Annotated in this window: 184 protein-coding genes and 3 tRNA genes; 105 read left to right on the top strand and 82 right to left on the bottom strand. The window is 73.2% G+C overall.

Annotated elements, in window-relative coordinates:
- Positions 1 to 146 precede the first annotated feature (146 nt).
- The 4 genes from DEU32_RS11160 to DEU32_RS11145 form a co-directional block, all read right to left on the bottom strand.
- The gene (locus DEU32_RS11160) at positions 147 to 479 is read right to left on the bottom strand and encodes a hypothetical protein (RefSeq protein ID WP_114850590.1); all 333 of its coding nucleotides are present in this window, start codon (positions 477 to 479) and stop codon (positions 147 to 149) included.
- The gene (locus DEU32_RS11155) at positions 476 to 667 is read right to left on the bottom strand and encodes a DUF2273 domain-containing protein (protein WP_114850589.1); all 192 of its coding nucleotides are present in this window, start codon (positions 665 to 667) and stop codon (positions 476 to 478) included. Before DEU32_RS11155 ends, DEU32_RS11160 begins: the two co-directional genes overlap by 4 nt.
- Entirely contained in the window at positions 660 to 1,115 is a 456-nt protein-coding gene (locus DEU32_RS11150; protein ID WP_114850588.1) for an Asp23/Gls24 family envelope stress response protein, read from the bottom strand. Before DEU32_RS11150 ends, DEU32_RS11155 begins: the two co-directional genes overlap by 8 nt.
- Positions 1,116 to 1,277: 162 nt before the next feature.
- Positions 1,278 to 2,471 (bottom strand): helix-turn-helix domain-containing protein, encoded by a 1,194-nt coding sequence (locus DEU32_RS11145; protein WP_114850587.1) that lies wholly within the window; start codon positions 2,469 to 2,471, stop codon positions 1,278 to 1,280.
- 179 nt (positions 2,472 to 2,650) lie between these two features.
- On the opposite strand from DEU32_RS11145, the gene DEU32_RS11140 reads away from it, so the two are divergent.
- From DEU32_RS11140 to pgi, 4 genes are all read left to right on the top strand, one after another.
- Positions 2,651 to 2,962 (top strand): metal-sensitive transcriptional regulator, encoded by a 312-nt coding sequence (locus DEU32_RS11140; RefSeq protein ID WP_180224746.1) that lies wholly within the window; start codon positions 2,651 to 2,653, stop codon positions 2,960 to 2,962.
- 45 nt (positions 2,963 to 3,007) lie between these two features.
- Positions 3,008 to 3,226 (top strand): heavy-metal-associated domain-containing protein, encoded by a 219-nt coding sequence (locus DEU32_RS11135; RefSeq protein WP_114850586.1) that lies wholly within the window; start codon positions 3,008 to 3,010, stop codon positions 3,224 to 3,226.
- Positions 3,223 to 5,481, top strand: coding sequence for a cation-translocating P-type ATPase (locus DEU32_RS11130; RefSeq protein WP_114850585.1), 2,259 nt, complete (start codon positions 3,223 to 3,225; stop codon positions 5,479 to 5,481). Before DEU32_RS11135 ends, DEU32_RS11130 begins: the two co-directional genes overlap by 4 nt.
- 391 nt (positions 5,482 to 5,872) lie before the next feature.
- Entirely contained in the window at positions 5,873 to 7,579 is a 1,707-nt protein-coding gene (gene pgi / locus DEU32_RS11125; protein ID WP_114850584.1) for a glucose-6-phosphate isomerase, read from the top strand.
- Positions 7,580 to 7,651: 72 nt separating this feature from the next.
- Here the strand turns inward: pgi and DEU32_RS11120 are convergent, their stop codons facing one another.
- Positions 7,652 to 8,557, bottom strand: a complete 906-nt coding sequence (locus DEU32_RS11120) for a LysM domain-containing protein (RefSeq protein WP_114850583.1) — start codon at positions 8,555 to 8,557, stop codon at positions 7,652 to 7,654.
- Positions 8,558 to 8,668: 111 nt separating this feature from the next.
- Between DEU32_RS11120 and DEU32_RS11115 the strand changes: the two genes are divergently transcribed.
- The 5 genes from DEU32_RS11115 to DEU32_RS11095 all read left to right on the top strand — a co-directional run bounded on the left by DEU32_RS11115 (position 8,669) and on the right by DEU32_RS11095 (position 14,094).
- Positions 8,669 to 9,157: a hypothetical protein gene (locus DEU32_RS11115; RefSeq protein WP_147281451.1), complete on the top strand. Its 489-nt coding sequence runs from the start codon at positions 8,669 to 8,671 to the stop codon at positions 9,155 to 9,157.
- Between the two features lie 277 nt (positions 9,158 to 9,434).
- Positions 9,435 to 10,892 carry a sugar porter family MFS transporter gene (locus tag DEU32_RS11110; RefSeq protein WP_114850581.1) on the top strand — a complete coding sequence of 486 codons (1,458 nt, stop codon included), beginning with the start codon at positions 9,435 to 9,437 and terminating at the stop codon, positions 10,890 to 10,892.
- A 160-nt stretch (positions 10,893 to 11,052) separates the two neighbouring features.
- Positions 11,053 to 11,757 (top strand): DUF4396 domain-containing protein, encoded by a 705-nt coding sequence (locus DEU32_RS11105; RefSeq protein ID WP_241490207.1) that lies wholly within the window; start codon positions 11,053 to 11,055, stop codon positions 11,755 to 11,757.
- 20 nt (positions 11,758 to 11,777) lie between these two features.
- A complete protein-coding gene (locus DEU32_RS11100; protein ID WP_058742475.1) occupies positions 11,778 to 12,242 on the top strand; it encodes a MarR family winged helix-turn-helix transcriptional regulator in 465 nt (154 codons plus the stop codon).
- Between the two features lie 73 nt (positions 12,243 to 12,315).
- The gene (locus DEU32_RS11095; RefSeq protein WP_181819267.1) at positions 12,316 to 14,094 is read left to right on the top strand and encodes a chloride channel protein; all 1,779 of its coding nucleotides are present in this window, start codon (positions 12,316 to 12,318) and stop codon (positions 14,092 to 14,094) included.
- Between the two features lie 61 nt (positions 14,095 to 14,155).
- On the opposite strand, the gene DEU32_RS11090 is transcribed toward DEU32_RS11095, so the two are convergent.
- From DEU32_RS11090 to DEU32_RS11075, 4 genes are all read right to left on the bottom strand, one after another.
- Positions 14,156 to 15,130 carry a zinc-binding dehydrogenase gene (locus tag DEU32_RS11090; protein ID WP_181819271.1) on the bottom strand — a complete coding sequence of 325 codons (975 nt, stop codon included), beginning with the start codon at positions 15,128 to 15,130 and terminating at the stop codon, positions 14,156 to 14,158.
- A gap of 27 nt (positions 15,131 to 15,157) precedes the next feature.
- Positions 15,158 to 15,580, bottom strand: coding sequence for an organic hydroperoxide resistance protein (locus DEU32_RS11085; RefSeq protein ID WP_058729284.1), 423 nt, complete (start codon positions 15,578 to 15,580; stop codon positions 15,158 to 15,160).
- A gap of 86 nt (positions 15,581 to 15,666) precedes the next feature.
- A complete protein-coding gene (locus DEU32_RS11080; protein ID WP_180224749.1) occupies positions 15,667 to 16,182 on the bottom strand; it encodes a MarR family winged helix-turn-helix transcriptional regulator in 516 nt (171 codons plus the stop codon).
- A gap of 162 nt (positions 16,183 to 16,344) precedes the next feature.
- Positions 16,345 to 17,964 carry a DHA2 family efflux MFS transporter permease subunit gene (locus DEU32_RS11075; RefSeq protein WP_229666940.1) on the bottom strand — a complete coding sequence of 540 codons (1,620 nt, stop codon included), beginning with the start codon at positions 17,962 to 17,964 and terminating at the stop codon, positions 16,345 to 16,347.
- Positions 17,965 to 18,121: 157 nt separating this feature from the next.
- Here DEU32_RS11075 and mvk point away from each other — a divergent pair, with 157 nt between their 5' ends.
- From mvk to DEU32_RS11035, 8 genes are all read left to right on the top strand, one after another.
- A complete protein-coding gene (gene mvk, locus DEU32_RS11070) occupies positions 18,122 to 19,114 on the top strand; it encodes a mevalonate kinase (RefSeq protein ID WP_114850577.1) in 993 nt (330 codons plus the stop codon).
- Complete coding sequence (mvaD, locus tag DEU32_RS11065; protein ID WP_114850576.1) at positions 19,111 to 20,118, top strand: diphosphomevalonate decarboxylase; 1,008 nt, start codon at positions 19,111 to 19,113, stop codon at positions 20,116 to 20,118. The genes mvk and mvaD overlap by 4 nt, the downstream gene beginning before the upstream one ends.
- Positions 20,115 to 21,194 (top strand): phosphomevalonate kinase, encoded by a 1,080-nt coding sequence (locus tag DEU32_RS11060; protein WP_114850575.1) that lies wholly within the window; start codon positions 20,115 to 20,117, stop codon positions 21,192 to 21,194. Before mvaD ends, DEU32_RS11060 begins: the two co-directional genes overlap by 4 nt.
- A complete protein-coding gene (locus DEU32_RS11055; protein ID WP_114850574.1) occupies positions 21,191 to 22,255 on the top strand; it encodes a hydroxymethylglutaryl-CoA reductase in 1,065 nt (354 codons plus the stop codon). Before DEU32_RS11060 ends, DEU32_RS11055 begins: the two co-directional genes overlap by 4 nt.
- Complete coding sequence (locus DEU32_RS11050) at positions 22,252 to 23,427, top strand: hydroxymethylglutaryl-CoA synthase (RefSeq protein WP_114850573.1); 1,176 nt, start codon at positions 22,252 to 22,254, stop codon at positions 23,425 to 23,427. The genes DEU32_RS11055 and DEU32_RS11050 overlap by 4 nt, the downstream gene beginning before the upstream one ends.
- A gap of 166 nt (positions 23,428 to 23,593) precedes the next feature.
- Positions 23,594 to 24,094, top strand: coding sequence for a hypothetical protein (locus tag DEU32_RS11045; RefSeq protein ID WP_114850572.1), 501 nt, complete (start codon positions 23,594 to 23,596; stop codon positions 24,092 to 24,094).
- Positions 24,094 to 24,999, top strand: coding sequence for a hypothetical protein (locus DEU32_RS11040; protein ID WP_114850571.1), 906 nt, complete (start codon positions 24,094 to 24,096; stop codon positions 24,997 to 24,999). Before DEU32_RS11045 ends, DEU32_RS11040 begins: the two co-directional genes overlap by 1 nt.
- A gap of 4 nt (positions 25,000 to 25,003) precedes the next feature.
- A complete protein-coding gene (locus DEU32_RS11035; protein ID WP_114850570.1) occupies positions 25,004 to 26,137 on the top strand; it encodes an alpha/beta hydrolase in 1,134 nt (377 codons plus the stop codon).
- Between the two features lie 239 nt (positions 26,138 to 26,376).
- Here DEU32_RS11035 and DEU32_RS11030 read toward each other — a convergent pair whose 3' ends face one another.
- The 9 genes from DEU32_RS11030 to DEU32_RS10990 all read right to left on the bottom strand — a co-directional run bounded on the left by DEU32_RS11030 (position 26,377) and on the right by DEU32_RS10990 (position 42,118).
- Positions 26,377 to 28,164, bottom strand: a complete 1,788-nt coding sequence (locus DEU32_RS11030; protein ID WP_114850569.1) for a sulfite reductase subunit alpha — start codon at positions 28,162 to 28,164, stop codon at positions 26,377 to 26,379.
- Complete coding sequence (locus DEU32_RS11025; RefSeq protein WP_220152778.1) at positions 28,161 to 33,773, bottom strand: glutamate synthase-related protein; 5,613 nt, start codon at positions 33,771 to 33,773, stop codon at positions 28,161 to 28,163. Before DEU32_RS11025 ends, DEU32_RS11030 begins: the two co-directional genes overlap by 4 nt.
- Positions 33,774 to 34,104: 331 nt before the next feature.
- Positions 34,105 to 35,385 (bottom strand): glycosyltransferase, encoded by a 1,281-nt coding sequence (locus DEU32_RS11020; RefSeq protein WP_114850567.1) that lies wholly within the window; start codon positions 35,383 to 35,385, stop codon positions 34,105 to 34,107.
- Positions 35,386 to 35,460: 75 nt separating this feature from the next.
- Entirely contained in the window at positions 35,461 to 35,736 is a 276-nt protein-coding gene (locus tag DEU32_RS11015) for a hypothetical protein (RefSeq protein ID WP_114850566.1), read from the bottom strand.
- Positions 35,737 to 35,832: 96 nt separating this feature from the next.
- Complete coding sequence (locus DEU32_RS11010; RefSeq protein WP_114850565.1) at positions 35,833 to 37,395, bottom strand: cell wall metabolism sensor histidine kinase WalK; 1,563 nt, start codon at positions 37,393 to 37,395, stop codon at positions 35,833 to 35,835.
- Complete coding sequence (locus DEU32_RS11005; protein WP_114850564.1) at positions 37,392 to 38,114, bottom strand: response regulator transcription factor; 723 nt, start codon at positions 38,112 to 38,114, stop codon at positions 37,392 to 37,394. The genes DEU32_RS11010 and DEU32_RS11005 overlap by 4 nt, the downstream gene beginning before the upstream one ends.
- A 32-nt stretch (positions 38,115 to 38,146) precedes the next feature.
- On the bottom strand, positions 38,147 to 40,351 hold the full coding sequence (locus DEU32_RS17660; protein WP_114850563.1) for a glycosyltransferase family 39 protein: 2,205 nt from the start codon (positions 40,349 to 40,351) through the stop codon (positions 38,147 to 38,149).
- 76 nt (positions 40,352 to 40,427) lie between these two features.
- Positions 40,428 to 41,240 carry a fructosamine kinase family protein gene (locus DEU32_RS10995; RefSeq protein WP_229666941.1) on the bottom strand — a complete coding sequence of 271 codons (813 nt, stop codon included), beginning with the start codon at positions 41,238 to 41,240 and terminating at the stop codon, positions 40,428 to 40,430.
- A 29-nt stretch (positions 41,241 to 41,269) separates the two neighbouring features.
- A complete protein-coding gene (locus DEU32_RS10990) occupies positions 41,270 to 42,118 on the bottom strand; it encodes a LysR family transcriptional regulator (RefSeq protein ID WP_114850562.1) in 849 nt (282 codons plus the stop codon).
- 70 nt (positions 42,119 to 42,188) lie between these two features.
- Here DEU32_RS10990 and DEU32_RS10985 point away from each other — a divergent pair, with 70 nt between their 5' ends.
- Positions 42,189 to 43,121, top strand: a complete 933-nt coding sequence (locus DEU32_RS10985; protein ID WP_114850561.1) for a DMT family transporter — start codon at positions 42,189 to 42,191, stop codon at positions 43,119 to 43,121.
- Here the strand turns inward: DEU32_RS10985 and DEU32_RS10980 are convergent.
- A complete protein-coding gene (locus tag DEU32_RS10980) occupies positions 43,106 to 43,843 on the bottom strand; it encodes a GntR family transcriptional regulator (RefSeq protein ID WP_058743185.1) in 738 nt (245 codons plus the stop codon). The two genes, DEU32_RS10985 and DEU32_RS10980, sit on opposite strands and share 16 nt — an antisense overlap.
- Positions 43,844 to 43,985: 142 nt before the next feature.
- Between DEU32_RS10980 and DEU32_RS10975 the strand changes: the two genes are divergently transcribed.
- The 6 genes from DEU32_RS10975 (at position 43,986) to DEU32_RS10950 (ending at position 49,634) form a co-directional block, all read left to right on the top strand.
- Positions 43,986 to 44,849 (top strand): class II fructose-bisphosphate aldolase, encoded by an 864-nt coding sequence (locus tag DEU32_RS10975; RefSeq protein WP_058743184.1) that lies wholly within the window; start codon positions 43,986 to 43,988, stop codon positions 44,847 to 44,849.
- On the top strand, positions 44,846 to 45,628 hold the full coding sequence (locus DEU32_RS10970) for an HAD-IA family hydrolase (RefSeq protein WP_114850559.1): 783 nt from the start codon (positions 44,846 to 44,848) through the stop codon (positions 45,626 to 45,628). Before DEU32_RS10975 ends, DEU32_RS10970 begins: the two co-directional genes overlap by 4 nt.
- Positions 45,625 to 46,254 carry a dihydroxyacetone kinase subunit DhaL gene (gene dhaL / locus DEU32_RS10965; protein ID WP_114850558.1) on the top strand — a complete coding sequence of 210 codons (630 nt, stop codon included), beginning with the start codon at positions 45,625 to 45,627 and terminating at the stop codon, positions 46,252 to 46,254. Before DEU32_RS10970 ends, dhaL begins: the two co-directional genes overlap by 4 nt.
- A gap of 83 nt (positions 46,255 to 46,337) precedes the next feature.
- Positions 46,338 to 47,333 (top strand): dihydroxyacetone kinase subunit DhaK, encoded by a 996-nt coding sequence (gene dhaK, locus DEU32_RS10960; RefSeq protein ID WP_114850557.1) that lies wholly within the window; start codon positions 46,338 to 46,340, stop codon positions 47,331 to 47,333.
- Positions 47,334 to 47,426: 93 nt separating this feature from the next.
- The gene (gene fdhA / locus DEU32_RS10955) at positions 47,427 to 48,647 is read left to right on the top strand and encodes a formaldehyde dehydrogenase, glutathione-independent (protein ID WP_114850556.1); all 1,221 of its coding nucleotides are present in this window, start codon (positions 47,427 to 47,429) and stop codon (positions 48,645 to 48,647) included.
- 105 nt (positions 48,648 to 48,752) lie between these two features.
- Positions 48,753 to 49,634 carry a UbiA family prenyltransferase gene (locus DEU32_RS10950; RefSeq protein WP_181819266.1) on the top strand — a complete coding sequence of 294 codons (882 nt, stop codon included), beginning with the start codon at positions 48,753 to 48,755 and terminating at the stop codon, positions 49,632 to 49,634.
- Positions 49,635 to 49,837: 203 nt separating this feature from the next.
- On the opposite strand, the gene DEU32_RS10945 is transcribed toward DEU32_RS10950, so the two are convergent.
- From DEU32_RS10945 to DEU32_RS10935, 3 genes are all read right to left on the bottom strand, one after another.
- Positions 49,838 to 51,016 (bottom strand): NAD(P)/FAD-dependent oxidoreductase, encoded by a 1,179-nt coding sequence (locus tag DEU32_RS10945; RefSeq protein ID WP_114850555.1) that lies wholly within the window; start codon positions 51,014 to 51,016, stop codon positions 49,838 to 49,840.
- 49 nt (positions 51,017 to 51,065) lie between these two features.
- Positions 51,066 to 52,277: an acyltransferase gene (locus DEU32_RS10940; RefSeq protein WP_181819265.1), complete on the bottom strand. Its 1,212-nt coding sequence runs from the start codon at positions 52,275 to 52,277 to the stop codon at positions 51,066 to 51,068.
- Between the two features lie 67 nt (positions 52,278 to 52,344).
- A complete protein-coding gene (locus tag DEU32_RS10935) occupies positions 52,345 to 52,917 on the bottom strand; it encodes a TetR/AcrR family transcriptional regulator (protein ID WP_114850553.1) in 573 nt (190 codons plus the stop codon).
- Between the two features lie 94 nt (positions 52,918 to 53,011).
- Between DEU32_RS10935 and DEU32_RS10930 the strand changes: the two genes are divergently transcribed.
- A complete protein-coding gene (locus tag DEU32_RS10930) occupies positions 53,012 to 53,911 on the top strand; it encodes an SDR family oxidoreductase (protein WP_114850552.1) in 900 nt (299 codons plus the stop codon).
- 127 nt (positions 53,912 to 54,038) lie between these two features.
- On the opposite strand, the gene DEU32_RS10925 is transcribed toward DEU32_RS10930, so the two are convergent.
- From DEU32_RS10925 to DEU32_RS10915, 3 genes are all read right to left on the bottom strand, one after another.
- Positions 54,039 to 55,370: an NAD(P)/FAD-dependent oxidoreductase gene (locus tag DEU32_RS10925; protein ID WP_229666944.1), complete on the bottom strand. Its 1,332-nt coding sequence runs from the start codon at positions 55,368 to 55,370 to the stop codon at positions 54,039 to 54,041.
- 112 nt (positions 55,371 to 55,482) lie between these two features.
- Entirely contained in the window at positions 55,483 to 56,031 is a 549-nt protein-coding gene (locus DEU32_RS10920; protein ID WP_058743175.1) for a dihydrofolate reductase family protein, read from the bottom strand.
- A 39-nt stretch (positions 56,032 to 56,070) separates the two neighbouring features.
- The gene (locus DEU32_RS10915) at positions 56,071 to 56,520 is read right to left on the bottom strand and encodes a hypothetical protein (RefSeq protein ID WP_114850551.1); all 450 of its coding nucleotides are present in this window, start codon (positions 56,518 to 56,520) and stop codon (positions 56,071 to 56,073) included.
- Positions 56,521 to 56,603: 83 nt separating this feature from the next.
- Between DEU32_RS10915 and DEU32_RS10910 the strand changes: the two genes are divergently transcribed.
- Positions 56,604 to 57,377, top strand: coding sequence for an alpha/beta fold hydrolase (locus DEU32_RS10910; protein ID WP_058743173.1), 774 nt, complete (start codon positions 56,604 to 56,606; stop codon positions 57,375 to 57,377).
- On the top strand, positions 57,374 to 58,213 hold the full coding sequence (locus DEU32_RS10905) for a triacylglycerol lipase (protein ID WP_258554848.1): 840 nt from the start codon (positions 57,374 to 57,376) through the stop codon (positions 58,211 to 58,213). The genes DEU32_RS10910 and DEU32_RS10905 overlap by 4 nt, the downstream gene beginning before the upstream one ends.
- Positions 58,214 to 58,358: 145 nt before the next feature.
- On the opposite strand, the gene DEU32_RS10900 is transcribed toward DEU32_RS10905, so the two are convergent.
- The 5 genes from DEU32_RS10900 to DEU32_RS10880 all read right to left on the bottom strand — a co-directional run bounded on the left by DEU32_RS10900 (position 58,359) and on the right by DEU32_RS10880 (position 63,082).
- Positions 58,359 to 58,748, bottom strand: coding sequence for a VOC family protein (locus tag DEU32_RS10900; protein ID WP_258554847.1), 390 nt, complete (start codon positions 58,746 to 58,748; stop codon positions 58,359 to 58,361).
- 62 nt (positions 58,749 to 58,810) lie between these two features.
- A complete protein-coding gene (locus DEU32_RS10895; RefSeq protein WP_114850550.1) occupies positions 58,811 to 59,818 on the bottom strand; it encodes a LacI family DNA-binding transcriptional regulator in 1,008 nt (335 codons plus the stop codon).
- Positions 59,819 to 59,908: 90 nt separating this feature from the next.
- Complete coding sequence (locus DEU32_RS10890) at positions 59,909 to 61,429, bottom strand: tripartite tricarboxylate transporter permease (RefSeq protein ID WP_114850549.1); 1,521 nt, start codon at positions 61,427 to 61,429, stop codon at positions 59,909 to 59,911.
- Position 61,430: 1 nt separating this feature from the next.
- Positions 61,431 to 62,036: a tripartite tricarboxylate transporter TctB family protein gene (locus DEU32_RS10885; RefSeq protein ID WP_114850548.1), complete on the bottom strand. Its 606-nt coding sequence runs from the start codon at positions 62,034 to 62,036 to the stop codon at positions 61,431 to 61,433.
- The gene (locus DEU32_RS10880; RefSeq protein ID WP_114850547.1) at positions 62,033 to 63,082 is read right to left on the bottom strand and encodes a tripartite tricarboxylate transporter substrate binding protein; all 1,050 of its coding nucleotides are present in this window, start codon (positions 63,080 to 63,082) and stop codon (positions 62,033 to 62,035) included. Before DEU32_RS10880 ends, DEU32_RS10885 begins: the two co-directional genes overlap by 4 nt.
- Before the next feature lie 135 nt (positions 63,083 to 63,217).
- Here DEU32_RS10880 and DEU32_RS10875 point away from each other — a divergent pair, with 135 nt between their 5' ends.
- Together DEU32_RS10875 and DEU32_RS10870 are read left to right on the top strand one after the other, a co-directional pair.
- On the top strand, positions 63,218 to 64,522 hold the full coding sequence (locus DEU32_RS10875) for an ATP-binding protein (protein ID WP_229666947.1): 1,305 nt from the start codon (positions 63,218 to 63,220) through the stop codon (positions 64,520 to 64,522).
- Positions 64,519 to 65,256, top strand: a complete 738-nt coding sequence (locus DEU32_RS10870) for a response regulator (protein ID WP_114850545.1) — start codon at positions 64,519 to 64,521, stop codon at positions 65,254 to 65,256. Before DEU32_RS10875 ends, DEU32_RS10870 begins: the two co-directional genes overlap by 4 nt.
- Positions 65,257 to 65,277: 21 nt before the next feature.
- On the opposite strand, the gene DEU32_RS10865 is transcribed toward DEU32_RS10870, so the two are convergent.
- The 3 genes from DEU32_RS10865 to DEU32_RS10855 form a co-directional block, all read right to left on the bottom strand.
- Positions 65,278 to 66,009: a class I SAM-dependent methyltransferase gene (locus DEU32_RS10865; protein WP_181819264.1), complete on the bottom strand. Its 732-nt coding sequence runs from the start codon at positions 66,007 to 66,009 to the stop codon at positions 65,278 to 65,280.
- A 139-nt stretch (positions 66,010 to 66,148) separates the two neighbouring features.
- Positions 66,149 to 66,622: a nucleoside deaminase gene (locus tag DEU32_RS10860; RefSeq protein ID WP_114850607.1), complete on the bottom strand. Its 474-nt coding sequence runs from the start codon at positions 66,620 to 66,622 to the stop codon at positions 66,149 to 66,151.
- A 47-nt stretch (positions 66,623 to 66,669) separates the two neighbouring features.
- Positions 66,670 to 67,320, bottom strand: a complete 651-nt coding sequence (locus tag DEU32_RS10855) for a CatA-like O-acetyltransferase (protein ID WP_114850543.1) — start codon at positions 67,318 to 67,320, stop codon at positions 66,670 to 66,672.
- 62 nt (positions 67,321 to 67,382) lie between these two features.
- Between DEU32_RS10855 and DEU32_RS10850 the strand changes: the two genes are divergently transcribed.
- Together DEU32_RS10850 and DEU32_RS10845 are read left to right on the top strand one after the other, a co-directional pair.
- Complete coding sequence (locus DEU32_RS10850; protein ID WP_114850542.1) at positions 67,383 to 68,054, top strand: DUF2461 domain-containing protein; 672 nt, start codon at positions 67,383 to 67,385, stop codon at positions 68,052 to 68,054.
- Positions 68,055 to 68,104: 50 nt separating this feature from the next.
- Entirely contained in the window at positions 68,105 to 68,926 is an 822-nt protein-coding gene (locus DEU32_RS10845) for a hypothetical protein (RefSeq protein ID WP_114850541.1), read from the top strand.
- A gap of 21 nt (positions 68,927 to 68,947) precedes the next feature.
- On the opposite strand, the gene DEU32_RS10840 is transcribed toward DEU32_RS10845, so the two are convergent.
- Entirely contained in the window at positions 68,948 to 69,502 is a 555-nt protein-coding gene (locus DEU32_RS10840; protein WP_147281450.1) for a hypothetical protein, read from the bottom strand.
- A gap of 152 nt (positions 69,503 to 69,654) precedes the next feature.
- Here DEU32_RS10840 and DEU32_RS10835 point away from each other — a divergent pair, with 152 nt between their 5' ends.
- Positions 69,655 to 70,212 (top strand): YbaK/EbsC family protein, encoded by a 558-nt coding sequence (locus DEU32_RS10835; protein ID WP_114850539.1) that lies wholly within the window; start codon positions 69,655 to 69,657, stop codon positions 70,210 to 70,212.
- On the opposite strand, the gene DEU32_RS10830 is transcribed toward DEU32_RS10835, so the two are convergent.
- From DEU32_RS10830 to DEU32_RS10800, 7 genes are all read right to left on the bottom strand, one after another.
- A complete protein-coding gene (locus DEU32_RS10830) occupies positions 70,193 to 70,471 on the bottom strand; it encodes a VOC family protein (protein ID WP_309473789.1) in 279 nt (92 codons plus the stop codon). The genes DEU32_RS10835 and DEU32_RS10830 overlap by 20 nt on opposite strands.
- Positions 70,472 to 70,580: 109 nt before the next feature.
- Complete coding sequence (hrpA, locus tag DEU32_RS10825; protein WP_114850538.1) at positions 70,581 to 74,456, bottom strand: ATP-dependent RNA helicase HrpA; 3,876 nt, start codon at positions 74,454 to 74,456, stop codon at positions 70,581 to 70,583.
- Between the two features lie 82 nt (positions 74,457 to 74,538).
- A complete protein-coding gene (locus DEU32_RS10820) occupies positions 74,539 to 76,383 on the bottom strand; it encodes a thioredoxin domain-containing protein (protein WP_114850537.1) in 1,845 nt (614 codons plus the stop codon).
- A gap of 82 nt (positions 76,384 to 76,465) precedes the next feature.
- On the bottom strand, positions 76,466 to 76,993 hold the full coding sequence (locus tag DEU32_RS10815) for an AAA family ATPase (protein WP_114850536.1): 528 nt from the start codon (positions 76,991 to 76,993) through the stop codon (positions 76,466 to 76,468).
- Positions 76,994 to 76,997: 4 nt separating this feature from the next.
- The gene (locus tag DEU32_RS10810; protein ID WP_114850535.1) at positions 76,998 to 78,065 is read right to left on the bottom strand and encodes an NAD(P)-dependent oxidoreductase; all 1,068 of its coding nucleotides are present in this window, start codon (positions 78,063 to 78,065) and stop codon (positions 76,998 to 77,000) included.
- A gap of 28 nt (positions 78,066 to 78,093) precedes the next feature.
- Entirely contained in the window at positions 78,094 to 78,954 is an 861-nt protein-coding gene (locus DEU32_RS10805) for a sulfurtransferase (protein ID WP_114850534.1), read from the bottom strand.
- Positions 78,955 to 79,161: 207 nt separating this feature from the next.
- On the bottom strand, positions 79,162 to 80,712 hold the full coding sequence (locus DEU32_RS10800) for an MFS transporter (protein WP_114850533.1): 1,551 nt from the start codon (positions 80,710 to 80,712) through the stop codon (positions 79,162 to 79,164).
- 145 nt (positions 80,713 to 80,857) lie between these two features.
- Between DEU32_RS10800 and DEU32_RS10795 the strand changes: the two genes are divergently transcribed.
- The gene (locus DEU32_RS10795) at positions 80,858 to 81,517 is read left to right on the top strand and encodes a TetR/AcrR family transcriptional regulator (RefSeq protein ID WP_181819263.1); all 660 of its coding nucleotides are present in this window, start codon (positions 80,858 to 80,860) and stop codon (positions 81,515 to 81,517) included.
- 267 nt (positions 81,518 to 81,784) lie between these two features.
- On the opposite strand, the gene DEU32_RS10790 is transcribed toward DEU32_RS10795, so the two are convergent.
- Positions 81,785 to 83,416, bottom strand: a complete 1,632-nt coding sequence (locus tag DEU32_RS10790; RefSeq protein ID WP_114850531.1) for a dolichyl-phosphate-mannose--protein mannosyltransferase — start codon at positions 83,414 to 83,416, stop codon at positions 81,785 to 81,787.
- Positions 83,417 to 83,471: 55 nt separating this feature from the next.
- Between DEU32_RS10790 and rsmI the strand changes: the two genes are divergently transcribed.
- The 6 genes from rsmI (at position 83,472) to DEU32_RS10760 (ending at position 89,207) form a co-directional block, all read left to right on the top strand.
- Positions 83,472 to 84,293, top strand: a complete 822-nt coding sequence (gene rsmI / locus DEU32_RS10785) for a 16S rRNA (cytidine(1402)-2'-O)-methyltransferase (RefSeq protein WP_114850530.1) — start codon at positions 83,472 to 83,474, stop codon at positions 84,291 to 84,293.
- Between the two features lie 130 nt (positions 84,294 to 84,423).
- Entirely contained in the window at positions 84,424 to 86,004 is a 1,581-nt protein-coding gene (gene metG, locus DEU32_RS10780; protein ID WP_114850606.1) for a methionine--tRNA ligase, read from the top strand.
- Positions 86,001 to 86,939, top strand: a complete 939-nt coding sequence (locus DEU32_RS10775; protein WP_180224784.1) for a TatD family hydrolase — start codon at positions 86,001 to 86,003, stop codon at positions 86,937 to 86,939. The genes metG and DEU32_RS10775 overlap by 4 nt, the downstream gene beginning before the upstream one ends.
- A gap of 2 nt (positions 86,940 to 86,941) precedes the next feature.
- Positions 86,942 to 87,790 (top strand): 16S rRNA (adenine(1518)-N(6)/adenine(1519)-N(6))-dimethyltransferase RsmA, encoded by an 849-nt coding sequence (rsmA, locus tag DEU32_RS10770; RefSeq protein ID WP_114850529.1) that lies wholly within the window; start codon positions 86,942 to 86,944, stop codon positions 87,788 to 87,790.
- A gap of 454 nt (positions 87,791 to 88,244) precedes the next feature.
- Entirely contained in the window at positions 88,245 to 88,757 is a 513-nt protein-coding gene (locus DEU32_RS10765) for a hypothetical protein (protein WP_114850528.1), read from the top strand.
- Positions 88,758 to 88,790: 33 nt separating this feature from the next.
- Entirely contained in the window at positions 88,791 to 89,207 is a 417-nt protein-coding gene (locus DEU32_RS10760; RefSeq protein ID WP_114850527.1) for a hypothetical protein, read from the top strand.
- Positions 89,208 to 89,364: 157 nt separating this feature from the next.
- On the opposite strand, the gene DEU32_RS10755 is transcribed toward DEU32_RS10760, so the two are convergent.
- Entirely contained in the window at positions 89,365 to 90,105 is a 741-nt protein-coding gene (locus DEU32_RS10755; protein WP_114850604.1) for an SDR family oxidoreductase, read from the bottom strand.
- Between the two features lie 101 nt (positions 90,106 to 90,206).
- On the opposite strand from DEU32_RS10755, the gene DEU32_RS10750 reads away from it, so the two are divergent.
- The 5 genes from DEU32_RS10750 (at position 90,207) to DEU32_RS10730 (ending at position 95,508) form a co-directional block, all read left to right on the top strand.
- A complete protein-coding gene (locus DEU32_RS10750) occupies positions 90,207 to 91,061 on the top strand; it encodes a helix-turn-helix transcriptional regulator (protein ID WP_114850526.1) in 855 nt (284 codons plus the stop codon).
- Between the two features lie 52 nt (positions 91,062 to 91,113).
- Positions 91,114 to 92,109, top strand: a complete 996-nt coding sequence (locus DEU32_RS10745) for a RimK family alpha-L-glutamate ligase (protein WP_114850525.1) — start codon at positions 91,114 to 91,116, stop codon at positions 92,107 to 92,109.
- Between the two features lie 85 nt (positions 92,110 to 92,194).
- Positions 92,195 to 93,262 carry an LLM class flavin-dependent oxidoreductase gene (locus DEU32_RS10740; protein WP_114850524.1) on the top strand — a complete coding sequence of 356 codons (1,068 nt, stop codon included), beginning with the start codon at positions 92,195 to 92,197 and terminating at the stop codon, positions 93,260 to 93,262.
- Positions 93,262 to 94,566, top strand: coding sequence for an O-acetylhomoserine aminocarboxypropyltransferase/cysteine synthase family protein (locus DEU32_RS10735; RefSeq protein WP_114850523.1), 1,305 nt, complete (start codon positions 93,262 to 93,264; stop codon positions 94,564 to 94,566). The genes DEU32_RS10740 and DEU32_RS10735 overlap by 1 nt, the downstream gene beginning before the upstream one ends.
- A gap of 9 nt (positions 94,567 to 94,575) precedes the next feature.
- Positions 94,576 to 95,508, top strand: coding sequence for a 4-(cytidine 5'-diphospho)-2-C-methyl-D-erythritol kinase (locus DEU32_RS10730; protein ID WP_114850522.1), 933 nt, complete (start codon positions 94,576 to 94,578; stop codon positions 95,506 to 95,508).
- Positions 95,509 to 95,552: 44 nt separating this feature from the next.
- Here DEU32_RS10730 and DEU32_RS10725 read toward each other — a convergent pair whose 3' ends face one another.
- Positions 95,553 to 97,190: a glycosyltransferase family 39 protein gene (locus tag DEU32_RS10725; RefSeq protein WP_167510128.1), complete on the bottom strand. Its 1,638-nt coding sequence runs from the start codon at positions 97,188 to 97,190 to the stop codon at positions 95,553 to 95,555.
- Between the two features lie 91 nt (positions 97,191 to 97,281).
- Between DEU32_RS10725 and DEU32_RS10720 the strand changes: the two genes are divergently transcribed.
- The 5 genes from DEU32_RS10720 to DEU32_RS10700 all read left to right on the top strand — a co-directional run bounded on the left by DEU32_RS10720 (position 97,282) and on the right by DEU32_RS10700 (position 101,479).
- A complete protein-coding gene (locus DEU32_RS10720) occupies positions 97,282 to 97,695 on the top strand; it encodes a molybdopterin-binding protein (RefSeq protein ID WP_058741187.1) in 414 nt (137 codons plus the stop codon).
- Between the two features lie 92 nt (positions 97,696 to 97,787).
- On the top strand, positions 97,788 to 98,834 hold the full coding sequence (locus DEU32_RS10715) for a HesA/MoeB/ThiF family protein (protein ID WP_180224793.1): 1,047 nt from the start codon (positions 97,788 to 97,790) through the stop codon (positions 98,832 to 98,834).
- A 37-nt stretch (positions 98,835 to 98,871) separates the two neighbouring features.
- Complete coding sequence (modA, locus tag DEU32_RS10710) at positions 98,872 to 99,675, top strand: molybdate ABC transporter substrate-binding protein (protein WP_114850519.1); 804 nt, start codon at positions 98,872 to 98,874, stop codon at positions 99,673 to 99,675.
- Positions 99,672 to 100,457, top strand: a complete 786-nt coding sequence (locus tag DEU32_RS10705; protein ID WP_114850518.1) for an ABC transporter permease — start codon at positions 99,672 to 99,674, stop codon at positions 100,455 to 100,457. The genes modA and DEU32_RS10705 overlap by 4 nt, the downstream gene beginning before the upstream one ends.
- Positions 100,454 to 101,479, top strand: coding sequence for an ABC transporter ATP-binding protein (locus DEU32_RS10700; RefSeq protein ID WP_258554845.1), 1,026 nt, complete (start codon positions 100,454 to 100,456; stop codon positions 101,477 to 101,479). The genes DEU32_RS10705 and DEU32_RS10700 overlap by 4 nt, the downstream gene beginning before the upstream one ends.
- Here DEU32_RS10700 and DEU32_RS10695 read toward each other — a convergent pair.
- The 3 genes from DEU32_RS10695 to DEU32_RS10685 all read right to left on the bottom strand — a co-directional run bounded on the left by DEU32_RS10695 (position 101,476) and on the right by DEU32_RS10685 (position 104,350).
- Positions 101,476 to 101,715 (bottom strand): MoaD/ThiS family protein, encoded by a 240-nt coding sequence (locus tag DEU32_RS10695; protein WP_208738919.1) that lies wholly within the window; start codon positions 101,713 to 101,715, stop codon positions 101,476 to 101,478. The two genes, DEU32_RS10700 and DEU32_RS10695, sit on opposite strands and share 4 nt — an antisense overlap.
- Before the next feature lie 2 nt (positions 101,716 to 101,717).
- A complete protein-coding gene (gene moaA / locus DEU32_RS10690) occupies positions 101,718 to 102,755 on the bottom strand; it encodes a GTP 3',8-cyclase MoaA (protein ID WP_114850517.1) in 1,038 nt (345 codons plus the stop codon).
- A 110-nt stretch (positions 102,756 to 102,865) separates the two neighbouring features.
- Positions 102,866 to 104,350 carry a glycosyltransferase family 87 protein gene (locus tag DEU32_RS10685; RefSeq protein WP_114850516.1) on the bottom strand — a complete coding sequence of 495 codons (1,485 nt, stop codon included), beginning with the start codon at positions 104,348 to 104,350 and terminating at the stop codon, positions 102,866 to 102,868.
- Between the two features lie 18 nt (positions 104,351 to 104,368).
- Here DEU32_RS10685 and DEU32_RS10680 point away from each other — a divergent pair, with 18 nt between their 5' ends.
- The 4 genes from DEU32_RS10680 to pheA all read left to right on the top strand — a co-directional run bounded on the left by DEU32_RS10680 (position 104,369) and on the right by pheA (position 108,339).
- Positions 104,369 to 105,811, top strand: coding sequence for a molybdopterin-dependent oxidoreductase (locus DEU32_RS10680; RefSeq protein ID WP_114850515.1), 1,443 nt, complete (start codon positions 104,369 to 104,371; stop codon positions 105,809 to 105,811).
- Positions 105,808 to 106,260, top strand: a complete 453-nt coding sequence (locus DEU32_RS10675) for a hypothetical protein (protein WP_147281448.1) — start codon at positions 105,808 to 105,810, stop codon at positions 106,258 to 106,260. The genes DEU32_RS10680 and DEU32_RS10675 overlap by 4 nt, the downstream gene beginning before the upstream one ends.
- Positions 106,261 to 106,269: 9 nt before the next feature.
- Entirely contained in the window at positions 106,270 to 107,304 is a 1,035-nt protein-coding gene (locus DEU32_RS17655) for a bifunctional helix-turn-helix transcriptional regulator/GNAT family N-acetyltransferase (protein WP_309473788.1), read from the top strand.
- 78 nt (positions 107,305 to 107,382) lie between these two features.
- Positions 107,383 to 108,339, top strand: a complete 957-nt coding sequence (pheA, locus tag DEU32_RS10660; RefSeq protein ID WP_114850513.1) for a prephenate dehydratase — start codon at positions 107,383 to 107,385, stop codon at positions 108,337 to 108,339.
- Between the two features lie 33 nt (positions 108,340 to 108,372).
- On the opposite strand, the gene DEU32_RS10655 is transcribed toward pheA, so the two are convergent.
- Complete coding sequence (locus DEU32_RS10655; RefSeq protein WP_114850512.1) at positions 108,373 to 109,455, bottom strand: diacylglycerol kinase family protein; 1,083 nt, start codon at positions 109,453 to 109,455, stop codon at positions 108,373 to 108,375.
- A gap of 41 nt (positions 109,456 to 109,496) precedes the next feature.
- Positions 109,497 to 109,865, bottom strand: coding sequence for a VOC family protein (locus DEU32_RS10650; protein WP_114850511.1), 369 nt, complete (start codon positions 109,863 to 109,865; stop codon positions 109,497 to 109,499).
- A gap of 61 nt (positions 109,866 to 109,926) precedes the next feature.
- Between DEU32_RS10650 and DEU32_RS10645 the strand changes: the two genes are divergently transcribed.
- The 5 genes from DEU32_RS10645 (at position 109,927) to DEU32_RS10625 (ending at position 113,344) form a co-directional block, all read left to right on the top strand.
- Positions 109,927 to 110,403, top strand: coding sequence for a MarR family winged helix-turn-helix transcriptional regulator (locus tag DEU32_RS10645; RefSeq protein WP_114850510.1), 477 nt, complete (start codon positions 109,927 to 109,929; stop codon positions 110,401 to 110,403).
- A gap of 70 nt (positions 110,404 to 110,473) precedes the next feature.
- Positions 110,474 to 111,742, top strand: a complete 1,269-nt coding sequence (gene serS, locus DEU32_RS10640) for a serine--tRNA ligase (RefSeq protein ID WP_114850509.1) — start codon at positions 110,474 to 110,476, stop codon at positions 111,740 to 111,742.
- Positions 111,739 to 112,644, top strand: a complete 906-nt coding sequence (locus DEU32_RS10635) for an HAD family hydrolase (protein ID WP_175326059.1) — start codon at positions 111,739 to 111,741, stop codon at positions 112,642 to 112,644. Before serS ends, DEU32_RS10635 begins: the two co-directional genes overlap by 4 nt.
- Positions 112,645 to 112,707: 63 nt before the next feature.
- A tRNA-Ser gene (locus tag DEU32_RS10630) sits at positions 112,708 to 112,792 on the top strand.
- 3 nt (positions 112,793 to 112,795) lie between these two features.
- Positions 112,796 to 113,344, top strand: coding sequence for a GNAT family N-acetyltransferase (locus tag DEU32_RS10625; protein ID WP_114850508.1), 549 nt, complete (start codon positions 112,796 to 112,798; stop codon positions 113,342 to 113,344).
- 61 nt (positions 113,345 to 113,405) lie between these two features.
- On the opposite strand, the gene DEU32_RS10620 is transcribed toward DEU32_RS10625, so the two are convergent.
- Complete coding sequence (locus DEU32_RS10620) at positions 113,406 to 114,224, bottom strand: LuxR C-terminal-related transcriptional regulator (RefSeq protein WP_181819262.1); 819 nt, start codon at positions 114,222 to 114,224, stop codon at positions 113,406 to 113,408.
- Positions 114,225 to 114,340: 116 nt separating this feature from the next.
- Here DEU32_RS10620 and hxlB point away from each other — a divergent pair, with 116 nt between their 5' ends.
- Entirely contained in the window at positions 114,341 to 114,949 is a 609-nt protein-coding gene (hxlB, locus tag DEU32_RS10615) for a 6-phospho-3-hexuloisomerase (protein ID WP_114850506.1), read from the top strand.
- 56 nt (positions 114,950 to 115,005) lie between these two features.
- Positions 115,006 to 115,644, top strand: a complete 639-nt coding sequence (gene hxlA / locus DEU32_RS10610; RefSeq protein WP_114850599.1) for a 3-hexulose-6-phosphate synthase — start codon at positions 115,006 to 115,008, stop codon at positions 115,642 to 115,644.
- A gap of 58 nt (positions 115,645 to 115,702) precedes the next feature.
- On the opposite strand, the gene DEU32_RS10605 is transcribed toward hxlA, so the two are convergent.
- Positions 115,703 to 117,115 carry a PepSY domain-containing protein gene (locus DEU32_RS10605; RefSeq protein ID WP_114850505.1) on the bottom strand — a complete coding sequence of 471 codons (1,413 nt, stop codon included), beginning with the start codon at positions 117,113 to 117,115 and terminating at the stop codon, positions 115,703 to 115,705.
- Positions 117,116 to 117,297: 182 nt separating this feature from the next.
- Here DEU32_RS10605 and DEU32_RS10600 point away from each other — a divergent pair, with 182 nt between their 5' ends.
- Positions 117,298 to 117,768 carry a BLUF domain-containing protein gene (locus DEU32_RS10600; protein WP_114850504.1) on the top strand — a complete coding sequence of 157 codons (471 nt, stop codon included), beginning with the start codon at positions 117,298 to 117,300 and terminating at the stop codon, positions 117,766 to 117,768.
- An 85-nt stretch (positions 117,769 to 117,853) separates the two neighbouring features.
- The gene (locus DEU32_RS10595; RefSeq protein WP_181819261.1) at positions 117,854 to 118,465 is read left to right on the top strand and encodes a ScbR family autoregulator-binding transcription factor; all 612 of its coding nucleotides are present in this window, start codon (positions 117,854 to 117,856) and stop codon (positions 118,463 to 118,465) included.
- Here DEU32_RS10595 and DEU32_RS10590 read toward each other — a convergent pair.
- The 3 genes from DEU32_RS10590 to DEU32_RS10580 form a co-directional block, all read right to left on the bottom strand.
- Entirely contained in the window at positions 118,452 to 118,880 is a 429-nt protein-coding gene (locus tag DEU32_RS10590) for a BLUF domain-containing protein (RefSeq protein WP_167510124.1), read from the bottom strand. The two genes, DEU32_RS10595 and DEU32_RS10590, sit on opposite strands and share 14 nt — an antisense overlap.
- A 62-nt stretch (positions 118,881 to 118,942) precedes the next feature.
- On the bottom strand, positions 118,943 to 119,563 hold the full coding sequence (locus DEU32_RS10585; RefSeq protein ID WP_114850501.1) for a response regulator transcription factor: 621 nt from the start codon (positions 119,561 to 119,563) through the stop codon (positions 118,943 to 118,945).
- Positions 119,560 to 120,729, bottom strand: coding sequence for a sensor histidine kinase (locus DEU32_RS10580; protein ID WP_114850598.1), 1,170 nt, complete (start codon positions 120,727 to 120,729; stop codon positions 119,560 to 119,562). The genes DEU32_RS10585 and DEU32_RS10580 overlap by 4 nt, the downstream gene beginning before the upstream one ends.
- 148 nt (positions 120,730 to 120,877) lie before the next feature.
- On the opposite strand from DEU32_RS10580, the gene DEU32_RS10575 reads away from it, so the two are divergent.
- From DEU32_RS10575 to DEU32_RS10555, 5 genes are read left to right on the top strand one after another with little or no spacing between them, the layout of a single operon-like run.
- Positions 120,878 to 121,978 carry an ABC transporter permease gene (locus DEU32_RS10575; protein ID WP_114850500.1) on the top strand — a complete coding sequence of 367 codons (1,101 nt, stop codon included), beginning with the start codon at positions 120,878 to 120,880 and terminating at the stop codon, positions 121,976 to 121,978.
- Positions 121,975 to 122,685 carry an ABC transporter ATP-binding protein gene (locus DEU32_RS10570; protein ID WP_114850499.1) on the top strand — a complete coding sequence of 237 codons (711 nt, stop codon included), beginning with the start codon at positions 121,975 to 121,977 and terminating at the stop codon, positions 122,683 to 122,685. The genes DEU32_RS10575 and DEU32_RS10570 overlap by 4 nt, the downstream gene beginning before the upstream one ends.
- A gap of 10 nt (positions 122,686 to 122,695) precedes the next feature.
- A complete protein-coding gene (locus DEU32_RS10565) occupies positions 122,696 to 123,406 on the top strand; it encodes an MSMEG_4193 family putative phosphomutase (RefSeq protein WP_114850498.1) in 711 nt (236 codons plus the stop codon).
- A 33-nt stretch (positions 123,407 to 123,439) separates the two neighbouring features.
- Positions 123,440 to 123,967: a DUF3090 domain-containing protein gene (locus tag DEU32_RS10560; protein ID WP_114850497.1), complete on the top strand. Its 528-nt coding sequence runs from the start codon at positions 123,440 to 123,442 to the stop codon at positions 123,965 to 123,967.
- Positions 123,964 to 124,761: an SCO1664 family protein gene (locus tag DEU32_RS10555; protein ID WP_114850496.1), complete on the top strand. Its 798-nt coding sequence runs from the start codon at positions 123,964 to 123,966 to the stop codon at positions 124,759 to 124,761. The genes DEU32_RS10560 and DEU32_RS10555 overlap by 4 nt, the downstream gene beginning before the upstream one ends.
- Before the next feature lie 74 nt (positions 124,762 to 124,835).
- Here the strand turns inward: DEU32_RS10555 and DEU32_RS10550 are convergent, their stop codons facing one another.
- The 3 genes from DEU32_RS10550 to DEU32_RS10540 all read right to left on the bottom strand — a co-directional run bounded on the left by DEU32_RS10550 (position 124,836) and on the right by DEU32_RS10540 (position 129,622).
- Positions 124,836 to 126,863: a VWA domain-containing protein gene (locus DEU32_RS10550; RefSeq protein WP_114850495.1), complete on the bottom strand. Its 2,028-nt coding sequence runs from the start codon at positions 126,861 to 126,863 to the stop codon at positions 124,836 to 124,838.
- Positions 126,856 to 128,226: an AAA family ATPase gene (locus DEU32_RS10545; RefSeq protein ID WP_114850494.1), complete on the bottom strand. Its 1,371-nt coding sequence runs from the start codon at positions 128,224 to 128,226 to the stop codon at positions 126,856 to 126,858. The genes DEU32_RS10550 and DEU32_RS10545 overlap by 8 nt, the downstream gene beginning before the upstream one ends.
- A gap of 133 nt (positions 128,227 to 128,359) precedes the next feature.
- Positions 128,360 to 129,622: a cobalamin-independent methionine synthase II family protein gene (locus DEU32_RS10540; protein WP_229666950.1), complete on the bottom strand. Its 1,263-nt coding sequence runs from the start codon at positions 129,620 to 129,622 to the stop codon at positions 128,360 to 128,362.
- Positions 129,623 to 129,705: 83 nt separating this feature from the next.
- On the opposite strand from DEU32_RS10540, the gene DEU32_RS10535 reads away from it, so the two are divergent.
- The 8 genes from DEU32_RS10535 (at position 129,706) to DEU32_RS10505 (ending at position 136,771) form a co-directional block, all read left to right on the top strand.
- Positions 129,706 to 131,154: an MFS transporter gene (locus DEU32_RS10535; protein ID WP_306669558.1), complete on the top strand. Its 1,449-nt coding sequence runs from the start codon at positions 129,706 to 129,708 to the stop codon at positions 131,152 to 131,154.
- Positions 131,155 to 131,300: 146 nt separating this feature from the next.
- A complete protein-coding gene (locus DEU32_RS10530) occupies positions 131,301 to 131,972 on the top strand; it encodes a GntR family transcriptional regulator (RefSeq protein ID WP_114850493.1) in 672 nt (223 codons plus the stop codon).
- A 108-nt stretch (positions 131,973 to 132,080) separates the two neighbouring features.
- On the top strand, positions 132,081 to 133,388 hold the full coding sequence (locus DEU32_RS10525) for an LCP family protein (protein ID WP_114850492.1): 1,308 nt from the start codon (positions 132,081 to 132,083) through the stop codon (positions 133,386 to 133,388).
- Positions 133,389 to 133,752: 364 nt separating this feature from the next.
- Positions 133,753 to 133,841 (top strand) — tRNA-Ser (locus DEU32_RS10520).
- A 381-nt stretch (positions 133,842 to 134,222) separates the two neighbouring features.
- Positions 134,223 to 134,624, top strand: coding sequence for an ImmA/IrrE family metallo-endopeptidase (locus tag DEU32_RS10515; protein WP_167510123.1), 402 nt, complete (start codon positions 134,223 to 134,225; stop codon positions 134,622 to 134,624).
- Positions 134,611 to 135,078, top strand: a complete 468-nt coding sequence (locus tag DEU32_RS10510) for a hypothetical protein (protein ID WP_141862540.1) — start codon at positions 134,611 to 134,613, stop codon at positions 135,076 to 135,078. The genes DEU32_RS10515 and DEU32_RS10510 overlap by 14 nt, the downstream gene beginning before the upstream one ends.
- A 694-nt stretch (positions 135,079 to 135,772) precedes the next feature.
- Positions 135,773 to 136,447, top strand: a complete 675-nt coding sequence (locus tag DEU32_RS16930) for a hypothetical protein (protein WP_141862538.1) — start codon at positions 135,773 to 135,775, stop codon at positions 136,445 to 136,447.
- A 9-nt stretch (positions 136,448 to 136,456) separates the two neighbouring features.
- Entirely contained in the window at positions 136,457 to 136,771 is a 315-nt protein-coding gene (locus tag DEU32_RS10505; protein WP_114850489.1) for a cold-shock protein, read from the top strand.
- A gap of 496 nt (positions 136,772 to 137,267) precedes the next feature.
- On the opposite strand, the gene DEU32_RS10500 is transcribed toward DEU32_RS10505, so the two are convergent.
- A protein-coding gene (locus DEU32_RS10500; protein WP_114850488.1) for an IS3 family transposase occupies positions 137,268 to 138,430 on the bottom strand; the annotation gives its coding sequence in 2 pieces (ribosomal slippage) (positions 137,268 to 138,151 and positions 138,151 to 138,430; 1,164 coding nt in all).
- Positions 138,431 to 138,775: 345 nt separating this feature from the next.
- On the opposite strand from DEU32_RS10500, the gene DEU32_RS10495 reads away from it, so the two are divergent.
- The gene (locus DEU32_RS10495; protein ID WP_114850487.1) at positions 138,776 to 139,771 is read left to right on the top strand and encodes a glycosyl hydrolase family 18 protein; all 996 of its coding nucleotides are present in this window, start codon (positions 138,776 to 138,778) and stop codon (positions 139,769 to 139,771) included.
- A 27-nt stretch (positions 139,772 to 139,798) separates the two neighbouring features.
- Here the strand turns inward: DEU32_RS10495 and DEU32_RS10490 are convergent, their stop codons facing one another.
- Positions 139,799 to 140,800: a LacI family DNA-binding transcriptional regulator gene (locus DEU32_RS10490; RefSeq protein ID WP_114850486.1), complete on the bottom strand. Its 1,002-nt coding sequence runs from the start codon at positions 140,798 to 140,800 to the stop codon at positions 139,799 to 139,801.
- A 104-nt stretch (positions 140,801 to 140,904) separates the two neighbouring features.
- Here DEU32_RS10490 and DEU32_RS10485 point away from each other — a divergent pair, with 104 nt between their 5' ends.
- From DEU32_RS10485 to DEU32_RS10465, 5 genes are all read left to right on the top strand, one after another.
- Positions 140,905 to 142,110 carry a Gfo/Idh/MocA family protein gene (locus tag DEU32_RS10485; RefSeq protein ID WP_114850485.1) on the top strand — a complete coding sequence of 402 codons (1,206 nt, stop codon included), beginning with the start codon at positions 140,905 to 140,907 and terminating at the stop codon, positions 142,108 to 142,110.
- Positions 142,107 to 143,114, top strand: coding sequence for a sugar phosphate isomerase/epimerase (locus tag DEU32_RS10480; RefSeq protein WP_114850484.1), 1,008 nt, complete (start codon positions 142,107 to 142,109; stop codon positions 143,112 to 143,114). Before DEU32_RS10485 ends, DEU32_RS10480 begins: the two co-directional genes overlap by 4 nt.
- Before the next feature lie 191 nt (positions 143,115 to 143,305).
- Complete coding sequence (locus DEU32_RS10475) at positions 143,306 to 144,298, top strand: MoxR family ATPase (protein WP_114850483.1); 993 nt, start codon at positions 143,306 to 143,308, stop codon at positions 144,296 to 144,298.
- Complete coding sequence (locus DEU32_RS10470) at positions 144,298 to 145,620, top strand: DUF58 domain-containing protein (RefSeq protein WP_114850482.1); 1,323 nt, start codon at positions 144,298 to 144,300, stop codon at positions 145,618 to 145,620. The genes DEU32_RS10475 and DEU32_RS10470 overlap by 1 nt, the downstream gene beginning before the upstream one ends.
- On the top strand, positions 145,617 to 148,031 hold the full coding sequence (locus DEU32_RS10465; RefSeq protein WP_114850481.1) for a DUF3488 and transglutaminase-like domain-containing protein: 2,415 nt from the start codon (positions 145,617 to 145,619) through the stop codon (positions 148,029 to 148,031). Before DEU32_RS10470 ends, DEU32_RS10465 begins: the two co-directional genes overlap by 4 nt.
- Positions 148,032 to 148,276: 245 nt before the next feature.
- Here DEU32_RS10465 and DEU32_RS10455 read toward each other — a convergent pair whose 3' ends face one another.
- On the bottom strand, positions 148,277 to 148,879 hold the full coding sequence (locus DEU32_RS10455) for a TetR/AcrR family transcriptional regulator (protein ID WP_141862526.1): 603 nt from the start codon (positions 148,877 to 148,879) through the stop codon (positions 148,277 to 148,279).
- A 273-nt stretch (positions 148,880 to 149,152) separates the two neighbouring features.
- Complete coding sequence (locus tag DEU32_RS10450; protein WP_058743270.1) at positions 149,153 to 149,947, bottom strand: trimeric intracellular cation channel family protein; 795 nt, start codon at positions 149,945 to 149,947, stop codon at positions 149,153 to 149,155.
- 69 nt (positions 149,948 to 150,016) lie between these two features.
- On the opposite strand from DEU32_RS10450, the gene efeU reads away from it, so the two are divergent.
- Genes efeU through DEU32_RS10435 form a run of 3 tightly spaced genes read left to right on the top strand, consistent with a single transcriptional unit; the run spans position 150,017 to position 154,108 of the window.
- Entirely contained in the window at positions 150,017 to 151,609 is a 1,593-nt protein-coding gene (efeU, locus tag DEU32_RS10445; RefSeq protein ID WP_114850478.1) for an iron uptake transporter permease EfeU, read from the top strand.
- Positions 151,596 to 152,831 (top strand): iron uptake system protein EfeO, encoded by a 1,236-nt coding sequence (gene efeO, locus DEU32_RS10440; protein ID WP_114850477.1) that lies wholly within the window; start codon positions 151,596 to 151,598, stop codon positions 152,829 to 152,831. The genes efeU and efeO overlap by 14 nt, the downstream gene beginning before the upstream one ends.
- Entirely contained in the window at positions 152,828 to 154,108 is a 1,281-nt protein-coding gene (locus DEU32_RS10435; RefSeq protein WP_114850476.1) for a Dyp-type peroxidase, read from the top strand. Before efeO ends, DEU32_RS10435 begins: the two co-directional genes overlap by 4 nt.
- Before the next feature lie 276 nt (positions 154,109 to 154,384).
- On the opposite strand, the gene DEU32_RS10430 is transcribed toward DEU32_RS10435, so the two are convergent.
- From DEU32_RS10430 to DEU32_RS10415, 4 genes are all read right to left on the bottom strand, one after another.
- Positions 154,385 to 156,709, bottom strand: coding sequence for a bifunctional UDP-sugar hydrolase/5'-nucleotidase (locus DEU32_RS10430; protein ID WP_114850475.1), 2,325 nt, complete (start codon positions 156,707 to 156,709; stop codon positions 154,385 to 154,387).
- A gap of 105 nt (positions 156,710 to 156,814) precedes the next feature.
- A complete protein-coding gene (locus DEU32_RS10425; RefSeq protein WP_114850474.1) occupies positions 156,815 to 158,629 on the bottom strand; it encodes a thiamine pyrophosphate-requiring protein in 1,815 nt (604 codons plus the stop codon).
- A 34-nt stretch (positions 158,630 to 158,663) separates the two neighbouring features.
- A complete protein-coding gene (locus tag DEU32_RS10420; RefSeq protein ID WP_217483622.1) occupies positions 158,664 to 159,578 on the bottom strand; it encodes a sugar phosphate isomerase/epimerase in 915 nt (304 codons plus the stop codon).
- A gap of 8 nt (positions 159,579 to 159,586) precedes the next feature.
- The gene (locus DEU32_RS10415) at positions 159,587 to 160,756 is read right to left on the bottom strand and encodes a Gfo/Idh/MocA family protein (protein ID WP_180224810.1); all 1,170 of its coding nucleotides are present in this window, start codon (positions 160,754 to 160,756) and stop codon (positions 159,587 to 159,589) included.
- An 81-nt stretch (positions 160,757 to 160,837) separates the two neighbouring features.
- Between DEU32_RS10415 and DEU32_RS10410 the strand changes: the two genes are divergently transcribed.
- From DEU32_RS10410 to DEU32_RS10370, 9 genes are all read left to right on the top strand, one after another.
- Complete coding sequence (locus DEU32_RS10410; protein WP_114850472.1) at positions 160,838 to 162,262, top strand: glucose-6-phosphate dehydrogenase; 1,425 nt, start codon at positions 160,838 to 160,840, stop codon at positions 162,260 to 162,262.
- A gap of 101 nt (positions 162,263 to 162,363) precedes the next feature.
- Positions 162,364 to 163,149, top strand: coding sequence for a dienelactone hydrolase family protein (locus DEU32_RS10405; RefSeq protein WP_114850596.1), 786 nt, complete (start codon positions 162,364 to 162,366; stop codon positions 163,147 to 163,149).
- Between the two features lie 111 nt (positions 163,150 to 163,260).
- Positions 163,261 to 163,336 (top strand) — tRNA-Arg (locus DEU32_RS10400).
- A 342-nt stretch (positions 163,337 to 163,678) separates the two neighbouring features.
- Positions 163,679 to 165,052 (top strand): cytosine permease, encoded by a 1,374-nt coding sequence (locus DEU32_RS10395; protein WP_058743069.1) that lies wholly within the window; start codon positions 163,679 to 163,681, stop codon positions 165,050 to 165,052.
- Between the two features lie 127 nt (positions 165,053 to 165,179).
- Positions 165,180 to 166,736, top strand: a complete 1,557-nt coding sequence (locus DEU32_RS10390) for a hydantoinase/oxoprolinase N-terminal domain-containing protein (RefSeq protein ID WP_114850471.1) — start codon at positions 165,180 to 165,182, stop codon at positions 166,734 to 166,736.
- Entirely contained in the window at positions 166,733 to 167,872 is a 1,140-nt protein-coding gene (locus DEU32_RS10385; protein ID WP_114850470.1) for a DUF917 domain-containing protein, read from the top strand. The genes DEU32_RS10390 and DEU32_RS10385 overlap by 4 nt, the downstream gene beginning before the upstream one ends.
- Positions 167,869 to 168,984 (top strand): DUF917 domain-containing protein, encoded by a 1,116-nt coding sequence (locus tag DEU32_RS10380; protein WP_114850469.1) that lies wholly within the window; start codon positions 167,869 to 167,871, stop codon positions 168,982 to 168,984. Before DEU32_RS10385 ends, DEU32_RS10380 begins: the two co-directional genes overlap by 4 nt.
- A gap of 28 nt (positions 168,985 to 169,012) precedes the next feature.
- Entirely contained in the window at positions 169,013 to 170,089 is a 1,077-nt protein-coding gene (locus DEU32_RS10375; RefSeq protein ID WP_181819260.1) for a DUF917 domain-containing protein, read from the top strand.
- The gene (locus DEU32_RS10370) at positions 170,086 to 171,711 is read left to right on the top strand and encodes a CdaR family transcriptional regulator (RefSeq protein WP_114850467.1); all 1,626 of its coding nucleotides are present in this window, start codon (positions 170,086 to 170,088) and stop codon (positions 171,709 to 171,711) included. Before DEU32_RS10375 ends, DEU32_RS10370 begins: the two co-directional genes overlap by 4 nt.
- 124 nt (positions 171,712 to 171,835) lie before the next feature.
- Here the strand turns inward: DEU32_RS10370 and DEU32_RS10365 are convergent, their stop codons facing one another.
- The 7 genes from DEU32_RS10365 to DEU32_RS10335 all read right to left on the bottom strand — a co-directional run bounded on the left by DEU32_RS10365 (position 171,836) and on the right by DEU32_RS10335 (position 179,119).
- Positions 171,836 to 172,474: a pyridoxamine 5'-phosphate oxidase family protein gene (locus DEU32_RS10365; RefSeq protein WP_114850466.1), complete on the bottom strand. Its 639-nt coding sequence runs from the start codon at positions 172,472 to 172,474 to the stop codon at positions 171,836 to 171,838.
- Positions 172,471 to 173,358, bottom strand: coding sequence for a creatininase family protein (locus DEU32_RS10360; protein ID WP_114850465.1), 888 nt, complete (start codon positions 173,356 to 173,358; stop codon positions 172,471 to 172,473). The genes DEU32_RS10365 and DEU32_RS10360 overlap by 4 nt, the downstream gene beginning before the upstream one ends.
- Positions 173,355 to 174,740: an FAD-binding oxidoreductase gene (locus DEU32_RS10355; protein WP_114850464.1), complete on the bottom strand. Its 1,386-nt coding sequence runs from the start codon at positions 174,738 to 174,740 to the stop codon at positions 173,355 to 173,357. Before DEU32_RS10355 ends, DEU32_RS10360 begins: the two co-directional genes overlap by 4 nt.
- A gap of 105 nt (positions 174,741 to 174,845) precedes the next feature.
- Complete coding sequence (locus DEU32_RS10350) at positions 174,846 to 176,033, bottom strand: hypothetical protein (protein ID WP_058743376.1); 1,188 nt, start codon at positions 176,031 to 176,033, stop codon at positions 174,846 to 174,848.
- A 111-nt stretch (positions 176,034 to 176,144) separates the two neighbouring features.
- Positions 176,145 to 177,014 carry an ABC transporter permease gene (locus tag DEU32_RS10345; RefSeq protein ID WP_058743405.1) on the bottom strand — a complete coding sequence of 290 codons (870 nt, stop codon included), beginning with the start codon at positions 177,012 to 177,014 and terminating at the stop codon, positions 176,145 to 176,147.
- The gene (locus DEU32_RS10340; protein WP_254631475.1) at positions 177,014 to 177,781 is read right to left on the bottom strand and encodes an ABC transporter ATP-binding protein; all 768 of its coding nucleotides are present in this window, start codon (positions 177,779 to 177,781) and stop codon (positions 177,014 to 177,016) included. The genes DEU32_RS10345 and DEU32_RS10340 overlap by 1 nt, the downstream gene beginning before the upstream one ends.
- A gap of 51 nt (positions 177,782 to 177,832) precedes the next feature.
- A complete protein-coding gene (locus DEU32_RS10335) occupies positions 177,833 to 179,119 on the bottom strand; it encodes an amidohydrolase family protein (protein WP_114850463.1) in 1,287 nt (428 codons plus the stop codon).
- Between the two features lie 139 nt (positions 179,120 to 179,258).
- Here DEU32_RS10335 and DEU32_RS10330 point away from each other — a divergent pair, with 139 nt between their 5' ends.
- Entirely contained in the window at positions 179,259 to 179,876 is a 618-nt protein-coding gene (locus DEU32_RS10330) for a helix-turn-helix domain-containing protein (RefSeq protein WP_114850462.1), read from the top strand.
- On the top strand, positions 179,873 to 180,826 hold the full coding sequence (locus tag DEU32_RS10325) for a PDR/VanB family oxidoreductase (protein WP_114850461.1): 954 nt from the start codon (positions 179,873 to 179,875) through the stop codon (positions 180,824 to 180,826). Before DEU32_RS10330 ends, DEU32_RS10325 begins: the two co-directional genes overlap by 4 nt.
- Before the next feature lie 99 nt (positions 180,827 to 180,925).
- Here DEU32_RS10325 and DEU32_RS10320 read toward each other — a convergent pair whose 3' ends face one another.
- Positions 180,926 to 182,323 carry an amidohydrolase family protein gene (locus tag DEU32_RS10320; protein ID WP_114850460.1) on the bottom strand — a complete coding sequence of 466 codons (1,398 nt, stop codon included), beginning with the start codon at positions 182,321 to 182,323 and terminating at the stop codon, positions 180,926 to 180,928.
- 99 nt (positions 182,324 to 182,422) lie between these two features.
- Here DEU32_RS10320 and DEU32_RS10315 point away from each other — a divergent pair, with 99 nt between their 5' ends.
- Together DEU32_RS10315 and DEU32_RS10310 are read left to right on the top strand one after the other, a co-directional pair.
- Positions 182,423 to 183,208: a PP2C family protein-serine/threonine phosphatase gene (locus tag DEU32_RS10315; protein ID WP_114850459.1), complete on the top strand. Its 786-nt coding sequence runs from the start codon at positions 182,423 to 182,425 to the stop codon at positions 183,206 to 183,208.
- Positions 183,205 to 184,290: a BLUF domain-containing protein gene (locus DEU32_RS10310; RefSeq protein WP_114850458.1), complete on the top strand. Its 1,086-nt coding sequence runs from the start codon at positions 183,205 to 183,207 to the stop codon at positions 184,288 to 184,290. The genes DEU32_RS10315 and DEU32_RS10310 overlap by 4 nt, the downstream gene beginning before the upstream one ends.
- A 272-nt stretch (positions 184,291 to 184,562) precedes the next feature.
- Here DEU32_RS10310 and DEU32_RS10300 read toward each other — a convergent pair whose 3' ends face one another.
- Positions 184,563 to 184,811: a hypothetical protein gene (locus DEU32_RS10300; RefSeq protein ID WP_114850456.1), complete on the bottom strand. Its 249-nt coding sequence runs from the start codon at positions 184,809 to 184,811 to the stop codon at positions 184,563 to 184,565.
- 82 nt (positions 184,812 to 184,893) lie between these two features.
- Here DEU32_RS10300 and DEU32_RS10295 point away from each other — a divergent pair, with 82 nt between their 5' ends.
- Both DEU32_RS10295 and DEU32_RS17525 read left to right on the top strand, forming a co-directional pair.
- Positions 184,894 to 186,186 carry an amidohydrolase family protein gene (locus tag DEU32_RS10295; RefSeq protein ID WP_114850455.1) on the top strand — a complete coding sequence of 431 codons (1,293 nt, stop codon included), beginning with the start codon at positions 184,894 to 184,896 and terminating at the stop codon, positions 186,184 to 186,186.
- 181 nt (positions 186,187 to 186,367) lie between these two features.
- The gene (locus tag DEU32_RS17525; protein WP_229666974.1) at positions 186,368 to 187,063 is read left to right on the top strand and encodes a hypothetical protein; all 696 of its coding nucleotides are present in this window, start codon (positions 186,368 to 186,370) and stop codon (positions 187,061 to 187,063) included.
- 123 nt (positions 187,064 to 187,186) lie between these two features.
- Here DEU32_RS17525 and DEU32_RS10285 read toward each other — a convergent pair whose 3' ends face one another.
- From DEU32_RS10285 to DEU32_RS10275, 3 genes are read right to left on the bottom strand one after another with little or no spacing between them, the layout of a single operon-like run.
- Positions 187,187 to 188,176, bottom strand: coding sequence for an XdhC family protein (locus DEU32_RS10285; protein ID WP_114850454.1), 990 nt, complete (start codon positions 188,174 to 188,176; stop codon positions 187,187 to 187,189).
- Positions 188,176 to 190,965 carry a molybdopterin cofactor-binding domain-containing protein gene (locus DEU32_RS10280; protein ID WP_114850453.1) on the bottom strand — a complete coding sequence of 930 codons (2,790 nt, stop codon included), beginning with the start codon at positions 190,963 to 190,965 and terminating at the stop codon, positions 188,176 to 188,178. The genes DEU32_RS10285 and DEU32_RS10280 overlap by 1 nt, the downstream gene beginning before the upstream one ends.
- The gene (locus DEU32_RS10275) at positions 190,962 to 191,861 is read right to left on the bottom strand and encodes a xanthine dehydrogenase family protein subunit M (RefSeq protein ID WP_114850452.1); all 900 of its coding nucleotides are present in this window, start codon (positions 191,859 to 191,861) and stop codon (positions 190,962 to 190,964) included. The genes DEU32_RS10280 and DEU32_RS10275 overlap by 4 nt, the downstream gene beginning before the upstream one ends.
- A gap of 288 nt (positions 191,862 to 192,149) precedes the next feature.
- Between DEU32_RS10275 and pucL the strand changes: the two genes are divergently transcribed.
- Entirely contained in the window at positions 192,150 to 193,091 is a 942-nt protein-coding gene (gene pucL, locus DEU32_RS10270; protein ID WP_114850451.1) for a factor-independent urate hydroxylase, read from the top strand.
- Positions 193,092 to 193,120: 29 nt separating this feature from the next.
- On the top strand, positions 193,121 to 193,735 hold the full coding sequence (locus tag DEU32_RS10265; protein ID WP_258554843.1) for an NTP transferase domain-containing protein: 615 nt from the start codon (positions 193,121 to 193,123) through the stop codon (positions 193,733 to 193,735).
- 245 nt (positions 193,736 to 193,980) lie between these two features.
- Here DEU32_RS10265 and DEU32_RS10260 read toward each other — a convergent pair whose 3' ends face one another.
- The 5 genes from DEU32_RS10260 to DEU32_RS10240 form a co-directional block, all read right to left on the bottom strand.
- A complete protein-coding gene (locus DEU32_RS10260; RefSeq protein ID WP_114850450.1) occupies positions 193,981 to 195,075 on the bottom strand; it encodes an alkene reductase in 1,095 nt (364 codons plus the stop codon).
- Between the two features lie 53 nt (positions 195,076 to 195,128).
- On the bottom strand, positions 195,129 to 195,341 hold the full coding sequence (locus tag DEU32_RS10255; protein ID WP_114850449.1) for a hypothetical protein: 213 nt from the start codon (positions 195,339 to 195,341) through the stop codon (positions 195,129 to 195,131).
- 49 nt (positions 195,342 to 195,390) lie between these two features.
- Entirely contained in the window at positions 195,391 to 195,837 is a 447-nt protein-coding gene (locus DEU32_RS10250) for a MarR family winged helix-turn-helix transcriptional regulator (RefSeq protein WP_114850592.1), read from the bottom strand.
- Between the two features lie 178 nt (positions 195,838 to 196,015).
- Complete coding sequence (locus DEU32_RS10245) at positions 196,016 to 198,658, bottom strand: MMPL family transporter (RefSeq protein WP_114850448.1); 2,643 nt, start codon at positions 198,656 to 198,658, stop codon at positions 196,016 to 196,018.
- A gap of 75 nt (positions 198,659 to 198,733) precedes the next feature.
- Positions 198,734 to 199,372 carry a TetR/AcrR family transcriptional regulator gene (locus DEU32_RS10240; RefSeq protein ID WP_167510121.1) on the bottom strand — a complete coding sequence of 213 codons (639 nt, stop codon included), beginning with the start codon at positions 199,370 to 199,372 and terminating at the stop codon, positions 198,734 to 198,736.
- A gap of 194 nt (positions 199,373 to 199,566) precedes the next feature.
- Here DEU32_RS10240 and DEU32_RS10235 point away from each other — a divergent pair, with 194 nt between their 5' ends.
- The 4 genes from DEU32_RS10235 to DEU32_RS10215 all read left to right on the top strand — a co-directional run bounded on the left by DEU32_RS10235 (position 199,567) and on the right by DEU32_RS10215 (position 204,039).
- The gene (locus tag DEU32_RS10235; protein WP_114850446.1) at positions 199,567 to 200,262 is read left to right on the top strand and encodes a YafY family protein; all 696 of its coding nucleotides are present in this window, start codon (positions 199,567 to 199,569) and stop codon (positions 200,260 to 200,262) included.
- Positions 200,263 to 200,353: 91 nt separating this feature from the next.
- Positions 200,354 to 200,731: a VOC family protein gene (locus DEU32_RS10230; RefSeq protein WP_114850445.1), complete on the top strand. Its 378-nt coding sequence runs from the start codon at positions 200,354 to 200,356 to the stop codon at positions 200,729 to 200,731.
- 56 nt (positions 200,732 to 200,787) lie between these two features.
- Positions 200,788 to 201,810 (top strand): class A beta-lactamase, encoded by a 1,023-nt coding sequence (gene bla / locus DEU32_RS10220; RefSeq protein WP_258554842.1) that lies wholly within the window; start codon positions 200,788 to 200,790, stop codon positions 201,808 to 201,810.
- A gap of 171 nt (positions 201,811 to 201,981) precedes the next feature.
- Positions 201,982 to 204,039: a transglycosylase domain-containing protein gene (locus DEU32_RS10215; protein ID WP_258554841.1), complete on the top strand. Its 2,058-nt coding sequence runs from the start codon at positions 201,982 to 201,984 to the stop codon at positions 204,037 to 204,039.
- Positions 204,040 to 204,286 lie beyond the last annotated feature (247 nt).

Below are 204,286 nucleotides of genomic sequence, written 5' to 3'. Positions count from 1 at the left end.
TTCAGGACCGCTTCGACGCCGATCCACGCCGCGACCAGGGCGGTGACGATCAGGGTGATCGCGACCGCGGTGGACCGGGACCGGTGCACGCTCCGGCGGCGCAGGCGCCGCTCGAGCGAAGAAGTGCTGCTCATCAGTTCCTCCTGTTACCGGACCCGGTCCTCGTGCTCACGCACGATCCCGGTCAGTTCGATGTGGGCACTGCCCACCTGCCGCCCCGACAACTCCGACACCCGCGAGCGGACCCGCTCGGCGGCGGCCGAAGCCGCCCCGAGGACGTCCGCCTGGGCACGGATGGGGCCGGTGACGTCCAGCGCCAGGGCGCCGGCGTGGTCACCGAGCCCGACACGGACTCGCTTCGCGGGAGCGCCGAGCCGTTCGGCTGCGACTGCCCGGGCGAGGGCGGTCAGTGCACGAGCGGTGATCTCGACGCGGCCCGGGACGGAGCTCTGGGCGAGGCCCTCCGGGCCGGCGTTCACCGGGAGCTCCGGCGTCCGGTCAGCACGTCGGTCAGGGCGCCCCGGTCGATCTTGCCGGTCACCAGGGCAGCCACGAGGGCTCCCACGAGGCCGAAGACGATGACCAGGACGAAGCCCCAGAAACCGAACTGCAGGGCCACGACGGCCAGGATGGCGCCGATCAGGGCGCCGACGAGTGTGTTACTCAACGCGCGACTCCTTCTTGTCCTCGTTGTCGTCGTCGTCACCCGGGATGTGGACGTCCTGGACGGTCACGTTGACCTCCGCGACCTCCATGCCGACGATCTGCGTGAGCGCACGGGCGACCGACGAGCGGACACCGTCGGCGACCTGCTGCAGCGACACGGGGTACTCGGCGACGATCACCACGTCGGCAGCGACCTGCTTCTCGCCGACCTCGACCTTGACGCCCTGGCCGTAGTCGCGCTGGCCGATCGCGTCACGCAGGGCGCCGATCGCACGGGCCGCGCCGTTGCCGAGGGAGTGCACGCCGTTGACCTCGCGGGCGGCGATGCCGGCGACCTTCGAGACGACGGTGTCGTCGATCGTGGTCTTGCCCGAGGTCGAACCCGAAGCGTGCGAGCCGGTCGCGCGAGCGGCGGTGGTGGCGGGGGTGGTGTTCGTGGTGTCAGCCATTGGTTGCTCCTTCCGAGGTGTCCGCCGGGCGATCCCAGCGGATGCTGTTCACGAGTGGGACGGACTGCCACCGAGGTTCGTCACGCTCGGTTCAGCGGTTCCAGAGAACTTCCAGCCAGGACGCCAGAACGGCGGTTCTCGTTGTACCCCGTGAGCTGAGGCTCAGGCCCGGCCGCCGATTCCGGCCCGGGTGTTGCGCCGTGCAGCGGAGCGGAGGGCGCGCACGTAGGCCATGGGGGACTGCCCGCACTCCTCCTGGAAGAGCTGCTGCAGCCGGCGAGGTCGGACACCGGCGGCCGCCGCGATCTGCTCGACCGTCAGCTCCGCGTCGACGTGCCGTTCGATGTGCGCCACGGCCCGTCGCACCCGCCAGGACGACCGGCCCGTCTCGGGCTGCGCCGCGCGCGACGCCCGCAGGGTCGCGGCCGGGTCCTCGCCGAAGCGCTCCCGGTACGCCGCAGCGAAGCGCCCCGGGTTCGTGAAGCCCCACTGCCGCGCGATCGGGGTCACGCCGTCGTCGCCGGCGGCGTGCAGGAGTGCACGGCGGACGCAGTCCAGGCGGTGGTCGCGGAGGAACCGGTTCGGCGTCGTCCCGAGGGTGCGCGCGAAGACGTCCTGCAGCCCGCGCTGGCTCAGGCCGCACGCGGCGGCGATCTCGGGCACCGAGGGGCGGTCGGCGGCGTGGGCCTCGACGTACCGGATCGCGTCCCGCAACCGGTTCGCGACGGGGATGTCGTCCCCGCGGTCCCGCACCGGGAAGGTGTCGAGGACGACGGTCGCCAGCCGTCGGTTGAGCGCCGTGCGCATCGGACCGACCACGCGGTCGTCGAGGAGCGCCGGCGCGAGGTCCTGCACGAGCCGCCGCAGTGGTTCACGCTGCGCGACGGCCTCGTCCTGCTGGTCGAACAGGAGCGGCCCGGACGGCAGCCGGTAGCCGAGCTCGTCGCCGACGGACCGCAGGAAGGCGTCGGACAGGTGCAGGCCGTTGTAGACGGTGTCCGCCGACTCGAACCGGTACGCCTCGGACGCCGACGCGATGTAGGCGCTCCCCGGCTCGATGATCCGGGAGCGGTCCGCGAAGTGCATCTCGAGCAGGCCCTTGGTGAGCCAGAAGACCACGTGGTCGTCGCGCGGCCCGATGACGCCGCCCCGCCGTCCACCCTCGGAGCGCATGGTCCGCAGCGTGAGGTCGTCGTCGCCCACGATCGTGTACTCGTAGTGGGTCCCCTCGGTCACGAAGGTGTCCGTCCCGAGGTCGCGACCGTTGTACTCCGCGGAGAAGATCCGCTCGTACGAGGTGCCGTCGCCGTCGGTGAACCGCAGTCGGCGGAATCCGTTCGTCGACGAGGTGCTCACCCGCGCATCATGACAGCACTGTCCGGGAACCGCGCTGACGACTACGGATCGCGGACCGCAGACAGGCCCGGACACCCCCGGCCGGGAGGCACGTGGCGGGCCCGCCACGTGCCTCCCGGCCGATCCGCACCACCTGCGCGACCGCACGCGGAATACCCCAGGGGGGTACCGTGTTGGCCATGCCGGAGGACAGCATGCACGACCACGCGCACGTCGGGTACATCGACGACAAGGACGACCTGCTCAAGCGGCTCCGCCGCGCGGAGGGGCAGGTGCGTGGCATCGCGCGCATGGTCGAGGACGAGACGTACTGCATCGACGTCCTCACCCAGATCTCCGCGGCCAACCGCGCGCTCGAGCGCGTGGCGCTGTCGCTGCTCGAGGACCACCTGCGGCACTGCGTCGCCGAGGCGGTCGCCGAGGGCGGCGACGCCGCCGACGTCAAGGTGCGCGAGGCGAGCGACGCGATCGCACGCCTCGTGCGCTCCTGACCACCCCTGCTGACGATCACTGATCCACCGACCGGAAGGAACCCCATGAGCACCGAGACCCTCGCCGTCACCGGCATGACCTGCGAGCACTGCGTGGCGAGCGTCACCGAGGAGGTGTCCGAGCTCGAGGGCGTCACCGACGTCGCGGTCGAGCTCGTGCCGGGCGGCTCCTCGGCCGTGACCGTCACCTCCGACCGTCCGCTCGACCCCGCGGCCGTGCGCGCCGCCGTCGCCGAGGCGGGCTACGAGGTCGTGGCACGGTGAGCGACGGGGTCGTCGAGCTCGACATCACCGGCATGACCTGCGCCTCGTGCGCGAACCGGATCGAGCGCAAGCTCGGCAAGCTCCCGGGGGTCACGGCGACGGTGAACTACGCCACGGAACAGGCGCAGGTCGAGGTCGCCGGCCCGGACGCGGCGGACACCGCCGCCCTCATCGCCGCGGTCGAGGCCGCCGGGTACGGCGCGACCGTGCACGCCCCGGCGGCACCCGAGTCGGACGGCGACGTCCCGCCCGCTGATCCGACCGCGGCCCTGCGGCAGCGACTCGTCGTGTCCGCGGTGCTCGCGGTGCCCGTCGTGCTGCTCTCGATGGTGCCCGTGCTGCAGTTCCCGAACTGGCAGTGGGCAGCGCTCGCCCTCGCGGCCCCCGTCGCGGTGTGGGGTGCCCTGCCCTTCCACCGTGCGGCGTGGACGAACGCGCGGCACGGTGCGGCGACTATGGACACCCTGGTCGGCGTCGGGGTGGGCGCGGCGTTCCTCTGGTCGCTGTACGCGCTGTTCCTCGGCGACGCCGGGCGGCCGGGGATGCACATGGCGTTCTCGTGGTTCGCGACCGACCCCGAGGCGAGCGACCTGTACCTCGAGGTCGCGGCGGCCGTGACCGTCTTCATCCTCGCCGGGCGGTACATGGAGGCCCGGGCCAAGCAGCGCTCGGGCGAGGCGCTGCGTGCGCTGCTCGCCCTCGGGGCGAAGGACGCCTCGGTGCTCCGCGACGGTCCCGGCGGCCCGGTCGAGCAGCGGGTCCCGACCGCCTCGCTCGTCGTCGGTGACGTCGTGGTCGTCCGACCGGGGGAGCGGATCCCGAGCGACGGCGTCGTCCGGGACGGCTCCTCGGCGGTCGACCTCGGCATGATCACGGGCGAGTCCGTCCCCGTCGAGGTCCGGCCGGGCGACCGGGTGACCGGGGCGACCGTCAACGTGGGCGGTCGGCTCGTGGTCGAGGTCACCGCGGTCGGCGCCGACACCGAGCTCGCGCGGATGGGCAAGCTCGTCGAGGACGCGCAGACCGGCAAGGCCGCGGTGCAGCGCCTGGCCGACCGGGTCTCCGCCGTGTTCGTGCCCGTCGTCATCGGACTCGCCGTCGTCGCGTTCGTCGGGTGGCTCGTCGCGGGCGGCTCGGTGACGGCGGCGTTCACCGCGGCCGTCGCGACGCTCATCATCGCCTGCCCGTGCGCCCTCGGGCTCGCGACCCCGACGGCGCTGCTGGTCGGGACCGGCCGGGGGTCGCAGCTCGGCATCCTGATCGGTGGACCGCAGGCACTCGAGCGGACGCGGACGGTCGACACGATCGTGCTCGACAAGACCGGCACCGTGACGACCGGCGAGATGGCGGTCCGGGACGTGCGGGCCGCCGCGTCGGCCGACAGCGCCACGGTGCTCGCGCTCGCGGCGTCCGTCGAGGACGGCTCCGAGCACCCCGTCGGTCGCGCCGTGGTCGAGGCGGCACGCGCCCGGGGGCTCGACGTGCCCCGCGCGGCGGACTTCCGCGCGGTCCCCGGTGCCGGCGTGCAGGCGCTCGTCGAGACCGGGGACGCCGCCGAGGTCGTGCTCGTCGGCACGGCGTCCTGGTTGACGTCGGACTGGGCGGTCGCGCTCCCGGACGACCTCGCGGCCGCCGCGTCGGCGGCCGAGACCGCCGGCGGCACCGCGGTCGTGGTCGCTCGCGGCGGGGCCGCCCTCGGGGTGGTCGTGGTCGGCGACACCGTCAAACCCGAGGCCGCCGACGCGGTCCGGCGCTTCCGGGAGCTCGGGCTCCGCCCGGTCCTGCTGACCGGCGACAACGCGGGTGCCGCCCGTGCGGTCGCCGAACAGGTCGGCATCGACGAGGTGCACCCACGGGCCACGCCGGCGTCGAAGCTCGAGACCGTCCGGCGGTTGCAGGCCGAGGGGCGGACCGTGGCGATGGTCGGCGACGGCGTGAACGACGCGGCGGCCCTGGCGGCGGCCGACCTCGGGATCGCGATGGGTGCCGGCACCGACGCGGCGATCGCGGCGAGCGACATCACGGTGGTGAGCGGCCGACTGACCGTCGTCGCCGACGCGGTCCGGCTCGCGCGGGCGACGCTGCGGACGATCCGGGGCAACCTGTTCTGGGCGTTCGCGTACAACGTCGCGGCGATCCCGCTGGCGATGGCGGGGCTGCTCAACCCGGTGCTGGCCGGAGCGGCGATGGCGTTCTCGTCGGTCTTCGTCGTGACGAACAGCCTGCGGCTCCGCCGGTTCGCCGCCCGGTCCTGACCGCAGCGACTCCGGGTGTGGGCGGTCGCGCGCGGTGCGCGGCTCCACCTGCGGGCCGGTCGCGCCTGGCGGTCGGCTCCCGCGGGACCGGTCGCGGGCGTCCTGGCGGCGCTGCTCGCGTGACGCGCGCGGCGGACGCTGGTCGTGCCTCCCGTCCGGCGGTTCCTGCCCATCGCACGTGACGTGGGATGCAGGACCGCGCGTCGAAGGACGGAAGGTCCGGCACCCGATGCGCGGAACGGTCACCCGTGCGCGGAACGGTCCGCCACGAGCGGAACGGCCGCTGTGCGCGCGCCTGTACGGACGGCACTACGCTCGGACGTGGTCCGCGACGCAGCGCTGCGGTGACCCGCGGGCTCGATTGATCGAACGCGATCCCAGGAGGACCGAAGTGACCGAATCTGCTCCCGTCGACCCCACGTCGACCGACGGCTGGAAGAAGCTCGTCGGCATCGCCGACGGCTTCACCCCCGACCTGCGCGGTTGGTTCGACAGCGACCCCGGTCGTGCCGAGCAGTACACGTTCCAGGCCGCCGACCTGACCGTCGACCTGTCCAAGGGCCTCGTGACGCCCGAGATCCTCGACGCGCTGCTCGAGGTCGCGAAGGACACGAAGGTCGCCGAGCGTTTCCAGGCGATGCTCGCCGGCGAGCACATCAACGTGACCGAGGACCGCGCCGTCCTGCACACCGCGCTCCGTCGTCCGAAGGGCATCGAGCCGGCGCTCGTCGTGGACGGCCAGGACGTCGACGCCGACGTGCACGCCACCCTCGACAAGGTCTACGCGTTCGCCGAGCAGGTCCGCTCCGGCGCCTGGACCGGCGTCTCGGGCAAGCGCATCGAGACCGTCGTGAACATCGGCATCGGCGGCTCGGACCTCGGCCCGGTCATGGTCTACGAGGCCCTGAAGCCGTACGTGCAGCCCGGGCTCGAGGCGCGCTTCGTCTCGAACATCGACCCCGCCGACATCTACGAGAAGACCGTGGACCTCGACCCCGAGACCACGCTCTTCATCGTCGCGTCGAAGACCTTCGGCACCCTCGAGACCCTGACGAACGCCCGCCTGGCGCGCCAGTGGCTCTGGGAGCGGCTCGGCCTGACGGACGCGTCCGAGGACGAGAAGTCGAACGCCGTCGCGAAGCACTTCGTCGCCGTGTCGACCGCGCTCGACAAGGTCGCCGCGTTCGGCATCGACCCGGAGAACGCCTTCGGCTTCTGGGACTGGGTGGGCGGCCGCTACTCGGTCGACTCCGCCATCGGGACCTCGGTCGTGATCGCCATCGGCAAGGAGAACTGGGAGCAGTTCCTCGCCGGGTTCCACGCCATCGACGAGCACGTCCGGACCACCCCGCTCGAGCAGAACGTCCCGGTCCTGATGGGCCTGCTCAACGTCTGGTACACGAACTTCCTCGGCGCCCAGAGCCACGCGGTCCTGCCGTACACGCAGTACCTGCACCGCTTCGCCGCGTACCTGCAGCAGCTCACGATGGAGTCGAACGGCAAGCGCGTCCGCTGGGACGGCAGCCCCGTCACGACGGACACCGGCGAGGTCTTCTGGGGCGAGCCCGGCACGAACGGCCAGCACGCGTTCTACCAGCTCATCCACCAGGGCACGCGCCTGATCCCGGCGGACTTCATCACGGTCGCGAAGCCGGCCCGTCCGCTCAAGGACGAGTCCGGCGACGGGAAGGCCGTGCAGCCGGGCCAGGACGTGCACGCCCTGTTCCTCGCGAACTTCTTCGCGCAGACGAAGGCGCTCGCGTTCGGCAAGACCGCCGACGAGGTCCGCGCCGAGGGCACCACGGACGAGGGGATCGTCGCGGCCCGCACCTTCACCGGCAACAAGCCGTCGACGTCGATCCTCGCGCCGGAGCTCACCCCGAGCGTCCTCGGCCAGCTCATCGCGCTGTACGAGCACATCGTGTTCACCGAGGGCACCATCTGGGGCATCGACTCGTTCGACCAGTGGGGCGTGGAGCTCGGCAAGCAGCTCGCGCTGCAGATCGCCCCGGCGGTCGACGGCGACCAGTCCGCGCTCGACGCGCAGGACTCGTCGACCAAGGCGCTCATCGCGAAGTACCTGGAGCTGCGCGGCTAGACCGCGTCACCCCGAGACGGACTGGAGGCGCGTGACGGGTCCGCCATGCGCCTCCCGTCCGTCTCGTGGGGGTCAGCGACCGAGCGGGTCGAGGTTCAGCGACGTGTCCTGGTAGAGCTCCTGGTCGTCGTCGAAGACCTGCAGGCCCTGGTTCAGCCAGACGAGGTCCTTCACGGTGATCCCGAACCGGAGCGCGACGTCCGCGATCAGGTCCCCGGACCGCACCGTGTAGGCCTTCGGCGCTCCGGACGCCGTCGTCGCCGTGACCGGACCCGAGGCGTTCGCCCGCACGCCGCCGTCCACCGGGTGCACGTTCGTCTGCCGAGCGGGCACGGACCACCGCACCGTCGAGACGGCGAGCACCTTGTCGAGCGCGATCTCGACGGGGACGTCCTGCCCCTGCGCGGCGGCCGAGGCGACGACGAGCTCGGTGAGTCCGGACGGGTCGACGCCGGAGCCGTCCAGCGGGACGTCGACCGACTGCGGCCCGGACGTCGGTCCGCCGAGGACGTGGTCCCCGACGCCGTGGTAGGTCAGGGCGTCGCCGACCTGACGGGCCTTCTCGAAGAACCCGACGCCCACGGGCACCGGCAGCGTCGAGGTGAAGCCCGTGTACTGCGCCGTGAAGGTGTCGTCGCCGTCGGCCACGACCCGGAGGTGGAAGTGGATGCTGCCCTTGGGCGATGCGACGTCGGCCTCGGTGAGCACGGTCCCGGCCGGGATCGGCGTGAGCTCGGGGTCGGGCGCCGCGGCCTCGGTCGGGGCGGGGGTCGGCACGCGCGGGGTGGCGGAGGCGGCCAGTCGCTCGGCGTCGGACGTGCCGTCGGCGGTCGCGGACGGCGTGGGGGTCGCGGTGGCCGACGCCGCCGCCGGGTCCGAGGGCGCCGGGAGCGCTCCGTCGGACCCGCGCAACAGTGAGCAGCCGGACAGTGCGACCAGGGTCAGTGCGGCGACGCTGATCGCGGCCGTTCGGTTCATGATTCCCCCTCGGGTCCGAGCGTACCGAGCCGCTCGCGACTGCACGAGTCCGAGGTGCACGGATGTGTCGCCGGACCCATGCTGTCGGTCGGAGCGGCTACCGTCGAGGGCATGGACCGCCACGAGATCCTCGCCGCCGCCGCAGCCGCCCACGCCGCACGGATCGCGGCCGCCGGCGGGGACGCCACCGACGCCCGACAGCGTGCCGAGGCGGTCGCCGGTCGGGAGCCCGGGTCGGACGCCGCCGACGCTGCCCGGTCGGTCGAGCGCCGTCGCGCGGGAGAGGTCGAGCGCGCGGCCTCGCGGACCGAGGGCGCCCTGTCCGACTGGCACCGGATGGGCACCCGCCGCGGGGTCACACCGGACGACCAGCTCCGGAGCGCGTGGGCCGTCACCGGCGTCCCGGAGTCCGGCGACGCCCGGGCGCTCGCGAACGTCCTGCTGTCCACCGCCGGGCACGCGGGACGGGTGGCGGACGCCGCACGGCGGAACCCGGCGCTCGCGGGGGCTGCGAGTGCCGCGGCCCGTCGGACGGTGCGGCGGTACACGGACCACGGAGCGGGGATGGCCTCGCTCGGGGACGTCCTGGGCGACGAGTAGCGCAGCGCGGCGGACCGCGAGTCTCGGTGTGGCCGACGAGTCTCGGCCTGCCCGACGCGAGACTCGTCGCCCAGCACGAGACTCGGCCGACCACGGCTGCCCGCGGCTGGCGGCAGGGGCGCGCGCTCGGGTGATTGGACCGCTCCAGCGCTGATCGGGGCTTTCATGGAGCGATACACACGTCAGATTGGCTTAATGTGTGATTGACAGGACATGGATCGGGGCTACCATCGGTCCCACGCGAAGACGCGCGATCACCCGACGAAGGAGTCACCGCATGGTCGACATCAAGCCGACAGCACCGAAGGTCGCACTGCCCCCGATGGGCACCGGCCCGCACCGTCGCCGCCTCGGCGTCCTGGCGCTCGTCGCCACGTTCGGCGGCCTGCTGTTCGGCTACGACACCGGCGTGATCAACGGTGCTCTGCTGCCCATGAAGCAGGAGCTCGGGCTGACGAACCTCACCGAGGGCGTCGTGACCAGTTCCCTGCTGTTCGGGGCCGCGATCGGCGCGATGCTCGGCGGTCGGATCGCCGACGGCTGGGGGCGTCGCAAGACGATCATCCTGCTCGCGGTGACGTTCTTCGTCGGCACCGTGGTCTGTGTCGCCGCGCCGGCGTTCGGCGTCATGGTGATCGGCCGAGTGCTCCTCGGGTTGGCGGTGGGCGGTGCCTCGACGGTCGTCCCCGTGTTCCTCGCCGAGCTCGCGCCGTACGAGATCCGCGGATCCCTCTCCGGTCGCAACGAGCTGATGATCGTCATCGGGCAGCTCGCGGCCTTCGTCGTGAACGCGATCATCGGCAACCTCTTGGGCGAGGGCAACGGCGTCTGGCGCGTCATGCTCGCCGTCTGCGCCCTGCCGGCGATCGCGCTCTTCGTCGGCATGCTCCGCGTCCCCGAGTCGCCCCGGTGGCTCGCGTCGAAGGGCCGCAACGACGAGGCGCTCGAGGTCCTCGGACAGATCCGATCGCGGGAGCGTGCGGTCGCCGAGCTCGACGACATCAAGCGGACGAACGAGTTCGAGGCGAAGGTCGAGCGGGTGAGCGGCTGGCGCACCCTGCTCGGCAACAAGTGGCTCATCCGCATCGTGCTCATCGGGGCTGGCATCGGCGTCGCGCAGCAGCTCACCGGCATCAACTCGATCATGTACTACGGACAGACCGTCCTGATCGAGTCCGGCTTCCAGCAGTCGGCAGCGCTCATCGCCAACATCGCACCCGGCGTCATCGCCGTGGTCGGCGGTGTGATCGCCATCGCCAACATGGAGCGGATCAACCGTCGGACGACGCTCATCATCGGGTACTCGCTGACCACGGTCTGTCACTTCCTGATCGGGATCGCGTCGATGACCCTCGTCGAGGGCAACCCTGCCCGGCCCTGGGTCATCCTGTTCCTGGTCGTCGCGTTCGTCGGATCGATGCAGACCTTCCTGAACATCGCCACCTGGGTCATCCTGTCCGAGATCTTCCCGACCCAGATCCGCGCGCTCGGCATGGGCATCGCGGTGTTCTGCCTCTGGATCGCGAACGCGTTCCTCGGACTCTACTTCCCGACGATCGTCGCCGCCACCGGGATCACCGGGACGTTCTTCGGCTTCGGCATCGTCGGCCTGCTGGCGCTCTTCTTCATCTGGAAGTTCGTCCCGGAGAGCCGCGGGCGCACCCTCGAAGAGGTCGAGGAGGGCGTCACCACCGGCAACATCTTCGTGGTCGACAAGAAGCAGACGCGCGCCTGAGGCGCGCGCACGGGACGGACGGGAGGCGCGGTGCCAGCGGGCACCGCGCCTCCCGTCCGTCTGCCGGTCACGCGGGGGACGCGAGCCCGGGAACCGACGTCGGCCGCGTCGGTACGCTCGGCGGTTGTACGGGTACAACCATGCGCGGAGGGTGGACAGGGTGACCGGACTGCAGGTGGCGGACCTCCCGCCCGCGCTCACGGCCGTCTGCGCCGTCCTGCTCGTCGTGGCGGTCGGCTGCGCCGCGTTCGTGGCCGTCGACGTCGTCCGTCACCCGCCGCACATGCGGGTGATGGCGCTCGTCTGGCCGCTCACGATGCTGTTCGGCAGCGTCGTGTGGCTCGTCTTCTACCTGCGCCGCGGCCGGGCGACCGTGGACGGACACGGCCGCTGGGCGGGTACCGCGATCGACACGAGCCACTGCGGTGCCGGGTGCGCGCTCGGCGACCTGGTGGGGGAGTTCGGGCTCGTCGCGTTCCCGGCGCTCGGCACGCTCGTCGGGCTCGGGTCGCTCTACGGGGACCCGATCTTCGCGGGCTGGATCATCGACTTCGTGATCGCCTTCGTGGTGGGGATCGCGTTCCAGTACGCGGCCATCGCCCCGATGCGCGGGCTCGGGTGGCGGGACGGGCTCGTCGCCGCGCTCAAGGCCGACACCCTGAGCATCACGGCGTGGCAGGTCGGCATGTACGGCGTGATGGCGCTGCTGCAGTTCGCGGTGCTCCCGGCGGTCCTGGGCGGTCGGCTCGCGGTGACGACGCCCGAGTTCTGGGTCGCGATGCAGCTGGCCATGGTCGCGGGCTTCGTGTGCTCCTACCCGGTGAACGCGCTCCTGGTGCGGTGGGGGCTCAAGGAGGCGATGTGACCGCCTGCCAGGATGAGGGCATGTCGGAGCACGCTGTCCAGGGGATCGACGAGGTCCTCGCCGCCTCCCGGGGGCTCCTCGGGGTCGTCGCCCGGTCCCTGGCCCCCGCGCTCGAGGACGTCACCGTGCCGCAGTTCCGGCTCATCGTCCTCGTCGTCTCCCTCGGGCCGACGCGCTCCGGCGACCTGGCCGACCGGCTCGCGGTCGGCCCCTCGACCCTGACCCGCAACGTCGACCGGCTCGTCGCGGGCGGCTGGGTCGAGCGGCGTCCCGGCGCCGACAACCGGCGCGAGGTCCGCATCGCCGCCACCGACCGCGGGCGCGCCCTGGTGGACGAGGTGACCGAGCGCCGCCGTCGTGAACTCGAGGCGATCGTCGCGGGGATGCCCGAGCAGGACCGTGCGGTCGCCGTCGCGGGCATGGCGGCGTTCCGCCGGGCGATGGGGGAGCCGGCGCCCGAGGAGGTCTCCGCCTTCGGGGGCTGACGCCGACCGCTCTTGCGGGGAGCAACAGTTGCATGCGTACAATCATTGCTTGCATGCAAATGATCGGAGGACCGTGCCCGCCCGCATCCCCACCGTCCACGCCCACGTCCGGCTCGCCGGGACCCGCTTCGGGTCCGCGGCGCTCCGCCTCGCCCTCCCCGCACTCGTCGTCGGCGCCGGCGCCGGGGTCGCCGCCGTCGTCTTCCGCTGGCTGATCGAGCACGCGACGCTCCTGTTCAGCGGCCACGCCGACTACGCCGCGACGACCGGGCACCCGCCGAACCCCTGGGTCCCGTGGCTCGGCGCCGGGTTCGTCGTCCTCGCCCCGGCCGTCGGCGGGCTGCTGTACGGACCGCTCATCCAGCGCTTCGCCCGGGAGGCCCGCGGCCACGGTGTCCCCGAGGTGATGTTCGCCATCGCCCGGAACGGCGGCCGGATCCGTGGCGGCGTCGCCGTGGTCAAGGCCCTCGCGAGTGCGATCTGCATCGGGTCGGGCGGCTCGGTCGGCCGCGAGGGGCCGATCATCCAGATCGGTTCGGCGCTCGGCTCGACGATCGGCCGGTGGATGCGGATGCCCGAGGGTCGGCTCCGCACGCTCGTGGCCTGCGGCGCGGCCGGGGGCATCTCGGCGACGTTCAACGCCCCGGTCGCCGGGGTGTTCTTCGCGCTCGAGCTCCTGCTCCGCGACTTCACGCCGACGTCGTTCGGGGCGGTCGCCGTCGCGAGCGTCACGGCGGCCCTGATCGGCCGTGCGGCCTTCGGGGACACGGCCTTCCTGCACCTGCCGACGATCGGCGCCGTGACCCCGCCGGAGTACCTGCTGTTCGCCCTGCTCGGGTTGCTCGCGGGCGCGGTCGGCATCGGCTTCACGCGCGTGCTGTACCTGGTCGAGGACCTCTGCGACGTGGCCTGGCGGGCGACCCGGGGCCCGGAGTGGCTGCGGCCCGTGGTCGGCGGGCTGCTGCTCGGCGCGCTGCTCCTGGTGCTGCCGCAGATGTACGGCGTCGGCTACCCGGTGCTCGAGGACGGGGTCGCCGGTCGGTACGCGCTCGGCTTCCTCGCGGTGCTCGTGGTCGGCAAGGTGCTCGCGACCTCGTTGACGCTCGGCATCGGCGGCTCCGGCGGGGTGTTCGCGCCGTCGCTGTTCGTCGGCGCGATGACGGGTGCGGCCTTCGGCGAGGTCGTGGCGTCGGTGGCGCCCGGGATGCACGGTCAGGTCGGTGCGTTCGCGGTCGTCGGGATGGGTGCGGTGTTCGCCGGGTCGACGCGGGCGCCGATCACGGCGGGGATCATGCTGTTCGAGCTGACCGGCGACTACGCCCTCGTGCTCCCGCTGTTCGTCGCGATCGTCGTCGCCACCGCGGTCTCGCGGGTGCTGTCCCGCGACACGATCTACACGCTCAAGCTCAGCCGCCGCGGGGTGGACCTGACCGACTCGGCGCCGCTGCCGACCGAGGGTGCCAGGTCGGACGTGCCCGTCGGTGCGGCTATCCGGCCGCTCGGCCCGGTGCTGCCCGCCACGGCGACCGCGGACGAGGCACTCGCCCGGCTCGGGTCGGCGGACGCGGGGGCGCTGGTCGTCGTGGACGCGGACGGTCGCCTGACCGGGGTGGTGACGGCGCGGTCGGTGGGCGACGCGCTGCTCGCCGACGAGGGCTTCGGCTCCCGCGTGGTCGGGGACGTCCTGGCGGACGTCGAGGCCGTCCCGGCCGACGCACGGCTCGCCGACGTCGTCGAGCGGGTCGTCGACGCCGACGGCGGGACCGGCCTGCCGGTCGTGGACGGCGACGGTCGGCCGGTCGGGTGGCTCGGCACCACGGACGCGCTGCGGGCCCTGGTCCCGGCCCCGTGACGGACGGGAGGCCCGTGGCGGTGTCGCCACGGGCCTCCCGTCCGTCTGCGGTCCGGACCCGCTACGGGCGCAGGAGGACCTTGCCGACGCGACCCGCGGTGTCGCTGGCGCGGGCGGCGTCACGGGCGTCCTCGAAGACGAAGGTCTCGGAGACGGGGAGCGTCAGCGAGCTGTCGAGCACGCGCGTGATGAGCTCGCCGAAGAGCTGGCTCTTGAGCTCGGCGGGCATGGTCTTGCTGACGACCGCGCCCCAGAAGCCCTTGACGGTGAGCTGGCCGAAGATGACCTTGCCCGACGGGATCTCGAGCGTGGGGGAGGCCATCGCACCGAACACGACGAGCGTGCCGTTCTCGCCCAACACCGAGGCGATGTCGCCGGCGGCCTTGCCGCCGACGGACTCGACGCCCGCGACGATCGGCGCGCCGCCGGTGATGGCCGCGACCCGGTCCTTCCAGTCGTCCGCGTCGGTGGCGACGATCCGGTCGATGCCCTGGGCGCGGAGTTCCTCGACGCCCTCGGCGCGACGGACCAGGCCGATCACGTTGATGCCGCGGGCCTTGCCGAGCTGTGCGACCATGCGGCCGACGGCGCCGTTCGCGGCGTTCTGGATGATCCAGTCGCCCTCGTGCAGGTCGAGCGAGTGCAGCAGGCTGATCGCGCTGAACGGCATCGAGACGAGCTGCGCGGCGGACTCGTCGTCCATCGCGTCGGGGACCGGGACGAGCCCGGCGGCGTCGGCCACGGAGTACTCGGCCCAGACGCCGAAGGTGCCGCCGGCGACGCGCTGGCCGACCTGCAGGCGGTCGACGCCCTCGCCCAGGGCCTCGACGATGCCGAGCGCCTCGGTGCCGCTGGCGGCGGGCAGCTCGGGCTTGAAGCCGTAGGTGCCGCGGATGGTCCACAGGTCGTGGTTGTGGATCGGGGAGAGGACGGTGCGGACGAGCACCTGGCCGGGGCCGGGCTGCGGGACCGGGCGCTCGGCGACGGTCAGGACGTCGGCGGGCTCACCGAAGGTCTCGTGCACGACGGCGCGCATGGTGGTGGGGATGGTGTCGGTCATGGGTCAGTCCTCCGAGACGACGATGGTGACGTCGATGTTGCCGCGGGTGGCGTTCGAGTAGGGGCAGACCTGGTGCGCGGCGTCCGCGAGGGCCTGCGCGACGTCGTGCTCGACGTCCGGGATGACGACCTCGAGCATGACGGCGAGCTGGTAGCCGCCCTGGCCGTTCGGGCCGATGGACACGCGGCCGCCGACGGTCGAGTCGGTGATCTTCACCTTCTGCGCGCGGGCGACGCCCTGCAGCGCGGAGTGGAAGCACGCGGCGTAGCCGGCGGCGAAGAGCTGCTCGGGGTTCGCGCCGTTGCCGGAGCCGCCCATCTCCTTCGGGATGGCCAGGTCGTGCTCGACGCGGCCGTCGCTGGTGGCGACGTGGCCGTTGCGGCCTTCGCCCGTGGCGAGGGCCTCGGCGGTGTAGAGGACGTCCATGTGGGTCCTTCCTTCCTTCGTGGGGGTCAGTGGGGCCGGCGTCGGGCCGGCCCGAGTCTCGGGGTGGGCGACGAGTCCCGCGTCCGTCAGCCCGAGACTCGTCGCCGGGAGCGCGACTCGGGGCCGGGACCGGCTGTGGGTGCGGGGCCGGAGGTGGATCCGGGGGCCGGTGCGTCGGCGGCAGCGTGCATGGTGGCCGTCAGGCGCTGCAGGTTCGCGATGAGTTCGAGCGCGGCCTGCTCGTCCGGCAGGCCCATCCCGGCGGCGATGCGCGCGGGGACGTGCGCGAGTTCGGGCCGGATCGAGCGGCCCCGGTCGCCGAGGGTCACGGTGACGACGCGCTCGTCGGTGCTGCGGCGTTCGCGGCGGACCAGGTCGGACTGCTCCATGCGGCGGAGCAGCGGCGAGAGCGTGCCCGAGTCGAGCTGCAGGTGCTCGCCGAGGCTCGACACGGTCTGGTCGCCTTCGATCCACAGGGTCACGAGGACGAGGTACTGCGGGTAGGTCAGGCCCCAGGGCTCGAGCAGCGCGCGGTACGCCTGGGTGGTGGCCCGGGACGCCGCGTAGAGCGAGAAGCACACCATCTCGTCGGTCACCGGCATGCCCCCAAGTGTGCCACGCAACCCAGTTGTGCACAACCCAATTGCGCGCAGTGCTGAGCTGTGGCGGGTTGCGCTTCCGCAAGACGCAATGTGGGCGGTTCCTCGCAGCGACATTCCGCTGCGAGGAACCGCCGAGGTTGCGTTTCGCGGGGGAGGGGCGGGTCAGGCGGGGGAAGCGGCCGAACGGGCGGTCGGCTGCTCGTCCGGGGTCGGGTCGGGGCGACGGAGCCGGAGCGTCGCGGCCAGGCCGAGCACGAGGAACCCGGCGGCGGACCACGCTGCGGCACGGGTCCCGTCGCTGAAGGCCGTGGCGGCGACGTCGGCGGTCGCTGCGTCGCGCTCCCGGAGGCCGGCGATCGCCCCGCCGGAGGAGGTCACGACCGCGTCGGACACCCGGGACGCGACGCCGGACGGGGTCCCGGCGTCCTCGAGCCGCTGCTGGACGAGTCCGCCCGTGCTGGTGAAGAGCACCGTCCCGAGCACCGCGATGCCGAGCGCCGACCCGATCTGCCGCGCGGTGCTCTGGGCGCCGGAAGCCTCGCCGCTGCGCTCCACCGGGACGTCCTGCAGCACGACCCCGGTCAGCTGTGCGGTCGCGAGCCCGACGCCGAACCCGTAGACGAACAGGCACGGCACGACCGCCCACCACGGCGTGTCCGCGGAGACGACGAACCCGATCGCCGCGACCCCGACGATCTCCGCGGCGATGCCGATCCGGACGATGGGGAGCGGGCCGATCCGTTGGCCGGCGGTCGCCGCGAACCCGCTCGCCACGAACGAGCCGATCGCCAGCGCGAGCAGGACGAAGCCGGTCTGCAGTGCCGAGTAGCCGAGCACGTTCTGCAGCCAGAGCGGCAGCGACAGGACGATCCCGAACTCGCCGAGCGACACGATCAGGGCCGCGATCGAGCCGTTCCGGAACGACCCGATGCGGAACAGGTCGAGCGCGATCAGGGTCGAGCGTCCCGAGCGCTGCCGGCGTCGGGACCAGGCGACGAAGGCGATCCCGGCGACGATGGTCAGCGCGAAGGCGAACGGGATCGGGGAGGTGCCCGCCGGCCACGCCCAGCCGCCGACGCGGAAGCGCTCCGCGGGTGTCCACCACCCGTACGTCCGCCCCTCGATCAACCCGAACACGAGCGACGCGCTCGTCAGCACGCTGAGCACGGCACCGACCACGTCGATCCCGCCGGCGTGTGCGGTGTCCCGGGACTCCCGGACGGTGAAGAACGCACCGACGACGATCGCGATGCCGAGCGGCACGTTGATCCCGAACGCCCAGCGCCACGAGAAGTCCGTCGTCAGCCAGCCGCCGAGCAGCGGGCCGACCGCGACCATGCCGCCGATGGTCGATCCCCAGACCGCGAAGGCGATGCCACGCTCACGCCCGGTGAAGGTCGCGTTGACGAGCGACAGCGTGGTCGGGAGCACCATCGCGCCGCCCAGGCCCTGCAGGATCCGGGCCGCGACGAGCAGGTCCCCCGTCGGGGCGATCGCCGCGAGCACCGAGGCCGCCACGAAGACCGAGACGCCGATCGTCAGCAGGCGCCGCCGTCCGTAGCGGTCGGCGAGCGAGCCGAACACGAGCAGCAGCGCGGCGAACACCAGGGTGTAGCTCTCCTGGACCCACTGCACGAGCGTCGAGTCGATGTCCAGGTCGGCGACGATGCTCGGGATCGCGACGTTCACGATCGTCGAGTCGACGATGATCAGGGAGACCGCGACGCTGATGACGACGAGTCCCGCCCAGCGGCGGCGGTCGGGGACGGACGGGGTGTGCACGGGCCCTCCTGGTGGTCGGCAGACGGAAATCGTCAGCATGCTGACGACAATGTACGCCTGCGGCCCGTGCGCGTCCGGGTCGATGTGTCCGGGGGTACGTCCGGCCGGCGCACACGTCCCGCACCGCCCGCGTCCGGTTAGGCTGACCCGAGCCACGATGACCAACCACGACACCGACCGCACCGCGACCCCGCACCCGGGCACCACCCTCCGCCCCGGGACCGGGTCCTCCCACGGCAAGACGATCCTGATCGGCGAGCACGCCGTGGTGTACGGCGTACCCGCACTCGTGCTGCCCGTCCTGGACGTCCGCGTGACCGCGACCGCGACCCCGGTGCCGTCGACGTCGGGCAGCGCACTCGAGTCCACCGTGCACACCGGTCCGCTCGACACCGCGCCCGCCGCCGTGCTGCCGACCGTCACGGCGGTCACGGCCACGCTGCGGCACCTCGGCGCCCCCGGGCAGCACCTGCACGTCCGCGTCGACAGCGCCGTGCCGACAGCCCGCGGCATGGGGTCGAGCGCCGCGGTCGCCGCCGCCGTCACGGCCGCCGTCGCCGACGTCTTCGGCCGGACCCTGGACGCGCAGGAGCACCACGAGCTCGTGCAGGAGTGCGAGCGGGTCGCCCACGGCCGACCGTCCGGGCTCGACGCCCGCGGTGTGGTCGCCGACGTCCCGGTGTGGTTCGAGGACGGTGTCGTCGAACCCGTCCCGCTCGGCGCCGCGTTCACGTTCGTCGTCGCCGACACCGGCGTCCCCGGGCACACGCGCGAGGCCGTCGCCGCCGTGCGGGAGCAGCACGACCGCGACCCGCGGGCCGTCGACGCCGTGGTCGCGGCGATCGGCGACCTGGCCCGTCGCGCACGGGGGACACTCGTGGACGGCGACGCACAGGGCCTCGGTGCCACGATGGACGCCGCGCACGGACTGCTCACCGAACTCGACGTGTCGAGCGCGGACCTCGACCGGCTCGTCGACGCCGCACGCCGTGCGGACGCCCTCGGCGCGAAGCTCACCGGCGGTGGGCGCGGCGGATGCGTCCTCGCGCTCCTCGCCGACGCCGCGCACGCCGACCGCGTCGCGACGGCCCTCCGTGCCGCCGGCGCGACGGAGACCTGGACCACCACGATCGGAGCCCGCGCCCTATGACCGCCACCGCCGTCGCGCACCCCAACATCGCGCTCGTGAAGTACTGGGGCAAGGCCGATGCGCAGCTCGCCCTCCCGGCGACGGGCAGCGTGTCCATGGGCCTCGACGTGTTCCCGACGACCACCACCGTCACGCTCGACGGTGCCGCGGCGGCGGACTCGTTCGTGCTGAACGGCGGCGCGGCCCCGGACGGCGCCCTGCTCCGCGTGCAGCAGTTCCTCGACCTCGTGCGCCGGGCCGCGGGGTCGTCCGTGCACGCCGCGGTGGTGTCGGAGAACACCGTGCCGACCGGCGCCGGACTCGCGTCGAGCGCGTCCGGCTTCGCGGCGCTCGCGACGGCCGCGGCCGCCGCGTACGGGCTCGACCTGTCCGAGCGCGACCTGTCCCGGCTCGCCCGTCGCGGCTCCGGCTCCGCCACCCGGTCGATCCCCGGCGGCGTCGCGGTGTGGCACGCGGGCGACGACCAGGCGTCGTTCGCCGAACGCGTCCCCGCGCCGCCGATGGCGATGGTGGTCGTGACGATCTCGGCCGGCGAGAAGGCGATCGGGTCGCGCGAGGCGATGCGCCGCACGATCGCGACGTCGCCGTTCTACCCGGCGTGGGTCGAGTCGACCACGGCCACCGTCGACGACATGCTCGCCGCGTGCGCCGCCGGGGACTTCGCCCGCATCGGCGAGCTGACCGAGAGCAACGCGCTCCGCATGCACGCCACCATCGAGGGCGCGTTCCCGCCGATCCGCTACCTGAACGCCCGCAGCGTCGCCGTGTTCGACGCCGTCGCCGGACTCCGTGCCGACGGGCTGACCGCGTACGCCACGGCCGACGCCGGCCCGAACGTCGTCGTGCTCACCACGCCCGAGGACCGCGGCGCCGTCGGGGCCGCGCTCGCCGACCTGGGAGACGTCATCGAGTCCGGCACCGGACCAGGCGCGCACCTGCTCCGCTCCGAAGGAACGGAGGCACCCGGAGCGGGTGCCGTCCGACCGGAGGAGACCGCCGAGTGATCGAGTTCCGCGCCCACGGCAAGCTGTTCGTCGCGGGCGAGTACGCCGTCGTCGAGCCCGGGCAGCCGTCCGTGCTCATCGCCCTCGACCGCGCCATCACGGCCCGGGTCGCCGAGGGCCACGGCTCGGGCAGCGTGCACTCCGAGGAGTACGGCCACCTGCCGCTCACCTGGACCCGCGCGGACGACGGGCTCGCGCTCGACCGCGAGCACCACCCGTACGACTACGTGATGGCGACGATCGACCTCGTCGAGAAGCTCCGCGCCGAGCGGGGGATCGCCCCGCGGTTCCACGACCTGCGGATCGAGAGCCAGCTCGACGACGCCAGCGGCCGGAAGTTCGGGCTCGGGTCCTCCGCCGCCGTGACCGTCGCGACCGTCGGCGCGCTCGACCGCTTCTACGGCATCGGCCTGTCCCAGCGCGACCGCTTCCGGGTCGCCCTGCTCGCCACCATCCGGGTGAACCCCCGCGCGTCCGGCGGCGACCTCGCGGCGAGCACGTTCGGCGGGTGGCTGCGGTACAGCGCGCCCGACCGGGAGCGCCTCGCGGGGATGCTCGGCGGCCGGACGGTGTCCGAGGTCCTGGCCGACGCGGACGCCTGGGCCGGCTTCGACGTCGAACGGCTGCCGGCGCCGAAGGACCTCGAGCTCCTGGTCGGCTGGACCGGTTCGCCCGCGTCCACGACGAAGCTCGTCGACGTCGTGCGGCGCCACCGCAACGGTGGCTACCCGGCGTTCCTCGACGAGAGCCGGACCTGCGTCGACGACCTGACCACGGGCCTCCGGTCCGGTGACGCGGCGCAGACGCTCGACGCCCTGCGACGCGCCCGCACGCTCCTGCAGGGGCTCGGCGCGTCGGTCGGGTCGCAGATCGAGACCGAGCGCCTCGCGACCCTGTGCGACGTGGTCGAGGCGGCCGGCGGGGCGGCGAAGCCGTCCGGCGCCGGCGGCGGCGACTGCGGCATCGCGCTCGTTCCGGCGGACACCGACCTCGCCGGCATCCACCGCGCCTGGGAGGCGCACGACATCAGACACCTCAGCGTCGCGGTGCAAGCGCCCGAAGGGAGCGTCGAATGACCGACCTGCTGACCCCGATCCCCACGAAGTGGGTGGGGCCGATCCGCGTGAGCGGCAACGCCGTCGAGGGCGAGCACGAGGTGCCGCTCGCGACGTACGAGTCGCCGCTCTGGCCGTCCGTCGGCCGCGGCGCCCGTGTCTCGCGGATGGTCGAGGGCGGGATCGTCGCGACCGTCGTCGACGAGCGCATGACCCGCTCCGTCGTCGTGAAGGCCGACAGCGCCGCCGCCGCGCACATCGCCGCGGGGCGGATCCTGGCGCGCCAGGACGAGCTCGAGCAGCTCGTCGCCGGGCAGAGCCGGTTCGCGAAGCTGATCGAGGTGCACCCGGAGATCGTCGGCGACCTGCTGTTCCTGCGCTTCGCGTTCACCACGGGCGACGCCTCGGGACACAACATGGTCACGCAGGCTGCGGACAAGCTGCTGCCGGCGATCCTCGCGTGGGAGCCGGGCCTGCGGTACGTCAGCGTCTCGGGCAACTTCTGCACCGACAAGAAGGCCACCGCGGTGAACGGCATCCGCGGGCGCGGCCGGAACACCATCGCCGAGATCGTCATCCCGGGCGAGGTCGTCGAGAAGCGGCTCCGGTCGAGTGCTGCGCGCATCGCCGAGCTCAACGTCGCGAAGAACCTCGTCGGGTCGACGATCGCCGGTGCCCTGCGCTCCGCGAACGCGCACTACGCGAACATGCTCCTCGGCTTCTACCTGGCCACCGGGCAGGACGCCGCGAACATCGTCGAGGGCTCGCAGGGCATCACCTACGCCGAGGCCCGCGGCGACGACCTGTACTTCTCGACCGCGCTGCCGCACCTGATCGTCGGCACGGTCGGCAACGGCAAGGGCGGCGACCTGCCGGTCGTCGAGGACGCGCTCGTGCGGCTCGGCTGCCGCGAGGAGCGCGAACCCGGCGCGAACGCCCGACGCCTGGCGGCCCTGTGCGCCGCCACGGTCCTCTGCGGTGAGCTCTCCCTGCTCGCCGCCCAGACGAACCCCGGAGAACTGATGGCGGCCCACGTCGCCATGGAACGCCGGGGCTCCCGGCCTGCAGGAGGTGCAGCATGACCGCGCAGCAGCCGCTGAGCATCGGCATCCACGACATCGCGATCGCCACCGGCCACCACGTGCTGGAGCTCGACGACCTCGCCGAGCGCCTGGGTGTCGACCCCGCGAAGTACCACGTCGGCATCGGCCAGGACGCGTTCAGCGTGCCCGCGCCCGACGAGGACATCGTCACGATGGGGGCCGCCGCCGCCAAGGAGGTCATCGACCGCCACGGCGTCGAGGGCATCCGCACGGTGCTGTTCGCCACCGAGTCCGGCGTCGACCAGTCCAAGGCCGCCGGCGTCTTCGTGCACGGGCTGCTCGGCCTGCCGCAGTCGGTGCGCGTCGTCGAGCTCAAGCAGGCCTGCTACGGCGGGACCGCGGCCGTGCAGCTCGCGCTCGGCATCGTCGCGCGCGCCCCGCACGAGCGGGTGCTCGTGATCGCCGCCGACGTCGCGCGGTACGACGTGGACACCGCCGCGGAGCCCACGCAGGGCGCCGGTGCCGCCGCGATCCTGGTGTCCGCGGATCCGGACCTCGTCGAGCTCGAGCCGGCCGCCGGTGTCTTCACCGCCGACGTCGACGACTTCTGGCGTCCGAACGACCGCTCCACGGCGCTCGTCGACGGGCGGCTCTCGGTGAGCGCGTACGTCGACGCCTTCGTCGGCGCGTGGGACGACCTCGCCGCGCAGGGCGGTCCCGCGTACGCCGACATCACCCGCTTCGTGCACCACCAGCCGTTCACGAAGATGGCCCTCAAGGCGCACCGGAAGCTGACGCAGCACGTCGGGGAGCCCTTCGACGAGTCCGAGCTCGCGATCGGCTTCACCTACAACCGGGAGACCGGCAACACCTACACGGCGTCGATCTGGATCGGTCTCGCGGCACTCCTCGACCTGGACGACGAGCTCGGCGGGCAGCGCATCGCGATGTTCAGCTACGGCTCCGGCAGCGTCGGCGAGCTCATGACGGGCATCGTGCAGCCGGACTACCGGTCGCACCGCCGCGAGGGTCGCGTGCGCGCGGTGCTCGATGCGCGCGTCCGGCTGACGGTCGACGAGTACCGCGCGCTGCACGCCGGCGGCGCCGCCACCAGCGAGGACGTCGAGCGTCCCCGGGTCACCGCCGGTCCGTACCGGTTCGCCGGGGTGCGCGGTGGCGCGCGCCACTACGAGGCGGTCGCGCAGGACTGAGCGGGTCCGGCCCGCCAGGACGCGGACGGGAGGACCGTGGCGGGCCCGCCACGATCCTCCCGTCCGTCGTCCGGTCACCCCGCGACCGCGCGCGCCGTCGCCGGGACCGCACCGCCCGACGCGTGGATCCGGGCCGGTAGGCTGTCCGCGGGACGAGGGGGAGTCGATGGCAGGGCGGAACGTGACGACGGTGGTCGCCGACCTCGTGCGCACGCTGCCGGCCGACCCGCGTCTCGACGACGTCGTGGCCGCGGTCGCCCGCACGGTCGGCACGCCGACCCGCGTCGTCGACGTGGACGGCCCGTCGTGGGGCAGCCTCACCGCACTCGTCTCGCAGGCGCCGCACGAGAACCTCGTGCTCGTCCCCGCCGCCGTGCCGCCCCTGTACCGCATGCACTGCGTGCTGCACGAACTCGGGCACCTGCTGCACGGCGACGCCGGGGCGCCGACGCCCGCGTCGGTCGCGTCGCTCGCCGCGGGGACGAACGTGTGCCAGCGGGACGTCGACGGCCGGAGCGCGGCGCACGCGGACGACCCGACGCAGACTGCCGGGCACGGGCTCGTGCGCGTGTCCGGCGACGACGAGCACTTCGCGGAGCGCTTCGCGTACGAGGTCGCCACCGTCCTGCTCGGCGCGGGGTCGTCGGACGAGCGGGCCTACGGCTGATGGGTGCCCTGCACGCCGCCACCTTCTGGTGCGCGGCCCTCATCTTCGTGGCGCGGACGCCGTCGGTGTGGCGGAACCCGCGCGGTCGCGCGGCCTGGGCGGCGACCGGGGTGGGCGCCCTCGGGCTCCTCACCCTCGGCAGCGTCGTGCCGCAGACCGTGCTCGACGGGTGGCTCGGCGGCACGAACCTCATCAACCTCGTGCAGAACGTCTGCGCGACCACCGCCTTCTGGCTCATGCTCCGCGCGTCCACGGGCGACCTGCCGCGCCGACCGGTCCTGGCGCACCCCCTCGCGCTGCTCGCCGTGGTCACCGCGTTCACGATCCCGTTCGCCTGCATCACCGACCGGGGCACGACCGCGTTCCACTTCATCGTGCTCGGCATCGACCAGACCGCGATGTGGCTCTACGCCTCGGTCTACATGGCCTGCGTGGCCGCGATCACGGTGACGACGCTCGTGCGCGGGATGCCGACCGGGCGCGGGGCACTCGGGGTCTTCCGGGTCGGACTCGTCCTCGTCACCCTGGCCAGCGTCGAGGAGATCGTGTCGCTGACGGCCGACCACCTCGGCCTGGCCACCCCCGGCGTCCGCGACGCGTTGCGGTTCGCGTTCGACCCGCCCTTCTACCTCGGCATCGTGCTCGTCGTCGTCGGGATGGCCTCGTTCACGGTGCGCCGGTGGGTCCGCGACCTGCGGCTCGGCCGGCACCACCGTCGGCTCGCCCGCGTCGTCCGACACCACGGTCTGCGGCCCGTCGACCGCCGTGCCGACCTGCGGGTGCGGACGTACGACCTCGTCATCGCGATCCGCGACGCCGAGGTGCAGGGACGGACGATCGACCCGGGCGAGCTCGCGCACGTGCGGTCGGCGGAGCGGCTGCTCGCTCGGAACCTCGGAGGATGACGGCATGACGGTCGTGGTGTGGGCGCTCGTCGCCCTGGTGGTGCTCGTGGTGGTCGGCGGGCTGCTGGCCGTCCGTGCGGTGGTCGGCAAGATCGTCCTGCCCGGGCGGCACCGGTGGACGCCGGTGCTCGACGCGGACGCCGACTCGGTGCAGCTGCCCCTGACCGCCGACACGCTGCGGCCGGGGGAGTACGGCCTGTGGCACGAGGGCGACGGACACACCACGGTCGGGCCGGTGCTCGAGGTCGACGAGGCCGCCGGCACCGTCCGCCGCGCCGTGGTCCGGACGACCGGCGCGGTGTCCGCCCGCATCCGGTGGAGCGGTCACGTGCACCCCGACCCCGCCGCGATGGAGGTCGACTGGTCCGAGGTGTCGATCCCGACCCCGCTCGGCGCGGCACCCGCGTGGGTGGTGCGCCCCGCCCGCCCCGACGACGACGCCGCGGCCACGTGGGCCGTCCACGTGCACGGCATCCGGACGACCCGGGTGACCGCGCTCCGGACCGTCCCGGCGGCGCTCGAGGCCGGCTGGACCTCGATCGTGCCATCGTTCCGCGGAGACGGTGAGGCGCCGTGGGAGGGACGCGCGTCCCACCTCGGTGCCCGGGAGTGGGTCGACGTCGAGGCAGCCCTCGACCACGCGGTCGCGAACGGTGCTCGGCGGATCGTCCTGGTCGGCTGGTCGATGGGCGCCACGATCACCCACGAGCTGCTGCTGCGCTCGGCCCACCGCGACCTGGTCACGGGCGTGCTGCTCGTGGCGCCGGCGCTCGACTGGGAGGCGGCCGTCCGCTTTCAGGCGGCCCGCACCCCGGTGCCCGGGTTCGTCGTCTCCGCGGCCCTCGCGGCGATGCGCACGCCGCTGCTGCACCGCGTGGTCGGGCTCCGGGCGCCCGTCGACGTCCGGGCGCTGTCGTGGCTCCGGGTCCCGCCGCCCCTGCCGCCGACGCTGCTCGTGCACTCCGACGGGGACCGCACCGTGCCGTTCGCCGTGAGCCAGCAGTTCGCCGCGGGGGAGCCCGACCGGGTGACCCTGGTGGTCAGCGGCTCGGCCGAGCACGCGTGGGAGCGGAACCTCGACGCGGCGTGGTTCGACGCGCAGGTCGCCGGGTGGATCGCGGGGCTGCCCGCGCGCTGAGGGCGCTGCACCGCGTCGCGCTGATCGGGTGGTGACCCGGGGACGGACGGGAGGCCCGTGCCGGTGCCGCCACGGGCCTCCCGTCCGTCAGCCGGTCGCGTGAGCGATCCTTCCCATCGCCTCCGTCCTGGGATGCCGATCCGCGCGTCGGAGGCCGGAAGGAACGGCCTCCTACGAGCGGAACGGCACCCGACGCGCGGAAGCGCCTTCCACGCGCGGATCGGCACCCGGCGCGCGGGTCAGTAGACGTCGCGGACGTACCGCTTCGCGCGCCGCAGGTCGGCCAGGTACCCGAGCGCGTCGTCGGTGCCCCGGCCCCGCTGCTCGGCGACGACGTCGAGCAGCGCCTGCTCGACGTCCTTCGCCATCCGCGACGCGTCGCCGCACACGTACACGAACGCGCCGTCCTCGAGCCACCGGTACAGCTCGACGGCCTGCTCCCGCATCCGGGTCTGCACGTAGACCTTCTCGGCCTGGTCGCGTGAGAACGCCAGGTCGAGCCGGTCGAGCACGCCGGACTCCCGGAACGCGGTGAGCTCGTCCTCGTAGACGAAGTCCGTGTCGCGGTGCTGGTCGCCGAAGAACAGCCAGTTGCGCCCGGTCGCCCCGGCGGCCGCCCGCTCGTGCAGGAACCCGCGGAACGGGGCGATCCCGGTCCCGGGCCCGATCATCACCATCGGGGCGTCGCCGTCGGCCGGTACCCCGAACGCGGCGTTCGGCTGTAGGTACACGCCGACCTCGCCGTCCGCCTGCACCCGGTCCGCCAGGTACGTGGACGCGACGCCGTGGTGGGTGCGTCGGGTGTCCCCGTACCGGACGCTCGCGACGGTCAGGTGCACGCGGCCGGGGTGGGCGAGCGGGCTCGACGAGATCGAGTACTGCCGTGCCTGCAGGCCGCGGAGGTTCGGCAGCAGCTCGTCGAGCGACGGCGCCGCGGGTCCGGCGTCCACGAGCAGGTCGAGGACGTCCCGCCCCCACAGCCACCGGTCGAGCTCCTGCTTGTCGCCGTGCGCCACGACCGCGGCGAGCTCCGACGCGGGCGCACGCTGCACCAGGTCGGCGACGAGGTCCTTCGACGGCGTCCGGATCTCGCGCTCGACGCGCAGGACCTCGGCGAGCGGTCGGCCGTCGACGTCCGCCGCACCGTCCGCGCCGAGGTGCTGGAGCAGCTGGTCGACGAGCGCCGGGTCGTTGTGCGGCACCACGGCCAGCGCGTCGCCGGCCGCGTACGTGATCCCGGAATCGCCGAGGTCGAACTCCAGGTGCCGGATCTCCTTCGCGCTCCGCGGCGCGCTGAGCACCCGGTTCACGACGAGCGGCGCCCGGTACGGGGTGCGCTTGGTCCACTGCGCGCCCGGCCGGGAGGCACGACCCGCGCCCGCTCCGCCGGTTGCGGTCGCCGTCGGCGCGGCCCCGGCAGCGGTGGTCCCGCCCGTCGCGGCGACGCCGGCCTGGGCGGCGATCCGGTCGAGGACGGCGGCGCTCCAGAGGGCGGCCGGGTCCTCGTAGTCGACGTCGCAGTCCACCCGGTCGTGCACGCGGGCCGCGCCGAGCTGCTCGAACCGCAGGTCCAGGAGCTTCCCGGCCTGGCAGAACTCGTCGTAGCTTGTGTCGCCGAGCCCGAGCACCGCGTACTGCACGCCCTCGAGACGGGGGACCGCGGGGGACTGCAGCGCCTCCCAGAACAGGCCGGCGTTGTCGGGCATCTCGCCCTCGCCGTACGTCGAGGTGACGACGAGCACGTGCGTCATGCCGGCGAGCTGCTCCGGGGTGACGGCGTCGAGCGGGGTCGCCCGACCGCCCAGGCCCCTGGCGGTCGCGCCGGCGACGAGGTCCTCGGCGAGGAGCTCCGCGTTGCCGGTCTGCGTGCCGAACAGCACGTCGATCGTCGTGGTCGGCGCTGCCGGGGCGGCCTTCTTCCCCGCGGCGGCGATGCCCGCGATGAACCCGGCGAGCCAGGACTCCTGCGCGGCCGAGAACGGGGCGTCGACGGGGATGAGCGACCCGGTCGGGGGCATGGTCGTCATGCCGTCACCGCCTCGACCGGGGCGAGCGGCGCGCGGCGGGCGATGTCCTCGAGCGCCGCGGTGGCGAGCAGCTCGTCGAACCGTGCGGCTCGGCGTCGGCCGGCGTTCTTGGCGGTCTGGTGCATCATCCACCCCGTGGTCCCCGGTGCGTCCGAGCTGCGGTTGTTCCGCTGCGCGAGCGCACGCTTGGCGTCGTCGAGCCGCTTCGTCGCGATGAGCGTCGCGAGCTCGTCGTCCGCGAAGGACTCGAGCGTGCGGCGCAGGTACTTCACGACCCGCTGCTTGACCTGGAAGTCCTCGGTCAGGACGAGGTTGCGGACCGCCTCGGTGACCCGGGGGTCGCCCGCCGCGGCACCGGGGACGCGCTCCTGCGCCACGTCCTGGGCGACGCCGAGCACCGTGTACGACGACAGGAGCGCGAACGTGTCTTCGCCCTGGTCGCCGAGCGCGGGAGCGCGGCCGTCGAGCACGGTGCGCCGGTCGCGGTAGTCCGTCTTGAACGCGCGGAGCTTGTCCGTCGCGACCGAGGTCGCGAGCTCGTCGAGGAGCTCCGGTCGGGTCGCGGCGGCGAGGATCTCGTCGGCGTCCTGGCTGAGCAGGAGCGCCCGCGGCATGCCGACGTACACGTGGTCGCGGGTGGTCTCCCACGCCGCGAGCAGCCGCTCGGCGAGCGCCGAGCCCGTCGCCTCGAGGTGCCACTCGAGCAGGAGCTTCGCGGCCGCCTCGTGGAACGCCCCGCGCCCGGTCTCCGTGACGGGGAACACCAGGAGCGAGTCGGTGCTCGCGCGCTCGGTCACCTGCCCCGAGGGGTCGTACTGGTACAGGAAGCCGCCGGACATGCCGTTCCCGAGCCCCTTGCCGAAGCCGCCGAGGTTGAGCACGGCACCGCCGGTCATGTACTCGCAGCCGAAGTCGCCGAGGCCCTCGACGACCGCGGTCGCCCCGGAGTTGCGCACGGCGAAGCGGTCGCCGGCCTCGCCCTCGACGAACGTCCGGCCGCCCGTGGCGCCGAACAGCGCGAAGTTGCCGACGAGGACGTTGCCGCCGCGCTCGGCACTGCCGCCGCCCGGCGCGCGGACGACGATCCGGCCGCCGGACTGGCTCTTGCCGACGCCGTCGTTCGCGGTGCCGGTGTGGTCGAGCGTCGTGCCGTCGTTCGTGAACACCCCGTAGGACTGCCCCGCGGACCCGCTCGTGCGGATCGTCAGGGCGCCGTCGACCAGCCGACGGCGACCGCGGTCGTCCTCGGCGATCGCCGGGTGCCCGGACAGGTCGGCCCCGCGGAGCTCGTGGTTCAGGATCCGCTCGAGGTCGATGCCGAGCTGGCCGCCGACGGACTTGTCCGCGTTGCCGAGGACGACGCCGTCGACCACGAGCGTGTGCTCGTGTCCGTCGACGAGCGCCGAACGCACCTGGGCGATGAGCGCGTCGTCGGTCCGGTAGTCCTTCTCGAGGTACTCCGGGTCTGCGACGACCTTCTCCGGCACCTGCGCCAGGAGGTCCCGCACGTCGAGCCGGCCGACGCTCGCCGGGTGGTCGAGCAGCTGCAGCAGGTCGGTGCGCCCCCGGGCCTCGCGGAGCGACCGCAGCCCGAGGCGCGCGAGGATCTGCCGAACGTCGTGCGCGATGTTGAGCAGGTACTGCGCGAGCGCACGCGGGTCGCCCTCGAACGCCTCGGCGTTCGTGGTCAGGCCGGCGGGGCACTTCACGTTGCAGTTCTTCGCCATGACGCAGCCGAGCATCATGAGCGCGGTCGTGCCGAACTCGAACGAGTCGCCGCCGAGCAGCGCGCTCGTGACGACGTCCGATCCGGTCTGGTGGGCGCCGGAGCAGCGGAGCGTGACCTTCTGCCGCAGGCCGTTCGCGACGAGGGCCTGGTGCACCTCGGCGACGCCGATCTCCGCGGAGCGGCCCGCGTACTTCAGGCTCGTGACCGCCGCGGCACCCGTCCCGCCGGTGTTCCCCGCGACGTTGATGACGTCCGCGCCGGCCTTCGCGACGCCGACGGCGATCGTCCCGATGCCCTCGGAGGACACGAGCTTCACGACGACCCGGACGCGGGCGGCCTTGCAGTCGTGGATGAGCTGCGCGAGGTCCTCGATCGAGTACGTGTCGTGGTGCGGCGGCGGCGAGATGAGCTCGACGCCGGGCGTGCCTCCGCGTGCGGCGGCGATGTCCACCGTGACCTTCGGCGCGGGCAGCTGACCGCCCTCGCCGGGCTTGGCGCCCTGGCCGATCTTGATCTCGAGCTCCTCGAGCATCGGGTCGGCCAGGTAGCCCGCCCAGATGCCGAACCGCCCCGAGGCGAACTGCTTGATCTTCGAGCCGCGGATCGTCCCGTAGCGGGAGTGGTGCTCGCCGCCCTCGCCCGAGTTCGACATGCCGCCGACCATGTTCGTGCCGTGCGCGACGGCCTCGTGCGCGGTGGCGACGAGGGCGCCGTGGCTCATCGCCCCGGACGCGAGCGTGCGGGTGATCTCGTGCGCGGGCTGCACCCGGTCGAGGTCCACGCTCGCCGGGGCCGCCTGCAGCAGCGCGAGGAGCGCGGCGGCGGCGCCGGTGGCGCGGAGCGTCACCTGGTCGTCGTCGACGGCGTCGACGTCCACCTGGCCGGGGTGCAGCAGGGCGAGCCCGTCCGCGAGGGCCAGGTGGCGTGCGGAACCCGTGGGTCCCGTCGACGTGAGCTCCAGGCGGAACCGGGTCGTGCCTCCCGGCAGTCCGTCGGGCGAGGCGGGCCGCGAGCCGGACAGGCCGCGCACCGTGATGCTGGCGTTGCCGGTCGTCGAGAACCGGCCGAGCTCGCGTGCGAAGTCCTCGGCCTCGTCGATGCCCGTGACGTCCGCGGGCAGCGCGAGCACGTCGCGGAGCGCGGCGGGGCGGCGGGACCGCTCGTCGTGGGTGGTCTGCAGGAACGACACGTAGCCGGGCGTGATGCGGTGCGCGTCGACCTCGGCGTCGCTCAGCCGGTCGTAGCCGGTGCCCCGGTACGCGCTGTCGGTGATGCCGAAGGCGTCGTCGAGCTGGCCGAGGGTGAGCAGGCGGAGCGCCTCTGAGTCGCCGGCACGCTCGAAGGCCGGGCGCTCCTCGGTCATCCCGCCGAAGCCGCGGACGCTCGCGACGCCGAACGAGTGCCCGGCGCCGTCGGAGCGCTCCTTGAACAGACCGAGCAGCGGGACCTGGGCCTCGGTCGCGACCGAGCGGGCGCGCTCGTGCCACTCCGTCGCGGCCTGTGCGATGCGGGTGAAGCCGACACCGCCGACCGGGGCCTGCATGTACGGGAACACCCGGGCGAACAGGTCGTCCCCGGTGTCCAGGTAGTTCGGCTCGAAGAACGCGCCGCCGATGTAGCTCTCCGCGGTGCACAGGCCGACGCGGCCCATCGTCTTCGCGAGGGCCTTCTCCGCCGCCTTCCGGAAGCGCCGCAGGGCCAGGTCGGTCGCGGTGACCTCGCCGGCGGGGGCGGCCTCGGCGGGGTACTGCTCCTCGGCACGGAGCCGGGCCGACAGGCTGTAGACCGCCGACGCACCGAAGCCGAGCGCCGTGGCCACGTGGTGCGACGACGGCAGCTGGCCGGACTCGGCGACGATCGACAGGCGCAGGCGCAGGCCGGTCTCGATGAGCCGCTGGTTCACGGCCGCGACCGCCAGGATCACCGGGAGCGGTGCGCGGGTCGAGGACACCGCGCGGTCGGTCAGGACCGCGATGCCGCCCGTGGTGCGCGCGAACGCCTCGACCCGGTCGCACAGGGCCTCGACGGCGGAGCGGACGGCGTCGGCGTTGACGTGCTCGTCGTCGACGACGGGCACGTAGAGCATGTCGAAGCGCTCGAGCGGGACGACGTCCTGGTCGCGCAGGCGGACCATGTCGAGGTGGCCGAGCACGGGGGACTGCACGACGATCTGGCGGGTCGGGACGGCGGCAGTGCTGGCGTCGGCCTCAGCCTGCGCGCTGGTGTGTCCATCAGCGGCCGCGTGCGTGTGGGCGTCGAGCTTGGCGCCGAGGGCCACGCGCATCGACATGCCGTCGGCCTCGCGGATCGAGTCGAGCGGCGGGTTCGTCACCTGGGCGAAGCGCTGCGAGAAGTACTTCGCCATGCCGCCCTCGGTGTCGCTCAGGGCGTTGATCGCGTTGCCGTAGCCCATCGCCGAGATGCGCTCCGAGCCGTTCGCGAGCATCGGGTCGAGCATGAACCGGAAGCTCTCCTGGTTCAGCGAGTACGCGACGTAGCGCCCGGCGAGCGACAGGTCCCCGTCGTAGCCGAGCGTGCTCGTGCCGCGCTCGTACGCGGGCGCGGGCAGGGCGTCGAGCTCCACCCGGGCGGCGTCGAGCAGCGCGCCGAAGGGCCTGCGGGCGGCGAGCAGCTCGAGGGCCTCGCGCGTGCGCAGCACCGAACCCGTGCGGTGGTCGACGACGAGCATGCCGCCGGCCTCGATCCGGCCGCGGTGCACGACCTCGTCCGCGGCGAACGCCACCTGGCCGGACTCCGACGCGACCATCAGGTACTCGGCGGTCTGCACCGTGCGGAGCGGCCGGAGGCCGAGCCGGTCGAGGCGGGCGCCGACCACGTCGCCGTCGCTGAAGATGACGGCGGCGGGACCGTCGTTCTTCTCCTCGTACAGCGAGTGGTACTCGAGCATGTCGCGCACCGCCGGGGTGAGCGTGCGGTCGTTCTCCCACGCCGGGGGCATGAGCGTCACGACGGCCTCGACCAGGTCCAGGCCGTCGTCGAACACCCGGCTCTGCAGGGTCTGGTCGAGCCGGCTCGAGTCCGACTGCCCTGGCGGCCGGACGATGCTGCGCGTGCGGGCGCGGGCCGAGGCCTCGTCGGACAGCCGGTTCTTGCGGTCGGTGTTCAGCTCGCCGTTGTGCGCCATCAGGCGGAACGGCTGGGCCATCGTCGGGTGCGGCTCGGTGTTCGTCGAGAACCGGGTGTGGAAGTACAGCGTCCGGACCGAGTGCCGCGGGTCACGCAGGTCGGTGAAGTACCCGATCACCTCGCCCGAGTTCAGCCGGCCCTTCAGCACCTGGGTCCGGGCGCTGAGCGACAGCGGGTACAGGGCCGCGTGCGGAGCGTGCTCCTCGGCGGCGCGGGCGTAGGACACGGCCTCGATCGCGAGGAGCGCGCGGTTCGCCGCGGTGTCGACGTCGGCGCGGGACCAGGACTCCGGGGCGCGGAAGACCCACTGCACGATCGGCAGCTGGTACTGCTCGGCCTCCGGACGGGCGACGCCGTGGTCGACCGGGACGTCGCGGACCAGGAGCAGCTCGAAGCCCTGCTCGGCCAGCTCCGCCGTCACGAGGCGTTCGGCGTCGGCACGCTCGTCGGGGTCGGTCGGCACGAAGCAGTTCGCGACGCCGAAGTGTCCGGCGCGCAGGGTCTGGCCGGTGATCGCGCTGAAGAACTCCACCGACAGGTCGATGCTCACGCCCGCGCCGTCACCGACGCCCTCGGCGGACTTCCCGCCGCGGTGGGGGATCGCGCACAGTGCCTCGTCGCCCTTCACCAGGACGTCGTGGCTCGGGGTCCCGTCGAGACGGGTGATGAAGCCGACGCCGCAGTCGCTCGATTCGCGAGCAGGGTCGTACAGGCCGAAGGGGGAGGGGTTCACGAGCGGGTCCAGTGGAGCGAGTGCCGGCAGCGGTCGGCCAGGCTGCATCGGTGGAGCGCTCGCCGCGGGCAGACCGTCGGATGGTGGCCGGGCCCTGTGGGGTGGTGCGGTAGGGCGATGCTACGGGTTGGTATACCGCGCACGCAACAGACCGACCGGACGGGAGGCACGGGTCGGGTCCGGCGGGCGGGCGGCGGCCGGCTGGGTGCTGCTGCCGGCCGGTGCTGGTGCCGGTTCCGCTTCCGGTTCCGCAAGACGCAACGTCGGCGGTTCCTCGCAGCGACATACCGCTGCGAGGAACCGCCGACGTTGCGTTCCGCGGGCGGGACGGTCAGTTCGTGCGTTCCTCCACGACCTGCCGCTCGTCGCCGGTTGCGGGCGCGGCTGCGGGCGCGGGCGCGGGTGCGTCGCCCGGCCGCACGAGCACGGGGCGACGCCGCGTGCGGAACACCCACGCCTTGAAGAGCACGAACCGGACCCCGGTCGCGACGAGGTTCGCCCCCGTGAGCACGAGCACCTCGGCCCCGTGCGACGCCCCGGGCGTCGTCGCGTGCAGCACCACGAGCGACCCGGACGTGATCGCCCAGGCGATCCCGAACACGACGAGCCCCTGCACGTGGTGTCGACCGGCACCGGCACGGCCGCGCACGCCGAACGTGAACCGCCGGTTGAGCGCGGTGTTGCCGATCGCCGTCACCAGGAGCGTCAGGAAGTCCGCGGTCTGCGCGCCGATCGCCGGGCGGAACAGCGCGTACAGCAGCGCGAAGGCCAGCGTGGAGAGGACCCCGATCGTGCCGAACCGCAGCACCTGTCCGAGGATCCCCACGTGCGGCGTGCTGAACGGACGCCGGCCGATCGCGTCGTACACCGGGGCGATCGGGATGCGTCCGGTGGCCAGGCCACGCGAGACCCGCCACATGCCCTTGAGGTCCTCGGTCGCGGTCGAGGCGATGTGCACCGAGGAGTTCACGTCGTCGATCCAGTCGACCGGGACCTCGTGGATGCGCAGCCCCGCGTGCTCCGCGAGCACGAGCAGCTCGGTGTCGAAGAACCAGGCGTCGTCCTCGCAGAGCGGCAGCAGGTGCTCCGCGGCCTCTCGGGTGACGGCCTTGAACCCGCACTGCGCGTCGGAGAACGAGACCCCCATGGTGCTGCGGAGGAGCAGGTTGTACGAGCGGGAGATGAACTCGCGCTTGCCGCCCCGGACCACGCGGGAGGACCCGACCAGCCGCGTGCCGATCGCCACGTCGGAGTGGCCGGACAGCAGCGGCGCGACGAGGGGCTCGAGTGCCGCGAGGTCCGTCGACAGGTCCTCGTCCACGTACACGAGCACCGCGGCGGGGGAGTCGCCCCACACCGCCTTGAGCGCGCGCCCACGTCCTTTGCGGGCCAGGTGCACCGCGTGCACCTCGGGCAGCATGGCCGCGAGGTCGTCGGCGATGCGCGCGGTGTCGTCGGTCGAGGCGTTGTCCGCGATCGTGATCCGCCACGAGTGCTGCAACGAGGTCCGGCAGAACTGGTGCAGGCGCCGGACGTGTGCGGCGAGCGTGTCCTGCTCGTCGTGGCAGGGCACCACGATGTCGATGTCGAGGGTCTGGTCCGAGTCCGTCATGCCGATCAGGCTCGGCAGCGCTCCGATGCGGACCGCAGCAGCACCCTGTGCCGTGCGTAAGAAGCGGCGCCCGGCTCAGTCGCCGAGGCCGAGCAGCACCTGCACCACCGCGACGACCGCGAGCGCCGCGATCGGGACGCCCGCGATCCAGGCGCCCGCGCGCATCTGGGTCCGGCGGATGGTCGGTGGCTCGTGCGAGGCCTGCGCGAAGCGCGTCGCCGCGACGAGCTCGGGAGCGCCGGCGGGCGGCTCCGGCTCGGGCTGCGGGCGGTCGTCCTCGAACGCCGGGACCTCGACCACGAGGTCCTCCGGCCGGGGGTGCTCCGGCAGGCGGTCGTACCGGTTGTCCATCGCGTCCGCCCTCCGCTCGTGCCCGCAGCGTACCCGCCGGAGCGGCAGACCGGAGCGGCGGACCGGAACGGTCAGGACGACGGACGACCGGATCGGTCAGGACGCGGGGCGGACCGGCAGCTCCACCGTGAACGCCGTGCGCCCCGGCTCGGAGACGACCCGCACCGTGCCGCCGTGCGCCTCGACGACCGCGCGCACGATCGCGAGCCCGAGGCCGCTCGTCCCGTGCTCCCGCGTCCGGGACGCCGACCCCCTGGTGAACCGGTCGAACAGCGTCGGCAGGACGTCCGCGTCGATCGGCGGCCCGTCGTTCGCGACCACGAGCCGCACGAGCGGAACGCCGCCGGAGTCGTGCTGCAGCGAGTCCTGCTGCAGCGCGACCTGCTGGAGCGAGACCACGACCGTCGTGCCCTCGGGGGTGTGCGTCCGCGCGTTCGACAGCAGGTTCGTCACCACGCGCCGCAGCTGCCCGGGGTCGCCGGACACCGCGACCGGGTGGTCGTCCGCGAGCTGCAGCGTCCACCGGTGTCCCGGCGCCGTGGCCCGGGCGTCCACGGTGGCCTCGACGACCGTCGCGGTCAGGTCGACGACCTCGCGCACGGGGTCAGGTCCGGCGGCCAGCGCGGTTGCGTCCAGCCGGGCGAGCAGCAGGAGCTCCTCGACGAGGTCGCCCATGCGCCGGGCCTCGCGGCCGATCCGGTCGACGTTGCGGTGCAGGTCGTCGATGTCGTCGGTGGTCCGGGACAGCTCGGCGTAGGCCCGGACGGTGGCGATCGGCGTGCGCAGCTCGTGCGAGGCGTCGGCGACGAAGGTCCGCATCCCGCGCTCGGCGTCCCGTCGGACGGTCAGTGCCCGGGCGACGTGCCCGAGCAGCCGGTTCAGGGCCGAGCCGACCTGTCCGACCTCGCGGTTCACGACGAGGTCCGCCGGCGCGACGCGGGCCGCGATGTCCGGGTCCCCGCGCTCGAGGTCCAGGTCGGTGACGCTCGACGCGACCGACGCCACGCGCTCGAGCGGGCGCAGCGACCGACGGACCGTCAGGGTCAGCGCCCAGGCCGCGACGACCAGTGCGAGGAGCGTGACGCTCCCGACCACGACGACCAGTCGCACGATGCCGGCGTCGAGGTTCCCGAGCGGCAGGGCGGTCACGAACACGTCGCCGTCGTCGCCGACCGCCTGCGCCCGGTACGAGCCGAGCGACCCGAGCGTCACCGTCACGGGCTCGCCGTCGGCTGCCACGGCGGCGAGCTGTCGTCGCTGCGCGGTGGTCAGTGCGTGCTGCCGCCCCTCGTCGTCGGTGTACCCCGCCAGCACTGCGTCGCCGTCCCGGAAGATGGCCACCACCGTGTCGGCAGCCTGCCCGGGCGCGCCGATGAAGGTGTTGTCCGGGTCGGGCCGTGCCGACGACGTCCCGTCCGACCCCGGCGGCGGTCCGCTCGGCCGCTCGCCGTCGCGGCCGCCGGGCGTCCGCCCCGCGGCCGTCGCCAGCTCGGCGTCGAGCCGCCCGACCAGGTACTCCCGGTAGGCGACGACGGTGACCGCGCCGACGACGACGTTCGTCACGACGAGCAGGAGCGCCACGGCCCCCACGATCCGCCACCGCAGCGACGGGGTGCGGACCGGCCGGGAGGCACGGGTCGGCTCCGCGGGACCGCTCACGTCGTCGGCCGCAGCACGTAGCCGGCCCCGCGGACCGTCTGCAGCATCGGCTCGCGTCCGGCGTCGAGCTTCTTCCGCAGGTACGAGACGTACATATCGACCAGGTTCGAGGACGTGCCGAAGTCCATGCCCCAGACGCTCGCCAGGATCTGCTCGCGGGAGAGCACCCGGTTCGCGTTGCGGGCGAGGTGCCGGAGCAGCTCGTACTCGGTCGGCGTGAGGTCGACCGGCTCGTCCCCGCGGCGGACGGAGCGGTCCTCCTCGTCGAGCCGGAGGTCGCCGACGACGACCGCCGACGAGCCGGGCGCCGCGACGACCTGGGGTGCGGTGCGGGCGAGGATGCGCGCCCGGACCAGCAGCTCGTCGATGCCGAAGGGCTTGGTCAGGTAGTCGTCGCCGCCGCCCGTCAGCCCGGCGAGCCGGTCCTCGGGGGCGTCCCGCGCGGTGAGGAACAGCACGCGGACCGGGTCCCGGCCGTCGCGGAGGCGCTCGAGGACCTCGAACCCGTCGATGTCCGGCAGCATCACGTCGAGCACGACCACGTCCGGCAGGAACTCCCGGGCGGCGAAGAGCACGTCGCGGCCCCGGTGCACGGTGCGCACGGCCCAGCCGTCGCCCGTGAACGCGAGGGCGACGGCCTCGGCGAGCGCGTGCTCGTCGTCGACGACGAGGACCCGGACGGGTGAGCCGTCGGTCCGCCGCAGTGCTCGGTCGGCCATGTCGGCGAGCCTATCCGGGCCCTCGTCGTGCATCACTTCGCGGTGGTCAGGTCGTAGACCGTCGACCCGCCGACGGTGGTGCTGTCGTAGTTCGCCGCCACCCACTCCTGGATCGCCGATGCGGTGGACGAGCCGCCGCCCATCCCGCCGCGGCTCCCCGAGCTGATGTAGTAGCTGACCTTGCCCTCGGCGACGAGCGCCTTGAACTCGGCGAGGGTCGGGGTCGGGTCGCTCGACCAGCCGCCGATCGCCATCACCGCGGTGTCGGAGTCAAGTTCGAGCTGCGCGGCCGACTGGGAACCGTTCACCGCGGCGGACCACGTCGTGTCCGTCGCCGCGAGGAGCTTCGTGAGCGCCGCGGAGGTCGTCGCCCCCTCGCCGCCCGTGCCGCCGCCCGTCCGGCCGTCCTCGCCGGTGGTGCCCTGGTCGCTCGTGCCCTCGCCGGTGGTGCCCTCGCCGCTGGCGCCCTGGCCGGACGTGCCCTCGCCGGTCGCGCCGCCGGGCATCGTCGGCATCGCGCCGGTCGGCGGCTGGCCACCGGGACCCTGCTGGGTGCCGGAGCTGCCCGCGCCGTCGGACCCGTCGGTCTCGGAACCGGCGGCCGATCCGCCGGGGCCTGCCGTGCCTCCCGGCATGCCGCCACCACCGGGACCGCCACCGAACCCACCGGAGCTGCTGCCCGCCGGACCGACGCTCGGGATCGACCCGGAGTGCGCGACGGTGGTCGTGACGAGGGCGTAGGCGGAGGTGCCGGTCAGGCCGAACAGCGTGCCGGCGAGGACGCCCACGGCGACCAGGCGGCGGAGGGTCGGCACGCTGCCGACCACGATCGCGGCCGCGGCGAGGAGTCCGCCGAACAGCACCACCCAGCGCAGCCAGGGGAGCCAGGTGGGGTCCTCGTTCAGCAGGCACCAGCTCCAGAACGCGGTCCCGCCGACCATCGCGGCGAGGCCGAGGCGACCGGTGACGCGCTCGCGGGCGTGCCAGAGCAGGGCGCCGCCGGTGCCGACGAGACCGGCGATCGCCGGGGCGAGGGCCACCGTGTAGTACGGGTGGATCGTGCCGGACATGAACGAGAAGACGAGCCCGGTGACGAGCAGCCAGCCACCCCACAGCACCAGGCCGGCGCGGGCGGGATCGGCGAGGTGCCGACGGCCGACGACCACCAGGCCGAGGACGAGCGCGACGAGTGCGGCGGGCAGGAGCCACGAGATCTCGAGCCCCATCTCGGACGAGAAGAGACGGTCCAGGCCGGTCGAGCCGCCGAACGACGACCCCGCGGTGCCGCCGCCCGGCCCGCCGCCGCCGCCGTTGCCCGAGCCGCCGAAGATCCGGCCGAGGCCGTTGTACCCGAAGACGAGGTCGAGGACGGTGTTGTCCGTCGATCCGCCGATGTACGGGCGGGACTCGGCGGGCCAGAGCGCCACGGCGACGACCCACCAGCCGGCGGACACGACGAGGGACACCGCCGCGATGCCGAGGCCGATCGCGCGCTTCCCCCACGACCTGCGGGCGGCGACCAGGTACACCAGCCCGAAGGCCGGCAGGACGAGCATGCCCTGCAGCATCTTCGTCAGGAACGCGAAGCCGAGGGCGACCCCCGCGAGGGCGATCCACCGCCAGCTGCCCCGGGGCAGGGCGCGGACCGTGCAGTACGCACCCGCGGTCATGAGCAGGACGAGCAGCGCGTCCGGGTTGTCGAAGCGGAACATCAGCGCCGCCGCCGGGGTCGCCGCGACGACGAACCCGGCGAGGAGCGCACCGACGTTCGCGGTGGTCGTGCCGAGGCGGGCGATGGTCCGTCGGACGGTTCCCCACACGAGGGCGACCGAGGCGACGGCCATGAGCGCTTGGGGCAGCAGCAGGCTCGTCGACGAGAAGCCGAACAGCCGCGCGGACAGCACCATCACCCAGAGCGAGGCCGGGGGCTTGTCGACGGTGATGAAGTTCGACGAGTCGAGCGAGCCGAAGAAGAACGCCTCCCACGACTTCGTACCGGCCTGCACGGCGGCGGCGTAGAAGCTGTTCGCGTACCCGGAGACGCTGAGGTCCCAGCAGTACACGACGGCGGTCAGGACGAGGAGGGCCCAGAAGGCCGGCCGGAGCCAGCGGGCGTCATCGCGCTCGCCGGCGAACAGGCGGACGAGCGGCGGCCGACGCCGGTCCCGCGCGGCGGTGGTCCCGCCGGGACGTGCGTGGCCCGGACGGTCGGTCACGGGGGTCGGGTACGTGGTCATGCCGGTGAGCCTCCACGGCGTTCCCCGTGCGACCCGATGCGCTGCCTTGGCGCTCCCTAAGACCCGTCGGTGGGGATCAGGCGTAGCGGCGGGCGGCGCGCAGGGCTGCGGCCGTGTACGACCCGCCGAACAGGTACACGTGGAGCAGCAGCGGTGCGAGCTGGTGCAGCTCGACCCGCTCCTGCCAGCCGTCGGCGAGCCGGGACTCCTCGTCGTACGCGGCCAGCACCGTCTCGAGCCGCGCGAGCCCGAACAGCCCCAGCAGCGCGAGGTCGGTCTCCGCGTGCCCGCCGTGCGGCGTCGCGTCGATGAGCACCGCGCCGGTCGGCTCCGAGCTGTCCGTCGGCCAGAGGACGTTCCCGGCCCACAGGTCCCCGTGCACCCGCGCGGGGCCGTCCCCGACGAGCGTGGGCTGCGGCGACCCGAGCGAACCGTCCTCCAGCCGGTCGGCGACCCGGTCGAACACCGCTGCCTCGGCACCGTCGAAGCCGCCCCGGTCGACGATCCGCTGCACGAAGTCGCGGATCCGGTACTCGGCGAAGAACGCGCCCCACGTCGCCGGTGCGTCCGCCGCGGCGGTGAACGGTGTGCGCGAGCGCCCCATCCGCAGCCCCGCGCTCGCGGGGAACCCGGGCGACGGCGCTCCCCAGTGCGCGGCACCGGCGGCGTGGGTGTGCGCGAGCGACCGGCCGAAGCGCTCGGCCTGGGCCCGGGTCGGGGCGCCGTCGCTGATGCGCTCGAGGTGCAGGACCGTGGAGGACGGGTGCGCGAGGACCCGGGCGGTGCGGGTGCCGCCGGTGTCCTCGGCCTCGGCGAGCCAGCGCAGGCCGGCGGCCTCGGCGGTCGCCTCGTCCGGGTCGGTGAAGGTCTTCACGTGGGTGTCGGGCACGTGTCCATCCTGCCGACGGCGGCTGGGCGTCACACCGAGTCCACCAGTGCCTGCGCCAACGGGTGCCACGGCCGCGACGACGGCCCGCTCAGCACCAGCGTCCGCACGTACCGCGGCTCGACCGGCAGCATCACGAGGTCGGCGGGCAGCATCACGCGCCCGAGCGACGGCACGATCGACACCCCCTCCCCGCGCTGGATCATCCCGAACATCGTGCTCATCTCGCGGACCCGGTGCGCCCAGCGGAACGGCTGCCCGGCCAGTTCGTGCATCCGCTGGATCTGGTGCTCGCACCCACCGCCGCCCGCGACCAGCCCGTCGTCGTGCAGGTCGTCGAGCGTCAGCTGCTCGGTCCCGGCGAGCGGGTGGTCACGGCGCACGACGGCGGCCATCTCGTCCCGCGCGACCACCACGCCGCCGGCCGGCACCGGGGACGGGTCGACGAGCACCGCGGCGTCCACCGTCCCGCCCTCGAGCCACTCGGGCATCTCGTCGTCGTCCCCCTCGTAGACCTGCACGTCGACACCCGGCAGCGTCACCGCCCACAGTTCACGCAGCCGGGGGAGCAGCCCCTGGCAGACCGTCGGCACGGCGGCCAACCGGACCGTGCCGCGGTCCGTGGCGGGCCGGACCACCGCCTCCAGGGCGTCGACCGAGGCGAGCACGCTGCGGGCGTGGGCCAGCAGCCGGTCCCCGAGCGGGGTGGGCGCGGTCGCCGCGCTGCGGCGCAGCACGCTCCCGCCGACCTCGCGCTCGAGTCCCGCGACGGCGTGCGAGACGGCGGACTGCCCGACGCCGAGCGCGGTCGCGGCACCGGTGAACGACCCGGCGTCGACGGTCGCGACGAATGCACGGAGCTGCGGGATCGAGACGGTCATGCGCTTCCTTCATGGGCCCATGCAGCACATTCGTTCGACACATGCGCCGCGGTGCTCGATGCTACCCCTCGTGAACGCCCTCCTCTACGTGCTCGTCGCCCTCACCTGGGGGTCCAGCTTCTTCTTCGCGAAGATCGGGCTCGAGGGGCTCGCCCCGCAGCAGGTCGCGACCGTGCGGACCGTGCTCGGCGCCCTGACGCTCGTGGTCGTGCTGCTCGTCACGCGGCGTCGGTGGCCGCGGGAACGCCGGGTGTGGGGGCACCTGCTCGTCGTCGCGGTGTTCCTCAACGCGGTGCCGTCGTCGCTGATGGCCTGGGCGGAGCAGACCGTGCCGTCGGGGCTCGCGAGCATCTACAACGCGACGACGCCGATCATGACGCTGCTCGCGCTGGCCGTCCTGGTGCCGAGCGAACGCCTGTCGCGTCGGCAGGTCGGCGGCGTCGTGCTCGGGATCGTCGGCGTGCTCGTCCTGGTCGGCCCGTGGAGCCTGGTGGGGGACCCCGCGGTGCTCGCGACCGTCCCGGGACAGGTCGCCCTGCTCGGGATGACCGCGTCCTACGGCGTCGGCCTGGCGTGGCTCCGCCGCTTCGGCGTCGGCAGCGGGCAGGACCCGACGACCGTCGCGACGGTGCAGCTCACCCTGGCGGCGTTGCTCATGCTGCTGGTCGCGCCCGTCGTCGCGACGGGTCCGGTGCAGCTGGACTGGAGGATCGTGGCCGCGATGGTCGCGCTCGGTGCGGTCGGCACAGGGCTGGCCTACGCGTGGAACACGCGCCTGGTCGGCGCGTGGGGTGCCGGCCGGGCGTCGACCGTGACGTACCTGACCCCGGTGGTCGGGGTCGCGCTCGGCGTGCTCGTGCTCGGTGAGCCGCTGCGGTGGAACGAGCCCGTCGGCGGAGTCGTCGTGCTCGCGGGGATCGCGCTGGCGTCGGGACGGCTGGCCGTCCGGAGGCGCCGGGTGTCCGCCGTGGCCCCGGCCGGTGCCGGTCAGGGGCGCGTGTAGTCGAACTGCAGCCGCATCCGGTCGCCACGGAACACGATCGTCGAGTACTCGAACGTCGTCCCGGCCCGGTCGGCGATGACGTCGGTGAGCTGCAGCGCCGGGTCGCCCCGACGCAGGCCGAGCAGCCCGGCGTCGGCCTCGGCCACGGCGACGGCCTCGAGCCCCTCCGCGACGTCGTGCATCGCCAGGCCGAAGGCGTCCTCGAGCACGACGCAGAGCTGCTCCTCGACGACGTCCAGCGCGTCGAGGGTGGGCGCGAGGGCCGCCGGGACGAACGACCGGTGCACGCTGAGGGGCTTGCCGTCGACGGACCGCAGCCGGACGATCGCGAAGACGTCGTCGGTGCGGCCGAGGCCCAGGCGGTCCCGGATGCGGGCTGGCGCCGGGGCCCGGTCGATCGACACGAGCGTCGTGGTGATGTCGTAGCCGAGCACCTCGAGCTGCTCGCGGATGCCGCGGTACGCCGGGGAGACCGCGCTGATCTTCTCGGGCGCGACGAACGTGCCCTTGCCGGGGACCCGGTGGAGCACGCCGTCAGTGGTCAGCTTCGTCAGGACGCCGCGCACCGTCATCCGGCTGGTCCCGTAGTGCCGGTTCAACTCGTTCTCGGACGGGATCCGTTGGCTCGGCGCCCACTCGCCGCTCGCGATCTTCGCCGTGAAGATGTCCTCGAGCTGCTGGTAGATGGGCACGGCGGAGTCGCGGTCCACCTCGTCGACCACGATCCACCTCCTGCCGGCCGGACGGTCGTCCGGTAACCGCTCATGATACTTGTCGAGTCCGGTCTAGACAGGTACAGTCCGAGCAGTCGTCGACGCTGACGGCGACATCCCACGACGCAGCGACGCAAGAGGGGACCCAGGCATGGACGTGTCCACCAGGACGTTGACCAGGACCGCGCGGGACGGCGGGTACGCGGTACCGGCCGTGAACGTGTTCGACGAGCTGAGCATGCGGGCGGTGATCGCCGCGGCGGTCCGGACCGGGGCGCCGCTCGTCGTGCAGATCTCCGTGAAGACCGTGAAGGCCTCCGGAACCGCCTTCACCACCGACCTGTTCCGCGCGCTCACCCGGGACGTCCCGGTGCCGGTCGCGCTGCACCTCGACCACTGTCCGGACCGGGCGGTGCTCGACGACGTCATCGCCGCGGGGTGGTCCAGCGTGCTCTTCGACGCGTCCGACCGCGGGTTCGACGACGCGGTCCGCGAGACCGCCGAGGTCACCGCCGCGGCGCACGCCGCCGGGGTGGACGTCGAGTCGGAGATCGAGAACATCCTCGGGGTCGAGGACGGCGTGGGCAGCGACGAGTCCCGGCACGCGTACTCGGTCGAGCAATTGGCGGAGGTCGCCGAGCGGACCGACAGCGACCTGCTCGCGCCGCAGCTGGGCACGAGCCACGGACTGTACAAGGCGGACCCGGTGCTGCTGCCCGAGCGCGCCGCCGAGCTCGCCGCCCTGACCGACCGGCCGATCGTGCTCCACGGCGGCACGGGGCTGAGCCGCGACGACTTCCGGTCGTTCATCGACGCCGGGGTGTCGAAGATCAACATCTCGACAGCGGTGAAGCACGCGTACATGCGCGCCTCGCTCGAGCACCTCGAACAGGCACGGGCGACGGACAGCTGGGACCCGCCGAAGCTCGTCACCGCGATCGAGTCCGCCGTCACCGACGTCATCGCCGAGCACGTCACGTGGTTCGGCGCGGACGGCAAGGCCGGTCGGTCGTGACCCGCGCGCTCGTCTTCGACTGCGACGGCGTGCTCGCCGACACCGAGCGCGACGGGCACCTGCCGGCGTTCAACCAGACGTTCGAGCACTTCGACCTGCCGGTCCGGTGGAGCCAGGACGACTACGCCGAGGTGCTCAGGATCGGCGGCGGGAAGGAGCGGCTGGCGTCCCTGTTGACGCCGGAGTTCGTCGAGCGCGCCGGCCTGCCGACCGATCCCGAGGAACAGCGGGCCCTGGTGGCCGAGTGGCACGCCGAGAAGACCCGGCGGTACACCGCGATGGTCCGCGAGGGGGTGATGCCCGGGCGGCCCGGCATCGCCAGGATCGTGCACGAGGCACACGACGCGGGCTGGCTGCTCGCGGTGGCCTCGACCTCGGCCGAGGCGTCGGTCCGCGCGGTGCTCGAGCACGCCGTGGGCGAGGACGCCGCCGACTGGTTCGCGGTCTTCGCGGGCGACGTCGTCCCGCGCAAGAAGCCCGCGCCCGACGTGTACGAGCTGGCGCTCCGCGAGCTCGGCGTCACCGCGGCAGATGCGGTCGTCGTCGAGGACAGCGCGAACGGGCTCCGGGCAGCGCTCGGCGCCGGACTCACCACGGTCGTCACCGTCAGCAGCTACACGGCCGACGAGGACTTCACCGGCGCGGCGCTCGTGGTCGACCGGCTCGGCGACCTGCCCGACGAGCCGGCACACGTGCTCGCGGACCCCCACCACGTCGCGGTGCCCGGACAGGTGACCCTCGACACCCTCACCCAGCTCCCGACCGGAGGACGACGATGACCACCGAAGCCACCACCCACCTCGAGTCCACCGTGCGGCTCATCGCGAGCACCTGCGTCGAGAACGAGCGGTACTTCTGCGACCTCGACGCGGTGGCCGGCGACGGCGACTTCGGCTACTCCCTCGCCCGCGGGTTCGAGAACGTGCTCGCCGGGTTCGACGACTACGACCGGTCGGACCCGGGGACCTTCCTGCAGCAGGTCGCGATGACGATGAGCAGCCGCATCGGCGGGACGTCCGGTCCGATCTGGGGCACCGCGTTCCTGCGGGCGGCCGGGGTCGTCAAGGGCAAGGACGACCTGACCGCAGAGGACGTCGTGGCGATGCTCCGCGCCGCGGTCGAGGGGATCAAGAAGCGCGGTGGCGCCGACCTCGGCGACAAGACGCTCCTCGACGCGATCGTCCCGATGACCGACGCGATCGAGTCCGACGCGGCGGACGGCCGGGACGGCGCCGCGATCGCCCGACACGCCGCCGAGGTCGCACGCCAGGCAGCGGACGAGACCTCGGCGCTCGAGGCCCGCCGTGGGCGTGCGTCGTACACGGGGGAGCGCAGCATCGGCTCGCCCGACCCCGGCGCGGTCGCCGTCGCGGTGCTCGCGGAGCGCATCGCCGACGAGTGGTGACGCGAGCCGACCAGATCCGATCCGCCCCCACCAGCACGACCCTTCGCAGTACCCGACCACCACGATGAAGTGAGGCAACCGCAGTGAAGAAGTTCGTCAACGACCCGAAGCAGTTCGTCCCGGACATGCTGAAGGGTCTGGCCCTCGCCAACCCCGACACCCTGACCTACGACCCGAAGGCGAACCTGATCGTCCGCGCCGACGCCCCGCGCGACGACAAGGTCTCGATCGTCCAGGGGTCCGGCTCCGGGCACGAGCCCGCGCACGTCATGGTCGTCGGCAAGGGCATGCTCGACGCGGCCTGCCCCGGGGACGTGTTCGCCGCGCCGCCGACCGACTACGTCATCGAGGCCGCCCGCCGGGTGAACAGCCCCAAGGGCGTGCTCCTGCTGGTCAACAACTACACGGGCGACAAGATGGCCTTCGAGATGGCGGAGGAGTTCGCCGAGGCCGAGGGCATCACGGTCGCGACCCTGTTCATCGACGACGACGTCGCCGTGAAGGACTCCACGTACACGATCGGCCGTCGTGGCGTCGCCGGGAACTTCTTCGTGATCAAGGCGGTCGGCGCCGCGGCCGAGGCCGGCGCCGACCTCGACGAGGTCGTCCGGGTCGGGAAGAAGGTCAACTCGGTGACCCGGACCATGGGCGTCGCCCTCACGGCGTGCACCCCGCCCGCCAAGGGCTCGCCGCTGTTCGAACTCGGCGACGACGAGATCGAGGTCGGCGTCGGCATCCACGGTGAACCCGGACGCGCACGGCAGAAGATCGTCCCGGCGGACGAGATCGTCGACATCCTGCTCGACCCGATCGTGTCCGACCTGCCCTTCTCCGACGGCGACGAGGTCGCGCTCATGGTGAACGGACTCGGCGGCACCCCGATCAGCGAGCTCTACCTGCTCTACGGGATCGCGCACGAGAAGCTCGTCGCGCAGGGCATCACCCCCGTGCGGAGCTACGTCGGCGAGTACTGCACCTCGCTCGACATGGCCGGCGCCTCGATCACGCTCGTGAAGCTCGACGACGAGGTCAAGGAGCTCCTCGCCGCCCCCGCCGAGATCCCGATCCGCACGTTCTGACCCGTCGGCGGGCACCACCCCGCCCGCCGACGGCTCCCACACAGGACGCCCGCGACCGCGGGTGTCCCGACGCCGACGATCGAGGAGGATCACATGGCGAGCAACCACGCAGTCGCGTACAAGGGGCCGGGCAAGGTCGAGGTCATCGAGACCGACTACCCGACGTTCGAGCTCAAGGACGGACCCGGTGTGAACCCGGCGAACGTCGGGCGCAAGGTCAACCACGGGGCGATCCTCCGTACGGTGGCGACGAACATCTGCGGCAGCGACCAGCACATGGTCCGCGGCCGCACCACCGCGCCGAGCGACCTCGTCCTCGGTCACGAGATCACCGGCGAGGTCGTCGAGGTGGGCTCGGACGTCGAGTTCATCAAGGTCGGCGACATCGTCTCGGTCCCGTTCAACATCGCGTGCGGTCGCTGTCGGAACTGCAAGGAGCGGAAGACCGGCATCTGCCTCAACGTCAATCCGGACCGCCCGGGCAGCGCGTACGGCTACGTCGACATGGGCGGCTGGGTCGGTGGACAGGCCGAGTACGTCCTCGTGCCGTACGCCGACTGGAACCTGCTGAAGTTCCCGGACCGCGACCAGGCGCTCGAGAAGATCCTCGACCTCGCGATGCTCTCCGACATCTTCCCGACCGGCTTCCACGGTGCGGTCACCGCCGGCGTCGAGGTCGGTTCGACGGTGTACGTCGCCGGCGCCGGGCCGGTCGGACTCGCGGCCGCGACCGGGGCGATGCTGCTCGGTGCCAGCGTGGTGATCGTCGGCGACATGAACGCCGACCGTCTGGCCCAGGCTCGGAGCTTCGGCTGCGAGACCGTCGACCTGACGAAGGGCGACCCCGCCGAGCAGATCGACCAGATCCTCGGCGAACCGCTCGTCGACTGCGGCATCGACGCCGTCGGCTTCGAGGCCAAGGGGCACGGCTCCGGATCCGGGGAAGAGGCGCCGGCGACGGTCCTCAACTCGCTCATGGACATCACGGCAGCCGGTGGCGCCCTGGGCATCCCCGGGCTCTACGTCACGGGTGACCCGGGCGGCGTCGACGAGGCCGCCAAGAAGGGTGCCCTGTCGCTCAGCCTCGGCACCGGCTGGGCGAAGTCGCTGTCCTTCACGACGGGGCAGTGCCCGGTCATGAAGTACAACCGGCAGCTGATGATGGCGATCCTGCACGACCGAACGAGCATCGCGAAGAACGTGAACGCGAAGCCGATCGGCCTCGACGAGGCCCCGCGTGGCTACGAGGAGTTCGACAAGGGCGCGGCGACGAAGTACGTCCTCAACCCGAACGGCCTCATCCCCGCGGCCTGACCCGGCGGTCCCACCGGCCCCTGCACCGTCGACACCCGGCGGTGTAGGGGCCGTCCGTCGTCCGGGCCCGACCGCGTGCAGCCGTCCGTCCGTACGCTCGCCCCTGTGGACGCACCGCACCGACCCCGGGCCAGCCGACCGTCGACCCTGCGGCTGCTGTTCGCGTCCTCGCACCCCGGCCCGACCGTCACCGTCACGGTCCTCGCCACGGTGATCGCCGTCGCGGTCGGGCACCCGCTCGGCACCGTGCTGCTCGTCGCGCTCGCCGTGGTGGCGGGGCAGCTGTCGATCGGCCTGGCGAACGACTGGATCGACGCGGACCGCGACCGGGCCGTCGGCCGCTCCGACAAGCCCGTCGCACGGGGCCTCGTCGCAGCCTCGACCGTCCGGACCGCCGCGTTCGTCACGGCCGCGGTCGCCGTGCTCGCGAGCGTGTTCCTCGGTCCGGTCGCGGCCGTCGCGCACCTCGTGCTCGTCGCCGCGGGGTGGGCCTACGACGCGGGGCTCAAGCGCACGGCCTGGTCCGTCGCCCCGTTCCTGGTGGCCTTCGGGCTGCTGCCCGTCGTCGCGGTCGCCGCCGGCGGTGGCGCCTGGCCGGCCTGGTGGGCGATCGCGACCGGGGCGGTGTTCGGCATCGCGATCCACTGCACGAACGTCCTCCCCGACCTGCTCGACGACGCGGCCACGGGTGTCCGGGGCTTCCCGCACCGCCTCGGCCTGCGCGGAGCCGGCGTCCTCGCGTTCGGGTCGCTCGTCGTGGCCGCGGGGCTCGTGCTCGGCGGGCAGCTGGCCGGAGCCGACCCGGCACGCGGTGCGGCGGCGGTCCTCGCGGTCGTCGGGGCGCTCGCGGTGGTGGTGCTCGCGGTGGTCGGGGTCCGGCTCGTCCTGGTGGGGCGACCGACCCGCGCCCTGTTCCGGCTCGTGATCGCGTCGTCCCTCGTCCTCGTGGTCGAGCTCGGCGTCGCCGGCGCCCGACTCGTCGCCTGAGCCGACCCGGTCAGGCCCACCCCATCGCGTACCGTCCGTGGGCAGAGTCGAGCCGCCTGGCGGACGCGACGCGGTCAGGCCCACCCCGTCGCGTACCGTCCGTGGGCAGAGTCGAGCCACTTGACGGACGCGATCCGGTCAGGCCCACCCCGTCGCGTACCGTCCGGAGGGCAGAGCCGAGCCACCTGGCGGACGCGGTCCGATCAGGCCCACTCCATCGCGTACGTCGAGGCGAGCCACCTGGCGGACGGGAGTGCCAGGACGGACCGGAGCAGTGCCTCCCGTCCGACCAGCAGCGCACCGCGAGCCGGGCGACCGAGTGCCGCGTTCGCCTCCGCCTGCCGCGCGGCGCGCGCCGCGGCCGCCTGCCGGGTCGCCGCGTACGCGGGCCACGGACCCGCGTCACCGGAGCGGACCGCGTCGGCCAGGAGCGGCGCGAGCGCCGCGACGTCGAGCCACCCGAGGTTCATGCCCTGCCCGCCGATCGGGCTGATCTCGTGCGCGGCGTCGCCGACCAGCACGACGCGCCCGACGCCCACCCGGTCGGCGGTCCGCCGCCGGGTCCGGAACGCACTCACCATCGAGCAGGTCGCCGGGTCGGGCGACGTGCCGGTGCGCTCGCGGACGAGCGTGGCCAGCCGGGAGGCACGCCCCGCCTCGGTCCCGTCGGTGCCGGACGGTCGCGTGGCCGGGCCGGTGACGAGCGCGACGGAGCGGCGGCGACCGCCGGGCAGCGGGAAGGACTCGAGGACGCCGCCGGGGCCGACGTCGACGACCGCGGTGTCCACCGGGGCGTCGCCGGTGTCCGCGAAGTCGCCCATCACGTAGTGCTCGCGGTAGGTCCGGCCGGTGGTGCGGATGCCGAGCAGGTCGCGCACGGTGCTCCTGGCGCCGTCCGCGCCGACGACGAACCGTGCGCGGACCGGCACCGGTGCGCCGTCCGGGCCGGAGCCGGAGACGGCGACGTGCCCGCGCCCCGGGTCGAGCGCGGTGACCGTGGTGCCGGTGCGGAGGGCGTGCGGTGCGAGGGCCGCGAGCCGCTCACGCAGGAGTGTCTCGGTGCGGTGCTGGTCGAGCGCGGCGACGAACGGGAACGGGTCGGACACGCGGTCGAACGACAGCGTCCCGAGGGTGCGACCGCGGCTCGTGGCCACACCGCGGCGGACGGGGACCGCCTCGGTCAGGACGGGACCGGCGAGCCCGACGCGCTCGAACACCGCGAGCGAGGGCGGGTGGATGCCGATCGCCCGCGAGCCCGTCGGCGCGGTGCTCCGGCGTTCCCACACGCGCACATCGACGCCCTCCGCGGCGAGCAGCACGGCGGCGAGGAGGCCGACCGGGCCGCCGCCCACCACGAGGACGTCGGTCGGGTCGGAGGTCACGCGCCGAGCCTACGGAGGGGCGGTCCGGTGGCTGCCAGCCACGCAGCGGTCAGTTCGTGACGCTCGCGCGCTCGGCCCGGTCGGCGGCGACGAGGGACCGTGCTTCGCGGACGCGCTTGCGGGCCTTCTCGACCGGGACCTCGACCGCGTAGGCGGCGCCGACGGCCACGAGCAGCGCGACGGCGATGAGCCACACCGTGCCCCACGGCCCGATCGCGAAGGGGTCGAGCAGGGCGATCACGAGCGGGTGCCAGAGGTACGCCGAGTACGAGACGCGGCGGCCGAACCACGACACCGGTGTCCAGGCGAGCGCGGCGGAGAGCGGTGACCGGACCGAGACGAGCCCGGCGATGAGCACCGACGACACGACCCCGGTCAGGGGCAGGACGACGCCGAAGGTCCACGCGTGCTGCGTCCAGTCGTCGCCGATCCAGAGCAGGATGCCGACGAGGAGCGCCAGGCCCGCCCAGCTCGCGACGTGCCCGGCGACCCCGGCCGCCCACGTGCGGACGCGCGCGTCGTCGAGGAGCAGGGCGAGCAGGCAGCCCGTCGCGAGCGGCACGACGCCGAGCACGGGGGAGAAGTACACGTCCGGCGTCGACCCGCCGTTGGGTGTCTGGTAGACGAGTCCGGCGGCGATCGAGCAGCCCACGATGACCGCACCGAGGCCGGCCATCAGCCACCGACGTCGAGCGCGCACCATGAAGAGCAGCACGAGCACGGGCGGCCACACCAGGTAGAACTGCTCCTCCATGGACAGGCTCCACGTGTGCGCGAAGACGCCCTGCGTGGTGTCCCAGAACGAGCGGAACAGGTTGCCCGTGTAGGTGAGGGCGATGAACGCGGCCTCGCCCGGACCGAACGACGCGCCCTTGTAGTCGCCGACCCAGTTCCACAGCAGCAGTCCGACCGCCACGAGGGCGAGGAGTGCCGGGTACAGCCGGAGCAGGCGCTTCCACCAGAACGAGCCGAGGCGGATGCGGCCGGTCTTCCGGTGCTCGCCGAGCAGCAGCGTCGTGATGAGGAACCCGGACAGGGCGAAGAACACGGTGACGCCGATGAAGCCGCCCTCGAACTGCGGGACGTGCAGGTGGTACAGGATCACCGCGAGGATCGCGATCGTGCGGAGGCCGTCGAGTGCCGGAGCCCGGTTCGTCAGGGGCGGTGGTGGCGTCGTCCGGGCAGCACCGATCCCTCGACCGACCGCGGTGGCGCGGCGGGTCGTGCTGGAGCGCTCGGGGGCGAGCGTGTTCGTCGTCACGGGTCCTCCCTGCGAGGATCGGTCTTCCGGGTGACGACCAGCGTGCTCCACCCAGGTAAGAGGACCCTCAGTGATCGGGGTGCACGAGCGCGGTCAGCGCTGCGAGCCGCTCCTCGACCAGGGTCCGGAAGTCGCGGTCCTCGGGTTCGGCGATCCACTGCGCGAACGCCAGGTGGAACACGGTGACCGCCGTCTCGGCGGCGATCGTGGCGAGGGGCTCGTCGATCCCGTGCGCCCGCAGGGTGTCGCCCAGACGGACCTTCAGGTTCGCGAGCTTGCCGAGTTCGCGCTCCTCGAGGGCGGGGACGGCGTCGATCACGGCCTGCCGCGACCGGGACCACGAGCGACGGTCCTCGGGGAAGAAGTCTGCGGCCGAGTCGAGCGCCCGCCGGACCAGGTCGAACGCGGGAGTGCCGTCCGGGGCCTGCTCGACCGGGGTGGTGAACATCGCCGTGAAGTCGGTCTGGCCGGCGAACAGGACCTCGGGCTTGTCCGCGAAGTGCCGGAAGAAGGTGCGCTCGGTGACGTCGGCGGCCGTGGCGATCTGCGCGACGGTCGTCTCGTCGTAGCCCTGCTCGGCGAAGAGCCGGAGCGCGGTGGACTGCAGGCGTTCGCGGGTGCCGGGTTGCCAACGAGCCATGGCCGCAGTCTACTGATGACAGCGGCTGACATCGAGTGCTACGCTGATGTCAGTCCGTGACATCGCGCCACGGACCCTGTGAAGGGAAGCACTCATGCACGTGTTCGTCACCGGAGCCTCCGGCTGGATCGGCTCCCACACCGTCGACGAGCTCCTCGCCACCGGGCACACCGTCACCGGGCTCGCCCGGTCCGATGCGTCCGCCGCCGCTCTCGAGTCCCGCGGTGCCGCCGTCCTGCGCGGCGACCTGGACGACCTCGACGCCCTGCGCCGCGGGGCGGAGGGCGCCGAGGGCGTCCTGCACCTCGCCAACAAGCACGACTGGGGCAACCCGGCTGCCACGAACGCGAGCGAGCGTGCCGCGGTCGAGACGCTCGGGAGCGCCCTGGCCGGTTCCGACCGTCCGCTCGTGGTCGCCTCGGGGGTGGCCGGCCTGGCCCCGGGCCGACCGGCCACCGAGCAGGACCCCTCGCCGTTCGTCGGCCCGGACAGCATGCGCGGCGGCAGCGAGAACCGCGCGTTCGACTTCACGGCGGACGGTGTCCGGGCTGTCAGCGCGCGCTTCAGCCCGACCACGCACGGCGTCGGCGACCACGGGTTCATCGCCGCGATCGTCGCCGCAGCCGTCCGGACCGGGGTGTCCGGCTACCTGGGGGAGGGCACGAACCGGTGGGCCGCCGTGCACGTGGACGACGCCGCGCGGCTCGTGCGCCTCGGGCTCGAGGGCGCCCCGGCTGGAACGCGGTTGCACGCCGTCGCCGAGACGGGTGTCCCGACCCGGGACATCGCGCAGGCGATCGGCGACGCCCTCGGGCTCCCGGTGACGAGCATCGACCCCGCGGACGCCGAGCACTTCGGGTTCATCGGGCGGTTCTTCGCGCTCGAGATGTCCGCGACGGCCGACGCCACGCGGGAGCGCTTCGGCTGGACCCCGACCGGGCCGACCCTGCTCGAGGACATCGCCGCCGGGGCGTACGCGCACGTCGCGCGCTGACCCGCTCGCGGGCCCGGCGCCCGGGTGCGGGCGCCGAGTCTCGGGCCCAGCGACGAGTCTCGTACCCGCGCGCCCGAGACTCGTCGCCCAGGCCGAGACTCGGCCGGGCACCCGCCACGGGTCGAGGCTACTCGGCCTTCTGCATCTGCCAGGGCTCGGGCTCGCGGTCCCCGTTCGGGCGCACCGGACGGACGTCGCCGACGATCGGGATGGACCGCTTCCGCATGAACCACAGGTAGCGGACGAAGAAGTGCGACAGGGTCGACAGCCGGTTGCCGTTGCCGAGCAGCGACGCGATGTGCACGGCCACCCAGGCGGCCCACGCGACGGGGCCGACCATCGTGATGCCACCGCGGAGCTGGGCGACCGCGGCGTTCGTGCCGATCGTCGCCATGGTGCCCTTGTCGAAGTACTTGAAGTGCTCGGTCTGCTTGCCCTCGAGCAGGCGGACGACCTGCCGGGCGACGTGCCGGCCACCCTGCAGCGCCGGCTGGGCGAGCTGGGCGAGGGCGTCGTCCTGGGCGGCGATGTCGCCGGCGGAGAAGATCCGCTCGACGCCCTTCACGCTGAGGTCGTCGTTCACCTGGATCCGCCCGCCGTGGGTCTGCGGCAGACCCCAGCCCGATACCTCCTTGTGGGCCGCGACCCCGGTCGCCCAGATCACCTGGGACGCAGGGATGAACTCGCCGTCGGCCGTGACGACGCCGTCGGGCTTGACCTCGGCGACCCCGGTGTTCAGCCGCAGCACGACGCCGCGCTTCCGCAGGACCTTGGCCGCGTACCGGCGCAGGCGCGGGGCGAACGGCTTGAGGAGTTCGCCGCTGCGGTGCACGAGCGTGATCGTGATCGCGCCCTCGTCGAGCTCGGGGTACGCGCCCTCGAGGGCCTGGTCGCGGAGCTCCGCGAGGGCACCGGCCATCTCGACGCCCGTCGCACCGCCGCCGACGATGACCACGCGGATCTCGTCGGGGCCCTGGTTCGCCGCGGCCTCCTCGAGCCGGGTGAACAGCTCGTCGCGGATCCGCAGCGCCTGCGAGCGGGAGTACATCGAGTACGCGTACTCGTACGCGCCGGGGGTGCCGAAGTAGCTCGTGTTGACGCCGTTCGCCAGGATGAGCCAGTCGTAGTGCAGGTGCTCGCCGTCGGACATCTCGGCGACGCGGTGCTCGGCGTCGATGCCGGTGAGCAGCCCGTGGCGGAAGTCGGCGTTCGACTGCTTCGCGCGCAGGCTCCGCAGGAAGTACGTCACGTCGCCGGCGTTGAGGCCGCCCGTCGCCACCTGGTACATGAGCGGCTGGAACATGTTGTAGACGTGGCGGTCGACCAGGGTCACCCGGACCGGTGCGTCCGCGAGTTCACGCATCGCCGCGATGCCGGCGAAGCCTCCGCCGACGATGACGACGTGCGGGCGGGTGTCCTCGGACATGCTGATCTCCAGGGTGGTGCGGTCGACGGCCACCCAGAAGGGTACGCCGATCGGGAGCCGTGTCCGTCCACCCGCCCGTCACCGTGCCGATGGAGCGGTCCCGCCGGCCCTGCGGCCCTGCGGCCTGCGTCAGGCGCGGCCTGCGTCAGGCCTCGAACGGCGCGTACGTGCTCAGCACGTTGCCCTTGCTCGTCACGACGCTCTGCACCAGGCGCAGCCGCGTGGGCGGATCGGTCGGCTCGAACAGCTTCCGGCCGGCGCCCGCGATCGCCGGGTGCGTCATGAGCTGCAGCTCGTCGAGCAGCCCCGCGAACAGCAGGTGCCGCACGAGCGTGACGCTCCCCGTGACCGCGACGTCGCCGCCGTCCCCGGCCTTGAGCTCGCGCACGAACGCGTCGACGTCACCCTGGATCAGGTGCGCGTTCTCCCACGTCAGGTCCGGGCCGAGCGTGGTCGAGGCGACGTGCTTCTCGATCGGGTTGATCCAGCGGCCGAACGGGTCGTCGGCGTGCGACGGCCACCACTCGGACCACTCGAGGTAGCTCTGCTTGCCGAGCAGGACCGTGTCGGTGCGGTCCATCCACGCCGTCATCGCCGTGCCGAGCTCCGCGTCGAAGGAGTCGTACTGGAACGTGTACGGGTCCTGCACGACGCCGTCGACCGACGTGAAGAGCCCCGAGGTGACCTTGCGCATGCCCCGGAGCCTAGGGGCCGGGGCGTCCTGCGTCGAGGGTCAACTCCCCGTGCCGCTCCCGCCGCCCTGCACGCCACCGGGCAGCTGTCCGCCCTGACCGCTCTGCCCGTCCTGCCCGCTCTGCCCGTCCTGCCCGGGGAACCCGCCGCGCCCGCCACCCGGGACGGTCACGGAGCTCGAGTGCGACGCGCCGATGGCATGGCCGACGGCGTACCCGACGCCACTGCCCGCGAGCAGGGCTCCGAGCCCGACCACCACGGCCACCACGGGCCAGAACCACGGCGGCTTCGGACGCGTGCGCCCCGCGGTCCCCGACGGCTGTCCGGTCCAGGCGGCGGGACCGACCGGGGCCGCGGCCCACGAGGGCTGGCCGGTTGCGGCGGGCGGCCCGTCGAGCGTGGTGGTCGGACCGGCGGCGGGCGCCGCGCCCCAGCCGTGCGGCGGGACGGGCGCGTGGCTCGGTGCGGTGTTCGGGGAGTGGTCGCTCATGCGCGCCAGTGCACTCTGCTCGGCCAAGAGGAACCGATGACGACCCTGACCCGGCGCTGCGAACCCGCGGGTAGGTTCGGGTCGTGCGCGCACGGGTCGGGTCGTTCCAGGTCGGGGACCTCCGCGTGCGCCTCCGGACCCTGGCGCCGGCCGGTCGTCTGCACGACTCCCTGGCCCCGACCGTCGTCCTGGTCCACGGCATCGGGATGTCGCACCGGTCCTTCGCCCGCACGCAGCGGGTCCTCGCTCGGACCCACCGCACGGTCGCCGTCGACCTGCCGGGGTTCGGCGGCCTCCCGCCGGCCGGACGCCGGCTGCAGGTCGAGGAGCTCGCGGACCTCGTGGTCGCGGCGGTCCGGGACGGCGGCGCGGAGACCGTCGTCGCGATCGGGCAGTCGATGGGGACGCAGGTCGTCGCGGAGGCCGCGCTCCGCCACCCCGACGTCGTCCGGGCCGTCGTCCTGGTCGGCCCCGTGTGCGACCGGTCCCGGCGCACCCTGCTCCGGCAGGCGCTCGACCTGACGCGGGACACCGTCGTCGAGACCCCGCGCATGAACGCCGTCGTCACGACCGACTACCTGCGGAGCATCCGGCAGTACGTCCGCGAACTCGGCCCGATGCTCCGGCACCGGCTCGAGGACGTGCTGCCCCGGCTCACCCAACCCGTGCTCGTCGTGCGCGGCGACCGCGACCCGATCGCGCGGCGGGAGTGGTCGGAGTCCCTCGCGCAGGCGGCCCCGCGCGGGGCGCTCGTCGAGCTGCCCGGCGGGCACCACGTGCAGGAGCGGCACCCGGAGGCGTTCGGACGACTCGTCGAGGAGTTCCGCCGCGTGCAGACCCTGGAGGACGCACGGTGACGGACCGGACCACGCCCACGGACCGGACCACGCCCACGGACCGGACCACGCCCGCCGACCGGACCACGCCCGCCGGCCAGACCGCCCGCTCGGCCGCGGCGGCGGGACCGACGCGAGCCGTGCCTCCAGGCCGTCTGCCGGTGGACCGCGTGCCGGTGCTGCGGCGCGCGTGGTGGGCCGTCCTCGACTGGTGGTACGCGGCGCGGTGGCAGCTGCGGAGTGCCGGCCCGACGACCGCCGAGGACTACCGGACCGGCGAGGGCCAGCCGGTCGTCGTCGTGCCGGGCGTCTACGAGACCTGGCACTTCATGCGTCCCCTGATGGACGCGCTGCACGACGCCGGGCACCCCGTCCACGTGCTGCCCGTGCTGCGGCACAACATCCGACCGGTGCCGGAGTCCGCGCGCGAGGTGCTCGCGTACCTCGAGGCGGAGGACCTGCGCGACGTCCTCGTCGTGGCGCACAGCAAGGGCGGGCTGATCGGGAAGTACGCGATGACCCTGCCCGAGGGGGACCGCATCGACCGGATGGTCGCCGTGTCGACGCCGTTCGCCGGGTCGGCCTACGCGCGGCTCGCGCCGGTGCGGCACCTGCGGGTGTTCCGTGCCGCGGACCCGGTGCTCGCGGCGCTCGGGCGGGACCTCGCGGTGAATGCGCGGATCACGTCGGTCTGGGGGGTCTTCGACACGCTCATCCCGGCAGGGAGCGAGCTCGCGGGTGCGACGAACGTACGCGTCCCGGTGGGCGGGCACTTCCGGATCCTGGCCGCGCGGCAGACGCGCGAGGCGGTGCTGGCCGCCGCCGCGGGGCCGGGGCAGGCCCGAGACTCGGCCTGACGGACAGATCCGTGCATCGGCGGCCCGAGTCTCGTCCGCGGAGCCGAGACTCGCTGCGGTCCGCCGTCGCGGCGCGATCCGGCCTGGAGGCACGTGGCGCGCCCGGCGCGTCGGCCCGGTCGGGCGGGCGGCCCGGCTCGGCGGGTCAGGCGCCCGGCAGGAACAGGCAGAACGGGTGGCCGTCCGGGTCGAGGAGCACCCGGACGTCGTCCTGGGGCTGGAACGCGTGCTCGGTCGCCCCGAGCTCGAGGGCACGGGCTGTCGCCGCGGGCAGGTCCTCCACCTGGAAGTCGAGGTGCAGCTGCATGCCCTGGCGTCCGGACTCGGGCGGCCACACCGGCGGGACGTAGGCGTCGTCGTACTGCACCGACAGGCCGGTACCGCCGTCGGCCGGGCGGACCCGGAGCCACGTCGGACCGTCCTCGTGCACGGTCCACCCGGTCATCGCACCGTAGAAGCGGGCGAGGGCGACCGGCTCCGGGGACTGCAGCACGGTCGCGGTCAGGACGGGCATCGCGGGATCGTCGGCACTCATGGCGCGGACGGTACCCCCGGCCGTCGCACCACTCGTCCAGCGCGCCCGGTCGGTGCGCCCGGTCAGCGTTCCCGGACGCTCGCGCGCTCGACGATCCGGTGCGGCACCACGACCGTCTCCGGCGCCGCAGCCGGGTCCGCGATCCGCCGGGTGAGGAGGTCGAGCGCAGCGGTCGCGAAGGCCCGACGGTCGAACGACACGGTGGTCAGCGCGGGGATCGCGTAGGCCGCCGCGTCGACGTCGTCGAACCCGACGACGCTCACCTGCTCCGGGACCCGGACGCCCCGCGCCGCGAGCACGTGCAGCACGCCGAAGGCGATGGAGTCCGTGTAGGCGAACACCGCGTCCGGCAGCGGGTTCGTGTCCAGCCACGCGGCGAACGCCGTCGCCGCCGCACTCGTCGTCCACGCCGGCAGCGGCACGCGCAGCGCGGGGTCGACCACGAGGCCGGCACTGCCGAGCGCGTCCGCGTGGCCCTGGTCACGGAGCTCGCTCGTGGCGGTGGCGTCCGTCGGGCGCGCTGCCCCGACGACGGCGATCCGCCGGTGCCCGCGGTCGAGCAGGTGGGTCGTGACCTCGCGTGCGGCGAGCCGGCTGTCGACGTGCACCTGGTCGACGTGCTCCGGCTCGACCTCGCCGATCACCACGGTCGGCGGCAGCCCCTCGGTCTCGGCGAGCACGCTCGCGCTGAGGGACACCGGGTTGAGCACGAGCCCGTCCACCAGGTGCGCGCGGGCCCGCGAGACCAGTTCGCGCTCGCGGTCCGGGTCGTTGCCGGTCTGGTCGAGCTGCACCGTCCAGCCGCGCTCGCGCGCCAGCTCGACGAACCACTGGGCGAGCTCGGCGGAGTAGGCGTTCCCGAGCTCGGGCAGCGTCAGCGCGATCGCCCCGGACCGTCCGTTGCGCAGCCCCCGGGCGGACAGGTTCGGGACGTAGTCGAGCTCGGCGAGGGCTCGCTCGACGCGCTCCCGGGTCGCCGGGCGCACCGCGACGCCACCGTTGATGACGTTGGAGACGGTCTTCGGCGACACCCCGGCCATGGCCGCCACGTCCCGCACGGTCGCGCGCATCCGACGAGCGTAGCGCGGACCTCCGGACGTCTGGTGGCCCGGAGGTCCGGTCGCGGGGACGGGCCCCGGACCGGACGACCGACGACCTGACTACGCGTCGACCAGCTCGCGCCGCGCAGCGCGTCGCGCCCGGATGCGGCTGGTCACGGTGGCCGCGACCACGACCGCCAGCACGGCGTACAGCACGATCGGGATCGGCCCGGCCACCAGCACCGAGAAGTCCCCGTCCGCGCTCAGCGCCGCGTCCCGCAGGCTCGTCTCGGCGAGCGGACCGAGCACCATGCCGATGATGAGCGGCGCGAGGGGGATGTTGAGCGCCCGCATCAGGAAGCCGACGAGCCCGATGCCGAGCAGCATGAGCAGGTCGAACACCGAGCCGCTCGTCGCGTAGATGCCGAGCCCGCAGAAGACCGCGATGCCCGCGTACAGGTACGCCCGCGGGATGCGCAGCAGCTTCGCCCACAGCATCGCGAACGGCAGGTTGATGACGAGCAGCACCACCATCGCGATGAAGAACGACGCGAGCAGCGCCCAGACCAGGTCGGGGGAGCGGTCGAACAGCAGCGGTCCCGGCTGCAGGCCGTACTGGCGGAAGGCGGCGAGCATGATCGCCGCCGTGGCCGACACCGGCAGGCCGAGCGACAGCAGCGCGCCCATCGCCATGCCGGTCGTCGAGTTGCCCGCTGCCTCCGGCGCGGCCAGACCGCGGATCGCCCCGCGGCCGAACTGCGGGTCCTTCCGGCGGGCGTCGAGTCGCTTCTCGAGCCCGAACGCCAGGAAGGTCGGGATCTCGGACCCACCCGCGGGCACGACGCCGAAGGGCAACCCGATCGCGGTGCCGCGGAGCCAGGCGGGTGCCGCCTCGCGCAGCTCCCGCTTCGACAGCCACGGACGCCCGGTGGCCTGCACCATCCGACCGTCCTTCAGGTGCCGGGCGAGGCACGCGACGTAGATGACCTCGCCGAGTGCGAGCACCGCGACCGTCACCGTGACGAGCGAGATGCCGTCGAACAGCTCCGGGACGCCCATCGTGAAGCGCGGTGCGCCGGAGATGCCGTCGACGCCGATCACGGCGATGCCGAGGCCGAGGCACAGCGACCCGAGGCCCTTCAGCGCGTCGTCGGTGACGACCGACGACGTCGTGACGAACGCGAACAGCGCGAGGGCGAAGAACTCGGCGGGTCCGAAGCTCGACGAGAAGGACGCCAGCGCCGGTGCGAGGAAGACCACCAGCACGGACGCGATCATCCCGCCGACGAACGCGCCGATCGCCGCCGTCGCCAGCGCCTGGGCAGCGCGTCCGTTGAGCGCCATCTTGTGGCCCTCGAACGTCGACGCGATCGCCGAGGCCTGGCCCGGCGTGTTCATCAGGATGCCCATGGTGGAGTCGCCGAACAGGCCGCCGAAGTAGACGCCGGCGAACATGATGAACGCCGCCGTCGGGTCGAGGGAGAACGTCACCGGCAGCAGCAGCGCGACCGCCATCGAGGAACCGAGGCCGGGGAGCACGCCGACGGCGGTGCCGAGCAGGCACCCGACGACGACCCAGAGCAGGTTGGCGGGGGTCAGGGCACCGGCGAAGCCGTCCCCGAGCAGACCGAGCACGTCCACGTCAGAACTCCCATCCGACGATGCCCGAGGGCAGCGACAGGTCGAGCAGCATGTCGAAGGCGATGTAGCTGATCGCGCTCACCGTCAGTCCGACGACGAGCGGCCGCAGCCACCCGGGGGCGCCGAGCCCCTTCGCGACACCGAGGAACAGCAGCCCGGCGCCGACGATCCACCCGAGCACGCCGAGCAGCAGCGCGAACCCGGCGAAGGACAGCACGACCCAGGCCAGGGAACGCCAGTCGACGCGGACGGAGCGTTCCTCGACCGAGGGACCCGCTGGGTCGGAGTCGACGTCGGTGGCGACGGTCGGCTCCCCTCCGGCCCGTCGCCCGCGTGCGGCCCGGACGGACCGGACGACGAGCAGGGCGGCGAGCAGCAGGAGTGCGGCGGCGACGAGCCCGGGGAAGACCGCCGGCCCGGGGAACGCGGTGCCCGCGGGGACCTCCATCGTGACGATGCCGACGACGAGGTAGACCGCGAAGGCGGTGAAGAGCGCCGGGGTGGTCAGCTCCTTGGCGACCGCGGCGACACGGCCGGGGTCGGCCCGCAGCGTGAGCCGCTGCCCGACGACCGCGGAGGACGACGTGGGGTTGCTCGGACGGGTCATCGGCCCAGCTCCTCGTACAGTGCGGTGATGCGCTCGCGTTCGGCGTCGATGAACGCGTCGAGCTCGTCGCCGGTGATGATCCGCTCGGTCCAGTGGTAGCGCTCGACGGCATCGGCCCACTCGGGGGTGTCGAGCGTGTCCAGCACGATGTCGGTGAGCTGCGCCCGTTGCTCGTCGTCGAGCCCGCCGGGTGCCGCGACCTCGCGCCAGTTCGTCAGCGTCACGTCGTGTCCCTGCTCGACGGCCGTGGGGATGTCGATGCCGTCGACCGGTTCCGCGGCGACGAGCGCGAGTGCCCGCAGGCGGCCGGACTCGATCTGGTCGATGTTGTCCGGGTAGCCTCCGGAGGCCGCGGCGGCCGTGCCGTTCAGCAGCGCCTGGATGGCCTCGCCGCCGCCGTCCGACGGGATGTAGTTCGTCTGCTTCGGATCGATCCCGGCCGACACGGCGAGGTCGGTGACGACCAGCTGGTCGAACGAGCCGCCGCCCGTCCACGGCACCGAGCCGGGCCGCTCGCGCCACGCGGCGACGAGGTCGTCGAGCGTCTCGTACGGCGAGTCGGCGGGGACGACGATGACGTCGTACTCCTCGACGGTGACCGCGAGCGGCGTGACGTCGTCGTGGGTGACCGCGGAGCCGAACTGGATCTCGGCGGCGAGGAGTCCGGTGCCGCCGATGAGCAGCGTGTCCGTCTGCCCCGACAGCCGCGCCACGTTGCCGAGTGCGATGGTGCCACCGGCGCCCGGCATGTTCACGACCTGGACCGAGTTCACGATGCCGTTCGCGCGCTGCGCCTGCTGCATCGACCGTGCGACGCCGTCCCAGCCGCCGCCGGCCGCCGCAGGGGCGACGAGCGTGACGGACCGGGTGGGGTCGCCGCCGGCCGCCGCCGACGTCACCGACCCGAACGCGGCGACCGCGATGGACACCGCCGCGACGGCGGCCCCGACCACGCGGGCGACGGGACGAGGTGCACGAGGCCCGGCCGGCGTCGACGGTACCGACTGCCCGGGCCCCGACTCCCTGGACACTGACTGCTCTGTCATGGATGGCTCCCTCCTGCGCACGTCGTCGTGCCGCAGGTCGAGAAGTACGATGGCAGCCGCCGACCGGACGAGCACCCGGCGGCGGAGTTGTGCTCATTGACGCTCACGGCGTCGCGGCCGAAGGGGGACGCCACGGTGACCAGGGCACGTTCCGGGCGGCTGCGGCGCGCCGCTCGTTCCGGACGCCTGCGGCGCACCGCGGTGCTCGCGCTGCCGAGCGTGATCGTGCTCGCGGCGACGGGCGTCACGACCGGGGTCGCCGCGGTGGTGCAGGAGCGCAGCATCCGCACGTCCGTCGTCGAGCAGGTCTCGGGCGTCGCCTCGAGCCTGGCCGACCTGCCCGAGGTGCGGGACGCGGTGGCGTCGGTCGTCGACCAGGGCGCTCCCGGCGCGCTCGCTGACGCCGAGGACCTCGCCCCGGCGACCGCGGCGCTCCAGCCGATCGCGACGCTCGTCGAGGGCGCGTCCGGCGTCTCGTACGTCGTGGTCACCGACGACGAGGGCGTGCGCATCACCCACCCGGACCCCGCGGAACGTGGCCAGCCCGTCGAGACGACCATCGCGCCCGTGCTCCGGGGTGCGGAGTTCGTCGGCACCGAGACCGGCCCGTCCGGCGAGACCCTGCGCGCGAAGGTGCCGGTCGTCGCCGCGGACGGCGAGGTCGTCGGCGCCGTGGCGGTCGGCGTGCTCGAGTCGACCATCGCGGCCGACCGGGAACGCGCTCTCGGCACCCTGCTGCCGTGGAGCACCGGCGCCCTGGTCGCGGCGACCCTGGCGAGCGTGCTGCTGTCGCTCGTCATCGCCCGTCGGCTGCGCCGGGCGGACGCGGTCGACGCGGAGAGCCGGCAGGTGCGGTGGACGACCGAGGCGCTGCGCGAGCAGGCCCACGAGTTCGGCACGCGACTGCACGTGGTCCGCGGGCTCGTCGAGCAGGGGGACGACGAGGACGCGATGGCCTACATCGACGCCGTGGCACCCGGGCTGACGAGCGGCGGCGGCGCCGGTTCGCCGCGCCGTGGTGCGGTCGCGACGGCCTCCGTCGCCGCGGTGCGCTCCGAGCTCGCCGTGGCCGGCGCCACGCTCGACCTGCGGGTCGCCGAGGACGTCGTGCTCGACGACGCCGTGCTGCTCGTCCTGACCAACCTCTGCCGGAACGCCGCCGAGGCCGGTGCGGGCACGGTCGTCGCCACCGTCGGCGCACGGGACGGCCGCGTCACGGTCACGGTCGAGGACGACGGACCGGGCATCGACCCGGCCGACGCCCACCGTGTGCTGTCCCGCGGGTGGTCGTCGAAGTCCGACGAGACCGGCCTCGGCCGCGGCATCGGGCTGGCGGTCGTCCGCCGCACGGCCACCGACCGGGACGGATCGGTGGTCGTCGGCCGTTCGGCGGCGCTCGGCGGGGCCCGTCTCGACGTCGAGATGGCGGCGGGGTCGTGACCGCGTCCGGAGCCCCGCCGCTGCGCGTGCTCGTGGTCGACGACGACGCCGGTGCCCGCGCGCTGCACACCCGGTGGGTCGCCGCGACCGAGGGCTTCACGGTCGTCGGCGCGGTCGCCTCCGGCGGTGCCGCCCTGGCCTCCTTGGACCGCGGGGTCGACCTCGTGCTCCTGGACATGCGGCTGCCCGACATCAGCGGGATCGAGGTGCTGCACCGCATGCACGTCGCCGGCGTCGACCGGACCGACGTGCTCGTCGTCAGTTCGTCCCGCGACCAGGTCACCGTCCGGCAGGCACTCGCGGCGCACCCCGTCGGCTACCTGCTCAAGCCGTTCGACCGCCAGGCGCTGCAGGACCGACTGCACGCGTACGCCGCGGAGCGTCGGTCGCGCGACACCGCGCAGCGCGACGTACCGATGGGGCAGGGTGACGTCGACCGGCTGCTCACGACCGGTTCGGTCCGCGTGGCTGGGCCGGCCCACGGCGCGACGCACGCCGCGCAGGACGGCCTGCCGAAGGGCGTCAGCCCCACCACGCTCGAACGGATCGTCGCGGCACTCGACCCGGTGGTGGGCCGCTCGGCGGACGAGGTCGCGGCGACGACGGGGACGTCGCGCGCCACCGCTCGGCGCTACCTCGACCACCTCGTCGCGACGGGCGCGATCGACCTCGCGCACCGGTACGGTCGCCGCGGTCGCCCCCAGGTGCTCTACCGCCTGACCCCGGCGCCCTGAGACGACGACGGAGCAGGGTCCTCAGGACCGGACGTACCGGTGCACGTGCGCGACGTAGTCGACGGGGATCGTCGGACGCCCCGCCGTCTCCGGGTCCTCGTCGACCACCCGGCGGACGGCGTCGAGCACCGCCCGCCGCTCGTCCTCCGGCAGGAGGATCACGTAGCTCCGCGAGGCGATCGCGTCCAGGAACGCCCCGCGCTCCTGCTCGTGCGTCCACCGCACGGTCTCGTGCGCGCCCGCGTCGAAGGGCGGCCCGACGAGCGGCTGCACCTGCTGCCCCGTGCGCGCCTCCGGCTGCGCGACGATCGCGCCGACCCGGGCGGCCCACGGCCGCGTCTCGTCGCGGACGTTCCAGACGAGCCCGAGCGTGCCGCCCGGTCGCAGCACCCGCCAGGCCTCGGCAGCGCCCGCCGCCCGGTCGACCCAGTGCCAGGACTGCGCGAACGTCACGACGTCCGCGGCGCCGTCCGGCAGCGGGACCGCCTCGCCGGTGCCGTCGAGCGCGCGGACCGTCGGCAGCAGGTCGGCCAGCCGGGCGCGCATGGCCGGGTCCGGTTCGACCGCCACGACCTCGCGCGCGCGGCCGAGCAGGGACCGCGTGAACTTCCCGGTCCCCGCGCCGACGTCGACCACCAGCGACGTCCCGTCCGGTACCAGGGCCGCCGCGACGGCGTCCGGGTACCCCGGGCGGCCGCGCTCGTAGGCGTCGACGGCGGATCCGAAGGAGCGGGCGAAGCGGTCGTCGGTCACGGACCCAGCCTGGTCCGTGCGGCCGCCGCCGTCGATGCGAGACGCCACAGGACCGGCTCACGCAGGTGCGTGGCGACGGACGGGAGGATCGTGGCGGGCCCCGCCACGATCCTCCCGTCCGGTGGTGGGTGCGCCGGGCTCAGGCCGGGTGGCGGGCGGTCCACTCGCGGAACGGGGCCGTCGGGTCGTCGATCCGGCCCTGCTCCATCCGCAGGGTGCGGTCCTCCACGGGCTTCGCGTACTCGTCGTAGAACGTGGCGAGCGTCATCAGGCGGTTGCCGTCCTCGTAGTGCTCGCCCTCCTGCTCACGGGTCGCGGCGAAGACGACGCGGTCCGGCTGCGCGTAGTAGAGCGCGCCGAGGCACATCGGGCAGGGCGACGCCGTGACGAAGACCTCGTACCCGGTCAGGTCGGTGATCCCCTGCTCCGCGGCCGCCCGGATCGCGCGGATCTCGGCGTGCGCCGTGGGGTCGCCGGTCTGCGCGACGTGGTTCACCGCCTCGACGACGACCTCGCCGTCCCGGACGATCAGGCAGGCGAACGGCTTGCCGCCGTCCTGGACGTTGTCGAGGGCACGGGAGACCGCCAGGGCGGTGAGGTCGTCGTCGTTCATGCCGACCACGGTGCTCCCGACGGGTGTGCGACCGGGGGACGGGTCGGTCAGGCGATCCAGCTCGGGTCAGCGAAGAGCTCCTCGACCTCGGTGACGAAGCGTGAGGCGTGGAAGCCATCGACCGCCGCGTGGTTGATCCGGAGCGCCAGGGGCATGACCGTCCGTCCGTCCACCTGCCGGTACCGCCCGAGCGTGATCACGGGCGCCAGGTGGTCCTCGGCGCCGGTGAGGTGCAGTGCGAAGCCCGTGAAGGACGTGCGGGGGAGCGTCGAGACGTCGAACGTGTCGGTGCGCTCCGAGCCCTGCGGGAACATCCGGTGGTCGTCGCGGTACCGCGCCGTCGTCGCGACCACGGCGTCGTGGAACGTCCGGGCGTCCGGGTCGTACTCGACCACGAGCACCGAGAAGGTCTCGGTGTCGGGGTGGAACACCGTGAAGGTCGGGTGCACCACGTCCCACACCGCCGGGTGGCCGTCCTCGGTGAGCTGCATGCGGAACTCCTCGTGGCGGTTCACGACCGTCGCGAGCACCCAGATCTGCGACGGGTACGTCTTCGCGCCCGCCGTCCGGGCAGCCTCGACGAACGCCGTCACGTCGACGTCGACGGTGAGCTCCCAGGCGCACGGCTCCCGCCGGTAGTGCGCGAAGTGCTCCCGACGGGGCCACGTGTCGAGGTCGATCGGTCGGAGTTCGCTCATCCGGTCAGTCTCGTACCCCGGGCTGCCGACGAGCGTGCACCCGGCCGCGGTTCACTGCGAGGATGACCGAGACGCCGTTCTCGCCCGCGCTGGCGACCTTCTTCCGCGGGCTCGCCGCACACAACGAGAAGTCCTGGTTCGAGGACCACCGCGACGACTGGGAGCGGCACGTCCGCGACCCGATGGACGCGCTGTTGCACGAGGCCGAACGGCGGTACGGGCCCGGCCGGGTGCTCCGCCAGCACCGCGACCTGCGCTTCACGCCGGACAAGCGGCCGTACCGCGAGGACACCGGCCTGACCGCCGGTGGCATGTACCTGAGCGCCGGCGCCGACGGGCTCCAGGTCGGTGGCGGCCTCTACGAGCCGTCGCGGGCGCAGCTGCACGCGGCGCGGACGATCATCGACGAGCACCCGCAGGCCGCCGCCGCCCTGCAGCGGGAGCTCGACGACCTGACCGACGCCGGGTACGAGCTCGCCGGACCGCCGCTGAAGACCGCCCCGCGCGGGTTCGACGCCGACCACCCGCGGATCGACCTGCTCCGGATGCAGCACTACGCCGCGCTCGTGCACCTGCCGCTCGACAGCACGCTCGACGCGATCGTCGCCGCATGGGACCGGGTGCAGCCGCTCGTGCGGTGGACGGTGAAGTGGGCGCGGGCCGTCGACCCCCAGGCCGCGGACGACCCGGCGCCGCCCGTGCCGGGCGCGCGGTCGATCCACGAGCGCGCCTGAGCGCTCCGGGCTGGCGCCTGTCAGGATGGGTCCGGGGTGAGGGGGACCACGTGGGGACTGACGATCCGGTCGTCGGGCGGGCGGGAGCCGTCGGGCTCGCCGTGGCGCTGCCGGTCCTGCTCGTCGTGAGCTGGCTCGTCCAGCTCGGCGTGCTGCTGCAGGCCTCGTTCGGGGCGGACGACACCCGACCGGGGCCAGCCGGTGGCCTCGCGGGGTTGCTCGTCGGGACGTTGCTCGCGGTCGGGGTGCCGGTCGTGGTCATCGTCGTGTACGTCCTGAAGCGCCGGCGGCAGCCGCGGACCTCACTCGCCGCGGTGATCTCGGCGATCGTCGTGCTCGTCGTCGCGGTCCCGCTGAACACGCTCGGGATCGCCGGGCAGGTCGGGACGGTCGCCGAGGACGCCCGGGTCCGCGCGCAGCCGGCGACCGCGGCCGAACGGCACTTCGCGCACCGCGAGGGCGGCGCCGAGGCCGCGCTGAACCGGATCGGCGACCGCACCGTGGAGCTGCTCGGCTCCCGGCGGTCCGAAGGCTTCCGGTCCGACGGCTCCCCGAAGGGCGGCGCGTACTCGGAACCGTGTCTGCTCGACAACCGGCACGAGGGCCTGGAGTGGGAGTACTGGTTCATCGCGGCCGAACTCCAGGACGCCTCGGGGGCCGACCTGCTGCCGGAGGGGGCCGCGACCGTGCCGGGCGGCGCGACCGACCTGGCGGCGGTCCGAGCAGCATGGCAGGCCGAGGGCATCGGTGCGGAGCGCAGTGCCGTCGGTTCGGAGGAGCAGTACGAGCCGCGGGCGGACTGGCTCGCGTCGTCGTCCTACGCGCGCCCGGGGCCGACGGTGGTGCTCAGGACGATCTGCCTGGAGCGCTGAGACCCCGGGCGGGACCGTCGCTCAGCGCTGCCGCCAGCGGTCCGACACCGGTGACGTCCTCTCGAGGAACGCGGCCGCGGCACGACGGGCGTCCGGGACGTCGCGCTGCAGACCCTCGTCGAACTCGTCGTACTCCCAGTTCAGCTCGACGAAGTCGCTGAAGACCGCGGAGCGCACGCGCTCGTCCCAGGCGAGGTGGTCCTGCACCCACCGGGCGACCGAGCGCCCGTCCGTGTCGTGCACGAGCACCTCTGCGGCTCGGCCCCGGGTGACGTGGACAGCGGCTTCCTCGAACGACATCGAGGCGGTCCGCCAACCGAGCTCGGCGAGACACGCGACCAGGGCGGTCTCGAGGAGTCCCGGGTCGTCCTCCGGGTAGTGCGCCGCCAACGCCACGGTCGCCGGTCCGCCGAGGTCGAGCGCGACCGCCTGCGCCGCCAGGGTCGTCGTGCGGACGGGGTCCCGGTGCCCGAGGACGTCGAGGGCACGCATCGTCAGCAGGGCGCGCACGACCTCGGGCACGCCGACCGGCTCCGGCCCCGGCGTCGAGAGCGGCAGGTCCGGTCGACGCTCCACGGCGAGGGCCGGCGACGGTCGGTCTCGCTGCACCGGTCGCCGCCGGAAGAGTCGTCCGAACACGTCGGTGGCGCTCCGTCCTCGTCGGGGCAGCCGAGCGTCGTCTGCCGTGGCTCCATCTTCGTCGGGGGAGGCCTCCCTACGGTGGGGGCATGCCGACGCTCGACCGTTCCCCCGCCCTCGTCGCCACCGGGTTCCTGGCGATCCCCGTCGCCCAGGCCCTCGTCGGGCTGCCGAGCGACCTGCTCGCGCGGATCGAGGCGGCACCGATCGACCCCGAGCTCGCGGACACGGCCGCGTTCTCCGAGGCGTACGGGTACCCGCTCGACGGCGGCGCGAACTGCATCGTCGTGGCGGGCCGGCGCGGGGACGAGACCCGGTACGCGGCGTGCGTCGTGCTCGCGTCGACGAAGCTCGACGTCAACCGCGTGGTGAAGCGACTGCTCGACGTGCGCAAGGCGAGCTTCGCGCCGATGGACCAGGCGGTCGAGCTGACCGGGATGGAGTACGGCGGGATCACCCCCATCGGGCTCCCCGCCGACTGGCCGGTGTACGTGGACGCGCGGGTGCTCGACGCACCCGAGGTCGTCGTGGGCGCCGGTCTCCGCGGCGCGAAGGTGTTCCTGCCCGGGGTCGTCCTGGCAGCCCTGCCGAACGTCACGGTCGTCGAGGGGCTCGCCACCGAGCCGGTCAGTCCGTCGGCCGGATGAGGCAGAAGGGGTGGCCGGCGGGGTCGGTGTACACGCGGAACGTGTCGGTGACCGACCCCGCGGCGGTCGCGCCCATCGCCAGGACCGCGGTCTCACCGGCGTCCAGGTCGTCGACCTTCACGTCGAGGTGCTCCTGCTGCGGGACGTCCCGCCCGGGCCACTCCGGCGCGCGGTAGTCGTCGACCCCCTGGAACGCCAGGATCGGCCGGTGGTCGGTGAAGGGCAGGGCCACCTCGGCCCAGTCCTCGTCGAAGCCCACGATCTCGCCGCCGAGCAACTCGGCCTAGAAGCGCGCGAGCACGCGGGGGTCGGAGCAGTCCAGGACGACGACGTCGAGTGTGCCGATCATGCGGCGCACGCCAGCCCCGTCAGCGGGCGGCGGCCAGGGCCTTCGTGATGCGCTGCAGCGAGACCGTCTCGGCCGTCCCGAGCTCCTGCGCGAACAGGCTGAGCCGGAACTCCTCGAGCATCCACCGCGCGTGGACGAGCTCCGGGTGCGCGCCGATCGACGGCGGGAAGGTCCCGCCGGCGTCGGTGTAGCGGTCCGTCGCGACGGACACCTCGCGCATCCAGCCGGCGTCACGGCCGGGGTTCTGCAGGAGCTTCTGCACGCGGGCGTCGATGCCCTGCAGGTACACGCGGATGCGCCGGAGGCGGTCGAGGCCGGCGACGCTGACGAAGCCCGGGAACACCAGGCGTTCCGACTGCTGGCGCATGTCGCTGAGCGCCGGCAGGAGCGCCATGGCGTTCGCCTGCTTGAGGGCCTTGTCGGCAGCGCGCTGCGCGGTGAGGACCGCGGCGACCTCGGACACCGCCGTGAACATCGTGTCGACGACCGTCGCGGACACGGCGTCCCGCACGGCCTCGAACTCGGCCTTCGTGAAGATCAGTCCGTCCGGGTGCGCTCGACGGATGCCCGCGTCGACGACCGCGGCGAGCACGTCGTCGAAGAGCGCCGCGGTGGAGGGGTACGGGCTCGCGGCGAGCGCGAGCTTCTCCTGCGCGGTGAGGTGCGACTGCACGTACGACACGGGTGACGGCACCGCGTGCATCACCAGACGCCGGACACCGGCCGGCATCCGGACGGCCCGGTCGCCCGGGGTCGCGAGCAGCTCGACGCCGACCGTCGCCTTCGGCCCGTCGCCCTCCTCGACCAGGGACGGGTAGGCGCGGATCACCCTGCCGGCCTGCTTCGTGTCGAGCACCTGCGGCAGGTCCTGCGGCGGCCACGCCGTCATGCCGGACCGCTCCAGCTGCACACCGGAGGACGCCCCGGCGACGCGCGCCGCGCCTCCAGGCCGGGACGCAGCCTTCGCCGTGGCGGACGCGACGCTCTGCCGGGTCCGGTCCTTGAGCTTGGCCTGCAGGGCCGACAGGTCCTTGCCGGACTCGACCCGCCGACCGCGCTCGTCGACGACGGCCCAGGTCGGGAGCAGGTGCGCCGGGACGCGCGCGAGGTCGAAGTCGGACTCGTCGACGGTGACGTAGGTCATCCGCTGGATCGCCTTGGCGAGCGTCGCGCGGAAGGACTCGGTCGGCTCCGTCGGGGCGTCGTCCGGCAGCTCCGCGACGATCTTCTCGGCCCAGTCCGCCGCGGGCACGACGTTCTTCCGGATCTGCTTCGGCAGCGACTTGATGAGCGCCGTGACGAGCTCCTTCCGGAGGCCACGCACCTGCCAGTCGAAACCTTCCTCGCGCATGCGGGGGAGCAGCGCGAGCGGCACCTGCACGCTCACGCCGTCGTCCTGCGCGCCGGGCTCGAAGCGGTACTTGATCGCGAGGCGCTGGTCGCCCGAGCGCCACTGCGTCGGGTACTCCTGCTGGTCCTGGGCGGCCTCGGCCGCGTCCTCGTCGAGCAGGTCCGACCGGCGCATCGTGAGGAGGTCCGGCTGGTCGCGCCGCGCCTGGCGCCACCACCCCTCGAAGTCGCGCGTCGTGGCGACGTCCGCGGGGATGCGGGCGTCGTAGAAGTCGTACACGCGCTCGTCGTCGAACAGGATGTCCCGCCGACGGGTGCGTTCCTCGAGCTGTTCGAGGTCGCGGCGGAGCTTCCGGTTGTCGCGGTCGAAGGCCTGCTGGGCGTCCCACTCGCCCTCGACCAGGGCGTGCCGGATGAAGAGCTCGCGCGAGTGCTCCGGGTCGACGCGCTTGTACTGCACGCGACGCCGCTGCACCACGGGGACGCCGAACAGGGTCACCCGCTCGTACGCGACGGCGGCGCCCTGCTTCTTCTCCCAGTGCGGTTCACCGTGGGTGCGCTTCAACAGGTCCCCCGCCAGCGGCTCGACCCACGCGGGGTCGATCCGCCCGACGGTCCGGGCGAACAGGCGACTCGTCTCGACGAGCTCGGCGGCCATCACGGCGTCGGGCTGCTTCTTCGCGAGGACACTGCCGGGGAACACCACGAACCGGGTGTTGCGGGAGCCGAGGTAGTCGCGCTTCTCCTTGTCGCGCAGGCCGATCTGGCTGAGGAGCCCGGCGAGCAACGACCGGTGCACCGCGTCGCCGTCCTCGCTCCGGGACTGCCCGACGCGGACGTCGACCTGCTTCGCCGCGCGGGCCAGCTGGCGGTACAGGTCCTGCCATTCGCGGATGCGCAGGTAGTTGAGGAACTCGGCCTTGCAGAGCCGCCGGAACGCGCTCGACGACATGGCTTCCTGCTGGTCCTCGATGTGGTTCCAGAGGTTGAGCAGGGTGAGGAAGTCGCTCGTCGGGTCGGCGAACCGCGCGTGCAGCTGGTCGGCGTGCGCGCGCTTCTCGAGCGGACGCTCGCGGGGGTCCTGGATGCTCAGGGCGCTGACGATCGCGATGACCTCGCGCCCGACGCCCTGCCGGCCCGCCTCGAGGACCATCCGGCCGAGCCGCGGGTCGATCGGGAGCCGGGTCAGCTGCCGCCCGGTCTTCGTGATGCGCCCGTCGCCGTCCACGGCCCGGAGCTCGCGGAGCAGGTCGAGCCCGTCCTTCACACCACGGGAGTCCGGCGGCTGCAGGAAGGGGAACGACTCGATGTCACCGAAGCCGAGCGAGATCATCTGCAGGATCACGGCTGCGAGGTTCGTGCGGAGGATCTCGGGGTCGGTGAACTCCGGGCGACGGTCGAAGTCGGGCTCGGAGTACAGCCGGATCGCGATGCCGGCGCTCGTCCGGCCGGCACGACCCGAGCGCTGGTTCGCGCTGGCCTGCGAGATCGCCTCGATCGGGAGCCGCTGCACCTTGGCGCGCGGGGAGTACCGGGAGATGCGCGCGGTGCCGGTGTCGACGACGTACTTGATGCCCGGCACCGTGAGGCTCGTCTCCGCCACGTTCGTCGCGAGGACCACACGGCGGCGGATGCCCGGGGTGCTCCGCCGTTCGAAGACGCGGTGCTGGTCGGCTGCGGACAGCCGGCCGTACAGGGGCAGGACCTCGGTGCCCGGGTACTTCCGCCCCTCGATCGCGTCCTGCGCGTCGCGGATCTCGTTCTCGCCGGACAGGAACACGAGGACGTCGCCCGGGTCCTCCTGCGCCAGCTCGTCGAGCGCGTCGGTGATGCCCTGCAGGACGTCGCGGTCGTCCGCGCCCGCACCGCCGCGGCTGCCGCTGTCGTCGGTCCGCGGGTCGGTGTCGTCGTTTCGCGCGTCGGCGTCGTCGTCCGCGTCGGTGGCGTCGTCCGCCACGAGCGGGCGGTAGCGGACCTCGACCGGGTACGTCCGCCCGGACACCTCGATGATGGGCGCGCCGCCGAAGTGCTGCGAGAACGACTCCGGGTCGATCGTCGCCGACGTGATGACGACCTTCAGGTCGGGACGTCGGGGCAGCAGTCGCTTGAGGTAGCCGAGCAGGAAGTCGATCGTCAGCGAGCGCTCGTGCGCCTCGTCGATGATGATCGTGTCGTAGCGCTTCAGGTCGCGGTCGAAGTGGATCTCGTTGAGCAGGATCCCGTCGGTCATCAGCTTGATGCGGGTGTTCGCCGACACCTTGTCGGTGAAGCGCACCTGGTAGCCGACCAGGTCGCCCAGCTCGCCGCCGAGTTCCTCGGACACGCGCTCGGCGATCGTCCGCGCCGCGATCCGACGGGGCTGCGTGTGACCGATCGACTCGCGCCCGAGCTCCAGGCAGATCTTCGGCAGCTGCGTCGTCTTGCCGGAACCCGTGGCGCCCGCGACGATGACGACCTGGTGGTCGCGGATCGCGGCGGCGATGTCGTCCCGCCGCTGCGAGACGGGCAGTTCCGGCGGGTACGTGATGACGGGTGCGGCAGACATGAGCCTTCCAGGATAGCGGGCCGTCAGGCTCCGGTCAGTCGGCGCCGTCGGGTCCCGGTCAGCCGGCGCCGTCGGGCCTCGGTCAGCCGGTCGCTCCGGCAGCCAGTTGCGCGGCGAGGTCCGTCGCGGAGCGTGCCGGCAGGCCGCACACCCGGTCGTGGCAGACGTACGCCGCGGCACCCGGCAGGTCGCGGCCCGCGAACAGTTCGAAGCCCGCCGCCGTCCAGGCAGCGGCCTGCTCCGCGGTCACCGTGGCGACCACGGTGCCCGGCCGCCGCGCGGCGACGGCGGCCGCGCGCATCGGGTCGTCGACCGGGGCCACGACGACGACCTCGCGCGACGGGCGCTGGAGCGCGAGCGCGACGCCGAGCGCGTCCGCGTGCCCCAGCGGACGCTCCGTGCCGGTGTGTGCCCGGTCCGCGACCAGGACCGCGGCGGCCTCGCGGTACCCGGCGTCGCCGGTCAGCGCCGCGAGCACGGCCGCCGCAGCGGCGAGTGCCACCGTGCCCGACCGCAGCGCCGTCTGCGGCTGTTCCCCCGTCACGGTCCCGGCCGCGGCGAGCACCGGGTCGACGGCGAAGCGTCCCGCGAGGCCGTCGTCCACCAGGGAGCGTGCGACCTGGGCGAACGCGACGTCGCCGGTGACCAGGGCGAGCTCGAGCAGCCCCTCGGCCAGGAGGCCCACGTCCTCGATCGTCGGCGGTGCGCTCGAGGCTCCCCGCGGGGTGCTCGAGCGGACCGTGACGTGTCCGTCGCGCACGTGCCCGGCGACGATCGCGTCCGCGGCGCCGCGGGCGAGCGCGATCATCTCGGCGTCGCCGTGCCGCGCGCCGGCGATCACCAGGCCGCGGATCGCCAGACCGTTCCACCCGGTGAGCACCTGGTCGTCGAGCGGCGGCGGGGCGAACCGTCCGCGCTCGTCGAGGGGCAGCCGGTACCACGCGCCCTCGACCCGCTGGCCGTCCATCGTGGACTCGCTGTCCTGCGCCGCCACGAACGCGCCGTCGTCGCGCCGCAGGACGTCCCGGAGGAAGTCCGCGATGCCGCGGGCCTGGCCCTGCTCGGCGACGGCGAGCAGCCCGGCGTTGTCGTACAGCATCCGCTCGTAGTGCGGCACGCTCCAGTCGCGCTTGGTCGCGTACCGGAAGACGCCGCCGTCGGCGTCGGTCAGCTCGGCGTCCCGGACCGCGCGCAGGCTGCGGTCCAGGAGCGCGGCAGCGTCGTCGTCGCCGTCGGCCGCGACGTCGCCGAGGAACTCGAGGAGGGGTGCGCTGGGGAACTTCGGTGCGCCCCCGAAGCCGCCGTACGTCGTGTCCTCCGCCGCCGCCAGCTGTCCGGTCACCGAGCGGATCGCGTCGACGGACGGGAGGCGCGGCTCGCCCTGGTCGCCCGCGGCACCCCCCTGGGCGGCCGCGTCCGCCTCGGCGCCCTGCCGGATCGCCGCCGCGATGGCGGTCGCGTTCGCGGCGACCTCGGACCGCCGCTCCCGCCACGCGTCGAGCACCGCGGCCAGGACCTGCCGGAAGGAGCCGACCTGCCCGACCGGGACCGGCGGGTAGTAGGTCCCGGCGAAGAACACCCGGCCCTCGGGCGTCGCGAACACCGTCAGGGGCCAGCCCAGCTGCTGGGTGAACGCGCTCGCGGCGGCCATCAGGCTCGCGTCGACGTCCGGCCGTTCCTCGCGGTCGACCTTCACGGCGACGAAGTCCCGGCGCAGGAGACCGCCGATCTCCGGGTCGGAGAAGCTCTCCCGCGCCATCACGTGGCACCAGTGGCACGTCGCGTACCCGACCGACACCAGCACCGGGACGTCCCGCTCCCGTGCCTCGGCGAAGGCGTCCGGGCCCCACTCGCGCCAGTCCACCGGGTTCGCGGCGTGCTGCCGCAGGTAGGGGCTGACCGCGGTGCCGAGTCGGTTGTCGCTCATGGGTCCAGCCTGCCTCGGTGCCGCTGGGCGCACGGGGCGAGTCGGGCGGTCTGTGGACGAGCGGCGCCGTGCACAGCTGCCGTCACACGAGCCAGCCGGTCAGGGCGGCGAGACGTCGCGCGACCTGCTGCGGGGTCAGGTCGTCGGTGTCCACCCGGATGACGCCGTCCGCGGTGGCCGCGTCGAGCCTCCCGGCCGTCGCCGTGCTGTGTGCCAGCTGCGCCTCGGGAACCCGGCCACCCGCCCGCCGGGCGAGCCGACCCGCCGCGGTGTCGTCGGCGGCGCGCAGCAGGACGGCCGTGACCACCGGGTCGTCCCCCATCGCGGCGGCCAGGGCCGGCCACTCGAGGACGGACACCGTGTTCGAGAACACGAGCCGGTGGTGCCCGAGTTCCCGGTACGCCGCCCACAGTGCCGCGAGGTTCCGTTCTGCGAGACGCGCCTCGGGGTGCTCGACGTGCGGCGCGGGGTGGGCGAGGTCGAGGAAGTCGCCCTCGACGACCGCGTGCCGGACGTCCGCGGCGACCAGCAGGTCGTGCAGTGCCTCGGCCACGGTGGTCTTCCCGACGCCCGAGCGGCCGCCGACGAAGAGCACCTCGGACCGCGGCACCGGCTCAGTCCCGTCCGAGCGACAGCAGCAGCAGCGCCGCGTCCTCCGGGCCGTAGTCGAACATCCGCTCCCAGAACGGGTCTTCCGCCCACGGGACGTCGCCGCCCGCCGGTACCGCGTGGGCGGTCTCAAGCAACCATGCGACCTCGGGCCGGACGGCCTCGGCGTAGCGCGGCGGCTGCCAGCCGAGTGCGCGGGCTGCGGTGGTGTCGAGCACGAACGGCGTCGGCGAGCTCCAAGGGGTCGTCCCGACGAACGCCGGCGCGTCCTGGTCGAGCATGACCTCGTCGAACCGGTGGTCGACCAGGCCCGCGACGGTCCGGACGATCTCGAGCACGCTCGGGGCGGTCTCGTCGGCGACGTTGAGGATGCGGCGGTCCGGGGCGTCCGCGACGAGCCGGACGAGCGACGCGATGCCGGACGCCGCGGTCGTGTGGTCGACGCCACGGCCGCCGTCGGCGAGCAGGATCCGCTCCCGACCGTCGAGCGCACGACGGACCACGAACCACTCGCGCGGGCGGCCGATGCCCACGCCGTACACCTTCGAGGGACGCAGCACCGTGACGGGGGCGCCGTGGTCGAGCAGCACCTGCTCGGCGGCGATCTTGGCGGCGCCGTAGCCGTCGCGGCTCGTGGGGTCGCCGTCCCCGGCGGGCACGGTCGGCTGCAGTTCGGTCACGGCACCGCCGAAGACCGGCCGGTCGACCGAGTTCGCGTGCCGCCCCTGCTCGTCGGCGTAGACGGCCTTCGACGACACGAAGACCGTGGAGCCGACGTCGTCGAGGAACGGACGGAGCTGCAGGGCGTCGTCGCGGGTGGCGCCGACCGCGTCCACGAGCAGGTCCGCACCCGGGCGCAGGAGTTCCCGCAGCACGGCGGTGTCCCGGCGGTCCCCGGGGGCGAACGTCGCTCCGGCGGCCGTGAGCGCGTCCGTGGCGGGGCCGCCGTGCCGGGCGACGACGTCGACCTGCCAGTCGTCACGCCCGCGGCCGGACGCGTCGAGGAGGTCGCGGACCACGGCCGAGCCGATGCCGCCGGTACCGCCGAGGACGACGGCTCGCCTGGTGCTCATGGCAGCAACGGTAGTGCCGCCACCGCGGTCAGGACGCCAATCGCTCCGGCTCCCGACGCCACCAGTCGAGCAGGGAGCCGTCGTAGACCTTGACGTCGTCGTGCCCGAGGACCGTCAGTGCGAGCGCGTCGACGCACGCCGCGTTGCCCACGCCGCAGTAGGTGACGATCTGCGACGCGTCGAGGACCGGTGCGAAGACCTCGGCCAGGGCCGGACGGCGCAGGAACGTGTTCGTGCGGGGGTCGACGACGTCGTCCGTGGTGATCGACGCGCTCCCCGGGACCACCGCGGGGTGGGTGTCGCCGAGCGACGCCGGGGGAGCGGCGAGCACGAGGGCCGCGGGTTCCTCGCCGCGGACCGCGCGCAGGACCCGGTCGTGGTCGACCCAAACCGGGCGTTCCTCACCCGCCAGGAACGGTGCACCGATCGCCGGGGCCGTCCCGTCGCGCAGGGCGCCGACGCGAACCGGTCGGCCCTCGTCCCGCCACTTGGTGAACCCGCCGTCCAGGACCGCCACGCGGTCGTGTCCGAACGCCCGGAAGATCCACCACAACCGAGCGGCCCACTCGCCGACGCTGTCGTCGTAGACCACGACGCACGACTCGTTCGTCACGCCGAGTGCCTGGACGGCGGTCTCGAACTGCTCCACCGTCGGTCGGGTGAACGGCAGGTCGGCATCGACGTCGGACAGGTCGTGCACGAGGTCCGCGTAGCGGGCACCCGGGACGTGCCCGTGCTGCTCGTACGCGTCGCGGGCGTCCTGCCACCGCATGTCCAGGCCGGCCCCCGTGGTGTGCACGGACGCGTCGAGGACGACGAGTTCGTCAGCACCGAGGTGGTCGGCGAGCCACTGCGTCGACACGAGCGGCGAGGTCAGGACGGGGGCCATGGCGCTCACGATATCCGGGGCCTCCGACGGGTCCCAGCAGGATCGACACAGTGCGCAACGCCGTCGTCCGGCAGGCGCGGTCCCCGAACTTCCGATCACCAGGACGGCCCGGGTCGCGCAGAAGTTCTGCGAGGCCCGGGCCGTCCGTGGTCGTCGCGACGCGTGGTGTGTGCGACGGGTGGTGCGTGCGAAGGGTGGTGCGTGCGGCTAGTGCGCCGGGGCCGGGATACTGCCCGTCGCGGTCGACGCCGCGTGCTCGAGCTTCGCGAGCCGCACCGACTGCCGGTTGATGAGCAGCCCGCCCGCCAGCGCCACCAGGACGAGCACGCCCGCCGAGATCGCGAACGCCGCGTGGTACCCGTCGAGCACCGCCTGTGCCTGCTGGAGCTTCGTCGGCGCCGCGGCGAGCCCGGACAGCCGGTCCGCGACGACGTCGGCGAAGATCGTCGAGAGGAGCGCCGTGCCGATCGAGCCGCCGACCTGCTGCGCGGTGTTCACCGTCGCCGAGGCCACGCCGGCGTCGGCGCGGGCCACCCCGGTCGTCGCGGTGTTCATGGCGGAGGAGAAGATCGTGCCCATCCCGAGCCCGATGACGATCAGCGCCGGCAGGACGGTGCCCGCGTAGGTGCTGTCGACGTCGGTGCGCAGGAGCAGCAGGAGTCCGGTCGCGGCGACGAGTCCACCCGCGAAGACGAGCACCTTCGGCCCGACCCGCGGCAGCAGGCGGCCACCGATCTGCGTCGAGGACAGCATGATCGACGCCGGCATCGGCAGGAACGCCAGACCCGTCTGCAGCGAGGTGAACCCGAGGGTCTGCTCGAGGTAGTAGGTCAGGAACAGGAAGATGCCGAACATGCCGATCGCCACGAGACCGATCGCGATGAACGAGCCACCACGGTCGCGGTCGAGCACGACCCGGAGCGGGAGCAGCGGATGCGCGACCCGGGTCTCGATCAGCACGAAGGCGGCGACCAGGACGACACCGGCGGCGAGCATCACGATGGTGACCGGGCTGTCCCACCCGTTCGTCTCGGCGTTGGAGAAGCCGTAGACGATGCCGACCAGGCCGGCCGTGATCGTCAGGACGCCGGCGACGTCGATGCGGGGTCGGTCGACCTTCGGCGGACGCGCCATGAACACGAGCGCACCGATGACACCGAGCACCGCGAACACGACGTTGACGTAGAGGCACCAGCGCCACGAGGCGTACTCGGTCAGCACGCCGCCGAGCAGCAGACCGATCGCGGCACCCGAGCCCGCGATGGAGCCGAAGATGCCGAACGCACGACCGCGCTCCTTCGGGTCGCGGAAGGTCGTCGTGAGCATGCCGAGGGCGGACGGGGCGAGGAGCGCGCCGAAGACGCCCTGCAGCGCGCGGGCCGCGACGAGCAGTCCGAACGAGTCGGCCAGGCCGCCGAGGACCGATGCCGCCGCGAAACCGACGAGCCCGATGATGAAGGTGTTCTTGCGGCCGAAGAGGTCGCCGAGCCGCCCGCCCAGGAGCAGCAGGGAGCCGAACGCCAGGGAGTAGGCGGTGACGATCCACTGCCGCTGGTCGGTGGCGAAGCCGAGGTCGGCCTGGGCCGAGGGGAGCGCGATGTTCACGATGGTCGCGTCGAGCACGACCATGAGCTGGGCCAGTGCGATCACCGCGAGGGCGATCCACCGGTGCTGCGGGCGGTCGGGCGCTGCGCCGGTGCCGCTCGCGATGGTGGGAGCGGCGCCCGTTCGGGGCGCCGCGGTCTGTTCTGCCGTCACGGCAGCCTCCTTCGAGAAGGTGGAGGGGAGAGGTGGTCTGGTGGACCGGGAAAACGGATGCGCTGCATCCGGTTCGACCCACTGTAGCCCAAAACGGAGCAGGCGCATCCACTTGTTCCCAGAAAGTTCAACTACATTCGTCGGCGTGAGCACCACCGAGTCCGCGGCCGACGTCGAGCGGCCACTCCGCGCCGACGCCGCGCGCAACCGTGAGCTGATCCTCCAGACGGCCCGTCGCTGCTTCGCGGAACGCGGCACCTCGGTCACCCTCAACGACATCGCGCACGAGGCCGGGGTCGGCGTCGGCACCGTCTACCGACGCTTCGCCGACAAGGACTCCCTGATCGAGGCGCTCCTCGCCGCCAAGTTCGAGGCGCTCAACGACGCCGCCGCGCTCGCCGCCGACGAGCCCGACCCGCGCGAGGCCCTGCGCGTCTACCTGATGGGCGTGTTCGCCTTCCGCGCCCGCGACCGGGCGCTCGCCGACACCATCGTGCGTGCCGGCAAGGGTCGGCCCTCGATCGTGCGGGAGCGCGACCGCCTCGAGCAGCAGGTCGGTCGGATCATCGAGCGTGCGCGGGAGGCCGGGGTCGTCCGGGTCGGGTTCGACCACCGCGACCTGCCGATGCTCACGACGATGGTCGGGGCGGTCGCCGACGCCACACGCGAGACCGACCCAGACGCGTGGCGGCGGTACGCGCAGGTGATCGTCGACGGGGTGCTGCCGCAGGCGCCGGTGTCGGGGCTGCCCGGCACGCCGCTCGACCGCGAGGCGCTCGAGCGCGCGCTGCACGCGTCCCCCTGACGGACGCGGCCTGCCGCGCGCCGGTCGGGGACCCGCGCCGCACGTCCGTCAGGTGACAGCCCACCGGCCGGGAGGCGCGTGGCTGGGTCGACCCGTGCCTCCAGTCCGTCCCCCGGTCGCGTCGCGACGTTCCTGCCCATCGCACGCGTGATGGGAGGACGGATCGCGCGTCGGAGGACGGAAGGAACGCCCTTCCACGCGCGGATCGGTCAACCATGCGCGGATCGGTCGACCACGCGCGGATCGGCACCCCACGCGCGGGACCGCCTACAACCAGCTGGGCAGCCAGTAGTGCGACCGGATGAAGTCCCACGGCATCTGCATCCCGGTCCACATCGGGTACCAGTACGCCGATGCGAGCACCACCACGCCCAGGTACACCCCGACCCAGGTGAGCGCGAGCGTCCGACGGTGCCGGGGATCGTCGCGCCGCCCGACCACCAGCCCGATCGCCGCCGCGAGCGCCATCACCATGAAGGGCTCGAACGCCACCGTGTAGAACTGGAACACCGTACGGTCGGTGTACATCAGCCACGGCAGGTACCCCGCCGCGACCCCGACGAGCACGAAGCCGTACTCCCATCGGCGCCGCAGCACGAACAGCACCAGGAGCGCCACGGTCGCGACCACCGCCGCGTACCAGACGAACGGGTTCGCGATGCCGGTGATGGCCTCGCCGCAGCGGGAGGACCCGCAGCCGCCCTGCCCGGCGTCCGTGCCGACGTAGTACATCGACGTCGGCCGTTGCATGAGCAGCCAGAGCAGCGGGTTCGCCTGGTACGAGTGCGGGGTGTGCAGGCCGATGTTGAAGCCGTAGATCTCGGACTGGTAGTGCCACCAGTTCTGCACGCTGTCCGGCACCCACGCCAGCACGCCCGTCCACCGCTCGCCGCCGGACGCGATCCAGTTCCGGTCCCAGCCGTCCTTCGACACGAACCAGCCGGTCCACGACGCCAGGTAGGTCGCGGCCGCGATCGGCACGGTGAGCAGGAACGTCACGGGTGCCTGCTGCAGGAACGCGCTCGACGACCAGAAGGCCACCCCCGCCCGGCGGCGCATCATCATGTCGGCGAGCACCGAGTACAGCGCGAAGAACGCCAGGAAGTACAGCCCGGACCACTTCACGGCCGACGCGGCCCCGAGCGCCAGGCCCATCGCCAGCAGCCAGGGCCGCCAGAGCAACACCGGCCCCCAGAGCGTGTCCCGGTCGGCCGCGGTCCGTGCGGCCACCCAGCGGTCGAGCCGCCGCTGCGCCCACCGCCGGTCGAGCAGCAGTGCGCCGGCGCCGAGCACGACGAAGAACGTCAGGACGCCGTCGAGCAGGGACACCCGGCTCAGGACGATCGCCTGCCCGTCGACCGCGAGCAGGAAGCCGGCGAGCGTGCCGATCGCGGTGGAGCGGAACAGGGACCGGGCGATGAGGGCCGTGAGCAGGACGGTCGCGGTGCCGAGCACGGCGACCGTGATGCGCCAGCCGAACGAGCTGTCGGCGCCGAACAGCAGCATGCCGAGCCCGATCAGGTACTTCCCGAGCGGCGGGTGCGCGATGAACTCGGCGGCGCTCGAGTAGAGGTCGGTCTGCCCGCTCGCGAACCGCTGGTCGGTGGTCGGAGCGCCCTCGTCCGTGGCGTTCGCCGGCCAGGTGCCCTCGTACCCGAGGTGCACGATCGACCAGCTGTCCTTCACGTAGTACGTCTCGTCGAACACGAGCGAGTGCGGGTGCCCGAGCCCGACGAGCCGCAGCACCGCGGCGAGGAGCGTCACGGCGAGCGGACCCGTCCAGCGCCAGACGGCGACCCGCCGCGACGTCGAGAGCACCCGGCCCCACCAGTCGTCCAGGCGGGAGCCGACCGGCCCGGAGGGCGTGGTCGTCGGGTCGTCGGTCAGCTCCGTGGTCATCGAGAGGTCATCCTACGGATCGCCCTCGAGCCGGACCTGCCACCACAATGGGGAGGTGATCGTCCTCGCAGCAACGCCCATCGGCAACCTCGGCGACGCGTCCCGCCGGCTGGTCGAGACCCTCTCGAACGCGAGCGTGGTGGCCGCCGAGGACACCCGGACCGCGATCCACCTGATGCGGGCGCTCGGCATCGAGAACCGCCCCCGGCTCATCGCGCTGCACGAGCACAACGAGCGGGCGAAGGCGGCCGAGGTCGTCGAACTCGCCCGCGACGAGGACGTCGTGGTCCTCACCGACGCGGGCATGCCGGCGATCAGCGACCCGGGCTTCCCGCTCGTCGAGGCCGCTGCGGCCGCCGGGGTCACCGTGACGGCGCTGCCCGGCCCGTCCGCGGTGCTCATGGCGCTCGCCGTCTCCGGACTGCCGACCGACCGCTTCACGTTCGAGGGCTTCCCGACGCGGAAGGGCGGTGAGCGACGGCGGCTGTTCGCCTCGCTCGCGGGGGAGCAGCGGACGATGGTCTTCTTCGAGTCGCCGCACCGTCTGGCGGACACGCTCACCGACATGGCATCCGGCTTCGGGGACGACCGCCGTGCGGTGGTGTGCCGGGAGCTGACGAAGCTCCACGAGGAGGTGCGCCGCGGGACGCTCGCCGAGCTCGCTGCCTGGGCGGCGGACGGGGTGCGCGGCGAGATCTGCGTCGTCGTCCAGGGCGCCGCGGGGGAGTCGGACGTCACGAGCATCGAGGACGGTGTCCGGCTCGTGCTCGAGCGGGTCGCCGCTGGTGCCCGGATGAAGGAGGCGGCGTCCGCCGTCGCGGACGCGACGGGGCTGTCGAAGCGCGACCTGTACGAGGGCGCGCTCGCCGCGCGCTGACGGGACCGGCCACCGGCCTGGAGGATCGGGGCGGGCCCGCCACGATCCTCCCGTCCGGTGCCCGGCCGGGTTCTCCACAGGCCCGCGGGGGCGCGTCATCCGGTCCGCGCCCGCCCGTAGGATGGTCCGCATGTCCGACGGGTCCTCGTTCAGCATCACCACGCCGATCTTCTACGTGAACGACGTGCCCCACATCGGGCACGCCTACACCGAGGTCGCCGCGGACTTCATGGCGCGCTGGCACCGGCAGCGGGGTGACGACACCTGGCTGCTGACCGGCACCGACGAGCACGGCCAGAAGATCCTCCGGACGGCGTCGGCGAACGACGTGTCGCCGAAGGAGTGGGCGGACCGGCTGGTCACCGACGCGTGGAAGCCGCTGCTCGACACGGTCGACGTGGCGAACGACGACTTCATCCGCACCACCGACGAGCGGCACGAGCGCGGTGTGACGGCGTTCCTGCAGAAGCTGTACGACGACGGCTTCATCTACGCCGGCGAGTTCGAGGGCTTCTACTGCGTGGGCTGCGAGGAGTACAAGCAGCCGAGCGACCTGGTGCCCGGCACCGGGGCGTACGAGGGCCAGCAGGTCTGCGCGATCCACTCGATCCCGGTCGAGGTCCTGGCCGAGCGCAACTACTTCTTCCGCATGAGCGACTTCGAGCAGCGGCTCCTCGACCTGTACGAGTCGAACCCGCTGTTCATCCAGCCGGAGAGCGTCCGGAACGAGATCGTCTCGTTCGTCAAGCAGGGCCTCCGTGACCTCTCGATCTCGCGGTCGAGCTTCGACTGGGGCATCCAGATCCCCTGGGACCACGACCACGTCCTGTACGTGTGGTTCGACGCCCTCCTCAACTACGTCACGGCGCTCGGCTACGGCTCAGACGACGACGAGGCGTTCCGGCGCCTCTGGCCGAGCGTGCACGTCGTCGGCAAGGACATCGCCCGGTTCCACGCGGTCATCTGGCCCGCGATGCTCATGGCCGCGGGGCTGCCGGTCCCGGAGCGCGTGTTCGGCCACGGGTGGCTGCTCGTCGGCGGCGAGAAGATGTCGAAGTCGAAGCTGACGGGCATCGCGCCGTCGGAGATCACCGACACGTTCGGCTCGGACGCGTTCCGCTACTACTTCCTCCGCGCGATCACCTTCGGGCAGGACGGCAACTTCAGCTGGGAGGACATCTCCGCCCGCTACGCCGCCGACCTCGCCAACGGGTTCGGCAACCTCTCGTCTCGACTGGTCGCCATGCTCCAGAAGTACTTCGACGGTGCGGTCCCCGCCCGGGGCGAGCTGACCGACTCGGACCGGGCGATCGACGCCCTCGCGGTGTCGGTCACCGAGCGTGCCGACGCGGCAGTCCAGGCCTTCGCGCCGCACGACGCGATCGCGATCGTGTGGGAGCTCGTCGACGCCCTGAACGGGTACATCACCGAGCAGGAGCCGTGGGCCCTGGCCAAGGACGAGGCGCAGCGCGAGCGGCTCGGCACGGTGTTGGCGACGGCGCTGCGGGGGCTCGGCACCGTGAACGTGCTCGTCTCGCCGGTGATGCCGAAGGCGACCGAGAAGCTCTGGTCGGCCATCGGCGCCGGCGGCTCCGTGACGGAGCAGCGCGTCGACCGCGCGTACGAGTGGCAGGGCGCCGAGACCGTCGTGCCGCTCGAGTCAGGGCTCTTCCCGCGCATCGAGCCGCAGCACGAGCAGGGCGCCGCGTGACCGACGCGGCGGACGGCTCGCACGTCCGGGCGCGTGGCGACGGGTCGTCGGGCGGGTCGAAGCGGGACCTGAGCTACCCGCCGCTGCCCCAGGCGCTCGTGGTGCCGGTCTACGACAACCACACGCACATGGAGATCGCCGACGGCGTCGGTGAGGGCGGCGACGGTCCGCTCGACTACCGGGAGCACCTCGACCGTGCGTCGAGCGTCGGCGTGCGCGGTGTCGTGCAGGTCGGCACCGACCTCGCCACCTCGGAGTGGTCCGCGCAGATCGCCGCGCGCGAGCCCCGCGTCCTCGCCGCCGTCGCGCTGCACCCGAACGAAGCACCCGTGCTGGCGGAACAGGGGCTGCTCGACGAGCACCTCGCCGGGATCGAACGGCTCGCGGCGCTGCCCCGGGTCCGGGCGATCGGCGAGACCGGGCTCGACTTCTTCCGCACCGGCGAGGACGGCCGCGCCGCCCAGGTCCGGTCGTTCGAGGAGCACATCCGCATCGCGAAGGAGCACGACCTCGCGCTGACCATCCACGACCGCGACGCGCACGACGCCGTGGTCGAGGTGCTCGACCGTGTCGGCGCTCCCGACAAGACGGTCTTCCACTGCTTCTCCGGCGGCCCCGACCTCGCGCGCCTCTGCGCCGAGCGCGGGTGGTACATGTCGTTCGCCGGCACGGTCACGTTCAAGAACGCCCAGCTCCTGCGCGACGCGCTCCAGGTGGTGCCGCGCCACCTCGTGATGATCGAGACCGACGCACCGTTCCTGACGCCGACGCCGTACCGCGGTCGGCCGAACGCGCCGTACCTCATCCCGCTCACCCTGCGGTCGATGGCCGAGACCCTCGGCACCGACGCCTCGATGCTCGCCGCGCAGATCGCGTCGACCACGGAGCTCGTCTACGGCGCTTGGGACGCCGAGCCCGTCACGGTGGACGAGTGACGATGGGTGCCCTGCTCGGCCCGGCGGAGATCCGGGACCTCGCAGCCAAGCTCGACGTCACCCCGACGAAGAAGCTCGGCCAGAACTTCGTGCACGACGCCAACACCGTCCGCCGGATCGTCGCCGCCGGGCGGGTCACCGCGGACTCCCGCGTGCTCGAGATCGGTCCAGGGCTGGGGTCGCTCACCCTCGGGCTGACCGAGACCGGCGCCTCCGTCACTGCTGTCGAGATCGACGGCCGGCTCGCGGCGCAGCTGCCGGACACCGTCGCCGCGATGCAGCCGGACGCGCGCCTGCAGGTCGTGCACCAGGACGCCCTGACCGTCGCCGCCGACGACGTGCCCGAGCAGCCCACCCACGTCGTGGCGAACCTGCCGTACAACGTGTCCGTCCCCGTGCTCCTGCACCTGCTCGCGACCTTCCCGACCATCGAGCGCGTGCTCGTGATGGTCCAGGCCGAGGTCGGGTACCGGATCGCCGCGGGTCCGGGCAGCAAGGTCTACGGCGCGCCGAGCGTCAAGGCCGCCTGGTACGGATCGTGGTCGACCGCGGGGCAGATCAGCCGGCAGGTCTTCTGGCCGGTGCCGAACGTCGACAGCGTGCTCGTCGGGTTCGACCGGCACGACCAGCCCGGCGACGAGGCCCTGCGGGCGCAGGTGTTCGCGCTCGTCGACGGTGCGTTCCAGCAGCGGCGGAAGATGCTGCGCCAGAGCCTGTCCGGGGAGCTCGGCAGCAGCGCCCGGGCGACGGAGCTGCTCATGGCGGCCGGGATCGACCCGACGGCGCGCGGCGAGGCCCTGTCGCCGGAGGACTTCGTCCGCCTGGGTCGCACGGTCCTCGACGCGTCCTGACGCTCGGCGCCTGGCGCGGCCAGGTGCCTGACACGGCTCGGGTGCGCGGCGGTCCGGCGTGCCCAGTGCAGCCGGGAGCAGGCCACGCCGCCAATCTCCGCGGCGCGCTGTGCTCGCGATGAAGCGGGGTGCACTCGCCCCTCGAACGATCGCGGCATCGGCAAGATACGAAATACTGGCTCGCGCCGAACCCCACGGGATACCGTCTCTCCACACGAGCGAAGGAGCACCGATGACCCCGACTGATCCTGCCGACGCAAACGCCCGAACCTCGAGATCGCGCAGCCCCCGTGTCTTCTCACGCGACGAGATCGAGGCGATCAAAGCCCGGACCCCGACGCCGGCCGGCACACCGGAGGAGCGGCGGGCACGCCTGCAACGAGCGCTCAACACCTTCGCCTCTGGCAAGGAGTTCACGCCGGCATCGCGACTCCTGCGACGAGGGTGACCGTTCGTGTCGTCGTTCGAGGAGTCAGGGACGCGCGGTGTGCTCGCGTTCGATCACTTCGCCGCGGTACCGGCGCGAGTCGTCCTCGACTCGTGGTTCCTCCGGCGGGCCATCGACACGACGGCTCGGGGGCATGACGCTGCGGCGGCGTTCCTGCAGCGGCTGGACCTCGTGAGCGCCGACTGTTTCTACAACGGCCTCACCGAGCTGGAGCTGATCGAGTCTGCGCATGCGATCGGTCGGCCCGGGCTCCTGGCCGAGTGGGGGACCATCAAGTCGACGACACGCGTGTACTGGGTCGGCGTCGACGAAGTCGCCGACGATGTCGAAGCTCTCGTGGCGCGATACGGACTGACTGCGAGCGGAGCCATCCAGGTCGCCACGACGATCGCGGTCGATGCTGACGCACTCGTGAGCGTCGATCCGGGACTCGCCGTCGTCGACGCTGCGACGCTGTCCCTGCTCGTCGACGTCGACAGTGTCGCGGCCGCGCGACGGTACCGCGGTCAGCCGAGCTGAACGACGCCTCGACGGAGCCCTAGGCTCAGAGGCGTGCACCCTTCTCGCTCCCGGACCGCCGACGCGATCACGCTCGGCTTCCTCGTGGTCGGGCTGGCGGTGATCGTCATCGCACTCGTCGCCCTCGTGCGGGACGTCCGGGACGACGCCGCGTGGGCAGCCGTGCTGCTCGGCCTGGGAGTGGGCGTGTGGGGGCTGTGGTTCCGGCGGCTCGGGACCGATGACGCCGCCGACGAAGCGACCTTGAACCGCTCCGCCACGGGCCGGATCGGCACCGTCGCGATCGTGGGGGTCATCGCGGGCGGTGCGTACTGGTTGCTCCGAGGGGCCCTCGACCGCACGGTCGCCGAGGCGGTCGTCGTCACGGGGATCACGCTCGCGCTCTGGATGGTGAACCGCGTCGTCGACGCACAGATCCGCCGTCGACGCGCCGCGGGCGAGGCCGACTGACGGGCAGCCCGGACCGCCCGCACCGGCGGGCGGAAGCGCGGCGTCGCGTGCCCCCGCACAACCGGAAGCACACCGCACCACGGACTTCAGCGGCGCGCTGCGCTTCCGGTTGTGCGGACCTCCCGGACGCGGGACCGCGGTGGCCCGCCGGACGCGCTCAGTGCCCGCGGCCGGCCATCGCCTCGAGGATCTGCTGGTGCGTCCCGTCGCGCTCGGCCCACCGGAGCGGCAGGACGTCCTCGACGAGGACCTCGGGCGCCGCACCGGAGCGCAGCAGGTCCATGACCTCGTCGGCGAACGCGTCGAGGGGCATCCCGCCGAAGTCCGCGCCGCCCATCAGGTCGGTCCGGACGGCCGGCGGCGCCAGCTCGAGCACCTGGACCGAGCTGCCGACGAGCTGCTGCCGCAGGGCCTGCGTGTAGGAGTGCACGGCGGCCTTCGTCGCGCTGTACGTCGGCGTCGCGGTGAGCGGCACGTACCCGAGCCCCGAGGTGACGGTCACCAGGGTCGATGTCGGCCGCGAGAGCAGCTGCGGCAAGAATGCGTCGATCAGGCGGATCGTGCCGAGCAGGTTCGTCTCGACGGTCGCCACGGCGTCGTCGATGTGCCCGGGGTCGCGAAGGTCCTCGTTCCGCATGATGCCGGACATCGTGACGAGGCCGTCGAGCGCGGGGTGGCGGTCGAGGACCTCGGCCGCTGCGACGCGGATCGAGGCAGGGTCGGAGACGTCGATCGCGACGGTGTCGAAGCCGTGCTCGGCGGCGAGGGTGTCGAGCAGGGAGCGGCGCCGCCCGCCGATGACGACGGTGCTGCCCGCCGCCTGCAGACGCTGGGCGAGCGCGAGTCCGATGCCGGAGGTCGCGCCGGGGATGAAGACGGTGCTGGTGGTGGTGTCCATGACGACCACGATCCGCTCCCCGCCCGCCCCGCACCAGGACGCGCGCATCGGGGGACCGGCGATCCCTGGTTCCGGGCCGCCCGTCGGAGGACGATGGGCACATGGACCGCCACGCCCTCGCCGACTTCCTGCGTCGCCGCCGCGAGCTGCTCCGGCCCGAGGACGTCGGGCTCGGTGCAGGGGCCCGGCGCCGCACGCCCGGGCTGCGACGCGAGGAGGTCGCCGCCCTCGCGGGCATGAGCGTCGACTACTACACGCGGCTCGAACAGCAGCGCGGGCCGCAGCCGTCCGAGCAGATGATGGCCGCGATCGCTCGGGCGCTCCGGTGCAGCCTCGACGAGCGTGACCACCTGTTCCACCTCGCCGGCCACACCGCGCCGGTCCGGATGCACCGGGCCGACCACGTCGACCCCGCGATCCTCCGGGTGCTCGACCGGCTCGAGGACACCCCTGCGATCGTGGTGAGCGACCTCGGTGAGACGCTCGTCGAGAACCGGCTCGCCCGGGCCCTGCTCGGCGGGTCGGTCGACCTGCCCGGCAACGAGCGCTACCAGGCGTGGCGGTGGTTCGTCACCGGCACCGAGCCGGCGAAGTACGCTCCCGAGCAGCACGAGCGCCTGGGCCGGGTGGTCGTCGCGTCGTTGCGGGCGGCCGTCGGGCTCGCCGGGCCCGGGGATCGCCGTGCGACCGAGCTCGTCGCCGAGCTGCAGCGCCGGAGCCCCGCGTTCGCCGAGGTCTGGGAGCGACACGAGGTCGCGACGCGGTGGTCGGACAACAAGACGATCCTGCAGCCCGAACTCGGACGCATCACGGTCGACTGCCAAGTGCTGCACACCGACGACCAGGCGCAGGCCCTGCTGCTGTTCACCGCGCCCCCTGGGAGCGAGGATGCCCAGAAGCTCGAGCTCCTCGGCGTCCTCGGCACGCAGCAGTTCGGCACCGAACCGGCGCGGTAGCACCGCGTCACACTCCTGGCACCTCCCGACCATCCGTGCCTAGGGTGGGGCGGTGAGCACTCCGCGCGTGTACGTCATCCACGAGAACCCCGAGTGGTTCCCACCGCTCGCCGCCGCCTTCGCTGCCGAGGGCGTCCCGGTGCAGGAGGTCCTGCTGACCGAGGGGCAGATCGACCTCGGGGCGGAGCCGGAGCCCGGCGTGTACTGGAGCCGCATGTCGGCCAGCAGCCACACCCGCGGGCACGAGCACAGCAAGGAGTACACCCGCGCCGTGCTCGGCTGGTTGGAGTGTGCCGGTCGCACGGTCGTCGGCGGCAGCCACGTGCTCGAGCTCGAGGTCTCCAAGGTCGCCCAGCACGGGCTGCTGCAGGCCGCGGGCTTCGACGTCCCCCGCACCTCCGCCGTCTTCGGCACGGCACCGCTCAAGGAGGCCGCCCGCACCTTCACCGGCGGGCAGGACGTCCCCTTCATCACGAAGCACAACCAGGGCGGCAAGGGCCTCGGCGTCCGCCGGTTCGACTCGCTCGCCGAGTTCGACGCGTACGTCGACAGCCCCGAGTTCGAGGCCCCGGTCGACGGCATCACCCTGCTGCAGGAGTACCTGACGGCCCGCGAGCCGTTCATCACGCGCGCCGAGTTCGTCGGCGGCGAGTTCGTCTACGCGGTGCGGGTCGACACGAGCGCAGGCAGCTTCGAGCTCTGCCCGGCCGACGCGTGCGAGGTCCCCCAGGTCATCGCGGGGGCGGTCTGCGACGTGCCCGGTGTCGAGGCACCCGGTGCTCCTGCGGCGTTCAGCCTGCGCGAGGAGGTCACGTCTGAGCACCCGCTCGTTCAGCGCCTCCGCACGTTCCTCGCCGACCAGGGCATCCAGATCGCGGGCGTCGAGTTCATGGAGACCACCGACGGTCGCACCGTCGTCTACGACATCAACACCAACACGAACTACAACCCCGCCGTCGAGGCGGTCGCGCCGGTCTCCGGACCGCGCGCCATCGCGCGCTTCACGGGCGCGCTCCTCGAGCGCGACCACGCGGTCGCCGCGGTCTGAGACGAACCACCCACCGGCCTGGAGGCACGGTGCGGGCCCGCCCCGTGCCTCCCGTCCGTCACTCCCCACCAGCAAGGAACCACTCGTGCGATTCGGATACTGGACCCCGCTCTTCGGCGGTTGGCTGCGCAACGTCGAGGACGAGGACATGCCCGTCACCTTCGACTACGTGAAGCGGCTCGCGCAGCGAGCCGAGCGCATCGGCTTCGACCTGACCCTCGTGCCGGAGCTCAACCTCAACGACATCAAGGGGACGGCGGCACCGAGTCTCGAGGCGTGGGCGCTCGCGGCCGCGCTCGCGGCGACGACCGAGCGCCTGGAGATCATGGCGGCGATGCGGCCGGGCTACCACCTGCCGGCCGTGACGGCGAAGCAGGCGGCGACCATCGACGAGATCTCGTGCGGCCGGTTCACGTTCAACGTGGTGAGCGCCTGGTGGGCGGAGGAGGCGCGCCAGTACGGCGGCATCTTCTCGGAGCACGATGACCGGTACGCGCGCACCGAGGAGTTCGTCCGGATCCTCAAGGGTCTGTGGTCGGAGACGCCGTACTCGTTCTCGGGCGAGTACTACGACGTGCAGAACGCGCACCTCGAGCCGAAGCCCCGGGTCACGCCGCGGATCTACGCCGGCGGCGAGAGCGAGGCCGGCAAGAGCTCGATCACGCGCTTCGCCGACGCGTACCTGACGCACGGCGGCACGGTCGACGAGCTCCGGACGAAGATCGCCGAGATGCGCCGCCGCCGCGAGGACGCCGGAGCAGCGCCGTTCGAGGCGTTCGGCATGGCCGCGTACGTCATCGTGCGCGAGACCGAGGCGGAGGCGCAGGCCGAGCTCGCGCGCATCACCGACGTGCAGCACGGCAAGGCGTACGAGTCGTACCAGGACTTCATCTCAAAGTCGCAGCTCGAGCACGTGCCGTCGCTCGAGGACTACTCGGTGTCGAACCGCGGCCTGCGCCCCGGGTTCGTCGGGACGCCGCAGCAGGTGGCGGACCGGATCCTCGAGTTCGAGGACGCCGGGGTCGACACGCTCCTGCTGCAGTTCTCGCCGCAGGCCGAGGAGATGGAGCGCTTCGGCGAGCAGGTCATCCCGCTCGTCCGTCCGACCGGTGCGTCCGTCTCCCCGTCCGCCTCCGCCGGGTCGGTCGCCTGATGGCGGTCGAGGACGACTGGGCGTTCGAGACCCGGCAGATCCGCGCCGGGTTCAAGGCCGACCCGGGCTTCGGCGGGAACGTGCCGCCGATCGCGCAGACCGCCGCGTTCGTGTACCCGTCGGGCGAGGACGCCGCGGCGCGGTTCCTGCTCGACGCGCCCGGGCACACGTACTCGCGGGTGAACAACCCCTCGGCCGCCGCGCTCGAGCGGCGGATCGCCGACCTCGAGGGCGGGATCGGTGCGCTGGCCCTGGCGTCCGGGCAGGCCGCGACGTCGCTCGCGGTGCTCGGCGTCGCCCGCGCCGGCGACCACGTCGTGTCGAGCGCCTCGCTGTACGGCGCGACGTACACGCTGTTCGCCTCGACGCTCCGCGACCTCGGCATCACCTTCACGTTCGTGCAGGACCCCACCGACCTGTCCGAGTGGGCCGCCGCGGTCCGTCCGGAGACGCGGGCGTTCTTCGGCGAGAGCATCCCGAACCCGCGCGGCGACGTGCTCGACTTCGCCGGGGTGGCCGGCGTCGCACACGAGGCCGGGGTCCCGCTCATCGTCGACAACACGATCGCGACGCCGTACCTCGTCCGGCCGATCGAGCACGGTGCGGACATCGTCGTGCACTCGGCGACGAAGTACCTCGCCGGGCACGGCAGCGCCATCGCCGGGATCATCGTCGACAGCGGGAACTTCGACTGGGCGGCACATCCGGAGAAGTACCCGCAGCTGACGACGGTCGAACAGTCCGGGTTCGCCGGCACGGCGTTCACCGAGAAGTTCGGTCGGCGGGCCTTCATCCAGCGCACCCGGTCGAAGCTGTCCGCGGACCTCGGCCCCGCGATCGCCCCGTTCAACGCGTTCCTCGTGCTGCAGGGCATCCAGACGCTCTCGCTCCGGATGGACCGGCACGTGTCCAACGCCGCGACCGTTGCGAGCTGGCTGGACGCGCACGACCAGGTCGGCGGCGTGCACTACGCGGGCCTGCCGTCGTCGCCGTGGCACCACCTGCAGCAGCGCTACGTGCCGAAGGGGCCGTCGGCGGTGCTGGCGTTCGACCTGGTCGGCGGGCTCGAGGCGGGTCGGCGGTTCGTCGCGGCCCTCGAGCTGTTCGACCACGTCTCGAACATCGGCGACGTGCGCTCGCTCGTCGTGCACCCCGCGTCGACGACCCACGTGCAGATGACCCCGTCGGAGCGGGCGGCCGCGGGCGTCGGGGAGGGGCTCATCCGACTGTCGATCGGACTCGAACACGTCGACGACGTCCTGGCCGACCTGGAGCGTGGTTTCACCGCAGCGCGCGCGGGATAGGTTGGAGCCATGACCTCGCTGGCCGCTCCGACCCGCGTACGGGTGCGCGCTCCCGGCAAGATCAACGTGTTCCTGTCCGTCGGGGCCCTGCAGGACGACGGCTACCACGACGTCGCGACGGCGTACCAGGCGGTGTCGCTGTACGAGGACGTCACCGCCGAACCCGCCGACGACTTCTCGGTGCGGTTCACCGGCCCGATCGACACGAGCGGGGTCCCGACCGACGAGTCGAACCTCGCGATCCGCGCAGCCCGCCTGGTCGCGGACGCCGCCGGGCACCGCGGCGGGGTCCGGCTGACGATCGACAAGCAGGTCCCGGTCGCCGGCGGCATGGGCGGAGGGTCCGCGGACGCCGCGGCGACCCTGCTCGCGGTGGACACTTTGTGGGGCACGGCGCTCGGCCGTGAGGGGCTGCTGGCGCTGGCCGCACGGCTCGGGGCGGACGTGCCGTTCGCCTTCGCCGGCGGCACGGCCGTCGGCACCGGACGCGGGGACGAGCTCAGCCCGGCGCTCGCCAAGGGGGAGTTCCACTGGGTGCTCGCGCTGAGCGACGCCGGACTCTCGACCCCGGCGGTGTACCGCGCGCTCGACGCGCACCGGGAGCGCTACCGGGCCGACATCCGGCCGGCGCCGACCACCCCCGTGGTCGAGACGAACGTGCTCCAGGCGCTCCGCGCGGGGGACCCGGGGCTGCTCGCGGACTGCCTGCACAACGACCTGCAGGCTCCGGCGATGCGGCTCCAGCCGGCGCTCGCGACGACGCTCGAGATCGGCGAGAAGGCGGGTGCGCTCGCGGGCATCGTGTCCGGCAGCGGACCGACCGTGGCCTTCCTGGTCGCCGACCGTGACGCCGCGCTCGAGGTGCAGGTCGAGCTGAGCGCCGCCGGGCTCGTGGCGCTCCGGGCGACCGGCCCGGTGCACGGCGCACGCGTCGTGCACTGACCGTCGGCGGTGCCGCGCGCTCCAGCCGCTGCACTGACCGGGCGTCAGCCCTTCACGAACTCCGTCATCACGACGCGGCCGGAGCGGAACTGCTGCTCGACGTGGAAGCCGTGCTCGGCCAGGACGGCGGCGGTCTCCGGCTCGATGTTCCGCGCCTTCGGGGTCCCGCCGACGAACCACACGGTGTCGATCTCGCCGAGCCGGGCCGGGATGGTGGTCGCGAGGTCACCGTTCTGGTTCCACAGCACACCGCTCTCGGCGCCGATCTTGGTCGCGCCCAGGTCGGTCATGCCGGTGAACGCCCACGGGTACGAGATCCGGATGATGTCGGCGGTGGTCCCCGGGTGGCCGTAGACGCTGCCGAACACGACGCCCTCGTTCGCACCGGCACGACCAGCACGCTCGCTGGCGATGATCGACGCGGCGTTCGCCCAGGTGGAGTCCTGCTTGGACTGCGGGCTCTTCACGTACACGGCGGAGGGGATGCCGCCGACCAGGCAGACGGCCACGGCGGCGGCGAGCAGGGCCCGCGGACGGACGAGCGTGACGGCGAGGGCGATGAGGAGCGCCACGAACGGCAGGCTCAGCGACGCGTACTTGGGGGAGTAGAGGTGCTTGCCGAGCGCGGTCGCGATGAGCAGCACGCTCGTGGGCAGCACCGCGAGGGGCAGTGCGACGCGGACCGCCTGCGCCCGGACGAGGTCGCGGACGTCGGGGACGCGGCGGCGCGCGGCGATCAGCGGGACGGCGGTGCCGAGGGCCATGAGGACCCAGGCGACCGCGGCGTACAGGGTGATCCCGCCGAACCAGGCGGTGGAGAACACCTGCGGGAGCGTGCGCTCCCCGATGCCGGAGATCCACGCGACCTGCTTCGACTGGGCCATCACCTCGAGCACGAGGGGCGAGACGAGCAGGGCGGCCCCGGCGGCTGCGACGAGCCAGCGGACGAGCGTCCGGCGGCTCACGAGCGGTGTCGCGCCACGGCCGGTCCGTTCCGCCCGACGCTGCGCGGCCACCGTCCACCCGAGGGCGACGGCGTGCGCGACCACGGCGAGCGACAGGTAGACGTTGAACGTCACCGAGACGAGCGCCACGACGCCGTACGCCACCCACCAGCGAGTGCGGTGCGTCGTCCGTGTCCGTCGGACCGCGGTCAGGCCGACGAGGGTGAGCAGCACCGCGAGCGTCGTGATGGTCGCGTAGGGGCGGCCCTCGGACCCGGCCCACTGGACGCGGGGTAGGGCGATGAACACGAGTCCGGCCGTGATGCCGAGCCGGCGACCCCCGAGCCGGCGGCCGAGCGCCACGAGGAGTCCGGCGGCCACGCCGATGGCGAGGGCGCTCGGGAAGCGGAGGGTGAAGGGCGTGTAGCCGACGAGCCAGAACCAGGCGTGGATGAGCGCGTAGTACAGGCCGTGCACCGCGTCGACGTTGTGCAGTTCGGCCCAGAGCTGCGGCCAGCTGCGCTGCGCGCTCGTGACCGTCGCGCCCTCGTCGTACCAGAGCGACGGCACCCAGGCGAAGGCGGCGCCCGTGAGCACGCCGATCGCCCCGACCGTGAGCTCGGGCGTCCGGACGACGGCCAGGCCGATCACCGAGGACGCGGAGCGCAGGCGCGATCGGACCGGCGGGACGCCGACGGTCGCGGGCACACGGATCGTGCCGGTCTGGGGTGCTGTCACGTGCACGACGGTATCCGGGCCGTCTGGACAGGTGCCCCGCGCGGCCCCGGCCGTCCGTGAGAGTTCGCGATGCCGTAGGGTGCCGTCCACCATGACGACACTCCGCATCCGTGATGCTGCGCGGTACCTCGGCGTCAGCGACGACACCGTCCGACGCCTGGTCGAGGCCGGCACCCTGCCCCGGTCCGAGGACGCCGCCGGGCGCACGGTGGTGCTCGGGAAGGACCTGGCGGCGTACGTCCGCGGACGCGACGCGGGGCTCGACGACCCGTCCGGGGTGCGGAGTTCCGCGCGGAACCGCTTCGTGGGGATCGTCACGGACCTGGTCGTCGACGGGGTCGTGGCGCAGGTCGAGCTGCAGGCCGGCCCGAACCGGGTCGTGTCGCTGATGACCTCGGAGGCGGTGCGCGACCTCGGGCTCGAGGTCGGGTCCGTCGCCGTCGCGTCGGTCAAGGCGACGATGGTGACGGTCGAGGTGCCTGACCGTCCGGAAGGCGCACGGTGACCGGCGACCCGTCCGGGATGCGCACGCCGATGCGTCCCGATCCGGCGCGCCCCGACCCTGCGGACGGCGACCCGCTGGTGGTCCGTCGGCGGATGACCTCGCGCACCGCGGCGCTCGCCGGGGCCGGGCAGCGCGCGACCGACGCCCTGGCCACGGGCCGGGTGCTCGTCGTCGGGGCCGGAGGGCTCGGCGCCCCCGTCCTCACCTACCTGGCCGGCGCCGGGCTCGGGCGGATCACGGTCGTCGACCACGACGTCGTCGACGCCTCGAACCTCGCCCGGCAGACGCTCTTCGCCCTCGCCGACGTCGGACTCCCCAAGGCCGAGGTCGCCGCGGCGCGGGTCCGGGCGGTCGACCCGGTCGCCGAGGTCGTCGCGCTCGCGGAGCCCTTCCGCCCGGAGCACGTGGCCGACCACGACGTGGTGGTCGACGCGGCCGACAGCGTCGAGGTCACCCGGGCGGTGTCGGACGCCTGCGCCGCCGCGGGCATCCCGTTCGTCTGGGGCACGGTGCTCGGGTTCGATGGACAGGTCTCGGTGTTCCACGACGCCGCGGATGATCCGGTCGACTTCCACGACCTGCACCCGGAGGCTCTGCCGGACGAGGGGTCCTGCGCGCTCGACGGCGTGCTCCCCGCGCTGTGCGGCGCCGTCGGCGCGGTGATGGCCGCCCAGGTGACGGCCCTGCTGGCCGGACCCCGACCCGGGTCGACGGCACCGGACCGACACCTGCTCGGTGCGCCCCTGCTCGGTCGGGTGCTCACGGTGGACGCCCGGCGGTGGCGGTGGACGGAGAGCCCGCTGCGGCGTGGTCCGGGCAGCGGTCGTCCGGTGCCGTCTGCCGACGTCGAGCCCGAGCGCACCTCGCCGAGCGCCCTGGCCGAGCGGCTCGCCGGCGACGGGGCACCGGTGCTCGTGGACGTCCGCACCGACGAGGAGCGTGCGACGGGGACGATCGCCGGGTCCGTCACGCCGGACGCCCTCGCGGACGACGACCCCCGCCCGGTCGTCGTGGTCTGTGCTTCGGGGCGACGCGCGACTGCATGGGCACGGACGGCGATCGCCGCGGGACGGGACGCGGTCGTCCTCGACGGCGGCATCACCGCGTGGCGGTCCGAGGGCCACCCGACGACGACCTGAACCGCGAGTGACCCGCACCTGCGGTTAGGATCACAGTGTGAAGCCGCTCCTGCGTTCCGCTGTCCTGCTCGTCGTCGCGGGTCTCGCCCTGACCGGATGCACCACGCAAGCCGCCACCAGCGGCACGGGCACCGGGACCCCGTCGGCCTCGGCGACGCCGTCCGGCAGCATCACCGTGTTCGCCGCCGCGTCCCTCCAGAAGACCTTCACCGCGCTCGGGGAGCAGTTCGAGGCGGACCACCCCGGCACCACGGTCACGTTCTCGTTCGCGGGGTCGAGCGACCTCGTCAGCCAGGTGCAGAACGGGGCCCCGGCCGACGTGTTCGCCTCCGCCGACCAGGCCAACATGGCGAAGCTCTCGTCGTCGGACCTCGCCGCCGGCTGGCCGCGCGACTTCGCCACGAACGTCCTCGAGATCGCGGTCGCCCCGGGGAACCCGAAGGGCATCCGGAGCCTGGCCGACCTCGACCACTCGGGCGTGCAGCTCGTCACGTGCGCGTCACCCGTGCCGTGCGGTGCCGCGACGCAGGAGGTCGAGCGGGCCGCCGGCGTGCAGCTGCACCCGGTCAGCGAGGAGCAGTCCGTCACCGACGTGCTCGGCAAGGTGGAGTCCGGCCAGGCCGACGCGGGGCTCGTCTACGTCACCGACGTCCGCGGTGCGGCGGGCAAGGTCGACGGCGTCCCGTTCGACGAGTCGGCGAAGGCCGTCAACACGTACCCGATCGGCGTCCTGCAGGAGTCCTCGAACCCGACCACCGCCGCCGCGTTCGCCACGTACGTCCGCTCCGACGCCGGGCAGCAGGTGCTCGAGCGCGCCGGGTTCGGCCGTCCGAAGGGATGACCCGCACCCCCGTCCCCTGGTGGCTCCCCGCCCCCGCGGTCCTGGGCGGCCTGTTCGTCGTCGTGCCCGTCCTCGCGATGGTCGGTCGCGTTGACTGGTCGTCCTTCGTCGCCCTCGTCACCTCGCCCGCGTCGACGACCGCGCTCGCCCTGAGCCTCGGCACCGCCGCTGCGACCACGGGCATCGCGTTCGTGCTCGGCTATCCCCTGGCCGTCCTGTTCTCCCGGTCGACCGCCCGGTGGGTGGGCGTCCTCCGTGCCCTCGTGCTGCTGCCGCTCGTCCTGCCGCCCGTGGTCGGCGGCCTCGCGCTCCTCGCGGCCTTCGGGCGGCTCGGCGTGCTCGGCGCGTTCCTCGACGCGCACGGCCTGCGGATCGCGTTCACCACGACGGCGGTCGTGATGGCGCAGGTGTTCGTCTCGATGCCGTTCCTGGTGTCGAGCGTCGAGGGTGCCCTGCGCGTCGGCGGCGACCGGTACGAACGCGTCGCGGCGACCCTGGGCGCCGGACCGACCCGAACGTTCCTGACCGTCACGACCCCGCGGGTCCTGCCCGGCATCGTCTCCGGTCTGGTGCTGTGCGGTGCGCGGGCGCTCGGGGAGTTCGGCGCCACCCTGACCTTCGCGGGCAGCCTGCAGGGCGTCACGCGGACGCTCCCGCTCGAGGTCTACCTGCAGCGCGAGGTCGACCCGGACACGGCGGTCGCCCTCGCCCTGGTGCTCGTGGTCGTCGCGGTCGTCGTCATCGGGGTCACGTCGCTCCGCACCCGGACGGTCGTCGCGTGACGGCCCCCGACGCCGGTCTGCTCGTCCACGTCGTCGACCGTGACCGCGACGTCGACGTCACGATCGCGGTCGGTCCGGGGGAGTGCGTCGCGCTGGTCGGTCCGAACGGCGCCGGCAAGTCCACCGTCGTCGAGACCGTCGCGGGGCTCCTCCGCGCTCCCGACAGCACGGTCGCGCTGGACGGCCGCGACCTGGCACGGCTCCCGGCGCACCGCCGACACGTCGGGTTGGTCGCCCAGCGCGCCGATCTGTTCCCGCACCTGTCCGTCGTCGACAACGTCGCCTTCGGTCCGCGCGCGGCCGGGACGGGCGGCCGGGAGGCACGTCACCGGGCCGTCGCGGCCCTCACCACGGTCGGCGTGGCCGGGCTGGTCGACCGGGCGCCGGGGGCCCTGTCCGGCGGGCAGGCGCAGCGCGTCGCGATCGCCCGGGTGCTCGCCACCGACCCCGCGGTCCTGCTCCTCGACGAGCCCACCTCGGCGCTCGACGTCGACGCCCGCGCCGCCGTCCGCGAGGCCCTCGCCACCGCGCGCGCCGGTCGGCCGACGGTGCTCGTCACGCACGACCCGCTCGAGGCCGTCGCGCTCGCCGACCGGGTCGTGGTGCTGCAGGACGGACGCGTCGTCGAGCAGGGACCCGTCGACGCGGTGCTCCGGCACCCCCGGACGCCGTTCGCGGCGTCCTTCTCCGGACTCGCGCTCGTCCGCGGGACCGCCACCGCGGGTGGGATCGCACTCGACGGCGGCGGTGCGCTGGCGTCGACGACCGGCACCGTGCCTCCAGGCCGACCCGTCGTCGCCGCCCTGCACCCGACGGCCGTCCGCGTGACGCGGGACGGGCCGGGGCCCGCGCGCACGGTGACCTCGCTGGAGCCGCGCGACGGACTCGTGCGCGTGCGCACGGCCGACCTGGTGGCGGACGTGACGGTCGCGACGGCCGCGGGGCTCGGACTGGCGCCGGGCGTCACGGTCCGGCTGTCGGTCGCGCCGGACGAGGTCGCGGTCTACGAGCCGGGCGCCTAGCCGCCGGCGAAGGGTGGCATCACGTCGACCGTGTCGACGCCAGCGAGCGGTGTCGAGCGGTCGCGTGTGGTGACCCCGTCGACCAGGTAGGAGCAGCGCTCCTGCAGCGCCGCCCAGCGATCGGTGTCGGAGGCGGCGACGGCGCGCAGGGCGTCGTCGAGGGTCGCGGCCGACGTGGTGGTCTCGTCCTGGCCGACCGCGGCGCGGGCCGCGGCGAAGAAGCGGAGGGTCGTCACGGTCAGCCGCCGATCGCGCTCATGCCGCGGGACGGGTGCACGATGCCGTCCACGTCGTCGCCGTGGTCGCGGGGCTTCGCCCACATCGCGCGCCGCCACGTGTCGAGCAGGGCGTCGTCGTCGGCGCCGTCGCGCAGCGGGCCGAGCAGGTCGACCTCGTCGTCGGAGAACAGGCACGAGCGGACGTGGCCCTCGGCGGTCAGACGGGTGCGGGTGCAGTCGGCGCAGAAGGACTCGGTGATGCTCGCGATGACGCCGACGGTGCCGAGCGGTTCGCCGTCGTGGGTGGACACGCGGTAGCGCTCGGCCGGGGCGCCGTCCCGCGGGGCCTCGTCCGGGGTGAGCACGAAGCGCTCGCCGAGGAGCGCCCGGGTCTCCGTGGCGGTGACCATCGTCGCGCCGTCCCAGGCGTGCCCGGGGTCGAGGGGCATCTGCTCGATGAACCGGAGCTCGTGGCCGCGCTCGAGGCACCAGGCGAGCAGGTCCGCCGCGAGGTGGTCGTTCACGCCGCGGAGGAGCACCGCGTTGACCTTCACCCCGAGGCCGGCGTCGGCGGCGGCCGCGATGCCCTCGAGCACGCGGTCCAGGAACGGGCGGCGGGTGACCTCGGCGAACACGTCCGGGTCGACGGTGTCGAGCGAGACGTTGACCCGTCGGAGTCCGGCGTCCGCCAGCGCCTGCGCGCGGTTCGCGAGGCCGATGGCGTTGGTGGTCAGGGAGAGCTCGACGTCGTGCGCGGCGCACCGGCGGACGATGTCGACGAGGTCGGCGCGCAGGAGCGGTTCGCCACCCGTGAACCGGACCTTGCGCACGCCGAGGCGGGCGGCGGAGAGGCCCACGAGCCGGTCGATCTCGTCCGCGGTCATCAGGGCGTCGGACGGGATGACGGGCAGTCCCTCGGCCGGCATGCAGTACGTGCAGCGGAGGTTGCAGCGTTCGGTGAGCGAGACGCGCAGGTCGACCGCGGTGCGGCCGAAGCGGTCGAGCAGCGCCGGTTCGTCGGCAGGTCGGGGCGGCAGCTCGGCCGAGCCGCTGCGCACCCGGCGCAGGAGTGAGGCGACCGGGACGGACGCCGGTGCACCCGCCGCAGGAAGCCCCGCAGGCGCACCCGTCGTGGGCCGTTCGCCCGTCGCGGGCAGGATCCTCGCCGTCACCGGGCCGATGCTACCGGGCGCCGCCGACCCTCCGGTCCGCCGTCCGTTCCGCTGTCCGTCTGCCGCCACCGCCGCGGGTCGAGCCGTCGACCCCACCGCCGCCACTCGTCACGGTCGGTCCGGACGACCGTGACCACCACGATCACGAGCACCGCGGCGCCGAGCCACCAGCGGAAGGCGTCGGCCGAGGGCCACACACCGCGGAGGGCGATCGCGAGCCCGAGGGACAGCCACTCCCACCGGCCGGACAGCACCACGAACGGGATGAGGAGCAGTGCGTACCAGGGGTACCGCGGGGTCACCGCGAGGAACGTCACGCCGATCATCAGCACCTCGCCGGACCACGGCCGGGCGGGGTCCGCGAGGCGCCAGGCCACGACGGCCGCGAGCAACACCACGAGCCCGACGACGACCGTCGCTCCGTCACCGGGGACGAGCAGGGAGACCAGGGCGAAGCGGGAGCCGTCCTCGTAGCCCTCCTCGGACAGGTAGCCGGGCAGGTAGCCGAGGACCTTCACGCCGGTGCTCAGGACGTACGGCACGTAGAGCAGTCCGAAGACCGCGACGCCGACGGGGATCGCCCACCAGTGTCGCCACCGGCCGAGGAGCGGCGGGTACACGATCGCCGGGATGAGCTTCGTCGCGGTCGCCGCACCGAGTGCGATGCCGCCCCATACCGGCCGGCCGAAGGCGACGAGCACCACACCGGCCGTCGCGAGCGCGGCGCCGAGCACGTCGACGTGCGAGTTCGTGACGGCCTCGGACGCGACGAGCGGCGACCACGCCCAGAGCGCGGCCCACCAGGTCGGCCGTCCGAGGCGGCGCAGGGTCACGACGAGCCCGACCGTGACGCCCAGGGAGACGAGCAGCCCGGCGACCTGGAACGGCATGTACTGCGCGGTGACGGGAACGAACGCGCGGACCGCCGCGAACCACAGCTGCGCCATCGGCGGGTAGATCGTCACGACGTCCGGTCGGTTGATCGCCACGCAGTGCCCGTCCGCGCCGTCCCCGAGCCCGCGCATCCGCGGTTCGAGGGGCTTGCACGTGCCGTCGATCTTGTCCGGGAAGAGCCACTCGGGGCGCAGGGCGGCCAACGCCCCGGACTGCGGCGTGTGCGCGTACGGTGAGACACCCGCGTGCTGCACGATGCCGTCCCAGGCGTACCTGGCAGAGTCGGTGCTGGTGTTCGGCGGGCCGACGAGCGCCGCGACCCCGACCACGACCGCCCCACCGAGGACGATCCGGGTCACCCAGGCACGGGGTACCCAGCGGAGCGCGAGGACGGCTCCGGCGAAGACCGCCCAAGCGATGAGCGTCCACGCAACGAATGGTGCACGATGACCGGCACGGAGGAACCCCAGATGCGTGATGCCGAAGGCGATGACGCCCGCGAGCGCGAGCACGCCCACGACGGCGACCACGGTCGGCAGGACGCCGGGCCTGGTGGGCAGCGGGACGGCGCGCAGTCGTTCGTTCATCGTGGCCCGAGGCTACCGATGGTGCGACGGCTGCTGCTGGACGCACGGTCCGCGGCGGCGTCGCCGAACCGGAACGCCCGCTCGGCCGTCGTCTGGGGTCGGCTGCTCGGCGTCGCGTTCCTCGTGTGCTTCGGCACCGGGGTGTACAGCCACCTGCTGCAGGACCCGCTGCCCGGGATGCGCTTCCCGACCCGGCCCGTGCAGTTCTACCAGTTCACGCAGGGCCTGCACATCACCGCAGGCATCGCGATCATCCCGCTCCTGCTCGCCAAGCTGAACGCGGTGATGCCCGCGCTCGCGCAGACGCCGCCCGTCCGCGGCGTGTTGCACCTGCTCGAACGCCTGTCGATCGCGGTGCTCGTGTCGGCCGCGATCGTCCAGGTCGGGACCGGGCTCGTGAACACGTACCAGTGGTACCCGTGGCCGTTCCCGTTCCGGCAGGTGCACAACGCGCTCGCCTACGTGATCATCGGGTCGCTCGTCGTGCACGTCGGCGTGAAGCTGCGGATCATCGCGCGGTACTGGCGCGCACGCGACGCGTACGACGCGGACGGTCGCTTCGTCGCGGACCCGACGGTGGGCAGCGAGCTGCTCCCCGACACGGGTCTGGAGGATCGTGGCGCGTCCGGCCCCTACCCCCGCGGCCTCACCGGCCGCCTGCTGCGGTGGGTGGACGGCGCGCCGGCCGCAGCCGCGCCTGACGAGTCTCGCGCTGCGCGACACGACTCGGACGCGACGTCCCGCGACTCGTCGCCCAGCGCGAGTCTCGGTTCCGGTGATCCGGACCGTGGGCCCGCAGCCGACGGGGCGGAGGCGGGGCGTGCCTCCCGTCCGGCCCGGACGGCGACCGACGGCGGACGCGAGCGGATCGCCCGACGCGGGTTCGTGGCGGGCGTGACGGCGGCGACCGTCGGCGTCGTCGCGCTCACCGCCGGGCAGTCCACGCGACTGCTCGAACCCTTCAACGTGTTCGGGGCACGGCAGCGGCACCTCGGGCCGAACGACCTGCCGGTGAACCGCACCGCGCGCGCCGCGGGTGTGCTGGCCACCGCCACCGCCGCGGACTGGACGCTCACCGTCGTCGGACCGGGGATGAGCCGGACGTTCTCGCGTGCCGAGCTCGTCGCCCTCGGCACCACGACGGCCGATCTGCCGATCGCGTGCGTCGAGGGGTGGAGCCAGACGGCGACGTGGAAGGGCGTGCGGATGCGCGACCTGCTCGAGACCGTGCAGGCCGACCCGTCGTCGCCGCTGCGGATCACGAGCCTCGAGCGGAGCGGCGGTTACCGCGTGACCGAGATGGGGCCGGAGTACGCCGCCGACCCGACGACGCTCGTCGCGCTCGAGCTGAACGGCGCGACGCTCGACCTGGACCACGGGTTCCCCGCCCGGGTCATCGCGCCGGGACGACCCGGCGTCCTGCAGACGAAGTGGATCGGGAAGATCGAGGTGATCCGATGAGGGCCGCGAGGACCGTGCTCGTCCTGGTGGGCGTGCTCGTGATGGCGTTCGGCGCGTGGACGATGGTCACGACCGTGCGGCCCGAGCGCATCTGGGGGCTCGTGACGTGGCTCGTCGCAGCGGTCCTGCTGCACGACGTCCTGCTGTCGCCGTTCGTCGTCGGCGCGGGGTTGCTGCTCCGCCGGGCCGGGCGGTCGCTGCGCGTCTGGGTGCTCGTCACGGTCCAGGCCGCCGTCGTGCTCGGGAGCGTGCTCGCGCTCGTCGTCGTGCCGGAGATCGCCGCGAAGGCGCACGGGCAGAAGAACCCGACGGTGCTGCCGTTCGACTACGCGACCCGGCTGCTCGTCGTCGAGGGGGTCCTGCTCGCGGTGGTGGTCGGGGTGCTCGTCGCCGGGATCGTCGTGGCCCGACGGCGCAGGCCACTGGTTGCAGCGACAACCAATCGGTAGCATGTGGGGATGACCGACGATACCCCGTGGCTGACGCGCGACCAGCTGCGTGCCTGGATGAAGCTCGTCGCCGTCATGGAGCTCCTGCCCGCGGCGCTCGACCAGCAGCTGCAGCGGGACGCTGACCTGACCCACTTCGACTACATGGTCGTCGCGATGCTGTCCGAGACGGAGTCCCGCACGCTGCGGATGTCGGCGCTCGCCGCGGCCACCAACGCCTCGCTCCCACGGCTGTCGCACGTCGTGTCCCGGCTCGAGAAGCGCGGTCTCGTGACGCGGTGCCCGTCCGCCGACGACCGGCGGGCGACCGACGTCCGACTGACCGACGCCGGGTACGACACGATCGTGCAGGCCGCGCCCGAGCACGTCCGGACCGCGCGCCGCTACGTGATCGACGCCCTCGCCGACGAGCAGGTCGCGCAGCTCGACGGGATCACCCGGGCGCTCCTCGGCCGGCTCGACCCCGAGGGGCGGTTCGCCGCGCTGACGTACCCGCGGGGGGACGAGGCACTCTGTGAGGCGCGGCTGACCGGCGCGGACGCCGGCGAGGGGCTACCCGAGGTCCCCGGGGTGCTGTTCCGCGACGCCACCGCCGACGACGGACCGCTGCTGCGCCGGGCGACGCTCCGGGCGATGAACTGGCGGACCGAGACGTTCACGGACGCCGACCTCGACCGCCCCGAGTTCGCGCACTACTTCGACGGGTTCGACCCGGCCCGGGACCGCGGTGTCGTCGCCGTGGACGGGGACGGCCCGGTCGGGGTGGCGTGGGCGCGGTTCCTGCCGGAGGACGACCCCGGGTACGGGTTCGTCGCCGCGGACGTGCCCGAGCTGACGATCGCCGTCGACGCCCGGGGGCGCGGACGCGGTGTCGGGGGAGCGCTCCTCGAACGCCTGCTCGACGCCGGGCGGGCTGCGGGGTGGCCGGGGGTCAGCCTGAGCGTCGAGGACGGGAACACCGGGGCGCGGATCCTGTACGAGCGGGCCGGGTTCCGGACGGTGGGGCGGAACGGCGACTCGGACACGCTGCTCGTCCGGACCTGATGGGCACGCTGCGCGTCGGCGGGCCGGGCGCGGTCCGCGTCGGTGTGACGGGACTGGTACACCAGTAGGCTCGGAGGCATGACCGAGCGCGCCGAGCCGACCGACACCTACTCGTACCTCGGTCCCGCCGGCACCTTCACCGAGGCGGCCCTGAGGCTCGTCGACGCCGCGGCCGGCAAGCCCTGGCGCAGCGTGAACAACGTCGGCGAGGCGCTCGACGACGTCGTCACCGGCCGGTCCGTCGGCGCCGTGATCGCGATCGAGAACAGCGTCGACGGCGGGGTCAGCGCCACGCAGGACGCCCTCGCCCGGATCCCCGGCGTCCGCATCGTCGGCGAGTACCTGGTGCCGGTCGACTTCGTGCTCGTCGCCCGGCACGGCACGGCCCTCGCGGACGTCCGCACCGTGAACGCGCACCCGGTCGCCTACGCCCAGACCCACCGCTGGCTCGAGACGAACCTGCGCGGACACGGGCACATCCCGGCGTCCTCGAACGTCGCCGCAGCGACTGCCCTGCTCGACGAGCACCCCGTCGCGGACGCCGCGGTCGCCCCGCCCGGGATCACCGACCACCACGACCTGGCCGTGCTCGCGTCGTCGATCGGGGACAACGCGTCGGCGGTCACCCGGTTCGTGCTCGTGTCACGCACGCTGGCGATCCCGCCGCGGACCGGGGCGGACAAGACGAGCGTCATCGTGGAGCTGCCGGCGGACCACCCCGGTGCGCTCGTCGACATGCTCGAGCAGTTCGCGACGCGGGGCATCAACATGGGGCTGCTGTCCTCGCGGCCGATCGGTGACGAGCTCGGGCGCTACCGGTTCGTCATCGACCTGGACGGCCACGTGCACGACGAGCGGGTGGCGGACGCGCTGCTCGGCCTGCGGCGGTTCAGCCCGCGCGTGACGTTCCTCGGGTCGTACCCGCGGGCGGACGGGTTCCGGCCGGAGGTGTCGGCGCGCTACTCCGACGAGGCGTTCGTCGAGGCGCGGGACTGGCTGCGCGCGATCGTCTCCGGCGAGCCCGACGCGGACTGAACCGGGCGGCGCGGGGCCGCCGCCCGGCCCACGTCAGCTGTGCGCGTCCTCGACCCGCCGGGTGTTCCGCGTCTGGTCCTGCGGTCCGGCGACCCGGACCCGGAGCCCGCCGGCGTCGATCTTCGCGCGGAACGCGACGACCTCGCCCACCGGGTCGCCGTCGATCTCGAACTCGTCCGGCCGTTGGAGGCGCGCCACGAACTCCTCACCGCGCAGGTAGCGCAGCGGGCGCTCCTCGCGGGCCGCGGTCGCGATGCGCTTGCCGACCTGGGTCTGACCGATCTTCGAGCGCCGGAACGAGCGCAGGATCGCGTTCTCCCAGAACACCCGGGCGCCGATCCGGACCCAGCCGAAGAAGCCGCGGGGACGCATGACCACGATGTCGAAGACGCCGTCGTCGATCTCGGCGTCCGGCAGCAGCGTCGCGCCGGCCTGCAGCATGCCGCAGTTGCCGACGATCAGCGAGTGGGCGCGCACCGACTGGTTGCTCTCGCCGTCCAGCCGGTACCGGAACTCGAACGCGTCGGCGTCCCGCACCGAGCGGAAGAGCGAGTCGACGTAGGCGAGCCAGCCGACCTTCTTCTTGAGCTCGGGCTTGGTGTTCACGAGCATGCGGGCGTCCAGGCCGAGGCCGGCCATCACGACGAACCCGAACTCCTCGCGGCTGCCGTCGGGGCGTTCGACCTGGACCTCGCCGATGTCGATCGGGCGGTCCTCGCCGCGGAATATCGTCCGGACGCTCGCGCCCAGGTCGTCGATCGGCGAGGGGATGTTGCGCGCGAGGAGGTTGCCCGTCCCGCTCGGGAGCAGGGCGAGTGCAGCCGCCGAGCCGTGCACGACCTCGGCGACGGCGCGGACGGTGCCGTCCCCGCCGGCCGCGGCGACGACGTCGGCCCCGGCCTCGAGCGCGGCCTTCGTCATGCCGCCGCCCGGGTCCTCCTCCGTGGTCTCGAACCACAGGGTCTCAGCCCAGCCGGCCTCCTGCTGGTGCTTCGCGACGGTGCTCTTCAGGGTCTCCAGGTGCACCTTGACCGGGTTGTAGACGACGGCGGCCGTCTTCTGTTCGGTCGGGAGGGCGTCCTGGTCCGCGGGCGCGGTCTCCGATGGGGTCGACATGCCCCCGACGTTACCGACCGCGCCCTGCGAGCGGACGGGCGTCAGCGTCCGTCGTGGAGCGTCACGTGGTAGCCGTCCGGGTCGGCGAACGTGAAGGTCCGACCGAAGGGGCCGTCGAACGGTGCGGTGACGATCTCGTGGCCGTCGGCGACGAGCGCGTCGTGGGTCGCCTGGACGTCGGTCGCGTGGAACCACAGCGCCACCCCGAGGCCCGGCTGCGGGGCGGCGTCCAGGTCGGTGCCGGGGACCACGTCGCGCAGTGCGAACGCGATCGGCTCGGTCTGGAACACGACGGCGTGCGGCGGGCCGGCGGGGGATCGGACGAGCCCGAGGTACCGCTCGTAGAACGCCTGTGCGGCGTCGAGGTCGCGGACCTGCAGCGAGGTGAAGTCGATCCCGGTGGCGGTCATGGTGTGCTCCTTCGTTGTGTGTCAGTTGTCTGACACGCGGACTCTATGTCAGACTCCTGACATGCGTCAAGACGATCGACACGACGAACGCATCGACCTCGACTCCTCCGTCGGGTACGTCCTCAAGGAGGCCGCGAGCGCCCTCCGCGCCGCCATGGAGGACGCCCTCCGTCCTTTCGGCATGACGATCACGCACTACTCGTGCCTCGAACTGCTCGCGCAGCGCCCCGGGATGTCGAACTCCGAGCTCGCGCGCGGCACCTTCGTCACCCGCCAGTCGATGAACACGCTCCTGCAGCAGCTCGAGCGGGACGGCGTCGTCGAGCGGGCCGCGACGCCGACCGCGGGCAAGGTGCTGCCGACGCGCCTCACGGCGGCGGGCCGGCGGCAGCGCGAGCGCGCGAGCGCCGCCGTTCGCGAGGTCGAGCTCCGGATGACCCAGGACCTCGACGAGGCGGGCCGCGCAGCGGCCTTCCGCCTGCTCCGCGGGATGGTCGCCGCCCTGCGCGACGACCCGTCGGCGGACGCGACCGGATGACGGACCGGAGGCCCGTGGCAGCGCTGCCACGGGCCTCCGGTCCGTCACCGGGTCCCCCTAGGATGAACCGGTGATCGATCTCCAGCTGCTGCGCGACCACCCGGACGTCATCAAGGCTTCGCAGGAGGCGCGCGGCGCCTCCGTGTCCGTCGTCGACGACGCGGTGGCGGCGGACGCGGCGCGACGCGCGGCGATCACGGCGTTCGAGGCGCTCCGCGCCGAGCAGAACGCCTTCGGCAAGACCGTCGCGAAGGCCCCGAAGGACGAGAAGGCCGCCCTCGTGCAGCAGGCGCAGGCGCTCGCCGCGAAGGTCAAGGAGGCGCAGGCCGAGGTCACCGCGGCCGAGGAGTCGTTCGACCGCGTCGTCCGGTCCATCCCGAACGTCGTGCTGCCGGACGTGCCCAAGGGTGGCGAGGACGACTTCGTCACGCTCCGCACGGTCGGCACGAAGCCGACGTTCTCGTTCGAGCCGAAGGACCACGCCGACCTCGGCGAGCACCTCGGCATCATCGACATCCCGCGCGGCGTCAAGGTCTCGGGCTCGCGCTTCTACTTCCTCCGCGGCCTCGGCGCCCGGCTCGAGATCGCGCTCATGAACCTCGGGCTCGACCGCGCGGTCCAGCACGGGTTCGAGCCGCTCATCACCCCGACGCTCGTGCGCCCCGAGACCATGGCGGGCACCGGGTTCCTCGGCGAGCACGCGGCCGAGGTCTACCGCCTCGAGGCCGACGACCTGTACCTGACCGGCACGAGCGAGGTCGCCCTCGCCGGGTTCCACGCCGACGAGATCCTGTCGCTCCCGGAGTCGGGCGAGGGCATCCGGTACGCCGGGTGGTCGACCTGCTACCGGCGCGAGGCCGGGTCGGCGGGCAAGGACAACCGCGGCATCCTCCGCGTGCACCAGTTCAACAAGCTCGAGATGTTCTCGTACGTCCTGCCCGAGCACGCCGAGGCGGAGCACCAGCGCCTCGTCGCGATGCAGGAGTCGATGATGCAGGACCTCGGGCTGCACTACCGCGTCATCGACGTCGCCGGGGGCGACCTCGGCACGAGTGCTGCGCGGAAGTACGACATCGAGGCGTGGGTCCCGACGCAGGGCACCTTCCGCGAGCTGACCTCGACCTCGAACTGCACCACGTTCCAAGCCCGTCGCCTGGACACCCGCTACCGCACCGAGAGCGGCAAGACCGCACCGGTCGCCACGCTCAACGGCACCCTCGCCACCACCCGCTGGATCGTCGCGATCCTCGAGACGCACCAACAAGAGGACGGTTCAGTCGTCGTGCCCGAGGTGCTCCGGCCGTACCTGGGCGGCGTCGAGGTGATCGCACCCCGATGAGCACCGCGGGGCGGTTCGTGGACGGGTCGGCGCAGGGTGGCGGCACCGCCGGCGCAGCTGGCGCTGCCGGGGGCGGCGCCGGCGCTGCTGGTGCTCCGGCTCGGACGAAGCGGTGGCTCGTGGCGCTCGACGTCGACGGCACGACGATGCGCGAGGACGGGGTCATCACCGACGCCGTCGTGGCCGCCGTGCGCGACGCCGAGGCCGCCGGGCACGAGGTCATGCTGTCCACCGGTCGCAGCGAGGGCATGACGGTGCCGCTGCTCGAGACGCTCGGCATCCGCCCGAAGTACCTCGTCTGCGCGAACGGGGCGCTGATCCTGGGGCGCCGCGAGGACGGCGGGTACGACCGCGTGCACGTCGAGCGCTTCGACCCGTCCGAGGTGTTGCAGACCATCCACGGCGCACTCGAGAACGCGGCGTTCGGCGTGGAGGACGAGACCGGCCACTTCCTGCTGTCCGGCAACTTCCCCGACGACACCATGACGGTCTCCGGCGAGCACGTCCCCTTCGAGCGGCTGCTCGGGGTCGAGGCCACGCGCGTGGTCGTCATCTCGCCCGGGCACGACACCGAGGACTTCCTGCAGGTCGTCGAGCGGATGGGCCTGCACAAGGTCTCCTACTCGGTCGGCTGGACGTCGTGGCTCGACATCGCACCAGAGGGCGTGACGAAGGCCACCGCGATGGAGCGTGTGCGCGAGTGGCTCGACATCCCGCGCTCCCGGGTCATGGCGGCCGGTGACGGGCGGAACGACATCGACATGCTCCGGTGGGCCTCGACCTCCGGGCGTGGTGTCGTCATGGGGCAGGCACCGTCCGACGTCGTCGACGCGGGCAACGAGCTGACCGGCGGGGTCACCGACGACGGTCTGGCCGCGGCGCTCGACACGCTCCCGCGCTGACGGTCGGCGGGGCCGCTAGACTCCTCGGGACGCGATCACGTCTCGCCACGTGGTCGCGTCGCTGGAGGGTTGTCCGAGCGGCCGATGGAGCCTGTCTTGAAAACAGGTGGGCAGTGATGTCTCGTGGGTTCGAATCCCACACCCTCCGCGCATGAGCACCGGGACCCGCCTCCGACCGGTCGAGCTGGCCGACGCCGCCGAGCTCGCCGCGATCGTGAGCGCGAGCGCCGACCACCTGCGGCCGTTCGAGCCGACGCGGCCGGAGCACTACTACACCGAGGCCGGTCAGCGCGCGACGATCGGCGGGCTGCTCGCGGCGGCCCGGACCGGCGGTTCGGTGCCCTTCGTGATCGTGGGGGACGACGACGAGTTGCTCGGCCGGATCACCCTGAGCGGCGTGACCCGCGGTGCCCTGCAGTCGTGCGCACTCGGGTACTGGGTGCGTGCGGACCGGGTGCGCCAGGGGCACGCGACGCGGGCGATCGGGCTCGCGGTGGCGCACGCGTTCGGTGCGCTCGGGCTGCACCGGGTGCAGGCCGAGACCCTGCCGGAGAACACTGCGTCGCAGCGGGCGCTCGAGCGGAACGGGTTCACCCGGTACGGCCTCGCGCCGCAGTACATCCGCATCGCGGGCGAGTGGCGTGACCACGTCATGTTCCAGGTGCTCGCGCCGCGCGGCGCCGCAGGTCTCACGCGCTGAGCGACACCTCACGCGCTCGCGCTCCCGTGAGGTGTCGCTGGGCGCGTGAGCTCGCCACCGGTCAGGGCCGCGCGCCGAGGGCGGCGAGCTCCGCGCGGGTCCGGGCGCCGTGCTTCCGGAGCAGGTTCGCCACGTGGTACTTCACGGTGTTCGGGCTGATGCCGAGGCCGTCGGCGATCTCGCGGTTGCCCACGCCGGTGACGACGAGCCGGAGCACGTCGCGCTCCCGCGCGGTCAGGTCGGCGTCCGCGGGCAGGTCGACCGTGCCCGGCGCCGGGTCGAGGGGGAGCGTGATGTCGAGCGTCGAACCCCACCCGGGCGTCGAGTCGACCTGCAGGGTCCCGTCGAGGGCGACGACCCGCTCGGCGATCGGCCGGACGGCGTCGTCGTGGGCGTCGAGCGTGCCGGCGCCGTCGTCCCGGAGCTGCACGAGCAGGTTCCGACCGTCGCAGTCCCACTGGATCCGCACCCGCCGCGCGACGCCGTCGTCGACGAGCGCGAGCACCGCCGTCCGGACGATCGCGCGGGCACCGTGCGCGACGGCTCCGGGGAGCGCGCGACCGGTGGCGGGCGGTTCGACGAACTGCACGTCCAGGTCGCCGAACCGGACGAGCGGGCGCAGGTCGGCCCGCAGCCGGGAGAACGCCCCCGTGACGGGCTCGAGCAACGTGCTGCGCTGCCGGTCCGTCACCGTCCGGAGCTCGACGAGCGCGGCCGAGGCGATCTCGACGGCCTCGGCGCGGGCCGCGGTGTCGGACGACCGGGGGGAGCGGAGCACCGCGAGGACGGACTCGAGCGTCAGGGCGTGCCGGTCGGCCTGCTCGGCGACCGTGCGGGCGTGCTCCGACGCGGCTGATCGACTTGCAGGGGTGTCCGTCACGGCGACTGAACCTACCCGCCCCACCCTGCCGGTCGCTGCACGCCCACCCGATCGGATGGGATGACCGCCCGGCCGGGCAGCGGCGCTCCCACCGACGCCGGAGCAGCATCGTCGTCATGCACAACAGCAGCACGCCCGACGGCGGCAGCACCGCCGACGGCAGCAGCACCGCCGACGCCCTCGGACTCGTCGCCGACGAGCTCCGCGCCCTCGTCGACACCGTCCGCGCCGCCGACCAGGCCCCGTTCGAGCGCGCGCTGACCCTGCTCACCGACGCCGACCGCGTCTTCGTGCACGGTGCCGGCCGCTCGGGACTCGCGCTCCGGATGACCGCGATGCGACTCATGCACCTCGGACTGCGCGTGCACGTCGTCGGCGAGGCCACGACCCCGGCGATCGGACGCGGCGACGTGCTCCTCGTCGCGAGCGGCTCCGGCACGACCGGCGGCATCGTGCAGGCCGCACGGACCGCGGCCGACGTCGGCGCCCGGGTGCTCGCGGTGAGCACGACCGACGACTCGCCGCTCGCGGCGGTCGCCGAGGCCACGCTCGTGCTCCCCGCCGCGACGAAGACCGACCGCTCCGGCACCGCGTCGGCACAGTACGCCGGGAGTCTCTTCGAGCAGGGTGTCGCCCTCCTCGGGGACGCCCTGTTCCACGCGCTCTGGCAGCGCAGCGGCCGCTCCGCCGACGAGCTGTGGCCCCGCCACGCGAACCTCGAGTGACGCCGCGCATGACCGGCACCGCGACCCCCACGAACCACCACCGGAAGGACACCACCATGCAGCTCCAGTTCGCCATGGACACCCTGACCACCGAGGACGCCCTCGACCTCGCCGGCAAGGCCGCGCCGTACGTCGACGTCATCGAGCTCGGCACGCCCCTGATCAAGAGCGCGGGCCTGTCGGCGATCACCGCGATCAAGCAGGCGCACCCCGACAAGACCGTGTTCGCGGACCTCAAGACGATGGACGCCGGTGAGCTCGAGGCGGGCATCGCGTTCGACGCCGGCGCCGACCTCGTCACCGTGCTCGGCGTCGCGGGCGACAGCACCATCGCCGGCGCCGTCAAGGCAGCCGAGGCGCACGGCAAGGGCGTCGTCGTCGACCTGATCGGCGTCGAGGACAAGGCCGCCCGCGCGAAGGAGGTCGTCGCGCTCGGCGCCACGTTCGTCGAGATGCACGCCGGCCTCGACGAGCAGGCCGAGGAGGGCTTCACGTTCGAGACGCTCCTGCACGACGGCGAGGCCTCCGGTGTGCCGTTCTCGGTCGCCGGTGGCATCACGACCGACACGATCGGCGCCGTCCAGGCGTCCGGCGCCCGCATCGCGGTCGCCGGCAGCGCGATCTACAGCGCCGACGACGTGGCCGCGGCCGCGAAGGCGCTCCGCGACGCGATCACGGAGCAGTCGGCCGCCTGATCGGCACCGCCTGACGGACGGGAGGATCGTGGCGGGGTCGCCACGAGCCTCCCGTCCGTCACCGGGTCGCCCCGGGACGCGACCGGAACGCGGTGACCAGCGCGTCGACCAGCAGGAACCCGAGCAGGGTGACCCCGACGACGGGCAGCAGCAGCGCGAGCCCGATCGCGACGGCGACGACGGCGATCGCACCCCACCACGGTGCGCGTGCGAGCGCGCCGTCGGCGGGCGCGCGGCCGACGCGCGTGCCGGGCGTCCGTCGCTGCCACCACATCACGTACCCGAGGACGACCATCGCGGCGATGCCGAGCGCCGCCGCGAGCAGCACGAGCTGGTTCGGCAGCCCGAACAGCGCGCCCATGTGGGTGTTGATGCCGAGCTTCGCGGCCTTCGCCATGAGCGGGTAGTCGTCCCAGGTGACCTGCGACACCGCGGTCATCGACGTCGGGTCGACCGCGACGGCGTTCATCGCGACCGGCCAGCTGAGCTTGATCTCCTCGACGGTCCACGCCTGGTCGGTCGTCGCCGCGGGCCGGATGCGAACCTCGGCGGCGTGCACGTCGGCCGACCGGGCGACGGCCAGGACCTCGTCGAACTGCTCGGGTGTGACGGTCGCGGGGGAGCCCACCGGTGCCGCGGCGGACCCGTGGTGCCCGGCGTGCTCGCCGGCCGTCATGCCCATCGCCGCCGCGCCGCCCAGCGCGGTGTCCACGGTCGGCGCCTGCCAGCTGAGCGCCGAACGGAGCGCGGTCACGTTGTCGCCCGCGAAGTGCGACCACGTGATGCCCGTCGCCGACAGGAAGAGCGCGCCGAGGAGCACCCACGCGCCGGTCGCCGCGTGCCACGAGAAGGTGCGGCGGTACCCACGCAGGCGGGTGTCCGGGACGACGAGCTCGCGCTTCCGTCGGGCCGTGCGGAGCCGGAACGCCCAGAGCCCGATGCCGGCGAGCGACACGATCCCGAGCCACGACGCGGCGGTCTCGCTGTACAACCGACCGACGTCGCCGAGGAACAGGCTGCGGTGCACCGTGCTGATCCACGTCCGGAACGGCAGGGAGCCGGAGGTGCCGTACACGGGCAGGTCGCCCCGGACGGACGCGTCGCCCGGGTCGACGAACACGGCGCGGGTCTGCGACTCGAGCAGTCCCGCCTCGGTGAACATCACGCGGGTGGTGTCGCCGGGCGCGGGCGCGGGACGGACCTCGACGACGGTGTCGTCGGGGTGGTGGGCGGCGACGTACCGCTGCGCGGCGGCGACCTGGTCGGCGAGGGGGCGTGCCGCGGCGGTGGACGGTGCGGTGAGCTCGTGCCGGTACGCGACCTGCTCGATCGACGGCGCGACGGCGTAGACGGCTCCGGACAGCGCGGCGACCAGGACGAACGGGCCCACGAACAGGCCTGCCAGGAAGTGCAGGCGGAGGAGGAGCTGGGCGAACCAGCCACGGGAGGGCGGCGGAGCGGTGCTGGGCATCGGGGCGCGGGTCCTTCGGACGGAGCGTCCGGCACCGTGCCGGACGACCCGGGAACTCTACAACATGTAGAACGACGGCGCGGCCGGACGTGAGCGGCGCGTCCGTCCGCACACCGCGCCTCGATGCGGTGTTCGGACGACCGCGTTGACCGACCGCAGGAGCACGACACAGACTGGCGCCGATGACCACCCTCACCTCGCTCGTGTACATGTCCGTCGCCGTCGACGACCTCACCGACGACCAGCTCGTCGCCATGCTCCGGGAGGCCCGCCTGCGCAACGAGGCGCTCGGCGTCTCCGGCCTGCTGCTCGCGAAGGGCGGCCGGTTCATGCAGGTCCTCGAGGGGCCGACGTGGAGTGTCGCGGACCGCTTCGCCGCGATCGAGCGCGACCCGCGGCACCACGACGTGAAGTCCCTGTCCCGCGAGACGATCGACGCCCGTCGCTTCGACGGCTGGTCGATGGCGTTCGGCAACCCGAGCGACGTCGAGGTCCGCGACGAGCCGGGGTTCAACACCTTCCTCACCGAGCGCAGCGGACTGCCGACCGGTCTGGCCGGCACGCCGGCCGACTGGCTGCTCCGCTGGTTCCGCGGGCGGGACCTGCAGGACGTCCCGGAGGAGCGCATCACCCTGGCGCGGCACGCGGCGTAGCCGAGGGGCGCACCACCGCGACGACACCCGGACGGGAGGCGCGATGCGGCTCCGCCACGCGCCTGGCGTCCGGGAGACTGGCACCGTGGAACGACGCGAGCAGATCCTGGTGGCGGCGGCCGAGGAGTTCGACCGCGTCGGCTTCGCCGCCACGGCGGTCGCCGCCGTCGCGCGCGGCGCCGGCGTCCCGCAGGGCACGCTCCACTTCCACTTCCCGACGAAGCTCGCGCTCGCCCTCGCCGTGATCGACGAGCAGAACGCCCGGACGTTCGCCGTCGTCGAGCACACCGACGCCTCGCCGACCGCGGCGCTCATGCGGGCCTCGAAGGCGATCGCGGACCTGCTCCGCACCGACCCGATCGTCCGGGCCGGCATCCGGCTGTCGCTCGAGCGCGGCGAGTTCGCGGGTGCGACGTCGTCCTTCTACGAGCAGTGGATCGGTGGGATCGTCGACGTGTTCCGCCTGGCGCTCGCGAGCGGGGAGCTGCGGACCGACCTGAGCGCCGAAGAGCTCGGCGGCACGGTCGTCCCGTACTTCACGGGGGTGCAGCTCGTCGCGGAGGTCCGGAGCGGCCGCGCGGACCTCGACCCCGCCGTCGCAGTGATGTGGCGCGTGGTGGTGCAGGCCACCGCGGCGCCCGCGCACCGGGCACGGCTGCTCGCGGTCGTCGACGAGACCTTCGTCAGCGGTCGGTGAGCTCGCGGTCGCGGAACCACTTGAGCAGCCACGCGGCGCTCGTCCGGTCGAACTCGGGCGCGAAGTCCATCGTCCCGGACAGGAAGGGGCTGAAGCCCTCCTCGTCGCGGACGTCTCGCTCGTCGAGCGACCGGTAGGCCATCGACCAGCCGTCGAACCGTCGGCGCTCGATGTCCTCACGGATGAGCGACTTCACCTCGTCGTGCCGGCGGTCGCGGGAGATCGCCGCGAAGCGGTCGTCGACGCTCCACGCCGGCCCCTCGAGCAGCTGCATGAAGCGGCCGCCCTTCGCCACGAGCAGCCCGGAGACGCCGAGCGCCTCGTTGCGGAGCCGCGACTCCCGGAGCAGCTCGGCGAGCGCGTCGTCGTCGAAGGGCGTGACGGACCGGCTCATGTAGACGATGGAGACGAGCACCGGACCATCCTGGTGCATGGTCCTGGGCGCGCCGACCACTGTCCGCGAGCCGCACGCAGCGATCACCGCAGCACGCCGAGCGCCCGGGCCTCGGACACCGCCGCGGTGCGCGAGGCGACCCCCAGCTTCGAGAAGACGTGCACCAGGTGCGACTTCACGGTCGCCTCGCTGATGTGCAGTCGTCGGGCGACCTCGCCGTTCGACGCCCCGTCGGCGACGAGCCGCAGCACCTCGATCTCCCGCGCCGACAAGCTCACCCGCGGGGCCCGCATCCGGGCCATCAGCCGGCCGGCGATCGCGGGTGCGAGGGCGCTCTGGCCCGAGGCCGCCGCGCGGACGGCCGCCACGAGCTCCTCGGGCGGGGCGTCCTTGAGCAGGTACCCGCTCGCGCCGGCCTCGACCGCGCCGAGGATGTCGCCGTCGGAGTCGTAGTTCGTCAGCACGAGCACGTACGGCGGCGCGTCGAGCGACCGGATCCGGCGGGTGGCGTCGGCGCCCGTGGTCTCCTGCCCGAACTGCAGGTCCATCAGCACGAGTTCGGGCGCCGTCTGCTCGGCCATCGCGGTCGCGGCGTCGGGGGTGGCGGCCTCGCCGACGACCACGATGTCGTCCTCGGCGTCGAGCAGCGCTCGGAGTCCCGCGCGGACGACGGGGTGGTCGTCGGCGATGACGATGCGGATCACGGGACCTCCAGGACGGCGGTGATCGTGGTGCCGCGGCCGGGGGCACTGTCGACCGTCAGTCGGCCGCCGAACTGCTCGACGCGCTCGGCCATCGCGCGGAGGCCGAAGGAGTCCGTCGCCGCCGCCCGGTCGCCGGTGGTGACCGGGTCGAACCCGACGCCGTCGTCGACGACCGTCAGTCGTGCCTCCCGGCCGTCCACGGCGACCACGACGTCGACGTGCGCCGCCCGCGCGTGCTGCATCGCGTTCGCGACCGCGCCCTGCGCCAGGCGGAGCAGCGCGGTCTCGACGTCCATCGGCAGGGCGGCGTCCGGGACGGTGACGCCGACCGTGAGCCCGTGGCGGGTCCACTGCTGCTCGGCGAGCCGGCGGAGCGCGGCGCCGAGCCCCTGGTCGAGCGTCGGGGGCGCGAGCTCCCGGATGAAGCGACGGGTGTCGGCGAGTCCGTCCGCGGCGGTCTCGCGCGCGAGCCGGATGTGCTCGGTCCCCGGACGGTCGCCGTCCGCGCGCTCGGCCGCGTGCAGCAGCATCTGGATGCTCGACAGGCCCTGCGCGACGGTGTCGTGTATCTCCCGCGCGAGCCGTGCGCGCTCGGCGAGCACCCCCTGCTCCCGCTCGGTCGCGGCGAGCCGGTCCCGGGTGGCGAGGAGTTCGGCGACGAGGGCCTCGCGCTCGGCGGCCTCGCGGGCGAGCGCCCGGTACCCGAGGCCGATGAGGAGCGCGACGCCCGCGCCGACGAGCGGACCGACCACCCCGCCGACCGTGAAACCGCCGTGCAGGCCGAGCGCCACGACCGCGACGAGCGTCGCGGCGACCACGGCCGCGGGTCCGACGACGCGAGGCAGGACGTGCAGGTACAGGAAGAAGAGCGGGAAGACCAGGTACGCCGCCTCGGGGACCAGGACGAGCAGCCCGACCCAGACGACGCTCAGACCGACGACCCAGAGCGCGCCGGCGAGGACGCGGCGGGACCCGGCCGTGCGGGCGACGACCGCCCCGAGCAGGTAGACGACCGCGAACGCCCCGGCGAGCACGCACGCGAGCGGCGCGGTCGGGCCGCCGACGACGACGATCCGGACGACGACGAGCGCCAGGAGCGCGGCGGACAGCACGTGCAGGCCGGTGCGGAGACCGACGAAGACCGGGGTGAGCGTGCTGTGGGCCATGTCACGGACAGCGTACGGACGGCCGGGTCGCGGCGGATCAACCGGAAGTTCGATCCCGGGACCGATCGACCCGGCGATGACCGTCGGGAGCACGGACGCGACGCTGGGACGGAGGTCGCGGAGGGTCCACGACCGGGAAGGAACGACCGTGTTCGTCGCCTGGCGCGATCTCCGGTTCGCCCGCGGACGCTTCGTGCTCATCGGCTCCGTCGTGGCCCTCATCACCCTGCTCGTGGGGTTCCTCGCCGGGCTGACCGGCGGGTTGGCGTCGCAGAACGTCTCCGCCGTGCTCGGCCTGCCCGGCGACCGACTCGTGCTGCAGCAGCCGTCCGACGGGCAGCCGTCGTTCGGCGAGTCCGAGATCGGCCGGGAGGCACGGGTCGGCTGGCAGACGTCGGCCGGCGTCGACCGGGTGGTCCCGGTGGGCATCGTGCAGGGGCGGGCCGCCGCCGGGAGCGGCGGCCCGGCCGGTGGGTCCTCCGCCGCTGCGGTCGGGGTGGCGCTGTTCGGGCTGCCGCACGGCGGCGACGGCGTCGTCGCGGCGCTCGCGCCGGGACGGGACGACGCCGTCGGCCTGTCGGCCGCCGCTGCCGAGCAGCTCGACGTGCGGGTAGGAGACAGCATCAGCATCACCGGTACGGCGTACCGGGTCGCGTCGGTCGGCGGGGACGCCTGGTACAGCCACACCCCGGTCGTCGCGATGACGCCCGACGCGTGGGCGGCGGCCGACCGTCGGCTCGGGGGCAGCGGGGCACCGACGCTCCTGGCCGTCAGCGGGTCGCCGGACTGGGACGCCGTCGCCACGGCCACGCACACCTCGGCCGCGACGCCGCTCGGGTCGCTGACGGCACTCGGGACGTTCCGGTCCGAGGTCGGCTCGCTCGCGCTCATGATCGCGATGCTGTTCGGGGTCTCCGCCCTGGTCGTCGGCGCGTTCTTCACCGTCTGGACCATGCAGCGCGCCGGCGACGTCGCGGTGCTCAAGGCCCTCGGTGCGAGCACGGCGTCGCTCGTCCGGGACGCCCTCGGGCAGGCGCTCGTCGTGCTCGTCCTCGGGATCGGCACGGGCACCGCCCTCGTCGCGGTGCTCGGGGCGGTCGCCGGCGGCACGCTGCCGTTCCTCCTCAGCCCGCTCACCACCCTGGTGCCCGGCGTCGCGATGGCCCTGCTCGGGCTCGCGGGCGCCGCGATCGCCCTCCGTACCGTCACCGCAGCCGATCCCCTCACCGCACTCGGGAGCAACCGATGATCACCCTCGACGACGTCACCCTGACCTTCCCCGACGGCGACCGCCGTGTCACCGCGGTCGACCACGTGACCCTGACCGCGCCGGCCGGGACGGTGACCGGCGTCACCGGGCCGTCCGGCTCCGGGAAGTCCTCGCTGCTCGCGGTCGCGGCGACCCTGATCCGGCCGGACGCCGGGCGGGTGCTCGTCGGGAGCGGGGTCGACGCGGTCGACGTCGCGGCGCTCTCGCGGGACGCGGCCACCGCCTTCCGCCGGGAGCGCATCGGCATCGTGTTCCAGCAGTCGAACCTGCTGCCGTCGCTGACCGCCCGGGAGCAGCTGCTCGTGATGGGGCACCTCGGCGGTGCGCGCGGCCGACGGGTCACCCGGGAGCGCGCGGACGGCCTGCTCGACGCCGTGGGGCTCGGCGGGCACGCGGACAAGCGGCCCGCGCAGTTGTCCGGCGGACAGCGGCAGCGCGTCGCGATCGCCCGGGCGCTCGTGCACGACCCCGCGGTCCTGCTGGTCGATGAACCGACCAGCGCGCTCGACCAGGAGCGGGGCGGGGCCGTGATGGACCTCATCGCACGGCTGACGCACGAGCGGGGGACGGCGACGCTGCTCGTCACGCACGACCTGGTGCACCGTGGGGCGCTCGACGCGCTGGTGACCGTGGTGGACGGGCGGGTCGCGGGGTCGGCCGCGGGGGCGGCGTCGGTCGCGGCCTAGGATCGAGCGCATGGCGACCGTCCTCCTCCTCCGGCACGGGCGCACCACGGCGAACGCGACCGGCGTGCTCGCCGGCCGGACCGCCGGGGTCGCGCTCGACCGCGTCGGCCGCGAGCAGGCCGACCGTGCCGCCGCCCGCATCGCGCCCATCCCACTCGCCGCCCTCGTCACGAGCCCGCTCGAACGGTGCCGGCAGACCGCCCGTGCGGTCCTCGCCCAGCAGCAGAGCAGCCCGGACGTCCGCGTCGAGCGCGCCATCACCGAGGCGGACTACGGGCTGTGGCAGGGGCGGAAGCTCGCCGACCTGGCGAAGGAACCGCTGTGGCGCACCGTGCAGGCGAACCCGAGCGCGGTCGTGTTCCCCGGCGGGGAGTCCATGCAGACCATGCAGTCCCGCGCGGTCGCGGCGATCCGGCGCATCGACGCCGAGGTCGAGGCGGCGCACGGCCCGACCGCCGTCTGGGTCGCGGTGAGCCACGGCGACATCGTGAAGTCCGTCCTCGCCGACGCCCTCGGCATGCACCTCGACCTGTTCCAGCGCATCGCGGTCGGACCGGCGTCGGTGTCCGTCGTGCGCTACGGCGAGCACCGTCCCGAGGTCGTCGCGACGAACACCGACTCGGGGGACCTGTCGTGGCTCGCCGCGGGCCCGGCGCCCTCCGGTGACGCGGCCGTCGGCGGGGGAGCGGGCCACGACCGTCCGGGGACCGCCGGAGCCTGAACGGGCGTCGGCGGGCCCTCCTACAATCGGGGCATGCCCACCATCGTGCACGGCTTCGACTGGCCGGAACGTCTCGTCGTCGGGACGGTCGGCCGCCCGGGCGAGCGCGCCTTCTACCTGCAGGCACGCGACGGCCGCCGGGTCACCAGCGTCGCGCTCGAGAAGGAGCAGTCCGCGGTCCTCGCCGAGAAGGTCTCCGAGCTCCTGGACGAGGTCGCGACCGTCGACGACAACCGCTTCAGCGTCCCCGCGTCCGCGCCGACCGAACTCCGCGACGCGGCTCCGCTCGACCAACCCGTCGAGCCCGAGTTCCGTGCCGGTGCGCTCAGCCTGGGCTTCGACCCCGCGACGGCGCAGGTGGTGATCGAGGCGTACCCGATCGACGAGGAGCTCGAGATCGTCACCGAGACGGACGAGGACGGCGACGAGGTCGACGCCGTCGTCGAGATCCCCGAGCCCGCCGAGGTCTTCCAGGTCAAGATCCCTGTCGGCAGCGCACGGGCCTTCGTCGAGCGCACGCGCGAGGTCGTCGCCGCCGGACGCCGGCCCGACGACGCATGAGCGACGCCTCGCCCACTCCGGACGGTCCGCGCCCCGCCGACGGCGCGTTCACGATCCGGGCGCGCATCCGCGAAGCCTCGAACGCCACCTTCCTCGCCGAGCTCGACGGGCAGTCCGTCGTCTACAAGCCGGTGCAGGGCGAACGCCCCCTCTGGGACTTCCCGGACGGCACCCTCGCCGGTCGGGAGGTCGCGGCGCACCTCGTGTCGCAGGCGTTCGGCTGGGACGTCGTGCCGTCCACCTGGCTCGTGGACGACGGGCCGTTCGGCCCCGGCATGGTGCAGCGGTGGCAGGACGTCGACCCCGAGCAGGACGCCGTCGACCTCGTCCCGACCGCGGAGGCCGACGCCGAGGAATCGCCGTGGCTCCCCGTGCTCGAGGCGATCGACGAGCACGACCGCCCGGTGACCCTCGTGCACGAGGACACCGCGGCCCTCCGGCGGATGGCGGTGTTCGACGTCGTCGTGAACAACGCCGACCGCAAGGGCGGCCACGTGCTCGCGATGCCGGACGGGCACCGGTACGGCGTCGACCACGGCCTGACCTTCCACGTCGAGCACAAGCTCCGCACCGTGCTCTGGGGATGGATCGGGGAACCGCTCGACCCCGACGAGCTCGAGGGACTCGACCGGGTGTCCGAGGCACTGCGGGGGGACCTCGGGGTCGCGCTCGCGGAGCACCTGACGCCGGCCGAGATCGACAACACCCGGGCCCGGTGCGCCGCGCTCCGCGCCGTCGGGATGTTCCCGCCGCCCCCGGGGCACGGGTCGGCGGTGCCCTGGCCGCTGTTCTGACCGGACCTGGTCAGCCGGAGCCCGACGGATCGTGGATCAGGGTCGGCCGTGGTCCGACGGACCGCGGGTCCTGGTCAGCCGCCCCACTCGTCGCGACCCCAGCCGCCGAACAGCGGCGTGCCGCCCTGTCGCGCGCCGAGGTACGAGCCGACGACCGCGACCCCGAGGTCGTCGTTCTCCGGTGCGACCACGGATCCGTCCACCCGTCGGGCCATCGCGTCGATGAAGCGCGCGAGCCCCGGGTCGTCGCCGAGGCGGAAGAAGGTCGTCTGCGCGCCGAGGCGCCCGGCGTTCTCGAGCTCGCGGACGGAGAGCGCGATCGTCACCGGGTCGGGCGGGTAGCCGAACCACACCTGCCCGTTCGGCTCGAGGTGCGACGTCGGCTCGCCGTCCGTGACGATGAGCAGCACGGGCTGCGCCGTCGGGTGCTTCCGGAAGTGCCGGTTCGCCAGGAGCAGCGCGTGGTGCAGGTTCGTGCCCTTGTCCCACTGGGCGTCGAGCCCCACGAGCTGCTCGATGTCCATCACCTCGGCCTCGCGGCCGAAGGCGATGAGCTGCAGGTCGTCCCCGCGGAACCGGGTGCTGACGAGGGTGTGCAGCGCGAGGGCGGTGCGCTTCATCGGGACCCAGCGGTCCTCCATCGCCATCGAGAACGACGTGTCGACGAGGAGCGCCACGCACGCCTGCGTCCGCGCCTCGGTCTCCTGCACCTCGACGTCGTCGATCGTCAGCCGGACACCGGGTCCGGCGCGTCCGTCGGCGGCGGTGCGCACGAGGGCGTTCGTGATCGACCGGGGGAGGTCCCACGGCTCCGTGTCGCCGAAGGCCCAGGGGCGCGTCGCACCCGAGGGCTCACCGGACGCCCCCGAGCGGCGGAGGTCCCGCGCGCCCTGGCGTCCGGACATCCGCTCGGCGACGTCCTTGAGCAGGCTCTTGCCGAGCTGCCGCATGGCCTTCGGGGTCAGCCGGAGCTGCCCGTCCGCGCCGCGCTGCACGGCACCGGAGTTCCGCAGGGCCTGCTCGAGCCGCTGCAGGGTCCGCGCGTCGACGCCGGCCTGCTCGCCGAGCTGGCGCTGCAGGGCGTCGAGGTCGAGGTCGGCGAGGTCCGAACCGGGCCCGGACTGCGCGAGCTGGTCAGCCAGGGCGTCGAGGTCGGCGATGTCCTGGAACACGCCGGTGCCGTCGCCGAGGCCGAGGCCCTGCTCGCCGTCCATCCGCTCGGCGCCGCCCCAGTCCTCGCCGGGGCGGAGGGATCGAAGGGTGTCGTCGAGCTGGCCGAGCTGGCTCATCAGGTCGGGGGAGCCGAACGCCTGCTGCGCGAGGGCGTCGAGCTCGTCCCGCTGCTCCTGGGTCATCGAGTTGCGCATGCGCTGCGCGGCGGCGGCCCGGGCGGCCAGGTCGTCGAGGAGCTCCTCGACGTTCGCCGGGTTCGACGGGAAGTACTGCCCGTGCTGCGCCATGAACGCATCGAACTGCTCCGGGGTGTCCGTCCCCGCGCGGTGGTCCTCGAGCAGCTGGTTGAGGTCGCGCATCATCTCGGCGACCGCGGCGCGGTCCTCGTCGGTCGCGTTCTCGAGCGCCTGCTTCATCCCGGCGAAGCGCTGATCGAGCACCTCGCGCCCGAGCAGGTCCTTGATCTGCTCGTACTTCTGGCGCGCCTGCGGGCTCGTCCAGTCGTAGCCGTTCAGTTCCTGCACGGCGGCAGCGGGCGACGGCGGCAGGCTGTCGAGCTGCATCTCGGCCAGGGCCCGGTCGCCGTCGTCGAGGTCGACGTTGCGGGCGAGTTCGCCCCGCTCGGCCAGCACGGCGTCGTCGAGGAGCTGCCGCACCTGCTGCAGGGTCCCGTCGAGGTTGTTCCGGCTGGTCAGCTCCCGGCGACGCTCGGCGACCCGGCGCATCAGGTCGTCGAGGCCCCGTTGCGTCTCGCCGCCGCGCCGGAGGAACTCGCGGATGGCACGCTCGGGCGAGGTGCCGCCCATGACGTCCTCACCGATGGCGTCGAGCGCCTCGGACAGGTCGACCGGCGGCGCGAGCGGATCGGGTCCGCCCTCGTACTTCCCGTAGCGGGCGTCGCGGGACAGGCGGCGGTTCTGCCTAGCCATAGACGGCCTCGCCGCCCCCGGACTCCTTGCTGATGCGGCGGGCGAGGAAGAGCCCTTCGAGCGCCAGTTCGATCGCGCCGGCCCGTTCGCCGTCGTCCGTGGCACCGAGTCGCTCGCACACCTGGTCGTACAGGTCGGACTCGCCGATAGACGGCAGGCCCTCGAGGAACGCCCGGGCGCTGACCTGCTCGCCGGTGGTGACCATCGTCCCGCCGTCGAGCGCCTCGATGAGGACGTCGAAGTCGATGCCCCGGAAGCGTGCCCGGACGGTCTCGGCGGTCGCGGTCCGGAGCAGGTGCTCGAGGACCTCGTCCGCCCGGTCCTCTTCTCCGTTCTCGAACTCGATCTTGCCGCCGAGCACGTCGACCGCGGTCTCGAGGTCGATCGGCCGCGCCACGGCGTGCTCCTCGCCCTGGCGGGCCGCGCGGTGGACGGCCGCGGCCGAGATCGTCTCGGCGCCGGCGATCGCGAAGCGGGCGCTCACGCCGCTGCGCTGGTCGACCGCGCTGGACTGTCGGAGCGCCCGGGTGAAGCGCGCGAGGATCTCGACCAGGGCGTCCGGCACGTCGGCGGTCAGGTGCGCCTCTTGCCGGATGACGGCGATCTCGTCGTCGAGCTCGATCGGGTAGTGCGTGCGGATCTCGGCGCCGAAGCGGTCCTTGAGCGGCGTGATGATCCGGCCGCGGTTCGTGTAGTCCTCGGGGTTCGCGCTCGCGACGACGAGCACGTCGAGCGGCAGGCGCAGCACGTAGCCGCGGATCTGGACGTCGCGTTCCTCCATCACGTTGAGCATCGCGACCTGGATGCGCTCGGCGAGGTCCGGGAGCTCGTTGATCGCGACGATGCCGCGGTGCCCCCGGGGGATCAGGCCGAAGTGGATCGTCTCGGGGTCGCCGAGGCTGCGTCCCTCGGCCACCTTCATCGGGTCGACGTCGCCGATCAGGTCCGCGACGCTCGTGTCCGGTGTCGCGAGCTTCTCGACGTAGCGCTCGTCGCGGTGCCGCCACTCGATCGGCATCGCGTCCCCGAGGTCGGCGGCGCGGCGGATGCTCGCCGTCGTGATCGGCTCGAACGGGTGCTCGCCGAGCTCGGAGCCGGCGATCACGGGGGTCCACTCGTCGAGCAGGCCCTGCAGGGTGCGCAGCAGGCGGGTCTTGCCCTGCCCGCGCTCGCCGAGCAGCACGACGTCGTGCCCGGCGATGAGGGCGCGTTCGAGCTGCGGGACGACGGTGGTGGCGAAGCCGTGCAGGCCGGGCCACGGGTCGCGGCCCTCGCGGAGGGCCTGGAGGAGGTTGTCGCGGATCTCGGCGCGGACCGACTTCTGGACGTGCCCAGCAGCGCGGAGCTCGCCGACCGTTCTCATGGTGGGTCGGGTCACGTGTCTGACGCTACGCCCGCGCACCGACAGTGTCGACGGTGGCCGCGTGGCGGACCCGGCCGCGATCCTCCCGGCCGTCCCGTCCCCACGTACGGGGCGTGCGCCGCCTCGCCCGCCGTCAGCCGAACAGGCGGCGCGACGCGATCTCGGCGCCCTCGACGAGCGCGCGGAGCTTCGCCCACGCCACGTCCGACGCCACGAACTCGTAGCTCGCGAACGTCGCGAGCCCGCAGTCCGTCCCGGCGACGACGCGCGTGGGGTCGCCGACGGCCTCGGCGGCCTCGACGATCCGGTTGGCGACGAGCTGCGGGTGCTCGAGGTAGTTCGTCGTGACGTCGATCACGCCGGGGACGAGCACCGCGTCCTCGGGCAGCGGCAGGTCACGGAACGCCGGGAACTCGTGCGCGTGCCGCGGGTTGCCGAACGGGATGCTGAACGCCCCGACCTCGGCCCGGTACAGGTGCGGGAGCAGCACGTCCACGGGGACGTCGTCCTGGTGCGGCCCCTGCCAGTTGCCGTAGCAGACGTGCAGTCGGGTCTGCTCCTTCGGGATGTTGCGGAGCGCGTGGTTGAGCGCGTCGACGTGCAGGTCCACGGCGGCCAGGAACTCGTCGAGCGACGCGTCGCCGAAGTGGATCACCCGCTCCATCGCCAGGTCCGGCGCGTCGAGCTGCAGGACGTGCCCGCGCGCGGCGATCTCCTCGTACTCGACGCGGAGCTGCTCGGCGAGCGCGAAGACGTACTCGCGGTGGTCCCGGTAGTGCGGGTTCTGCTCGTCGAGCAGGAGCGTCGTCGCGACGATGCCGGGGGTCGCCGCGGACAGGAAGGTGCCGGCTGGCGTGCGGCCGGCCGCGGCGTTGCGGTCGAGTTCGCGGGCGAAGCCGTCCAGGTCCTCCCGGATGCCGGCGCGCTCCGGGTCGTACTCCAGGAACCCCTGCGCGACCGGAGTGTCCCAGACCCGCGCGAACGTCGCGCCCTCGTCGATCTGGCGGGCCTGGAACGCCGCGTACTCCGGGAACTTGACCGAGTCGAGCGTCGGCTTGCGGTGCCCCGTCCCACCGAAGCCGGACAGGCGCTCGCGGATGTAGGTGGAGAAGCCGACGCGCGGCACCTCGCCGTCGTTGACGACGTCCAGGCCGACGTCGAGCTGGGCGTCGACGGTCCGGGCCAGGACGGCGGCGGTCTCCTCGCGGAGCGCCCGCTCGTCGTACGCGGCGCCCTGGTCGCGGGCGACCAGGAGCGCGGTCAGCTCGGGCGTCCGGGGCAGCGACCCGGTGTGGGTGGTCAGGATGCGGTCGGTCGAGTTCTGCAGCGGCACCTCGCCACCGTACCGACGGGAGGCACGGGGCTGGTCGGACGTGACGGCTCGCGTCTGCAGCACCGCACCTCCCTGATTCTGTGAGGACGCAAAGCTGCACTCCCACTGGGAACCAGCCTGGAATCTCCGGAGTACGGTCCGCTCTCGTGAGCAGTACGACGAACGGGGCGATCAAGAGCCTGGTGCCCGCCAGGATGGACCGGCTGCCGTGGACGCGGTTCCACTGGAGCGTGGTGGTGGGGTTGGGGGTGTCCTGGATCCTCGACGGCCTCGAGATCCAGATCGTCTCGAACGCCGGCTTCCAGGCCGACCTGCACCTCTCCACGCAGCAGGTGACGTACCTCGGCACCATCTACCTGTTCGGACAGGTGATCGGTGCGCTCGTGTTCGGCCGGATGTCCGACCGGCTCGGGCGGCGGAAGCTCTTCATCCTGACGCTCGCGATCTACCTGATCGGCTCCGGCATCGCGGGACTCGCACAGGACTTCTGGTTCCTCGCGGCCTTCCGGTTCATCGCCGGGCTCGGCATCGGCGGCGAGTACGCGGCGATCAACTCGGCGATCGACGAGCTCATCCCGTCGAAGTACCGCGGCCACGTCGACATCGCCATCAACGGCACGTACTGGGGCGGTGCGGCGCTCGGTGCGTTCGCGAACATCTACCTGCTCGACACCTCGATCTTCGCCGAGAACATCGGCTGGCGGATCGGCTTCTTCCTCGGCCCGGTGCTCGGCATCGCGATCATCTTCCTGCGTCGGCACATCCCGGAGAGTCCGCGGTGGTTGATGACGCACGGCCGCGAGGAGGAGGCTGAACGGACGGTCTCGGAGATCGAGGACTCGGTCGAGAAGTCGACCGGTCAGCGCCTGCCCGACGTCGACGACTCGAAGGCGCTCACGGTCACGCCGCTCGACAAGGTCGGGTTCCTCACGATCGCGCGCGTGCTGCTCCGGCAGTACCCGACCCGCACGCTCGTCGGGGCGACGATGATGATCACGCAGGCGTTCCTCTACAACGCGATCTTCTTCACCTACGCGCTCGTCCTCACGAACTTCTTCGGGCTGAAGACCTCGCAGACGTCGATCTACTTCTTCCCGTTCGCGATCGGCAACCTGCTCGGCCCGATCATCCTCGGCCGGTTCTTCGACACCTGGGGTCGTCGGCAGATGATCTTCCTGACCTACCTGGTGTCGGGCCTGGTGCTCGCGACGTCGGCCTTCCTGTTCCGGGCGGACGCGATCAGCGCCACCGTGCAGGTCGTGTTCTGGTGCGTGTCGTTCTTCTTCGCGTCGGCCGGTGCGTCGAGTGCCTACCTGACCGTCAGCGAGATCTTCCCGCTCGAGCTGCGGTCGCAGGCGATCTCGTACTTCTTCGCCCTGGCCCAGATCTTCGGTGCGATCGCGCCGACGATCTACGGTGCGTTCATCGGTGACGGGTCGTCGCGCGACCCGCTCTTCTGGGGCTACCTGCTCGGTTCGGGGGTGATGATCGTCGGCGGTGTCGTCGCACTGATCTTCGGGGTCGACTCTGCGCGGAAGGGCCTCGAGGACATCACGCAACCGCTGTCCGTCCTGACGGAGTCGTCGAAGAAGTAGTATTTCGTATCCGGAGTGTTTAGCGCGGCGATCGTCGCGCTGCAACCCTCGTGGGATGCTCCTCCACACGGCGTGCTCGTCCGACTCCATCCACGGCTCCACGGCGACCGGCGAACCCGGCGGTCGCCGTGGCTGACCATGACTGGATGGAACGCGCATCGGCCTCCGCCGGCGGTGTCCCGGACCCGTCTGCCATCCGCCGCAGTCTGCTCCGGGACGCGGTCTTCCTCAAGCTGCTCGAGAACGTCCTGCGCGGGGTCTACCGGCGCGGGCAGCGGCTCCGGCTCGACGACATCGCGAACGACATGCAGGTGTCGCGGACCCCGGTGCGCGAAGCCCTCGTCCCGCTCGAGGCACTGCGGCTCGTCAGCGTGCAGCGGTACATCGGCGTGGTGGTCGCCCAGTGGACGGTGGGGCAGATGGTCGAGCGGCTCCGGATCACGCGCAGCCTGGTCGGGGAACCCCCTGTGGCGGCGCCCGCGACGGTCGAACGCTTCCGTCCGGAGTGGCTCGACGACTGTGCGACCGAGGCCGGGGCACTCGTCGAGCTCGGGTCCTGGACCCTCCGACGGCGTGGGGCGCTCATCAGTGCCGACTGGCTGGTCGCGCAGCGGGCCGTGCTCGACATGTTCTTCACGGACGACGTCGCCGCAGCGAACGGCATCGACGCGGTCGTCGGGCGGCGTGAGCGCCTGCGGCAGGTCGAACGGGCGCTCGCCGCGGCGGAACGCGACCAGGTCGACGAATGTGCGGCGGTGCTGGTCGGCCTGTCCCGCGACCTCATCGCACTCCCCGAGCGGTTCCGTTCGGCGGCGTGACGGGGTCCCGTCGCTCGGTCGCCCGACGACGAGGGCTTCGCACGGGATCGCCAGGATCGGTGTTGCAGTCTGGTTCGCCGGTGATGTCCGCGCACGACAGGGAGCACGATGAACGACGTCCGGGACCGGTCCCACCGGCTGAACCGAGCGACCGGCATCGCACGCCACGGACGCCTCGGCCGACGCCACCCGCTGCGGTCGGTCACGAAGGTCCTGTCAGGTGTCGCTGCCGTGGCCCTCGTGAGCACCGCGTCGGTCGCCGCCATCGCCGCGAAGCAGGTCACCGACGACTTCGGTGACGGCGTCGCGATCCAGGGGCAGCCAGCAGCGAAGGCACACGACACCGAGCTGAGCTCGTACCAGGGCGGCTTCAACGTGCTCGTCGTCGGCACGGACAACGACCCAGCGCAGGGGACCGACTACGGCGAACGGGACGCCACGCTCAACGACGTCACCATCCTGCTGCACGTCTCGGCCGACCACTCGAACGCGACCGCGGTCAGCATCCCGCGCGACCTCGTCACGCCGATCCCGGCGTGCCAGAAGCCGGACGGCAGCGGATCGACGCCCGCGATGGCGGCGCAGCCGATCAACTCCGCGTGGGGTGACGGGGGGCTGAACTGCGTCGTCCAGACCGTGCAGGGCCTGACCGGTCTGCCGATCCAGTACTCCGCCGCCGTGTCGTTCAAGGGCGTCATCGAGATGTCGAACGCCATCGGCGGCGTTCCGGTGTGCGTCGCCCAGCCGATCCACGACCGCTACACCGGGCTCGACCTGCCCGCCGGGACGAACACGTTGCAGGGGGACCAGGCCCTGGCCTTCCTGCGGACCCGGCACGGTGTCGGTGACGGCTCCGACCTCGGGCGGATCTCGAGCCAGCAGGTGTTCCTGTCCTCGTTGCTGCGGACGGTGCAGTCGAACGACACACTGACCTCGCCCCCGACGCTCTACAAGCTCGCGCGGGCCGCCGCCTCGAACATGCAGTTGTCCCAGAGCCTGAACGACGTCGGGACGATGGTGCAGATGGGTCGGGCGCTCCAGGACCTGCCGCTGTCGCAGGTGAACTTCGTGCAGTACCCGGGCACCACCGGCGGGACCGGTGTCTACGCGGGCAAGGTCCAGCCGACGACCGCTCTCGCCGACCAACTGTTCGCCAAGATCGAGGCGGACCAGTCGTTCTCGCTCGGGGCGGACAGCACCGGCATCGGGTCGGAGCAGGCGCCGGCGACGGCGGCACCCGCCGCCCCGGCGGCACCGTCCACGCCGTCGGCCCCGGCCCCGTCCGCGTCGGCTCCGTCGGCGTCGGCTCCGCCCGCATCATCAGCGCCCGCGGTGCCGTCGTCGGCCGACACGATCGACGGCCTGCAGGGGCAGTCCGCCGATCAGCAGACCTGCTCGCGCGCGTTCGGCTCCTGACCGGCCTCGCGAACGGCCCGGTAGCAGGCGCCGGGGTGCCGGACGCAGCGTCGCAGGGGTCGCAGAACCAGAGCGGGGGCGCGGACCTGGTCCGCGCCCCCTGTCCGTTCCCCTTCGAGCGCCGCGCGATCGGGCGCGCCGGGCTCGGATCGAGTGGGAACGGCGTCCGGTGCTGTGTCGCGACTGCGAGGGAGAACCCCGGAATGTGATCGTCGCGTCCCGATGATGCTATTGACCGGGGTACGTCCCGACAACCCCCTGGTGTCCCCACTTCAGGGGACCGGCAGGTTCGCGCCGTCTCGCGCCGCGTTCGTGGGGGTGCTCGTCCTCCTGTATGGTGGTCGCAGCACTCGCGAGAGTGCGTGGAGACGTCGCATAGTCAGGCCGAGTGCACCACCCTGCTAAGGTGGAGTCCCCCTTAGGGGACCGAGGGTTCAAATCCCTCCGTCTCCGCACCGGGGATGTTAACGGTCTCGACCCGTCCATGTTGATGGGTCGAGGCCGTGCATCTCAATGTTGGTGCGGATCGAAGAGCTGGCTTTCGGAAGCACGCGGCGCTCCGTGCGACATCAACTCTGGCCCATGCGACCTCGGCTCCCGTGCCGTCAGTGGTATCGAGGTTGTGCCTGCGGTGCGACCTGCGTTCGGTCTGCATCCAGATCGCGCCGTAGCGGAGGGAACAGACGAGCCGCTGCTAGCGTTTGATTTTGCGACGCACGTGTGGAGGGAGGTCTGACCATGGCACTTGTCAAAGACGTAGCTCGGTCCGCGGCCCTCCGTGCCCTACAGCAGCACTGGGACGGGCAGATCCCAGTCGACCCGGCACGTATCGCGATGAAGCTCGGCATGCGCGTGTACCGTGCCTACCTCGACGATGACGAGTCGGGGAGGATCAGCAAGCGTGCTGGGGAACCGGCCGAGATTGTCATCAATGCAAACGAGCCGCTACTGCGGCAGAACTTCACGTGCGCCCACGAACTCGGCCACTGGTTCGAGAGAGAGCGCCAAGACGACGGTGAGTATTCGTTCGTCGACCATCGCAATGCCAAGCCCAACGACGCGCGCGAGTGGTTCGCAGAGCATTTCGCGGCTAATCTGTTAATGCCGACGCGCGAGTTCATCGCTGCAGCGGACGAGGGCCTCAGCGTCGCGTCGCTGTCGGATCGCTTCGTCGTCTCGCAGCCGGCAGTCCGCAGCCGTCTCCGCGCTCTCGGACTTCTCGATGGCGGGCATTGACGACAACTTGGGTCTTCAGAACGATTCGGAGCCGGATGTTGATCCTCCATTCAACTTTGGTGAAGAGCCAGCAGAAGATCTGAGCGGAGACGTTCCCTACCGGCTTCAGCCGAACTGGCAAGAGGCAATCGTCCGCATGCAGACGGCGTCGACACCGGTCGACGACTACGAAGCGGCGCGGAACAAGCAGGCCGAGGAGGTCGCGAACCAGGCTGGCCAAAACACGAAGTGGAGGCCGGTCCTGTTCTGGACTGTGTACGGGATCGTGCTCGCGTTCGCTACCGTGAGCGTCCTCGGGATCGTGGCTTACATGATCTACTTCGGCAAGGAAGCAAGCCCCGTGGTTCTCAGCACTTGGGCGGGGGGTAGCGTGGCGCAGGTAGTCGGCCTGATGCTCGTCATCACTCGTCATTTGTTTCCCCAAACGCACGATCCGATGATCCCGGAGAAGTAGCCAGCACGGTCCCGCGAATGAACGCGGTGTGGCAAATTCAACTTACGTGCGCGCCGTGCCTGAATCCCACTGAACGAGCAACGCGCGCTCCGTGAACGAGGCGACCCGTTCTCCACTTCAAGCGACCAGGTCGATGATGAACGAGCACGGAGTTCCTAGTGCCTCCGACCGCGGCCACCGGACGTCGCGATTAGCGACGGGGACTGATGCCGTGCTTTGCGGCTTGGTGCTCACGCCGTGGCTCTCTGGGACGCAGTGGTTCATGTATCGCCGAACGGTGAACTGATGCGACTCCGGAACGCCGCCGACTTCCTCGGCCTCACCCGCCGCAAAGGGCGACGATCGTGGCGATCATCCGCCAGCGACACCGGTACGATCCTCATGGTGTTCGCGTTCGGCGGTTTCATCACTGCCTTCGCATTCTTGCTGAAGGAACGGTTGGCTAGCGCTGGGCTCTTCGCGATTGCCGGCGTGATTTGCCTACTCCTTGGAGGACTCTGCTTGCTCCTCGGTCGCGCTAGACGACCTCGCCAGAAGTGAGCGCAGCCGTCAACTGACGCAGTGGTGGCAAGCCGGACGCATCTGTGCGTTGGGTAGCCGCGTGGCTACCCGATCATTCGAGGGGATGACGCGACCCGCGTCGCAGCTGCGGTAGAAGGGATCACACGGCACTCGGCCGTACGAGGGGAGCACCATGCGAATCACATCGAAGCGCTCGGCACTGTGGGCATTGCCACTGGGGGCCGTCCTTCTTTCACTCACTCTTGCGGCGCCGGCGCATGCCGACGCCACCACGGCTGACACTGATCAGCCTGTTCTCTCAAGCACGCTGACGATCACCAACAGCGACGGAACATCCAGCACGACATCCTCGACCGGGACCTTGCAGTCCGTCCGAGACGTCACTCCTGCCGATGACGTCAACGCGGATCAGCCGGCGCAGGTCGCGAGTCGGGCAGCGGCAAGCCCCGCAGTCGCCGGGCCACAGGGGACGAAGCTTCTCTGCAACAAGTTCTACAAGTTCTCGGACGCAAACCTCAGCTACACCGTGCAGCACCAGTGCGGAGGGAACACCGTCCCGTGGGGCATCAAGCTCTCGCCAGCCGCCTGCGCGACAGCTACGGGCCTCGTCACCGAAGCCCCGCAGCACTGGACGAAGAACGGGAAGTCGCAGCAGGCTCAGTCGGGACACACGGTGAACTGCTCGTACCAGTTCCACGGTAACTACAGCGGCTCGCCCGACGGAACGCACATCGCCTACTCGGGCGTGTACACCTGGCGTGTGAAGGGCAACGGTACTGCGACCCTTCAGGTGTACGGATCGTTCACCGCAACGGGCAACCGCTGCGGGTCGGCTACCTCCTGCTAGGGATCTCCGATGCCAGTGCCAGGGGTCGTCCGCAGCTGGGATGGCGACGAAGGTTGGGGTGTTGTCGACGTCGATGAGGTTGACGGCGGCGTCTGGGTGCACTTCAGCGCGATCGAAGGCCGAACCTTCGGCTACCTCGCCGTCGGCGAACCCGTCGGGGTGGAGTGGGAAATGACTCCTCACCCTCCCTATCAGGCTCAGGCAACACGAGTCCTCGTTGATGAGAGCGAGGGTCTTCCGGCCGGGGCTGCCGCCTCCGGTGTCCTCAACTCCCAGTTGACAATCGAGTGGGACACGAAGAACGACGACCAGTCAAAGAACTGACGTTTCGACGAGGGCGCCACGGGCTTCCGGTTCAACCGGAAGACCGTGGCGCCCTTTTGTTCCCCGTAGACAGCTAGCCGCGCACCTCGCTGCTGAATCGGTTTGAGCTTGCTCCTGCTCCTGGACCGTGCGGGTGCTGGGGTGCCGGAGTCGATGTCGGAGCGGGAGTACGGCGTCAGTCGGGAGACGGTCCACACCTACCTCCGTTACGAGCAGTTGGAACCGTAAGCAGTCTCAGGTCGTTGCCTCCCGGGGTCGGGGCGTGTCCGGTTGTGGTCGGTACGGTGACGGCATGCCGCTCATTACGGACACCCGCCGTGGGGACTGGTTGCGTGCTCGTGTTGGGGGGTGGGCGACGCCGGGTGGCGTCGTCGGTACGGGTTTCGCGGCGTACGCCCGAGTGCTGCACCCCTTGTATGCCTACCGGCACAGCTTCGCTACCGTCGACGGCTCAGACGGTGATGGGGACTGCTGCAGGTTCGGTTGACTCATTCGTTTAGGCCGCGAGTGCGACCTGTGGGTTGATGATCGTCTCGTACTCGATCGGGGTCAACTTGCCGAGACCTCGTTGCCGTCGTTTCCGGTGGTAGGTCGCTTCGATCCAGGTGATGATCGCGAGCCGGAGCTCTTCCCGGGTGGCCCATCGTGTCCGGTTGAGGACGTTCTTCTGCAGGAGCGCGAAAAAGGATTCCATCGCCGCGTTGTCCGCGCACGCCCCGACCCGCCCCATCGACCCAAGCAGCCCGGCGTCCTCGATCGCACGGACGAAGCGCTTGGAACGAAACTGGCTGCCGCGGTCCGAGTGCACGACCGTCCCGGCCGGGTTCCGGCGCTGCACTGCCATCTGCAGGGCCGCGACGGCGAGCGAGGAACGCATCCGGTCACTGATCGAGTAGCCGACGATGCGCCGCGAGCACGCGTCCTTGATCGCGCAGAGGTAGAGCTTGCCCTCACCGGTCCGATGCTCCGTGATGTCCGTCAACCACAACCGGTCCAGATCCGGTGCCGTGAACGCCCGTCGGACCCGGTCGTCGTGCACTGGTGGTCCCGCCTTGCGGTGCAGGCCGCGTTTCTTCGCGTGCAATGACCAGAGCCGCTGCTGGGAGCACAACCGCCACACCCGCCGTTCCGAAACCCGGTGGCCGGCCGCTTGGAGGTCGTCGGCGATGAACCGGTACCCGAACGTCGGGTCATCCCGGTGCGCGTCAATCGCAGCGTTGGTCAGGTGCGCGTCGTCCCAGTCGCGGTTCGACACGGGGCTCGCACGCCACCGATAGAACGCCTGCTTCGAGAATCCCAGCACCCGGCAGGCCACCGCGACCGGGATCCGGTCTGCGGCGAGTTCGAGGACCAGCGGGTAGATCATTTTGGGAGCTGCGACTGGGCGAAGTACGCCGCCGCCCGGCGGAGGATCTCGTTCTCCTGCTCGAGCAACCGGATCCGTTTCTGCGCGTCCCGCAGCTCCGCCTGCTCGACCGCTCTCCCCGACGGAGCCGCTGCAGCGCTGATGCCGTCGTCGCGGTCCGCGAGGCGCAGCCAGCGGGCCAGGCAGGACTCGGACACTCCGAAGTCCTTCGCGACCTGCCGCACCGACGCCTCACCCTTCCGAGCGACCGCGATCACATCACGGCGGAACTCTTCCGGATACGCCTTCACCATGGCGCACATCCTTCCAGCAGGAACCAGTGCCCCTACCTGTCAGGAGTCAACCAAACCTGCAGCAGTCCCGTAGCCACGGTTTGAGTCTCGACCGTGGCTTAGTCACGACCGAGGCCCTGCCGCCGATCGGATGCCCGTGAGAGCTGCGTGGCTGGGCCGTGACGCTGACTCGGCCATTCGCGCCCCGTCCCACGAGACGCCCCGGATCTGCCGAGACGCCGCCGATGTGGCGACACGGTGTCGAACAGGGCGGCGTCTCGCTCGCCTGGCGGCGTCTCGCCCGCCTGCGGCCGCCACCGGACGGGTGGCACGCCCCGCGTCCGGCCGTCGGCTACCGTAAGCGGCGTGCTCCGTCGGTCAGGTGTCGCGGTCGTCCTCGTCCTGTCGGGCGTCGTGCTCGCCGGGTGCGCGACCGCGCCCGGGTCGAGCGCGCCGGCCGTCGAGGCCTACGCCGAACCCGGGTCCGGCATGGTCGACCGGGTCACCGCAGCCACCGAGCACGCGGCGACGATCGGCGTCGACGGCGTCACGCTGACCGAGGACGGGTCGGGGCTCCGGTCGGTGCCCGACGGCGTGCGGGACCTCGCGCGCGCGGCCGACCGCGGTGGTGCCCGGTCGGAGCTCCTCGTGAGCAACTACTCGGAGGCGCTCGGCGATTTCTCGCCCGAGGTCGGCACGGCGCTCCTCGGTGACGCCGGGAACCGCGAGCGCGTCGCACGGCAGCTCGCCCGGGCTGCATCGCGCACCGGCTCCGACGGCGTGCAGGTCGACCTGGAGTCCCTGCGTGCCCGGGACCGCGACGGCCTCGTGGCGTTCGCCGCGGTCCTCGTCGACGCCGTGCACGACGAACTCGGCCCCGACGCCGAGGTCTCGATGGCCGTGATGGCTTCGATTTCAGCTGCGGGGTTCCGCGACACGGGGTACGACCTCCGCGCCCTCGCCCGGCACGTCGACCGGTTCGTCCTCATGACCTACGACGAGCACGGGCCGTGGAGCGACCCGGGCACGATCGGGGCGCTGCCGTGGGCGGAGCGGGTGGTCGTCGCGGCCGAGCGCGAGGGGCTGCCGGCCGACCGGATCGACCTCGGGGTCGCGGGCTACGGGTACGTCTGGGGTGGGGGCGACGCTGGGCAGGTGTCGCCCGCCTACGCGCGGACCCTCGCGGGGGACCGGGCGCGGTGGTCGGACCGGACCGGGGAGTGGTCCGCAGCCCTCGCGAACGGCCGTGCGCTGCACTGGTCGGACGCGCGGTCCTACCGGGCACGGGTCGCGCTCGCCCGGGAGCTCGGGCTGCACGGCGTCGCGCTCTGGTCCCTCGGGACGCAGCCCCTGCCGGACTGATCGGCGGGGCCAGCACTGACCAAGGGCTCAGGGCCGCGGTGGCGCCGTGGTCGACCGGACGACGAGCGACGGCGGCACGAGCAGGCGCAGCGGTGCCGCGTCCGGCGTCGGTGCCCCGATCAGCCGGACGAGCCGCTCGGCCGCCAGTCGTCCGACCTCGTCGTTGTGCGGGTCCACCGTCGTCAGGCGCACCAGGGGCGATCCCGCCAGCGGGGTCTCGTCGTGCCCGATGACCGACACGTCCTCGGGGACCCGGAGTCCGGCGTCCCGGACCGCCGCGATCGCGCCCATCGCCATGACGTCGTTCGCGGCGAACACCGCCGTCGTGTCCGGGTGCTCCGCGAGTGCGCGGCGGGTGCCCTCGTAGCCGGTGGCCTCGGCGGTGGGGCCGTCGCCGACGACCACGGGGGTGACGCCGGCGGCGACCATCCGCTCGACGGCGGCGGCGCGGCGGGCGGCAGCCGGGCCTCCCGAGCCGGTGACATGGACGATGCGCCGGTGACCCAGCTCGAGCAGGTGACCCGTGGCGGACCGGCCGCCGGCGGCCTCGTCCGAGGCGACCACGTCCAGGCCGGTCGGGACCGTCGCCCGTTCGCCCGCGACCACGACCGGGACGTCCGCCGGCACGACGGCGTCGGCGAAGCCCTCGGCGGCGAGCACCACCCCGTCGACGCGGAGGGACAGCAGGTCGTCGAGCGGCGACGAGCCGAGGTGTTCGTTCGCGCGGGTGTCGGCCAGCGTCAGCCGGAGGCCGTGCGGGGCGAGGGCCGCGCGGATGCCGTCGAGCATCGGGACGTACCAGGGATTCCGGAAGTCGTCGACGACGACGCCGATCGTCCTGGTGCGGGTGCCGGCGAGGATCGCGGCCGCCCGGTTCGGCCGGTAGCCCAGGTCCGCCGCGGCGGCGAGGACGGCGGACCGCCGGGCGGGGGAGACACCCGGGTCGTCGCGCATCACCATCGAGACGAGGGACTTCGAGACGCCGGCGCGTGTGGCGACGTCGATGATCGTCGGCGGGCGAGGGGACACGCGGCTCCTTGACAGGACATGGACTGCTCGGGCTACAGTACCGCCAACGAGTCTGGAACGTTCCAGAATCGGTTGGAGCCACCTCGTCTCGAAGGAGAGCACGCATGGTCGACAGCATCGGGGTCGCCGTCATCGGCGCCGGCATGGCGGGCAAGGCCCACATGGCGGCGTGGCGGAACGCCCCCTCCCTCTTCGCCCCGACGCTGCCGCCTGTGCGGCTCGTCTCGGTCGGCGACGTGGACGAACCGCTCGCCGCCGCCGCGTCGCGGCGCTTCGGGTACGAGCGGCACGACACCGACTGGCGGGCGATCGCCGCGGCCGACGACGTGGACGTCGTGAGCGTCGTGGTCGCGAACCGCCTGCACCGCGAGGTCGTCGAGGGGCTCCTCGCCGCGGGCAAGCACGTGCTGTGCGAGAAGCCGCTGGCCGACTCGCTCGACGACGCCCGCGCGATGGCGGACGCCGCCCGTGCCTCCGTGGCGACCGGCGTGCTCGGCCGGGTCGGCTTCACCTACCGACGCGCCCCAGGGCTGGCCGCGATCCGCGAGCTCGTGCAGGACGGCACGCTCGGCCGGGTCCTGCACGTCGCCGGGCGCTACTGGACCGACTACGGCGCCTCGCCGGACGTGCCGTCCTCGTGGCGCTTCACCGGGATCCCCGGCACCGGGGCACTCGCCGACGTCGGCTCGCACCTGGCGTACGTCGCCGAGTTCCTCGCCGGCCCGGTCGCGAGCGTCAGCGGAGGCGCCTTCACGACCGCGATCACCGAACGGCCCGTCGCAGCGGGGAACGTGCTCCGCGGGCAGCAGGCCGCGACGACGGGCGAGACGGCGACGGTCACGAACGACGACCACGCCACGTTCGTCGCGCGCCTGGGTGACGGCGCCGCGGTCGGGACCTTCGAGGTGTCCCGCGTCGCGACCGGGCACCCGAACGGCCTGGTCGTCGACGTCCTCTGCGAGCGCGGCTCGGCGCGCTGGGACCAGGAGCGGCCGTCCGAGATCGGGCTCGCCCTGCAGTCCGACGGACCGCGGACCGGCGGGTACCGGCAGGTCGTCCTCGGACCCGACCACCCCTACGTCGCCGGGGGCATGGCGATGGACGCTCCCGGGGTCGGCTGGGGCCAGAACCAGATGTTCGAGTACCAGGCGCGCGCGTTCCTCGACGAGGTCGTCGGAGCAGCCGACGCCCTGCCGGCGAACGCCACGTTCGACGACGGCGTGCACAACATGGAGGTCCTCGACGCGGTGGTCCGCTCCGCGGCGGCCGACGGGGCGGCGCAGACCGTCCGGCAGGCGGTGCACGCATGAAGCTCGGGCTCTACGGCGCGATCCTGCACGACCGGCCGCTCGCCGACGCGCTCCGGGTGGTCGCCGAGAACGGCCTCACCGGCATCGAGCTGAACACCGGCGGGTTCCTGCCCCCGGTGCACGTGCCGGACGTCGACGCGATCCTGGTCGACGACGGTGCGCGGGACGCCTTCCTCGCGCAGTTCGACGGCACCGGCGTCGAGATCGCCGGACTGAACTGCAACGGCAACCCGCTGCACCCCGACCCCGTGATCGGTCCCGCGCACGCCGAGGACGTCCGTCGCAGCATCCGACTCGCGGCGCGACTCGGCCAGACCCGGGTCGTCACGATGTCCGGCCTGCCGGCGGGGGAGCCCGGCGGCACCCGGCCGAACTGGGTCGTGAACGCCTGGAACTCCGCGGCGCTCGACGTGCTCGAGCACCAGTGGAGCGTGGCCGTGCCGTTCTGGCAGGAGATCGACGCCCTGGCGCGGGAGCACGGCGTGACCGTCGCCCTCGAGCTCCACCCCCAGAACCTCGTGTTCAACGTCGCCACGATCCGCGAGCTCGTCGATCGCGGCGGCCTGACGAACGTCGGGGTCGAGCTCGACGCGTCACACCTGTTCTGGCAGCAGATGGACCCGGTCGCCGTGGTCTGCGAGCTCGGACCGCTCGTCGTGCACGCCGCGGCCAAGGACGTCCGGGTGAACCCCGCCGTCGCGCTGAACGGCGTGCTCGACAACTCGTTCCGGCGGCTGTCGCCGGACGAGCCGCGGACGAACCTCGGCGGGGACGAGTGGGCGAACGCGTGGCCGACACCGTCCGCCTGGGACTTCGTCGCGCTCGGCAAGGGGCACCCGACGGCGTACTGGACGGCGTTCCTCGAGGCCCTGCACGCGGTCGACCCGGACATGCTCGTCAACATCGAGCACGAGGACACCGAGCTCGGTCGCGAGGAGGGGGTCGCCGTCGCGGCCGAGGTCCTCCGGGCCGCGGAGGCGGCCCGCGTCGCGCAGACCGGATGACGTGACCACAGGGCGGACGGGAGGCACGTGGCGGCGCCGCCACGTGCCTCCCGTCCGGTGGTGGACGCGACCACGGCCGCCCGCCGGAACGCCCCGATGTGTCCTCCGGATGACCGGTGACGCATCCTCCGGTGGCTGTCACCGCGCCGTTGTAGCATGCACGACACCTGTCCCGAGACGAGGAGGCCCGCGTGCCGGACCCGACCGACCCCGCCTTCCCGATCGAGCACGTCCGCGCCGTCGGCGACGACGTCGTCGCGGCTGTCTCGACCGTCGTCGACGGCAAGGTCGATGCGATCCGCACCGCCCTCATGGTGATGCTCGCCGAGGGGCACCTGCTCGTCGAGGACGTCCCCGGTGTCGGCAAGACCGTGCTCGCGAAGGCCCTCGGGGCGTCGGTCGGCGGCTCCGTGAACCGCATCCAGTTCACCTCGGACATGCTGCCGTCGGACGTCACCGGCGTGAACATCTACGACCAGTCGTCCGGCACCTTCCGGTTCTCGCCCGGACCCGTCTTCGCGAACGTCGTGATCGGCGACGAGATCAACCGCACGAGCCCGAAGACCCAGTCGGCACTGCTCGAGGCGATGGCGGAGTCGCAGGTGACGGTCGACGGCGTGACGCGGCAGCTCGAGTCGCCGTTCATGATCGTCGCGACCCAGAACCCCATCGACATGGAGGGCACGTACCCGTTGCCGGAGGCGCAGCGCGACCGCTTCATGGCGCGCATCGCGATGGGCTACCCGAGCGCCGACGCCGAGCGGAACATGCTCGCGCACCGCGGCGTACGCGACCCGCTCTCGTCGCTCCGTCCGATCGTCGACGTCGGGACGCTCCGCGCGGTGGTGCACGCCGTGCGGGCGGTGCACGTCGCGCCCGACGTCGAGGCGTACATCGTCGCGATCGTCCGGGCCACCCGGTCACACCCCGACCTCGTGCTCGGGGCGAGCCCGCGTGCCACGCTGCACCTCGCGCAGGCCGCCCGCGCGCACGCCGCCCTCGCCGGCCGGCCGTTCGTCACACCGGACGACGTCGCGCGGCTCGCCCCGGTGGTGCTCGCGCACCGCCTGGTGCCGGTCGCCCGTGGTCTCGGCGGGTCCGGTGACGACACCGCCCGTGAGATCGTCGTGCGGATCGTCTCCGACACCGCCGTGCCGTTCACCGCGGCGCCGGTCCACTCCTGATGCCCGGGCCCGCGCCGCTCGCGCTGCGCGCCGGCGCGGTGCGGTCGCGGGCGCTCCGGTACGGCCGCCGCGGGACGGCACTGCTCCGCCGCACCCCGTTCCCCCGGCCGACCGCGCGGGGGTGGACGGTGCTCGCGTCCGGGCTCGGGCTGACCGTCGGCGGGCTCGTCGCCACGACGAGCATCGCCGTGTCCGCGGGGCTGCTCCTGCTCGTGCTGCTCGTGCTCGGGGTCGTGATGGCCCTGGTCGTCGCGGCACCGCTCCGTGCGACCCGCAGCACCGCGCGGGGGATCGTCCAGGTCGGCGAGGTCTACCGGGAGCGGATCACGCTCCGCGGGACCTCGCTGCCGATCGGTCCGCGGACGCGACTGCTCGTCCGTGAACAGCTCGACGACACCTTCGCCAGTGTGTCCGAGGCCGAGACCTACGCCCTCGTCGGACCGCACGAGCCGCCGGCCGTGCTCGACGTCGAGGCGCTCGCGATGCACCGGGGCCGGACGCTGGTCGGCCCGGTGACGATCCGGGTCGAGGACCCGTTCGGCCTGCTCCGCATCGACCGGCCCGTCGTCCCGGCGGAGGAGATCGTCGTCGTGCCGGCGTCGACCCCGCTCGCTGCGATCGACACCGGCGCCCTCGCCGGGGCGGTCTCCGCCGACGAGGGCCGGGTCGGCCAGGGCGGATCGGCGGACGACAGCGAGCTGCGGCCCTACCGCCAGGGCGACCCGATCCGCCGGGTGCACTGGGGGCAGAGCGCCCGACGGGGCGAACTGCACGTGCGGCAGACGACCCAGGCGCAGCCGCCGGAGGCCGTCATCGCGCTCGACGTCCGCCGCGAGTCGTACCAGCGGCTCGGCCGCGACGACCTCGCCGAGCTGTCCGACCTCGGTGGCGACGCGGCGTTCGAGCACGCCGTCGTCGTGGCCGCCAGTGTCGCTCGTGCCCTGAGCGCGCGGACGTCCCGCGTGCTGCTCGTGAGCGACGGCGCCGCGGGGAACACCCGGCACGCGGGGGACGCCGGCAGTCTGACCGACGTGCTCGTCGGGCTCGCCGACGTCCGGCTCCGCTCCGATGCCCGCGACGTGACCGAGGTCCTGCCGGACGTCCGCGGCCGGGACGTGCACGGCATGACGGCCGTGGTCACCGGCCACTGCACCGCGGAGCAGGCGGCCGAGCTCGTGTCGCGGACGAGCGGGTCGAGCCGGGGCATCCTCGCGACGATCGTGCCGCCGGAGCCGGTGGTGCGCGGCATCCTCGACCGTGGCGGCTGGCGGACGCTCGTCGTGCCGGTCACGGGCGCGCACGCTCCCGGGAGCGTCCGGTGAGCGGGACGGGTCGGGGCGCCGGCCGCCGCGACGACGCTCGCCGACCGCAGGACGGTGGCGGTACCGCCGTCGCCGACCGGCCGGACCGGTCGGGCTGGGGCGGGGCTGCCGACGGCCGCGAGCCCGCCACACGGAGCGATGCCCCGAGCGCCTGGATCGTCGCGCTGGCCCCCGTCCCCGTGATCGTCGCCGCGCTCGCCATGCGGCCGCTCGTGCAGGGCGCGCAGTGGTGGCTGTCCGGTGTGGTCTTCACCGCCGTGCTCGTCGCCGTGATGTTGGTCGTCCGTCGACGGGCTCCCGGCGTCCGGTTCATCGCGCTCGTCGCGACGCTGGTCCTCGGCTCGTGCGCCGCGGCCGTGCTGAACGACCTGTCGCCGCTCGGGTGGCTCGACCGCGACGGTGCGCTCGGCGAGGCCCTGGCGGCCATCCGCCTGAACCCGGCGCCGCTCCCGCAGACCGACGCGATCCGGCTCGTCGTGACGGTCGCGATCGGCTGGGTCGCCGGGGTGTCGCTCTTCCTCGCCGCGATCGCCCCGACCGTCGCCCTCGCCGCCGTGCCGGCGCTCGTCGTGCTCGTCGTCCCGGGCGTCATCACCGGCCAGCCGGCGTCGCCCGTGCTCGTCGTCCTGGTCGGCATCGCGTTCCTCGGCCTGCTGTGGCTGTCGGTCCGGCCGGTGCAACGCGCGTTCCCGGCCTCGGTCGTCGGCGCGATCGGACTCGTCGTGGCCGTCGGGCTCCCCGTCGTCGTGCCGCTCAACGCGAGCTGGCTGTCGGGGGTGACCGGGGCACTGCAGTCGCCGATCCAGCCGGGCCGCCCGGGCACCCTGCTGCAGCTCGGCCAGGACCTGCGCCAGCCGAACGAACTCGAGGTACTGCAGTACCGCTCGGCCGACGGCCGGCCGGAGTACCTCAAGCTCGCCGACCTGGACGAGTTCGGCTCCGGGGACTGGGTCCCCACCGTCTCGGACGCCAGCACGTCGGACACCGCCGACCAGCAGCAGTTCGCGGTCGGGGTCAACCCGCGCCTGGCGAGCCGGGGCGACGTGACCATCCGGGTGACCGGACTGTCGAGCAACTACCTGCCGGTGCCCTCCGGGGCGGTGTCGGTGCAGTCCAGGTCGACGAACCTGGACCTGGCGAGCTGGCGCTGGATGGGCGACTCGAACACCATCCGGTCGACGGGGCCGACGACCCAGCGGGGCTCGACGTACGAGGTCTACGGCGCCTCGACCTCGTCGGGGGAGTACCTCGACGCGATCGCGTCCTCGGGGCTGCTCGGTCGCGCCGACGGTCGGGGGTTCCAGGCGCCGAGCCGCGCCCAGCTCCGCACCGACCTGTCGCTGCCGGACGACCTGCCGAAGGACATCGCGTCGACCGCCCGCCGCGTGGCCGGTGGTGCGACGACCGACTACGAACAGGCCCGGGCGCTCGAGCAGTGGTTCCGGAGCGACCTGTTCACGTACTCCGAGACCGCGCCCGTCGAACAGGGCTACGACGGCGACAACATGCGCGTGATCGACACGTTCCTGCGCGTCCGCGAGGGCTACTGCGTGCACTTCGCCTCGTCGATGGCGGTGATGGCCCGGACGCTCGGGATCCCCTCGCGCATCGCGGTCGGCTACCGGGCGAACCCGCAGCAGACCGACGACGGCGAGTACACGGTCACGAACCGGCAGCTGCACTCGTGGCCCGAGCTGTACATCCGCGGCGCCGGCTGGGTCTCGTTCGAGCCGACCCCGGACTCCGACGCCGCCGCGCAGCCGTCCACCGGGTCCTCGGCGACGCCGGCCCCGGCCGACCCGCAGACCCCGCTGCCCGCACCCGGCGAGACCGCGCCGGCAGAGGCCTCACCGACCCCCACGCCCTCGGCGTCCGCCGCCCCCGGTGCCGCGGCACCCGGGAGCAGCACCGGGACGGGCGCCCTCGGTCTCGCGGTCGGGGTGGCCCTCGCGCTCGTCCTGCTCGCCTCGCCCTCGGTCGTCCGGGCAGTCCGCCGCCGCCGTCGGCTCGCCGCGGTCCGCATCGGGCGGTCGCCGGCGCTGCAGGCCTGGCGTGAGGTCCTCGACGACGTCGCCGACCACGGGCTCGCACCCGGAGCTGCGCCGCCGGACGACGCCGCTGCGGCCGCACGGACCGCCCGGGCGGTGCTCGGTCGGCTCTCGGGTCGCCTGCCCGGCACGGTGCTGCCGCACCTGACCACGGTGGTCGACGCGGTCGACGTCGAGCGGTTCGCCGCCGACGGTGCGGCTGCGGTGGACCGGGACGCGCTCCTCCGTGCCGTCCTGGAGGCACGGGTCGCCCTGGACGCATCGGTGTCCCGTGGGCGGGTGGTCCGGTCGCGGCTGTTGCCGCCGAGCCTGCTGCCGTCGTCGGCCTGGTCGCACGAGGGCCGGCGGCGCCGGCCGGCGTAGCCGGGGCGCGCGGTCCGCGCGCGCCGCGCCGCCCGCGCGCCCGCGCCGCCCGCGCCGCCCGCGCCGCGCGCGGTCCGCACAACGGGAAGCACACCGCGCCATGTGATCACGTGGCGCGGCGTGCTTCCCGTTGTGCGCAGGCACGCCACACCGCGCCGCCGGGCGCCGCGCGCGCCGCGCCGCCGGGCGCCGCGCGCGCCGCGCCGCCGGGCGCCGCGCGCGCCGCGCCGCCCGCGCCGCGCGCCTCAGCGCGGGCGCACCACCGCGTCCACCACAGCCGCGATGACGTCGCCCGGGTCAACCCCGGGCAACGCCGGCGCGTCGAACACGATCCCCACGTTCGCCCCGACGAGCAGCGTCGCGAAGTCCTCGAGCCGCATCCCGGGCGAGACCTCCGGGTGCGCCCCGAACCACTCCTGCACGAGCTCGAGCACCCCGTCCTGGAGCGCCCGTCGCTGACGCACGAACTCGGGCAGGAACGCCTCGTGCCGCATCGCGTAGCCCCGGAACTCGGACAGCAGGGCGAACTGCGCGGTCTGGTCGTGCCGCCCGAACGCGGCGCGCAGGACGTCGCCGATGTCCTCCGCCGCCAGGTCCGGCCCGACGAGCTCCCGCAGGGACGCGAGCACCAGGTTCGTCTGGCGCTGCATGACCTCGGCGACCAGGTCCTGCTTCGACGCGAAGTTCGAGTAGACGGCCCCCTTGCTGAACCCGGCGCGGGCGGCGACGGTGTCGAGCCGGCTCCCGTGCAGTCCGGACTCGGCGAACTCCTGCGCGGCCGCGACGAGCAGGCGCTCCCGGACCTCGGCTCGCGGGGTCCTCGGTGTGGGGGCGTCGTCGTCGCGCATCTGGTCCTGGTCCCTGATCGTGGCGGTCCGGCACGACGTGCCGCGTACGGCGGGCGGACGTGCCGATCCCCGCACGGTGGTGCCGTGCGGTCCGTCGGAGCCTGCCGCGCCGCGCGTCGGTTCCCCGCGCGGCACGTGGCCGGCCCCGACCTCCTGTCGTCGACGGACGAACCGGCACGTTCGGGTCGTGTCGGTGCCTCGATCGGCGGGTGGTCGCCGGGGTCGATACCCGGCGGTACCGATGCTAGCGCCAGGGTCCGTCGTGGCCCAGTCTCAGTCGTCGGTGTGCGGTTCGTGGTCAGTCCGGACGCTGCCGGTGTCCGACCGGACGCTCCCGACGCCGGACCGTCGACCGGGTCGGCGGAGCAGGCGGACGGCGTCCGGGCGGAGTCGGCGGCCGCGCTGGAGCAGCGCGCCGAGGGTCGACTTCGGCTGCCAGTCGCGGCCGTTCGGCAGCCCCCAACCACGCTTGACGGCGCCGTAGCGCAGGCCGAGCGACAGCACGATGGCCGCGATGATCCCGATGGTGGGGGAGCCGAGGTACGACGCGACGACCATCACGGCCGAGGCGGCGACCGCGACCGTGGCGTAGAGCGCGTTGCCGCCGAAGACCGCGGGCACACGGCGGAGCAGCAGGTCGCGCATGGCCCCGCCCCCGACCGCGGTGATGGTCCCCATGATGATCGCGGCGGGCCAGCCGAGCCCGGCGTCGAAGGTCCGCTGCACCCCGACCACCGACCAGAACCCGATCACGGCGGCGTCCAGGACGGTGAACAGCCGGTCCCAGGTGAGCTCGGAGAACGACACGAAGAAGGCGATGAGCGCGCCGGCGATCGCGACCGGCACGTAGAGCGGGTCGACGAGCGCGACCGGGGGGCCGTTCTGCAGCAGGGTGTCGCGGAGCATGCCGCCGCCCAGGCCGGAGACGAACCCGACGACCAGGAACCCGAACAGGTCGAAGTCCATCGTCCGGGCGAGCGATCCACCGAGCAGCGCGGACGCGAGCACGCCGGCGAGGTCGAGCACGTTCGTGACCGACGCCAGGCCCTCGGGGGACAGCAGGTTCATGAGAACAATCAAACCCCACGTCGCGGAAGTGGCGGTGCGAGGGTGAGTTAGGTTAGCCTCACCTTCGCCATGATCGCCACCCTCGTCATCGGCCTCCGCGAAGGCCTCGAAGCGACGCTCATCGTCGGCATCATCGCCGCGTTCCTGCGTCGCAACCGCGCTCCGCTCACCCCGATGTGGATCGGCGTCGGCGCCGCGGTCGCCCTGAGCATCGCCGTCGGCTTCGGGCTGCAGCTCGTCGAGCAGGCCCTGCCGCAGGCCGAGCAGGAGGGCATGGAGACCGTCATCGGTGCCGTGGCGGTGGTGTTCGTCACGGGCATGATCGTGTGGATGCGGACCCACGCCCGCACGCTCTCGAAGGACCTCGTCGCCAGTGCGACCGCCGCCCTCGGCCGCGGCACCGCCTGGGCCCTGGCCGGCATGGCGTTCCTCGCGGTCCTCAAGGAGGGCTTCGAGACCTCGGTCTTCCTGCTCGCCACCTTCCAGGCGTCCGCGGACACCGGCTCCGCCGCCCTCGGCGCCGTGATCGGCATCGCCGTGGCCGTGCTCATCGGGTACGGGATCTACACCGGCGGCGTGAAGCTCGACCTCGGCCGCTTCTTCACGGGCACCGGCGTCTTCCTGGTCTTCGTCGCCGGTGGACTCGTCCTGACCGCCCTCCGCCACGCGCACGAGGCCGGCTGGCTCGTCATCGGTCAGCAGCGCACCGTCGACCTCGGCTGGCTCGCCCCGAACGGCTCGCTCCGCGGTGCGCTCGTCACGGGCGTGCTCGGCATCCCCGCCGACCCCCGGGTCGTCGAGGTCCTCGGCTGGGTCCTCTACGTCGTCCCGGTCCTCGCGATCTCGCTCTGGCCGCGCGTCTGGCGGCCGTCGCCGCAGCGCGTCCCGCGGGTGCGCGCCGTCCTCGCCGCCGCCTTCGCCGCGACGGCCGTCGTGCTCGCGGTCGCCGTCCCGTCCGGCAGCGGCGCGGACCTGCCCCGCACGGTCGCCGTGTCCGGCGACGCGCGCTCCGTCACGGCGTCCGTCGACGGGGACAGGGCGGTCCTGCGGGTGGCCGGCAGCGGCCGGGAGGCACAGATCACCCTGCCCGCGTCGGCCCACCGCCGCGTCGCCCGGGCGGGCACCACCGCCGACCAGTGGCAGGTCACCGAGGACGTCCCGTCCGCCGACCGACCGACCTCGCTGACCCTCGACCAGCTCGTGGGGCTGTTCGGTCGCGTCCCGGTCGGCGTCTCCCCGTCGACGAACCCCGGCCCGTTCGCGGCGGACTGGACCGTCCGTGACACGGTGACCCTGACGACCGTCGACGGCGGCGTGCTCGAGGCGACCCGCTCGGAACGCGACGTGCTCACGCTGCGCGGTGGGGGCCTCCCGGCCGCTCGGACGACCACGCTGGGACGCGACGTCTGGGCCGTCCCGACCGCCGACGCGGACCGTGCGGCGACCGCCGTCGCCGCCGCACAGACGCGCGCCGCCGAGCTCCGACTCTGGAACGCCTGGCTGCCCCTCGTGCTGCTCGTCGCGGCGGCCGCCCAGGCCGCGCTCGCGGTCCGCGACCGGCGCCGCGTGTCCGTCCCCACGACCACCACCCCCGGAACCGACCCGTCGCGCGGACCGCCCGCCGACGTCCCTGCAAGGAGCCTCGACCATGCCGTTCGGTAGTGCCGCCCGCCCCCTGGCCGCCCGACCCCTGATCGCCCTCGGTGCCCTCGGCGCCGTCGCCGCCCTCACCCTGACCGCCTGCTCCGCCGGCACCCCCGCCGACGACGCGTCGTCCGGGTCGGGGAAGGTCTCCCGCGTCACCATCACCCTGACGAACGACGGCTCCGACGGCTGCGCCGTGTCGACCACGAAGGTCCCCGCAGGGCCCGTCACCTTCCGGGTGCAGAACGAGTCGTCGACCGCGATCACCGAGGTCGAGCTGCTGCAGGACCAGCGGATCCTCGGCGAGAAGGAGAACCTCGCGCCCGGGCTCGCCCCGGTGACGTTCACCGCCACGCTGACCGGCGGCAGCTACCAGGTCTACTGCCCCGGGGCGACGAAGGAGCTCACCGACTTCACCGTCACGGGGAAGGCGGCCTCGACCGCGAACAGCAGCGCCGCGACCCTGCTCGCCGACGGAGCGACCGGCTACGCGACCTACGTCGACGGCCAGGTCGACGACATGGTGAGCGCCGTGCAGCAGCTGCAGAAGGACGTCGACGCCGGCGACCTCGACGCCGCGAAGCGGGACTACGCCGCCGCCCGACCGTTCTACGAGCACATCGAGAGCGACGTCGACGGGTTCGTCAAGCAGGGCTTCTCGGCCACCGACAACAAGGGCAACCTCGACTACCTGGTCGACATGCGCCAGTCGAACCTCGACGACGCCGTCGGCTGGAGCGGGTTCCACGCCGTCGAGAAGGACCTGTTCCAGGCCGGTGCGATCACCGCGTCGACGAAGCAGACCGCGGGCGACCTGACGAGCAACGTGCAGCTCCTCGCGAAGCTCGTGCCGACGCTGCAGTACAAGCCCGAGGACCTCGCGAACGGTGCCGCCGGGCTCCTCGAGGAGGTCCAGTCGAACAAGATCACCGGGGAAGAGGAGGCGTACAGCCACATCGACCTCGTCGACCTGGCCGCGAACGTCGAGGGCGCCCGGCAGGCCTTCGCGTACCTCAAGCCCGGCCTGACCAAGGTCGACCCGGCCCTGACGAAGCAGATCGCCGCGCAGTTCGACGCGACGAACACGATGATGGACGGCTTCCGCGACGCGAACGCCCTCGGCGGGTTCAGCACGTGGGACGACGCCGCGAAGGCGAAGGACGCCAACCGCATCTCACAGCAGGTCCAGGCGCTCCAGGACCCGCTGTCCCGCCTGGCCGAGAAGGTCGCGACGGCGTGACCGCGTCCCGCTTCTCCCGTCGCGGACTGCTCGGCGCCGGGCTCGCCGCAGCCGGTGCCGGGGTCGGTGCGGTCGCCGGCGTCGCCGGGGCCACGGCCGCGACCGGCGTCGACCCCTTCGCGGCGGCCGCGAACGCCGACGAGTCGATCGACCTGTCGCAGCAGGTGCCGTTCTACGCGACGGCCGCGCGGCAGCCCCAGGGCGGGATCCGCACGACCCCGCAGCGGCACTGCGTGTTCATGGTGTTCGACCTCACCGCCTCGACCGCGACCGAGCTGCAGGTGCTCCTCGCCCGCTGGTCCGCGGCGATCGCGCAGCTGCAGGCCGGCCGGACGATCGGCAGCGTCGAGCCGGCCCACGGTGAGGGCGTCGGCGCGGACACCGGCGAGGCGCTCGACCTCGGCCCCGCGTCCCTGACCGTGACGGTGGGCCTCGGCCCCGGGGTCTTCGACGAGCGCTTCGGCCTCGCCGCGAAGCGTCCCGCGCACCTGGCGGCGATCCCGACCCTGCCGAGCGACGCGCTCGAGGACGGGCTGACCGGCGGCGACCTTTCGCTGCAGGCCTGCGCCGACGACCCGCAGGTGGCGTACCACGCCGTCCGCGACCTGGCCAGGATGGCGCGGGGCACCGCGACCGTGCGGTGGACGGTGATCGGCTTCGGCCGCGCGTCCGCGGGTCCCTCGCAGTCGACGCCGCGCAACTTGATGGGCTTCAAGGACGGCACGCGGAACGTCACCTCGGACCAGGAGTACGAGCGCTTCGTGTGGCTCGACTCCGACGCCGGGTGGATGGCCGGCGGCACCTACCAGGTGGTCCGGAAGATCCGGATGAACCTGGAGACGTGGGACGCCGACGTCGTCAGCGACCAGCAGCGGGTGTTCGGCCGCACCAAGGTCGAGGGTGCGCCGCTGTCCGGCGGCAGCGAGCACACCACGCCGGACTTCCACGCGGCCGCGCACGGCGCCGACGCGGACGGTGCGACGGCGATCGACCCGCGCTCGCACATCGCCCTCGCCGCGCACGAGGCCAACGGCGGCGTGAAGATCCTGCGCCGCGGGTACAACTACACGGACGGGCTGAACCAGTACGGCCAGCTCGACGCCGGGTTGCTCTTCGCGGCGTACATGACGGACCCCGACCACTTCACCCGGTTGCAGCGGAAGCTCGGCGCGTCCGACCGGCTGAACGAGTACGTGTCGCACATCGGGTCCGGGGTGTTCGCCGTGCCGCCGGCACCGCGGAAGGGCTCGTACATCGGGGAGCAGCTGTTCCGCTGAACCCCGGTGGTCGATGGTGGGTGCCCTCCGCCGTTTCCCTGGAGACGGAGAGCACCCGCGCCGCGGAGTCCGCGGACGGAACCACCGTCCGGCCCTGGGGGGCGACCCGGCGCGGCGCATCGCTGTGCGACAGGCTGAGCGTACCCCTCCTCGCGGTTGTTGCGCGGGCCGTAACGGAAGTCGGACGGGCCGCCGCCCCTCGTTCGCCGGACGGCGGACGGGCCGTCTCACCTGGGTGAGACGGCCCGTCCTCGGATCCAGCCGGGAGGCGCGGTGTCAGTCGGTCTCGACCGTCGCGCCGCGCAGGGCCCGGTTCCGACGCACGAGCACCATCGTCACCAGCCCGGCGAGGAGCAGGGCACCGGCCGCGATGCCCGCAGGCAGGAGCTCGGCGCCGGTCCAGGCGAGGGCGCCCGTGCCGGGGCGCTGCGCTCCGTCCGCGACGCCGTTGCCCGTGCCCGTTCCGTTGCCGCCGCCGATCGAGCCGCCGCCCGTGCCGGGTGCGCTCGGGTCACCGGTGCCCGGCGTGCCGGGGTCGGTGGGATCGGTCGGGTCGGTCGGGTCGACGGCGGCCTCGATCGGCACGGTCACCGCGAGGGTGATCGTCTGGCCGTTCGGCAGCGTCACGACGAGGGGCTCGTCGGTGGTCGCGGCGGGGGCGACCGCGCGGAGCGCCGTGCCCGTCGCCGCCGCACGGGCGGTCGGCTGGTCGCCGCCGACCCCGGGCACCGTGAAGGTCAGCGTGGCGCGTCCCTGCTCGTCGGTGGTGTCCACGACCGACGTGTCGATCGGCGACGAGGCCAGCTCCTGGCCGCCGGCGCTCACCGACACCGAACCTGCCTGGTCCGCCGCGTTGCTGAAGGTCAGCGACGACAGGTCGATCCGGACCTCGTCGCCGGGGCCGAAGCCGCCCTCGGGAGCGTCGCTGACACGGACGCCGACGGCGCGCTGGTCCTCCTGCACCGCGACCGACGGGTTCGCCTTGAAGTACTCGACCTGGGCTTCGAGGTCGACCATGCCGCTGTCCTGCTTGGCCGCGGCCTGCTTGAACGCGGCGAAGTTGTCGCCGCCGGTCGCCAGGAAGGAGTTCACGGTCACCTTGTACGTGCGGTCCGCGTCGACCGGAGCGCCGTCGAGGGTCATCGAGGTGATGCGGGACCCGGCGTCCGCGAGCGGGTCGTAGGTGTACGAGAACCCGGAGGACGTGCCGAGCTTGAGGAACGGACGGCTCGCGCTCGCGGGCTGCCACTGCTGCTCGAGCGCCTGGCGGACCTGGTCACCGGTGAGGTCGAGCACGACGAGCGTGTTCGCGAACGGCTGGACGACCGCTGCCTCCTTGTAGGTCACCGGGCCGGACGCGATGTCCGCACGGAGCCCGCCCGGGTTCATGAACGCGATCTGGGCGCCCTGGCGCTGCGTCTGCGAGCGCTGGACCTCGGCCACGAAGTTGCCGAGCGTGGACTCGCCGCCGCGGTTCTCGGAGCCGTTCGACTGCACGGCGCGCTTGAGGTCGCGGTCGACGGCACCGAGCTCGACGGCACCGAGCCGGTCCGCCTCGGCGACCGCGGTGTCCACCGTGGCCTGGACCGCGGCGTCCTTCGGGAAGGTGCTGCCGGCGAGCCGGATGTTCTCGTTCTTCGTCGGGGTCACGGTGCCGTCCGCGGCGACCGTGAGCTGCACGTGCCCGAGGTTGAACCCGTACGAGCCGGTCTGGATCACCGGACGGGGGACCGTGCCGCCCTTCGGGACCACCGAGTACGTGTAGGTCTGGTGCGTGTGCGCCGAGAGGATCGCGGACACCTTCGGGGTGACCCCGTAGACCGCGCGGGCGAAGTCGGACCCGCCGTCGGCGGTGACCGGCGTGGGGGACTCCGCACCGTCGTGCACGAGCAGCACGAGCACGTCGGCCTCGCCGTTGCCCTCGTCGCCGTCGGTGAGCTGCGTGGCGACCTTGTTCACCTCGGTGGTGATGTCGCCCATCTCGAGGCCCGCGATGCCGTCGGGGCTGACGAGCCCCTGACCGACCAGGTCGACGGTCGCGCCGATGAACCCGACGCGCTTGCCGCTGATCTCCTGGATCGCGTAGGGGTCGAACGCGGGCTTGCCCGTCGCCGAGTCGAGGATGTTCGCGGAGACGTAGTCCCACTTCGCGTTGCGGGCACCGTCGGCCCCGATCACGCGGTCTCGCAGGTCGGTCTGTCCACGGTCGAGCTCGTGGTTGCCGATCGCGCTCACCGTCAGGTCCATCTGGTTGAGCACGTCGATCGTCGGCTGGTCCTCCTGGATGAAGGACTCGAACGTCGATCCGCCGATGTTGTCACCGGAGCTGACGAAGGCGGAGGTCGACGGGTCGCTGCCACGGAGCTGTTCGAGCGCACCGGCGAGCACGGCGGCACCGGCGGCGTCGCCGTCGCGCGGCGGCGAGGAGAGCGACTGGGCGATGCGCCCGTGGAAGTCGTTCACGTTGTAGAGGTCGATCGTCGCGTCGCCCTCGGCGGCGAGGGCGGCGGACGGGACGGACAGCGCCACGAGGACGCCGGCGGTCGCGAGCGCCGCGCCGGCGGCGGCGCGACGCGTTCGGGTGTGGGAGGTGGTGTTCATCGGCGACGAACCTAGGAGAACCCACAGGGGACGCGCCAGGGGTTGCCGCGATGTGTCACGAGGTGTTCACATCGGCAACACGTGACGGACGTCCCCGCCCGGCGGTCAGTCCCGGCCGAACGCCCCCTTCACCCGCTCGACGGCCTCGGCCGCCATGGCCTTCGCCGAGTCCTTGACCACCCCGAGCTCGGCCGGGTCGCCCTTGAGCAGGCTCTTCGCGGTGTTGATCGCGTACTCCGCGGTGATGTGCGGCGGCAGGGGCGGCACGTTGCGGCTGACGTAGGCGTCGATGAGCGTGACGCCCGGGTTCGCGAACGCCCGTTCCACTGCCGCCTCGACCTCGTCGTCCCGGTGCACCGCGATGCCCGTGAAGCCGAGCAGCTGCGCGTACCCGGCGTAGTCCATGGTCTCGACGTCCTGCGAGCCGGACCACATCGGGTTGCCGTCCTCGGTGCGCATCTCCCACGAGACCTGGCCGAGGTCGTCGTTGTGCATGACGACGATGACGAGCTGCTGGTCCGGCCACTGCGCCATGTACTTCTTGACGGTGATGAGCTCGTTCATGCCGAGCATCTGGAACGCACCGTCGCCGATCGTGCAGACCGCCGGGGCGTCCGGGAAGGCGAACTTCGCGGTGACGGCGTACGGCATCGCCGCGAGCATCGTCGCGAGGCGTCCGGACATGTCGCCGTGCATGCCGCGGCGCAGGCGGATGTGGTGGCCGTACCAGTCCGCGGTGGTCCCGGCGTCGCAGGTGACGGTGACGCGTTCGGGCAGACGTTCGTTGACGGCGCGGATCACGCGGCGCGGGTTGACGCCGTCGTCGTAGTGCACCTCGGCCTGGCGGTCCATCTCCGCCTCCCACTCGCGCATCTCACCGGCGAGCTTGTCCTGCCATGCGGTGTCCTGCTTGTCGTGCAGGAGCGGGAGCACCGCCTCGAGCGTCGCGCCGACGTCGCCCCACAGGTTGAGCTCGGTCGGGTAGCGCAGCCCCATCTGCTCCGGCTTGATGTCCACCTGCACGCCGCGGGCCTGGCCGCTCGCCGGCAGGTACTCGCCGTACGGGTAGTTCGAGCCGAGGAGCACGATCGTGTCGCACTCCTTGATCTGCGTGAGGCTCGGGCGTGACCCCAGCAGGCCGACCTGCTGCGTGTGGTACGGCACGTCCGAGGGGACGACGTCCTTGCCCCGGAGGGCCGTGATGATCCCGGCGCCGGTCTTCTCGGCGGCGGCGAGCACCAGGTCGGTCGCACCGCGGGCACCGGCACCGACGAGGAACGTGACGCGTTCACCGGCGTTCAGGACCTCGGCGAACCGGGCGATCTCGTCCTGCGGCGGGGTGATCCGGATCGACGGGGCGACGTCGCTCGACCGGGACACCCAGTGCTCGGCGGCGGGGGCCTCGTACGCCATGGCCTGGACGTCGTGGGGGAGGACCACCACGGCGGGCTGCTTGCGGAGCATCGCGGTGCGGAAGGCGGTGTCGACGACGACCCCGACCGCGTCCGGCGTCGCGACGGTCTCGACGTAGCAGGCGACGTCGGCGAACACGCGCTCGAGGTTCGACTCCTGCTGGGTGAACGACCCGATCGACGCCAGGCCCTGCTGGCCGACGATCGCGACGACGGGCTGGTTGTCCATCTGCGCGTCGTACAGGCCGTTGAGCAGGTGGAACGCCCCGGGGCTCGACGTCGCGACGCAGACGCCGACCTCGCCGGTGAACTTCGCGTGCGCGGTGGCCATGAGGGCCGCGATCTCCTCGTGCGTCGGGCGGACGTACTCGAGCGCCCGTTCGCTGCCGTCGGCCTTGCCGAGCGCACCGTCGAACGCGCCGATGCCGTCCCCGGGGTACCCGAACACGCGGGAGACCCCCCACGCCTTGATGCGGTCGATGACGAAGTCGCTCACGGTCTGGCCCATGCGCTCCACCGTGCTCGCCGCTTCCTGTACGCGCTCAGGACTCCCGTGCGATCAGGGGGCGCAGGGTGCGGTGCGCGATCCGGAGGCCCTCGAGCACCTTGTCGTCGGTGCCGCCCCACAGCGGGTCCTCGTGCTCGACGCTCAGCGTGCCGGTGAACCCCGCCTCGTACAGTCGGTCGACCACGTGCGGCCAGTCCACGACCCCGCGGCCCGGGACGCGGAAGCGCCACCAGCCCATGTCCCACGGGTCGTCGCCCTTGTCGACCTTCCCGAAGAACCCGTACTCGTCCCGCTTCCGGGGGAACAGCTCGACGTCCTTCGCCTGCGCGTGCACGATGTGCTCGGCGAACGGCAGGATCGTCTCGACCGGGTCGATGCCGATCCAGGTCAGGTGCGACGGGTCCCAGTTCAGGCCGAACCCGAGTCCGGTGACCCAGTGCCAGAGCTCGGGGGAGTACGCGAGGTTGCCCGGGTACCCGTCGGGGTGCCAGCCCTCCATCACGCAGTTCTCGACGATCAGCCGGACGCCCCGCTCGCCGGCGTACTCGACGAGCTCGGGGAGCACGCGGTCGCCGAGCGCCATGTTGTCGCGGACGGACAGCGTGTTGTCCCGACCGACGAACGTGCCGACGGACGGCACGCCGAGCATCGCAGCGGCGTCGACCGCGTGGAACAGGTGCTCCTTGACCGCGGCCCGGTGGTCGGTGTCGTGGTGCAGGTTGTTCTCGTAGTACGCCAGCGCCGAGATCTCGAGCCCGTACCGGTCGAGCACCTCCCGCGTCGCGGCGGCGTCGGACTCGGTGAACGTGGCGACGGGCAGGTGCGCCGCCTCGAAGTCGCGCGACCCGGTGTCCGGCCACACCGCGACCTCGAGCCGCTCGTAGCCCTGCTCGGCCGCGAACGCCGCGATCCGCTCGAGCGACCACCCGGGCAGGCATGCCGTGAGCATCCCGAGCTTCACCGGATCCCCCGCCACGACCCGTCGGCCGCGCTGCCGATGACCGCCTCGATGATCGACGCCGCACGGGCGCCGTCCGCGAACGTCGGCAGCCCGTCGGGCCACGCCGACCGGTCGCCCTCGCTGCGGACCGCCGCGTAGGTGTCGGCGACGAAGGCCCCGAACGCGTCGAGGTACCCCTGCGGGTGGCCGGCCGGCACGACCGCCAGCCTCCGTTGGTCCGGGAAGCCGAGCGACGGGTCGCGGACGACGACCTGGGCGCCCCGCTCGTTGCCGAACCACGCCGACTCGGGCTGCTCCTGGTCGAACGCCGCCGAGCCGAGGGTGCCGTCGACCTCGAACCACAGCCGGTTCTTGCGTCCGGCGGCGACCTGCGAGATGACGACGTTCCCGATGCGGCCGGAGGCGGTGCGGAAGGTCGCGACCGCGGTGTCCTCGGTGGTCACCTCGGCGCGCTGCCCGGCGTCCGCGACCGGGTCGGGGTCGGGGGAGCCGGAGAACGACGGACCCGAGGCCGACGGTCGGGTCGGGTAGACGATGTCGGTCGCGGCGGAGACGGACGCGAACGGCTCACCCGTGACGAACTCGACCAGGTCGCACCAGTGCGAACCGATGTCCGCGAAGGCCCGCGACACCCCGCCGGCCCCTGCGTCGACCCGCCACGACGAGGCGTCCTCGTCGAGCATCCAGTCCTGCAGGTAGTGCCCGTGCACGGCCAGCATCCGCCCGAGCTCGCCGGCCGCGATCCGACCGCGGATCTCCCGGACCACCGGGTGGTACCGGTACACGAACGGCACGGTGGCGACGACGCCCGCACGGTCCGCGGCGTCGACCAGCTCGGCGGCCTGCGCGGCACTGATCGCGAGCGGCTTCTCGCACACGACGTTGATCCCGGCGCGGATGACCGCGAGGGCCTGCGGGTGGTGCTGGTCGTTCGGCGTGCAGACGTGCACGACGTCGGGCGCGTCCGCGATCACGTCGTCGAGCGAGGCGTACCCGCGGGGGACGTCGAGCTGCGCGGCGACCTGCTCGGAGCGGGACGGCGTCCGGCCGAGCACCCCGACCACCTCCGCCCCGGCGGCACGCGCCGCCCGCGCGTGGACGCCGGCGATCATGCCGGTCCCGACCACGGCGACGCGGATGCGTCGCCCTCCGTACCCACTGCTCATGGTGCTCCCTCGCGCCGGACTGGGACCACCGTACCGACGCAGCCCGGCCACGCGCCGGAACGCGTGAGTACCGTCTGGGGCATGTCGAGCCTCCAGACCAGCCTGCTCATCCTCGGAGCCAGCGGCGACCTGTCCAAGCGACTGCTGCTGCCCGGCCTCGCGACCCTGCTGGAGGTGAAGGAGGACTGGGACGTGCAGCTCGTCGGCGCCGGCGTCGAGGACCTCTCCGACGCCGACTGGAAGGCGCAGGTGAAGACCTCGTTCGAGAACGCCCAGGCGTCGAAGAACGAGGAGGACGAGGGCGCCCACGACGGCGGGGAACGGCTCAGCGAGCGGCTGCTCGACGTCGTCGCCGCCTCGACGTACCGCAAGGCCGACGTCACCGACGCCGACGACCTGCGGGCACTCCTCGCCGCGTGCGACCACGACCCGGCGGTCTACTTCGCGTTGCCGCCGGCGGTCACCGAGAAGAGCTGCGCGGTCCTGCAGGACCTCGACCTGCCGTCGGGCACGCGCCTGGCGCTCGAGAAGCCCTTCGGCACCGACGCCGCGAGCGCCGAGCACCTGAACGACCTGCTGCACTCCTTCCTGCCCGAGGAGCGGATCCACCGCGTCGACCACTTCCTCGGCCGCTCGACCGTGCTCAACCTGCTCGGCCTGCGCTTCGCGAACCGCATCGTCGAGCCGCTGCTGTCGTCGCAGCACGTCGCCCGCGTCGACATCGTCTACGACGAGACCCTCGGGCTCGAGGGTCGCGCGCGCTACTACGACAAGGCGGGCGCCCTGGTGGACATGATCCAGAGCCACCTGCTGCAGGTGATGGCGGTCGTCGCGATGGAGGCCCCGGCGTCGATCGACGCGGACGACCTGCGCACCCAGAAGGAGCTCGTCCTGCGCGCCGTCCGGCCGTGGGGCGGGGACGTGGTGGCCGCGGGCAAGCGGGCCCGCTACGCGGCGGGGACGATCGGGGACCGGTCGCTGCCGTCCTACGTCGACGAGGACGGCGTGGACCCGTCGCTCGGCACCGAGACGCTCGCGCAGCTCACCCTCGAGGTCGCGAACTGGCGGTGGGCCGGGGTGCCCTTCACGCTCCGCTCGGGCAAGGCGCTCGAACAGCAACGCCGCGAGATCGTCATCACGTTCAAGGACTCGCCGCACGTGCCGAACGGGCTCACCGGCGCCGAACGACCCGACAAGCTGCGGATCTGGATCGCGCCGGACGAGATGCAGCTCGAGCTCAACGTGAACGGCCCCGGCGACCCGTACACGATCGACCACACCTCGTTGACGACCACCTTCAACCCGGGTCGGCTGAGTGCCTACGGCGAGGTCCTCGCCGGGGTGCTCGAGGGCGACGCCACGCTGTCGGTGCGCGGGGACAGCGCGGTGCAGGGGTGGAGGGTCGTCGAGCCGTTCCTGCAGGCCTGGCGCGCGGGGGACACCCCGCTCGACGAGTACGCGGCGGGATCCGTCGGCCCCGACTCCTGGGACAACATCGACTGCTGACGCGGTGCGCGCGGTGCGCGCGGACGGACGGGAGGATCGTGGCGGGCCCCGCCACGATCCTCCCGTCCGTCTCCTGGTCGCGCGGCGTAGCGTCGCGCATCGTGAAGACCACCGACGACGTCCTGTCCACCGTCCCCGCTCCCGCCGGCTCCGACGTCCGCGTCGAGCCCGTCCGCTACGACCACGAGGGGACCGCGCTCCTCGGCGTCCTGGCGAAGGACCACGCGGAGTCCGGCCCGCGCCCCGCCGTCCTCGTCGTGCACGACTGGCACGGGGTCAACGAGCACGTCGAGGCCCGCGTCGCGATGCTCGCCCGCCTGGGCTACGTCGCGTTCGGTGCCGACGTCTACGGCGAGGGCGTCCGCCCGGGCGACGACACCGCCTCCGAGGTCGCCGGCTCGTTCTACCAGGACCTGCCGCTCTTCCGCGCCCGGCTGACCGCGGGGCTCGAACAGCTCCGCGAGGACCCCGACGTCGACCACTCGCGCATCGTCGTGATGGGCTACTGCTTCGGCGGGTCCGGCGCGCTCGAACTCGCCCGCACCGGGGCGGACCTGGTCGGGGCCGTCTCCTTCCACGGTGGACTCATCGCGCACGACCCGTCGGACGCCGCCGCGATCCGGGCGAAGCTGCTCGTGCTCACCGGCGGGTCGGACCCGGTCGTCCCGGACAGCGCGGTCACCGCGTGGCAGGACGAGATGCGGGGCGCCCCGGAGGTCGACTGGCAGGTCGTGACGTACGCGGGTGCGATGCACGCGTTCGCGGTGCCGGGGACCGACGCCCCCGACCACGGCGCGCAGTACCAGGAGCGGGCGGACCGTCGGTCGTGGCAGGCGCTGCAGGTGTTCCTCGCCGAGGTGTTCGACGAGGAGCCGACCATCGTGTGAGTCCTGCGACACGCCGAGGGGCCGGGTCGGCGCGGCTCGATTCGCGTTCCGCGCCGCACCTGTTGTAGAGTCTTCCACGGCCGCAAGGCCGGTTCGGCTGGAAAGCCGGATGCGCTCGTAGCTCAATGGATAGAGCATCTGACTACGGATCAGAAGGTTGGGGGTTCGAGTCCCTTCGAGCGCACCACACGAGAAGGCCCCGTCGCACTGCGGCGGGGCCTTCGTCGTTCCCGGGCGGGCCGGGGCGGTCGGGTCGGGTCGGGCGTGCCGGGCCGGGTCGGGTCGGAGTCGGGCCGGGGTCGCGCACGCTAGCGATGGAGCACACGACGTCGCCCGCCGGGAGCGCACCCGACGTCCTCTGCTCCACCGACGCCGCACGCGCACCGAGACGGCTCCGCAGCGGGGTGTGCAGGGTGCACGGATTCACGTGCCCGTAACGACGACCTGCACGTTCTGCCGCTCCTGGCCCGTCACTACGGTTGCCCCAACCCGGTCGCCCGACCGGCACCCCTTCCCCAGGAGCATCCCGATGGCCAGTGCAGCGTCAGCACCACCAGCCCCGTCCGTCGTCGTCGACGACTACTCCCTGTCCCGTGTCCCCACCACCGCCCGCTACGGCTGGTTCCAGGTGGCCGTCCAACGGTTCGGTCAGATCTCCGCCCTGTCCCAGTTCCTCCTCGGCGCCACGCTCGGCTTCGGGATGGGGTTCTGGCAGGCGTTCTGGGCGATCACCCTCGGCGCCGTGATCCTCGAGATCGTGTCGGTCTTCGTCGGCGTCATCGGCATGCGCGAGGGACTGAACACCTCGGTCATCGCGCGCTGGACCGGGTTCGGCAAGGCCGGGTCCGCCCTCGTCGGCCTGGCGATCGGCCTGAGCCTGATCGGCTGGTTCGGCATCCAGTCCGGTGTCTCCGCCGCCGGGCTCGTCGCGATCCTGCCCGTGCTGCCGGCGTGGGCGTGGTCGCTCGTGTTCGGGCTGCTCGTCACGGCGATCGTGCTCCGCGGGTTCCACTCGATGCAGTGGCTCGCGAACGTGACCGTGCCGCTGTTCCTCATCCTGGTCGGGTGGGCGGTGGTCGTCGAGCTGAGCAAGCACTCGATCGCCGAGCTCGCCGCCAAGGCCCCCGCTGGCCCCGAACTGAGCTTCGTCGCCGGCACCACGCTGGTCGCTGGCGGCTTCATCGTCGGCGCCGTGATCACCCCGGACATGACCCGCTTCAACCGGTCGGTCGGCGACGTCGTCAAGCAGACCGCGCTCGGCGTGACCCTCGGCGAGTACGTCATCGGGCTCGCGGGCGTCCTGCTCGCCCACGCCGTCGGCTCGTCGGACATCACCCGCGTGATCACGTCGAGCGTCGGCTGGGTCGGCATCCTCGTGATCCTGCTCGGCACGTTCAAGATCAACGACTGGAACATCTACAGCTCGAGCCTCGGCGTCACGAACTTCATCGACGTCGTCTTCGGCAAGCAGGTGAACCGCGGTGTCGTCACCCTCGTGCTCGGTGTCGTCGGATCCGTGCTCGCCGCGGTCGGCTTCCTCGGTGCGTTCACCCCGTTCCTCATCGTCCTGGGCGTCGTCTTCCCGCCGATCGCCGGCATCATGGTCGCCGAGTACTTCGTCGTGAAGCGCTGGCGTCGTGAGCTCAGCGACAGCGAGTCGCTGCCGGCGACGAGCCCGACGTGGGTCCCCGCCACGCTCGTCATCTGGGTGATCGCCTCGGTCGTCGGCTACTTCGTCACCGTGGGCATCCCGTCGATCAACTCGGTCGTGATCGCCTTCGTCCTGTACGTGGTCGCCGGCAAGGCGGGCTGGGTCCGCGGCGTCGGTGTCAGCCGCACCGAGCAGGCGCCCACCGTCGCGGCGGCGGCGCCGGCTGCGCCCGCACCCGCTCCGGCGCCCTGAGACCGACGGCCGGCGTTCCCCCCACGTCGACCGTCGCCGACGTCGGCCGTGCCGCAGCCTCCTGATCCGGCCGCGGCACGGCCGACGCCACCCGCTCCACCATCCGCACCACCCCGAGAGGACCCCCATGCGCATCGGCATCGACGTCGGCGGCACGAACACGGACGCCGTCCTGATGGACGGCAGCACGGTCGCCGCGGCCGTGAAGCGATCGACGAGCCAGGACGTGACCTCCGGCATCGTCGCGGCGCTCGCCGGGCTCCGCGAGCAGCGCGACTTCGGGTCCGCCGACGTCGACGGCGTGATGATCGGCACGACGCACTTCATCAACGCCCTCATCGAGGCCCGCGGGCTCGCCCCGACAGCAGCCGTCCGGCTCGGGCTCCCGGCCACCGCCTCGCTGCCGCCGTACACCGACTGGCCGGAGCGGCTCGTCGGCGCCGTGCAGGGCCGGGCGTTCCTCGCGCACGGCGGGCACGAGTTCGACGGCCGGGTGATCTCGCCGCTGGACCTCGAGGAGCTCAAGCGGCACGCCGCCGTGATCGCCGCCGCCGGCATCCGCTCGGTCGCGATCTCGTCGGTGTTCTCGCCGATCAACGACGAGTTCGAGCAGCGCGCGCAGGAGATCCTGGCCGCCGAGCTCGGGCCGGACGTCGCGTTCTCGCTGTCGAGCGAGATCGGCCGCATCGGCCTGCTCGAGCGGGAGAACGCCACGATCATCAACGCCGCGCTCCGGGAGCTCGCAGACACCATCGTCGACGGGCTGTCCGGCTCGGTGGCGTCGAGCGGCATCGAGGCGCCGCTCTTCCTCAGCCAGAACGACGGCACCCTGATGGACGTCGAGTACGCCCGGCGCTACCCGGTCGCGACGTTCGCGTCCGGCCCGACGAACTCCATGCGCGGCGCCGCGGTGCTCTCCGGCTTCGACACGTGCGCGGTCGTCGACGTCGGCGGGACCACGAGCGACGTCGGCGTCCTGACCGGCGGGTTCCCGCGCGAGGCCACCGGCGAGGTCGCGGTCGCCGGGATCCGCACGAACTTCCGGATGCCCGACGTGCTGTCGATCGGCATCGGCGGCGGGTCCCGCATCCGCGAGGACGGCGCGGTCGTCGGACCGGACTCGGTCGGGTACCGCCTGGTCGACGAGGCACTCGTGTTCGGTGGGGACACCCTCACCGCCACCGACGTCGCGGTCCGCGGCGGCCGGGGCACGGTGGGCGACGCCGCACGGGTCGCCGGGGTGCCCGCCGAGGTCGCCGAGCGGTCCCTCGCGGTGATCGCCGAGCGCGTCGCCGACGTCGTCGAGCGCATGCGCACCTCGTCCGCGCCGCTGCCCGTGGTCGCGGTCGGCGGGGGATCGGTGCTGCTGCCGGACACCCTGCCCGGGCTCGGGACGGTGCACCGGCCGGAGCACTACTCGGTCGCGAACGCGATCGGCGCCGCCATCGCGCAGGTGTCCGGCGAGGTCGACAAGGTCTACGCGATCAGCGACGGCAAGCGGTCCGCGGTCGTCGACGAGGCCCGGCAGGAGGCCGTCGACCGTGCAGTCGCGGCCGGCGCCGACCCGTCGAGCGTCGCGATCGTCGACTTCGACGAGGTCCCGATCCCGTACCTGCCCGGTAACGCCACCCGCATCCGGGCGAAGGCCGTCGGGGACCTCGCACTCGGGGCCCTCGTCCGATGAGCACCGTCGAGAGCCCGGTCGGGACACTCGCGGGCACCCGGCCGCTCACCACCATCGACGGTGACTGCTCCGCGCTCGCCCGGGGCGCCGCGATCCTCGGCACCGGCGGCGGCGGCGACCCGTACATCGGCCGGCTGCTCGCCGAGGCCGCCGTCCGTGCGCACGGCCCGGTGCCGGTGGTGCAGGTCGAGGACCTGCCCGACGACGCCGTCGTGCTCAACGTCGCGATGATCGGCGCGCCGACCGTGATGGTCGAGAAGACCCCGTCCGCCGGGCAGTTCGCCGAGGCGGTCCGCAGCCTGGCCGCGCACCTCGGGGTCACGCCGACACACATCGCATGCATCGAGGTCGGCGGGGTCAACTCGACGAGTCCGATCGTCGCCGCGGCCGAGCTCGGCCTGCCGCTCGTCGACGGAGACGCGATGGGCCGCGCCTTCCCGGAGGTCCAGATGGTCCTGCCGACGCTCGCCGGGGTCCGCGCGACGCCGATGGCGCTCGCGGACGAGAAGGGCAACTCGGTCGTGTTCGACACCGTCGACAACCGGTGGGCGGAGCGGCTCGCCCGTACCGCGACCGTCGAGATGGGCTGCTCCGCGATCACCGCGAACTACGCCATGAGCGGTGCACAGGTCCGCGACTCGTACGTCCGCGGCAGCCTGTCGCTGTGCGTCCGGCTCGGGGAGGCCCTGGTCGACGCGCGCGCCGCGAACGAGGACCCCGTCGACGCGGTCGCGTCGGTCCTGGGTGGTCGGGTCGTCTTCACCGGCAAGGTCACGGACGTCGAGCGGAAGACCGTCACGGGGTTCGCCCGCGGGACCGCCCACCTGACCGGGTCGGGCAGCGACACCGGCCGGGAGGCACTGCTCCGGTTCCAGAACGAGCACCTGCTGGTCGAGGTGGCCGGGTCGGTGCGCACCACAGCACCGGACCTCATCGTCACCCTGGACGCCGACACCGGCGAACCGATCACCACCGAGGGCCTGCGGTTCGGCGCGCGCGTCCGGATCGTCACCGCGCCGGCCGACCCGCGCTGGCACACCCCGGCGGGCCTCGCGCTCGCCGGCCCGAGGTACTTCGGCTACGACACCCCGGCGGTCCGCCACGACGGCACCGTCAGCGAGGGAGAGCACGCATGAGCTGGACGATCGACGTCGACGACCTGCCCGACCTGGCCCGGGGCGCGGCGATCCTGGGCACCGGCGGCGGCGGCGACCCGACGGTGGGGATGCTGCTCGTCCGCGCGGCGATCACGGAGCACGGCCCCGTCACGATCCTCGACCCCGACGAGGTCCCCGACGACGCCCTCGTCATCCCGACGGCGCAGATGGGTGCCCCGACCGTCGTGCTCGAACGACTCCCGGCGGGCCCGGAGCCGCTCGGTGCCCTCCGGCGGCTCGAGCAGCACCTCGGCCGCACCGCGAGCGCGACCATGCCCATCGAGTGCGGCGGCATCAACTCGATGATCCCGCTCCTCGTGGGGGCCACCGGGGGACTGCCGGTGGTCGACGCGGACGGCATGGGCCGCGCGTTCCCGGAGCTGCAGATGGAGACGTTCTCGGTGTACGGCGTCACCGGGTCGCCGCTCGCGATCAGCGACGAGAACGGCCACGGCGTCGTCATCGACACCGGGCACGACAACCGCCAGATGGAGTGGCTCGCCCGCGGCGTCACGATCCGGCTCGGCGGCGTCGCGTACATCGCCGAGTACGCCATGACCGGACGCCAGGTCCGCGAGACCGCGGTGCCGCGCACGTTGTCCCTCGCGCTCGCCGTCGGTCGTGCCGTGCGGGTCGCCCGCGAGGAGCACCGCGACCCCGTCGAGGGCCTCGCCGAGGCGTTCTCGCAGACGATCTACACGCACCTGCGCGAGCTGTTCGACGGCAAGGTCGTCGACGTCGAGCGCCGCACGGTGGACGGGTTCGCGAAGGGCCGCGCGACCGTGCAGGGCGCCGACGGCTCCGAGCTCGAGATCGCCTTCCAGAACGAGAACCTCGTGGCGCGACGCGACGGCCGGCTCGTCGCCGTCGTGCCGGACCTGATCTGCGTCCTCGACGCGGAGACCGCCGAGCCGATCACGACCGAGCGGCTCCGGTACGGGCAGCGCGTCCGGGTGGTCGGGGTCTCGACGCCCGACCTCATGCGCACCCCGGAGGCACTCGCCGTCTTCGGACCCTCGTGCTTCGGGCTCGACGACGCCTTCGTGCCCGTCGAGGACCTGCACGAACGGGTGCCGGTGGGGGCGCGCTGAGCCGCGCTGATGCGCGAGGATCGACGGTGTGCACCAGGGCGAGCAGCGTGACGGAGCCGTGACGAGCCTCCAGGCCGTCGACGTCGACGACCTCGGTCGCGGCACCGCGCTCCTGGGGTGCGGTGGCGGCGGTCAGGTCGACCACATGCTGCACGCGCTGCGGACCGCGCTCGCCGCGGCCGCGGTGCCCGTCGTGCCGCTGGACGGCGCGCTCGGGTCGGTGGTGGCGGTCGGGCTGATCGGATCCACGACCGTGCTCGAGGAGAAGACCCCGAGCGGTCGTGAACTGCCGGACGCGCTCGCGGCCGTCGAGCGCTGGACCGGTCGGCGGGCGGACGCCGTCGTCGCGGCGCAGATCGGCGGGGTCACCGGACCCGCGGCCGCGCTGACGGCCGTGGCGGCCGGGCTGCCGCTCGTCGACGCCGACCTGGTCGGTCGGGCGACGCCACGGATCGACCAGCTGTCCCTGTTCGTCGACCCGGTCCCGGTCACCGCGGCCGCCGTCACGTCGAGCGGCCTCCGCATCGTCGTCGACGCCCCCGACCCGAGCGACCTCGAGACGGTGTGGCGCGAGGCGGTGTCGCACAGCGGCGGGTGGGCGGCGTTCGCGATCGGCCCCGTCGACGCCGGGACGCTCGCGGACCGCGCCGTCCTGGGCAGTGTCAGCCGCGCGCTCCGTGCCGGACGGGCCGCTGCCGGGGCGCGCGACGTCGGCACGCTCGCGGCCGCGGTCGGTGGTCGGCTGGTCGCCCACGGTCGGGTGCTCGACGTGCAGCGCGGGGGCGACGCCGTGGCCTTCGTGCACGGGTCGATGGCACTGCAGGACCTCGGGTCGGGGGCCGTCGTCCGGGTCGAGGCGGGGAGCGAGTGGGTGCACTGCCTGGTCGACGGCGAGCCGGTCGCGGCCACCCCGAGCTGCATCGTCGTCGTCGACGCACGGTCCCTGCGGCCCGTGGCGACCGACCGGGCCCGCGTCGGTGACGAGCTCGCCGTGCTCGTGCTCCCCGGAGCCCCGTGGTGGCGGGCGGACCCGCGCCGGACGGAACGGGTGTCGCCGCGGGCGTTCGGCATCGACGCCGACCTCGTGCCGGAGGTCGCCGCGTGATCCCCGTCGCGGAGTTCCTGCCGCTGCTGCCGACCGGCACCGAGGTGCTCGTGGGACCGGTGACCGGCACCGTCGCGGCGGTCCGCGGGGTCGTCGGCACGCCGGAGCAGGTCGGCCGGACGCTCACCCCGCAGGACGACGCGGTCGTGCTGCTCACCCCCGTGGCCCGCTTCGACGCCCGGTTCGACGTGCTGCTCCGTCGTGCCGCGTCCGCCCGGGTCGCGGTCCTCGTCGTCGCCGTGGCGGAGGACACCCCGCTGCCCGGGCCGGGGACCGCGGCGCTCGCGGACCGGCTCGGGGTCGGGGTGCTCGCGACGCCCGACCCGTGGACGACGTCGGTGCGGGTGCACGAGCTGATCGGCACCGGCGACGCCCCGGCCGCCCGGGCCGCGGTCGTCGCCGCGCGCGCCGGGCTCGACGCCGGCCCCGAGCTCGAGGACCTGTTCACCCGGCTCGAGGCGGACCTCGGGCACCCGGTGCGGTTCCTCGACGCCTCCGGTCGACCACTCCGCGGGGCAGGGGTCGCGCCGTCGACGGCCGCGCTGCTCGCCCGGACGGTCGGCACGAGCGAGCCGGTGTGGGCGACGGACCCCGGCGACGGCGCCTCGTCCGACGGTGCTGGCTCGTCGGGTGACGCTGCGTCGTCGGGCGGCGCTGCGTCGTCCGGTGGTGCTGGCTCGTCGGGCGGCGCTGCCGAGACGGTCGTCGCCGTGCCGGTGCCGACCGGCATCGGGCCGCGCGCCTGGCTGGCCGTCGGGCTGACCGCGCCGCTCCGCGCCGAGCGGGCCACGCTCGCCACGGCGCTGCGGGTCGCGGCGGTCGCGGCCGGGCACCGCCTCGTGCTCACCCGGCTCGACGACGAACGCGACGCCCGCTACCGGATGGCGATGCTCGACGACCTCCGCACGGCCGACGGGGCACCCGCGCCGCCGCTCGTGCAGCGCACCATCGCCGCGGGGTGGCAGCTCGACGCGTGGCACGTCGGCATCCGGCTGGTCGCCCGCGGACCCGTCGACGCCGTCGCCCTGCGCCGCGAGGTCGAGATGGCCTTCGACGGCGAGGGCCTGGACGTCGTCGTGGTCGAGCAGACCGACGGCTGGGCGCTCTGGTGCTCCGTGCCGCACGAGCCGGACCGGGCCGCCGTGGCCGCCCTCGCCGCGTCCGTCCGGTCCGCCCAGAACGCGCTGCGCTCGGCCGTCGACACGAACGTCGGCGTCGGGAGCGTGCACGCCGGGCCCGCCGGACTCGTCCGGACCCTCGGCGAAGCCGGCGACGCCGTCCGCCTGGCCGCCGCCCGGCCCGAGTCGGGGTGGTTCGTGCACGTCGACCGCCTGGGGCTGGCGCAGTTGCTGCTCGCGTGGACGCAGACCGACACGTTCCTGCCGGCGGCCGAGCAGCTCCTCGCCCCGCTCGAGCGCGGCGGGGGAGCGCTCCGCTCGACCCTGGCGGCGTACCTCGACGCCGAGTCGTCCGTCGCCGAGACCGCGGCCGTGCTCGGGGTGCACCGGAACACCGTGGCGGACCGGATCGACCGGGTGCAGCGGTTGCTCGGCGTCGACCTCGGCGACCCGGAGACCCGGCTCGCGCTGCACCTGGCGACGCGGGCGCTCGGCGGGGCGTAGCGCCGGTCAGCCCGGCGTCGCGTGCGCGGGTCGAACCACGTTCCCGACGTCGAACCGAGCGGCGCCGCTGGTTCGACGTCGGGGACGTGGTTCGAAGCCGCCGAGTGCGGGCACAGCACGCCGGTCAGCCCGGCCAGGACTCCTGCGACCACGAGCCGTCCGGGCCCCGCTCGTACGCCGTCCGGTGGCTCGCGGCGTCGACAGCACCGCGCCAGAACACCATCCGATGCGGGGTCAGCGCGTACCCGGCCCACGTCGACGGCGGATCGAGCGCAGCACCACCGCGCGACGCCGTGAAGTCCGCCCAGACCCGTCGCCGGTGCTCGGGGTCACGCTCCGCGGCCTCGCGGTCGTTCACCCACGCGAGCACCTGCAGGTACCGCGTGCGGGCGGCGTAGGCGGCTCGGGCCTCGGCGTCCGTCACGGGTGCGATGTCGCCGACGACGACGAGCTGCCGGGCCGCCTCCGGCCAGACGAGGGTCACCGCCGCACGGGCGAGCTCGGCGAGCTCGGCCGCCTTCCGGCTCCTCGCGTCGGTGTGGAAGTGCAGGCGCTCCCCGTCGAACCGCGACAGCAGCACGGTCCGGGCGTCGGGGTAGCCGTCGAGCCCGACCGTCGACAGCGTCATCGTCGGACCCGGGCCGTCCTCGGCCGACGGCAGCCAGGCCGCCGCCAGGACGAGCGGGTCGACCAGGGCGGCCGGGTCGGCCGGGGCAGCGGCGTCGCCGGTCGCGGCCGCCGCCTGCCCCGGCAGCACGGTCACGACACCGCCACCACAGCGGGAACGGCGGCACCACCGACCCCGACGGCACCACCCGCGCCGGCACCACCCGCGACGGCGCCGGCGCCGGCCGCCGGCCGCGCCACCGCCGGGTCGAAGCGCGCGATCTCGTGCAGCGACGCCACCGCCTCGTCGAGCGACACGTCCCACAGCGCCTGCCCGTACGCCGCCGTGGCCCGGCTCGCGTCGCCGACGACCCCGGGCGTCCCGAAGTCGTTCGACAGCCAGCCGAACGACACCGGCCCGCCGTTGAACCGGATCCGCTCGAACTCGGCCAGGTGGTCGGGCACCCACCGCTCGGCGAGCGACATGTCGACCAGGTCCGGCCGCAGGTGCAGGATCATCGACGTCTCGGCCGCACCGCCGTGGATCCCGAGGCCGCGCTCGTCGGCGTCCTCGCCCGAGGGGCCGGGGACCCGCGCGAGCGTCGGCATGAGGAACGTCTTCAGCCCGTAGCGCTTCCGGATCTCCCGCAGCGCGACCTGCAGGAGCGCGACGTTCCCGCCGTGTCCGTTCGCGAACACGAGCGAGCCGGCGCCCATCAGCGCGACCGCCCGTCCGACCTGGACCGCGGTGTCGAACATCGTCGACTCGTCGAGCCACACGGTCCCCGGCGCCCAGCTGTGCTCGTCGGACTTCGTGAACGCGATGGTGGGGAGCTGCCAGACGTCCAGGCCCTCGGCGGCGGCCCGTTCGACGGCGGCGCCCCCGATCCGGTCGGCGAGCAGGAAGTCGGTGACGAGCGGCAGGTGCGGGCCGTGGTGCTCGACGGCACCGGTCGGCTGCACGACGATCGAGTCGGGACCGAGCCCCGCGGCCACCGCCGGGCCGGACAGCTCGGCGAGCAGCCGTGAGCCGGCGGTCACTTGCCGAACCCCGGGACGACCGGCTGCGCCGACGCCGTCGAGCCGCCGCTGACCACGAGCGACGGATCGATCACGTGCCCCGGGTTGAGCAGCCCCTCGGGGTCGGTGCGCTGCTTGAGCGCCACGAGCTCCTCGACACCGTGGTCGACGTAGTACTGGTGCGGACTGTGCACCCGGACCCCCAGGTCGCGGAGCAGCGGGTACCCGGCGTAGACGTCCTCGGCCCCGGTGTACGGCGCGGTGAGCATCCCGATCGGGCCGACGTGCGCCGCCTCGATGTGCAGCATCCCGCCCGGGTACACGGCCTCGACCTCGGCGATCCGGTCGATCAGGGCCTCGCCGCCGACCTCGACGTGGAACCACTCGGTGTCCGGGGTGTTCCGCTTGAGCCACCAGATCGGGTGGTTGTAGGACAGCATCGACACCTTGGTGGTCTGCTGCAGGCCCTCGCGGACGTCCAGCACGCTCCCGCCGGCCTGCTCGATCAGCGCCCGTGCCTCGTCGAGCACGGCGTCGTCGACGATCGCCCGCAGACTGGCCCGGTCGTCCGGGATCGCGGCGTCCGAGGGCAGCGTCGCGGCGACCTCGGCGCGATCGGCGCTGACGAGCCGGGGCACGGGGTCGAGCCCGCGGAGCGTCCGCACGGCGACGAGGGCCTCCTCGAACGTCGGGAACGACGCGTACACGGCGCGCCACTCCTGCAGCGGTTCGAGCCGGACGGTGGCGCGGGCGATGATCCCCGCGGTGCCGTAGGTGTGCACGAACGGCTGCGCCTCGTCGCCCTCGACGTGCAGCAGTCCGTCGGCGCCGGGCAGCGCCACGTCGAGCGCCGTGACGAACCCCTGCCAGTTGGACCCGTGCGCGATGGACCCGGTGCCCCCGGACCCGCCGGACAGGAACCCGCCGATCGTGGACTGCGCGGTGGACGGGTACATCCAGAGCTGCTGGCCGGTGGCGGCGGCGGCCTGCTCGAGCGCGACCATCGAGGCGCCGGCCTCGGCCGTGACCCAGCCCTCGCCGACCTCGACGACGGCGCGCGCCCGCGAGGTGTCGAGCACGAGTCCGCCGTGCAGCGGGATGCCCTGGCCGTAGTTGCCGGTGCCCTTCCCCCGCGTGGTGACGGGGACGCCGTGCCGGACGGCGGCGCGCAGGGTGGCCGCGACGTCGTCGGCCGACGCGGGGTAGGCGACGAGGTCGGCGAGGCCGAGGGGCAGCTGCGCGCTGAGGATGGGGCTCATGGTCGCCTCGTCGACGGAGGCGCGGGCGCGGCTGCGCTCGTCGGCGCTCACCCCGCGCTCGCCGAGGAGCGTGACGAGATCGGCGCGGAGCGCCGCCAGGGCGGCGGGGGTGACGATGGTGGCGGCGGGGGTGACGGTGGTCATGCTCACTCCTGTGGGGTGGGTGGTGCGGGAACGGCGGACGGGAGGCGCGGGGCGGGCGTGCCCCGCGCCTCCCGTCCGGTGGTGGGTCGGCTCAGCCGACCCGGGTCACTTGCCGAGCCCGATCTGCTTGTCGAGGAACTCGTTCGTGTACAGGTCCGAGGCCTTGAGGTCGCTCTTCACGTCGCCGGAGCCGGCGAAGACGGGCTTCGCCTTCTCGATGAAGTCCTGCATGCGCTGGTCGTCGACGGAACCGATGTACCCGTCGGTGTCCTTCGCGATGCCGAGCTTCACCATCTGCGCGGCGGCGAACGCACCGACCTTCGAGTCGTACGTCCAGCCGTTGTTGTACTGCTGCACGAGCTTCGTGATCAGGTCGTTCGTCGCCTGGGGTGCCTTCAGGTAGTCGACGTCGGCCTGCTGCATCACGGGGACGAGCTTCTGCAGGCACGGGGTGAGCTTCGTCAGGTCGCCGCTGCGCACGGACATCGCCTCGGGGTAGGGGTTCCACCCGGTGCTCGAGATGAGCGCGTAGTCGACCTTCTTGCCCCAGGCCGCGACCTGGTTCTGGTAGATGTACGGCTCGGCGGTCGCGAAGCCCTGCTGCGCGTCCTTGCCGCCGGCCGACACGAACTTCGACGGGGTGCCGTCGTAGCTGCCGTCGAGGACGCTCTTCGGCAGGGTGCCGGACTGCTCGAGGTAGGTCATGTACGCGGCGCCGTTGAAGTAGCGGACGACACCGCCGTCCTTCGCCAGGGCCTTGCCGAGGCTCGCGATGCTGTCGACCTTCGGGTAGGTCTTCGGGTCCCACATGATCGCCATCGGGGACGTGTCGTTCTCGGCGAAGACGGACGTGGTCGGCAGGTTGCCGGAGAACTGCACGGCCTCGTCGGTGGAGACGTAACCGAGGGTGATCGACTTGTCCTGGTACATCTGCGACGAGACCTTCGAGTAGCCGATCGCGGGGCCGCCGGCGCGGATCTCGAGCTTGACGCCCGTGCTCTTGCCGTTCGCGTACAGGTCGCCGGTGACGGTCTTGCCCGAGGCGTCGATCTGCGGGTCCGGCCCGAGCATCTGGTACAGGTGGCCGTGCTCGCCCTCGGGGTTCCAGTCGGTCTGGACGACGACGGTCGCGGGGCAGACCCCGGACAGGTCGACCTTCGGGCCGGAGGCGGACTGCGCGGTCGCGGCGGTCGTGCTCGATCCGGAGGACGAGCCGGCGGCACATCCGGTGAGGGCGAGCGCGGTCGCGGCGAGGGCGGCGGTCGCGACGCCGAGTCGGGTGGTGGTGCGCATGGAGGCTCCGTTCGTGGTGCGGGTCTCGTGGTGCTGTCGGGAAGGGGTGGTGCGGGGAGGGGTGGTGGGGGACGGGTGTGCTGTGGGGGTGGAGCGGGACCGGCGGGCCGGTCAGCTGAAGTCGTGCCAGCGCCCGACGGCCAGGCGGCCGACGAGTCCGAACACGAGGAAGACGGCGACGCCGTAGAGCGAGGCGATGATGATCGTCGCGTAGAGCTCCGGACCCATCAGGCGCGAGGCGGTGACCTGGATGAGGACGCCGAGGCCGGGGTTGCCGCGCTGGAAGAACTGGTCGCCGACGATCGCGCCGATGACGCTCAGGCCGGCCGAGGTGCGCAGGCCGACGAAGATCGACGGCAGGGCGGCGGGGAACTGCAGCTTCACGAGCCGGGCGAACCGGCTCGCCCGCTGCAGCCGGAACAGCTCGCGCTGCGCCCGGTCCGCGGACTGCAGGCCGAACAGGGTGTTCGACACCATCGGGAACAGGGCGATCATCACCGTGACGATGACCCGGCTGGCGAACTCGTAGCCGAACAGGGCGCCGATGAGCGGCACGAGCGCCAGGATCGGCACGCACTGCAGCACGACGGCGTACGGGTACAGCGAGCGCTCGAGCCACTTCGCCTGCGCCATCGCCATCGCCCAGGCGACGCCGATCACGATCGCGAAGGCGAGTCCGACGAGCGACACCACGGTGGTGCGGCCGAGGGCGGACCACAGGTCGGTGCCGAAGGTGGAGGGCGACCCGTCCGGCATCGTCGGCGCGACGATCGCCTTGAGCACGAGGTGCGGGTACGGCACCAGGAAGGCGAGCCCGCGGACGTGGTCGTAGTACGCCGCCGCCGCGTACCAGATGCCGACGAGCACGGCGAGGACGACGAGCGGCGGCCACCACGTGACGGCACGACGGGGACGGCCTGCGGTGCGGCGCGCGGCGGTCCGGACGGCCCGGGCCTCGGAGACCTCCTGCAGGGTGACCATCAGCGGTGTCCTTCCCGGAGTGCGTGCGAGACCTCGCCGACCAGTTCGGCGAACTCGGGGGTGAAGCGGATGTCGGGGTCGCGGGGCATCGGGAACGGCACCTCGAACCGGCCGACGATGCTGCCCGGACGGCCGGACATCACGATGACCTCGGTGGACAGGTACACGGCCTCGGACACCGAGTGCGTGATGAACAGGCCGGCGAAGCGCTGCTCGACGAACAGGCGCAGGAGTTCGTCGTTGAGGCGCTCGCGGGTGATCTCGTCGAGGGCGCCGAACGGCTCGTCGAACAGGAACAGCTCCGGGTCGAGCGTCAGCGACCGGGCGAGCGAGACGCGCATCCGCATGCCGCCGGAGAGCTGCTTCGGCAGGTTCGTCTCGAAGCCGGTCAGCCCGACGAGGTCGATGGCGCGCGCGGCCCCGGCGGCTCGCTCGGCCTTCGGGACGTGGCCGAGCTCGGCGAGCAGCTCGACGTTGCCCTGCACCGAGCGCCATGGAAGCAGGGTGGCGTCCTGGAACACGTAGCCGATCCGGTCGGTCGCGACCCCGGCGGTGCCGTGCGACGCGGACTCGAGCCCGGAGGCGATGCGGAGCAGGGTCGACTTGCCGCAGCCGGAGGGGCCGACGACGGACACGAACTGTCCGCGGTCGACGGTCAGGTCGACGCCCTGCAGGGCGACGGTCCCGTTCGGGAAGGTCATCTCGACGTCGCGGAAGTCGAGCAGGGTGTCCGTCGCGGTGACGGGCGGTGGGGCGGTGGTGGTCACGGTCACCTCGGGTCCTCGGTGGGTGTGCGGATCGGGTCGGGGGTGTCGGGGTCAGGCGGGCACGGGCGCCGCGGTCGCGGCGACGGTGGTGCGCACCTCGGTGCGGGCGACGAGCCGCCCGCGGGACAGGACGATGCGGTCGGCCGGGGCGTTCGCGACGGCGTCGGTGACGCTGGTCGCGGCGATCGCGAGCAGGTCGGCTCGCCGTCCGGGGACGGGACCGGCGGCCGGGAGGCCCATCACGCTCCGGGCGGTGTCGCTCACCATCGCGTACGCCTGGTCCGGCGTCACGTGGCCGGCCGTCACGAGCAGGGACGCGGTCTCGAGTGCGTCGCTGCGGCCGACCGGGTTGAACGGGTCGCGGACGTTGTCGGCGCCGGCGGCCACGCGGACGCCGGCCGCCGTGAGCGCCTGGATCGCGGTGAGCCCGCGGGGCGTGGACACCGGGTGCTGCCAGCCCTGCAGGTACAGGTTCGTGATCGGCAGCGTGACGATGCCGAGGTCCGCCGCGGCGACGTCGGCGACGACCTCCGCGCGGCGCTCGGGCCCGAGGGTGCCGAGCCGGACGCAGTGCCCGGCGGTCCAGGTGCGGCCGTCCGTGCCCGGATCACGGCGAGCACTGACGGCGCGGGCGAAGTGGTCGAGCGTGACCGGTCCGTCGAGGTTCTCGTCGGTGTGCAGGTCGACGCCGACCCCGTGCCGGTCGGCCAGGGCCAGCAGCCGGTCGACGTCGGCGAGCGGGTCCTCGGCCAGGTGCGGGGCGCCGCCGACCAGGTCGACGCCGCACGCCAGCACGGCCTCGACGTGGTGGTCGGGGGCGAGCGGTCCGGCCAGGGCCACGAGCTCGAGGTCCATCAGCCCGGCGAGCTCGTCACGGACCCGCACGAGGGCCTGCGCACCGCGCACGGCGGACTCGACGGGGGCCGGGGCGTCGTCGACACTGCGGCGACCGCTCAGGACGTCGACGTGGCTGCGGACCGCGGTGGTGCCGGCGGCGAGCATGGTCAGCGCTGCGGTGCGGGCGCGGTCGGCGATCTCGTCGACGGTCATGGTCGTGGCGTGGGCGGACCAAGACGCGATCGCGGCACCGAGGTCGCCGAGCGGCGGGCGGATCGCGTCGGCGCTCAGGGCCTTGTCGAGGTGCGCGTGCGGCTCCGCCGGGGCGGTCAGGAGCAGTCGTCCGGCGAGGTCGAGTGTGCCGTCGACCGAGCCGCGGAGCGTGCCGGCCGGGGCGACCTCGGCCACGGTGTCACCCGAGATCGCGACGTCGACGAGCCGTCCGTCGTGCAGCAGCGCACCGCGCAGCAGGTCGACCGGACGCGGTGCTGACGAGTCCATGGCGGCCTCCCGGGTTGTGTGAGAATGTTGATCGCATCAACATCTCCGATGCTAGGGCGGGTGTGTTTCCCCCTCGTTTCACGGCGGTTGCCGTGTGTGACACCCGCTCAGACCCGGAACGACACCGAGAGGAGTCCGCGTGAGCACCGCGACCCCCACCGAGAACGACCGCGTCGTCGACGAGCAGACGCAGCGCATCGGCGAGCACATCCGCGCACGTCGTCGCGCCGCCCGGTTGACGCTCGTGCAGGTGGCCGAGACCACCGGCCTGTCCCACCCGTTCCTCAGCCAGGTCGAACGCGGACACTCCCGCGCGAGCATGGTGTCGCTCGAGAAGATCGCCGCCTCGCTCGGCACCACCCAGGTCGAACTGCTCGCCGCCGGCGCCCCCGAGCGCCCGGAGCAGGACGACCGCGCCCCCGAGGTGATCCGGGCGGGGGAGGGCGCCCGCGGGCCGTTCTCGAGCGGCGAAGCGCGGCTGCTCGTGCACGCCGGACCGCACGCCTTCGAACCGCTCGAGTGGACCGGGGACAACACCGACCTCGGCGAGTACTTCGAGCACCGCGAGGACGAGTTCCTCACCGTGCTCGCCGGCGACGTCCTGCTCGACCTCCGCGGACAGGAGCCGCTCCGCCTGGGGCCGGGCGACTCCGCCTACTACCGCGGCGGCACCGGCCACCGGTGGTGCAGCGCGGACGGCAGCCGCTTCCACATGATCGTGGTCAAGGAGACCCCGCGCGCCGGAGTGGTCGCGTGACCGGGGCGCCCGAGCGCCGGCGGCTGCGCGTCGCCGCCCGCCGGACGGTCGCGACCGACGTCGTCGCGCTCGACCTCGCGCCCCTCGACGACCCCGCGCTGCCGGACTGGGAGCCGGGCGCGCACGTCGACCTCGAGGTCGCGCCGGGCACGGAGCGGCAGTACTCCCTGGTCGGCACGACCCCCGAGGGGCACTGGCGGATCGCGGTGCTCCGGGAACCGGACGGGCGCGGCGGCTCGGCGGCCGTGCACGACGGCCTGGCGGTCGGCACCGAGGTCGCGGTCGCCGGTCCCCGCAACCACTTCGGCTTCGACCCGTCCCGCCCCGCGGTCTTCGTCGCCGGCGGCATCGGGATCACCCCGATCACCGCGATGATCGCCGCCGCGGAGCGTGCCGGGACGCCGTGGGAGCTCCACTACGCCGGGCGCACCCGCGACCGGATGGCCTTCGTCGACGACCTCGTCGCGGCGCACCCCGACCGGGTCGCCCTCGCGGTCGCCGACGAGCACCCGCGGCTCGACGTGGTCGGGCTCCTCGCCGAGCCGCGCGACGCCGTCGTGTACTGCTGCGGCCCTCGCGGCCTCATGGACGCGGTCGAGGCCGCGGCCGCGCACTGGCCGGCCGGCAGCTTCCGGGTCGAGCGCTTCGAGCCGGCCGCCGACGTGGACGCCCCCGGCGAGCCGTTCGAGGTCGAGCTCGCGGTCACCGGCGTCACCGTCACGGTCCCCGCCGACCGGACCCTGCTCGAGGTCGCCGAGGAGGCCGGCGCGTTCGTGCTGTCCTCCTGCCGCGAGGGCACGTGCGGCACGTGCGAGACCCCGGTGCTCGAGGGTGCGGTGGAGCACCGCGACACCGTCCTCAGTCCCGAGGAGCAGGCCGACGACCGCAGCATGATGGTCTGCGTCTCGCGCGCGCGGCGCGGCTGTCCGCGCCTGGTCCTGGAACTCTGACGGGGCCGGGGCCGGGGACGGACGGACGGGAGGCGGTGCGCACGACGTGCGCACCGCCTCCCGTCCGTCCGCGTCCCCGACCCGGGTCGGGGACCGCCCCTACGGACGCTCGGTGTCGTCGAGTGCGCCGCCGGTGAGCGCCGAGAGGCGCTCCAGCCCCGCCTCGGCGACCAGCTGACGGGCGAGGGGGCGGGCGCGGGCGACCGCCTCGCGCACGTCCACCCGTGTGACGTCGTGGTCGGCGACGCTCAGCTCGCCGTCGACCCAGACGTCGCGGACCTCACGGCTGCCGGCGACGAAGACGACCGCCTGGTACGGGTCGTGCACGTTCGCCAGCGTGGGGGAGTCGCCGTCGAACACGACCAGGTCGGCGCGCTTGCCCGGCTCGAGCGAGCCGATCTCGGCGTCCATCCGCAGCGCGCGGGCGCCGCCGATGGTCCCCATCTCGAACGCCTCGCGCGCACTCATGGCCGTGGCCTGCAGGTCCCGGACGCGCGCCAGGAGCGCCGCCGTCTTCATCGCCTGCAGGAAGTCCTGCGAGTCGTTCGACGCCGGCCCGTCCACGCCGATGCCGACCGGGACGCCGAGGGCCCGGAGCTCCGCGACCGGGGCGATGCCGCTCGCCAGGATGCCGTTCGCGACCGGGTTGTGGGCGACGCCGACGCCGTTCGACGCGTAGCGCTCGCGGTCCTCCCGGTCGACCCAGACGCTGTGCGCCGCGATCACCGGCACCTGGAACATGCCCGTGGCCTCGGCGTGCCCGATGGCCGTGCGGCCGGTGCGCTGCCGGGCTGAGGTGACCTCCTCGCGGACCTCGTGGAAGTGCACGTGCACGCCGTGGCCACCGGCGACCGCGTAGTCGACGTGCTCCTGCCAGGTGTCGTCGGTGTACCGCCCGATCGACGACACCCCGACCCGGAACGTGCTGTACCGGCTGGCGTCGGCGGCCTCGCGCAGGGCCTCGAACTCCTCGAGGATCGGCGTCGCACCGAAGTCCCGGTCGACGTCCCCGGAGCCGAACGACACCACGCCGCGCAGGCCCAGGTCCTCGAGCGCCGCGACGACCCCGGGGGTCGCCGGTTCGTCGGGCATCGGGTCCGCGCAGAACATGTCGTTCGCGGTCGTGACACCGCTCCGGAGCAGCTGGATGCCCTGCAGCACGGTGCCGGCGTAGGCCTTCTCGCGGGTCATCACCGGGTTGACGCGGCCGATCAGCGCCGTGAGCCACTCCCACAGGGTGTACTGCGAGCCGATGCCGGTGATGAGCCCCTCGCTGAAGTGCCCGTGCGTGTTCACGAACCCCGGGGTCACGACGTCGTACGCGCCCCCGCGGACCGGGGCGTCCGGGTGGGCGGCGGACAGTTCCGCGAAGGTGCCCACGGCGGCGATGCGGTCCCCGTCGAGCAGGACGGCGCCGTCGCGGATCGCGGCGGGGGTGGCGGCGTCGTCCGGTGCTGCGGTCAGCACCCAGCCGGCGCGGATCAGGGTCTGTGACATGGGGCGAACCTAGGGTGCGCGTGTTTCGTGGGTGTCACCGCGGGGTTTCCCGGAGCGTGCCGGGTGCCCCGTCGGAACGGCGGAGCGGTACATTGCGGTGTGGTCTCACTGCAGGACGTCTACGACGACGAGGACGCCGGGCTCGACCAGGCCTCGCGTCTCCGGACCGTGCAGGCTGCGCTGCTGCCGGACGGTCGCGCGGGCACGGGGTGGTCTGCGGCACACGTCGCCCGGGCCGCTGCGGGGGTGTCCGGCGACCTCGCACAGTGTGCGACGGCCCCGGACGGCCGCAGCCTGGTGGTCACGGTCGGCGACGTGATGGGCAAGGGCGTCCCGGCGGGCTTGCTGGCCGCCCACCTGCTCGGCGCGCTCGACGCCCTGGTCCGCGAGACCCCCGGCGTCGCGGTGGAGGGGGCGGAGGGTGCCGTGCGGGGCCGGTTGGAGCGGGCCTCGGCGTTCGCCACGCTCTTCCACGCCCGACTCCGCCTGGCCGACGGCGCACTCGAGTTCGTCGACGCCGGCCACGGGTTCGCCGCGATCGCCCGCACGGACGGCTCGACCCGGCGCATCCCGTCCGCCGACCTGCCGATCGGGCTGCAGCCCCGGGGCTTCCCGCGGTTGCCGCGGCACGACGCGCTCGGGCCGGGCGACGTGCTGCTCGTCGCGTCCGACGGGATCCTCGAGCTCCCCGACGCCGACTTCGAGACCCTGACCGCGCTCGCCCGGCGGCTCGTCGACGCGCCCGCGCTCGACGACACGCTCCGGGCGTTCCTCGACGACGTGCCCGCAGTCGTGGGCGACGACCTCACGGTGCTCGCGGTCCGACGTGACGTGGACCCCGCCACCGCAGCAGCCACGACCGATCCTGACGGAGCCGACCGATGACCCTCCGCTGCCTCGTCTTCACGACCGCACGCACCGGCCGACTGAGTCACGACGACCTCGCTCACCTCGTCTCCGTCGAGCGGGCGAGGAACGCCGAGCTCGGCATCACGGGGGTGCTCGCACTGCACGACGCGAACGTGCTCGGGATCGTCGAGGGCCCCGCCGACATCGTCCGGCAGCGCGTGCACGAGGTGGCCGCCGACCCGGCGAACGTCGACGTGCAGGTCCTCCTCGACGACCCGGTCGAGGAGCGGTCGTTCGACGACTGGACGATCGCGTTCCGGACCGACGACCCCGCGGTGCACGCGACCCCGGGCTACGTGGACCTGTTCGACCCGGAACGACCGGCGGACCCCGCAGCCGAGACCTCGCGGGCACACGCCCTGCTGGAGTGGTTCCGCAGGACCCCGCCCGAGCAGCTCTCGACCCGTCGGTCGAGCGAGCCGGTCCGCACTCGCGTGCTGCAGGGGGCGATCGGCGTCCTGCGGGACGTGGGGCCGTCTCGCTGCACGTCCGGCCTCGTCGCCGAGCGGTCCGGCGTGTCCGAGGAGACGGTGACGGCGCACTTCCCGACCACGCCGCACCTGCTCGCTGCGACGCTCGCGACGTGGCTCGAGCAGGTGACGACGCCGCTCGCCCCGCTCGCCGCGACCGAGGGGACGGTGCCGTGGCTGCGTGCGCTCGTGGTGGCGTTCTCGGCTGACCCGGCACTCGACCGCCTCATCGTCTCCGCACTCGCCCCCGCTGCCGACCCGGGCGAGGCGGCCGGTGAGGCGTTCCTGGTGAGCTACCGCGCGTTCCGATCCTCGATCCAGCAGGCGTTGGCGCACGACGTCGCGACCGGACGGGAACCGTCGACCACCGACCCGGTCCGCGGGGCGCACCAGCTCCTGGCGCTCTTCGACGGGTTGCGGATCCAGAACCTGTTCGACCCCGACCCGGACATCGCCACGTCCTTCGCGACCGCTGCCGAGCAGTTGCGGACGGGATGGGCGACGGGTCAGGGGGCCGGCGAGGGCGTGCCCGTGGCGAGTTCGCCGAAGTCGCCGTCCGCGCACGGTGACCCACCGTCGATGCTGTAGCCCCCCTCGGCCGACGAGAGGAAGTCGATGCTGGTGACCGGACCGCCCCGTCCGGACACCCCGAGGTCCGGGTCGTCGCCACCGCTGCGGTACCGCTTCGTCGTGATACCGAGGCGCTGCCAGAACGCCTCGACCCTGCGGAGATCGTCCTCCGGGTCGTCCGAGCCGGGCCGCTGCGCGATGTACACCCACGTGACACCGCCCGGGTCCTCGGCATCGCCGGACCCGTCGGAGCCCGGGCACAGACCGAGTCGCGGCCCGCTGAGGACCTTTCAGTCCCCGTCGACGATCGCCGCGGTGCGGTCCACCACGTCGGTGACCGACCGTCTCGCGGCGTCCGACGAGACGCCGCGGTGCAGGGATGCGCCGGACTCCACGGGTCCTCCTCCTGCACAAGCAGTCGACAGCGACATCGTCAGGGCCACGACCACCGCCGCGCCGATGCGCTTCGAGAGGATGCCGAGCATCGACCGCGCCACGACACCGTCCGACCCGAGACCACCCACGTCGTCCACCCCCATCCGACCTGGTGCGAGCGTACACAGGCACCCCCGAGGCATCCGCCGTCACGCCCCGGAAACAGGCGGCTGCTAGAACCGTCGCATGCTGACCGTCACCGGTGCCCGCCGTGTCCTCGTCGACCCCCGCACCGAACGGGACGGTGACGTCGTCGTCGACGACGGCAGCGACCTCGAGACCACGCTCGACGCGTCCGGATGCGTCGTGACGTCCGGCCTCGTCAACGCCCACCACCACCTGCTGCAGACCGCGTTCCGGACGCTGCCGGGCACGCGCGGTGTCCCGATGGCGGACTGGCTCCCGACGATGGCCGCGGCGTACGCCCGGGCGGGGCACGATCCCGAGCTGTACGGACTGGCCGCGTCCGCCGGAGCCGCGGAGGGCCTCCTGTCCGGCGTCACGACGATCGCCGACCACCACCTGAACTGGCCCGCGGACGCGACCACCGACGACACCGTGGTGCTTGCGGGCGCGACGGTCGACGCCGTCCGCGGGCTCGGCGGACGGCTCGTGTTCGTCCGGGGGTCGGCACGCGACGACCCGGAGCATGCCGCCGCGTCGGCGGACGCGATCGCCGGGCGGCTGCTGCACGAGCGCGCCGTCGGCGGGGTGGATCCGGACGGACGGCTCCAGGTCGCGGTGGGGCCGGCCGGGGTGCACTCGGACGGTGAGGCGACCTTCCGGGCGCTCGGCGAGGTCGCGGCGCAGAACGGGTTGCGCCGGCGGACCCAGGCGAACGAGCAGGTTGACACCGCCATCGCCCTCGAGCGGTACGGGCGGCGGCCGCTCGACCTGCTCGAGGAGTGGGGGTGGCTCGCACCGGACGTGACGATCGCGCACCTGTGCGACGTCACCGCCGACGAGGTCGCCCGGCTCGCGGACGCCGGGGTGAGCGCGACGCACGCGCCGGGGTGCGACGTGCCGATGGGGTGGGGGATCGCCCCGGTCGCGGCGCTCGCCGACGCGGGGATCCCGGTGGGCCTCGGGACGAGCGGAGGCGGGAGCAACGACGCGGGGCACCTGCTCGCCGACGGCCGGCTGGCAATGCAGGTGTCGGCGCTCGTCGGGCAGCAGCTCCCGGCACGGCAGGTGCTCGGGATGATGACCGAGGGGTCGGCGGCGGGACTCGGACGCCCGGAGCTCGGGCACCTCGGTGCGGGCTCCGCGGGCGACCTGTGCGTGTGGGACGTCTCGGGCGTCGCGGACGCAGGCGTTGCCGACCCGGTCGGCGGGCTGCTCTGGGCGTCCCCGGGGCGGCGGCCGAAGCACGTGGTCGTCGGCGGGCGCGTGGTCGTCCGGGACCACCGGCTCGTGACGGGGGACGAGCGCGAGATCGCGGCGCGGCTCGCGGAGCGCCTGGCGCGCACGCCGGTGTGACGGCGGCGGGCCGTCACGCGCCCGGATGCGGGACACCCGGGATGCACGAGACGCCCCCAGGTGTGCGAGACGCCCCCGGATTCGGCGGCGCCTCGCGCGCTCGGAGGCGTCTCGGCGGGACGGCGACGCCCCGCGCCCCCGCAGCCCGCCGCCGCCGCGACCGCCCTGCCAGGATCGGAGCGTGCTGACCGACCAGGCGATCGTCGCCGCGCTCCGGGCCGCTCCGCCACGGGACGGCTACCGGTGCTCCGACGTCCGGGCCGAGGGCGGTGTCCTCGGCGTGACCTTCTCGCACTCGGGAGCTCCCTCGGCTCGGCTCGAGGTCCGCCTGCCCTCGACCGGTGCGCCCCAGTGGTGGCTGTTCGCACCACCGGAGGACGCCGACGACTGGGTGAGCCAGTTCCTGGTCTGGACGGACGAGGAGGTCCACACGGACGGCCTCGGCGACAGCCGGGAGCGTCTCGACGTCGACGGTGTGAGCCACGTCGTCCCCACGAACTACGGATGGCAGCTGTCCGACCCGCGGGAGCACGCCCGGCTCACCGTGCTCGCCGGACCCTTCGGCTGGCACGACGGTGGGCGGACGACCTGGCCCGACGGCTCGCGCTCGGTGCCGGCGGAGTGGGAGCTCGAGGTCGACGGCGAGCGCTTCCTCGTCAGCGTGCGGGGCAGCAGCACGCAGGTCACGTGGCTGACCGGGCCGAACCCCGGCTACGGCTTCGGCGGGACGCTCTCGTCCTCCGCCCCGGGACCAGCGCCCGACGAGCTCGCTGCCACGAACCTCCGGCTGTGCGCGGACGACGAGCGGATGCGCAGCGACCTCCGTTCCTTCCTCGCGGAGATCGACCCCGACACCGGGTACGTGCGCGACGACTGACGCCCGCGGGCGCTCGCCAGAGCGGGCGGGACGGAGAGCGGGACCGGGCGTACCTGGGCGGGACGTCCGACCAGGTACGCCCGGAACGACCAGGCACGCCCGAGACCGGCCCCGTCCCACCGCTCAGCCCGCCGCCACCGCCCGCCGGTGGATCGGCCCCGCCCCGCCGGCGAGCGCCCCACCCGGAGCACCCCGACGCACGGCGATCACCTCGGCCATGATCGCGACCGCCATCTCGGCCGGGGTCTCCGCGCCGATGTCGAGCCCGATCGGGGACCGCAGCCGCCCGAGGTCCGGCGTCCCGAGCGCGCGCAGCTCCGCCGTCCGCCGTTCGTGCGTCGCACGGGAGCCCATCGCCCCCACGTACCCGGCACCGCGGCGGAGCGCGAGGTCGATCACCGCGGCGTCGAACCGGTCGTCGTGCGAGAGCACCACGACCACCGTCGACGCGTCGATCGGCAGCCCCTCGAGCACTCGCGTCGGCCACCCCACGATGCGCTCGTCCGCGGCGGGGAAGCGCTCGTCGGTCAGGAACACCGGCCGCGGGTCGACCACGGTCACGGCGTGCCCGAGCACCGCCGCCGCGTTCGTCACGGCGACGGCGAACTCCACGGCCCCGACGACGATGCACCGCGGCCGGGCGTCGGCGCGCTCGACGAACACCCGGCCGCGGCACCCGTCCGGCGCGGTGACGACCGCACCGAGCGTGTCGGGCTCGAGCGAGACCGTGAGCGACGTCGGCACGCCCGACGCCGCCCGTCGCAGGACGTCCACGACGGGGTCGCCGGGGACGATCCGGCGCACCAGGACCTCGACCCGGCCCCCGCAGCGGAGCGCCGGCGCCCACACCGCGTCGGGGTCGTCCGTGTCGTCGTCGAAGCCGAAGCGCTCCAGCACGGGCACGCCGTCCGCGAGCACCTGCTCGGCGGTCACGAACAGCGACCCCTCGACGCAGCCCCCGGAGATCGTCCCGACGACCTGGCCGCCCGGCAGGACGGCCATCGACGTCCCGACCCCGCTGGGCGCGCTGCCGGACATCGCGACGGCCGTCGCGACGACGACGGGGTCGCCGCCGTCGAGCACGGCCAGGAGGCGCGGTGCCAGTTCGAACATCACGCACCCCCGGCGTCGGTCCGGTCCACGGCCGCGTCCTGGAGGAGCGCCCAGACCCGGTCACGCGTCATCGGCAGGCGGTACGGCCGGACGCCGAGGGCGTCCCGCACGGCGTTCGCGACCGCCGGCGCGACGGGGTTGTACGGCGCCTCGCTCATGGACTTCGCGCCGAGCGGTCCGAGCGGGTCCGAGGTGACGGCGAACCGGACATCGGTGCGCGGCACGTCGGAGATCTTCGGCACCCGGTAGGAGCGGAACGCGTCGGTCGTCACCCGACCGTCGTCGTCGAGCACGACCTCCTCGTACAGCGTCGAGCCGATGGCCTGCGCGGCACCACCCTCGACCTGTCCGCGCAGCTGCTCGGGGTTCAGGACCGTGCCGGCGTCGACGGCCTGCACGCTGTGGAGCACGCGGACCTCACCGGTCGGCCGGTGCACCGCCACCCGGGCGCCGTGCACCGTGAAGGCCAGCGAGCGCGGGGTGCCGTCGTGGCTGCCGTGGGCGACGAGCGGTCCCTCGGCGAGCAGTTCGGCGTGCCCGACGAACTCGTCGCCGACCCGCACCCCGTCGGGCAGCACGGCGACCGCGGGGCCGAGCGGACCGACGGCGGCGCGCGGCGTCCGGGCCGCGACGAGCGTGAGCGCCCTGCCGGTCATCTGCTCGCGCAGGTCGAGCGCGGCGGCGTACAGCGCCTTGCCCGCGACGACCACCCCCGCCGACCCGAACGCTCCGGTGTCGTACCGTGCGGCGTCGGTGTCGGACTGGTGCACGTCGACCCGGTCGGGCGTGGTGCCGAGCGCCGTGGCGACGAGCTGGGTGTGCACGGTCGTGGTCCCGTTGCCGAACTCCGCCGTGCCGACCCCGATCCGGTAGCGGCCGTCGGCGTTGGCCTCGACTGACGCGTGCGCGTGGTGTCCGCGGGGCGGCATCGTGGCGATCGCGGCGAGGGCGATCCCGGTCCCGTGGGCCCAGTCGCCGGAGTCGTCGAGCACGGGCCCGTCCATCGCGGGGACCTCGGGCAGGGGTGCGCGGAGGGCGTCCTCGACCAGGTCCAGGCACTGGTCGAGCCCGTAGCTGCCCTCCCAGCGCAGGTCGTCCTGTTCGTCGGGGTCGGTGACGACGAGCGGGTCACCCGGCACCACGACGTTCCGGCGGCGCAGCTCGAAGGGGTCCAGGTCGAGGCGGCGCGCGAGCTCGTCCATCGCCGACTCGATCGCGAAGACGACCTGCCCGAGGCCGTACCCGCGGAACGCCCCGGACGGCAGGTTGTTCGTGTAGACGGACTCGGCGTCGACCCGCTTGACCGGGCAGCGGTACACGGCGACCGACTCGCTGACCGAGTGGAACATCACGCCGACGCCGTGGTTGCCGTACGCCCCCGTGTCCATCGTCTGGTCGACGTGCATCGCGGTGAGCCGGCCGTCCGCGTCGGCGCCCAGCCGCACCCGCACGCGCATCGGGTGCCGCGTCGGCGCGATCGTGAACTCGTCGCGTCGGCTGAACTCGTACTGCACGGTCCGTCCGGTGCGGAGCACCGCGAGCGTCACGAGGTCCTCGGTGAGCATCTCCTGCTTGCCGCCGAACCCGCCGCCCACGCGCCCCGCGACCACGCGCACCCGGGCCGGGTCGAGACCGAAGACGTGCGCGATCTCGTCCCGCACCAGGAACGGGACCTGCGTGGCGGTCCGCAGCACGAGCCTCCCGTCCCGGTCCAGCGACCCGCGGGTCGCGTGCGTCTCGAGCGCGGCGTGCGAGACGCGACCCGTCGACCACGTGCCCTCGACCGTCGCCGCGGACGCGGCGAGCGCGCCATCCAGATCTCCGGTCCCGCCGTGCAGGGCGGCGACGACGTTCCGGTCGGGCTCGGCGATGCGGTGCTCGGCGGTGGTCTTGTCGCCGTGCAGCAGCGGCGCGCCAGGACGCCGAGCGGCGTCGACGTCGTGCACGCTCGGCAGCACCTCGTACGAGACCCGGAGCAGGGCGCAGGCCTGCTCGGCGACCCGGACGCTCTCCGCGACGACGGCCGCGACGCGCTGTCCGCGGAACCGCAGGACGGTGTCGAACACGCGGGTGTCGTCGGGGTCGTCGAGCCGGGAGTCGTGCCGCCCGGTGGAGAACAGCACACCGGGGTCGTCCCGGTGGGTGAGCACGGCGTGCACGCCCGGGAGCGCCTCGGCGGCGCTCGTGTCGATCGCGGTGACGCGGGCGTGCGGGTGCGGGCTGCCGAGGACCGCGAGGTGCAGGAGCGCCTCGGTCCGGCGGACGTCGAGCGTGTACTCCTCGTCGCCGGTGACGATGCGCATCGCCGCGGGTGCCGCGACCGAGGTCCCCACGGCGTCCCCGGCCGTGGCGCAGGCGGTGTTGCGGACCCCGTCGAGGGCGTCCTCGATCGCGCGGTACCCCGTGCACCGGCACAGGTTCCCCTTGAGCGCCCGGTGCCGGTCGGTCAGCTGGTCGTCGTCGAGCGTCGACGCCGTGACGACGTACCCGGCGGTGCAGAACCCGCACTGGAAGCCGGGCGCCTCGGCGAACGCGCGCTGCACGGGGTGCGGGTCGGCGGCGGTGCCGAGGCCAGCGGCGGTGGTGACCGTGCGGCCCTCGAGCCGGTGGGCGGGCGTGATGCAGGAGTGCACGGGGACGCCGTCGAGCAGGACCGAGCAGGCACCGCAGTCACCGGCGTCGCAGCCCTTCTTCACCGCGGTCACGCCGTGCTCGCGGAGCAGGGTGCGGAGGACCTGGCCGGGCTGCGGGGTGGTCTCGAGGGCGGTGCCGTCGACGGTGAGCCTCATCGGGCGCCCCCGGCTCGACGGTTGCCGCTGTGCCCGGTCGCGCCGGCCTCGGCGACGAGCTCCGCGGCGAAGCGGCGCGAGACCCCGCGTCGCCAGGTGGGGGAGCCGTGCGGGTCGTCGTACCAGTCGTCGTGGTCGGCGAGTGCCGCGTCCACCGCCGCGGCTGTCGGGACGGCGTCCCACCGCAGCACGAGCGGGCGCGGGACACCGCCGGTGACGACGAGGACGAAGCCGGCACCGTCGTCGGCGCCGGTGGTCGCGCTGACGTCGGTACCGGTACCGGTGACGCGGTCGGTGGCGCGCCACCGTGCGGTGACGAGCGTCCCGGTCCGGCCGTGCGGGCTGAGCGAGACCCGGCGGTACCCGGTCTCCTGACGCAGCGCCGCGACCGGCACGTCGAACGCACGGACGACCTCGCCCGGGGCGAGCGTGGTCGTGCGCGGTCCCGTCACGAGCTCGGCGACCGGCACCCGGCGCTCCCCGCCGTCCGTCGTCCACACCACGGCCGTCGCGTCGAGCGTGACGAGCAGCGCCGTGACCGCGCCCGCCGGCAGCGCCGTCGCGACGTTGCCGCCGACGGTCGCCGCGTTCCACACCTTGAAGGACGCGAGCAGGGCGTTCACACACCGGTCGACGAGCGGCCAGGCGCGCCAGTCGGGCTCCGGGGTCAGCCGCAGCAGCGCCGCGAGCGTGCACGTCGCGCCGAGCCGCAGCCCGTCCGGGGTGCGCTCGGCGTCCGGCCAGCCGAGGCCCGTCAGGTCGACGAGGCCGGTCGTGCCCGGCTGCTCCACGGAGTACAGCCAGGTGCCGCCCGCGAGGGGCTGCTCACCGGGGGCGAGCGCGAGGTCGTCGCGGTGCGACGGTGTCCGCACGGTGCGGACGGAGACGAGGTCCATGAGGGGGTCCGATCAGGGTGACGGTCGACGGGTCGGGTGTCGCCGCCGGCCGTCGACCGTGCGCGATCATGCCGCGGTTCCACGCCCCATGGGCAGACCTGGACGCCGCTCGGGGTGCGGACGTGCGCGCCACGGGGCCTCCTCGGGTCGGATCGGTTCGTGGCGGCAACGCTAGGGAACCGGTGTTTCAGCGTCGTTACGGGCCAGCGACGCCCGGGTCACGTCCGGTGCCGGAACCCGTGACCTGATCGACGCACCCCCGAAACAACCGGGTGTCATCGTCGCCGCATGGACACCACCGCCACCGCAGCCCCCGTCACGACCTCCGTCCGCCTCGGCGCGAACCAGTACGGCAAGGCCGAGGTCCGACTCGTCCGGGTGACCCGCGACACCGACCGGCACGAGATCGAGGACCTCACCGTCACGACGCAGCTGCGGGGCGCGGCGCTCGCCGAGTCCTACACCGAGGGCGACAACGCGAAGGTCGTCGCCACGGACACGCAGAAGAACACCGTCTACGCCTTCGCGAAGGAGCACGGCGTCGGCACCCCCGAGGACTTCCTGCTCCGCCTCGGTCGGCACTTCGCGACGGCGTTCGACTGGTACGACGGCTCGACGCTGTCCGCCGAGCAGCACGCCTGGGAGCGCATCGCGGTCGACGGCCGGGAGCACGACCACTCGTTCGTCCGCTCGGGTCGGGGCACCCGCACCGCCGTGGTGCAGGTCGACGGCGACGACGTGCACGTGCTCGCCGGTGTCACCGACCTCACCGTCCTGAAGTCGACCGGCAGCGAGTTCCACGGCTTCCCCCGCGACGGCTACACGACCCTGGCCGAGACCGACGACCGGATCCTCGCGACCTCGGTCACCGCCCGCTGGCGGTACACGCCCGAGGCGGTCGCTGCCGGCATCGACTACGACGCCCTGTACGCCGGGGTCCTCGACCGGATGCTCGCGACCTTCGCGGACCTGCACTCGCTCGCGCTCCAGCAGACCCTGTTCGCGATGGGCCGCTCCGCGATCGAGGCGTTCCCGGAGATCGCCGAGGTGCGCTTCTCGATGCCGAACAAGCACCACTTCCTCGTCGACCTCGCGCCGTTCGGCCTCGAGAACCCGGGCGAGGTGTTCTTCGCCGCCGACCGCCCCTACGGCCTGATCTCCGGCACGGTCGCGCGGGACGGGGTCGCCGAGGCCCCGGCCGCGTGGGCGTCGGTGCCCGCCTTCGTGTGACCGGCGACCCCGTGCCGGAACGGCGCCGCGTGGTCGGGGTCGTCCTCGCCGCGGGTGCCGGCACCCGGATGGGCACGCCGAAGGCGCTCGTGCGGAGCCCGGACGGCGTGCCGTGGCCGACGCTCGCGGTGGACGCCCTGCGCGCGGGCGGCTGCGCCGAGGTCGTCGTGGTGCTCGGTGCCGCCGCCGACCGTGCACGGCCGCACGTCCCGACCGCTCCCGACGTTCGGGTCGTCGTCACCGAGGACTGGGCGGCCGGGCCGGGGGCGTCGCTCGCCGCGGGGCTGCGTGCCCTCGGCGACGAGGACACCGCCTGCGTCACGCTCGTCGACCTACCGACGCTGCCCGCCGCGGTCGTCCGGCGCGTGCTCGGCCCCGGTTCGGACCGGGACGTCCTGCGGCGGGCGGTGTTCGGGGAGCGGCCGGGTCACCCGGTGCTCGTCGGTCCGGACCACCGCGCAGCGCTGCTCGCCGCGGTCACGGCGGACCCGGGGGACCGGAGCGCGGGCGCCTGGCTGCGGCGGGCCGGCGTGACGGGCGTCGACTGCGCCGACCTGTGGGACGGCACCGACCGGGACCGGGATCGCGACCGGGACCGGGACCGTGATGGTTCCGAGCGTTCCGTCCCATCGCAGCTGCCGTAGGAAGCCGGACCGCGCGTGGTCGGTCGTTGCTCCAGGCCTGCGACGCGCGGATCGGCACTCGATGCGCGGATCGTCCTCCTCCGCGCGGTTCGGCAGGGCGGCTGGCGGAAGCGACCGGGAGACGGACGGGAGGCGCGGTGCCGGCTGGCACCGTCCTCCCTCGCAGGCTCGGTCGGCGCGCCCCGCGCAACGCTTCGCGTTGCCGCTGAGCGGGGCGCGCCCGTCCTGTGCTGTGGTCGCGTCGACTACGCGGCCTGCTCCTGGGACTCGGCCAGCGTCGGGTAGTCCGTGTACCCCTCGGCGGTCGCGCCGTAGAAGAGCTCCGGGCGCGGCTCGTTGAGCGCCGCGTCCTGCTCCCAGCGCTCGGCGAGGTCCGGGTTCGCGATCGCGGCACGGCCCACGGCGACGGCGTCCGCGAGGCCACCGTCGAGCAGGGTGATCGCCTCGTCGCGGGTGGTCATGGAGGAGAAGCCCGAGTTGGCGATGAACGGCGCGCCCGCGGTGCGGCGGACGTGCTGCACGAGCTCGCTGCCCGGCTCCGCGTTCAGGACGTCCACGAAGGCGAGCCCGAGGGGCGCCAGGCCCTCGGCGACCGCGGTGTAGGTGGCCAGCGCGTCGGCGTCGTCCTCTTCGAGCACGCCCTGGATGTTGTGCTGCGGGGACAGGCGGATGCCGACGCGGTCCGCGCCGATGGCCTCGGCGACCGCCGCGGTGACCTCGACGGCGAAGCGCGCGCGGTTCTCCGGGGAGCCGCCGTACTCGTCGGTGCGGGTGTTCGACACGGGGGAGAGGAACTCGTGCACCAGGTACCCGTTGGCGCCGTGCACCTCGACCCCGTCGAGCCCCGCCGCGATCGCGTTGCGGGCGGCGCGGACGAAGCCCTGCACGGCCTCGCGGACCTCGTCGGTGGTGAGCTCGTGCGGGACCGGCATGTCGGCCTTCGAGCCGTCGGCCAGGTGCGTCTGACCCGGGGCGGCGATCGCGGACGGGCCGACGATGCGCGGGGTGCCGGAGATGTCGGTGTGCGAGACGCGGCCACCGTGCATGAGCTGCATGACGATGGTGCCGCCGCGCTCGTGGACGGCGTCGGCGACGCGGCGCCAGCCGGCGACCTGCTCGTCGGTCTCGATGCCGGGCTGGCCGGGGTAGGAGCGGCCCTCCTGCACGGGCCAGGTGCCCTCGGTGATGATCATGCCGAGCGAGGCGCGCTGGGCGTAGTGCTCGACGAGCAGGTCGTTCGGGACACCATGGGCCCCGGCGCGCGTCCGGGTCAGGGGTGCCATGACGATGCGGTTGCGGAGGTGGAGTGCGCCGAGGTCGGCGGGTTCGAAGAGCTTCACGGCTCCGTTGAACCACGTGTTGCCGGGGGCAATTCCCCCGGCACGGCAGATGCTCAGCGACCGGGGCACACGAGCGTGCTCGAGCGGACCTGTCCCTCGGGGCGGATCACCGTGTGCTGCGACAGCGGCTGGTGGCAGATCGGGCACGGACGGTCCACCGAGCGGTCGTCGACGCCCTCGGCGTGCCCGGCGCCGATCTGCGACGGGCCCATCTTCTCGATGAGCGTACGGTTCCAGCGGTCGTACCAGCTGCCGAAGCGACCCATGGTCCGTCCTTTCGTTCGTGCACCAACCATTGTGGCACGAAGGAGTTCGTCAGTCGAGGGCGTCGATCCGACCGAGCAGCTCGGTCAGGTCGTCCTTCAGGCGCTCGAGCCGTTCGAGTGGCCAGCCCAGCCGGTCCGCCACGGCGAGGGGGACCGCGCGCGCCTGTTCCCGGAGGGCACGGCCGGCGGTGGTGAGCGACACCTCGAGCTGTCGTTCGTCGGCGGTGCTCCGGGCCCGGCGGACGTACCCGGAGGCCTCGAGCCGCTTGAGCAGCGGGCTGAGGGTGGCCGAGTCGAGGCGGAGCTCCCCGGCGATCTCGCGCACCGAGCGGGGGTCGTGCTCCCACAGGGCGAGCATCACGAGGTACTGCGGGTGCGTCAGGCCCATCGGGTCGAGCAGGTCGCGGTAGAGCCCGATCACGCTCCGGCTCGTCGCGGTGAGGGCGAAGCAGAGTTGGCGGTCGAGCGCGAGCGGGTCGACGTCGGTCGAGGTCATGCGTCCACGGTACTTCTTGCGCGAACGGTCGGCGAGGTTCGAGCCCATCGCAGCCGACGTGGGATGACGAACCGCGCGAGGGAGGCCGGAACTTCCTGCCTCCCTCGCGCGGATCGGTCACCCACGCGCGGAACGGTCACCCACGCGCGGAACGGTCACCCACGCGCAGCGCGGCCCCCTACGCGCGGTGCGTCGGCGTGTGTCCCTCGTGCGGGTTCGCGTCCGGGGCGACGTCCGCCGCGTGCGACCCGCGGTGCTCGGCGTCGCCGTGTCCGCGGCCGTCCGTCGGGTGCGAGCGCTCCAGGCTCGCGCCCTCGACGTCGACGTCCGGCAGGATCCGGTCGAGCCACTTCGGAATCCACCAGGCGCTCTTCCCGAGCAGGTGCATGACCGCCGGGATGAGGAGCATCCGGACCACGAAGGCATCGATCAGCACGCCGAACGCGAGCCCGAAGCCGATCGGCTTGATGGTGGAGGAGTCCGAGAAGATGAAGCCCGCGAACACCGAGATCATGATGATCGCGGCGGCCGTGACCACCGCGCGGCCGGCGTGCAGCCCGCGCTGGACCGCGACCTTCGCCGAGGCTCCGTGGGCGTAGGCCTCCCGCATGCCGGACACCAGGAAGAGCTGGTAGTCCATCGCCAGGCCGAACAGGATGCCGATCTCGATGATGGGCAGGAAGCTCAGGATCGGCGCCGGGTCGTGCACGCCGAACACGGAGCCGAGCCAGCCGAACTGGTAGATCGCGGTCAGGCCGCCGAACGAGGCGAGCACGGACAGGATGAACCCGGCCGTCGCGGTGATCGGCACGAGGAACGACCGGAACACCACGATCAGGATGATCAGCGACAGGCCGACGACGACCGCCAGGTACAGCGGCAGCACGTTCGAGAGCTTCTCGGACACGTCGATGTTCGCGCTGGCGTTGCCCGCGACGCCGAGGGTGACCTTGCCGTCGTCGGTCGACACCGTCTGCTCGCGCAGCTCGGTGACGAGCCGCTCGGTCGAGATGCTGTCCGGGCCGCCGGCGGGCTTCACCTGGAACGCGATGATGTCGCGGTCCTTCGAGGCGCCGATCGGCAGCACGGCCCGCACGTCGGAGTTCTTCGCGATCGCTTGGCCGATGGTGACCTCACGTGCGGTGACCTCGTCCTCCGACACGGACTTCGGCAGGTCGGCGACGACGAGCAGCGGGCCGTTCTGTCCGGCGCCGAAGTCGCGGTCGAGCGCCTTGTACGCCTTGTACTGGCTCGAGTCGACGGACTCGGACGCACCCGTGGGCAGGCCGAGGCGCATCTGCGTCGCCGGGATCGCGACCACGCCGAGCACGAGGACGCCGGCGACGAGCGTGACGACCGCGCGCCAGGTCGACATCGGCTTGTTCGGCACCCGGATCGAGCCCGTGTTGCCGATCCGCTGCCGCTCCTTCCTCCGCAGGATCCGCATGCCGAGCAGCGAGAGCAGCGCCGGGGTGAACGAGGTCGCGATGAGGATGGCGAACAGGACCGCGACCGCGCCGACGGTGCCCATCAGGCCGAGGAACGGGATCCCGGTGATGTTCAGCGCGAGCAGGGCGACGATGACCGTCGTGCCCGCGAACACCACGGCGTTGCCGGAGGTGCCGTTCGCGAGCCCGATGGACTCGTGGACGTCCATGCCGGCCTTCAGCTGTGTCCGGTGCCGGTTCAGGATGAACAACGAGTAGTCGATGCCGACCGCCAGGCCCAGCATCACCCCCAGCACGGGCGTGACCGAGATGAACTCGACCAGGCTCGAGAACGACAGTGAGGCGAGCGACGCGATCCCGACGCCGAGCACGGCGGAGAGCAGCGGGATCGCGGCGCCGATGATCGTGCGGAGCATGAGGAACAGCACGAGCGCCGCGATGATGACGCCGACGATCTCACCCGGGCCGAGGATGGACGGCACGCCCTGCGCAATGTCGTTCGAGACGTACACGGCGACGCCGTCGATCTTCGCCGACTCGGCCTTGTCCGAGATCGCCTGCTTGGTCTCCTGCGGCACCTCGTAGGTCGACTTCGTGAACTGCACGGTGCCGATCGACGACTGGCCGTTCGACGACACGAAGCGGATGTCCTTCGACAGGTCGAGCAGGTCGGAGCCCTGCTCGAGCTCCTGCTCGCTCGTGTCGAGCTTCTTCGTGTTCTCGTCGATCTGCTGCTGGGCCTGCGTGATCTGCTGCTCGCCCGCGGTGATCTGCTGCTGCTGGGCGTCGATCTGCGCCTGCGCCTGGGCGAGCTGCGCCTGGGCCGCGGTGGCTGCGGCACCACCGGCCGCGGCGGCCTGGGCCTCCTTCGCGTCGAGCTCCTGCTGGGCGGTCGCGATCTGCTGCTTGCCGGACTCCAGCTGCGCCTTCTGCTGGTCGAGCTGCTGCTGTCCGCTCGTGATCTGCGCGCGGCCGTCCTCGATCTGCTTCCGACCGTCGGTGATCTTCTGGCGCTGCTCGTCGAGCTGGTCCTGCGTCGTGAACCCGTCGCGGACGCCCTTGACCCCGTCGAGGTCCTTCAACCCGTCCAGGAACGACTTCACGTCGGCCTTCTGGGTGTCCGTGAAGGCCTTGCCGTCGGTGGTCTGGAACACGATCGTCCCGTTGCCGCCGTTCGCCGACGGGAACTTGTCGGCGAGCTCGTCCTGCACCTGGCTCGTCTTGGTGTTCGGGATCGTGATCGACGACGAGATCGACCCCTGGAACAGGCTGAAGGTGAGCCCGGCGATGCCCATGATGACGATCCAGGCGATGATCACCAGCCAGTGCCGTCGTGCGGAGAACCGTCCGAGACGGTAGAGGAGACCGGCCATGCGGCTGCCCCGTCCTTTCGTGTCAGGTGCTGTTGCGGTTCGGGGTGCGCCGGTGGACCCCGGGGGAGGGAGGTGTCAGTGCGCCGGCATGTAGCCGGAGCGGACGCTGTGCACGAGGCGGCTCAGCAGCTCGTCCCAGGCGCGCAGGGTCGCCGGGGTGAGCTCGGGGCCGTGGTGGACGAGCCAGTGCTCGGCGATCACGACGATGCCGCTCATCAGGGAGTCGACGAGCAGGGCGGTGTCGAGGACGTCCGCGCCGGGGTGCCGCCTTGCGACCTCGTCGCGCAGGCGCTCGGTGACCCGGCCGAACGCGGTCTGCGTGAGCACCGCGGCCTTCGGGTCCTCTTTCCCGGGGTCGCCCAGGATGTTGTACATCCCGGCGATCGCGGGGGCGAGGTCGGCACCGCGCGCGGCGGACTCGAGCTCGTCGAACATCGAGGCCCGGCTGCCGTCGCCGATCGGCGTGCGCGCCATGTCCGCCAGGAACCGGTCGATGATCACCGACAGTTCCTGCTCGCACACCGCGAGCAGGACCTCGTCCAGCGAGGCGAAGTGGTTGAACACGGTGCGCCGGGCGATGTCCGCCCGGGCGGCGAGGTCGTCGACGCTGAACCCGCGTCCACCCTGCTCGTCGACCAGGTCGCGTGCGGCCTGCAGGATCGCCGCACGGTGCTTCGCCTTGAGGGCGGCACGGCGGTCGGTCGAGATGGTCACGGGTGTGAACACTAGGTGCATCGATGCACTCGGTGCAACGGCTCCGAGGGCTTGCCCAGTTTCGTCCCCCGACCCTGAGATGACGAGCGGGACGGCGGCGCGCGGGTCGCGCGCGGTGCACGCCGGACCGGCGGTCGGACGGGAGGCACGGGGCGGGCCCGCCACGCGCCTCCAGGCCGTACTGTGGTCGCGTCGTGAACCGCACCGATCGTCTCTACGCGCTCGTCGAGGAGCTGCGCGCGGCCGCGCCCGCGCTGCGGAGCGCGCGGACGCTCGCCGAGCGGTACGGCGTGAGCGCCCGGACCGTCGAGCGCGACCTGCGCTCCCTGCAGGAGGCGGGCGTGCCGATCTGGGCGGAACCCGGCCGGACCGGCGGCTACACGCTCGACGCCCGCGCGACGCTGCCGCCGCTCGGGCTGACCGCGGAGGAGGCGCTCGCCGTCGCCGTCGGCCTCGGGGCCCTCGCTACGAGCCCGTTCCGCGACGCCGCGCGCAGTGCCGCGCAGAAGGTGCGGGCGGTCCTGGCGGAGGACGACGCACGGCGCAGCGCCTCGCTCGCCCGACGGGTGCACCTGCTCGAGACCGGTGACCGGGTGCCGGGACCGACCGCGCTCCTGCCCGCCCTGGCCGGCGGCCGGGTCGTCCGGCTGCGGTACCGGGACGCGCAGGGGAACGAGACCGACCGGGCGGTCGAGCCACTCGGGTACGTCGGCAAGGGCGAGGACTGGTACCTCGTTGCGTGGTGCCGACTGCGCGACGGGGTCCGCGCCTTCCGCGGCGACCGGGTGCTCGGGGTCGAGCCGACGGACGAGCGGGTGCCGCGGCGGGCCGTGCGGTTCGAGGAGCTCGACATCCCGCACGGGGTGCTCCGGTCCGTGCTCGCGGACTGAGCGGATCCGGCGGAACACCGACAGGACGCTGTCGCGGGGCTGCGTGAACCTGGTGCCGGGCGGTCACCGCAGGCCGCCCGGAGAGGACAGCGTGGAGTTCACGTCGATCAGGATCATCACCGCCGACCTGGCGGGCACGACCGCCTTCTACGAGGCGGTCACCGGCACCACCGCACACCGACCGGCGCCGGTCTTCGCCGAGGTCCGTGCCGGCGGGCTCGTGCTCGCGCTCGCGGCGCCGGAGACCGTCGCGGGGCTCGGTGCGGGTGCGCCGGTGCCCGGGCCGAACCGGGGGCTCGTCGTGGAGTTCTCGGTCCCGGACGTCGACGCGGCGTTCGACCGGCTGCAGGGGTCCGGCGTGCTCGGCGAGGTCGTGCTGCCGCCGACGACGATGCCGTGGGGCAACCGCTCGACCCTGTTCCGGGACCCGGAGGGGAACCTCGTCAACCTGTTCAGCCGACCGGCCTGAGCCGCAGCCCGGTCGTTCCCAGCACTGCGTGGGTCGGATGCGGCAGGCTCCGACGCGTGGGAGCGACGAGGACGACGGACGCGCGGACGACGGGCGTGCGGAAGGCCGGCGTGCGGGCGGTGGCGGTCGGGACGGTGGCGGTCGGGATGGTGGCGCTGACGGCGGTGCTGCTGACGGGGTGCACCGCGGGGGACGGCCCGGGCGGGCCGGCGTCGGCAGGATCCGCCACGTCCGCTGATGCACCCACCGCGACGCCGACCGCCGCCGTGCCGACCGCGACTGTGCCGATCATCGATGGCACGACCCGGCAGGCGTTCGCGGACCTCGAGCGTCGGGACGGTGCCCGGGTCGGGGTCGTCGCCGTGGACACCGGCACCGGCCGGTCGCTCGGGTACCGCGCGGACGAGCGGTTCGCCTTCGCCTCGACGAACAAGGTGCAGATCGCCGCCGCGGCGCTCGCCGCCTCGTCCCCGGCGGACCTCGACGAGGTCGTGCACTACGACCGCGGCGACCTGCTGTCCCACGTCCCGGTGACGACCCCGGCCGTCGACACCGGCCTGACCGTGCGGCAGCTCGTCGACGCCGCCATCCGGCAGAGCGACAACACCGCGGCGAACCTGCTCGTCGAGCGGGTCGGCGGCGTCGCCGGGGTGACGCGGTGGCTGCGCGGCCTCGGTGACACGACGACGGACGTCTCGCGCACCGAACCGGACCTCAACACCGCCCTCCCGGGGGACCGTCGTGACACCACGACCCCGGCGCAGTCCGCCGCGGACCTCCGCGCCGTGCTGCTCGGGGACGCGCTCGACGCCGACGACCGATCGCTGCTCCGCAACGCGATGCTCGGCACGACGACCGGGGCGACGACGATCCGCGCCGGCGTCGACCCGTCGTGGACCGTGGCGGACAAGACCGGGACCGCGTCGTACGGCGTGCGGAACGACGTCGGGGTCGTGACCCCGCCGGGACGGGACCCGATCGTGCTCGTCGTGATGACGGCGCACGGCACGGTGGACGCCGAGCCCTCGGACGCGCTCGTCGCCGACGCCACCCGGATCGCGATCGCGCACCTCGGCTGACGCCCGCCGTCGGTCACGACGGGGTCACGACGAGCCCTGCGGGGTAACGATCCGTACCGACTCGGTCCTTTCCCAGCGCGCGTGCCGGTGTCACCCCGGGAAACCCGGGCGGACGTCCGAACAGCGCTGGGAGGGTCACCCCCGGACGCCATCGATCGACGAGGGGGAATCATGACCGGACGACGGGTGACGGGGGCCGCTGCCGGCTTCGTGGGCGGCAGCGTGCTCGCCGGGCTGCTGGTGGGGATCGGGGTGACGCCCGTGCTGGCGGTCGCTGGGGTGGGGACGACCTCGGCGATCGACCTGTTCGACTCGATGCCGGAGTACATCGAGATCGGCGACCTGCCGACCCGGAACGAGGTCTGGGCGTACCAGGGCGGGCAGCCGGTGCACCTCGCGGACGTGTGGGACCAGAACCGCCAGGAGCTCGCGCTGGACCAGATCAGCGACACGCTCGAGCACGCCGCGATCGACGGCGAGGACAAGCGCTTCCGGGAGACCGGCGGCGTCGACCCGACGAGTCTCGTGCGCTCGCTCGTCAGCGTCGTCGCGTCGGGCGGGGACGGCGGGACGGGCGGGTCGACCCTGACGATGCAGCTCGTCCGGAACATCAAGATCCAGCGGGCGAGCGAGCTGCCGACCGAGCAGGAGCGCGAGGCCGCGACCGCCGAGGCGACGAAGCGTTCGCTCGACCGGAAGCTCGCCGAGGTGAAGCTCGCGATCGGGCTCGCGAAGGAGTACTCGAAGGACGAGATTCTTGCCGCCTACCTGAACATCGCGTACTTCGGCGACCAGACCTACGGCGTGCAGGCGGCCTCGCAGCGGTACTACGGCAAGGACGCCGGCGACCTGTCCCCGGCCGAGGCGGCGTCGCTCATCGCGATCGTGCAGTGGCCGGACGCACGCGACCTCTCCTCGCCGGAGCACCACCCCGACAACCAGGCGCGCCGAGACGTCATCCTCCGCTCGATGCACCAGCAGGGGCACCTCAGCGACGCCGACCTGCAGGCCGCGTTGGCATCCACCCCCGCTGACTACGTCCGCCTGACGGCACCGAGGCAGGGGTGCGAGTCGGCCGTCCGCGGCGCGGAGTTCTTCTGCGCGTACGCCGTGCAGGTGGCGCAGTCCCTCCCGCAGCTCGGCGCCGACGACGCCGCACGCCAGCAGGCCTGGCGCACCGGCGGCTACCGGATCCAGACGACGCTCGACCTCGACCTGAACACGCAGCAGAAGGACCTGCTCGACCGGTACGACCGCGCGGGGGAGACCCGGTTCGCCCTCGGCGCGACGCTCGACACCGTCGAGGCGGGCACCGGGCGCGTGCTCACCATGGCGCAGAACACGGACTACGACCGGTCGTCCGCGGCGCCGCCGACCGCGACCTCGCTGAACTACGCGACCGACGAGTCGAACGGTGGCTCGAAGGGGTTCCAGGTCGGGTCGACCTACAAGATGTTCACGCTGCTGCAGTGGCTCGAGTCCGGCCGCAGCCCCGACGCCGTGGTCGACGGCACCCGCAGGGCTCGCAGCGTCTGGACGCAGTGCGGGGAGCGCGTCACGACGAAGGCGTGGAACCCGAAGAACGACTCCGCGGGGCAGACCGGGCCGTACTCGGTCCGGGCCGCCACGGCGCAGTCGGTCAACGCGGCCTACGCGGACATGGCGTCGAAGCTCGACCTGTGCGACATCCGCGACACCGCCGCCCGCCTCGGCGTGCACCCGGCGACGGGCGGCGAGCTCCCCGCGAACCCCGCCGCGGTGCTCGGGACGACGAGCATCGCGCCGCTGACGATGGCGGCCGCGTACGCCGGCATCGCGAACGGCGGCGTGTACTGCGCGCCGGTCGTCATCGACCAGGTGACCGGCCGCGACGGCACGCAGCTCGGTGGACAGCCCGCCGCGTGCACCCGGGCGGTCTCCGCCTCGGTCGCCCGGACGGCCTTCCAGGTGATGCAGGGCGCGTTCCGCGGCGGCACCGCGAGCGGCGGGCAGACGCCGGACGGCACGACCCTGTTCGGCAAGACGGGCACGACCGACTCGGCGGACCAGATCTGGCTCGTCGGGGGCAGCGAGCGGGCGGTCACGGCGTACTGGCAGGGCAACACCGATGGTGGCCAGGCGAACCTGCGGCACTCCGCGAACGGGCAGGGCGGCACGTACGCCGGGTCCCGCGCAGCCGTGTGGCGGCAGGCGCAGACCGCCGTCAACGCCGCCCTGCCCGTCGGCTGACCTCCGCCGTCCGACATCGATGGAGCAGCAGACGTCGGGTCGGCACCGGACACCCGACGGCTTCTGCTCCATCGACGGGACGGGACGGGACGGGGACGGGGACGAGACGACGGGGGGGGGGGGGGGGGGGGGGGGGGGGGGGGGGGGGGGCCGGGGGGGGGGGGGGGGGGGGGTGGGGGGGGAGTGGGAACGGCCGCACGGGTTGCTACCAAAGGCCCCGGGGGGAGGGGGGAAAAAAAGGACCCCG

It is taken from the genome of Curtobacterium sp. AG1037 (assembly GCF_003349855.1).
GTDB classification, from domain to species: Bacteria; Actinomycetota; Actinomycetes; order Actinomycetales; family Microbacteriaceae; genus Curtobacterium; species Curtobacterium citreum.
The sequence above is the reverse complement of the archived record's forward strand: the minus strand, read 5'-3'. Positions and strand labels throughout refer to the sequence as shown.

Excerpts from the sequence above, each read along its gene's own strand:
- DEU32_RS11150 (WP_114850588.1), bottom strand. The coding sequence starts at position 1,115 with ATGGCTGACACCACGAACACCACCCCCGCCACCACCGCCGCTCGCGCG.
- DEU32_RS11140 (WP_180224746.1), top strand. The coding sequence starts at position 2,651 with ATGCCGGAGGACAGCATGCACGACCACGCGCACGTCGGGTACATCGAC.
- DEU32_RS11135 (WP_114850586.1), top strand. The coding sequence starts at position 3,008 with ATGAGCACCGAGACCCTCGCCGTCACCGGCATGACCTGCGAGCACTGC.
- DEU32_RS11120 (WP_114850583.1), bottom strand. The coding sequence starts at position 8,557 with ATGAACCGAACGGCCGCGATCAGCGTCGCCGCACTGACCCTGGTCGCA.
- DEU32_RS11115 (WP_147281451.1), top strand. The coding sequence starts at position 8,669 with ATGGACCGCCACGAGATCCTCGCCGCCGCCGCAGCCGCCCACGCCGCA.
- DEU32_RS11110 (WP_114850581.1), top strand. The coding sequence starts at position 9,435 with ATGGTCGACATCAAGCCGACAGCACCGAAGGTCGCACTGCCCCCGATG.
- DEU32_RS11100 (WP_058742475.1), top strand. The coding sequence starts at position 11,778 with ATGTCGGAGCACGCTGTCCAGGGGATCGACGAGGTCCTCGCCGCCTCC.
- DEU32_RS11090 (WP_181819271.1), bottom strand. The coding sequence starts at position 15,130 with ATGCGCGCCGTCGTGCACGAGACCTTCGGTGAGCCCGCCGACGTCCTG.
- DEU32_RS11085 (WP_058729284.1), bottom strand. The coding sequence starts at position 15,580 with ATGGACGTCCTCTACACCGCCGAGGCCCTCGCCACGGGCGAAGGCCGC.
- DEU32_RS11080 (WP_180224749.1), bottom strand. The coding sequence starts at position 16,182 with ATGCCGGTGACCGACGAGATGGTGTGCTTCTCGCTCTACGCGGCGTCC.
- mvk (WP_114850577.1), top strand. The coding sequence starts at position 18,122 with ATGACCAACCACGACACCGACCGCACCGCGACCCCGCACCCGGGCACC.
- mvaD (WP_114850576.1), top strand. The coding sequence starts at position 19,111 with ATGACCGCCACCGCCGTCGCGCACCCCAACATCGCGCTCGTGAAGTAC.
- DEU32_RS11055 (WP_114850574.1), top strand. The coding sequence starts at position 21,191 with ATGACCGACCTGCTGACCCCGATCCCCACGAAGTGGGTGGGGCCGATC.
- DEU32_RS11050 (WP_114850573.1), top strand. The coding sequence starts at position 22,252 with ATGACCGCGCAGCAGCCGCTGAGCATCGGCATCCACGACATCGCGATC.
- DEU32_RS11045 (WP_114850572.1), top strand. The coding sequence starts at position 23,594 with ATGGCAGGGCGGAACGTGACGACGGTGGTCGCCGACCTCGTGCGCACG.
- DEU32_RS11040 (WP_114850571.1), top strand. The coding sequence starts at position 24,094 with ATGGGTGCCCTGCACGCCGCCACCTTCTGGTGCGCGGCCCTCATCTTC.
- DEU32_RS11035 (WP_114850570.1), top strand. The coding sequence starts at position 25,004 with ATGACGGTCGTGGTGTGGGCGCTCGTCGCCCTGGTGGTGCTCGTGGTG.
- DEU32_RS11030 (WP_114850569.1), bottom strand. The coding sequence starts at position 28,164 with ATGACGACCATGCCCCCGACCGGGTCGCTCATCCCCGTCGACGCCCCG.
- DEU32_RS11020 (WP_114850567.1), bottom strand. The coding sequence starts at position 35,385 with ATGACGGACTCGGACCAGACCCTCGACATCGACATCGTGGTGCCCTGC.
- DEU32_RS11015 (WP_114850566.1), bottom strand. The coding sequence starts at position 35,736 with ATGGACAACCGGTACGACCGCCTGCCGGAGCACCCCCGGCCGGAGGAC.
- DEU32_RS11005 (WP_114850564.1), bottom strand. The coding sequence starts at position 38,114 with ATGGCCGACCGAGCACTGCGGCGGACCGACGGCTCACCCGTCCGGGTC.
- DEU32_RS17660 (WP_114850563.1), bottom strand. The coding sequence starts at position 40,351 with ATGACCACGTACCCGACCCCCGTGACCGACCGTCCGGGCCACGCACGT.
- DEU32_RS10990 (WP_114850562.1), bottom strand. The coding sequence starts at position 42,118 with ATGACCGTCTCGATCCCGCAGCTCCGTGCATTCGTCGCGACCGTCGAC.
- DEU32_RS10975 (WP_058743184.1), top strand. The coding sequence starts at position 43,986 with ATGGACGTGTCCACCAGGACGTTGACCAGGACCGCGCGGGACGGCGGG.
- dhaL (WP_114850558.1), top strand. The coding sequence starts at position 45,625 with ATGACCACCGAAGCCACCACCCACCTCGAGTCCACCGTGCGGCTCATC.
- fdhA (WP_114850556.1), top strand. The coding sequence starts at position 47,427 with ATGGCGAGCAACCACGCAGTCGCGTACAAGGGGCCGGGCAAGGTCGAG.
- DEU32_RS10935 (WP_114850553.1), bottom strand. The coding sequence starts at position 52,917 with ATGGCTCGTTGGCAACCCGGCACCCGCGAACGCCTGCAGTCCACCGCG.
- DEU32_RS10930 (WP_114850552.1), top strand. The coding sequence starts at position 53,012 with ATGCACGTGTTCGTCACCGGAGCCTCCGGCTGGATCGGCTCCCACACC.
- DEU32_RS10920 (WP_058743175.1), bottom strand. The coding sequence starts at position 56,031 with ATGCGCAAGGTCACCTCGGGGCTCTTCACGTCGGTCGACGGCGTCGTG.
- DEU32_RS10915 (WP_114850551.1), bottom strand. The coding sequence starts at position 56,520 with ATGAGCGACCACTCCCCGAACACCGCACCGAGCCACGCGCCCGTCCCG.
- DEU32_RS10900 (WP_258554847.1), bottom strand. The coding sequence starts at position 58,748 with ATGAGTGCCGACGATCCCGCGATGCCCGTCCTGACCGCGACCGTGCTG.
- DEU32_RS10895 (WP_114850550.1), bottom strand. The coding sequence starts at position 59,818 with ATGCGCGCGACCGTGCGGGACGTGGCGGCCATGGCCGGGGTGTCGCCG.
- DEU32_RS10885 (WP_114850548.1), bottom strand. The coding sequence starts at position 62,036 with ATGACCCGTCCGAGCAACCCCACGTCGTCCTCCGCGGTCGTCGGGCAG.
- DEU32_RS10880 (WP_114850547.1), bottom strand. The coding sequence starts at position 63,082 with ATGACAGAGCAGTCAGTGTCCAGGGAGTCGGGGCCCGGGCAGTCGGTA.
- DEU32_RS10860 (WP_114850607.1), bottom strand. The coding sequence starts at position 66,622 with ATGAACGACGACGACCTCACCGCCCTGGCGGTCTCCCGTGCCCTCGAC.
- DEU32_RS10855 (WP_114850543.1), bottom strand. The coding sequence starts at position 67,320 with ATGAGCGAACTCCGACCGATCGACCTCGACACGTGGCCCCGTCGGGAG.
- DEU32_RS10850 (WP_114850542.1), top strand. The coding sequence starts at position 67,383 with ATGACCGAGACGCCGTTCTCGCCCGCGCTGGCGACCTTCTTCCGCGGG.
- DEU32_RS10835 (WP_114850539.1), top strand. The coding sequence starts at position 69,655 with ATGCCGACGCTCGACCGTTCCCCCGCCCTCGTCGCCACCGGGTTCCTG.
- hrpA (WP_114850538.1), bottom strand. The coding sequence starts at position 74,456 with ATGTCTGCCGCACCCGTCATCACGTACCCGCCGGAACTGCCCGTCTCG.
- DEU32_RS10820 (WP_114850537.1), bottom strand. The coding sequence starts at position 76,383 with ATGAGCGACAACCGACTCGGCACCGCGGTCAGCCCCTACCTGCGGCAG.
- DEU32_RS10810 (WP_114850535.1), bottom strand. The coding sequence starts at position 78,065 with ATGAGCACCAGGCGAGCCGTCGTCCTCGGCGGTACCGGCGGCATCGGC.
- DEU32_RS10805 (WP_114850534.1), bottom strand. The coding sequence starts at position 78,954 with ATGGCCCCCGTCCTGACCTCGCCGCTCGTGTCGACGCAGTGGCTCGCC.
- DEU32_RS10790 (WP_114850531.1), bottom strand. The coding sequence starts at position 83,416 with ATGACCACGGAGCTGACCGACGACCCGACGACCACGCCCTCCGGGCCG.
- metG (WP_114850606.1), top strand. The coding sequence starts at position 84,424 with ATGTCCGACGGGTCCTCGTTCAGCATCACCACGCCGATCTTCTACGTG.
- rsmA (WP_114850529.1), top strand. The coding sequence starts at position 86,942 with ATGGGTGCCCTGCTCGGCCCGGCGGAGATCCGGGACCTCGCAGCCAAG.
- DEU32_RS10755 (WP_114850604.1), bottom strand. The coding sequence starts at position 90,105 with ATGGACACCACCACCAGCACCGTCTTCATCCCCGGCGCGACCTCCGGC.
- DEU32_RS10750 (WP_114850526.1), top strand. The coding sequence starts at position 90,207 with ATGGACCGCCACGCCCTCGCCGACTTCCTGCGTCGCCGCCGCGAGCTG.
- DEU32_RS10735 (WP_114850523.1), top strand. The coding sequence starts at position 93,262 with ATGGCGGTCGAGGACGACTGGGCGTTCGAGACCCGGCAGATCCGCGCC.
- DEU32_RS10730 (WP_114850522.1), top strand. The coding sequence starts at position 94,576 with ATGACCTCGCTGGCCGCTCCGACCCGCGTACGGGTGCGCGCTCCCGGC.
- DEU32_RS10720 (WP_058741187.1), top strand. The coding sequence starts at position 97,282 with ATGACGACACTCCGCATCCGTGATGCTGCGCGGTACCTCGGCGTCAGC.
- DEU32_RS10715 (WP_180224793.1), top strand. The coding sequence starts at position 97,788 with ATGACCTCGCGCACCGCGGCGCTCGCCGGGGCCGGGCAGCGCGCGACC.
- DEU32_RS10705 (WP_114850518.1), top strand. The coding sequence starts at position 99,672 with ATGACCCGCACCCCCGTCCCCTGGTGGCTCCCCGCCCCCGCGGTCCTG.
- DEU32_RS10685 (WP_114850516.1), bottom strand. The coding sequence starts at position 104,350 with ATGAACGAACGACTGCGCGCCGTCCCGCTGCCCACCAGGCCCGGCGTC.
- DEU32_RS10680 (WP_114850515.1), top strand. The coding sequence starts at position 104,369 with ATGGTGCGACGGCTGCTGCTGGACGCACGGTCCGCGGCGGCGTCGCCG.
- DEU32_RS10675 (WP_147281448.1), top strand. The coding sequence starts at position 105,808 with ATGAGGGCCGCGAGGACCGTGCTCGTCCTGGTGGGCGTGCTCGTGATG.
- DEU32_RS17655 (WP_309473788.1), top strand. The coding sequence starts at position 106,270 with ATGACCGACGATACCCCGTGGCTGACGCGCGACCAGCTGCGTGCCTGG.
- pheA (WP_114850513.1), top strand. The coding sequence starts at position 107,383 with ATGACCGAGCGCGCCGAGCCGACCGACACCTACTCGTACCTCGGTCCC.
- DEU32_RS10655 (WP_114850512.1), bottom strand. The coding sequence starts at position 109,455 with ATGTCGACCCCATCGGAGACCGCGCCCGCGGACCAGGACGCCCTCCCG.
- DEU32_RS10650 (WP_114850511.1), bottom strand. The coding sequence starts at position 109,865 with ATGACCGCCACCGGGATCGACTTCACCTCGCTGCAGGTCCGCGACCTC.
- DEU32_RS10645 (WP_114850510.1), top strand. The coding sequence starts at position 109,927 with ATGCGTCAAGACGATCGACACGACGAACGCATCGACCTCGACTCCTCC.
- DEU32_RS10635 (WP_175326059.1), top strand. The coding sequence starts at position 111,739 with ATGAGCACCGCGGGGCGGTTCGTGGACGGGTCGGCGCAGGGTGGCGGC.
- DEU32_RS10625 (WP_114850508.1), top strand. The coding sequence starts at position 112,796 with ATGAGCACCGGGACCCGCCTCCGACCGGTCGAGCTGGCCGACGCCGCC.
- hxlB (WP_114850506.1), top strand. The coding sequence starts at position 114,341 with ATGCACAACAGCAGCACGCCCGACGGCGGCAGCACCGCCGACGGCAGC.
- hxlA (WP_114850599.1), top strand. The coding sequence starts at position 115,006 with ATGCAGCTCCAGTTCGCCATGGACACCCTGACCACCGAGGACGCCCTC.
- DEU32_RS10605 (WP_114850505.1), bottom strand. The coding sequence starts at position 117,115 with ATGCCCAGCACCGCTCCGCCGCCCTCCCGTGGCTGGTTCGCCCAGCTC.
- DEU32_RS10600 (WP_114850504.1), top strand. The coding sequence starts at position 117,298 with ATGACCACCCTCACCTCGCTCGTGTACATGTCCGTCGCCGTCGACGAC.
- DEU32_RS10580 (WP_114850598.1), bottom strand. The coding sequence starts at position 120,729 with ATGGCCCACAGCACGCTCACCCCGGTCTTCGTCGGTCTCCGCACCGGC.
- DEU32_RS10570 (WP_114850499.1), top strand. The coding sequence starts at position 121,975 with ATGATCACCCTCGACGACGTCACCCTGACCTTCCCCGACGGCGACCGC.
- DEU32_RS10565 (WP_114850498.1), top strand. The coding sequence starts at position 122,696 with ATGGCGACCGTCCTCCTCCTCCGGCACGGGCGCACCACGGCGAACGCG.
- DEU32_RS10560 (WP_114850497.1), top strand. The coding sequence starts at position 123,440 with ATGCCCACCATCGTGCACGGCTTCGACTGGCCGGAACGTCTCGTCGTC.
- DEU32_RS10555 (WP_114850496.1), top strand. The coding sequence starts at position 123,964 with ATGAGCGACGCCTCGCCCACTCCGGACGGTCCGCGCCCCGCCGACGGC.
- DEU32_RS10550 (WP_114850495.1), bottom strand. The coding sequence starts at position 126,863 with ATGGCTAGGCAGAACCGCCGCCTGTCCCGCGACGCCCGCTACGGGAAG.
- DEU32_RS10545 (WP_114850494.1), bottom strand. The coding sequence starts at position 128,226 with ATGAGAACGGTCGGCGAGCTCCGCGCTGCTGGGCACGTCCAGAAGTCG.
- DEU32_RS10530 (WP_114850493.1), top strand. The coding sequence starts at position 131,301 with ATGGAACGCGCATCGGCCTCCGCCGGCGGTGTCCCGGACCCGTCTGCC.
- DEU32_RS10525 (WP_114850492.1), top strand. The coding sequence starts at position 132,081 with ATGAACGACGTCCGGGACCGGTCCCACCGGCTGAACCGAGCGACCGGC.
- DEU32_RS10515 (WP_167510123.1), top strand. The coding sequence starts at position 134,223 with ATGAAGCTCGGCATGCGCGTGTACCGTGCCTACCTCGACGATGACGAG.
- DEU32_RS10510 (WP_141862540.1), top strand. The coding sequence starts at position 134,611 with ATGGCGGGCATTGACGACAACTTGGGTCTTCAGAACGATTCGGAGCCG.
- DEU32_RS16930 (WP_141862538.1), top strand. The coding sequence starts at position 135,773 with ATGCGAATCACATCGAAGCGCTCGGCACTGTGGGCATTGCCACTGGGG.
- DEU32_RS10505 (WP_114850489.1), top strand. The coding sequence starts at position 136,457 with ATGCCAGTGCCAGGGGTCGTCCGCAGCTGGGATGGCGACGAAGGTTGG.
- DEU32_RS10485 (WP_114850485.1), top strand. The coding sequence starts at position 140,905 with ATGGTCGACAGCATCGGGGTCGCCGTCATCGGCGCCGGCATGGCGGGC.
- DEU32_RS10480 (WP_114850484.1), top strand. The coding sequence starts at position 142,107 with ATGAAGCTCGGGCTCTACGGCGCGATCCTGCACGACCGGCCGCTCGCC.
- DEU32_RS10470 (WP_114850482.1), top strand. The coding sequence starts at position 144,298 with ATGCCCGGGCCCGCGCCGCTCGCGCTGCGCGCCGGCGCGGTGCGGTCG.
- DEU32_RS10455 (WP_141862526.1), bottom strand. The coding sequence starts at position 148,879 with ATGCGCGACGACGACGCCCCCACACCGAGGACCCCGCGAGCCGAGGTC.
- DEU32_RS10450 (WP_058743270.1), bottom strand. The coding sequence starts at position 149,947 with ATGAACCTGCTGTCCCCCGAGGGCCTGGCGTCGGTCACGAACGTGCTC.
- efeU (WP_114850478.1), top strand. The coding sequence starts at position 150,017 with ATGATCGCCACCCTCGTCATCGGCCTCCGCGAAGGCCTCGAAGCGACG.
- efeO (WP_114850477.1), top strand. The coding sequence starts at position 151,596 with ATGCCGTTCGGTAGTGCCGCCCGCCCCCTGGCCGCCCGACCCCTGATC.
- DEU32_RS10430 (WP_114850475.1), bottom strand. The coding sequence starts at position 156,709 with ATGAACACCACCTCCCACACCCGAACGCGTCGCGCCGCCGCCGGCGCG.
- DEU32_RS10425 (WP_114850474.1), bottom strand. The coding sequence starts at position 158,629 with ATGGGCCAGACCGTGAGCGACTTCGTCATCGACCGCATCAAGGCGTGG.
- DEU32_RS10420 (WP_217483622.1), bottom strand. The coding sequence starts at position 159,578 with ATGCTCACGGCATGCCTGCCCGGGTGGTCGCTCGAGCGGATCGCGGCG.
- DEU32_RS10415 (WP_180224810.1), bottom strand. The coding sequence starts at position 160,756 with ATGAGCAGTGGGTACGGAGGGCGACGCATCCGCGTCGCCGTGGTCGGG.
- DEU32_RS10410 (WP_114850472.1), top strand. The coding sequence starts at position 160,838 with ATGTCGAGCCTCCAGACCAGCCTGCTCATCCTCGGAGCCAGCGGCGAC.
- DEU32_RS10395 (WP_058743069.1), top strand. The coding sequence starts at position 163,679 with ATGGCCAGTGCAGCGTCAGCACCACCAGCCCCGTCCGTCGTCGTCGAC.
- DEU32_RS10390 (WP_114850471.1), top strand. The coding sequence starts at position 165,180 with ATGCGCATCGGCATCGACGTCGGCGGCACGAACACGGACGCCGTCCTG.
- DEU32_RS10385 (WP_114850470.1), top strand. The coding sequence starts at position 166,733 with ATGAGCACCGTCGAGAGCCCGGTCGGGACACTCGCGGGCACCCGGCCG.
- DEU32_RS10380 (WP_114850469.1), top strand. The coding sequence starts at position 167,869 with ATGAGCTGGACGATCGACGTCGACGACCTGCCCGACCTGGCCCGGGGC.
- DEU32_RS10355 (WP_114850464.1), bottom strand. The coding sequence starts at position 174,740 with ATGACCACCGTCACCCCCGCCGCCACCATCGTCACCCCCGCCGCCCTG.
- DEU32_RS10350 (WP_058743376.1), bottom strand. The coding sequence starts at position 176,033 with ATGCGCACCACCACCCGACTCGGCGTCGCGACCGCCGCCCTCGCCGCG.
- DEU32_RS10345 (WP_058743405.1), bottom strand. The coding sequence starts at position 177,014 with ATGGTCACCCTGCAGGAGGTCTCCGAGGCCCGGGCCGTCCGGACCGCC.
- DEU32_RS10335 (WP_114850463.1), bottom strand. The coding sequence starts at position 179,119 with ATGGACTCGTCAGCACCGCGTCCGGTCGACCTGCTGCGCGGTGCGCTG.
- DEU32_RS10320 (WP_114850460.1), bottom strand. The coding sequence starts at position 182,323 with ATGTCACAGACCCTGATCCGCGCCGGCTGGGTGCTGACCGCAGCACCG.
- DEU32_RS10310 (WP_114850458.1), top strand. The coding sequence starts at position 183,205 with ATGACCCTCCGCTGCCTCGTCTTCACGACCGCACGCACCGGCCGACTG.
- DEU32_RS10300 (WP_114850456.1), bottom strand. The coding sequence starts at position 184,811 with ATGGGGGTGGACGACGTGGGTGGTCTCGGGTCGGACGGTGTCGTGGCG.
- DEU32_RS10295 (WP_114850455.1), top strand. The coding sequence starts at position 184,894 with ATGCTGACCGTCACCGGTGCCCGCCGTGTCCTCGTCGACCCCCGCACC.
- DEU32_RS10285 (WP_114850454.1), bottom strand. The coding sequence starts at position 188,176 with ATGTTCGAACTGGCACCGCGCCTCCTGGCCGTGCTCGACGGCGGCGAC.
- DEU32_RS10280 (WP_114850453.1), bottom strand. The coding sequence starts at position 190,965 with ATGAGGCTCACCGTCGACGGCACCGCCCTCGAGACCACCCCGCAGCCC.
- DEU32_RS10275 (WP_114850452.1), bottom strand. The coding sequence starts at position 191,861 with ATGGACCTCGTCTCCGTCCGCACCGTGCGGACACCGTCGCACCGCGAC.
- pucL (WP_114850451.1), top strand. The coding sequence starts at position 192,150 with ATGGACACCACCGCCACCGCAGCCCCCGTCACGACCTCCGTCCGCCTC.
- DEU32_RS10255 (WP_114850449.1), bottom strand. The coding sequence starts at position 195,341 with ATGGGTCGCTTCGGCAGCTGGTACGACCGCTGGAACCGTACGCTCATC.
- DEU32_RS10250 (WP_114850592.1), bottom strand. The coding sequence starts at position 195,837 with ATGACCTCGACCGACGTCGACCCGCTCGCGCTCGACCGCCAACTCTGC.
- DEU32_RS10245 (WP_114850448.1), bottom strand. The coding sequence starts at position 198,658 with ATGGCCGGTCTCCTCTACCGTCTCGGACGGTTCTCCGCACGACGGCAC.
- DEU32_RS10215 (WP_258554841.1), top strand. The coding sequence starts at position 201,982 with ATGACCGGACGACGGGTGACGGGGGCCGCTGCCGGCTTCGTGGGCGGC.